This is a genomic window from Mycobacterium sp. Soil_C_30 (assembly GCF_057656995.1).
The window spans coordinates 1-228,739 of sequence record NZ_JBDGJH010000009.1; the positions used below are offsets into that span (position 1 = coordinate 1).

Genomic DNA, 228,739 nt, shown 5'->3' on the forward strand with positions numbered 1-228,739 from the left:
GCCGACAAACACCTCAACCACACCCACGACAAACCCCTCCAGGCAGTCGCCGCTTGACATAGGAGCAATGCTCGCTCTATCTGGGGCCGTGGGTTCCCCGAGCCGTGCTTCGGGGGCTGCGAGGACGGATGCTGCCGATTCTTCCGCTGCCCAGAGACCTGTCCTTGCAGTTCGTGCACGCCGACGACGTCGGTGACGCGGTGGTGCGGCTGATGCAGCAACGCGCGCGGGGCTCGTTCAACGTCGCGTCCGACGTCCTGGACCACACCGCCCTGGCGGACCTGGTCGGAGCCCGCGCGGTCGGAGTGAGCCCACCGCTGATGCGGGCAGTGGTGGTTGCCCTTCATCGGTTGCACATGGTGGCGGTCACTCCGGGTTGGTACGACGTGGCAACCAGAACCCCGCTGATGGACACTGCCAAGGCACGCCGGGAGTTGGACTGGAGCCCGACGCGGACCTCCACTGACGCGGCCTTGGAACTGCTCGACGGGCTCGCCGATGGGGTGGTGGGTCCAAGCGCTGCGCTCGGATACGGGCTCGGCGACCACAACGGCGGGTCGGCGTGGGTGCACCGGGTGCACGACGTCACGTTGCTGCTGTGGTGTGCGGCCGCCGTGATGCGGGCCTTGAAGCCCGGCCGCCCAGGACGTGTGCACACTGCCGTCATCGCGGCCAACCTGGCCGCGGGCACTCCGGCGGCCGTTGCCCGGGTCCGACAACGGCGCCGGGACCCCGTCGCACTGCTGGCGCCGGTCGCCGTCGGCGCGGCCGTTCTGTCCAGCTTGCGGGGCAGTCCGCTTGCCCTTGCCGCCACCACCGTGTTGGGGGTGCTCGGCATCGCCGAGCGCCGCCGCACGCCAACTGAGGTGTCCGATGAATAACGCACAGCAAAAAGATGATTCGCGAACAGTCGTCATCACCGGCGCATCCAGCGGCATAGGGCGCGAGACCGCGCTGCGCTACGGTCGTCGTCACGCTCGCCTGGTCCTCGCATCCCGATCGGAGGGCGCGCTGCGCCGGGTGGCGGACGAAGCGATGGACGCCGGCGCCACCGACGTCGTGGTGCACCCCACCGACATCTCCGATGCCGGGCAGGTGCAGCAATTGTTCGACGTCGCAGTCGATACGTTCGCCCACGTGCACGTCGCGGTGCAATGCGCTGCGATCACAGCCTTCGGCCGATTCGAGGACGTGCCACCCGATGTGTTCGAGGCAGTGATCGGCACCAACCTCCTCGGGTCGGTGAACGTCGCGCGATCGGCACTCACCCAGTTCCACGCGCAGGACGCCGGGCAGCTGGTCCTGGTCGGATCACTCCTGGGAGTGACCGCGGTGCCGTATCAATCTGCCTATGTGGCAAGCAAATTCGCGATATGCGGGCTGGTTCGTGCACTGCGCCAGGAGAATCGTGAGCGACCGGAAGTGCGTGTGCACGGGGTCTACCCCGGCCCGGTGGACACACCTGTCTACCGTGACGCGGGCACGTTCTCCGGACAGACGCCGCGCGTGCCGCCGACAGCGGACGCTCCGGCAGTCATAGCTGCGGCGATTGTGCGTGCCGCGGAGCGAAACCATTCAAGTGAGCGCCAGGTCGGCTGGTTCAACCTACCTGCTATCGCCGCGTATCGTCTGCTTCCCAACGTATTCGACGCCCTCATCGGGCCGTTGGTGCGCAGGATCATGTTCACCTCTGAGTCAAGCGAGGTGTCGGTGGGCAACACCTTCTCCTCACTCAAGCACCTTGAATCGCTCTGATAGCACTCCGCCGTTGCGCGCTGATTCGATACCTGTCAATATCGATGGGTGTCGAATCCAGAGGCTGTTGCGCCGGATGCCTGTTGTGTGACGCCGCCGCTGCTGCGTGAGCCGTTGACCGAGCCGGCGGCTGTCGACATGGCCAAGAAGTTGAAGGCACTAGCTGATCCGGTGCGGTTGCGGTTGTTCAGCGCGATCGCCAGCCATGCCGGCGGCGAGGCCTGCGTCTGCGACATCTCCGGCGGTATCGACGTTTCCCAGCCCACGGTGTCCCACCATCTCAAGGTCTTGCGCGACGCCGGCTTGTTGAGGTCGGAACGCCGGGCGTCCTGGGTGTACTACGCCGTGGTCCCGGAAGCGATGCGGGAACTGTCGGCGCTGCTGGACCTCGATGTCGCCCCGGTGACGGTATGACCGACACCGCGGCGTCGAATCCGGTGGCGCCGGTGGTGGGCAAGCTGTCGACGTTGGACCGGTTCCTACCGGTGTGGATCGGCCTGGCCATGGTCGCCGGTCTACTTCTGGGCCGTTGGGTGCCGGACTTGAACACCGTCGTGGAAAGCGTTCAGATCGACGGTATTTCGCTGCCGATCGCGCTCGGCCTGTTGATCATGATGTACCCCGTGCTGGCCAAGGTGCGCTACGACCGCCTCGACACCGTGACCGGGGACCGCAGACTGCTGCTGAGCTCGCTGGCGCTGAACTGGGTGTTCGGTCCAGCCCTGATGTTCGCACTGGCGTGGCTGATGCTGCCGGACCTACCCGAGTACCGGACCGGCCTCATCATCGTCGGCCTCGCCAGATGCATTGCCATGGTGATCATCTGGAATGACCTGGCTTGCGGCGATCGGGAAGCCGCGGCTGTGCTGGTCGCGTTGAACTCGATCTTTCAAGTTCTCATGTTCGCCGTCCTGGGCTGGTTCTACCTGTCCGTGCTGCCCGGCTGGCTCGGCCTGGCGCAGACCAGCATCGACGCCTCACCGTGGCAGATAGCCAAGTCGGTCCTGATATTCCTCGGCGTCCCCTTGCTGGCGGGCTACCTCTCGCGCCGGCTCGGCGAAAAGACCCGGGGACGCGACTGGTACGAGTCCACGTTCTTGCCACGGATCGGGCCGTGGGCGTTGTACGGGCTGCTCTTCACCATCGTGGTCTTGTTCGCTTTGCAAGGCGACCAGATCACCAGCCGGCCCCTCGACGTGGTTCGGATCGCGCTGCCGCTGCTGGCGTACTTCGCCATCATGTGGGGCGGCGGCTACCTGCTCGGCTCAGCGATCGGACTGGGCTATCAACGCACCACCACGCTGGCGTTCACCGCGGCGGGCAACAACTTCGAGCTGGCCATCGCGGTGGCGATCGCCACCTACGGTGCCACCTCCGGGCAGGCGCTGGCCGGAGTGGTGGGCCCGTTGATCGAGGTGCCGGTGCTGGTCGCCCTGGTCTATGTGTCACTGTCGCTGCGCCGGCGCTTCGCCGTCGCGACCCGAGAGACCAGGACAAGAGAATGACTGAATCGTCGCAGCCGTCAGTGCTGTTCGTGTGCGTCAAGAACGGCGGCAAGTCGCAGATGGCGGCCGGGCTGATGAGACACCTCGCCGGTGACTCCGTGAACGTCTATTCGGCGGGCACCAAACCCTGTTCGGCGATCAACGACCTGTCCGCCCAGGTGCTCCTCGAGGTCGGTGTAGACATCACCGCCGAGACACCCAAGCCGGTCGACTACGAGCTGGCCCGCGCCGTCGATCTGGTGGTCACCCTCGGTCGTGAGGCGCAACTCGATCCGTTGCCGGGAACGGTGATCGAGAACTGGGACACCGACGAACCGTCCGAACGTGGCATCGACGGGGCCGAGAGAATGCGGCTGGTGCGCGACGATATCGACCGCCGCGTGCGCGAACTGCGTGCCCGGCTCGCATTGCTGCGGTAGGGGTTCGGCACAAACCTCGCGTCGGTGTTCGCAAACAACTGCGGGACCGCCTCCTGGGTCCTAGATTGTCAGCGGACGGCCACACCTGGTGGCTGCCGGATCAGAGGTGGTGCCGTGGCAGCAAACGCCGGACAGGCCTGGTTGCTCCAGACGTCACCGGAACTCCGCCCGTGAGTCAATGGCTGGTCAGCCACATCCCGTCCTCCGTCCTGTTGATCGGCCTGATCGTGCTGATCGCCGGAGGAGCGGTCCTGTCGCAGAAGTTCGTGCGGCGTCGATATCCCCAACTGGCCCAAGGCGAGCACAACGACGTCACCAAGTTCACCTATGGGTTCATCGGCTTCGTCTATGCGTTCTTCATCGGGTTCGTCGTCTCCTCGATGTGGGGCCAGATCAGCGCCGCCGACACCGCGGCGCGCAGTGAAGGGGCCGCGGCGGTGCAGATGGTCAGAGACCTCACGGTGTTCGAGCAGGCCGACCGCGACCGCGTGCGCGAAAGCCTGCTCGGCTACGAACAGGCCGCTATCGCCGAATGGACTCACGCCAACGATGCCCGCTCGGCGGAGGCAGACAGGGCACTGTCCGAGGTGTACACCGCCTACCGGCAGATTCAGGCAACAACCGACAACCAGAAGACCTCCCTGGCAACGTCATTCTCCAACCTGGACGCCATGAGCCAGGCCCGCACGGCCCGAATCCTGACCGCCCGGGCAGACGTCGGACCACCGTGGCCGTTGTGGGCAGTCATCTTCCTGACCAGCGCGATGGTGCTCGGCACCGTGATCATCTACGGCGTCGACAAGCCACGCCAGCACTATCCCATGGTGGCCATCGTCGGCACGATCATCGCGATGAACCTCTTTCTGATCCTTCAGCTGTCACACCCCTACGTCGGCGAGATCGCGACATCCTCCGACCCACTTCACGAGGTGGTTCGAGAACTCACAGCCTCGCGTTAATCAAGCCCTGCCGGTGCCACCGTGGTACGGGCTGAGGTGGACGTGGCGACGGCGGTGGCAGCAGCCACCGCCGCGACTGCGCCGAGTGCGAGGAACATGGCCGCGTAGCCGCCGAGAATGCTCGCCAGCGCCGCACCGACGAACGGGCCGATCGCGGTGGCGATCATCACCGGTGCGTTCAGAATGCCACTGAGATGGCCGTAATGAGTTGCGCCCCAACGCTCGGTGACCGCGGTCGCCTGCAACAACGTCATGATCCCGCGCATCACCCCGGCACCGATCGCCACTGTCAGCAGTGCGGCGTAGCTGTTGAACACTCCGAGGAGCGCCGTGGTGACGGCGACACCGGACATGATGATCACCGTCCGAGGCACCACACCCACGCGACGCACCAAGGTCTGATAGCCAAGGCGTCCCAGTACCTGACCGGCGCCACCGAGGCCGAGCGCGACCGCCGCAGCGCCGGTACTGATACCACGCTGGCCCATCAGAGGCACAAGATTCGCGATCACCGCATACGACGCCACCCCGGAAAGTGCAAACGCCGCCACCAAAGCCAGGAAGGGGCCACTGCGCGCGATGCGGGTCGGGGATTGCACCGAGTGTTCGGAAACCACCGCCGGCCAGGGACGCCGCAGCCCGAAGAAATGCGCCGGGATGGTGACCACCGCCAGCACCGCCGCCAACACCAGATAGGTCTGGCGCCAACTCATTTGACCCGACAACGCCGCAGTCAAGGGTGCGAAAACGGTGCTCGAGAAGCCGGCCGCCAACGTCAACACCGTCAGTGCGCGTACCGCGTCGGCGCCGAAGTACCGGGTCAGCGCCGCGAACGCCGGAGCGTAGAACACCGCGCTCATCGCGACCCCGGCCAGGACCCACGCCGCGGCGAACCAGCCGTAGTTCGGCGCGGCCACCACCGCCACCACCGAAACAACCCCCAACACCGAACCGGCGGTCATGATCCAGCGCGGGCCGACGCGGTCCAGCCACCGCCCGACCGGGATCCCCACCAACGCCGAGGTCACCAGGCCGGCGGAGAACGCTGCGGTGACCGCGGGGGCGGACCAGCCGGTGTCGGCGCTGATCTGATCAGAGAGAACGGTGAAGGCGTAGTAGAGCACACCCCAGCTGGTGATCTCGGTGAGACAGAGGGTCAGCAGTACGCAGGGACGACCCGGCGCCGTCATCCGCCAATGGGGCTGGGCGACAACAACAATGGCCGCGGCGAGGACGGCGCCGGTCCACAGCAGCCGGCCCCGGCGTTCTCGCTCTCCGGGCTGTCGAACAAGCCCGCCCCGTTGCACACGCCGGTATCGGGCAACGTCAACTCCACCCGGCTCGCGGCCTCGTGATCGCCGGCCAGCTCGGCGGCGACACTGCGAACTTGCTCGTAGCCCGTCATCGCCAGGAACGTCGGTGCCCGGCCGTAGGACTTCATGCCCACGATGTACAGGTCCGGCTCGGGGTGTGCCAATTCAGCCGCCCCATGCGGCAACACACTGCCGCAGGAGTGCATGTTGGGGTCGATCGATTCGGCCAGGCGGACCGGGGCCTGCAGGATCGGATCCAACTCGATGCGCATCTCCGACAGGAACGACAGGTCCGGCCGGAACCCGGTGAGCACCACCACGTGATGGGCCGGCGGCACTGTGCGCCCATCCTCGGCGGTCACCACCGCGCATCCGTCCGTGAGGTCGACGCGCTCGGTGCGGAATCCCGTCAGCAGCGAGACCCGGCCCTGGTCGACCGCTTCCTTCGACCGGACCCCCAGCGCCCCGCGCTGCGGGAGTTCATCGGCGGCACCACCGCCGAAGGTGTTGCCGACCACCCCACGACGCAGCACCCACGTCACCGTCGTCGACGGATCCCGGCGCACCACCTCACCCAGCGCAATCACCGCGGTCATGGCCGAATGCCCGCTGCCGATCACCACCACATGCCGGCCGGCCAGCGCCGAGGCCTGCGCCGATGTCGGTGGGAGGTAGGTCAGCACCCCGGCGGCCGCAGCGCTACGTTCCCCGATCGCGGGAACGCCGTCAGCGCCAGCAGGATTGGGCTGTCCCCACGTGCCCGATGCGTCGATGACCGCGCGCGCCCGCACCCGGGACTCCGCTCCTCGCCCGTCGGTGATGTGTACGACGAACGGCGTCTCCGCGCGGCCCGGGCTGATCAGCCGGTCCCGTCCCAGCCGCGACACCGCCGTCACCCGTGCGCCGTAACGCACCCGCTCCCCCAAGGCGTCTGCCAACGGGGTCAGATAGCTGTCCCTCCACTCCCGGCCCGTCGGGAACCCGGCCTCCGGGGCCGTCCAGCCTGTGGGCCCCAGCAGCCGAGCCGCCGCAGGATCCACCAGCTCAGGCCATGGTGAGAACGTGCGGACGTGCTCCCACTGCTGGATCGCGGACCCGGCGGCTGCGCCGGCCTCCAACACCAACGGAATCAGTCCTCGTTCCAGCAGGTGCGCGGCCGCCGCCAGACCCAGCGGTCCAGCGCCGATCACCACGACAGGCAGTTCCGACACGCTCGCCCCTCTCATCGACATTCTTCGATGGGTCGATGGTGCTCCACGTATCGATGATTGTCAATGCGTGTGTCATCATGGGTGACATGGCCACCGGGACTGCCCCTTTGACCGCCAGTGACGTGGCAGCCTGCTGCTCGCCGCTGACCGGCGGCGCGCTCGACACTGCGGCCGCCGAACAGCTGGCCGCGTTGTTCAAGGCGCTTGCCGATCCTGCGCGGGTCAAGCTGGTGTCGCTGATCGCGGCATCCGACGGCGGCGAAGCATGCATCTGCGACCTCACCGAACCGCTGGGGCTGAGCCAGCCCACGGTCTCGCACCACATGAAACTTCTCGTCGACAGTGGGCTGGTGAGCCGTGACCAGCGCGGCAAATGGGCCTACTACCGCGTCAATGCCGAAGCGCTGAACCGCCTTGCCGTCGCCGTGTCGACCCCGACCGGATAGGTCTTGTCTCGCAGTGGCGTTCGCGGTTGGGCTTGACCCTCACCTCGCCGTCTTGCGCTGCACCTGGGCGTAAGCCGCGGTCGCGGCCAGGGCCATCAGTCCGACCAGCAGGTACTGCCAGGCCTGGGACAGCTTCAAGAAGATTGTCGCGTTACTGATCACCTGCAGCAGCAGCACGCCGAACAGGACGCCGACGAAGCTACCCCGGCCGCCGAATATCGAGGCCCCGCCGAGCACCACGGCGGTGATCGCGGCGAGCGTGTAGGTGATGCCTGCCGTGGGGTCGCCCACGCCGATCTGCGCCATCAACAGCAATGCGCCGACCGCAGTGAAAAGCGAGCTGGCCAGGTAGGCGATCATCTGCACGCTACTGACGCCAACGCCTCGCTTCCGGGCAGCTTCCTCATCAGAGCCAGAGGCCCGCAGCCGGAGGCCAAAAGATGTGCGGCGAGAAAGCAATTCGAGCCCGAGGAGCACGACGACGCCGATGATCGCGGCGACGGGGAAGGGGCCGACCCGGGTGTTGATGGCCTCCACGACGTCGAGCGCGATGACTCCCCCGGGCGCGTCCCGCCACACCAGAGACAGGCCCTGCAGACCGGTGTAAGTGATCAGTGTTGCCACCACCGGCACCACACGTGAGTAGCGCACCATCGCTCCGTTGGCGAGTCCCACTCCCCCGGCCAGTAGGAACATCAGGACAAAACCCAAGATCCACCAACCGAATCCGTAGCCCTCGACGATGAAGAACGACGCGACCACCACCAGCGTGCCACTGAGGGGACCCACGGAGAGGTCGATGCCGCCGGTGAGCATCACAACCAGCTGCCCGGCGGCCAGGAAGAGCACAGGGGCGGCGAGCATCAGCAGGTTGGCGATGTTGAATTCGGACAGGAATCGTCCGTTGACAGCGGTGGTCACGACGCCCAAGGCCAGGATCGCGGCCAGCAACACCAGGCTGGGGGTCTGCTGGCTGCCGATCAGCCGTTTCCACCGGCTGATCGTGCCGGTGCGTGGTGCGGTGACAGTTTCGGCCGCACCGTCGGCGCGGCCCGCAGTCAACGATGCCTCGGTGATGGCGTGCTCGGTGACGTCCTCACCGATGAGTTCAGCCACCACGCGACCACGCGAGAACACCAGCACCCGGTCGCACAGTCCGGCGAGCTCAACGTCGTCGGAACTCAGCACGACCACGGGTGTCCCGGCGTCGGCTACCTCGCGCAGACGATGGTAGATCTCTGAGCGGACGCCTACGTCGATGCCCTGGGTGGGTTCGTCGCACAGCAGTAGCTCGGGCTCGGACAGCAGCGCCCGGCCCAGCACGACCTTCTGTTGGTTGCCGCCCGAGAGCGTACCGACCTCGGTGTCGATGGTGGCCGTCTTGATGCCCAGCTCGGCGACCTGCTCGACGGCCAACTCCCGTTCTGAGCCAGAGGACACGAAACCGCCTCGGGCCACTCGCGACAAGGCGACCAGAGACAGGTTCTCCCGCACCGACAAGATCGGGGCGAGGCCTTCGATTCCGCGTTCTTGTGGCATCAGGATGATGCCCTTGTCGCGAGCGGCGCGCGGCGACGACAGCTGCAACCGACCGCCGTCGACCGCCACCTCACCGTCCGAGGCGATGGCCCCGCCGAGCGCGCGAATGAACTCGCGCTGCCCGTTGCCCTCTACGCCTGCCAGCCCGAGTATTTCGCGGCGACGGATACTCGTGGTGACAGCTGGTGCACCGACGGCTCCGAAATCGGTGAGAACGACAGCGGGTTCGCCGGGATCGGTGGCGCGGCCGGGGAACAGCGCCTCGACGGTGCGGCCCGCGATGAGCGTGACGATCTCGTCCTCGGTGACGTCGGCGGCGGCGAATTGACCACGGATCTTGCCGTCGCGCAACACGGTGATTCGGTCTGCGAGTTCCAGGACGTCAGGCAGTCGGTGGCTGATGTACACGATCGCGACCCCCGCCGCGGAAAGTTCCCGGATCAGCTGGAACAGCCGTGCAGATTCTGCAGCGGCGAACGGTTCGGTGGGCTCGTCGAGGATCAACACGTTCGGATCACAAGCCAGCGCGCCGCAGATCTCGATCGCCTGCTTCTCCGCGAGGCTCAGCTGTCCGGCGGGCACTCGGGTATCGATCGGAATGCCCATCGGCCTCAGCTTTTCCGCGGCCCAGGCATCGACGCTCCGCTGCGGCGGGCGCAGGCTGGGCGGCACGGCCAGAGCGAGGTTCTCGGCGACGGTGAGGTCCGGCAGTATCGCCGGAACCTGATAGGCGATTGCCAGGCCGGACTCCTTGGCAGCCAGCGGTGATGCGGAGGTCAGCTCGTCGTCGCCGATGCGGACGGTACCGCGGTCGGGGGCCAGCGCGCCGGATGCGACGGCCATCAAGGTGGACTTGCCGGCTCCGTTGCCGCCGACCAGTGCGTGTACTTCGCCGGGTTCGGCCTGGAACCCCACATCGTCGAGCGCGGTCACCCCGGGAAATGTCTTGGTGACCCCGACTACGGACAGCCCACGGCGAAAGCGCTGCGCCCTACTGTTCGGCATGGTCTTCGGCCCTTCGTCGAAGTTGGAGGTGGTGGTCACTTGTAGATCTCCGCGAGCTTGTCGACGCTGAGTTCCGAGGACGTGACGGCGCTGGCGGGCAGGGTCGGGTCACAGATTGGCGTGAGCTCGGGGTCGAGCGAGTTCATCACGATCGGCACGTTCACGATGTCGGGTTCCGGTTCGGGGATGCCCTGTGCGGCGGCGACGGCCTTGCGCAACGCGAGCCGGATGATCCACGTGCGCGCCGTGACGGCGACGATCTGGAATTGCGGTTGCTTGGGATTATTCTCCACCCAGGCACATGCAAACCCGTTGTTGTCGTTGGCCGTCCATACGGGAAGGGGGCGGCCGGCTTGGAGGAAGGCGCGGATGCCACCCAGCGAGCTGTCTCCCGAATCGGTGATTACGGCGTCGATCTTGGGGTACTTGGCCAGCAGCCCGGCGACCACACGCTGGGTCTGGGCGGGGTTCCAGCCGGTGTCGATGGGAGCGCCCGGGTCGTTGAGCAGCGTTACGCCCTTGCACTGCGGGTTGCCGGCGAGTTCGTCCTCAATACCGTGGATCTCACTGAGGCTCTGGGCATTTCCAGGGGTGCCGCCGAGGAACACCGCGTTGCCGCCTTCGGGGCCGAGCGCTTGGCAGACCCACCGGGCCCAGACAGCGCCGTCGGTGACGGTGTTGTGTCCGACGAACGTCGTGTAATCGACGCCCGGGGTGCCGCCTGGGCTTGCGGTGTAGGGCACCACGGCCACGCCGGCCTCGAATGCTTCGCGCAGTGTCGGCAGCAGCGCCGGGCCGGCGTCGGGGAACACCACCAGGGCCTGGACGCCCAGCGCCACAAGGGCTTTGATATCGCTGATCGCCTTCTGCGGGTTGTTCTGGCCGTCGGCGTAGGGCAGCACCTCGATGTTGGGACACTTGGCCGCTTCATCCTCGAACTCGGCGCGCGCCGTCTTACGGAAGGCATTGTCACCGACGCCGTCGGCAAGTGCGACCTTGATGGGCCGGTCACCGCAGAAGTCGGTGATGGGCTTGAGTTCGTCAACGGAACCGCTGAGTGCGGGGTCCAGATAGACGGGGGCGACCTGGAACGCCGCGGGCGCGCTGAACGGTCCGCCCGCGCACGCACTCAGCATCGCGCCGGCCAGTAACGTAGCGACCGTGGCCTTGATACGGATGGTCACGCCAAACCTCCTGTCGATCTTGCCTTTTGCGTAGAACGGAGAGTGACGAAGCGTCGCCAGTCAGTGCCGCGCAGCACGATGGCGGCGGCCAGCACCAGCGCCTGGATCAGCAGCTGCATCGCCGTCGAGGCACCCGCGGCGAGCACCACCTGTCCCAGCTGGGTGAGGAACAACGCGGCAACAGCGGTCGCGGCGATCGAGGACACGCCCCCGCGCAGCAATGTCCCGCCCAGGACCACCGCGGCGATTGTGGTGAGTTGATAAGTCTGCCCCAGCTGCAGGTCAGGGGTGCGCAAGTACGCGGCCAGCAGCATTCCTGCGGTGGCATAGGCGATTCCGGCAAGCACGTAAGCCATGACCCCGTAGGTGCCAGTGCGGAGCCCGGCGATGCGGGCCGCGGGCACGCCCGCCCCGACCGCGACGAACCGGCGACCCGCAACGCTGCGCTTCAGCACCAGCTGTGCGAGGAGAACCAGCAGAACAGCCAGCAGGAACAGCGTAGGGACTCCCAGAACGGAACTGACCGCAAAGGCGCTGACGGCGGGGTCGGCCGTGCCAGGGAAGCCCCCGGACAGAACCAGCACCAGCCCCGTGAGCAGTGAATTGACCGCCAGCGAGGCAACGAACGCGGCGACCGAGAAGCGAACCACCGCAAGGCCGATCACCACTCCTGACACCACACCCGCGGCGAGGCCCAGCGTGATGCAGGCCAGCGTGGACAGGCCGCCTTCGGCGAGCTTGGACACACACACCGCGGCGACGGCCATGACGCCGGGAACCGACAGGTCGATGCCGCCGTGCGTGATCACCAGCGTTTGGCCCAGTGCGGCGATCGCCATGACGCCGGCGAACGGCAACATCGCGGTCAGCGCTGACCCGGTGATGCTGCCAGGGGCGATCAGCGGGCTGATCACGAAGACGGCAACGGCCAGCAGCCAGATCGGCGCGAACCGGTCGGCGCGGATGCGTTGCACGAGTCTGGCGGTTTGCTGCCCGCGCTGCGGCGGGGTTTCGGTGGTCAGAGTTGGCATATCGGTCCTCCGGTGGGCGGGATCAGACGCTGGTGTAGCCACCGTCGACGGCCAGGGCCGCACCGGTGACGAAGCTGGAGTCGGAGCTGAGCAGGAACGCAATGGCCGAGGCCACCTCGGCGGCCTCGCCGACGCGGCCGATGGGGTGTGCCGCGTAGAGCGCACGCCGGGCCGCGCCGGGATCGGGTTGCGAGCTGAGATAGGTTGCCAATTGACGGGTTTCGACCGTGCCGGGGCTGACGACGTTGGCACGAATGCCGCGCGCGGCGTACTCCACCGCGATCTGACGAGTGAGTTGTGCAACCGCACCCTTGGACGCGCAGTACGCGGCCTGATTGGGCAGTGCCACCGTGCCGGAGATCGAGGACAGGCTGACAATTGCGCCCGGCCGGCCCGTGACCTCGAGCCGGCGGATGAATTCACGGCAGGTCAAGAAGACGCCCGTCACATTGACCGACTGCACCGCGTTCCAGTCCTCGAGGGTGGTGTCGAGGAGTGACTTGGAGATCATTACGGCCGCGGATGTCACCAGACCGTCGACGACGCCGAATGCCTCATATCCCCGGTTCACCGCGTTCGCAGCGGCCTCTTCGGTGGAGAGGTCGGCGATGACTGTGACCACCTCGGCTCCCTGGGCTTTCGCTTCATCAGCGACCCCCGTCAGACGGGTGTGGTCGATGTCTGCGAGGACAAGACGGTGGCCGCGCTGCGCCAGGAGCAGGGCCGTCGCTGCCCCGATACCGCTGGCAGCGCCCGTAACTAGGGTGGTTGGTGTCAGATCCGTCATCAGCAGATCTTCCCTTCGGCATGCTGCATGCAGCACATTAAGTAGCCCACGTCACACACATTGACATGCTGCATGCAGCATGTCAATGTGAATCGGCAGGTGGGTTGAAGTGGAGGTGCAGGTGTCCGAGGTAGCAGGTGCCGATCCCATGATCGCCGTCGCACAAGTGCCGTCGGTGCTCGGCCATCCCGACGCGAACATCGAAGCGATGGCCGGCTGGTGGCGTCAGGCCGCTGCGCAGGGTGCACACCTGACGGTGTTTCCGGAGTGCGCCCTGTCGGGATACATGATGGACTCGCGCACCCAGGTCGAGGACGCCGCCATCGTGGCATCCGAGCAGCGCCTGGCCACCCTGGTCGAAACCGGTTCAGCGACAAACAGCTTCGCGGTGGTCGGACTGTTGGAACGGGCGGGGGAAAGTGTTTACAATTCTGCGCTGCTCATTGGGCCGAGCGGTATCGCCGGGACCTACCGCAAGCAGCACCTGCCACGACTAGGCGCCGATGCGTTCGTCGATCCCGGCGACGCTCCGAGGGCGCGGGTCTTGGACACCGGGCGTCTGCGCGTCGGCATGATGATCTGCTTCGACCTGCGGTTTCCGGAGTGCGCCAGAGACGTGGCACTTGGTGGCGCCGACCTCATCGCGATGCCGACCAACTGGCCGTTGACCGCGACGTTCCTGGCTGAGCACATGACGCGCGTGCGCGCAGTCGAGAACCTGATCTACCTGGCCGTCGCCGACCGCTGCGACAATGAGTCCGGCACCGATTTCCTGGGCCGCAGCCAGGTGGTGTCGCCGTCGGGGGACGTTCTGGTGGACGGCGGATCCGAGCAGGGTGTGTATCTGACCCCCCTGGATCTGGCCCGATCACGCAGCAAGACTCTGACTTTCGACGATCCCCCGTACTCCCTGCCGGTATTCGAGGGCAGACGCCCAGATCTGTACTCGTCGCTCACCAGTCCCGTCGCTTCGGAAGGAGGCCACCATGTGTGGACCCGGAATCATCGATGAACGCACGCGTGACCTGATTGCCGCGCACGCCGCGAGGTTCCGCGAGATCACGATGAGCCCGTTCGGCGCAGATGACGAGATCGGCATGTTGAACCTCATCAGCCCGGAGAAGTCGCGCGAGGTGATGCGCGCCGCCGACGGTGGTGCAGCGATCGATCTGTCGGTCGACTATTTCATCGGCATGCCGTCGTGGACCAAGGCCGGCGACCCGGGTTTTCAGCAGTGGATGACGCACACCCCGGCAGGAACCGTACTGGACGACATCACCGGCGTCGGCACCGAACAGAACCACCTGGTGGCGTACTCCGGTGACGCAATGTCGATGTACACGCACTGCGGCACGCACATCGACACGCTGAATCACTTCGGCTACCACGGCAAGATCTTCAACGGTTACGAAGCAGCGCAGTGCATTTCATCGCGGCACTGGATCAAGTGCGGGGCCGACAAGTTTCCGCCGATCATCACCCGGGGCGTACTGTTCGACATCGCGGCACTCCATGACGTCGACGTCCTTCCAGACAACTACGGCATCGGCGCCCAAGATCTCACCGACGCGCTGAAACGCCAGCACGTCGAGTTCCGCCCGGGCGACGTCGCGCTGGTGCGCACCGGGCGAATGCGGTATTGGCCCGACACCGATCGCTACATCGACAACGCGCCGGGGCTCAATCGCGAAGGTGCGGAGTTCCTGGCCCAGGCCGGAGCCGCCGTGATCGGTGGCGACAACTTGGCGTTGGAACAGTCGCCATCACCAGATGCCGAGAACTGGCAGGTGGTCCACACATATCTCCTGGCAGAGGCGGGCGTTCCGATCATGGAGGTCGTCGACTGCGAAACGCTGTCCGGGCAGCGGCTTTACGAGTTCGCTTTCATCGGCGCGTGCATGAAGGTACGCGGTGCCACCGGGGCCCCCATGCGCCCGCTGGCAATGCCGCTACTGCCCCACTGAGAGGATTGACATGTCTGAATCGTCCGGGTACCAGCCCGGCACGTCGGCCGTCGACAGCAGTCGCACGTCGTATGGTGACGCTGGTTTCAGCCGCTATCTGCGGCGCGCGTTCCTCGCCTCGGCGGGCTACGACGATGAGAGCCTCGAGCGGCCGATCGTCGGAATCGCAGTCACACAAAGCGATTACAACACCTGCCATCGCGATATGCCGGCGCTGCTGGCAGCAGTGAAGCGCGGTGTCGAGCAGGCCGGTGGGCTGCCGATGGACTTCCCCACGATATCGCTAGGGGAGATCCTGACGTCGCCGACCACGATGCTGTTCCGCAACCTCATGGCTATGGACACCGAGGAGATGATCCGGGCGTTGCCGATGGATGCGGCGGTGCTACTGGGCGGCTGCGACAAGACGGTGCCGGCGCAGCTGATGGCAGCGGCCTCATCAGACATCCCGGTGATGCTCGAGGTCGTCGGCCCGATGATGACGGGGTCGTGGCGCGGTGAGCGATTGGGCGCGTGCACGGACTGCCGCCGGTTCTGGGGGGCACACCGCGGGGGCGAACTCGACGGCGACGAGATCGTTTCGGTGCGGCAGGAACTGGTGTCTACGACAGGTACGTGCACGGTGATGGGCACGGCGTCGACCATGGCGGCGCTGACCGAGACGCTCGGCATGATGCTGCCCGGCGGGGCGACACCACCCGCAGTGAGCGGAGCCCGGCTGCGGCATGCGACGGAAACCGGGCGCCGCGCAGTTGAATTGGCCCGGGCGGGAGGGCCGCTACCGCGCGAGGTGATGACACGGGAGGCGTTCGAGAACGCGATTCGGGTGCTCGCGGCCATCGGCGGCTCGACCAACGCCCTGATTCACTTGACCGCGGTGGCTCGCCGCGCCGGAGTGCCGCTCGAGATGGCGGACTTCGACAAGATCGGCCTGGATACACCGCTTCTGGTGGACCTCAAGCCGTCGGGGTCCGGTTACATGGAGGACTTCCACCGAGCCGGTGGCATACCCGCGCTGCTGACCGAATTGGCGCCGCTGCTGCACCACGACCACCGCGGGGTGAGCGGGCGTTCGCTGAGCGAGTTGATCGCAGAGACCGGCGCGCCGGCGGAATGGCAGAACACGATTCGGCATCTAGAGGATCCGTTGGGTCCGCCGGGGGCGTTGGCGGTGTTGTCGGGGTCATTGGCGCCCAACGGGGCGATCATCAAGGCGTCAGCGGCGAGCCCGCACCTGATGCAGCACACGGGTCCGGCGATCGTCGTGGACAACCCAGCTGATGCCGCGGCGATCTTGGACGACCCGGATCTGGACGTGACGCCCGACCACGTTCTGGTCATGCGGTATTCGGGACCGGTGGCGGCGGGCATGCCGGAGGCCGGTGCGCTGCCCATTCCGGCGAAATTGGCGAGGGCCGGGGTGCGAGACATGGTGCGGGTGTCGGACGCGCGGATGAGCGGGACATCGTACGGAACGGTGGTGCTGCACTGCGATCCGGAGGCCGCCGCGGGTGGTCCACTGTCGGTGGTTCGCAACGGGGACCTGATAAGGCTCGACGTACCGAATCGGTCAATCGACCTGCTGGTGCCCGCGGAGGAGATCGCCCAACGGCTTCAAGCGTTCACGCCCCCGCCGCGGGCGGCGCGAGGTTGGCGGCGGCTGTACGAAGAGACGGTGCTGCCGGCCAGTCAGGGAGCAGATCTGTCCTTCCTCTAGACATGCCGTACCCATGCAGCAACACGGCGCATGCTGCATGCATCTATGCTGAACCGAATGTGTCGGCTGAGCATGGAGGCGTGAATGGTGTTCGACGCCGGACAGGTCTCGCTGACCGATCGGGTGTACGACGAATTGATGCGCGCCGTCCGGGAAGGCGAGTTGCGGCCGGGGACCATGCATTCGGTGGTGGAGATCTCGGGCCGTCTAGGGGTGTCGCGAACGCCGGTGCGCGAGGCTTTGCTGCGGATGGCCAGCAATGGAATGGTGCGATTCGAGCGCAGCCGCGGGGTGCGAATTCTCGAAGTGTCGACTCGGGACATCGAGGAGATCTACTCGCTGAGAATGATGCTCGAGGTGCCGTCGGCGTACCGGGCGGCCGAACTGATGACAGACGAGTTGATGGCGCCGGTGCAAGAGGCATTCGACCGGATGCGGGAAGCAACCGAGGCGGGTGATGAGGCGCAATTCCGGGCCGCCGACGTGGACTTCCACGCGGCGATCATCGCGGCGGCGGGCAACCGGCGCGTCTCCGAGGCCGCCGCGAACACCCGAATGCAGATGATGGACCGCGGCCTGTCCACGACCGCCACCCGCACATTGGCCGACATCCTGCTCGTGCACGAACGCATTCTGAATGCCATTCGCGATCGTGACGCGGCGGGCAGTGCCGCTCGGATGCGCGACCACCTGGTTGAAACAGTTGGGCTTCTCCTCACGCAATCCACCGGAGACCCCACGGTGGCTGCCTCATACGTGCCACCGCCACTGCCGGTCGAATAGCGCCGTCTTCGCCCAACCACTACCTTCCGGGGCGCAACCTTTTCGGCGGTCAATTACGCGGTGCACCATGACTATTGGCGCTCTGCTCGATCCGCTGTCCTTCGCAATGTCTTACGGCGCGCGTCCTGAACAAGTGTCGGATCTCAGACTCGGGACATCTGACGGCCGATCGAGCTGCGAGTATTCGGGCCTTCTCAGCTACGTGGCACACACTCATGTCTCATCTACCGGTTAAAACCGGAGACCGTGGGGGTTGTGTGCTTGACGGCGAACGGATTCAAAGAGGAGCAGAGCTAGAGCAGCTCTGTTGCGTTACCGCCGTTACGTTTTGCGGTGAACATCGCCTGGTCAGCTCGCTCGATCGTGGCATCGAGCAACGCAGCAGGATCACCGTCGGGGGCAGCAAAGTTGGCGACGGCCACGCTGGCGACGCCAACGCTTGCGGTGATGGCGTAGTCGGTTTGAGTAGCAATCGCCAGTCTGACGCGATCGAGGTCGCGATGGGCCCGCCAGCCCGAAGCTAGGTCGACGACGACGAATTCTTCGCCGCCTACACGCGCTACCAACGCACTGCCCCGCACTGTGGACTTGATGTGCCGTGCAGTGCCTATCAGCACCGCGTCTCCCACCTTGTGACCGAAGTTGTCATTGATCTCTTTGAAGCGATCTAAGTCGATGACCATCACGGTCACCTCGGCGTCCGTCGTGATGGCATTGTGCATGAGGTCGACAAACTGCATGTGCAAGCCGCGTCGGTTAAGCAGACCGGTCAGCGGATCGCTGATGGACTTATTCGCGTCGTTCCGAAGAGCCCAGATCGCGGCTTGGATGCCCAGAGGTGGCCCGACGAGAAGCGCCACCGACAGGAGTGTCTTTGCAGTGAATCCGACAACATCGAACTCCGCGTCGATGCCTATCCGAACGGCTAGGGCTGCCGTCGTAGCAAGAATCCAGGTTATATGTGCAACAAGCAATTTGGGGCCCTCAAAGAAAATCAGGTACACCGAGAGCATGGTGAAGAAACTCAACCCGAACGAGCCCATCACCCAACTTGCATCGAGCACAACCATCACGGTGATCGCGATGTCGGCGGTGACGACGAACGCAACGGAAGCCCACCGCGGCGGCCAAGGGCCGCGACACCATACCCACGCCCAGAAGAGCTGTAGCGCGACGAACACCGCTACGGCAAACCGCGACGCTGAAGTAGCGGCGGAGGGCAGCAAGACAACGGCTGAGATCACCGCGTCCAGGCCTGTTCCCAGGCCGATCAGTACCTGGACCGCCGTGGAGATGGACCGCTTGCTGAAATACTGCACCTGTGCCTCGTAGTCGACCGGCTCGCTCCACCAGTCGCGGACGAGACGGCCGAACAGCGCCACACTTCTCGAGTACGCCAACTCGCCACCCCCGTTAGCGGCAACAGAACCGACCTGGCCAGCTCAGTCGCGCGGTGAACCGAGGCCACCTGGCCGAGCAACCAACTATAGATGCCAGATCCGGCCTATAGATTCAATAAAACCCCCTGCTCGACACCCTCACGATGATCCAGCCTGCACACGGGACGTGGAGCCCTGGCGATCCCGCCCGACACGTCGGAGCGGGTGACTCATGGGCTGATGCGGATGGGGCCGGGGTTCCAGAGTCCTGACCGGGTGGTGGTGCCGAGGGTGATGTCGGCGGGTTCGGCTTGGTCGATGGGATCGAATCGGCGCAGCGATCCCCAGTCTCGTCCCCAGTCGCGGGACAGGTAGCTGGGCAGCACGTGGGCGCGTAGCAGGAGGTCGGTGATTCCGAGGAGTCCGCCGTTGCGGCCTTCCTGCCAGGTGTCGGGGTTCTGCAGCTTTGCGGGGTAGTCCGGTGAGATCCTGAACCGGGGCACTTCAGTGACGCCGTTGGCGTGGAGCATCGGACGCTGGCAGGGGAAGACGAGGCCAACCATCCAGTCGAGCAGGACGGGGTGGGTGGATCCGACGTACTCCTGCAGCGACCGGAGTTCGGGCGCCCGTGGTGGGGTGACCGCGATCCAGTCGCCGAGGTTCAGGGAACGATCGTCGGCGACGATCCGCACGAAGGTGGCGCTGTCGGGGATGCTGCTGCGGGGGAAGCGGAGGTTGCGCCACGCGGGTTGCGGGCCGGTGTCGTACGGGATGAGCTGGCCGGCAGCTTGCGGTGTGCCGTCGGGCCCTTGGTGGCCATATTCGAGTGCGACGGTTTGGGCGTCGGTGCGTCCGCGCAGCACGCTGTCACCAGTAATGGTGCCTGCGGCGGTGACCACGATCAGAGGATGGGCGGCACCCGGCGCCGGGAGCCGGTACCAGGCGGAAACCAACATGCTGGGTTGTTGTGGGCCGGCGGTGAAGCTGCCCGCGATCGGCACTCGCGCGGGATCGAGGCCGTAGGGCAGCGGAACGCTGGAGCCGTTGAGGCCCGGCTCGCTTAGGGCGGTGGGCGCGTCCCGGTCCCAGTCGGTTCCTGGTTGCGGGTTAGGTTGCCAGGTCGACTCTGCCAGCGTGTGTTCCGGTACGCCGTTCGGGGTGAAGCCGATGGGGTCGGGTCCGCCGAGTGGGCCCAGTGCACCGTCGGCGCCGGGTTGGGCGTCGAGGAAGCCGCGATTGGGGTCCGGCTCGACCAGCACGTCGTCGGCGAGCCCGCAGCCGCCGGTGAGTTCGCGGATGTTGGCCCAGCCATTGGAGAACGTCGGGTACTGCCGCACCATACCAATGAGTTGGGAGGCCAGAAAGACCACCACCATGAGCCCGGCCGCGATCGGAATGGGCGCGGCGGTCAGTGCTTTGACGCTTCGCGGCGCAGCGTGGTCACGGCCGGAAACGTGGGTCCAGGTGGCGTATCCGCCGCACAGCACGGCGAGGGTGAGCAGGACGGCGCTGACGGTGATCGGCCCGACAGCGGGGGCGGCGTCGTTGAAGTAGACGCCGTAGCTGGAGACATACCACCAGCCTTTGGTGGAGGCGAAACACAACGCGAGCACCGTCAGCACACCGGTCAGAACCGCAACCCGGTTGCGCCGTGCGCGCAGCACGGTGGGGCCCAGCACGACGGTGGCCAGGGCTGCCATGGCGGCACCGACGGCGGCGAACAGCCCGAAATGATGCACCCACTTGGTCGGGGCGAAGGTCAGAAAAAACAGGGTCGCTGCGATGGTCCCGATCAACCGCCACACCGGCCCGGTGGCGATACCGGTGATTCGTTTGCGGCGCAGCAGCACCAGCAGTGTCGGGACGAGGCAGGCAATGGTGATCAGGATGCCGAAGCGTCGCGACAGGGCCCCGTCTGTAGTCGGCAGGATGAGGTAGAAGTAGCGCAGGTTCTCGGTGAACCACGGTTGGCTCGGCCCGATCGCGGTGCGCACCCGGGTGGCTTCGAGTACCGAGGCAACTGTCTGGTCGGCGAACACGACAGTGAGCACTACGACACCTGTGGCGAGCAGCGGTGCGACCGTGGTCCAGAACCCCCACTGCCCGCTTCTGGCGACGACGATCCTCAACAGGGGCCGGCTGCCGGCCAACAGGGCGGCCACAGCGATCAGGCCGGTGGGCTGGATGCCGAGGGTGAACGCCGCCGTCACGATTGCCAGGGCGGCGGGTGTCAGTCGGCGGGAGATGATGGCGCGTTCGATGAGGACGTAGGTGATCAGCGCGCCGGTGGCGATCTGACCTTCTGGGCGCAAGCCGTTGTTGAACGGCATCCACGCCGCGCAGAGCACCAGGGCCGCCGCCCACAACGCGGGCGTGCTGCGGGCCACCGAGGGCCCGAGCCGGGGCAGCACCTCCCGCGACAGCAGAACCCAGCAGACGAGGACGCAGATGAGGTCGGGTAGTCGCATCCAGAGGCTGATGTCGCTGACATTGGTCATCAGCGCCAGCAGGTTGTAGTACCAGCCGAACGGATCTTCCGGGCTGCCGAACCAGCGGAAGTAGTTCGACATGTAGCCCGCGTGCCCGGCCACCCGCGCCATTTGCAGCTGGTAGCCATCATCGGACGAATTCGCCCCTGCAACAAACCAAACCACGGAGATGCCGATCACCGCGGCGTCAGCGGCGGTGAAGCTCCGCCACCGTGTCGGAATGACCTTGCGCGTCCGGTGGCCGTCGCGGCGATCCAGACGCCACAACGCCACCACGGCGATGACGGTGGCGCCAATCCCGCCGACCATCGCCATCAGTTTCGCTGTGCTGGGTGTCGAGGTGTAGCGGGTGTCGATGACTGCGGACACCCACAGTCCCGGCGGGGCGGGACCGGCCAGGTCGGTGAACATCCCAACGATCTGGGGCCGCAGATTCGGGTCCGGGTAGCCGCTGCGACGCTCGACCCCCTCCTCGTCCGTCAGCCCCACGAATGTCGCGAACGTTCCGGCCCGATCCGAGGTGATCCTAATCCGTTGGCACCGTGAATCTTCGACATCGGCCCGCGCGACGCTGGCAACGACCACGTTGCGAACGATCACATCAACGCGGCTCTCGCCGGCTATCACCGCAAGTCCATTCAGGGTGGCGTCCCGCGCCTGCGGCGGGGCCGTCCCCAGCACCGTGCCGCCAGCGGGCGGCAGGTCGGCGACAACGGCGCACGGGATCGTGGCCGTCAACGACACCGGTGTCAGCGTGATCAACGGCGCCGTCACATCCTCGAGCTGGGAGCGCTGCGGCCAGGTCAGCGTCGCGGTGGTCTGCACCACAGGCAACAACGGCGTCAGCACCGACAACACGAACCCCACCAGGCCCGCCGCCGCTGCCACCCACCGCGCGACCATCACCTCGCGTCCCGGTCGCGCGCCGGTGGCGGGGGTGACCGTCGAAACCTCTCCCAACGCCGTCATCGCGTAGCGCCGATCCGGTGGGCTATCAGCTGGAATCGCCGAATCGTTAGTTCCCCCATCACTCAAGCAGTAACTGAAGCAAGTGTTACAGTCAAGGCTGTGCCCCGCCCGTTCGACTACGCGAAACGCGATCAGCTGGTCGAGCAGGCCACCGAGGTGCTGGCCCGCACCGGCGTCATCGACACCTCACTGCGGTCCCTGGCCGCCGAGATGGGCACCAGCGCCCGGATGCTGGTCTACTACTTCGGCAGCAAAGAGCAGCTGATCCTGGCCGTCATGAACGGCCTGCAGGATCAGAACGTCCCCGAACCCGAGCTGTATACGACTGCCGAGGAACTGCGCCAGTGGTGCCTCGACGATTGGCATGAAATCACCCGCGGCAGTCAGCGCGCCCGATTGCGGATCCTGGAACAGGTATTCGGCGCCGCGTGCGGCCAAGACAGCCCCTATGCCCGCTACACCTCCGACACGTTGGCGCAGTTGGTTCGCAACGCGCAACTGCGATTTGAAGCGATCGGCATGCCCCGGCCCATCGCGGAGACACGCGCACGTCTGGCACTCGCCGCCATTCAAGGGCTCGTCATCGATTTCTTCACCACCGACGATCCAGAACGTGTTGACGACACCCACCGCCGCATGGTGGACGACCTGATCCTGGCACCCTTCGAACCCGAAAACCCACGCCGACAGCACCGCACGCGATCGACAACCCGCCGTTCAAAGGCACGACCCAACCATGGAGCGGTATGACGGTGCCAGCGCGGGACGGGCCAGCGTGTCCAACCAAGCCAGAGCCGTTGGGCGCCTTGGGTTCCTGTTTTGCCTAGTTATAAGTCGCTGCCTGTCCGACCGGCGCCCTCCATTACGTCTAGCAAGGCGACTATCAGGCCCAGCGCCTACCGCTCCTGGACAGCACATCCGCGACAATCCTCACCCTTTGACCTGAAATGGTGAGACGTACGAGTCAATTGCCGAAGCAATAGAAACTGCCATCTTGTGCCAAACGAAATGACGGAGCGCCCCGCAGATTGAGAACTGACAGGTACCCGGTCCTGCTAAGGCCGTCGGACAGTGCCCCATAAGCTGAGCTAATGCCGATGAAGAATCATTAGCTGTACTGATCGTCTGGCGGCCCCTAGCGTTGGAGCTCGTGAGTACTACCGCGCTTGTCATCGCTACGGGATTTCTGACGTCCATGACCCTGATCGCTGCGATCGGGGCGCAGAACGCGTTTGTATTGCGTCAGGGGATCCGAGGCGAGCATGTCGGGGCCGTGGTCGCGTTGTGCACGGTCTCGGACATGGTGCTGATCGGCGCCGGCATCTTCGGCTTCGGTGCGCTGGTCGCCGCACATCCCAGCGTCGTCACGGTGGCCACCATCGGCGGCGCCGCGTTCCTCTTCGGCTACGGTTTGCTGGCCGCTCGCCGCGCACTCAACCCCGGCACGTTGACGCCGGCCGAAGCCACACCGGCCCGCCTGGCGGGCGTCCTCGGGACGTGCCTGGCCATGACGTTCCTCAATCCGCACGTCTACCTCGACACGGTGGTTTTGATCGGCGCACTGGCCAACGATCACGCCGACAACCGCTGGCTGTTCGGGGTCGGAGCGGTGACCGCCAGCGCGGTGTGGTTCACCACCCTGGGTTTCGGGGCGCGACGGCTGCGGGGTCTGTTCGCCACCCCGATGACATGGCGCATCCTGGACGGTGTCATCGCAGTCACCATGATCGCCCTCGGACTTGTGCTGGCGTGGCCGTGACCATTTCTCGGCACCGCCAATTGAGTCTCGCTGAAAAGCATTGCCGCGCAGCCAGCATCCATGGACCAGTCACTGAAATTGTGACCAATCGCCTCGACCTACCCACTTGGGTAGGTCGAGGCGAAACGACAGCAGGCACAATGGACACATGGACCCTGCTCTCGGGCTACGAGAACGCAAGAAGATCAAGACCCGGCAGGCGATCCGCCGTGAGGCCTTCCGGCTGATCGAAGAGCAGGGCTACGGCAACACCACGGTGGAACAGATCGCCGATGCCGCCGAGGTCTCCACCAGCACGTTCTTCCGCTATTTCCCGTCCAAGGAATCGGTTCTGCTGTCCGACGACCTGATCGAGCCGATCATCGACGCTTTTGTCACCGCGCCCCGAGATCTCAAGCCGATTGCGGCATATCGGTATGCGGTGGAACAGACTTTCGCCGGGCTGTCAGAGGCAGAGCGCCAAGACGCCATGGCCGGTCAGCGGCTCATGTACGCCATCCCCGAGGCGCGCGGCCTGCTCTACGGCGAGTACATGCGTTGTGTCACCTTGATCACCGACGCGTTGAAGGAGCGGCTCAGCGAACCCGCGGACGATTTCGAGCGCCGCATGATGGCCGGCGCCATTGTCGGGGTGCTGATGGCCGCCTCGGACGGCACCCCGATGCCCGACGATCCGCTGCTACGGGGTCTGACGTTCCTGGAAAACGCGCTTCCGCTGAGCTGACGCGCACTGACGTCAATCGGTGTAAGCCCCTCCTGGGGTGTCGCGAGTGATGTTGAGCCCACCCGGGTCCAGGAGCGACAGGCCGCCGTCGGCGCACAACCAATCGTCCTCACACGGATACGGGAAATAGGGCAGCGCGACCGAGGCCCCCGAGCCACTGGCCCCTTCAGAGCACAGTGTCACACCGCCGGAACGGTCGCAGTCGGCATAGGCCGGGCCGGCGGTGACGATGGTGAGAGACACTGCGGGGAAGGCAAACACGACTGCAAGTGAGAGTTTGACGATCCGCACGGCACACTTCCTTTCTGCACGTGCCAGCTCGTGGCCCGTCGTCAGCCACGAGACCAGACGAGGCGCTATTCAGCTGGCAGACCCGGTGCGCCGCAACGGTTACGGAAGTCGACCATCGGCTGGCGGATGCCTTGCAGCTCCGCCCTCACTTGCGGGTTCGCGTCGGCATACTCCTGCACCCGGGCCCTCAGCTCCTCACGCGGCAAGCCCTTGAGGCTGGTGAAGAACGCGTTCACGTCTGGACGGGTGAACAGGTAGGCCGCCGTGGCCGCGGTGACGCCGGTCGAAACGCCCGCGAGGTCGGCGGCAGTGCAGTTCGGCGGTGGCGGAGGAGGCGGCGGCAGCGGTTCCGCGTTGGCGATCGCCGCTCCCACACCAACCAGCAATGCGCCAGTGCCGATCGAGATGGCGAGCGCTCGCCGCCCGCTTGTCCACAGCGACATGTTCTTCCCTTTCAATTGTGTTGGTTCAGTTGACCGTTCAGATCTGCTCATCGTCTGCCACCCCCACGGCGATTGGGCCGGTTCGGGCGGTCAGGGCGGCCCGGATTGTTGGGACGGTCGATATCCGCATCGACGTCGAAGGCAAACCCCCAGCCGTAGGTGTCGTCGCAGAGATAGTCGTATTCGCACGGGTAGGGCATGTACGGCCCGGCGCCTGACGGCCCGTCACCGGTGTTCGAGCCGCGGACGTCACCCTGAGAACACAGCGTGACGCCGCCCGAACTGGTGCAGTCAGCCGCCGCCGGACTCGCAGTGACGAGCCCGACCGCAAACGTTGGAACGGCCAGAATGGCCATGTAAGAACACAACTTTATCTGCACGGCACAACTTCCTCTCCGCATGTGCCGATCCAGGCCGACGCATCACGATGCGAGACCCCGACCAGTCGCACGCCGCTCAGATAAACGGACGGAAATGTCCGCTGACGTAACAATAAATCTGACGCGGGATCGGCGCGCACCTAATGCGAAAACCTCTGCCTGGTGGAACCATCTCAGTTTGAATTCATCGACGGTTTGGATTCAAATAACCATCTTGGCGACCAGGTCTTTTATCGCAAAATCCGGCGAAATCCGAATGGCCGGTAGCTTGTCGAGGGCGGTGCTAACGTTCAGCTTGCCAGCGGGTTTCAAGCGGAGGAGCCGCCATGTCCAACCAGCCAGATTGGTCGCGGCCGGCCGCAATGGCCATCCCGCCCGAGGGTTATCACGAACTGGTTCGCGGTCGATACGGGCCTGTTTATCCGCGGACTCCCGCCTGCTATGGGTTCTCCATCATCGCAAAAGTGAAGGAGGGCCGTGAGGAAGTTGTACGAGCGTACGGAAAAGAGATCGAAGCGGCCATCGCGGCATCCCCGGATGTCCTGGCCCCGCTGCGTCTGCATTACCTGCGCTGGGTTCTGTTCGACGTCGGTTCGGGACTGCATTTCCAGTACCAAGGCATTTTTGACACCGATTTCGACAAATACACCGAAGACGCCGTGGCTCTGTTCAGCCAGACCGGGATCACCACCGTCTTCACCAATCTCGAAGGCTTTCCAGAAGACTGGAAGGAGAATCCGGCAGCATTCGTCGAATTCGTCCGCGCGCACCAATGCCCCAGTTTTCTCGAGTACGGCGAATACCCGTACGTCACTGCCGACGAGATCAAGAAGGCCTTGCGGCTGAAGAGCGCGTTCTCCGACATGCTCGATCAGATGCAGTAGGCACCCGGTGCTCGAGCTCGACGACATCCAGCACATCCTGCTCACACGCACCCCGGCGATGACGGGGCGGTACGAATTCCTGTCCTTCACCACCCCCGAGGCAGGCCGGGCCTGGCTGTCCGAGCTGGTGGACGTGGCGCAGTCGGCAGCCGATGTGCAGGCGAGTATGGACACTTCTGCACGATGGGTCACCCTCGCGTTCACGTGGGCAGGTCTGCGTGCACTCGGAGTACCCGAGGCCGCGCTCGCGACGTTCCCGGACGAGTTCCGCGAGGGAATGCCTGCGCGCGCAACGATTCTGGGTGATACCGGTCCGAATGCTCCCGAGCACTGGGTCGGCGAACTGGCCTCGGGCGACCTACACGCCATCGCGATTCTGTTTGCCCGCGACGAACCAGAACGCCAACGCTGTGTGGAAGAGCACGACCGGCTCCTGAGCCGGTGTCCGGGCGTACGCTCGCTTTCCCACCTCGATCTCAACGCCAATCCGCCGTTCAATTACGCCCACGACCATTTCGGTTTCCGGGACCGGCTCTCTCAACCGGTGATGAAGTACTCCGGGGAGGAGCCGACACCAGGTTCCGGCGCCGCCCTGGAGCCCGGCGAGTTCATCCTCGGCTACCCCGACGAGAAGGGGCCCCCCGCCAACCTCCCGCAACCCGAGATCCTCTCGCGCAACGGCAGTTTCATGGCATATCGCCGGCTGCGCGAACATGTCGGGCCCTTCCGCGACTACCTGCGCAGCAACGCCTCTGACCCCGCGGGCGAGGAACTACTGGCCGCCAAGTTCATGGGCCGCTGGAGAAGCGGTGCACCCCTGGTGCTGGCACCGGATCGCGACGATCCCGAGTTGGGCGCAGATCCCCAGCGCAGCAACGACTTCAACTACAAGGAGATGGACCCGCTGGGATACGCGTGCCCCCTGGGTGCGCACGCACGTCGTCTCAACCCCCGGGACACGGCGGTCAACATGAACCGGCGCAGGATGATTCGCCGTGGCGCCACCTATGGTCCCGCGCTGGCCCCCGACGCACCCGAGGACGGCGTGGACCGGGGAATCGCGGCCTTCATCATCTGCGCCAGCCTGGTCCGGCAGTTCGAATTCGCGCAGAACGTCTGGATCAACGACAAGGCGTTCCACGAACTGGGCAACGAGCACGATCCCATCTGCGGCGTACAGGACGGCACCCTGGATTTCACCGTGCCCAAGAGGCCCATCCGGAAAGTGCACAAGGGGCTGCCCGCGTTCACCACGCTCACCGGTGGCGCCTACTTCTTCCTTCCCGGCCTGCGTGCGTTGCGTTATCTCGCCGCACCCGAAGGTCATTCGACATGACCGCGGCGCGCACCTACAACCAGGAGCACATCGCACGGCCGCACAACGGGCACAGGCGGGTGAGTGTCTATTGGACGTGGAGTTACCCGTGGGAGGCGCAACGGGATCCCGCCGCCATGGAGAATCGCTTCTCCACCATCACCGAGGTGCGCAACGTCGTCTGGCCCGCCTACGAGACACCGGAGTTCAGCGCCGACAACTTCCTCCAGGGTGTCGCCGGCACCCTCGAGTTGTTCCACCGGTCGACGTTGCTGTTCCAAGCCCTGGCCGGCGAGGTCACCGGACACCCCGTGGCGGTGTACCAGCGCACCGATCAGGCCGGCTACCGACTGCCGATCGACGAACGGATCCTCGCCGACACCGACACCCTGATGGTGTTCGGCCTGGACCACCTGCCGTCCGAGCAATCCGCGGACACCGCCGAGATCGACGCCCTGCGCGCCTGGCTGCGCCGAGAAGGCACCTGCCTACTACTCGCGCCGCACCATGATGTCGGCTTCACCGACGACATGGACCAGCGTCAGATCGAATACCTTCACCATGGCGACCGCCTGGTCCCGCGGCGACAACGCTTCAGCGGCTACACCCGGTCTCTGATGCAGGCACTCGGCGTGCCCGTGCACAACACGTGGGGGCTGCGCCCCGCCGTTGTCGCGGGAACACGAGACCCGGTACCGCTGACGGCCTACCCCGACCTCGACGGCCATCGTCTGCTCCACGGTGTCACCAACCTGAGCTTCCACCAGCACCTGCCGCACTACGAACTGACCGACACCGAGAGCTCAGCCGTACAGGTGCTGGGCCGGCAGCGGGTCGATCCGGACCGCCCGCACCCCTTCACCGCTGCGGGTCACACCGAATTCAACGCCGTCATCTGGATGCCGCCGGCCCAAGACCGGGCCGGAGACATCGTGCTCATCGACTCCACGCACTTCACCACGCTGTTCGGCGGCACCGACAGCCTCACCACACTGTGGCGCAATCTGGTCACAATGGGCTGATGGTCAACTCCTCAGCAGTGTTCATCACCGGCGCAGCCGCCGGTATCGGCCGGGCCACCGCGCTGGCGTTCGCCAAACGCGGTCACACCGTGGGCGCCTTCGACATCGACGAGATCGGCCTGGCGTCTCTGGCCGGGGAGATCGCCGCGCAGCACGGCACCGTGGTGACCGGACACCTGGACGTCACCGACCCCGACGAAATGAGCACGCGCATCAGGGAGTTCGTCGACGTTGCCGGCGGTCGGCTGGACGTGCTGATCAACAACGCCGGGATCCTGCTGGCCGGCCGCTTCGAGGACGTGGACCTGGCTGCGCAACTGCGGGAGATCGACATCAACACCAAGGGCGTGGTCAGCGGTCTGCACGCCGCATTCCCGTACCTGCGCGCCACTCCGGGTGCGGTGGTGGTGAACCTCGCGTCAGCGTCGGCGATCTACGGGCAGGCGGAACTGGCCACCTACAGCGCCACCAAGTTCTTCGTCCGCGGTCTGACCGAGGCACTCGACATCGAGTGGAATGCTCACGACATCCGGGTGATCGCGATGTGGCCGCTGTACGTGCAGACCGCGATGACCACCAACGTCAGCACCGGCACCACCCAGACCCTGGGCATCAACCTCACCGCAGAGGAGGTCGCCGACGCCATCGTCGCCGCGGCCGCCGGCTCCCGTGTCGGCCGCGCGCTGCACCAGGTGCACTTCCCCGTGGGCACTCAGAGCAAGTTGTTGACACTGGGCTCGCGGTTCTCCCCGGCTTGGCTCACCAGGGCCGTCAACAAGCGGCTCGCCAAACACTGAAACGTGTTCCATTCGCCCTGAGTAGAACGGTGTCTCGCACCGTGATCGGCGATTACGGTCGGCCCGCATGAACGAAGACTGGCTCGCCGTCATCGTCGGCCTGGCCCTGCTGGTACTGGTGCTTGTGGGCGCGATCCCGGGCAGCGTGATCCCATGACCGAGTCCGCCGACACCGAGGAGCAGACGCGCAAACCGGTCTCGATCGGCACCGTCGCCGCCGGTGTGCTCGTGGTGGTGGCGCTCGGTGCGGCCACCCGGTTCCTGGAAGCTCAGGTGCCGGGCTGGGCGGAGGGTACGCCGTTGGCCAAGGTCGCCAAGTCCATCGAATTCCCGGTGTATGCAATCGCTTTGGGCTTGATCGGCAACATCGTCCTGACGAAGCTCGCGCTGCGCGACACCCTGTCGGCGGGCTTCCGCACCGAGTTCTTCATCAAGACCGGGTTGGTGCTGCTGGGCGCCTCGGTGAACCTCAAGGTCCTGGCCACCGCCGCCGGCCCGGCCATCATCCAGGCGCTGCTGTTGATCACCATCGTGTTCGGGTTCACCTGGTGGCTGGGTGGGCGGTTGGGTCTCGACGACAAACTGCGGGCACTGCTGTCCTCCGCGGTGTCCATCTGCGGGGTCAGCGCCGCGATCGCGGCCGCCGGAGCCGTGCAGGCCAAACGTGAACAGCTGGCGTACGCCGCGTCCCTGGTGATCGCGTTCGCGTTGCCGTCGATATTCCTGCTGCCGTGGCTGGCCGATGTGCTCGGACTCAGCCCCGCCGTGGCCGGCGCCTGGATCGGCGGCAACATCGACACCACCGCCGCCGTGGCCGCCGCGGGCGCGCTGGCCGGTGAGGACGCGCTGCAGATCGCCACCATCGTCAAGACCACCCAGAACGCCCTGATCGGCGTCGTCGCGATTGCCCTGACCGCGTACTTCGCGCTCAAAGTCGAACGCAGCGCGCACTCAGCACGTCCCACCCTGGGCCAGTTCTGGCAGCGTTTCCCCAAATTCGTGCTCGGCTTCATCGCTGCCTCGGTGATCGGCACGCTGTATCTGCAGTTCGCCGGTGACGGCGGTAAGGCCACCATCGCCACCGTCAACGACCTGCGCACCTGGTTCCTGATCTTCGCGTTCGTGGCGATCGGCTTGGAGTTCTCCCTGAAGGGTCTACGCGAAGCCGGCTGGCGGCCCATCGTGGTGTTCGGCTCGGCCACCGTGGTCAACATCGTCGTCGCCCTGGGACTCGCCGTACTGCTGTTCGGCAATTTCGAGGTGAGCTGACCCGCCGCGCCGATACGCTCGCCGGGTGCGATGCACTCGACGGGCGTTCCTCGGGGCCGTGGGAGTCTTGCTCGCCGCAGGGTGCGCGTCCAGCGAATCCGCCGGCGACCCGGCCGCCGTCACCGTCACCCACGCGTTCGGCGAAACCACGGTGCCTGCCCCGCCCCAGCGGGTGGTGAGCGTCGGTTTCACCGAGCAGGACGATCTGCTGGCACTCGGCGTGGTGCCGATCGCGACGACGGAGTGGTTCGGCGGCGAACCGTTTGCGGTGTGGCCCTGGGCGCGGGCGGCGTTGGGCGCCGCGCAACCGCAGGTACTCAGCCTCGCCGACGGTATCCAGGTCAACCAGATCGCGGCGCTGCGACCGGACCTGATCGTCGCCACTTGCGCCGGCGTCGACGCCGACACCTATGCCCGGCTGTCCGCCATCGCCCCGACCCTTGCGCAGGCCGGTCCGGAGGCCTTCTTCGAACCGTGGAAAACCCAGGCGGCCGGCATCGGCGAGGCCGTCTTCAAACGCGCGGAGATGGAAGCGCTGGTCACCGCTGTCGACGAGAAATTCACCTCGGCCGGGGCCGCCCATCCGCAGTTCAAGGACAAGAAGGTCGCGCTGTTGGCGGGCAGCCCGTGGCAGGGTGCGGTGACGGCGACGCGGGCCGGGTGGCGTACCGAGTTCCTCACCCAGATGGGCTTGGTGATGGCCGGCCTCGGTGCTGTCGCGGACGACGACCGGGTGCCGCTCCCCCTCGACCAGCTGGCCTCCGCCGTGGGCGAGGCCGATGTCCTGATCTGGACCACCGAAAGTGACGCCGAACAGGCCGCGCTGCTGGCCAACCCTGATATCGCGGCACTGCAGGACCGCAGCATCTTCACCACGAAAGAGCTCGCCGGCGCGATCGCGTTCTCCTCACCGCTGTCACTACCGCTGGTCGCCGACCAGCTCCCACCGCTGTTGGCCGGGATGCTGGGCGTTTGAGTCAGCCGGCTACGGCCGACAATGAGTCTGTTTGGATGTCCGGGTGAATCGGAACAACCTCGACAACATCGACCAGCACTCTGGACAGCCCACCGGGTACGCCGCGGTGGGCGCCTCCTACTACCCCATTCTCGTGGCGGTGTTCACCGCCCTCGTCCTCATCTCCAACATCACAGCTACCAAAGGCGTCGCCTTCGGCCCGTTGCTGACCGACGGCGGATTCCTGGTCTTCCCCCTCACCTACGTCATCGGCGATGTGCTCTCGGAGGTCTACGGACTCAAGGCGGCGCGCCGAGCCATCTACATCGGCTTCACCATGCAGGCGCTGTTCGTGGGTCTGCTCTGGGTCACCGTGCGTCTTCCGCAAGCCGAAGGCTATGAGAACCAAGCCGCGCTCGAGACCATGGTCGGTTCCATCACCGGGCTGGCCGTCGCCGGGCTCGCCGGCTTCCTGGTGGGGCAATTGGTCAACGCCTACCTGGTGGTGCGAATCAAGCAGCGCACCAAGGAGAATCATCTCTGGGCCCGGCTGCTCGGGTCCACCGTCGTCGGGCAGTTCGCCGACACCTTGGTGTTCTGCGCGGTCGCGGCCCCCATCATCGGATTCGGCAACATGTCGTCCTTCGCCACGTACGCGGCGATCGGCTGGATCTACAAGTGCGCCGTCGAAGCGGCCCTGCTGCCGGTCACTTACCGCGTCATCTCCGCGGTCAAGAATCGTGAGCCCAGCTATCAACCCATGCAGTGAGCTCTGAGCAGTCGCTAAGGCTCCTATGGCGACCTTCTAAGGTTTGCGGCGCGGCTCCCTACCCGGGAGTAACTTCGTGTCATGAGCGCCACCATCGATGACCGAGTGACCACCGTCCGTGAGTACGGCGATCAGGCGTTGCTCCTCGAATGCGGCAGCACCGACGACGTGCTGGCGTGGACGGAAGTGCTGGGCCGTGCCGAGCTGCCCGGTGTCCTGGACATCGTGCCCGCCGCACGGACGGTGCTGATCAAGCTGGCCCGGCCCGCCTTCCAGGCCCCCACCCGGCAGCGACTGTCGAAACTGTCCATCGAGGACGTCGAATCGAGCGCCCCACCGGGCGGGGAGGCCGACATCGTCCTCGACGTCACCTATGACGGCGCCGATCTGGCCGAGGTCGCCCGACTGACCGGGCTGGACGCCGCCGGCGTCGTCGCCGCACACACCGGCACCTTGTGGCGCGTCGGGTTCGGCGGTTTCGCACCGGGTTTCGCCTACCTGGTCGGCGGTGACTCTCGGCTCGAGGTCCCCCGCCGCGCCGAGCCGCGCACCAAGGTGCCCGCCGGCGCCGTCGGACTGGCCGGCGAGTTCAGCGGCGTCTACCCACGGGAGTCACCGGGCGGTTGGCAGTTGATCGGGCGCACCGAAGCGGTGTTGTGGGATATCGACCGACCCAACCCGGCGCTGCTGACACCGGGTATGTGGGTGCAGTTCCGGGCCGTGTGAAAGGACCACCGATGGATATCGAAATCGTCCGCACCGGACCATTGGCCCTCATCCAGGACCTGGGCCGCACCGGCCTGGCGCAGATGGGCGTCGGCCGATCCGGTGCCGCCGACCGCCGGGCGCACACCCTGGCCAACCGCCTCGTCGCCAATCCCGACGACTGGGCCACCGTCGAGATCACCTTCGGCGGGTTCGCCGCCCGCATCCACGGCGGCGACCTGGACATCGCCGTCACCGGCGCCGACACCCAGCCCACCGTCAACGGAATCCCGTTCGGCACCAACAGCATTGCGCATGTCCGCGACGGACAGCTGGTGGAACTCGGCGTCCCCGCCTCCGGGATGCGCAGCTATCTGGCCGTGCGCGGGGGCATCGAGGTCGAACCCGTGCTCGGGTCCCGCAGTTATGACGTCATGTCGGCGATCGGGCCGCGCCCCCTGCAGGCCGGCGACACACTGCCCGTCGGCAAGCACACCGACGACTATCCCGAACTCGACCAGGCGCCGGTGGCCCCGATCGAAAGCCGCCTGCTGGACCTGCGCGTGGCCCCCGGCCCTCGCGACGACTGGTTCGCCGACCCGGACGCCTTGGTGCACACGGTGTGGGTGGCCTCCGAACGCAGTGATCGGGTGGGCATGCGGCTCTCCGGCACCCCGATGCAGCACCGCTGGCCCGAGCGTCAACTGCCGTCCGAAGGCGCGGTACGCGGCGCCATCCAGGTGCCGCCCAACGGCCAGCCCGTCATCCTCGGGCCGGACCACCCGGTGACCGGCGGTTACCCGGTGGCGGGGGTGATCATCGACGCCGACATCGACAAGGTGGCCCAGATCCGGCCCGGACAGCCGGTGCGGCTGCACTGGTCGCGGGTACGAATGGCTGCCTGAGTGACTCAAACCTGGTAGACCTCAGGGTGTGCGCACGCAGGTTCACACCGCCCGCCTGGTTCACACCTCCGACCTCGATCAGGAGACGTACGACGGGGCCCGGTCCATGGTGATCGAGGCATTCTCGAATAGTTCAGGGGGCGCGTTCACCGACGCCGACTGGGAACACGCCCTCGGCGGCATGCACGCGCTGATCTGCCACCGCGGTGCGCTGCTGGCCCATGCCGCCGTGGTCCAACGCCACCTCCTCTACCAGGGCAGGGCGCTGCGCTGTGGGTACATCGAGGCACTGGCGGTGCGGGAGGACCAGCGCGGGCAGGGCCTGGCCACTGCGCTGATGGACGCCGCCGAACAGGTGATCCGCGGTGCGCATCAGCTCGGTGCGTTGTCCGCCACCGAGCTGGGTCGCCCGGTGTACGAACGCCGCGGGTGGCTGCCATGGCAGGGCGCCACCTGGGTGCTGGCGCCGACCGGGCTCACCCGGACCTCCGACGACGATGGCGCCATCTACGTGCTGCCGGTCTCGGTGGAGCTGGACACGTCGTCGGATCTGGCGTGCGACTGGCGTGACGGAGACGTCTGGTAGGCCTCACAGGACTGGTCCGGCCGGAGTGAGCGCAAGTTCACGCCCGGGTGACCGGGGAGAGCCTCGGAGCAACATTCGGTTTCTAGCGTGGGCGCCATGAGCCCTTCTGACCACCGCGAACTGGCGCGACACGCGTGTGCAATCACGGGATAATGTCGTGGAAACAATCACTGAATACACAGGTCAGATGAGTGAGGTCGACTGGGCGCCGCTCACGGGCTACCGGGTGGCGGTGACGTCCGCGCGGCGGTCCGAGGAGCTGTGCACGCTGTTGCGCCGTCGTGGTGCCACGGTTACCAGTGCGGCCGCCATCGCGATGGTGCCCCTGCCCGATGACGAGGAACTGCACCAGTACACCGAGGAACTGATCGAGACCCCACCGGACATCGTGGTGGCCACCACGGGTATCGGCTTCCGCGGCTGGGTGGCTGCCGCCGACGGCTGGGGGCTGGCCAACGAGCTGATCTCGGCGCTGTCGCAGGCCCGGGTGGTCTCACGCGGACCGAAGGCCACCGGCGCACTGCGCGCTGCCGGCCTGCCCGAGGAGTGGTCCCCGGATTCCGAGTCATCCCGTGAGGTGCTGCGCTACCTGCTGGAGAAGGGTGTCGGCGGGCAGCGGATCGCAGTCCAGCTGCACGGCGCCACCGATGAATGGGATCCGTTCCCCGAGTTCCTCGACGAACTGCGCAATGCCGGCGCCCAGGTGGTGCCGATCCGGGTGTACCGCTGGCGTCCGGTACCCACCGGCGGGGCGTTCGATCAGCTGGTGACGGGTATCGCCGAGCAGCAGTTCGACGCGGTGAGCTTCACCTCCGCGCCCGCTGTCGCCGCCACCTTGATGCGGGCCCGCGAGATGGGCGTCGAGGACCAGGTGATCAACGCTTTGCGCACCAATGTGCACGCCATGTGCGTCGGCCCGGTGACCGCCCGACCCCTGGTGCGGCTCGGGGTGCCGACCTCGGCGCCGGAACGGATGCGGCTGGGCGCGCTGGCCCGCCACATCACCGACGAACTGCCGGTTCTGCAGTCGCGGGTGCTGACCGCCGCCGGGCATCTGGTGGAGATCCGCGGCACCTGCGTCCTGGTCGACGGTGTGGTCAAGTCGTTGTCGCCCGCGGCGATGGCCACCATGCGGGCATTGGCGCTGCGGCCCGGCACCGTGGTGTCGCGCCACGATCTGCTGGCCGCCCTGCCCGGTGCCGGCACCGACACCCATGCCGTGGAGACGGCGGTGCTTCGATTGCGAACAGCGTTGGGAGACAAGAACATCGTGGCCACTGTGGTCAAACGCGGTTACCGCCTGGCGGTGGACGACCTGTGAATCCTGTTCTGGTGGCACACGGCACCCGCAAGGCGTCCGGCGTCCAGATGATCGGTACGTTGTCCGACCGGGTCTCCGCGCAGTTGGGACAGCCGGTCCGGGTGGCGTTCGTCGACGTGCTGGGCCCCACCCCGGCCGAGGTGCTCTCCGCGTTGGACGGCCCGGCCGTGGTGGTGCCCGCGTTCTTGTCCTCGGGGTATCACGTACGCAAGGACATCCCGGAGCACGTCGCGGCCAGCGGCCATCCGGGCGTCACGGTGACTCACGCGCTGGGACCGTGCCCGCAGATGGTGCGTGTGGTCACCGACCGATTGATCGAATCCGGCTGGCGACCCGGCGATTCCGTGGTGATGGCCGCCGCGGGCACCTCGGATCGGCACGCTCAGCGAGATCTCCGGGTGACGGCCACGCTGCTGTCGGCGGCCGTCGGCAGCCGGGTCGAACTGGCCTATGCGGCCACCGGCGAGCCGAGAGTGGCCGACGCCGTCGCCGGTCTGCGCTCCCGTGGCGCCCGCCGCGTTGTGGTGGCGTCATACCTGTTGGCGGACGGCCTGTTCCAGGACCGGTTGCGCGCATCCGGCGCCGACGTGGTGAGCGAACCGCTGGGCCTGCACCCGGGAACGGTGCGGCTGATCGCCAGCCGGTTCCGCCGCGCCCGGGTTTCCGTCGCCGCCTAGCGGCCGACGTGGACGGTGCCGTCGTCGTCGACGCGGGTGGCGTAAACCGGCACCGACATCGTCGGATCATCCAGGCACACCCCGTCGTCGAACGCGAACGCCTGCTTCTTGATCGGTGACTGGACGCAGGCCCGGCCCCCGCGGTCACCCACGATGCCACGGGACATCACCGCCGCTCCCGAGAACGGGTCGATGTTGCCGACCGCCACCACACTGCCGTCGTCGAGGCGGAACAACGCCGCCTGCGACCCGTCATCGAGCAGTACACCGGCACCGCGGCCGGGAATCAGGAAGTCGTAGGCGCAGGCCGCGGTCCAGACCTGAATATCACCGAGCAGCGTCATTTCATCTCCCCTTTCGCGGGCATCGACGGCATGCCGACCGGCACCAACCGGCCGGATCGGTTCTCGAAAGTGACAGTGGGATCGGGTGCGTCGGGTGCGTTGACGAACGACACGAACCGCGCCAGCTTCTCGGGGTCCTCCAGGACGCCCTTCCATTCGCACGCGTAGCCGTCGACGTGCCGGGCCATCGCCGCCTCGAATTCCGCTGCCAGGCCCAGGGAATCGTCACACACGACCTCACGCAGGTGGTCCAGTCCACCCTCGAGGCTCTCCACCCACGGTGCGGTGCGCTGCAGCCGATCGGCGGTGCGGATGTAGAACATCAGGAACCGGTCGATGTAGCGGATCAGCGTGTCGGTGTCCAGATCGCTCGCCAGCAGTTCGGCGTGCCGCGGCGTCATCCCGCCGTTGCCACCCACATAGAGATTCCAGCCGTTCTCGGTGGCGATGACGCCGACGTCCTTGCTCCGCGCCTCGGCGCATTCGCGGGCACAGCCGGAGACCCCCATCTTGATCTTGTGCGGGGCGCGCAGACCGCGGTAGCGCAGCTCGAGGTCGATGGCCATCTGCACCGAATCCTGTTGGCCATAACGGCACCAGTCGCTGCCGACACAGCTTTTCACCGTCCGCAACGACTTGCCGTACGCCTGACCCGATTCCATACCGCCTTCGACGAGCCGGGCCCAGATCTGCGGCAACTGGTCCACCCGGGCGCCGAACATGTCGATGCGCTGACCGCCGGTGATCTTGGTGTAGAGCCCGAAGTCCTTGGCGATCTGGCCGATCAGGATCAGATGCTCGGGGGTGATGTCACCGCCGGGTACCCGCGGCACCACCGAGTAGCTGCCGTTGCGCTGGATGTTGGCCAGGAAGTGGTCGTTGGAGTCCTGCAGCGACGCCTGCTCACCGGAGAGGATGTGGTCCGAGCTGGTGGACGCCAGGATGGACGCGACCACGGGTTTGCAGATATCGCAACCCTTTCCACGCCCGTAGCGGTCGAGCAGACCCGAGAAGGTGCGGATCTCGGTGGCGGTGATGATCTCGTACATCTCCGCCCGCGAGTGCGGGAAATGCTCGCAGAGCGCCTTGGACTGGGTGACGCCCTCGGCTTCGAGGAGCTGTTTGAGCAGCGGCACACACGAACCGCACGATGTGCCCGCGGCGGTGCACTTCTTCAACGCCGGGACATCGGCGCAGCCGTCGGCGATGGCGCACTTCACATCGTGTTTGGTGACGTTGTTACACGAGCAGATCTGGGCGCTGTCCGGAAGGGCACCCACACCCAGAGCAGCTCCCCCGCCACCGGTCTGGGCCGGGGCGATGAGCGCCATCGGATCGCCGGGCAGCTGGCCGCCGACCATCGGGCGCAGCACCCCGTAGGCCGAGGCGTCACCCACCAGGACACCACCGAGTAGCGTCTTGGCGTCGTCGGAGAGCACCAGCTTGGCGTAGGTCTGGTTCACCGCGTCGTTGACGACCACCTCGAGGCAGTTCGGGGTGGTCCCCATCGCGTCGCCGAAGCTGGCCACGTCCACGCCGAGCAGCTTGAGTTTGGTCGACAGATCAGCGCCCGGGAATTCCGCCGCACCGCCGAGCAGCCGATCGGCCACCACTTCGGCTCCGGCGTAGCCGGGGGCCACCAGCCCATAGCACCGGCCTTCGATGGCAGCCACCTCACCGACGGCGAAGATGTTGGGATCTCTTGTGGTGCAGGATAAGTCGGTGAGAACGCCGCCACGGTCGGCCAGCGGCAGGTCTGCGGCTCGGGCCAGCTCATCACGCGGCCGGACACCGGCGGCGAAGATCACCAGACCGGCGTCGATGACGGTGCCATCAGAGAGAGTGACAGCCAGCGTGCCGTGGTCGGTGCGCGCGATCCCCTCGGTGCCGACGTCGACATGCACCGCGATGCCCAGCTCGGAGATCATCCGGACCAGCAGCGCGCCGCCCGCGGTGTCGAGTTGTTGAGCCATCAGCCGCGGCGCGCGTTCCACCACATGCGCCTCGATGCCGAAGCTGCGCAAGGCATTCGCCGCCTCCAGCCCCAGCAGACCGCCGCCGATCACCACGCCGGCACGGGTGTGCCCGCCGGCCAAAGCCGTCTCGACATCGGCCTTGATGGCGTCGAGATCGTCGAGAGTGCGGTACACGTGACAGCCCGGCAGGTCGTGGCCGGGGACCGGCGGAACAAACGCGTACGAGCCCGTCGCCAGAACCAGCGCGTCGTAGCCGAACAGTTCGCCGTCGGCGGTGCGCACCGCTTTGGCCTCTCGGTCGATCTCGGTGACAGCGGCACCGAGACGCACCCGAACCAGCTCGTCACCGGCGTAGTCGTTGCCCGGCAGCGCCAGCTGCACGCGATCCCAGTGTTCGGTGTAAGCGGTCAAGCCCACCCGGTCGTACGCGGCGTCAGTTTCCTCGGACAGCACGGTGACGCGCCACAGGGCCGCCTCATCGCGCGCCCGCAAAGCCTCGACCAAGCGGTGGGCGACCATGCCATGGCCGACGATGACCAGATCCTGCTGTGACTGCATGCGGTGAGGTTAGGAAGCCGATATTGCCGCGATGTCGCGCTGTGTGAACCGGCAATCACACTGTGCTCACTTTCGCGGCAACAGGAGTGTGAGACCGTTCGCCGACGGCGAACGCGCACGTGGAACTTGAGCGTGGTCGACTCACGTTTACTCATCGAGAGACCGGCGGGGGCCGGTCGGACAACAGATGAGGAGAAGGTCATGAGCCGCAATCAAGTCACCTTGTGGAGCCGTCCCGCATGGAACGCGGACCGGTGGGTGCGCGACTTTTTCGGTCCCGCCGCCGCCGAAGAGTGGTTCAAACCGCTGGCTCAGTCCATTTCAGGGGCGTATACCCCTGCCGCCGAGATCGTCAAGGACGGTGACGACGCCGTGGTGCGGATCGAACTGCCCGGTGTCGATGTCGACAAGGACGTCAACGTCGAGGTGGAGAACGGTCGTCTGGTCATCCACGGCGAGCGGCGTGACGAGCGCGTCGAGGAGAGCGAGCATCGGACGTTGCGCGAGGTCCGCTACGGCTCGTTCCGCCGGTCCTTCGCCCTGCCCGAGCACGTCACCGGCGAGAACATCACCGCGTCCTACGACGCGGGCGTTCTGAGCATCCGGGTGGCCGGGGCGCACAAGAAGCCCGAGGTACCGGGCGCCCAGCGGATTGCCATCGAAAGCAAGTAGATCCACCACAAGAGGCCACCTCCCGGGCGGGAGGTGGCCTCTTGCGTTTCAGCGCACTCAGCCCCAGCGGCCCAGGATCTCCTTGGCACGCGCGGCCAGCGCGAACTGGAAGAACGGCCCGAAGCTGATCCGCCCGACGCCCAGCGGTCCGAAGGAGGCGGGGTCGTCCTGATCCGGCAGCGCGATGGCGTTGACCGGCAGCGGCAATTCCGAGGTCAGCCTGCGGTGGGTTTCGTCATCGTGCCGGCCCACCGGATACAGACTGTCCGCCCCCGCTTCGGCTGCTTCCTTCAGGCGCGCGATCGCGCGGTCCACCCGGTCGGATTCGTCCCCGTCCTGCTTGAGGATCACGTCGGTACGGGCGTTGATCACCACGTGTACGCCCGCGTTGTCGGAGGCCGTCCTCAGCGCGCCGACCAATGCCGCGTGCTCGCCCGACGAGCGCAGCCGGCCACCCTCGCTGTGCACGGTGTCCTCGATGTTGAGCCCCACGGCCCCGGCACGCAGCAGCCCGGAGATCAATTCTTCAGCGGGCAGGCCGTACCCCGATTCGATGTCCACCGAGATCGGCACGTCCACCTTCGCGGTGATCTGTGCGACCCGGGTGAGCAGATCCTCGAAGGACATGCCCTCGTTGTCCGGCTTGCCGATGGAGTCGGCCACGGGGTGGCTACCGACAGTCAGTGCCGTGAAACCCGCCTCCACCGCCAGAGCCGCCGACCAGGCATCCCAGACCGTCGGCAGGATCACCGGATCGCCCGGCTTGTGCAGTTCGAGCAGCGTGGTCGCCTTCTTGGCGAGGTCTTCCGAAGATGTCGCGGTCATCGAGCCTCCTTGTTGATCGAGTCGCCTGTACCCAATCGCAGCAACCCCGATGACATTCCGATACGTGACGCGGGTCACGTTCCGTTAGTGAAGTAGCTAGCATTGGGTGTCGTAATGTGATCCATGACACCTTCAGCCCAAGGAGGTCACTTGTCCAGCACCACCGAACTCGCCGAATTGCATGATCTCATCGGCGGCCTGCGGCGCTGCGTGACATCGCTGCGGTCGCGGTATGGCGACAGCCCGGCGATGCGCCGCATCGTTCTCGACGCGGAACGGATTCTCAACGACGTCGAGATGCTCGACCTCGACGCCGGAGATCTCGATCTGGCCCGCTGCGTGGTCAACCACGCCGGCGAGAAGATCGGCATCCCGGACACCCAGTACGACAGCGACTTCTGGCGCGATGTCGACGACGAAGGCGTGGGCGGCCACAACCGCACACGATGAGTCCGCCGCTCGTCGAACCGGGTAACACCGACAGCCTCCGCGGGGCAGCACCCCGCCCCGATGCAGGAGCCATGAGATGAGCGCGCCCACTGATCGCCGTGCGACCGGAGTCTTCTCCCAGGGGCGCGCTCAGATCTCGCAACGGACCCTGCGCACCGACAACTGGTTGAAGTCGCCGATCCTCACAGATCTCGGCTTCGCCGCATTCGTCATCTACGCGACGGTGCGGGCTTTCATGCAGAACTGGTACTACGTGCCGGAATACGGCTATCTGACGCCGTTCTACTCCCCGTGCATCAGCACAGGGTGTGTGCCGGAAGCCAGCCACTTCGGGCAGTTCCTGCCCGACTGGCCGATTCTGCCGTACGCCGCACTGTCGCTTCCGTTCCTGCTGCTCTTCCGATTGACCTGTTACTACTACCGCGGCGCCTACTACCGCTCGGTGTGGCAGTCACCCACCGCGTGCGCTGTCGCCGAACCCCATGCCACCTACACCGGTGAGACGCGACTTCCGCTGATCATCCAGAACACCCACCGGTACTTCTTCTACATCGCCGCGATCATCTCGGTAATCAACACCTATGACGCGATCATCGCGTTCCACAAGCCCGGTGGCGGTTTCGGATTCGGCCTGGGCAACATCGTCCTGGTGGTCAACGTGATCCTGCTGTGGACCTACACGGTCAGTTGCCACTCCTGTCGGCACGTCGCCGGCGGCCGGCTCAAGCACTTCTCCAAACACCCTGTGCGGTATTGGCTCTGGACTCAGATCAGCAAGCTAAACACCCGGCACAAGCTGTACGCCTGGATCACGCTCGGCACGCTGATGTTCACCGACTTCTACGTCATGGCCCTCGCGGCAGGCTGGTTCCCCGACCTGAGATTCATTGGCTGACAACTCAATACACAACAAGTGAGGTTCGAATAGATGGCTGAGCTGGAACGGCACTCCTACGACGTGGTCGTGATAGGTGCCGGCGGCGCGGGTTTACGAGCGGTGATCGAGGCCCGGGAGCGAGGTCTACGGGTGGCCGTGGTGACCAAGTCACTGTTCGGCAAGGCCCACACCGTGATGGCCGAGGGCGGCTGCGCCGCAGCCATGCGCAACGTCAACACCAAGGATTCCTGGCAGGTGCACTTCGGTGACACCATGCGCGGCGGCAAGTTCCTCAACAACTGGCGGATGGCCGAACTGCACGCCCAGGAAGCCCCGGACCGGGTGTGGGAGCTGGAGACCTACGGTGCGCTGTTCGACCGCACCAAGGACGGCAAGATCAGCCAGCGCAACTTCGGTGGCCACACCTATCCCCGGCTGGCGCATGTCGGCGACCGCACCGGTCTGGAGATCATCCGGACCCTGCAGCAGAAGATCGTCTCACTGCAGCAGGAGGACAAAGCCGAACTCGGCGACTACGACGCACGTATCCGGGTCTTTCACGAAACGTCGATCACCGAACTCATCAAAGACGGCGATCGGATCGCGGGCGCCTTCGGCTACTACCGCGAGACCGGCAACTTCGTACTCTTCGAGGCCCCAGCGGTGGTCCTGGCCACCGGCGGCATCGGGAAGAGTTTCAAGGTGTCGTCGAACTCCTGGGAGTACACCGGCGACGGGCACGCCCTGGCGCTGCGCGCCGGCTCGGGCCTGATCAACATGGAGTTCATCCAGTTCCACCCCACCGGCATGGTCTGGCCGCTGTCGGTGAAAGGCATCCTGGTCACCGAGGGCGTACGCGGCGACGGCGGAGTGCTGAAGAACTCCGAGGGCAAGCGCTTCATGTTCGACTACATCCCCGACGTGTTCAAGGGGCAGTACGCCGAGACCGAAGAAGAGGCCGACCAGTGGCTCAAGGACAACGACTCCGCGCGCCGCACCCCTGACCTGCTGCCCCGTGACGAGGTGGCCCGCGCCATCAACGAAGAGGTGAAGGCGGGTCGCGGCACTCCGCACGGCGGGGTCTACCTCGACATCGCCTCGCGCATGCCCGCCGAGGAGATCAAGCGCCGGCTGCCGTCGATGTATCACCAGTTCATCGAGCTCGCCGAGGTCGACATCACCAAGGACGAGATGGAGGTCGGCCCCACCTGCCATTACGTGATGGGCGGCATCGAGGTGGACCCGGACAGTGGCGGCGCGGCGACACCCGGGCTGTTCGCCGCGGGTGAGTGCTCCGGCGGTATGCACGGGTCGAACCGGCTGGGCGGCAACTCGTTGAGCGACCTGCTGGTGTTCGGGCGCCGCGCCGGGCTCGGTGCTTCGGATTATGTTCGCGCACTCGAGGTTCGGCCGGCGGTGTCTCCCGAGGCCGTCGACCGTGCGGCCGCGCTGGCGTTGGCCCCGTTCGAGCCGAAGCCGAACCCGGAGAATCCCTACACATTGCACGCCGAGCTGCAGGAGTCGATGAACGACCTGGCCGGGATCATCCGTAAGCAGGGTGAGCTCGAAGAGGTGCTGGTCAAGATCGACGAGCTGAAGAACCGCTATGCCAATGTCACCGTCGAGGGTGGCCGCGTGTTCAACCCCGGTTGGCACCTGGCCATCGACATGCGCAACATGCTGCTGGTGAGCGAATGCGTGGCCAAGGCCGCACTGCAGCGCACCGAGAGTCGCGGCGGGCACACCCGCGACGACTTCCCTCAGATGGACGCCAACTGGCGCAACAAACTCCTGGTGTGCAAGACCGTCGACGGCGCCGGCGACAGACCCGGCGACCCGGTTGTTCCGGAGGTCAACGTGACTGCCGAACCCCAGGTGCCCATGCGACCGGATCTGCTCGAGGTCTTCGAGCTGTCCGAACTCGAGAAGTACTACACCGACGCCGAACTGGCCGAACACCCCCAACGGAAGAGCTGACATGGCTGCTTATGAAGCAAGCATGCGCGTCTGGCGCGGCGACCCCAGCGGCGGCGAGCTGAAGGATTACACCGTCGAGGTCAATGACGGTGAGGTGGTGCTCGACATCATCCATCGACTGCAGGCCACTCAAACTCCCGATCTCGCGGTGCGGTGGAACTGCAAGGCCGGCAAGTGCGGATCGTGTTCGGCGGAGATCAACGGCAGGCCACGGTTGCTGTGCATGACGCGCATGTCGACGTTCGACGAGAACGAGACCGTGACCGTCACCCCGCTGCGCACCTTCCCGGTGATGCGTGACCTGGTGACCGATGTGTCCTTCAACTACGACAAGGCGCGCCAGATCCCGTCGTTCACCCCGCCCAAGGACCTGCAGCCCGGCGAGTACCGGATGCAGCAGGAGGACGTGAACCGCAGCCAGGAGTTCCGCAAGTGCATCGAGTGCTTCCTGTGCCAGAACGTGTGCCACGTGGTGCGTGATCACGAAGAGAACAAAGAGAACTTTGCCGGGCCGCGCTTCCACATGCGCATTGCCGAACTGGACATGCATCCGCTGGACGTGGTCGACCGCCAAGACATGGCGCAGGACGACTTCGGCCTCGGCTACTGCAACATCACCAAGTGCTGCACCGAGGTGTGCCCTGAACACATCAAGATCACCGACAACGCGCTGATCCCGATGAAGGAACGGGTGGCCGACCGCAAGTACGACCCGATCGTCTGGCTGGGCAACAAGCTATTCCGGCGATGAGCCTGAGCTTGCGAAGGCGATAGAGCCGGAACAATCAGACACCGCCGGCGATGAGCCTGAGCTTGCGAAGGCGATAGAGCCGGAGTCCGGATTCGCCTTGAATTCACAGTCGATGCCGGGGTGGGCCCCGTTCTCAACGAGTACGCTCGCAGTCAGCGGCCAGTCAACGATGAGAGGCAGCAACAACGATGCGAGAAACAATCAGCGTCAACGACATTCGCACAGCCATCCGCCAGCTCAGCGTCCGCGCGGAACTGGCCCACAAGGAGGGCAGGCCGGACGACGCGAAGGAACTCGAACAACGCATCCAGGGTTACCGCGACGAACTCGCCGCGCGCCCCTGACGAGAGCGCCCGACTACGCGCCCAGCTTGCGGAATGTGCTGCGGTGGAACACGATCGGCGCAACCTCGTCATGCACGGTCAATGAGTTGACCCGCAGCACCACGATGGTGTGATCGCCCGCGGGCACCAACTGTTCGATGGCGCTTTCCAGCCAGACGCTGGTGCCGTCGATGAACACTGCCCCACCCTCGGTGGACACCGTGGTCAGACCGGCGAACCGGTCACCGGTCTTGGCGGCCAGGGTGCGTGCGGCGGCGTCATGTGATTCACCCAGCACGCTGATGCCCAGCAGCGGCAGATCCTTGAGCTTCGGCCAGGTGGTGGAGCTGTTCTGGACGCAGAACGACACCAGTGGCGGATCCAGTGAGACCGGCACGAAGGTGCTGGCCGCCAAACCGACTCGGGTGCCGTCGACCTCGGCCGCTATGGCGATAACACCCGACGGGAAGTGGCCAAATGCTTCACGCAGGGTCGACGGAGACAGATCGCTGGGTGCACTCATCACTTGCGAACCTACGCGATCTGGGCCCGACGGTCATCAGCGGGAATCTGCCTGAGCAGAACTCTCAGTCCGGTGCCCAGCGATGCGCTTCCACGGCGGACGGGTTCTCAGATCGCAGGGGTACGTCCAGACCGTCGTAGATTGCGGGTTTCTGCTGGGCCAGCCACGGCAGGGCACCCAACAAGCGGTTGGTGGCGGTGGTGTTGCCGCCGTCGGCCCGGGTGCCGCCGGGCACATCTGCGCGCACCGTGATGGTGAGGTCTGGATCGCCGTGCACGATGACGCGGTGATCGCCGGCTCCCTCGTCGGGCTGCGGCCAGTCCGGCGCACAGGACGGGTGGATGCGGGTGATGTGGTCGATCACCACCCGAGGCCGTCCGGCGACTTTGCCGATGACCTTCAACCAGAACGCACCCTGCGTCCCCGCCTCGAAGTGCCCCATCACGTTGTCGACACCCGCCTGAAGCGGCCGTCGCTCCAATTCTTCGGTGACCTCGTCGATCTCCAGCCCCAGCCCACGACCGATCAGCCGCACGTTCCCGCCCCACACCATCGTCGGGACGGTGGGCAGCAGCATCATCGGCGTCTCGTCCATGGATTTTCCGAACCCACACAGTTCCCGAACCGAGTACGGCTGGTCATAGGTGGAGTAGTCGAAGATCTCCTGGCAGTGAATGGTGTCGATGCGGGTGCACAGGCCCGCGGCGATCACGGCGAGCGCGTCGTTGCCCCAACCCGGGTCGACGCCACTGACGAACAACGAGGCGCCGCCGGCTTCGGTGGCGGCCGTGAGCCGGTCCCGCAGTTCGGCCGGCGCCGAGGCGGGGTCGTACAGCGAGTACAGCGCCGGGGTGACCACGTGCACACCCGCACGTAGGCAGCGCTCGATATCGGCGGTGGCCTCGTCGGGCCGGATATCGCCGGAGGCCATGTAGGCCACCGCGTCGCACTGAGCCAGGGCCGCGTCCACGTCGCGGGTGGCGAGGATGCCGGTGGTGTCGTCCAGACCCGCGAACGAGGCGGCGTCGACACCCACCTTCTCGGGCGATGAGGTGATGACCGCAGACAGGGCCAGACCGGGGAACGCGAGTAGCGAACGGATGGCGGTGGAGCCCATATTGCCCGTGCCCCATACCGCGACGCGCAGCTGCATGCCGTCACGGTAACCCAGGCTGGCCTGCGATATCGCGGTTTTGACGGGTGTCAATTAGACTGGTGGCCAACCGGTGGGTTGATTAGTGACGACAACTAGCTCACAGTGACTTGCGTTTGGGTTACTCGCCGGTATAGTTGAAAGAGTTACTGGTGGGTAACTTATCCCGGGTACCCAACCGGAAAGCGTGAACCACTGAGTGGATTCTCATCGAGGAGGAAGCACGTGAGCCACTACAAGTCCAACGTTCGAGACCAGGAATTCAACCTGTTCGAGGTGCTCGGCGTCGACAAGGCTCTCGGACACGGTCAGTTCGCTGATCTGGACGTCGATACTGCCCGCGACATGCTGCAGGAGATGGCTCGCCTGGCAGAGGGCCCGATCGCCGAGTCGTTCGTCGACGGCGACCGCAACCCGCCGGTGTTCGATCCGGAAACGCACACCGTCAAACTGCCCGAACCCTTCAAGAAGTCGATGCGCACGCTGCTCGACGGCGGCTGGGACAAGGTGGGCCTGTCCGAAGAACTGGGCGGCGTACCGATGCCCCGCGCGCTGCAGTGGGCCCTGATCGAGCACGTCCTCGGCGCCAACCCCGCGGCCTACATGTACGCGATGGGCGCCGGCATGTGCGAGATCTTCTACAACAACGGCACCGACGAGCAGAAGAAGTGGGCCGTGCTGGCCGCCGAGCGCGGCTGGGGCGCCACCATGGTGCTCACGGAGCCGGATGCCGGCTCGGACGTCGGCGCCGGCCGCACCAAGGCCGTTCAGCAGGAGGACGGCTCCTGGCACATCGACGGCGTGAAGCGCTTCATCACCTCTGCCGACTCCGACGATCTGTTCGAGAACATCATGCACTTGGTGTTGGCACGCCCCGAGGGCGCAGGCCCGGGCACCAAGGGACTGTCCCTGTTCTTCGTGCCCAAGTTCCACTTCGACCCCGAGACCGGCGAACCGGGCGAGCGCAACGGCGCGTTCGTCACCAACGTCGAGCACAAGATGGGCCTGAAGGTCTCCACCACCTGTGAGCTGACCTTCGGCCAGCACGGCGTTCCCGCCAAGGGCTGGTTGGTCGGCGAGGTGCACGACGGCATCGCCCAGATGTTCAACGTGATCGAGCAGGCCCGAATGATGGTGGGCACCAAGGCGATCGCCACGCTGTCGACCGGTTACCTGAACGCACTGGAGTACGCCAAAGAGCGCGTGCAGGGTGCCGATCTGACCCAGATGACCGACAAGACCGCTCCGCGGGTGACCATCACGCACCACCCCGATGTGCGTCGGTCGTTGATGACCCAGAAGGCCTACGCCGAGGGTCTGCGTGCGCTCTACACCTACACCGCGACCTTCCAGGACGCCGAGGTGGCCAAGGCCATCCACGGTGTGGAGGCGGATGTGGCGCACCGGGTCAACGACCTGCTCCTGCCCATCGTCAAGGGTGTGGGCTCCGAACAGGCGTACGCCAAGCTGACTGAAAGCCTGCAGACTTTCGGCGGGTCGGGCTTCCTGCAGGACTACCCGATCGAGCAGTACATCCGCGACGCCAAGATCGACTCGCTGTACGAAGGCACCACCGCCATTCAGGCGCAGGACTTCTTCTTCCGCAAGATCATCCGCGACAAGGGTGTGGCTCTGGCCCACGTCGCCGGTGAGATCGAACAGTTCATCAAGAACGAGTCCGGCAACGGCCGCCTCAAGGCCGAGCGGGAACTGCTGGCCACCGCGCTGACCGATGTCCAGGGCATGGCCGCCTCGCTGACCGGTTACCTGATGGCCGCGCAGGAGGATTCCGCCAGCATCTACAAGGTGGGCCTGGGTTCGGTGCGCTTCCTGATGAGCGTCGGCGATCTGGTGATCGGCTGGCTGCTGGCCCGCCAGGCCGCTGTGGCCGTGGAGGCGCTCGATGCCGGCGCCGCCGGTGCCGAGAAGTCCTTCTACGAAGGCAAGATCGCGGTCGCGTCGTTCTTCGCGAAGAACTTCCTGCCGCTGCTCTCCAGCACCCGTACGGTCATCGAGACGCTGGACAACGACATCATGGAACTCGACGAAGCCGCCTTCTGACGGCTGAGACGCAGATGCCCCCGCTACGGCGGGGGCTTTTGCGTTTCTCGGGGGCTTCCGCGTTCGACATATATGTGCACAGCGACGCCCAAGCGGCGTGTCGCGCGGAAACCCGCATATATGTGGGCTGGGCCCGGCCGTCTGGCCTCGACATATATGTGCACAGCTACGCCCAAGCGGCGTGTCGCGGGAATCAGCGCATATATGTGGGAGCCGGGAGCAGGTGCTCAACCTGGAGCCATGAAAACCGCCGCCGGAATCCCCTCTGTTCCAGCGGCGGTCGCCCTTCCCCCACGTCAATAAGCGTGGGAAAAGAGGATGCCCCGTGTTGCCGTCGGGTCGGGGGGTCAGACGGCAACACGGAGCTATCCGGTACATCGCTTACCCTGAGCGGCTCGTTACAAACCTCTCGAACTTTTTTTGACTTTTTTCTGGCAACCCCGCGAACGCCTCCGACGTCACGCTTCCAGGATTGCAGCGACGCCCTGACCGCCGGCGGCGCAGATCGAGATGAGCCCACGCACGGGCTGGCCGGTCTCCCGTTTCCGCTCCGCGAGCTGCTTGGCCAGCTGGGCGACGATGCGGCCACCGGTCGCGGCGAACGGGTGCCCGGCCGCCAACGACGATCCGTTGACGTTGAGCTTGCTCCGGTCGATCGATCCCAGCGCCGAATCCAGCCCCAGCCGTTCCTTGCAGTACTCGTCGGACTCCCACGCCTGCAGGGTCGCCAGCACCACCGAGGCGAACGCCTCGTGGATCTCGTAGAAGTCGAAGTCCTGCAGCGACAGCCCGTTGCGGGCCAGCAGCCGCGGCACCGCGTACGTCGGGGCCATCAGCAGACCGTCAGCGCCGCTGACGTAGTCCACTGCGGCTGTCTCGGCGTCGACGAAATACGCCAGCGGCTCGTGGCCGTGCTGGGCGGCCCACTCCTCGCTGGCCAGCAGGGCAACCGACGCCCCGTCGGTCAGCGGCGTGGAGTTGCCCGCCGTCATGGTGGCGTCGCCGTTGCGAACCCCGAACACCGGCTTGAGTCTGGCGAGCTTCTCCGCCGTCGAATCGGCCCGCAGATTGTTGTCCCGGTACAGCCCGAGGAACGGGGTCACCAGGTCATCGAAGAATCCGCGGTCATAGGCGGCGGCCATGTTCTGGTGACTGGCCGCGGCCAGAGCGTCCTGATCGACGCGCTTGATGCCCATCTGCTTGGCGGTGACGGCGGCGTGCTCCCCCATCGACATGCCGGTACGGGGTTCGCCGTTGGTGGGGATCTCCACCCCCAGCGAGGCGGGCAGCTTGCCGACGAGCTTGAGCCTGTCCACGTTGGACTTGGCCCGCCGCAGACCGAGCAGCACCTGGCGGAGGTTGTCACCGAAGGCGATGGGCGCGTCCGAGGTGGTGTCCACTCCCCCGGCGGCACCGGATTCGTACTGCCCCAAGGCGATGCCGTTGGCCACCGCGATGGCCGCCTGCAGTCCGGTGCCGCACGCCTGCTGCACGTCGTAGGCAGCGGTGTACGGCGAGAGCTTGCTGCCCAGCACGCACTCGCGCATCAGGTTGAAGTCACGGGAGTGCTTGAGCACCGCACCGCCCACCACGGCGCCGAGTCGCTGGCCCTCGAGCCCGAAACGGTCGACCAGACCGTCGAGCACCGCGGTGAACATGTCCTGGTTGGACGCCTGGGCGTATGCGCCGTCCGACCGGGCGAATGGAATGCGGTTGCCACCGAGAACGGCCACACGGCGGCGAATCTGGCTGTTTGAATTGGTGCTGGCCACGGGAATCTCCGTCTTCGTTCACTAGGCAGGGTGGTACAGCCCATACTACCGACTGTTCTTACTCTGGAGTAAGTTCGTGGGAGACACCACCCGAACATGACATGAGAGGTAGTCCTGTGGCTTCCGACCTGTTCTCGCAAGTCGTCAACTCGGCGCCCGGCTCTTTCCTGGCCAAGCAGCTCGGCGTGCCGCAGCCGGAGACGCTGCGCCGGTACCGGGCCGGCGAACCCCCACTGGCAGGGCCCCTGTTGATCGGCGGCGACGGGCGTGTCGCCGAGCCGATGCGCACCGCGCTGGCCGACGACTACGACCTGGTGGGCAACAACCTCGGCGGTCGGTGGGCGGATTCGTTCGGCGGGCTCCTGTTCGACGCCACCGGCATCAACACCCCGGCCGGGCTGCGGGCGCTGTACGAGTTCTTCACGCCCCTGCTGCGCAACGTCGGCCGCTCCGGCCGCATCGTGGTGGTCGGCACCACCCCCGATCAGACGTCCAGTGTCAACGAGCACATCGCCCAGCGCGCACTGGAAGGTTTCACCCGTTCCCTGGGCAAGGAACTGCAGCGTGGTGCGACGGTGTCGCTGGTCTACCTGTCGCCCTCCGCCAAACCCGGAGTCACCGGCCTCGAATCGACGCTGCGATTCCTGCTGTCGGCGAAGTCCGCCTATGTCGACGGGCAGGTGTTCTACGTCGGCGACGCCGATTCCACTCCGCCCGCCGACTGGGACAAGCCGTTGGCGGGCAAGGTCGCCATCGTGACCGGAGCCGCCCGCGGTATCGGCGCCACCATCGCCGAGGTGTTCGCCCGTGACGGCGCCAAAGTGGTGGCCGTCGACGTGGAGTCCGCCGGCGAGGCGCTGGCGGAGACCGCGGCCAAGGTGGACGGTACCGCGCTGACCCTCGACGTCACCGCCGACGACGCAGTGGACCGCATCACCGAGCACCTGCGCGAACATCACGGCGGAAAGGCCGATGTGCTGGTCAACAACGCCGGAATCACCCGCGACAAGCTGCTGGCCAACATGGACGACGCCAAGTGGGACTCGGTGATCGCGGTGAATCTGCTTGCGCCGCAACGTCTCGCCGAAGGCCTGGTGGCCAACGGCACCATCGGCGAAGGTGGCCGCATCATCGGCTTGTCATCGATGGCCGGTATTGCAGGCAACCGCGGACAGACCAACTACGCCGCCACCAAGGCCGGCATGATCGGGTTGACCCAGGCGCTGGCACCGGAGCTGGCCGACAAGGGCATCACCATCAACGCCGTGGCCCCGGGTTTCATCGAGACCAAGATGACCGAGGCGATCCCGCTGGCCACCCGCGAGGTGGGCCGCCGGCTCAACTCCCTGTTCCAGGGCGGTCAGCCCGTCGACGTCGCCGAGACCATCGCCTACTTCGCCAGCCCGGCCAGCAATGCCGTCACCGGCAACACCATCCGGGTCTGCGGCCAGGCCATGCTGGGGGCGTGAGATGACCGAACAACCAAGTGGGCTGGCGAACCTGGCCCGGGCCGCCGCGGGCGCACTGCCCTTCGTCCGCCGCGGTGACACCCTGCCCGAGCGCACACTGAGCGTCGACGAACTGCCGATCGACCGCGCACATGTGGCCGCATACGCGGCGGCCACCGGACTGCCCTACGGCGACACGGTGCCGCTGACCTACCCGTTCGCGGTGACCTTCCCGACGGTCATGGCGTTGATCACGGCGTTCGACTTTCCTTTTGCCGCAATGGGTTCGGTGCATGTGGAGAACCACATCGTCCAGCACCGCCCCATCGCCGTCACCGACACCGTGGGCATCAAGACCCGCACCGAGAACCTGCGCGAGCATCGCAAGGGCCTGCTGGTGGATGTCGTCACCGACGTCAGCGTCGGCAACGAGGTGGCCTGGCACCAGGTCACCACTTTCCTGCATCAGCAGCGCACCAGCCTCTCAGACGAGCCCAAGGCCCCGCCCCAGAAACAGCACAAGCTGCCGCCGCCGCAGGCCCTGCTGAAGATCACGCCCGGGCAGATCCGGCGCTACGCCTCGGCGGGTGGTGATCACAATCCGATCCACGTGAGCCCCATCGCGGCCAAACTGTTCGGCTTCCCGACCGTGATCGCACACGGAATGTTCAGCGCGGCAGCGGTTCTGGCGAACATCGAAGGCCAGTTCCCGGACGCGGTCCGTTACGACGTCAAATTCGGCAAACCGGTGATCCTGCCCGCCACCGCAGGCGTGTACATCGACCGCGCCGACGGCGGCTGGGACATCTCACTGCGCAACCTGAAGAAGGGCTACCCGCACCTGACGGGGACGGTGCGGCCGCTCTAACCAGTCAGCGCGTCGAGACCGTTCTGCGCGAGCGCATTCCACAACCGGACACCCACACCGGCGCCGTCCACTCCGAGCTCCAGCGAGGCGCCCACCAACGCGCCCGTCCGTACCATCAGCATGGCCTCGGCGGTCTCGCGACTGTCGGACCGTCCCGCCGCGGCCAGGGTCTCGGCCAGGAAGTCGGTGATCCACCGACGCTGCTCGACGGCCAGGCGCCGGGCAGGGTGCTCCGGGTCGCCGAATTCCGCTGCTGCGTTGATGAACTCACAGCCGCGGAAGCCGGTTTGGCGACGGTAGTCGTCGACCACGTCGGCGATCGCGGTCAGCAGTTGCGCCGGCTCTGCCTGCGCGTCACGCAGTGCCGTCAGCGTCGCTCTGGCCGTGGCCGCACGCCGTTCCAGATAGGCCGCGATCAGGTGGTCCTTGGTGGGGAAATGCCGAAACAGCGTCGCGCGCGCCACCCCGGCTTCGGCGATGATCCGGTCGACGCCGACGGCATGCACGCCGACGGAGAAGAACAGTCGGTCCGCGGTGTCGAGCACTCGATCGCGCGGTGACATCACATCCCCTTTCCCGGGCTCAGACAGTGGTGATCATCCCACCGTCGATGGTCATGTCTGAACCGGTGATGTTGGCAGCGCGGTCGCTGGCCAGGAAAACCACCAGGTCAGCCACCTCCTGCGCGGTGCTGAAGCGCCCGAGCGGGGTGTCTGCGACCACCGAGTTCGCGACGTCCTCCGGTGTCTGGCCGCTTGCGCCCGCGAAGGCGTTCGCGACGCCGCCGTCACCGAACCACAGCGGTGTCACCACCGGGCCGGGGCTGACGGAGTTGACCCGAATTCCTTTGGGGCCCAGCTCTTTCGAGAGTCCCTTGGAGAGGTTGGTCAGCGCTGCCTTGATGGCGCAGTAGTCCGGCAGCGCCGGATCGGGCAGGAAGGCGTTGACGGAGCCGACCATGACGATCGCCGCGCCCGGACGGTCCAGCATCGCCGGGATGGCGGCACGGGTGGTGCGCACCGCGGCCATCACGCCCAGATTCCAGGTGCGGTCCCAGTCCTCGTCGGTGACGCTGACGAAGCCGCCGGGCCGCACCACGGCCGCCCCGACATTGTTGACCAGGACATCGAGGCCTCCGCGCGCCTGCGCGGCGGCCACCAGCAGCGCCGGCTGGTCCGGCCGGGCGAGGTCGACCTCGACGAAGCTCACCTGCCCCGCGCTCTCGAGGTCCTCCAGTTCGCGGGAGCGGGTCCGCGCACCCGCGATCACGTGCGCACCCGCCTCGACCAGGGCCGCGGTGATGGCCAGCCCTATCCCCTTGCTCGCGCCCGTCACCAGCGCGTTCTTACCGTTCAGATGCAGATCCATACCCCGACCACCTCACCAACGAGACAGACCAATCTGTCTACCTGAGGGAACAGTAGCCGCCTCGAGCTGGCTTTGTGCCGGAACCGTCAGCTCCGCTCGGACAGCGTCATACCGTCGCGCTCACTCGGCTTGCCCTTCAGGCCACGCCAGAACAGGTTGATCATCAACTCGGAAGCGTCGTCGACGTCGACGTCGCCGGTGCTCACGCGGGCGGCCACAGCCTCGCCGGCACCCACCAGGGCGATGGCCATCATCTGGAAGTCGGTGTCGGGCTCCGGATTCCGGGTGCCCGCGCTGAGCAGCCGGGCCACCAGGTCGATGATCCGTTCACGGCCTTCGCGCACCGTGTGGGCGAAGGCCGTCGAGCTGGTGGCCTGGGTGTACAGCACGATCCATGACGCGCGATTGGCGTCGATGTAACGCAGGAACGACAGGATGGTGTTGCGCAGCATGTCCTTCGGCGGCAGCGTGAAGTCGACGTCAGCACGAACCGCCTCGACGAACCGGCTCAGCTCGCGGGTCAGGCAGGCGCCGAACAGTTCCTCTTTCGAGCCGTAATACAGGTAGAGCATCGGCTTGGAGATCTCCGCTTTGGCGGCGATCGCGTCCATCGACGTCTCGTGATAGCCGTTGACGGAGAACACCTGCACGGCGGCGTCGAGCATCTGCTGCTCCCGGACCGCACGGGGCAATCGCTTGGTACCACCTGCCACCTCTGTGAACCTCCTGTCGCGCCCAAGGTTAACCGCCGCAGCGCGGATGCGGCCCCTTCGCGTTCGCCATCCGCAGCACCGAGGCGTCGACGGCCGGCATGGACAGTTCACCGGCGGCCACCGCCTGCTCCAACCGGTCCAGCACCGCGGGCACCTCGGAGGTGCTCAGCCACAGTGCGTTGTCGGCGCCGGCCTGCAACGCCGCCAGCACCGCTCCGGGGACGCCCACGCGGTCGCTGATCGCCTGCATCCCCGACAGGTCGTCGGTGAACACCGGGCCGTTGAATCCGGGCCCGCCGTAGCCGCCGCTGCGCAGCAACTGGTAGGCCGCCGGGCTCAGGCTGGCCGGGTCGGCTCCCGTCAGACCCGGCACTTCCATGTGCCCCACCATCACAGCGACCGGCGCCTGCCCGGTCAGCGAGCGGTACGGCACCAGGTCGGAGGCCTGCAAAGCGTCCAGCGGGGGCGTGGTCACCGCGCCGGTGTGCGAGTCGCCGGAACTGTTGCCGTGGCCCGGGAAGTGTTTGAGCACCGGCAGCAGACCCGCGTCGCGCAAACCACGCGCGTAGGCGCCCGCGTACTCGGTCACCACCGCGGGGTCGGACCCGAAGGACCGGTCACCGATCACGGTGTCGTCGGCGTCGGAGGTGACGTCGACGACGGGCGCGAAATCGACGGTGATGCCCAGCCCGCGCATGGCCCGGCCCCGGTCCAGGGCGATCTGATACACCTGCTCAGGGGTGTTGCTCCGGGCCAGCACCCGCGACGACGGCTGGCTACCGATCAGGCCGGACAGCCGCGACACCCGGCCGCCTTCCTCGTCGACGCTGACCGCCACCGGCAGGGCGCCAGCCAGATTGTTGATCTCGCCGATCGAACCGTCGGTGAGCATCGACTTGTCCGTCCAGCTGCCGATGAAGATGCCACCGACATGGTGGTCGGCGACCACCGCACGGGCATCGGCGGCGCCCTGCACACCGACCATCAGCAGCTGGGCCAGCTTGTCGCGGGTCGACATCGCCGCCACCTGGCCCTGCAGATCACCGCAGGTCGCCGGCGCGGGCGCGGCGGGCACAGGATTCGACAACGGCGTGACCTCCGGCGCCGGCGTCGCTGCCGGGGCGGCGGTGGGCGCCTCCGCCGCAGGTGAACAGGCCACCAGGAGGGCAGGCAGCGCCGCGACGGACACCAGCGTCCGGGTCAGTGCTCGAGTCAAAGCCATACCTTCACTGTGGCATGACGGTCCGCCCGCCTGAAACCGGTTACCGGGCTGCGTCGCCACGACCTGGCCTCATAAGAGAGGATGAGGCATGACGGTCTTGATGATCGCCTACGACGGCAGCCAGAACGCACAGCGCGCTGTCCACTACGCCGGTCGATTTCTCTCCGCTGAACGCGCCGTGGTCCTGACGGTGTGGGAACCGATGCGCGGCGGCCAGGATTCGGTGAGCATCGACCTCGACGGCCCGCCCGACCTCCCCGATGAGGATGACCTCGACATCGCGTTCGCCGACGCGCAGCGCACCAACGACGAAGGCGCCGATCTGGCCCGCGGCGCGGGCCTGAACGCCGAGACCCTGGTGGTCGCGGTCTCGGGCACGGTGTGGCGCACGATCATCGACGCGGCGGACAAGCTGGACGCCGATCTGATCGTGACCGGGACCCGGGGTACGACGGGCGTGCGCTCGCTGATCCAGTCCAGCGTGGCCGACCGTGTGTTGCGCCACGGTGGCCGCCCGGTGCTGATCGTGCCGCCGGGGCAGTGACCAGACCCGTGCTAGGTTGGCGAACAGTGTCCGCCGCCCGATCCACCCCGCTGAGGAGCCCCACATGACCCGGTTCGTGGTGCCAGCCGCCGCCAGCATCGTGGTCGGGTTGTTGCTGGGCGCGGCCGCGGTATTCGGCGTCACGCTGATGGTGGAGCAGGACACCAAGCCGCCGCTGGTCGCCGGCGATCCGGCATCGTCGGTGCTCAACCGCGTCGAGTACGGCGACCGCAGCTAGTCTGAGCGCATCACCGACAGGGCTCGATCCGGGCAGTCCTGCTCACCTGTCACGCCGCTGGCTCTGGCTCGTCGGCGCGGTGTCCCTGCTGCTGACGTTCGCCCAGTCGCCGGGGTTGATCTCCCCGGACACCAAACTCGATCTCACGGCCAATCCCCTGCGCTTCCTGACCAGGGCGGCCAACCTCTGGAACAGCGAACTGCCGTTCGGGCAGGCGCAGAACCAGGCCTACGGTTACCTCTTCCCGCACGGGGCGTTCTTCCTCGCCGGTGACGTCCTCGGCCTGCCCGCCTGGGTGATCCAACGGCTGTGGTGGGCGCTGCTGCTGGCCGCCGGGTTCTGGGGCCTGCTGCGGGTGGCCGAGGCGCTCGGCATCGGCACCACCCCGTCGCGGGTGGTGGCCGCTGCGGCGTTCGCGCTGTCACCGCGGGTGCTGACCACGCTGGGCTCCATCTCCTCGGAGACCTTGCCCATGATGCTCGCGCCGTGGGTGCTGCTGCCCGTCATCCTGGCGCTGCGCGGTGACAGCGGCAGGTCACTGCGGGTGCTGGCGGCGCGGGCAGGCGTGGCCCTGGCGTTGATGGGTGCGGTGAACGCGGTGGCCACGTTCACGGCCTGCCTGCCCGCGATCGTCTGGTGGGCATGTCACCGGCCCAACCGCAACTGGCTGCGGTTCAGCGGCTGGTGGCTGCTCTCGAGCGCACTGGCCGTCGTGTGGTGGGTGGTGGCGCTGCTGTCGCTGGGCCGGATCAGCCCGCCGTTCCTGGACTACATCGAGTCCTCGGGAGTCACCACCCAGTGGACGTCGCTGACCGAGATGCTGCGAGGCACCGCGGCATGGACCCCGTTCGTCGCCCCGGGCGCGACCGCGGGCACCTCACTGGTGACCGGTCCGGTCGCGGTCCTGGCCACCACGCTGGTGGCCGCCGCCGGACTGGCCGGTCTGGCGCTGCGCACCATGCCCGCACGCGGGCGGGTGGTGACGGTGCTGCTGGCCGGTCTCGTCCTGATGGGTCTCGGATACGCCGGCGGTCTGGGCTCGCCGGTGGCACATCAGGTGCAACTGTTCCTCGACGCCGCGGGCGCACCGCTGCGCAATGTGCACAAGCTCGAACCGCTGCTGAGGTTGCCGATCGCGCTGGGGTTGGCGCACCTCCTGGGCCGGGTGCCGGCGTCGGTGCGGGCCTTCGCCCACCCCGAGAACAACAAGCGCGTCGCCGTCGGGATCGTGGCGCTGACCGCGCTGATGGCGGCGACGTCGTTGGCGTGGACGGGCCGGTTGACCCCGCCGGGCACCTTCAGCGCCATCCCGTCGTACTGGCAGGAGGCCGCCGACTGGCTCGACGAGCACAACACCGAACGCGGCCGCGTCCTGGCGGCGCCGGGTTCGCCGTTCGCCACCCAGGTGTGGGGCAGCAGCCACGATGAACCACTGCAGGTGCTCGGCGACAGCCCGTGGGGCGTGCGTGACTCCATCCCGTTGACCCCGCCGCAGACCATCCGCGCCCTCGACTCGGTGCAGCGGCTGTTCGCCGCCGGCCGGCCATCCGCTGGGCTAGCCGATACACTTGCCCGACAAGGCATTTCGTATGTGGTGGTGCGCAACGATCTGGATCCGGACAGCTCGCGGTCGGCCCGCCCGATCCTGGTCCACCGGGTCATGGACAACTCCCCCGGACTGGAGAAGGTGGCCGAGTTCGGGGACCCGGTGGGGCCCGGCACGCTCGAGGGCTTCATCAGCGACAGCGGGCTGCGGTTGCGGTACCCGGCGGTGGAGATCTACCGGGTCGCAGGCGCGTCCAGCGCACCGTATCTCGTCGAGACCGACACCATGGCCCGGGTGCAGGGCGGACCGGAATCGCTGCTGCGCCTCGACGAGCGCCGCCGGCTGCTGGAACAGCCTCCGCTGGGGCCGGCGCTGCTGACCTCCGATGCCGAACAAGCCGGCCTGCCCAATCCCGTGGTGACCGTCACCGACACCCCGGTGGCCCGCGAAACCGATTACGGCCGGGTGGACGATCATTCGTCGGCGATGCTGGCCGACGGCGATCCGCGCCACACCCACAACCGGGTTCGCGACTACCCCGCGCCCGGCCAGCAGCTGGTGTACGGCAGCTGGGACGGCGGCCGCATCAGTGTCTCCAGCTCGGCCGCCGACTCGACCGCGCTGCCCGATGTCGCGCCCGCCTCCGGGCCGCCCGCGGCCGTCGACGCCGACTCCGCCACCAGCTGGGTGTCCAATGCCCTGCAAGCCGCGATAGGACAGTGGCTGCAGGTGGACTTCGATCATCCGGTGACCAACGCGACCATGACGTTGACGCCGAGTTCGTCGGCGATCGGGGCCCAGGTGAACCGCATCCAGGTCTCGACGGCCAACGGCAGCACCACCATCGGCGTCGACGAGCCCGGCACACCGGTGACGGTGGCCCTGCCGTTCGGGGAGACGCCGTGGGTGCGCGTCTCCGCTGTCGGCACCGTCGACGGATCCGGCGGCGTCCAGTTCGGCATCACGGATCTGGCCATCACGCAGTACGACGCCTCGGGTTTCGCCCACCCGGTGAACCTGCGGCACACCGCGCTGGTGCCCGGGCCGCCCGAGGACGCGCAGGTGGCGAAATGGGATCTGGGCTCCGAACTGCAGGGCCGGCCCGGATGCGTCGACACACCCGACGGGGTGCACTGTGCCTCACCGTTGTCGCTGGCACCCGAGGAGCTGGTCAGCCTCAGCCGGACTTTGACTGTGCCGCAAGAAGTTTCGCTGGCCCCGACGGTGTGGGTGCGGCCCCGGCAGGGACCCGAGCTGGCCGACCTGGTACGCCAGCCGGGGACCGCGCGCGCCGACGGGGACGCCGATTCGTTCGACGTACTCGGCACCGCCTTCGCGGCCGCCGACGGCGACCCACGCACGTCGTGGACCGCACCGCAGGGCGTCGTGCAGCACCGCACCGCGCCGACGCTGACACTGACACTGCCCGAACCGACCGAGGTGTCCGCGGTCGAACTGACCCCGAGCAGCTCACCGCTGCCGACGCACCCCTCGTTGGTGGCCGTCGACCTCGGTACCGGACCCCAGGTACGCAGCATGGAACCCGACGGCGCCCAGACGCTGGACCTGGCGCCGACGGTCACCGACACCATCAAGATCAGCCTGCTGGACTGGGCCGACGTGATCGACCGCACCGCACTGGGTTTCGATCAGGTCAAACCGCCCGGCCTGGCCGAGGTGGTGGCCCTGGGCCCGGACGGAAAACCGATCGCCGCGGCCGACGGAGAACGCAACCGGGCCCGCGAGATCACGGTGCCGTGCGGGCGTGGGCCGGTGATCGCCGCGGCGGGCCGATTCGTGCAGACGTCGGTCACCACGACCGTCGGCGCGTTACTGGAAGGCGCGCCCATCGCCGCGCAACCATGTGACCGGGCGCCACTGACCTTGCCCGCCGGCCAGCAGGAGGTGCTGGTCAGCCCCGGCAAGGCGTTCTTCGTCGACGGTATCCAGCTGACCGCGCCCGTCGCCGCCACCCTGCCCGCCCCACGCACCGAACCCGCCCGCACCGGCGACTGGGGGCCCGACCACCGCGAAGTCGACGTCACCGCTGCAGACACCGACCGGGTGCTGGTGGTGCCGGAGAGCGTCAACCCCGGCTGGACCGCACGCGCCGCCGACGGCGCCGCCCTGCGCGCGGTGACCGTCAACGGCTGGCAGCAGGGGTTCGTGGTGCCCGCCGGCACCGACGGCGTTGTCGCGTTGAGTTTCGAGTCCAACGGGTTGTACCGGGTGGGGCTGACCACCGGGCTGGCGTTGCTGCCGCTGCTGGCATTGCTGGCGCTGTGGCCGTCGCGGCGGATCAGCACGGGACGCACCGCACCCTGGAAGCCCGGTCCATGGGCGGCCGTCGGCGTGATCGTCGCAGGCACACTGCTGTCCGGGTGGGCCGGTGCGCTGGTGTGCGCGGCGGCCACGGCACTGCTGTGGCGGCTGCGATCCCGGCCCCGGCTGGCGAAGGTGATCACGCTCGGTGGGGTCAGCGGAGGGCTGATCCTGGCCGGTGCGGTGCTGTCGCGGAATCCGTGGCGGTCGGTGGACGGGTACGTCGGGTTCTCCGTCGGGGTGCAGCTGTGTGCCCTGATCTCGGTGGCGCTACTGGCCGCCTCCGCGGTGATGTTCACCCGGGCGACCGATTCCGCCAACGAGGAGCGCGCGGCCTTCTAGCATCGGCACCGTGCCGAAAGTGAACACCGCGCGAGGACAGATCGACGCAGGAGACCTCGGCGTGACGTTGATGCATGAGCACGTCTTCATCATGACCACCGAGATCACCCAGAACTATCCCGAGGGTTTCGGCGATGAGGGCCGCCGCGAGGCCGACGCCATCAACCGGCTCAACGAACTGAAAGCGCGGGGCGTCGACACCATCGTCGACCTCACGGTGATCGGGCTGGGCCGCTACATCCCGCGGATCGCGCGGATCGCCGCAGCCACCGAGTTGAACATCGTGGTGGCCACGGGGCTCTACACCTACAACGACGTCCCGATGTACTTCCACTACCTCGGGCCCGGCGCCGAACTGGGTGGCCCGGAGATCATGACCGACATGTTCGTCCGCGACATCGAAGAGGGCATCGCGGGCACCGGTATCAAGGCGGCAATCCTGAAGTGCGCCACCGATCAACCCGGTGTCACCCCCGGCGTCGAACGGGTGCTGCGTGCGGTCGCCGTCGCACACCGGCGCACCGGCGTGCCCATCTCCACTCACACCCACGCCGCGACGCGCCGCGGGCTCGAGCAGCAGAAGATCTTCGCCGACGAGGGGGTGGACCTGTCCCGGGTGGTCATCGGCCACTGCGGTGACACCACCGACCTGGACTACCTCGAGGAGCTCATCGACGCCGGCTCGTATATCGGCATGGACCGCTTCGGTATCGACGCCTACCTGCCGTTCGAGGACCGGGTGAACACCGTGGCCCGGATGTGCGAACGCGGTCACGCCGACAAGATGGTGCTCTCCCATGACGCCGCGTGCTACTTCGACGCCCTACCCGAAGAGACATTGCCACTGGCGCTGCCGAATTGGCACTACCTGCACATCCACAATGACGTGATCCCCGCTCTCAAGAAGCGCGGTGTCACCCAGGAACAACTGGACACCATGCTGATCATCAACCCGCGCAGGATCTTCGAACGCCAAGGCGGGTACTGAGTTGTATCCGACCATACCGGCGCAGATCTCCGTGCTGGCCGCCCAGGAGCCGGACCGCCCGGCCGTCACCTGCAACGGCCGTACGTTGAGCCGCGCCGAGCTGGACCGCTCGACCAACCGGCTGGCCCGGGCCTACGCCTCACTGGGAGTGACCGAAGGCTCCTATGTGACTGTCGCCCTGGCGAACTCGATCGAATGGCTGCAAGCCGTGATCGCGTGCTGGAAGCTGGGCGCGGTGCCGCAACCCTTGTCGCCGCGATTGCCCGACGCCGAGTACGCTGCCCTGCTGGACCTGCGGCCCCGCGCGCTGCTGGTGGGCCGGGCCGACCCGCGTGGACTGGTTCCGGACGTGCCGGGCGGCCTGGACTCGGATTTCCGCGACGAACCGCTGCCCGAGGCGGTGTCACCGGTGTGGAAGGCGATGGCGTCCGGAGGCAGCACGGGCAGGCCGAAGCTCATCGAAGCCGGTGGCAGCAGCCGCATCCCGGCTGCGATCGGTCACCCGCTGGGCGCCGAGCCCGACGACGTGAACCTGGTGTCGGTGCCGCTGAGCCACAACACCGGATTCACCACTGCCGTGATGGGCCTGCTGCTGGGACACCATCTGGTGCTGATGCCGCGCTTCGAGCCCCACGAGTTCCTGCGCCTGGTCACCGAATACCGCGTCACGTACCTGGCCACGGTGCCCACCATCATGCAGCGGCTGCTGCCGGTGTACCGCGCGGACCCACACGCCTACGACCTGTCGTCGATCCGGCGGTTCTGGCATCTGGCCGCACCGTGTCCGCCCACCGTCAAAGAGGCGTGGATCGACCTCATCGGCCCCGACGCGGTGTGGGAACTGTACGGCGGCACCGAACTCCAGGCGTTGACCTTCATCTCCGGTTCGCAATGGCTGACCCACCGCGGTTCGGTGGGTGTCGTGGTGTCCGGGGAGATGACGGTCCTCGACGACGACGGCCGGCCGTGCGCGCCCGGCCAGGTGGGCGAGATCTTCATGCGACCCAGCCCCGGTAGCGCGCCGACCTACCGGTACATCGGCGCCACCGCGAAATCGCGCGACGGCTGGGATTCGCTGGGCGATCTCGGGTACTTCGACGCCGACGGCTTCCTGTATCTGAGCGACCGGCGCGTCGACATGTTCACCGTCGGCGGCCGCAACACCTACCCCGCCGAGATCGAGAACGCGCTCTCCGAGCATCCGGATGTGTTGTCCTGCCTGGTGGTTGGTGTGCCTCACGACGATCTGGGGCAGGTGCCGTACGCATTGGTGCAGGCCGGTGTTCCGTTGACCGAGGCGGGTTTACAGGAGTTTCTGCGCGAGCGCCTCGAGGGGTACAAAGTGCCGGACACCATCGAGTTCGTCGACCGGCCGTTGCGCGACGACGCCGGCAAGGCCCGCCGGTCCGCGGTGCGCGACGAGATCCTGGCGCGCCTGTAAAGCCCGCCTTGTGCGAGCGTGCGTTCTTGTACACGACACGCCGCGCAGATGTGTGCAAACACGCGCGGTCAGCGGAGGTGACTAGAGGAGGCGGACCGGCTCACCGCGCAACCACGCGTGGATGTTCTCCACCGCCTGCGGGTAAGCCACGCCGTACGCGCTGTCGGTGACGAAGCCGATATGCGGTGTGGCAACAACATTCGGCAAGCTGCGCAGCGGGTGGTCCGCGGGCAGCGGCTCAGTGTCGAAGACATCGAGCGCCGCGGCGCCCAACGCGCCGGACGTGAGCGCGGCCACCAGCGCGGCCTCGTCGACCAGCGGCCCTCGCGAGGTGTTCACCAGCAACCCGTTGCGCCCCAGCAGGGCCAGTTCGTGAGCGCCGACAACCCCGCGGGTGCGCGCACTGAGCACCAGATGCACTGTGACGATGTCCGATTCGGCGAACAGCTGGTCTTTGGCCACCGGCGTCACGCCCAGCGCCCTGGCACGGTCGGGATCGAGGTTGGCACTCCAGGCGTGGACGGTCATCCCGAACGCCTGCGCGTAACGGGCCACCTGACTTCCGATATGACCGAGGCCGACGATGCCGAGCGTGCGGCCGTACAGCTCGGTGCCGACCGTGCTCTGCCAGCCACCACCACGCAGGTTGTCGACCTCGGTGGGGATGTGCCGCGCCGCTGCCATCAACAGGGCCCAGGTGTGTTCACCGGCGGCATGTTTCGACATACCCGTGCCGCTGACGGGTATCCCGCGTTCGGCGGCCGCGGCCAGATCGATGGCGGCGTTGCGGGTGCCTGTGGTGACGATGAACCGCAAGTTCGGCAACGCCTCCAGGACGGTGCGGCTCAACGCCGTCCGCTCGCGCATGGCCACCACCACCTGGGCGTCGGCCAGCTCTGAGATGGTCTCCCGCTCGTCGGCGAACGCCCGGGTGAACACCCGGATGTCGAAACCCTCACGCAGCGAATCGAAGTCGGCGCTGGCCAGCGCCACCCCCTGGTAGTCGTTGAGGATCGCCAGTACCGGTTTCATCGCGCCACCACGGGCTCGGCGTCGTCGGTGACCGAGCTGTCCAGCGGCGGCGGTTTCATGCGGTACTCCCAGCGCCGCAACGCCTGCCGGCACGGCTGCTCCACCAGCGCGTAACTGACCGCGGCCAGTGCAAATCCGAAGATCAGCGTCAACGCCAGCACCGTCGGCATGTGCCCGTTGAAGGCGAACTCGCCGATCACCGGGAACACCATGGCCAGCGCCGCGAGGTGCCACACGAACAGCCCGTAGGACCAGCGCCCCAGCGTCACCATCACCCGGCTACCGAGAATGCGGTGCTGCGTATCGGGTGTGTCGAGCACCAGCGGCGCCAGCAGCGCGGCGGCCAGCACTGCTCCCATCGCGGTCTTGACCGCGAACTGTGAGGAAGTGCCCGGCACGAGTCCCTCCGGTCCGGCCACCGGGGAGGCGGCCACCAGGAACGCCGCCACCGCGATGACGGCCATCAGGATCCGCTGACGTGCCAGCCGGTGCCAGAACCCGACGCGACTGACCGTGAGCTCGGCGATCAGCATTCCTGCGGCGAACCACGAGGTGAATGCCGGCGGCCAGTTCAGCGGATTGAGCCCGTCAGGCGCCAGGTCCGACGCCGCAACCGCCCACGCCCAGCCCCAACTCGCCACCGCCACGAAGGCGATCACCGGGATGCGCGCCCGCACCGGAAGCCGCCGCGCGAAGACGGCCAGCAGCGGCAGCGCCAGATAGAAACTGACTTCCACCGAGAGGCTCCACATCTGCGTCAACCCGGCCGTCAGCGTCAGCGGCACGTAGATCTGGGTGAGCGTCAGATTGGCCCACCACACCGTCCAACTGGCACCCGTGGCGTCGGGCATCAGCAGCAGGATGACCATCACCGCCACCAGGTATCCGGGCATGATGCGCACGATGCGCGAGCGCAGGTAGTGCCCCGTCGGCGGGGTGTGCCGCAGGCCACGGACCGCCGCGGCATGCCCGCGCCACAGCAGGAACCCGGACAACGCGAAGAACACCGCCACCGCGAGGTCGAACCGTCCGAGCAGGCGGCCGTCGACACCGGAGGAGTGTCCGGTCTGGAAGGCGACGTGGGTGATCACGACGCCGATCGCCGCGCACGCCCGCATCCCCTCGACGGCAGGAAGAAAGCTGCGCGTCCCTGTCACAGGTTGGTCGGTCATCGTTTCCAGTGTGCCGGGCCGCGAACTCGGGTAAGTCACCGCCTTAGAGTCTGCTGTTAGGGTCAACGGGGTTTGCCCCACCTGCGGTGTATTGGAAGGAAGGTACGCACAACGTGAACCGAGCAGTCATGTTGCGTATCGCCGCATGCGGCATCTTGGGCCTCGGCGCCGCGCTGCTGATCGCCGCGCTGCTGTTGACCACCTACACCGCGGGCAAGATCGAGCGGATCCCGCTGGACATCGACACCTCGCTGACAAGCGACGGCACCGGCACCGCGCTGGACCCGGCGTCCCTGGCCGGCGAGCGATTCGTCATCGACCGCGATGTACCGCTGGTGTCCCAGCAGCAGGTCACCGTGGAGTCGCCGTCGAACGCCGACGTGGTGACGTTCCAGGTGGGCACCACCGTGCGCCGGACGGATCAGCAACAGGACAACGGCCTGCTGCTGGCGATGGTCGACACCGTGACGGTGAACCGCGAGACCGCGATGGCCGTTTCCGATGACACCCACCCGGGCGGATCGGTGCAGAAGCCGCGGTCCATCGAGGACACCAAGCCGCCCACCAACATTGCGCTGCCACACGACGGCCTGTCCTACCGCTTCCCGTTCAACACGGAGAAGAAGACCTACCCCTTCTTCGACCCGATCGCCCAGCGCGCCTTCGATGCGAACTACGAAGGTGAAGAAGACGTCAACGGCCTGACCACCTACCGCTTCACCCAGAACGTCGGCTACGACGCGGACGGTCAGCTGGTGGAACCCGTGAAGTACGCCTCGCTGTACGACAACGAGGAAGACGGTGTGGTGACCGCCCGCGCGATCCAGTGGGGACTCGAGGGCGACCCCGAAGAGCCGATCACCATGACCCGCTACTACGCCGCTCAGCGCACCTTCTGGGTGGACCCGGTGTCCGGTGTGATCGTCAAGTCCGACGAACACGCCAACCACTACTACTCACGCGACGAACTGCGGCCCGAGGTGACGTACGCCGAGTACACCGTGACCTCCACCGAGGAGAGCGTCGAATCACAGGTCGCCGCGGCCCGCGACGAGCGTGACCGGATCGGCCTGTGGTCACGCGTGCTGCCCATCACCTTCACCGCCGCCGGGTTGATCGCCCTGGTGGGCGGGGCGCTGCTGGGTTCGTTCAGCCTGCGTGCCGAAGCCGCACTGCTCGATTCGGGCGGTGAGGCCCCTGAAGGCGGCTTCTTCGCCGGACTGGGTGGCCGGCGGGGCGAGGACACCGGCCCGATGCCCGCCGCCGAAGCCGAGACCGAGAAGCTGCCGGCGCAACGACCGGACCTGCACCCCGACCCGGGTCCGCCCGACCGTCGGTAATCGGGTCGTGCCGGGGTACGCCCTGGCGCTGAGCCTGCTGATCACCGCGCCGCTGCTGGCGCCGGGCTACCTGCTGCTGCGCGATGCGGTGTCCACCCCGCGGTCCTATCTGTCCGACGCCGCGCTCGGCCTGACCGAAGCGGCGCCGCGGGCCCTCCCCCAGGATTTCGCGCTGGCCCTGGCCTCGCACCTGATCGACGGTGGACTCGTGGTGAAAGTCCTGCTGGTGGGCGGGCTGTGGGCGGCCGGCTGGGGTGCCGCGGCCCTGGCGTCAGCGGTGCTACCGGTCGCGGGCACAGCCGGACAGTTCGTGGCGGCGACGGTGGCGGTGTGGAATCCCTATGTGGCCGAGCGGCTGTTGCAGGGCCACTGGAGTCTGCTGGTGGGCTACGGGTGTCTGCCCTGGGTGGCGCACACCGTGCTGCGGCTGCGGGCCGGGGACAGCGGCTATGCGCGGCTGGCCTTCTGGCTGGCCCTGGCCGGGCTGACGCCGACGGGACTGTTGCTGGCCGCGGCGGTGGCGCTGGTGTGTGTGACGGCCCCGGGCCCGCGGTCACGATGGCTGGTCGGCGGGGTGGCGACCGGGCTGTCCGCGCTGGCGGCCCTGCCGTGGTTGGTGGCCGCTGCAGCCGCTTCGTCGCTGGCGACGTACCAGGCCGTGGGTGTGCCGGGGGTGGCGGCGTTCGCGGCGCGCGCCGAACCGGGGCTGGGCACCGTCGGCAGTCTGGCCGGGCTGGCCGGTATCTGGAACGCCGAGGCCGTACCGGGCTCCCGGTCGACGCTGTTCGCGGTCGTGGGCACCGCTGCGCTGCTGGGGGTGGTGGCTCTGGGAGTGCCGGTCGCCGCCCGCGCGCGTGCGGCGGTGCCACTGATGGTGCTGGCCGCGGTGGCGGTGGTGGTGCCCGCGTTGATGGCCACCGGCCCGGGTTTGGCCGCCACCCAGGCGGTGGTGGAGCTGCTGCCCGGCCTCGGGGTGCTGCGTGATGCGCAGAAGTGGGTGGCGCTGGCGATGCCGGGCTACGCGGTGGCGGCCGCGGGGGCGGTGCTGACCCTCACGAGCCGGCGCCCGTCGGTGAAGCCGGCGGTGGCGGCGACGGCGTGCTGCGTGGCGGTCATCGCGGTGCTGCCGGACCTGGCGTGGGGCGTGTGGGGCAAGGTGGCCCCGGTGCGGTACCCGGACGGGTGGGCGGCAGTCGCCGGGCAGATCAACGCCGACCCCCGGCCCGTCGCGGTGCTACCCGCCGATTCCATGCGTCAGTTCAGCTGGTCGGGTCCCGCGCCGGTGCTCGATCCGCTGCCCCGATGGGTGAGCGCCGACGTCCTCACCACGGGTGATCTGACCATCTCGGGTGACACCGTACTGGGCGAGGGCGGGCGGGCCCGGGCCGTGCAGAATCTGCTGTTGGAGGGCGCCGACGCTGCGCAGTTGGCCGACGCCGGTATCGGCTGGGTGGTCCTGGAGTCCGGCTCGGCCGGCGAAACCGGTTCAGCGGCAACCACACTCGCCCAGCTGCCGGTGACCTACCAGGACCCCGAGGTCACGTTGTACCGCGTCGGAGGTGACGCGGCGGGGGCGGGTGCGGGACCGCGCGCGGCGGTGTTGGCCGCACACTGGACATGGCTGGCGGTGCTGGTGGGTGGCGCCGCGGGCATGGCCGCCGGCGCCTGGCTCAGACGACGCCGCTGACCCGTCGCCCACTGTGCACGGCGTCGAGCACGGTGCGCATGGCCCGCGCGCTCTGCGGCCAGGAGAAGTCGCCGCTGCGGGCCTGCGCCTTGTCCCCCAGCCCGGACCGGAGTTCGGCGTCACCGAGCAGTTCCTCGAGCTTGTCGACCAGCTCTTCGCGGTCGTCGACCAGAATGCCCGTCACGCCGTCGACGATCGAGTCGGCCAGCCCGCCCGACGACGCGTAACCGATGGTCGGCACGCCGTGCTGGGCGGCTTCCACCACGGCCAGCCCCCAGCCCTCTTTGCGGGACGGCAGGACGTGCACCCAGGCGCGGTGCACGACGTGGTGTTTGGTGACCTCATCGACGTGGCCGTGGAAGGTGACCGCGTCGGAGATGCCCAGCAGCGCCGCGTAATCCACCAGCGGCTGATGCCACCAGCCGCCGCCCACCACGTCCAGGTGCAGATCCGGGATTCGCCTGCGCAGCACCGCGACCGCATCGAGGGCGTCCTCGATCTGCTTGTGCGGCACCAGCCGGGACAACACCGCAACGCGCGGCGTCGCCGAACGGGCCGCCCGCAGACTGGAGTCGGGGGCGTCGTCGAGTCCGTTGCGGACCACCGCGATGCGCTCCTGCGCCACTCCGAGGGCGGTGAGGTCACGCGCCGACGGCAGCGACACGGTGACGTACTGGTGGTGCTTGTGCATCCACGGCGACAGCCGCGACTCGATGAACCAGCCGATGCGGCCCAGCACAGGACCGGCCACCGGCCACTGCTCACGGTGACAGTGATGGACCAGCACCACGACTCGGCGACCGTAGGCGAGCCGGGCCAGGAAGGGGATGCCGTTCTGGGTGTCGATCACCACGTCCGGCCGCGCCGCGCGCAGCGGTCCCAGGCCGAAGCGGGCCAGCACCATCGCCAGACCGGCCCAGATGTACAGGGTGTAAGGGCTGCCGCCCCGGCTGATGTGCACGCCGTCGACGATCTCGTGCCGCGGAGCGCCGTCATACCGCGCGGTGCGCAGCGTCACCCGCACCCCGCCGGCGGCCAGTTGCGCGCCGATGCGCTGTAGGTAGGCCTCGCTGCCACCGCCCTGCGGGTGGCCGCTGTCGCGCCAGCACAACAACAGCACGGAGCGGACTCCGGGGTGATGCGGTGTGCTGGTCATTGTCAGCCAGCCTAACTGCGTAACGTGGCGCCGATGACCGCCACCGATCTGCTTGCGCGGCGGGCGACGCTCGCGAGGTCGGTGCGACTGCTCTCCCAGTTCCGCTTCGAGCAGTCCGATCCCGCGCGGTTCTACGGCGCATTGGCCGAGGACACCGCCGCCATGGTCGACGAGTTGTGGCAGGGCGCGACCGGCGGGTCAGCGGCCGGCCGCACCGTGGTGGACGTGGGCGGCGGGCCCGGCTACTTCTCCGAGGCGTTCACCGCGCGGGGGATGTCCTATGTCGGGGTGGAACCCGACCCGCAGGAGATGCACGCTGCACCAGGGCATGCCCGCGGGGCGGGGGTGTTCGTGCGGGCCTCCGGGATGGCGTTGCCCTTCGCCGACGACAGTGTCGACATCTGCCTGTCGTCGAACGTCGCCGAGCACGTACCGCACCCGTGGCGGCTGGGCTCCGAGATGCTGCGGGTGACCCGGCCGGGTGGGCTGGCGATCCTGTCGTACACGGTGTGGCTGGGGCCGTTCGGCGGTCACGAAATGGGGCTGACGCACTATCTGGGTGGCGCCCGGGCGGCCCGCCGGTACACCCGCAAACACGGCCATCCGCCGAAGAACAACTACGGATCGTCGCTTTTTGCGGTGTCGGCGGCCGACGGGCTGGACTGGGCCGCGAGCACCGGCGCGCTGATCGCCGCATTTCCCCGCTACCACCCGCGATGGGCGTGGTGGTTGACCTCGGCACCCGGGGTGCGGGAGTTTTTGGTGAGCAACCTGGTGCTGGTTCTGCGCCCTCGTTGAAGTCGTGACTGGAACAGGTTCTCGTTCGGCTCGATTCTCGGTAGTGTGACGCTCATGACACAGAGCGTTGATGCTGTTTCACCAACCGAGGCGTACAAGACCTCCTACGACAAGCTCTTCATCGGGGGCCACTGGGTGGACCCGTCCACCTCCGAGGTGATCGAGGTCTTCTCCCCCGCCACCGGCGAGAAGGTCGGACAGGTGCCGTTGGCCGCCGAGGCCGACGTCGATGCGGCCTGCGCGGCGGCGCGGAAGGCGTTCGATGACGGGCCGTGGCCCACCATGCCGCCGGCCGACCGGGCCGCGGTGATCGGCCGTGCGGTCAAGCTGATCGAGGACCGCGCCGATCTGTTCAAACATCTGCTGAAACTCGAAACCGGCCAGCCCGCCACGATCGTCGACATGATGCAGTACGGCGCCGGCCTGTCCGGGCTGCAGTACTTCGCCGGCGCTGCAGACAAATTCGCCTGGCAGGACATCCGCGACGGCATCTACGGCCAGACCCTGGTGCTCAAGGAACCCGTGGGCGTGGTGGGCGCCGTCATCGCCTGGAACGTGCCGTTCTTCCTGGCCTGCAACAAGCTCGGCCCCGCGCTGCTGGCCGGGTGCACCGTCGTGCTCAAGCCGGCGGCCGAGACGCCGCTGACGGTCAACGCGCTGGCCGAGGTGTTCGCCGAAGCGGGCCTGCCGGAAGGCGTGCTGTCGATCGTGCCGGGTGGGGTGGAGACCGGGCGCGCGTTGACCAACAACCCGGAGCTGGACAAGTTCACCTTCACCGGCAGCTCGGCGGTCGGCAAGGAGATCGGCAAGCTGGCCGCCGAGAAGCTCAAGCCGTGCACGCTGGAGCTGGGTGGTAAGTCCGCGGCGATCATCCTCGAGGATGCCGACCTGGATTCGACGCTGCCGATGCTGGTGTTCTCCGGTCTGATGAACTCCGGTCAGGCGTGTGTGGGCCAGACCCGCATCCTGGCGCCGCGCTCGCGTTACGACGAAGTGGTGGAGAAACTGGCGGGTGCGGCCGCCGGCATGCAGGCCGGCCTGCCCGATGATCCCGCCGCCATGATCGGCCCGCTGATCAGCGAGAAACAGCGCGACCGTGTCGAGGGCTACATCAAGAAGGGTGTCGAGGAGGGCGCCAGGATCGTGGTCGGCGGCGGCCGCCCCGAGGGCCTGGACAGCGGGTGGTACGTCCAGCCCACGGTGTTCGCCGACGTCGACAACTCGATGACCATCGCCCAGGAGGAGATCTTCGGGCCGGTGCTGGCGGTGATCCCCTACGACACCGAAGCCGACGCCATCCGCATCGCCAACGATTCGGACTACGGACTGGCCGGCAGTGTGTACACCACCGACTTCGCCCGGGCGCTGGAGATCGCCAAGAAGATCCGCACCGGTACCTACGCGGTGAACATGTACGCGTTCGACCCGGGCGCGCCGTTCGGCGGATACAAGAATTCGGGCATCGGGCGCGAGAACGGCCCGGAAGGCATTGCGGCGTATACGGAGTCGAAGAGCGTGCTGCTGCCGTTCGGGTACACGCCGCCGGAGTGAGTTCGAGCGGCCGAGGGACGAGGCCGCGAAGAAGCTCACGACCCAACAACCCGGAGTGAGTTCGAGCGGCCGAGGGACGAGGGTTCGGACCCAGTTGATATTCACCTCAGTCAACGGAATCGGCCGGTTTCTCTCGACTGAGTTCCGTCTCAAACAAAAAGACGCGCCCAGCGATGAGCTGGGCGCGTCTTTTGTCGTTGCGACTAGCGGACGTTGACGTAGACGGTCTTGGTGTTCTGCGGGGCGAACTGGTTGTCGGCGTTGGGGCCGTACCCGCCTTCGTTGCCGTTGTTGGGGTTGGTGTGGCTGAAGGTGGCGCCTTCACCGACGGAGACGACGCTGGCTTCGCTCAGCGGGGCGTTGGACAGCCGGTTGACGATCACCTTGTACCCCTGGTCCTGCAGCGAGGAGATGGTGTCCTGGGCGTTGCCGGCGCCGGTGGGGGCGGCCAGCGCGGGTGCGGCCAGCCCCAAGAACGCGGCGGTGGCGGCGGTGGCAATGGCGGTGGCAAATCCAAACTTGGTCATGATGGTTCTTCTCTCTTGATTCGTTGGGGTTCGAATCGTGGGTCCCAGAGAGGGTCTGTGGCTCGCGGTTCGTGGTGCTCTGATGGTGTAAACCAGCAGATCAGCGGTTTAATTCCACTGGCAGAAATTGATCGCCGGGTGGCAGGAACTTGCGTCTTCGCGCGGCACTGGCCATAGCCCACGGCCGTCTCCGGTGACGCACACGCGGTGCAAATCAGCTAAGTGACAGGAAACGAGTGGTGCTCGTGTGCCACCTGCCAGCGGCCGTCCTGCTTACGTAGCCCCAGTGAGAGCCGCAACCGCAGCGCCGGCTTGGCGGTGAGCTCGACCGGCGTCCCGCACCGCAGTAACGCGTGGGCGTAGGCAACGGTGTCACCGGCCGTCACATCCAGCTCGAGCAGGTCGAAGAACGCCCCGCTGGTCACGTATTCGAAGAACGGCGGCCAGCATTCGCGGTATGCCTCGATGCCGCGGATACCGTTGTGGGGCGGTGGCACATCGAACATCACGATGTCGTCGGTGTGGTCGGCGACCACCGCGTCGAGGTCGCGGGTTCGGATGGCGGCGACCCAGCGGTACACGAGGTCACGGATCTCGCTCTGGTTGTCGGTCATACCGGTTGAGACCGGCGCGGTTATGCCAAGTCATCGCGGCGGCGACGGTCGATCACGAAGGCGGGGCGACAGGCGTTACGGTAATATCATTCTTTGTAAACCAGAAGCGTCCTCTCGGCCCGAGTTCGGAGATCCCATGAGCAGCAGTAAAGCCGCCATCATCGCGGCAGCCCGCACCGCGATCGGAACCGCCCGCAAGGGCACGCTGGCCAACACCCCCGCGGTCGAACTGGCCAAACCGATCGTGGCCGCTGCCGTCGAGAGGTCGGGCCTGGACCCCAGTGACTTCGACGATCTGGTCCTGGCCGAGAGCCTGCAAGGTGGGGGCGACAGCGCCCGCTACATCGCCGTGGATCTCGGCTTCGACAACATCCCGGGCCTGGCCGTCAACCGCCAGTGCGCATCCAGCTTGGCCGCCATCGCGGTGGGCGCCGGACAGATCGCGTCGGGAATGAGCCGCGCAATCCTGGCCGGCGGCATGGAGTCGCTGTCGACCATGCCGCAGTTCACCAAGCGCAAGCCGTTCACCACCGGCAAAGAAGCAGGCGACTGGGAGCGCTGGGCGCCGATGTCCAATCCGATCGACAGCCCCGACGCTCCCCCGTTCGACATGTCCATCACCGTCGCGCACAACTGCGCAGTCGAATACGGCATCACCCGCGAAGACCAGGACGCCTGGGCGTTGCGCAGCCATCAGCGGGCGGTCAAAGCCGTCGACGCCGGATCGTTCGTCGACGAGATCGTGCCGATCCACGTGGCCCAGCAAGATGGGTCGACGGTGGTGTTCGCCGAGGATGAACATCCGCGCCGCGAGACGTCATTGGACGTGCTCTCCGGCTTGAAGGTGCTGCACCCGGAGATCGACGGCTTCACCGTGACGGCCGGTAACTCCTCGGGCACCAACGACGCCGCCGCGGTGCTGGCGCTGGCCCGCCCCGACACCCAGCAGAACGTGTTGGCCAACATCCTGTCATGGGCCCAGGTCGGTGTTCCGCCGAAGCGCACCGGCAGCGGCCCCATCTACGCCATCCCGAAAGCACTGGAACTGGCCGGGCGCACCATCTCCGATGTGGCCCTGTTCGAGATCAACGAGGCCTTCGCGGCGCAGGCCGTCGCCTGCACCCGCGAGCTCGGTCTCGACGAGGAGATCGTGAACGTCTACGGGTCCGGTATCAGCCTCGGACATCCGATCGCCGCGACCGGCGCCCGGATGGTCACCTCCGCCATTCACGAATTACGCCGTCGCGGAGGCGGATTGGGCGTTCTGTCGATGTGCGCCGGCGGCGGCATGGGTGCCGCCATGGTGATCGAGGTCAGTTAGCGCCCCAGCAGTGGCCGGCGGGTCACGGTGGCAGCCTCGCTGGTCCGCAAGAAGGGCAAGGCGAAGACCACCATCGCCAACCTGCGCCGTCATGTGCAGGAACACCTCGACCTGGGCTACACAAAGGACCTGGCCGAACGCGAGCGGGTGTACCGGCGCATGGTGGCAGAAGGTGAACAGCTCAGGGGTCTGGAGCCCCGACACCATGCGCTGGTCCAGGACGAGCCGGGGCTGCTGGACAAGATCGCCGAAGCCCGGCGCAGGCACGAGCAGATGGAGGCCGCGCGCGACTGAAGGCGGGACAGAGGTCAGTCGCTGGCCGGCAGCGGCTTGGCCTCTTTCAGCGCCAAGGGAGTGTCCCCGACCGACAAGCTGCCTTGACCTGCCTTCGTCACCAGGACCTCAGCGCCTGCGTCGTCGACATAACGCTTCCCCATGACCGTGCCCTCGGCGAACGAAGGGTCGATCGCGGCGCCGCTCTTGTCAGCGTCGAGGGTGACCATCGGTGCCCCGCCACAGCGCAGGTCGCCGAGGCTGTCGGCCGACTTCACCACGATCACCTGGGTGTCGTCGACCTGACTTTGCAGGCGGGTGCCGTTCTTCACCGTCATCTGGTCCTCACTTCTGTGCGGTTGCGTCTTCCAGGCTTGCGACGATCTCGCGACGCAGGATCTTGCCGGTGGCGTTGGTGGGCAACTCGTCGCGGAACACTACGCGGTCCGGGGTCCGTGACCCGCGCAAACTCTGGCGCACGTAGTCGCGCAATTCCTCGGGATCCGGCTGCACGCCGTCGACCGGAACCACCACGGCGACGATGGCCTGCCCCCACTGGGGATCCTCGGCGCCCACCACCGCGACCTCGTGCACGTCCGGGTGTTCGATCAGCACATCTTCCAACTCAGCCGGGGCGATGTTCTCACCGCCGCGGATGATGGTGTCGTCGGAACGGCCGCCGATGAACAGATAGCCCTCATCGTCGAGCATGGCCACATCTTTGGTGGCGAACCACCCGTCGGCGTCCAGCACCGAACCGATTCCGGTGTACTTGCCCGACACCTGCTCGCCGCGGACGAACAGCTCGCCCGTCTGTCCCGGGCCCACCACATTTCCCGCGTCGTCGCGGATCTGGACCTCGATACCGGGCACCGGCCGGCCCACCGAGCCGAGCCGTCCCGCACGGTGATCCTCCGGCGTCAGCACCGCGATGGTGGAACTGGTCTCGGTGAGTCCGTAGGCGTTGACGAAACCGACCTGCGGTAACAGTTCGAGGGCCTTACGCACCAGAGGCAGGCCCACCTTGGAGCCGCCATAGGCCAGGTTGCGCAGCGAATGCAGTTGATGCTCACCGGTTTCCAGGACCTTCACGATCCGGTCCAGCATGGTGGGCACCACCGTCGCCGTGGTGACGGCCTCGTCACCGACCAGCCTGACCCACTCGGCGGCGTCGAAGTTGGTCAGGTACACCATCTTTCGGCCGGCGTACAGATTCGACAGCGCGGCGCCCACCCCTGCGATGTGATACGGCGGCACACAGATCAGTGCCGCGTCGGCTGGGTCGGCGGAGGCGAACTCCACGGTGCCGGTGACGTAGCTGGTGAGGTTGTTGTGGGACAGTTCGACAGCCTTGGGCTGCGAAGTGGTACCGGAGGTGAACAGCACCACCCCCACCTCGTCGGGGTCCGGGAACTCGGCAGCCGGCTCGTGTCCACGCGCAGCGGACACGAAGTCCGCCGAGTCGACGACGGTCTTGCCGGCCGAGCCGACCATCTCGGCGTAGCGCGCATCGGCGATCACCAAGGGCGCGGGCAGACGGTTGATCAGCGCCTGGATCCCCTCGGCCGACAGTCGGTAGTTGATGGGGGTGAACGCCCGGCCCGCGCGCGCCGAGGCGAACAGCAGCAGCGGCAACATGGCCCCACCGGCGCCGACGTAGGCGACGTGACCGGCGCCGGACGCGGCGATGACCCCGGCGGCCCCGTCGGCCAGATCGGACAGTTCCTGGGTGGTCAGGCGGGTGTCACCGTCGACCACGGCGATGCGGTCCGGGTCGCTCGAGGCGGCCATCTCGAGCAGCAGCGAAATGCTCATTATCGGAACTCGCTATCGACGCTTGCGGATCGGTAGAACATGATTCTCCGATTAAACCACAGCAGCAGGCTCCCACTTGGCGACCACAAAATCCCCGTTGCACGCCGACTCCACCAACCGCCACTCCGACCGCAGCGGCAGCACCCGCGAACCCGCCCCCAACGTGCACGGGGCATAGCTGACGATCACCTGGTCCACCAGGCCGTCGGCGACGAACTGGGCAGCGATGTCACCACCGCCCATCACCCACACGTCCTTCCCGGCGGCGGCCTCGACCAGCCTGGGGTGCAGCTGCGCCACACTGCCCGCAAACGCCTGGACCGGGTGCCCGTCAGCGATGATCTCCGGGCGATGGGTCAGCACCCACGAGGGTTGCTCGTACATCCACTCACCGGGCTCGTTCTTGCGCAGCCACTCATAGGTGGCCGACCCCATGACCAGCGAGCCGATGGACGCCATGAACTCGTCGATCCCGAACGGACCGTTCTGGTCGATGTTCCTGGTGAGCAGCCAGTCCAGGCTGCCTTCGCTGTCGACGATGTAGCCGTCGAGACTGGATGCTGTGTAGTAGATGGTGCTCATCGGGGTCCTCTCATCCATTCCAGGGGATCACCGCGGTGGGTCTCGACGCCGAGCTGCGCGAGCATGGCCCGGGCGAGGTGCCGCCGGTGTGCGGAGTAGGTCAGTACGTGGGCGACGATGCCGAACAGCTGGAACGACTCCGGCGGATCACACAGTGCGTCGATCACGGTGTCGCCCATGCGCCCGTCGGCCGCCAGCCGGGTGATGGTCGCCGACCAGTGCGCACCGATGTCATCGTGGTGAGCGGCCAGCTCACGAGGGCCCGCCAGCGCGGGGTCGGTTTTCTGCCGTGACGGAAAGTCCCGCCCCTCGATGCTGGCCAGCCACACTTCCTTGGACCACACCAGCGCACCGAGCACCGCCCCGACGCTCGGCTCGGGGCCGTCCCATTCCAGCACGGTCTGACCCGGTGAAACCTCCTGCAGCCATTGCTCTTTCGACAGGGCTGCGGCCCGACCGATCAGATACCCGGTGTCAGCGATGTCGTGAGACATCATCAGCCCGCTCACGTCCGGTACTGCGTCTGCGCTGGACTCCAGCCACAACGACTGCGGCGGGTGGAAGTGCAAGCCGTTGGGCGCCGGCAACCGGAACTCGGCCCCCACCCGCGACGGTGGCGTGCCGAAACCCCGCCGGAACGCCCGGGAGAACACCTCGGTCGAGGACCAGCCTTCATCCTCGGCCACCGCGGCCACCCCTTCGCCGCGCTGCAGGCGCCACGCCGCCCGTTCGAGCATGATGCGCCGCCGCAGTGCCGCCGGGGACTCCCCCGTCAACCTGCGCACCTCGCGGGAGAAGTGGAACTCCGAGACGAAGGTGCTGCGCGCCATGCCCTCGACGCTGGTGTTGGCGCCCTCGACGATGGCGTCGAGGAGTTCACGGAGCCGGTCCCTGCCCCGGGGCACCTGTTCTGCTGTCACGCCTACGAGTATCGTCACCGCACCGCGTCGTGGACATGACGTTTCCTGCTGTCTCGGCGTTGGCTAGTCTCCACGGATGGACGACGTGGGCGCCGATATCGAGACACCGGACACGATTCTGCGGCGCTTCTCCATCAGCGATGTCAAAGCCGATGTCGAACACGGCATTTCGGTGATGTCCATGCCGGTGGCGGATCTGGTCAACCCGTTCACCGGAGCGCCCACCATCGGCCCGCTGGCGATCCTGCTCGACGCGGCGGGCGGCAACAGCAACCACTTCAGGCGCACCCCGGCCGAGTGGACCGTCACCAGCGAGCTGGCCGTGGAGATCAGCCCCGACGGCACCGACGTACTGCTGGCCGGGCACGCCGAACCGGTGGTGGCCAGCAGCGCGCCGCTGGGCCCCAAGGGTGCCACCGCGCTGTCGGTGTGCACGTTCACCGTCGGCGAGGTCGTCATCGGCGGCGGCACCGTCCGCTCGTTCTACCTGCCGTCGGGACAGGAAGTGACCGGCACCGCCGAATACAACGTCCCCGAGCCGCGCCGGCCGCTGACCGACCTGATGTCGGTGGAGGTCATCGGCGACGCGGTGCTGGCGCAGCGGGTGGATCCGATCCTGAACAACTCGCTGGGCATCATCAACGGCGGGGTCGCGTCCGCCGGGCTGGAACTGGTGGCGTCAGCGGCCATTGCCGCCGGCCAGCCGATGCGGACCGCCTCACTTCGGGTCAATTTCCTGCGGCCGTTCTTCGCGGGCGAGGCGTCGCGTTATGTTGGCACCCCGATGCGAGTGGGGCGCCGCACTGCCGTCGGGGACGCCGAAGCCATCGGCGACGACGGGAAGGTCGCCCTGACCGCGCGGATCACCGCCTACCAGTGATGGGGGTTCGATGACGGACACCGAAGAACTCGGCGAACTGCGCACGCGGGTGCGCGAGTTCCTTACCGCCGACCGTGCCGAGTTCGGCTGGCAACCCGAGGTGGACGCCTGGCTGTGCGGCGCCGACCCGGCCTTCAGCGCCCGCCTCGGCGCCGCCGGCTTCCTGGGGTTGACCATTCCCCCGGAGTACGGCGGCCACGGCCTGGGACATCTGCACCGCTACGTCGTCACCGAGGAGTTGTTGCTCTCCGGTGCGCCGGTGGCAGCGCACTGGTTCGCCGACCGGCAGGTGGCACCCGGCCTGCTGACCTACGGCACCGAGGAGCAACGCCGGAGCATCCTGCCGCGCATCGCCGCCGGTGAGTTCTATTCCGGCATCGGGATGAGCGAACCGCAGGCCGGCTCCGACCTGGCGGCGGCCTCCACCAAGGCGACGCGCGCCGACGGCGGCTGGGTGCTCAACGGGCGCAAGGTGTGGACCAGCAGTGCGCACCTGGCCCATCAGATCGTGGTGCTGGCCCGCACCAGTCCGGCCGATCCCGAACACCGGCATGCCGGATTCAGCCAGTTCCTGGTGCCCACCGGGACAGACGGCCTGACCATAGATCCGATCGTGACCTCCGATGGCGAACACCACTTCAACGAGATCGTGTTCACCGATGCCTTTGTTGCTGATGACGCGCTGTTGGGCGAGGTGGGCGACGGCTGGCATCAGGTGACCGCCGAGCTGTCCTTCGAACGCAGTGGGCCCGAACGGATCCTGTCGACGGCGCCGCTGCTGCTGCCGTTGCTGCGCGCGCTGGCCGGCCGGGCCGACATCGACGACGGCACCGCCGCCTCGATCGGTCACCTGATCGCGCGGCTGGTGTCACTGCGACAGCTCTCGGTGTCGGTGGCACACGCCCTGGCCGCCGGTGAACCCGCCGCGAACCAGGCCGCCCTGGTCAAGGATCTGGGCACCCGGTTCGAGCAGGAGTCGGTGGAGCTCGCGACCGATCTGTTCGACTTCGTGCACCACAGCGACGACAGGTACGCCGATCTGGTTGCGCTACTTCGTGCTTCCCGGCTGCACGCACCCATGTTCACGTTGCGGGGTGGCACCAACGAGGTACTGCGCGGGGTGGTCGCGCGGGGAATGGGGTTGCGGTGAGTGCACTCTCTGGCGGCGTTTTCGCCACGGCCGTCGACGACGATCTCGCCGACCTGCGCACCCTGGTCGACGAAATCGGCGGCCGCGCAGCCCCACACCGGTTGCCCGAGCCGTTCGACGAGACCACTTGGGCGCACCTGGAGGAGACCGGGCTGAGCCGGCTCACCACCGGTGAGGACGCGGGACCGGCCGAGGCCGCCGTCCTGCTGCGCGGGCTGGCCCGGCACGCAGTGGCGGCCCCGGTCGCCGAAACCGACCTGTTGGCCGCATGGTTGGCGTCGTCGGCCGGCCTGGAGGTACCCGACTCAGGGGCGTTGACAGTAGCGGTCGCCGACGCCGATCACGACGGTGACCGGCTGGTCGGCACCGCCTACGACGTGCCGTGGACGCGCGCGGCGCAGCGGGTGGTGCTGGTGCTGTCGGTGGGCGGACGGTGGCAGGCGGTCGTGGTCGAACCCGGGGATCTCGATGTCACCGACGGGCACAATCTGGGCGGCGAACCGAGGGACCGGGCGGCATTCGACGTCCCGGCGGCGTCAGCGGTGGAACTCGACCCAGTGGTGGTCACCGAGCTCACCCGCCGGGGCGCCTGGGCGCGCTGCGTGCAGATCATCGGTGCGCTGGACGCCGCGGCGGAACTGTCGGTGGCCTACACCCGCGACCGCGTCCAGTTCGGCAGGACGTTGAGCAAATTCCAGTCGGTGCAGCACGCCCTGGCCGGAATGGCCGGCGAGGTGGAACGGGCCCGCGCCTCCGTCGAGCTCGCGGTCACCGCCGCGACCGAAAACGGATTCGACCATGCCGCAACCGATTACGCCGTCACGTTGGCGAAGGTGGTGCTGGGCCGTACGGTCCCCGCGGTCAACACGGTGGCCCATCAGCTGCACGGCGCCATTGGGGTGACCATCGAGCATCAGCTGTGGACGGTCACCAACCGGGCCTACAGCTGGGTCGGCGAGTACGGCAGCACGCAGTCCTGTGCCCGCCGGTTGGGACGCGCCGCGTTGACCCCGACCGACAGCGACGCAGCACTGTGGGACGTGCTGACTGGAAGCGACCTGCGGGCCTGGACCTGAGTCAGGCGTCGAGGACCTCGGTGATGCGTTTGTGGACATCGCCGAGGCCGCCCACGTCGATGCCGAACCGGTTCATCAGCACGTCGAGCACACCGCTGGCGTTGGCGAGCTCACGTCGTTCACTGCGACCGTCGCGGTGATGCACCGCGAGGTGACGACCGTTGAGGTTCCAGCGGGCCTCGTCGGTGACCACCGAGGCCATCAGCGACGTGACGAACTTGGACTCGGGATGTGTTGAGACATACCAACTTCCGACCTGGAGATCGATCTGCGGCCTGGCTTCGTCGGCGAAGACGTACAGCGGCCGCCAGTCGTCCTTGATCTGGGTCTCCAGTACGTACTGCTGACCGGCCTGCCGCAACCGGTACGGCTCGTGGCGGGTCCGTTGCGTCTCGTCGGTGACGAACCGGATGGGTGAGGTCATGGTCTGACCGCCGAAGCCGACGTCCACCAGATAGCGGCCGTCGTCGCCGGGAATGCGCACGGCCAGGAGTTGATGGGTCTGCGCGGGCGGCGGGCTCTGCAGACCGTCCGGGTTCATCCACACCACCCGTGCGCTGAGGGCGTCGGCCTCGAAACCGAGATCGGTCAGCACGTAGCGCAACAGCCCGTTCTGCTCGTAGCAGTAGCCGCCCCGCGCGTGGTGCACCATCTTGTCGAACAACGCCCCGGCGCTCAGGTCGAAGACCGGTGCGCCCATCAGCGGTGTGAGGTTCTCGAAGGCGATGGTGCGCAGGTGCGCGGCCACCAGAGATTCGAGCGTGTCGAGCGTGGGGGCCCCGGGTCCGTCGTATCCGAGGCGGGTGAAGTACGCCGTCGAACAGGGGTGGCTCATGCCCACCATGATGGTGGCTCAACCGAAGTTGAGGTCAAGCGATTTTCGCTCAGGTACCGGTCCACTGCGGCGCGCGCTTCTCGGCGAAGGCCACGGCACCCTCTTTGGCGTCCTTGGAGGCGAACACCGGCATGAGGATCTCGAACTGCTTGTTCCACTGCTCCTCGGCCGACCATCCGGCGGATTCGACGATGATCTTCTTGGTGGCGGCCACCGCGAGGGGCCCGTTGGCCGTGATCTTCGCGGCGAGAGCCAGCGCGGCGTCCAGCGCCCGACCCGGTTCGGCCAGGACGTTGACCAGTCCCAGCTCGTGAGCCCGCTCGGCGGGAAGGTTGTCGCCCGTCAACGCCAGCTCCATGGCCACGGCGTACGGAATGCGTTTGGGCAGCCGCAGCAGACCGCCGCCGCCGGCCACCAGCCCCCGCTTGACCTCCGGAATCCCGAAAGCCGAGTCCCGGGCCGCCACGATGAGATCGGTGGACAGCGCCACTTCGGTGCCCCCGGCCAGGGCGAACCCCTCGACCGCGGCGATGAGCGGCTTCGCCGGCGGACTCTGGGTGAAGCCGAGTCCACGGCCTTCGATGTCGACGCGTTCCCCTCGGGCGAACGCTTTGAGGTCCATCCCCGCGCAGAACGATCCGCCCGCGCCGGTCAGAACGCCCACCGACAGACCCGGATCACCGTCGAGGCGGTCCATCGCGTCGGCGAGCCCCTGGCTGACGGCCGCGTTGACGGCGTTGCGGGCCTGAGGGCGGTTGATGGTGATGAGCAGGATGCGATCGCGCTGCTCGACGAGTACTTCCTCTGTTGCTTCGCTCACGCCGCTGATGGTAAACGCCACGGTAAGCACAACGGGAGCGAGGGTGAGGGAGTGAGGGTGAGCTCACCTGTGGGTACCCTCGCCGCGTGACTGACGAGCTGATGAGCCTGATCGCCGCCGAGAAATTCGTATCACTGACGACGTTCAAGCGGGACGGCTCGACAGTGTCGGTGCCGATGTGGATCGCCGGTGACGGTGACCGTCTGGTGGTGTGGACGCCCGCCGACGCGTGGAAGGTCAAGCGGCTGCGCCGCGATCCGCGCATCGAGCTGACCCCGTGCGGCCGGACCGGCAAGGTGGAGCCCGGCGCTCCCGTGCTGCGCGGCACCGCCGAGGTGGTGTCCGACGAGCCCGCGGTGGCGCACGCCGCCCGTCGCATCAGGCACAAGTACGGGCTGCAGTTCCGGGTCATCACCTTCGTCGAGGCCCTGCTGTCGGGCGGCCGCAAGCCGCGGGTCGCGTTGCGGATCCGACCAGCCGTGTAACGGCTGCCCCCCAACCGCTACCATGGAAAAAACTAGAACACGTTCCAATACCGCAAGGGGTGTCACGTGAACACCGACGTCGCGAAGTGGGACCCCGGTTTCACCGAACGGGTGATCGGGCTGCTGCGGCCGCTGATCAAGGGGTACCACCGGGCCGAAGTGCGCGGTCTGGAGAACTTCCCGGCCGGCGGTGCCCTGGTGGTGGGCAACCACTCGGGCGGCCTGTTCGCCATGGACATGCCGGTGTTCGCCACGGGGTTCTACGACCACTTCGGATACGAGCGCCCGGTGTTCACCCTCAGCTTCGACCTGATTTTCACCGGCCCCACCGCGGACTTCTTCCGCCGCATCGGCTTCATCCGCGCCAACCACGAGAACGCCGAGGAGGCGTTGCGGTCCGGTGCGGTGGTGATGGTCTTCCCCGGCGGCGACTACGACGTCTACCGCCCGACGACGGCCCGCAACAAGATCGACTTCGACGGCCGCACCGGTTACGTGCGCGCCGCCCTCAACGCCGGAGTGCCCATCGTGCCCGCAGTGGGGATCGGTGGTCAGGAAAGCCAGATCTATCTGACCCGCGGAACCTGGCTCGCCAAGACGCTGCGGTTGGACAAACTGCTGCGCGCCAAGATCCTGCCGATCGGCATCGGCTTCCCGTTCGGCCTCAGCGCAGTGATCCCGGTCAACGCCCCGCTGCCCACCAAGATCGTGATGCAGGTGCTCGAACCCATCGACATCACCGCCGAGTTCGGCGAGGAACCCGATATCGACGAGGTGGACACCCACGTTCGCCTCGTCATGCAGCGTGCGCTCGACAAACTCGCCGAAGAACGCCGACTACCCGTGATTGGATAGCCCGTGGTCGATTTGCCGCCTCTGCTCGGACTGGTCGCCACCATGGTGCGCGCCGGTGTCATCGCGCCGTTGCGTCCGGACAAGTACCTGCGCATCATGGCGGCCGCCCGACGCGACGGCCTCTCGGTCACAAGCGGTTTCGCGATGTCGGCGCAGCGCAGCCCCGACCGCGCCGCCCTGATCGACGAACTCGGCACACTCACCTTCCGGCAGATCGACCAACGGGGTGACGCGCTGGCCGCGGCGCTGCAGGCACTGCCAGGTGGGGAACGCTCCGCGAGTGTCACCGTGGCCATCATGTGCCGCAACCACCGCGGCTTCGTCGAATCGTTGATGGCGGCCAACCGGACCGGCGCCGATGTCCTGTTGCTGAACACCTCGTTCGCCGGGCCCGCGCTGGCCGAAGTGGTCACACGTGAAGGCGTCGACGTGGTGATCTACGACCAGGAGTTCGCCGATAGCGTCGACACCGCCCTGGCCGGCAACACCGACTGCGTACGCATCCTGGGCTGGACCGACACCCCCGCCGGCGACCAGCCCACCGTGGAAAGCCTGATCGCCGAGCACGCCGGCCGGCATCCCCAGAAGCCCTCGGGCAAAGGCAAACTCATCCTGCTGACGTCGGGAACCACCGGATCTCCCAAGGGCGCGGCGCGCACCGGCGGCGGGATGAACGAACTCAAGGCGATTCTGGAGCGGGTGCCCTGGCGCACCGACAAGACCATCGTGGTGGCGGCGCCCATGTTCCACGCCTGGGGCTTTTCCCAATTGGTGTTCGCCGCATCGATGGCGTGCACGGTGGTGACGAGGCGCCGGTTCGATCCGGAGGCGACACTGCAGCTGATCGACGAACACCAGGCCTACGGATTGTGCGTCGTGCCAGTGATGTTCGACCGCATCATGGACCTGCCGCAGGACGTGTTGGATCGCTACAGCGGCAGGTCACTGCGGTTCGCAACGGCCTCGGGCTCGCGGATGCGCCCGGACGTCGTGGTGAAGTTCATGGACAAGTTCGGCGACATCATCTTCAACAACTACAACGCCACCGAAGCGGGCATGATCGCCACCGCCACTCCTGAGGACCTGCGGGCAGCGCCGGACACCGCCGGCCGGCCCGTTGCAGGCACCGAGATCAAGATCCTGGACGACACCTTCGCCGAAGTCCCCGCCGGTGAGGTGGGACAGATTTTCGTCAGGAACACCAGTCAGTTCGACGGGTACACCTCGGGCACCACCAAAGAATTCCATGAGGACTTCATGGCATCCGGGGACCTGGGTCGCCTCGACGCCGACGGCCGGTTGTTCGTCGTCGGCCGCGACGACGAGATGATCGTCTCCGGGGGTGAGAACGTGTACCCCATCGAAGTGGAGAAAACCCTGATGAGCCACCCCGCGGTGACCGAAGCCAGCGTGATCGGCGTCGACGACGAGGCCTATGGGCAGCGCCTGGCCGCCTTCGTGGTGCTCTCCGGCGCTGCCACCACCGATGCCCTCAAACAGCATGTCCGCGACAACCTCGCCAATTACAAAGTGCCGCGGGAGATCACGGTGCTCGATGAGTTACCGCGTAACAACACCGGTAAGGTCCTGCGCCGCGAACTGCAGGAGCGGGCCCATCGTGGGTAGACGCAGATGGCCGCTGGTGCGGGCGGTTGCCGAGCTGGCGAACGCCGCCAACGGTGTACGTCCGCTCGCACGCAAGGGCTACGTCACCATCCCGGTTTTCTTCCTGGGCTGGCCTACCAGCGAGATGGCGCCGCTGTACCTGACGGGGTCGGTGCTCGACGCGGTGCGTCGAGGGGTGCGGGGCGACTTCCGCGGTACTCAGGGCCGGGTGGCGTTGGGGGTGACGGCGTTGGCCTGGGCGCTGCTGGTGTTCATCCAGCGGCTCAATGTCGGTTCGGAGCCGGTTTTCGATGCCGCGCTTCGGAATTCGCTGGGTGAGGATTACCGCTCCATCGCGCAGTCCTCCCAGCCGGCACTGGAGGCGCGCAGACACGGCGGGGTGTTCGCCACCGGCTGGTCGCGGCGGCGATACGTCGAGAAGAAGAGCACGGTGCGCTACGGCCCCCACGGCCGGGCCAATCTGGCCGACATCTGGCGCCGCTCCGACCTGCCCCGCGACGGCAGCGCTCCGGTGCTGCTGCAGGTGCCGGGCGGGGCGTGGGCCATCGGAATGCGCCGCCCCCAGGCGTATCCGCTGCTGAGCCACCTCGCCGATCGTGGTTGGGTGTGCGTCTCGATGGCCTACCGGGTGAGTCCGCGGCACACCTGGCCGGACCACATCGTCGACGTCAAGCGGGCGCTGGCCTGGGTCAAGGAGAACATCGCCGACTACGGCGGCGACCCGAATTTCGTCGCGATCAGCGGCGGTTCGGCCGGCGGGCACCTCACCGCACTGGCGGCGTTGACGCCCAATGACCCGCAATGGCAACCCGGGTTCGAAGACGCCGACACCTCCGTCGTCGCCGCGGTGCCCGTCTACGGTCGTTACGACTGGTACAGCACCGAAGGCGAAGGGCGCCCGCAGTTCATCAAGTTCCTGCAGAAGTTCGTCACCAAGACGTCGTTCGCCCGGCACCGGGATCTCTACCTCGACGCCTCACCCATCGAGCGGCTCCGCTCGGATGCCCCGCCGTTCTTCGTCCTGCACGGCACCGACGACTCGATCATCCCGGTGCCCGAAGGGCGCGAGTTCGTCGAGGAACTGCGCAAGGTGTCGGAGTCGATAGTGGCCTACTGCGAGGTGCCGCACGCCCAGCATGCGTTCGACTTCTTCGGCTCACCGCGTGGCCACTACACCGCCGAGGCCGTCGAGCGGTTCCTGTCCTGGGTGCACGCCAAGCAGCGCTAAGCCTGCGCCATCGCTTTGTCGATCACCGACAGTTCCTCGGAAAGGCCTGCCGCCCGGCGGATTTCGACGAACTCGTCGAGCATTGCCTGCGTGATCTCGTGAGGATCATCGACGGTGGCGCCGTCGGTGATGACCGAGATGTTGAATTCGTCGACGTAGCTCCACACCGTGATGTTGATCCCGCTGCCCGAGGTCAGCGGTCCGACGCTGTAGATCTCGGTGACCAGTGCCCCGCCCACCCGACCGTAGTCCCGCGGCCCCGGCACGTTGGAGATGTTGAGGTTGAAGACCTTGCTCAGCCCGTCGTGGTTGTCCAACCACTTGAACATGGATTCGGCGGCGATGGGCGGCATGTAGTTGGACCAGCGGCTGATCAGTTCCGGCCCGATCAGGTTGTTGCTCTCCTTGGCCATGACGGCGGCCTCGTGGGCACGCTGCACCCGTTCGAGTGGGTCAGGGCTCTCCACCGGGATGGTCATCAGCACGCCGGTGAAGAAGTTGCCCGAGATCCGCTCCTTGGAGAAGTCGAAGCTCATCGGCACCGAGGCCAGCAACGGATGATCGGCCACTCCGTCGTAGCGCAGCAGCAGTTTTCGCAACGCACCGGCCGAGATGGCCAGCACCAGGTCGTTGATGGAGACGCCGAGATGCTTGCTGGTCTGCTTGACGTCGGCCAGCGCCAGTGAGGCGGTGGCGAACCGGCGCTCGCTGGTGAGGGGGTGGTTGATGAAACTGGGCGGCGGGGCGAAGGGTCTGGTGAGCTCCGGCGACAGCTTCCGGTTGCTGTTGCGCACCCGGCCAACCCCTTCGGCGGTGTACTTGACGGTGGCCGGCACCCGGCCGAGCTGACGCAGGTGGTCCCGAAATGCGCTGCGCGCCAATTGGGCTCGTGACGGCGGTGGATCGGGAACGTAGGCGGTGCTGTCCGCGTCGGGGCCCGGTTGCAGATCCATGCCCTGGGCCATCAGGTTGGCCGAGGCCACCCCGTCGGCCAACGCGTGGTGGATCTTGCCGACCACCGCGATGCGCCCGTCGGCCAGGCCGTCGATGAAATACATCTCCCACAGTGGGTGTTTGCGGTCGAGCGGCGTGCTGGCGATTTCGCCGATGGCTTCATCGAGTTCGCGGCGGCCGCCCGGCGCCGGCAGGGTCAGCGGCCGGACGTGGTATTCCAGATCGACTTCGCAATTCTCCCGCCACATGGGCCGGTGGAACTTCCACGGAATGTCGATCAGCTGGTACCCGAACGGGGCGAGCTTGTAGAGCCGGCTGCCGATGACGTCGCGGAATTCCTCGACACCGAACTTCCGGCCGCCGAGGTCGCCGAGCTCGATGATGGCGATCTTGAGCGTGTGCATGTGCACGGTGGGTGTCTCGCCGTACAGCAGCATCGCGTCCCACCCGCTCAGTCGCTTCATAGCAGGGACGATACAAGCTTTGACGGGTGTCAGATGACCTCTTTGGCCGGGATGGTGGTGTGGGTTCGATGAATGTGGTTCAGAAACAGTCCGATTGCGGTTGCCATTGCGCCGGTGCGGGCCCCGTCGGTCATGTCGAACGCGTGGCCCGCGCCCGGGAGCTCCATGTAACTGACCACCGACCGCGACACCGCGCGCAGCCGTTCGACGAAACTGCGGGCCTGCGCGACGGGGATCACCGAGTCGCCACTGCCGTGGATCACCAGGAACGGCGGGGCATCGGCATGGGCCACGGCGATGGGCGAGGCGCGCCGGAATACCTCGGGGTGCCGGTCGATCCTGCGTTTGACCACCACACGTTCGAGGAAGTCGACGAATCTCACCCGTTCGACGGTGGAGCGGTCCTCCCAGCAGTACCTGCCGTAGATGCCCACCACCGCGTCGACCGAGGTGTCCGAGTCCTCCGGTAGGTGCGCCTGCAGCTCGGGGTCGCCCGGGGTGAGCCCCGCCAGCGCCGCCAGGTGGCCACCGGCCGAGCAGCCGGCGATGGCGACGAAGTTGCGGTCGCCTCCGAAGCGGTCGACGTTGGCGCGGGCCCAGGCTATGGCCGCTTTGACATCGCTGATGTGTTGGGGCCAGCGATGATTCGGTGATACGCGGTAGTCGATCGACAGGCAGACCCAGCCCAGGGCGGCCATGTGGTCCATCAGTGCGTAACCCTGCAGGATGCGGCTGCCGTGCACCCAGGCCCCGCCCGGGATGAACAGCAGCACCGGCGCCGGCTCGGTGGTCAGGTCTTTGCGTCGCCACACATCGAGCATCTGCGCAGGGCTGTCGCCGTACCGGACCGAGGAGCGGTGGATGTTCTTGCGGTGTTCCAACGCCTTCCACAGCGGCGGCGTACGTTCCGGCGCGGGCCAGGTGATGTCGAGATCGGCCGCGGGAACCACACCCCGCAGGGCCGCGTCGGAAACGGCGTGCGTCTGGTCTCGTTCGCGCTTCTTGATCTCTCCGATTCCGGGAGTGAACCAGGATTTCGCCGAGGCTTCCAGGAACTCCGGCGCGTGCCGGACACCCCAGATACTCATCGCGGTCATGCCGCCGAGCGGTTCGAAGTACCGGCCCACCACCGGCAGCGACGCCGCGCCGACGCTCATCGCCAGTAGATAGTCAGAGGGGCGCGCTTTGGCCAGCCAGCGGGCGCGGGTCCACATGGTCGGTCCGGGGTACCGGACCTTGGGTTCTGCCGTCTTCACGTGGGTTCCCCCCTGGTGGCCCCTCGGTAATGACAACCTCGGGAATCTGTCTACCACACTGTGACAGACACCGCACGGCCGCTAAGCCTCTTGCGACATCCCGTGGTACAGGACGAAATTCGCCACACCGGTGTGTTTGGCATCACCCTTCCCAAACGTCACAGACGGGCCGAGACCGATCTTGATCCATATTGGACTCAGTCCAGAATCAGAAAGGTGTACATCAGTGCGTGGGTCAGGCGCGCTGACCACCGAGGTTCTCGAAACCGTCTGACCTCGTTCAGCCGGTCGCGGGCACGCAGTTGTTGGGCACATCCGCGGCCGGCTGAATTCATTTCGCCTTCCCCCGGCAAAATGAACTTGTAGTCTCGGGCCCGTGGCGCTCACCGACTTCCATCCTGAATTGCGCAGCGCGGCACGCCGGCTGCCTCGTGCACCCATCCGACCGGCCATCCTGCCCGCGGTGCGGCGCCTGGAACGGCTGCAGAAGTTGCGCCGACCTCATGGCATCGAAGTGCTGACCACGACGGACGGGATCGAGATCCGGCTGCATCGCCCGCCCGGTCAGACCGAGCCCGGCCCGGCGCTGCTGTGGATCCACGGCGGCGGTTACGTGATCGGCACCGCGCAGCAGGACGACCGGATGTGCCGCAGACTCTCCCAGGAGCTCGGCATCACCGTCGCCGCCACCGAGTACCGGCTGGCGCCCGAGAACCCCTATCCCGCGGGCCTCGAAGACTGCTATTCCGCACTGCGGTGGCTGTCGCGGTTGCCTGCCGTGGATCCGCAGCGCATCGCGATCGGCGGCGCGAGTGCCGGCGGCGGCCTCGCCGCCGCGTTGGCTTTCCTGGCCCGCGACCGCGGCGAGATCTCGCCCGTCGCACAGCTTTTGGTCTATCCCATGCTCGATGACCGCAGCGCGCACCACACCCACCTCGACCACGTCGAGGTGCGGCTGTGGAACCGCCGCTCCAACGCTTTCGGTTGGGGCGCCTACCTGGGCAACGCCGACCCCGCGGTCGCGGTGCCCGCGCGCCGCACCGATCTCGCCGGTCTGCCTCCCGCGTGGATCGGCGTGGGCACACTCGACCTCTTCCATGACGAGGACGTCGCCTACGCCGAGCGGCTGCGCGCGGCCGGCGTGCCCTGTGATCTCGAAGTGGTCGAGGGCGCCTTCCACGGGTTCGACCAGATCGTCGCGAAATCGCTTGTTTCCCAACAGTTCTTCGCCAAGCAGGCGGCCAGCTTACGAGCGGCGTTCGCGAGCTGACGGCCTTTCGCGTTCGGGCCGCGCAGACCAGTCGGCCGGGCGTACGGTGAGCTGACCTGTTCCTCCGTCTTCGGAGCGCGCGATGGCCACCTCATACAGCTACAAACTTCTCCGGATTGCACTGGTCGCCTTCGGTGCGGTGATGCTGCTGCTCTATCCCCTTGCGGTGGTCTGGCCATCCGGCTGGGCCTGGCATCACGGTGCGCCGTACGAGTCGCACTACTTCATGATGATCGTCGGCCTGTACGCGACGCTGGGGGTCTTCCTCTGCAACGCCGCGCGCCGGCCCGAGGCCAATGTCAGCTTGATCTGGTTCGCGGTGTGGTCGAGTGCCGTGCACGCTGTGATCATGGCCGTCCAGTCCTTCGGCGACAGCCATCACCGAGGTCACCTCTGGGGTGATGTCCCGGCGCTGCTCGTGGCGGCCGTGGTGCTGGCAGCGCTGGTCAAGACCGCAGGCCTGAACTCCGCACTCAGATTTCCCGTGGATGATCCAGCGCGAGGTGGGCGGCGTTGAGTGTGCGCCCTGCGGCGATGCGGTAGGCGCGCTCTTGGGCCTTGGTGCGTTTTCGCTTCGGCATCTTCGTCGTCGACGGCGCACAGGCTGGCGTCCTCCCCGGCGAGGAACACCGCGGCCCATTCGGCGATCGCGGCCAGACGTTGAGCTTCGCCGGCGGCGACGAAGCGGCCCCAGCCCACGGCGGCGTCGACGAGGGCGCGAACATCGCCGCTGCCCGTCAACTCATCGATCACCGTCGGCAGACTCAAACCGGTTTGTGGACGAACCGGTCCTCACCGAGAAGTGCGCTCAACGACGACTGAAGCGATCACGAACTGGGGATGGGGTGCCTGCGGAACTTCTCCAGCTCTCCGCCCAGCACCACCGGCAGTTGCTCGGCGACCGCGTTCGCCGGCTGCCCCAGATCGATGCGGCTCGCCTCATCGAGCGCTCGATACCACTCATCACCCAGCTGGACATCGAGTGCAGCCAGATACGAATCGGTCTGCTCGGGGGTTCGCGGCCCGATGATCGGCACCAGCCCGGTGCTGGACCGACGCGACCGTTCCAGCAGCCACGCGACCGCAACCTGGGCGGCGGGCACACCGAGCGCCTCGCCGGCGGCGATCACGGCATCGACGGTCGCGGCTTTGCGGGCGTCGTCCTCGGTGTGGGTCAAACGTCCCCACTGCGTGAGGCGGCCGTCGTTCCCGGTGCGGTACTTGCCCGTCAGCAACCCGCCGCCCAAGGGCGACCACGCCGCCACGCCCACCCCCAAAGCTTCGGCCATCGGCAGGTTCTCGCGATCGGCTCCGCGCTCGGCGAGGCTGTATTCGACCTGGATTCCGGCGATCGGGGTGATCCCCCGTAGTTCAGCGAGGGTGACGGCCCGAGACGTCAGCCAGGCCGGGAAATTCGACAGACCGGCATAGAGCACCTTGCCGGAGCGAGCCAGATCGTCGAAGGCGCGCACCACTTCGTCGACCGGTGTCACGGTGTCGGGCCAGTGCACCCACAGCAGGTCGATGTAATCGGTTTGCAGACGGCGCAGGCTGTCCTCGACGGAACGCAACATGGCCCGCCGCCCGTTGCCGGTCTGCAGCACACCGGTCCCTTCGGCACCACCGAGGGCGAACTTGGTGGCGAGGGTGAATTGCTCACGGCGACCGGCCAACAACGTGCCGAGGTTCTCTTCGGATTCGCCGACCTGGTAGGTGGCGGCAGTGTCGATGAGCGTGCCGCCGGCGTCGGCGAACTTGTCGAGAATCTTCCGGTGGTCGGCGGCGTCGGCGCCGTAACCCCACCGGCTCCCGAACATTCCGGCACCGAGCGCCAGGGCCGAGACGCGCAGGCCGTTGTTACGGCCGAAGGTGAAATGTTCCATCTACCGGTCAAGCATGCGGTGTGTGGATTTGTTCCTGGGTCACGACGGCTCGGGGGTATCCAACGGCAGGATCACGACGAACCGGGTGTCCCCCGGTTTCGATTCCAGCCACAGGGTTCCGTGGTGCTTGTCGACGATCCTGGCAGCAAGATCGAGCCCGAGACCGGTGCCCTCACCGACCGGCTTGGTGGTGAAGAACGGGTCGAAGATCCGCTGACGCAGTTCCTCAGGCACTCCGGGGCCGGTGTCGCACACTTCGACACGGACAGTGTCGCCAAGCCGGCGGGTACGCAGCGTCAGGGTGCCGCCGGATTGGGCCCGCATCGCGGTCACCGCGTTGTCGATGAGATTGGTCCACACCTGGTTGAGCTCAGCGGGCCAGCACGGCAACGGCGGCACCGACAGGTCGAAATCGTGCTCCACCGCGATGTCGCCGGTCAGCACGTGCGAGAGCATGGCCTGGGTGTTGGTCAGCAGCTGGTGCACATCGGCGATGTCGAACGGCGCGCGGTCCAGTTGGGAGTACTGCTTGGCCTGCGACACCAGTGAGGACACCCGCACCGTGGAATCGGTGATCTCGTCCATCAGCAGTTCGGTTTCGACGGTGTAGTGCAGCCATTCGACGACACTGCCCAGCGACGTGGCCGCGTCGGCTTCGGTGACGGTGGCTTCGACGGTGTGCAGCCAGTCGACGTCCAGCCCTGCTTCGGCGAAGCACGACGCCAGCTCCCAGGCCGGGGCGATGCCACGCTCGTCCAGCCAATCCCCGATCGTCTCCTCGGTGTCGGATTTCTGCAGCGGGCTCAGGTCGTGTGACTTCGCGACCCTCTCGGCCACGCGGTCCTGCAGTTCGACCAGGGTGTGCATGGCAGCCTGGCTGAAGCTGCCTCCGGTCAGCACGGCGAGTTTGTGCCGCATCCCGGCGACCCGGCTGCGCAGCGTCGAGGTGGCCCGCACCGCAGCCGACGCGGGGTTGTTGAGTTCGTGGGTCAGTCCGGCGGTCAGCTGCCCCAGCTGCAGCAGCCTGTCGTGCGGGCCGACGATCCGGTGCTGATTCGAGCGCCCCAACGTCGCCCCCACCAGGAAGTGGCAGGCCATGGGGAACTCTTCCCGCAGAAACCGGCCCAGGGAGCCGGCGTCGATGACGAACATCCGCGACGGCGCCACCGCCCGGGCCGACGTCTCGTAGGTCTGTTCCTCTTCCAGGAATGATGACCACGCGCCGAAGTAGACACCGCGCTGCGAGGTCCTGATGGTCTCGATATCGGTGCCGCCGGACCGCTTGGACAGGGCCACCTCGCCCTCGAACAGCACGTACAGGCATGTCGCGGGATCGCCCTCGGCGAACAACGGGCCCGGCTCGAAGTGTACGACTTTGCCGTTACCACAGAGGGTTTCGAGCTGCGCGTCCGTCAGCGACTCGAACAGGAACAGCGTCCGCAGCTCGTCGCGGTGGCAATTGTCGGCGGCATCGGGTTCGGCAGGCACCCAGCAAGTATGCGCCCGGACTACGGGTTTTCCAGGGTTGCGCGGGACGCGACCGAGCCCTCGACGACGGTGGCCGACACCAGCCGAGGGTGCAGCTCCGCGAGCACCACATCGACGGGGGCGGCAAGGACGCACAGGTCGCCGGGGGCACCCACCTCGACGCGGCGTGGGGCGGCCGGGGCGCCGGGTGAGCCGAGGTACCTCTCCAGTGCTGCGCGCGGTGAGATCCGTTCGGCAGGACCGACGACGGCGCCGCTGGGCGTGCGCCGGTGCACGGCGGCCCGCATCGCTGCCCACGGGTCCGCCGCACCGAACGGGACATCGGTGGACAGCGCCACCGGCACACCGGCGTCCACCAACGTCGCAAGGCGCCACAGCTGGTCGTGTTCGTCGGCGGGCACGTCGGCCAGGTATTCGTCACCGCGCTCGGCGACGAAGTTGGGCTGGGTGACGACGGTGACGCCGAGCTCCGCCAGATCGGGGACACAGTCGGCGGGCACCATGGCCGCGTGTTCGATCCGGTCACCCGGGCGGGGGCCGGCACCGCGGAGCGCGGCAATGGTCACCACCAGCTGAGCGACCGTCACGCAATGCACCGCGACGGCCCGATCAGAGTTGTGGCACAACCGGATCCAGTGCTCCAGCGCGGCGAGATCGAGAGCGCTGTCGTCGAGGATCCGTTTGGTGGGCCCCACCGTCACACCGTCCACCGCGCGTACGTCCGGCGGCGCCATACAGTGCAGGCGCGGAGCGAAGTCGCCGCGGCGGCGCGCTTCAGCCAAGCCGGCGATGTCCTCGGCGCTCTGATCGGGGGTGGCATCGGTGACCCCGGTGACGCCGTATCGCAGCAAGGTGTCACTGAGCGCGCGCAGCGACGGCGGCCGCTGCCCCACCGCGGGACTCACCTCGGTGCGCAGCAACCTGCCGTCGACGTGATCGGCCAGACCGGCGCGCTGCAGAGCCGCGGAGTTCAGTATCCACATGGCGCCGCTGCGGTGCTGAACCCGCAGCGGAACAACGGGATTCAACTCGTCGAGCACATGCCGTGTCAGGGTTCCGGCCACCGACTCGTGATACCCGACAGCGCGGATCCATCCGTCGTCGTCCGGCTTCGCCGCACGGACAGCGGCGGCGAACGCCCCGGCGTCGCGCACCTGCGGTGGGCCCACCACCACCGAACCCATGGCCGCGGCCGCCGACCGGACATGGACGTGGTGGTCATGCAGGCCCGGGAGCACCAGCCCGCCGCCGGCGTCGACCACGTCTTCGTCACCGGCCGGCGCCAGCACCTCCGCGATCTCGGTGATCACCTGCCCGAGGCGGATATCGACCACGTCGCCCGACAGCAGCGAAGCCCGTCGAATCAGCATGCGGCCAAGAACCTTTCGGCCACCAGCGCGTCCACCGCCGCATTGTCGGCGCCCAGCGCGGCCGCGGCGGGTACCGGCGGGGGCGATACCGGCGCCACATCGATCAACGGCCGCGCCGCATGGTTCGCGGCCACCGCCGCCATGGCCACCTCGATCAGCACACCACCACCGCGTCCGACCGCCTCGTCGACGGCGTGCGCGGCTGCCACACCGGTCAGGGGGTCGGCGATCGCGTCGCCGAGGAACCGCGGCTCACCGTCGTGCCAGTGCACCAGCGCGCCGGCCACCGCGGCGTCATCGCCGAACGCCACCCGGTCGGCGTTGTCGCCGGCGGTGCCGTAGCCGGTGACACGCAGCCACACCCGGCCCGGGCGGGGCGCGACGTCGTGCGGACCCAGACCGCGCCTGGCAAGTGCCGACGGCCGCGAGCCCTCCAGAACGACGTCGGCCACGCTCAGGATCGCCCGCAACCGCTCGGTGTCCTCGAACGACACTGCGTAACAGAGCTTTCCGTGGTTCATCCAGTCGAAGAACTCCGGCGAGCCGGCGCGGGTGCCATCTGCGCGGTCCGGGCTCTCCACCTTGACCACGGTGGCGCCGGCGTCGGCCAGAAGGCGACCGCACAGCGGCCCGGCCCACATCGATGTCAGGTCCACCACCAGCAGTCCGGCGACGTCACGGGCCTGGGACGCTGTGCCGCAGCCGAGCACCCGCGGCTCCGCGGGCTCGGCCTCCCCCAGTGCGGCCATCGGCAACCCGAGCAGACAGCCGCGTTCCACCACCTCGTCCGTCGTCCGCGACAGCGCCCACGCCTCGACAGCCGGCCACGGATCGGGCACGTCGGCTTCCACCAGCGCGGGCACCGCGGCGACGTCATCGGGCCGGGACAAGGTCAGCGCGCACCAGCCCTCGGACGCGGGGAACAGCCGGGTGGCCCCGCCCGCCGACACCCGGCCCTGCGGAGCGATCCCGAGCAGCGCGGCCCGGCCGGTCAGCAGCTGCGTCGCGTCAGGCAGATCCGGGATGAGCATCCGTCACAGTGTCACACCGTCAGGCGACGGCGTCGACCAAACCCCAGGACAGCGCGGTGCGCGCGTCGAGGGTGCGCCCGGTGAGCACCAGGTACGCGGTGCGCCAGCGCCCGATGCGACGGGTGATGCTGACGGTGCCACCCGCACCCGGAATGAGGCCCAGTGCCAGTTCCGGCAGCCCCAGCACGGCATCGGCGGCGCACGTCACCCGCCCGCAGTACGCGGCCATCTCCAGCCCACTGCCGAGCACCTGCCCGTGCACCTCCGCGCGGCAGGCCTGACCGAGTCGGCGCGTGAGTTCGTCGAGCACCAGGGCGGGGCTGTGGCGGGTCCGGGCGATATGCGCGCTGGCGGGGTCGGCGAAGGTGCCGAACTCGGCGAGATCGCCGCCGCTGCAGAACGACGGGCCGTTGCCGCCGAGCACCACCTCGCCGATCGAATCATCGAGCTGCGCAACGGCCAACGCGTCCAGCAGTGCGGCCCGGGTATCCGTGCTGAACGCGTTGTGCCGGGCCGCCCTGTTGAACGTCACCCGCAGGCAGTCTCCATCCCGGGAGACCAGCACGGGATCAGGGAGCGACACCGGACGGGCGGGGCCGCGGTCGGCGAGCCAGCGCGCGAACTCCGGGCCGGACTGCAGCGTCGAATACGCCAGAGACTCGGTGATGACGCCGGGAAAAGCCGGCGCGCCGGCGTCCACCGCACGCAGCACGTCATCGCAGACGGCCGACGCGTGCGGCCACCGCCGCACGCGCTCCTCCAGCGACGCCAGCGTCTCGGCTATCGAAGCCACCTGGACGACGCGGCGGTCCTCCGTAGGCACCTCCGTGAGCGTGAAAGTCGCGTCCTCGACCCGGGACCCGTCTGGTGTGACGACGTTGTGTGTGACGATGCAGCCGTCACCGATCGCGACCGCCTGCAACTACCCGGCCGAGTACTTCTGGATCAGCGACTGCTTGTAGAGCTTGCCGGTGTCGGTTCTGGGCAACTGCGTCTCGAACGAGATGGACCGCGGGCACTTGTAGTGCGTGAGATGCTCACGCAGCCAGGACAACAGCTCCGCGGCGAATTCGTCGGTGGCATCGGCAGGGTCGACGGTCTGCACAACGCCTTTGACGCTCTGCCCCATCTCGTCATCGGGAATGCCGAACACCGCCGCATCCATCACCTTGGGGTGGGTGACGAGCATGTTCTCGGCTTCCTGCGGATAGATGTTCACCCCGCCGGAGATGATCATGTGGTGGCGCCGGTCGGTGAGGTAGAGGTAGCCGTCGGCGTCGACATAGCCGATGTCGCCCACCGTCTTCCAGCCCTGCGGGTGTCGCGACTTGGCCGTCTTCTCCGCGTCGTTGAGGTACTCGAAGTCGAAGCCACCCTCGAAGTAGATCTCACCGGCCTCACCGGGCGGCAGCTCGTTGCCGTCCTCGCCGACGATGTGCAACGCGCCCGCGAGCGGTCGGCCCACCGAACCGGGATGCGTCAGCCACTCTTCGGCGGTGATCAACGTGGAACCGTGCGCCTCCGAGGAGGCGTAGTACTCGTCGACGATCGGCCCCCACCAGTCGATCATCTGCTTCTTGATGTCCACCGGGCACGGCGCGGCGGCGTGCATCACCCGCTCCAGGCTCGACACGTCGTAGGACAGCCGCACCTGCTCGGGCAGTTTCAGCATCCGGGTGAACATCACCGGGACGAACTGGCCGTGGGTCACCTTGTGCTTGGCGATGGCGTCCAGACATCCCTCGGCGTCGAACTTCTCGAGCACCACGGTGGTGATACCGCCGGCCTGGGTCTGCATGGACCACACCGAAGGAGCCGTGTGGTACAGCGGCGCGGGGCTCAGGTACACCGCGTCGGGGTGCATCCAGAACGACACCAGCGCGGCCATCAGACCCGGCACCTCCGAGGGCGGCACATGTGGCAGCGCGCGTTTGATGCCCTTGGGCCGGCCGGTGGTGCCCGAGGAGTACTGCAGCAGGTCGCCTTCGATCTCGTCGTCGATCGGCGTAACAGGATGGTGGGCAACGGCTTCCGGATACCTCTGCCAGCCGGGGGGTTGTGGTTGGGAATCTGAGTCGTCGGCGATCAGCAGCAGGTCCGGCAGCCCCTGGGGCAGGTGCTCGCCGAGATCCTGCAGCGTCTTGCGCAGGGCAGCCGAACCGACAATCGCCTTGGCGTTGCTGTTGTCGATGATGTAGGCCGCCTCCGCGGGCGCCAGATGACTGTTGATGGGCACGTAGTACAGCCCAGCGCGTCGCGCCGCCCACATCACGGCGTGCATGTGCGCGTTGTTCTCCATCAGGATCGCGACCGCGTCGCCCTCCACCAGACCAGCCTCGCGGAAGTGGTGCGCCAGCTGATTGGCACGCTCCTCCAGCTCACCGAAGGTCACCACCGTGCCGGACGGATACATGATGATGGCTGGCTTGTCCGGGGTGGACTGAGCGGTTTCACGGATCTGCATGCGCCGACTTTACTGTGCGCCAGTTGACACGTGTCAAGAGTATTCGCGCCCAGACCGGCGTTTTGCCGGAATCTACTCGACATTTCCCGCCCAAACGTCGGTTTGGGCGGGAAATGCTCTGCGTCAGTCCGCTTCGGCCAGACGGGTTTTCAGCGCGTCGAACTCGTCCTTGATACCGGTGGGCAGCTTCTCGCCGACGAACTCGAACCACTCCTCGATCAACGGGAGCTCGGCGCGCCACTCCTCGGCGTTGACCTTCAGCGCCGCATCGACATCGGCTGCGTCGACGTCGAGCCCGGACAGATCGAGATCCTCGGCGGTGGGCACGATGCCGATGGGTGTGGTCTTGCCGCCGGCCTTCTGCTCCACCCGCTCGACGATCCACTTCATCACGCGGCTGTTCTCACCGAATCCGGGCCACAGGAACCGGCCGTCGTCGCCGCGGCGGAACCAGTTGACGAAGAACACCTTGGGCAGCTGCGACTCGTCGGAGTTCTTGCCGATGTCGATCCAGTGCTGCATGTAGTCGCCGACGTTGTAACCCATGAACGGCAGCATCGCCATCGGGTCGCGCCGGACGGTGCCGACCTTGCCCTCGGCGGCGGCAGTCTGCTCGCTGCCCAGAGTGGCGCCGATGAACACTCCGTGCTGCCAGTCACGCGCCTGCGTCACCAGCGGCACCGTGGTCTTGCGACGGCCACCGAACAGGATCGCCGAGATGGGGACACCCTGCGGGTCATCCCATTCCGGCGCCAGCGTGGGGCACTGCGACATCGGCGTGCAGTACCGCGAATTCGGGTGCGCCGCTTTGGCGCCCGAATCGGGGGTCCAGTCGTGGCCCTTCCAGTCGATGAGGTGCTGCGGATCGCCTTCCAGGCCCTCCCACCACACGTCGCCGTCGTCGGTCTTGGCGACGTTGGTGAAGACGGTGTTGCCCGCGGCGATGGTCTTCATGGCATTGGGGTTCGACGACCAGTTGGTGCCGGGCGCCACGCCGAAGAAGCCGAACTCGGGGTTGGTGGCGTAGAGGCGGCCGTCCTTGCCGAACCGCATCCAGGCGATGTCGTCACCGACGGTCTCGGCACGCCACCCCGGGATGGTGGGCTGCAGCATCGCGAGGTTGGTCTTACCGCATGCCGACGGGAACGCCGCCGCGATGTAGTAGGCCTTGTTCTCCGGCGAGATCAGCTTGAGGATCAGCATGTGCTCGGCCAGCCAGCCCTCGTCGTGGGCCATGGCCGAGGCGATACGCAGCGAGTAGCACTTCTTGCCCAGCAGGGCGTTGCCGCCGTAACCCGAACCGTAGCTCCAGATTTCGCGGGTCTCGGGGAAGTGCGTGATGTACTTGGTGTCGTTACACGGCCACGGCACGTCCTTCTGGCCGTCCTCCAGTGGCGCGCCCAATGAGTGCAGCGCCTTGACGAAGAAGCCGTCCTCACCGATCTTGTCCAGCGCGGCCTGGCCCATCCGGGTCATGGTGCGCATGGACACCACGACGTACTCGGAGTCGGTGAGTTCGACGCCCAGTTTGGGGTCCTCGGCACCGAGCGGACCCATGCAGAACGGCACCACATACAGCGTGCGGCCGCGCATCGAACCGCGGTACAGGTCCTTCATGATGGACCGCATCTCGTCGGGGTCCATCCAGTTGTTGGTGGGCCCGGCGTCGATCTCTCTCTCCGAGCAGATGAACGTGCGCGACTCGACGCGCGCGACATCGGAGGGATCCGACAGCGCCAGGTACGAGTTGGGTTGCTTCTCGTCGTTGAGCTTCTCGAAGGTCCCGGCCTCGACGAGTTTTGCAGCGAGACGCTCGAACTCCTCCTCGGAGCCGTCAGCGAACGCCACCCGGTCTGGCTGTGTCAGTTCGGCGACCTCTTGGACCCAAGCCAAGAGGCCCTGGTGTTTGGTCGGTGCTGCGTCCAGACCTGGAATGGTCGCTGAGGTCATGAATTTCTCCTGGGTAGGTTTTCCCGCCAGAACGTAATGCCCATACCGCTAAGCGGATGCCCCGATGGCGAACACGAACGTCCCTGGTTCTAGAGGTTAACGCGGGTGACATACCCGCGGTAAACCGGAAGTATGTCCATTGACTCACAGGAACGATTCAGATTGGCTTTATCTGCAGTGTTCATCGATTCAGTTTCGAATCGACGCGCGGCGTTGAAACGATTTATTCGAATTCGTCAGGTTTTTCAATCGTTTACCCGCCGGTAGTGATGCGGCCCAATTCGGCGCGTACCGCCGCCAGCGCCCGATCCAGTGCCGGCGCCGCCGCGTCGCGGGCGGCGGCCGCCCGGGTGCGCGCCAGAGCCTGCTCGCGCAACTGCGCGTCGATGGTGGACACCTGTTCGGCGACCTCGCGGCGGGAGGTCTCCTCCTGCTCGGCCAGCGAGGCCGTCATCGCGGATTCGGCGGCGAGCACTCGTGTGGCGACCAGCTGGTCGGTCACGGCCCGAGTGGCGGCCATGACCTCGCCGACCCACCGGTCGAGCACCGCCCTGTCCTGCAGGAGCCCGCGGGTGCCGATCACCCACACGGTGACCCCCAGCCCGACAAGGGCACACGCCACCGCGCCCAGCACCGCCAACCCCGGCGCCAGATCGGCCAGCAGCCGGCTCAACGTCAGCGCCACCCCGAGCCCGAACCCCGCACCGAGCAGCATGACCAGACGATTCTCCAGACGGCGTGACCGCAGTGCCGGCGTACCGACCGTGGGCGCTGCCGGCCGGGCCGGGGCGGGCACCGCGGGCAACCGCAGTTCCTGCGCGACGTCGGCGAGGTGCTCGGTGACTCCACTGTCGACGTCGCCGAGCACCTCGTTGACCCGCTGTTCGACGTAGGGCGGGAACTGCGGCAACCGGCGCCGCGTCATGGCGGCGGCGTCCTCCTGCAACTCCGACAGCACCGAGGTGCACCTGCTGCGGCTGAAGAAGCCCAGTTGCACTCGGGCCTGCTGCATCTGACTGCGCAGTGCGATGGTGCGTTGCGATCGGTCCAACCGGGATTCGCTGAGCAGGTCGGCGCGGCGACGGCGTAGCCGTTGCGCCCGGATCTCGCGGTCATCGGCGGCCTCGTCATAACCCCTGCGGGCCGCTTCCAAGTGAGATTCCCACTGCCGCAACCGATTTCGTCGTTCCAGCGCGGTATCGGCGAGTTGCCGGCGTAATACGTCCACGAGATCGTCGACCTGCGCCTCGCCGAGCTGCGGAGCGGCGGCCACCCCGATCCACGGCATCGCCTGATACCGCGGAAGGTGGCTGCTGACCAACGCGCGGTCAGCCTCGAGCACGTCGCGCCACCGCTGGTGCGCATCCACCTTGGTGACCACCCCCACCACTGCGTCGGTGGCCGCGGCCGCTCCGTCGAGCAGCGCACAGTCGGATTCGGCCAACGGGGCGGCCGCCGACACGGCGAACACCACCACCGCGGGCAGGTCCCCTCCGAGATCGTCCCGTTCGGCGACCGTGACGTCGGGCATGCGCTCCCGCAGCGCGGCGGCCAGACTGGTGCAGCCGGCCAGCCACGGGCCGGTCACCAGCACCGTGCCGACGCGCCGCCCGCCCGGTGGCGCCACGGTGGGCACGATCTCGCGCACGAGTGCGTCGACCTCGGTCACCGGGCGCCACCCCACAGGCGAAGCGAGCCGTGGACCAGGTCGGACGCACACGCCCGGTGCAGCACCGTCACCGGTCCCGCGCCGTAGCGGCGCCAGTACCGCGCCCGCTCCACATGCGTTGTGGCGCCAGCGGCCTGCACTCCAGCGGCCCGCATCACCTCGTGGGCCGCCGCCATCCGTGCCAACACCACGTCGTCGCCGAGAAGGAAGGCGGCGAGCGACGGGTCCGTGATCGCGGCCGCGTCCAGCTCGGCGATCAGCTCGTGCAGCCGCCGGTACCGCGCGTCGGCGCCCAGCTGGGCGATCCGGGCGGCCACCACGTCGACCCCACTGACCCGGCGCAGCGCGCGGCGGACGTGGTCGGCCGTCACGGCACCGTGGCGTCGGGCCAGCACCACCGCGTGGGCGATGCCGAACAGATCGAGCGCATCCAACAGCCGCGTTCGCTGCGCCACGCTCACCGAATGCGGCCCAGAGAGAAAGGTCTCCGCGGTGCGCAGATCGGCGGGCTCCCCGGCCAGCGCCCGCACCGCGTCCATGAGCCCCGGATCCAGCATGGTGGGATCCAGCGCGGCCCGCGCCAACAACCCCACGATCGGCTCGGCGGGGGCGCCGGCGACCGCGGTCAACTCCGCGCACCGGCGTCGCGCGGTCTCCACCGGCCCGCCGGGGCCGAGCCCGCAGGTGTCGGCCTTGGTGAGAAGCACCAGACCGGGGACCCCGGAGTCGACGACCGCGCGGTGGTCCTCGGGTTTGACCGCCTCGGCCACCACCCGCACCACCACGTCGATGTCCTGGTGCGGCATGTGCTCACTGACCTCGAACCGGCCCAGACCCGCCAAGGCCGCCGCGACGGTGCTGCTGCCCACTCCGGGCAGACCGCGCACCATCACCCGCAGCGGGGTGGTGGGCGACGTGTCGGCCACCCGCTGCTTCGCCTCGGTGAGCGTGAGCTGATGGGGTGCGATCATGTGAAGCCATCGTGGCAGCAGCCACGGTGTGGCGCGAGCCGCCCCGGCGATACCTGTGGACAGGCCGATCAAGGCAACTGTTGGGTATCAAATCGCACCACGATGCAGGTCTATTCCGTTTCATGAGAGACCATGGACCGATGTGTGCCCAACGTGGAGCGGAGTCGGTGGATGCGTCCACCCGGCCGACCGGCGCACCCGCCACGCACCCGCACCCCCGGATCACCAGTTTCCGGTCCCGTCGTTCCACCCTGACCGACACCCAGCAGAGCACCTGGGATCGGCTGTGGCCGCAGGTCGGCACCCAGGCGCGCTGGGGTGAAGAGCCTGCACCGCGGCTCGACACCGACACCTGGTTCGGCCGCCGGGCCCCGCTGATCCTGGAGATCGGCTGCGGCACCGGCACCTCTACATTGGCGATGGCGCAAAGCGAACCCGAGATCGACGTCCTGGCCGTCGAGGTCTACAAACGCGGCCTGGCCCAGCTGCTCTCGGCGATCGACCGCGAGAACGTGACGAACATCCGGCTCATCCGCGGCGACGCCGTCGACGTGCTCGACAACATGATCGGCAGCTCGACCCTGACCGGGGTGCGGGTGTTCTTCCCCGACCCGTGGCCGAAATCACGCCACCACAAGCGCCGGTTCCTGCAGCCGGCCACCGTGGCCTCGATCGCGGACCGTCTGCGCCCCGGCGGGGTGCTGCACGCGGCCACCGACCACGCCGGCTACGCCGAGCACATCGCCGACGTGGGAGACAACGAACCGCGGTTGCGTCGCATACCGGCCGATCGGGTGGCCGACCTGCCCATTTCCGTCACCCGCCCGGTCACCAAGTACGAGGGCAAGGCCCACCACGCAGGCAGTGACGTCGCCGAACTGCTGTGGGAGCGCGTGTGAGCATCGAAACCCAGCTCGACGAGGACCCGGCACAGCTCGACGGCGAACCGGCCGCGGCCGCCCCCGCCCGCAGCCGGGTGCTGCTGGTGTGGGATGCGCCCAACTTGGACATGGGCCTGGGCGCCATCCTCGGCGGCCGGCCCACGGCCGCGCACCGGCCCCGGTTCGACGCGCTGGGCCGATGGTTGCTGGGGCTGACCGCCGACATCTCCGCCGGCGGTGACGTGCCGGCCCTGGAAGCCGAGGCCACCGTCTTCACCAATATCGCTCCGGGCAGCGCCGACGTGGTGCGGCCGTGGGTGGAGGCGCTGCGCAACGTGGGGTTCGCGGTGTTCGCCAAACCCAAGGTCGATGAAGACAGTGACGTCGACATCGACATGCTCAACCACATTTCGCTGCGGCGCAGCGAAGGACTGGCGGCTCTGATCGTGGCATCCGCCGACGGTCAGGCCTTCCGCCAGCCGTTGGAGGAGATTGCCCACGACGACGGCACCCCAGTTCAGGTGCTCGGATTTCGCGAACATGCGAGCTGGGCGCTAGCGTCGGATACGTTGGAGTTCGTCGACCTGGAGGACATTCCCGGCGTGTTCCGGGAGCCACTACCGCGAATCGGGCTGGATTCGCTTCCAGACGAAGGGGCATGGCTACAGCCCTTCCGGCCGCTGTCGTCATTGTTGGCGTCCCGGGCTTGACGAATCAACGAGAACTTCAAAGCCAAACGCGCGCCTAGCGGCAGCGCACCAAGATTTTGTGAGGGTTAGGAGCTTACGTGTTCGCCTGGTGGGGTCGGACGGTGTACCGCTTCCGATACTTGGTAATCGGTGTCATGGTCGCACTGTGCGTCGGCAGCGGCATCTACGGCTTCAGCCTGGGCCAGCACGTCACGCAGAGCGGTTTCTACGACGAGGGCAGCGAGTCTGTCCATGCGTCGGTGGTGGCCGACGAGGCATACGGCCGTGACACGTCGTCGCACATCATCGGTATCTACGCCGCGCCTGAAGGCAAGACGGTCGAAGATCCGGCGTTCCAGAAGAAGATCGTCGACAGCCTCGACCAGCTCGAGCAGGACCACCCCGACGAGATCCTCCGTTCCATCGGTTACTTCAAGAGTCCCGAGCTGCTCGAGAACATGTCCGATGCGGACAAGCAGCACGCGTTCATGTCGATCCAGCTCAAGGGCGACGACGACGACACCATCCTGAACAACTACAAGTTGGTCGAACCCGACCTGTTGAAGTTGCGCGACGAGGGTATCGACGTCAAGTACGCCGGCCTGCAACCGCTGGCCAACGAACTCACCGGCACCATCGGCGAAGACCAGAAGCGCGCCGAGGTGGCCGCCATTCCGCTGGTCTCGGTGGTGCTGTTCTTCGTGTTCGGCACCGTCGTCGCCGCGGCGCTGCCGGCCTTCATCGGCGGCCTGACCATCCTGGGTGCGCTGGGCATCATGCGTCTGGCCGCCGAATTCATCCCGGTGCACTTCTTCGCTCAACCCGTGGTGACCCTGATCGGCCTCGGTATCGCGATCGACTACGGCCTGTTCATCGTGAGCCGGTTCCGCGAGGAGATAGCCGAGGGTTACGACACCGAGGTGGCCATCCGGAGAACGATGATGACCTCGGGTCGCACCGTGGTGTTCTCCGCGGTGATCATCGTCGCGTCCTCGGTGCCCCTGCTGCTGTTCCCGCAGGGCTTCCTGAAGTCGATCACCTACGCGATCATCGCCTCGGTGATGCTGGCGGCCATCCTGTCGATCACCGTGCTGGCCGCGGCCCTGGCCATCCTGGGCCCACGGGTCGACGCGCTGGGCGTGAAGACCCTGCTGCGCTTCACCGCCCCCGACACCATCTACTCCGATCCGGCGGCCACCCGTACCAACCCGTTCGCGCTGGCTGCCCTTCCGCTGGGTCTGTTGCTCCCACCCGTCGGCATCGCCGCCGGCCACCTTGCCCGCCACCAGATCCGCCGCACCCAGGACAAGGGCGCCCAGTTCGCGCTCTACGGGCTGATCCTGGGCTACGTGACCATGGCCGCCTGGGTCGGTTACGGCCTCTACGAGCTGTACCGCTCGGGCACCGCGAGTTCGATCATCGTCTGGATCCTGGTCGGTATCGCCGTGTTCGTCTTCGGCGCCGTCGCGTTGCTGTCGCTGGCGCGGTACGTCCCCGGGTTCCGCAAGCCGTTTGAATGGTGGCTGCTCTGGCTGGCCGAGAAAACCCAGAAGACCAAGACGCGCCAGGAGGTCGAGAAGGGCTTCTGGGGCAAGCTGGTCAACCGCGTGATGAAGCGACCCGCCGTCTTCGCCATCCCGATCATCATCGTGATGGTCGTCCTGATCATCCCGCTGGGACAGCTCGCACTCGGCGGTATCAGTGAGAAGTACCTGCCGCCGGACAACTCGGTGCGCACCGCCCAGGAAGAGTTCGACCGCACCTTCCCCGGCTTCCGCACCGAACCCCTGACCATGGTCATCGAGAGCACCGACGGCAAACCCGTCACCGACGACCAGATCGCCGCGGTGCGCAGCAAGGCCATGGAGGTCCCCGGCTTCATCGATCCGAACAACGATCCGGAGACGATGTGGCAGGAGCGCTCCTACCTGGACGGCGCCTCGAAGGATCCCTCGATCCGGGTGATCCAGAACGGCTTGGAGAACCGCAACGACGCGGCGCAGAAACTCGAAGAGCTGCGCGCCCTGTCACCGACCCCCGGGGTCACGGTGTCGGTGGGTGGCACCCCCGCGCTGGAACAGGACAGTATCCAGAGCCTGTTCGACAAACTGCCGCTGATGGTGGTGGTGCTGATCGTCACGACGACCATCCTGATGTTCCTGGCGTTCGGGTCGGTGGTGCTGCCCATCAAGGCCGCCCTGATGAGCGCGCTGACACTGGGATCGACGATGGGCATCCTGACGTGGATGTTCGTCGAGGGCCACGGGTCCGGGCTGATGAACTACACCCCCCAGCCGTTGATGGCACCCATGATCGGTCTGATCATCGCCGTCATCTGGGGTCTGTCCACGGACTACGAGGTGTTCCTGGTGTCCCGCATGGTGGAGGCCCGCGAACGCGGAATGTCGACCGCCGAGGCCATCCGGATCGGCACCGCGACCACCGGCCGGTTGATCACCGGCGCCGCATTGGTGCTGGCGGTGGTCGCCGGGGCGTTCGTCTTCTCCGATCTGGTGATGATGAAGTACCTGGCGTTCGGCTTGTTGATCGCACTTCTGTTGGACGCCACCGTCATTCGTATGTTCCTGGTGCCGGCCATCATGAAGATGCTCGGTGACGACTGCTGGTGGGCGCCGCGCTGGATGAAGCGCATCCAGGTCAAGGCCGGTCTCGGTGAGACCCACCTGCCCGACGAACGCAAGCGCCACGTCACCCCGGAAACCGACGATCGTGAACTGGTCGGTGCGGGTGCGGCCGCCCCCACGCGGGCGCGCCCGCCGCACGATCCGACGCATCCCGCCGCCCGGCCGGGGCCCATGCGGGTACCGGCGGGACGACCCGAGTCGTCGGCCGCCACGACGCGGATCCCCTCCCCTCCCCCGGGTCCCGCTGACACACGCCTGGGCAACGACGAAGCGCCGACCACACGTTTCGCCTCGGCCCGCAGCGCCGTGCGCAATGCGGTCTCCGGCACTGCCGGTCGTCCGCCGCGCCCCCCGCAGGGTGGGACCGGTGAGCGCGAAATCGAGTCCTGGCTGGGTGAACTGCGGGGCAAGCCGGGCGCGTCCGGTCAGCAGCCGCCCGTGCAGCCGCCGTCGGCGGAACCCACCCGCACCATGGGTTCGGGTGACAGCGACGCCACGACCGCCATTCCCACCACCCCGCCCGCGCCGATTCCCACCAACCCACCCGCGCAGACCCCTGAACCGGAAGCCGAGGACGACACCGCCACCCGCGCGATTCCGGTGTCGAAGCCGCGCAGCGGTGAGGCCGAGGCCGCTACCGAGAAACTGAACGCCCGCGGTGAGGCGGACGAGAAGTCACGTCAGCGGCGCGGCGGTGGAGTGAGCGCGCAGGATCTGCTGCGCCGGGAAGGCCGGAAGCTCTAGGCCTCGGGCACTTCGTCGGGTTCGGCGTCGACAATGGGTCCGTCGTCGTCTTTCATCCTGGCTTTCACGGCGTCCGGATCCTCGGCCACCAGAACCCGGATGGCGCTGTTGAGGAACGCGATGAGCGGTACCGCCAGCAGGGCGCCGACGATGCCCGCCATCACGCCACCGCCCGCGATGCCGAGCACCACGGCCAGCGGATGGATGGACACCGCTCGGCCCATCACCAGCGGTTGCAGCACATGCGCCTCGAGCTGCTGCACGGCGATGATGAGGCCCAGTGTGATCAGCGCGTAGACGAATCCCTTGGCCAGTAGAGCGACGATGACGGCCAGGAAGCCGGTGATCACCGCGCCCACCAGCGGGATGAAGGCGCCGAGGAACACCAGCGACGCCAACGGCAGCGCCAGCGGGATGCCCATGATGGCCAGACCGGTGCCGATACCGATCGCATCCACCAGCGCCACCAGGAAGGTGGCCCGGATGTAGCCGATCAGAGAGTGGAACCCGGCCCGTCCGGCGTCGCTGACCCGGTGGCGGACATCGCGGGGGAAGAGCCTGGCCACAAACGCCCAGATGTTGCGGCCGCCGTGCAGCAAGAAGATCAGCGTGAAGAAGACCAACAGGGCGCCGGTGACGATCTCGGTGACGGTCGCCGCAGTCGAGAGTGCACCGCTGGTGACCTTCTCCTGGTTGTTGCGTATCGCCTCGATGGCGGAGTTACCGGCGTTGTCGATCTGTTCGCGACTCAGGTGCGGGGGCCCTTCGACCAGCCACTCCCGCATGCTGTCGATGCTTCGGGTGACCTCGCTGACGAGCTGCGGTAGGCCGGAGACGAACTGGCTCACGACAAAGGTCAGCAGGCCGCCGAGGATCGCGAAGCTGCCCAGGATCACCAGGGCCACCGCTCCCCCGCGCGGAGCGCCGCGGCGATCCAGCCAGTCGACCACCGGCAGCAGCAACGCCGTCAGCATCGTCGCCAGCGCCACCGGCACCACGATCACGAGAAGCTTCTCCGCCACCCACAGCAGGGCGACCACCGCCGCGAGCAGCACCAGCAACCGCCAGGCCCAGGCGGCGGATTTGCGGACCAGAGGAGTGACCGATGCGTCCTCGGCCGCAGGTGGCAGCATCCGGTCACTGTATCCGCCGCGGCCGGTTCCAAACCGCGACATTCCCGGGCACGCCGTGCGGGAACGGCAGGGAGCGACCACCTTGCGCCGTTACTCTGAAGGGCGATGTCCTCCGACGCGCAGGCCGGCCCGGCCACCCGACAGCAGGAGGGGACCCGCAGCAAGTACTGGTGGGTCCGCTGGGCCGTGCTGACCGTGGTGGTCCTCGTGCTCGCCGTCGAGGCCGCGCTGGTGTGGGATCAGCTGGCCAAAGCGTGGCACAGTCTCCTGGATGCCAACTGGTGGTGGGTGTTGGCGGCCGTCGCGGCGGCCATGTTGTCGATGCACAGCTTCGCCCAGATCCAGCGCACGCTGCTGAAGTCGGCCGGCGTGGGCGTGCGGCAATGGCGTTCCGAAGCCGCGTTCTACGCGGGTAACTCCCTGTCGACGACGTTGCCCGGCGGGCCGGTGTTGTCGGCGACCTTCATCTACCGCCAGCAGCGGATGTGGGGTGCCTCCCCGGTGGTCGCGTCGTGGCAGCTGGTCATGTCGGGTGCCCTGCAAGTGGTGGGGCTGGCGCTGCTGGGCCTGGGTGGGGCGTTTCTGCTCGGCGCCAAGAACAACCCCTTCTCACTGCTGTTCACCCTCGGCGGCTTCGTCCTGCTGCTGCTGCTCGCCCAGGCGGTGATCTCGCGACCCGAACTGCTCGACAGCATCGCTGTACGGGTGCTGTCCTGGTTCAACCAGCTGCGCAACAAGCCGGCCGATTCCGGGGTGGCGAAGTGGCGCGAGATCCTGCAGCAGCTGGAATCGGTGAGCATGAGCCGGCGCACGCTGGGCACAGCGTTCAGCTGGTCACTGTTCAACTGGGTGGCCGACGTCGCCTGCCTGGCATTCGCCGCCTACGCCGCCGGCGGCCACCCGTCGCTGGCCGGCCTGACCGTCGCCTATGCCGCCGCCCGCGCCGTCGGCTCCATCCCGCTGATGCCGGGCGGGCTGCTGGTGGTGGAAGCCGTGCTGGTGCCCGGCCTGGTGTCCAGCGGTATGACCCTGCCCGCCGCCATCTCGGCGATGCTGATCTACCGGCTGGTGAGCTGGATCTTCATCGCCGCCATCGGCTGGGTGATGTTCTTCTTCATGTTCCGCACCGAGAGCCAGATCGACCCGGACGTCCCCGAACCTTCCGCCGGGGCGCCGACAGCGGACGAACAGAACCCGAACCAGGACCGCTGACACGTGGTTTGATCGGCGCATGTCGATACGCGGGCTCTCGATCACGGTGCTGGCAACGGCACTGCTGGCAGCCGGGTGCTCGTCGGATCCGGCGCCACCGCCGGCAACCAGCACGGCCCCGGCGCCGATGGTCACCCCGCTGATCGGCTCGGCCGTGGCCGACCCCGTCCCGGTACCCGCCACCGACGGCCGCGTCCACCTGGCCTACGAGCTGACCCTGACCAACACCCTGCCCAGCCCCGTCACCATCACCTCGTTGTCGGCGCGCTCCGGCGACCAGACGCTGGCCACGCTGCGGGGCGACAACCTGAAGTTCTGGACCAGGGCTTTCGGGGGCGCGACCACGCCCACCAACAAAGTGGAGGCCGGGCAGTCGGTGACCGTGTGGATGGACGTCGCGCTCGATTCCGGCGCCGAACCACCCACCGAACTGACCCATTCGGCTGACCTGACCGTCGCCAAACCCGTCCCCGGGCTGGTGCCCGCCACCCTCACCCAGCCCGTCGCCCCGGTGGCGGTGTCCAGCCGCAAGCCGGTGTCGGTCGCCCCTCCCCTCGACGGGCCGAACTGGCTCAACGGCGACGGATGCTGCGGTATGTCAGCCCACCGGATGGCACTCAACCCGATCAACGGAAAGCTCTACGCCGCAGAACGATTCGCCATCGACTACGTGCAGCTCGGCAACGACTTCCGGGTGTTCTCCGGGGCGGCGACCAAGACCGAGAGTTACCCGTATTTCGGGGCGCAGATCCACGCGGCCGGCGACGGGAAAGTGGTGGCGGTGCGCGACGGCCTGCCCGAGCAGACACCGACGAAGGCCCCGACCGGGCTGCCGCTGGACGAGTACGGGGGCAATCACGTGGTGCAGGACCTCGGCGACGGCAACTACGCCTTCTACGCGCATCTGCAGCCCGGCACCATCACGGTCAAACCCGGCGACGAGCTCAGTACCGGACAACCTTTCGCCGAGCTCGGAAACAGTGGCAACAGCGACGCACCGCACCTGCACTTCCACGTGATGGACGGCCCGGATCCATTGATGGCCAACGGTTTACCGTTCGTCATCAAGACCTTCAGCCTGAATCAGCGGCTGGCTTCCCCGGCCGGCCTGGACGCGTTGCTCGCCGGGAAGCCGGCACCGCTGGAGCCGGGATTCGCCGCCCGCGAGGAGTCAGAGGTCAGCCCCCTGAACCTCGACGTGATGAATTACTCTGTCGGACAATGACTCTTGAAAAGACATCCACCGCCTTGGCCGCCGACACCGCGGCGGTCCTCACCTTCTGCGCCATCGGCCGCCGAAGTCACGCCGAAGGGGTGACCGTCACCGGGGTCGCCGAAACCGCATGGCCGTTCTTGACGGGCACCGCGGCAGGCTGGCTGCTCAGCCGCGGCTGGCGCCGTCCCACAGCACTGACACCCACCGGCCTGGTGGTGTGGCTGTCCACCGTGGTGGGAGGAATGCTGTTGCGTGCGCTGACCTCGCGTCCGGTTGCCGCACCGTTCATCGTGGTGGCGTCGTCGTTCACCGCGGCGCTTCTGCTGGGGTGGCGGGCAGCGGTGGGGTCCTCATTCGGGGGGAGCAGGCGCCACCGCGACGGTCAGCGTCGCGCGTAGACCACCGAGCGGGCCGTCGGACAGCTCGATCCGTCCGCCGTGCAGCAGGGCCTGCTGTTCCACCAAGGCCAGTCCCAGCCCGGAGCCGCCGGTCTCGGCGGTGCTCCCGCGCGAGAATCGCTGCAGTACCGCGGTGTGCTCTTCGACCGGCAGTCCACGGCCGTTGTCGTCGACGACGATCACCATCTGTTCACCCTGCCGGTGCGCCGAGAGCACGATACGGGTGGCGTGGCCGTGGGTGACGGCATTGCGCACCAGGTTGTCCACGGCCAGCCGCAGGCCGGTGGGCCAGCCGAGAATGGTTCCGGCACCCTCACATTCGACGCTGATCTCGGCCGTCACCGCCGAACGGCTGTTCTCCCGGGCCACCCGGTCCAGTAGCTCGTCGACGTCGACGACTTCTCGGTCCTCGGCTTGGGCCAACTGACCGGAGGCCAGCTGACCGAGCGCGGTGATGGTGGCCTCCACACGCCGCTGGGCCCGGGACAGGTCGGCCACCACCTCGGCGCGCTCGTCGGCCGGCAGGTCGTGGATGCGCAGGGTGTCCAGGTCGGCGCGCATGGCCGTCAACGGCGTCCGCAGCTCGTGGGCCGCGTTGGCGGCGAAGTCCTGGGCGGCCTGCAACGAATTGGTGGTCGACAGCTGTGCGGCGGCCAGCCGTTTCAACATCCCGACCATCGCCTCAGAAAGATCCTCGGCTTCCTTGACGCCGTGCACCGGGGTGATCTGTTCGACACCGCCCTCACCGAGGCGCCGGGTCTGTTCGGTGAGTTTGCGCAGCGGCCGGGTGGCCGCGCCGGCCAGGAACCAGCCCAGGATGCCGGCGAACAGCACCGCCACCACGCCGACGAAGACGTAGATCGGGATGCGCTGACTGGACAGCAGAATGCTGTCGGCCCGGATGCCGATCGACATGAGCACGTCGACACCCTGCTGTTTCAACGGCACGGTGCGCACGCGGTAGTCCACCCCGTTGACCGTCACGGTCTCGGTGCCTTCGGGAAGTGCGGGCAGCTGAAAGCCCCGCTGGAACACCACGTCGCCCCCCGCCCGGGCGCGCCCGGTGGTCAGGACGCCGCGACGCGGATCCTGCACCTGGTCGGGGTACATGCTGGCATCGACGATCGAGTCGAGCCGGCGATCCAGCTGAGCCTGGTCGTTGTTGGCCAGCACCACCGACGTCAGCACCGCCAGGACGGCGACCACCGCCGCCGACGCGATGCCGGCGGCCAGCGCCACCCGGGTACGCAGCGAAACCCGGTGAGTGAAGCGCTGCCACAACGACTCTGGCGCCTCTGCTTCGGACGTCACACTCAAGAGTCGTCCCGCAGTACGTAGCCGATTCCGCGCACGGTGTGGATGACCCGTGGCACCCCGTCGCGTTCCAGCTTCCGCCGCAGGTAACTGATGAACACGTCGGCGACGTTGGTGTCGACGTCGAAGTCGTAACCCCACACCAGCTCGAGGAGGCGTTGCCGGCTGAGCACCACACCGGCGTTCTCGGCGAGCACGGCCAGCAGGTCGAACTCGCGCTTGGTCAGGTCCACCCGCTCGCCGGCCACGAAGACCAGCCGGCGGGCCGTGTCGATGGTCAGCGGGCCCACCGTCATGGCATCCGACGGTTCCTCGGAATGCGCGCGGCGGCGCAGCAGCGCATGCAGCCGCGCCACCAACTCACCGAGATCAAACGGTTTGGTCAGGTAGTCGTCGGCGCCGGCTTCCAGCCCGGCGATCCGGTCGTTGACCGTGTCGCGCGCCGACAGCACACAGATAGGGATGTCGTTCCCCAGCGCGCGCAGCGCGGTCACCACCGCCACCCCGTCGAGTTCGGGCATCTGGACGTCGAGCACCAGGGCGTCGTGGGATTCGTTGGATAGCAGCCGAAGCGCTTCCTTGCCGTTGGCCGCCACCCTGACGTCGAACCCCGAATGGCGCAGACCCCGGGCTACCGAGGTGCGCACATCCGGGTCGTCGTCGACCATGAGCACCATGTGGCCCGCCGTCCCCCGGGCGGGCGAATCAGTTCCAGGCGGCACTACAGGATGTCGACGTCGCCGTCCCCGTCGGTGTCACCACAGCGGATCCGGATGTCCTGCAACGGCTTGCGAATCCCGTTCAGCTCGGCGGCGATCTGCGGATTCGCGGCGAAGTACTCGTCGACCTTGGGCCGGATCTCCTCGTGCGGGAGGCCGTGGAGGCTGGTGAAGAAGTTGTTCACCTCGGGGTGGGTGAACAGGTATGCCGATGTGGACGCCGACACACCGGACGCGACGCCGGACAGGTCGGCGGCGGTGCAGTTCGGCGGCGGCTCAGCACTGGCCAACGGTGCCGCTGCGAGCAGCATCGCGCCGGCTCCTATGGCGCCGGCAACCGCGCGACGGGCTGTGAGCAACATTGATCGGCTCCTTCAAGAGGTAGTGGAACGCCATGTCAGATCCACCCGAAGTGATTCCGACCCGCAAAGCTAATCAGATTCCCGGGCCAGTTTCCTGGGTTGTGGGCAGACTATCGCGGCCGGGCGGCGAAACGACAGGTCGCCCGCACCGTCACGGCAGGCCGCTGAGTACGCCCGTCGAGGCCGGGACAGCCGCGCCCACCGGCGAGGCCGGGGACGTCCCGGCGTCGGCCGCCGCAGCAGGCGCACCGCTTTGCTGGGCGGACTGCATCAGGCCGAGCACCTGCGGCAGCGAGATCGGCAGCTTGCACTTGGTGGTCAGCGAGGTCAGCGGCTGCTGGATGGCCTGGAGATCCTTGGCGGCCTGCGGGTCGCGGTCGAAGTAGAGCTTCAGCGCCGCGATCGACTGCGGACCGGCCGGCTGCGCGGCGAGCATGGTCAGCACGTCATTGGTCTCCGGATGCGCCTCGAGATAGATGCCCGTGTTGGTCCCGACGGACCCGACGGTCCTGGCGATGGAGCTGGCGGCGCAGGGGTCCGGGGCGGCCCCGGCGGCCGGCGCGCTCAGCAGTGCGGCGCAGGCTGCGCCCGCCACGGCGATCGATGCGGCACCGGCGGTGATTCGGAAGGCCATGCGGCGCGCTCCTTCGGGTTTGTACTCGTGTTGCAGGACCCCCGACCTGGTCCACGGCCACTGGAGATAGTGCCATCCGCGGCCACAAGCGTGCCAATCCGAGCCCGCTCATCGAGATCTCGCCGAGACCCGATTACCAGGCTGCTGCGGTACGCTCGCGACACGTCATTCGGGGAGAATGCGGGGAGATCGACATCCAGCACTTCATGATGCGGCTGAGCAGCCTGCTACGCAGGGTTCGCTGGCTCGTCTTCACGGCATGGTTGCTGGCTCTGGTGCCGGCCGTCTGGCTGATCCTCAGTCAGTCGAGCAACCTGACCGGTGGCGGCTTCGAAGTCGAACAGTCGCAGTCCCTACACGTGCAGTACCAGGTCGAGGACCATTTCCCCGACGAGGGCGCCTCACCCCTGGCTCTGGTGGCCGCCCCGCGCGCCGACGCCAGCTACAACGACATGAATGCTGCCGTCGCGGAACTGGAACGCATTGCCGCCGAGGTGCCCACCGTCACCGTCGTGCCCAACCCCGCGCAGCCTGCCCCACAGCCTGATCGCCCCTATGTGGTGTCGCTGAAACTCGGATTCGACAACTCCGGCGCCGTCGACACCGCCAAACAACTGCGCGCGAAGGTCGGCATCAACGGCGAGGAGCCGGGCGAGACCGCCGAGGGCAAGGTGCGGCTGTATGTCATCGGACAGGGCGCCCTGGGCGCCGCCGCCTCGGAAGCCACCAAGCACGACATCGCCGAAGCCGAGAAGTGGAACCTGCCGATCGTCCTGATGGTGCTGCTGGCGGTTTTCGGCTCGCTGGCCGCGGCGGCGATCCCCCTGCTGATCGGGCTGTGCACCGTGGTGGTGACGATGGGGCTGGTCTTCGCGCTCTCGACGGTCACCACCATGTCGGTGTTCGTCACGTCGACCGTCACGATGCTCGGCATCGCCCTGGCCATCGACTACTCACTGTTCATCCTGATGCGGTTCCGCGAAGAACTGCGGGCGGGGCGGGATGTCCAGCAGGCCACCGACGCGGCCATGGCCACGTCGGGGCTGGCGGTGGTGCTCTCGGGTGCCACCGTCATCGCGTCGGTCACGGGCATCTACCTGATCGACACCCCGGTGCTGAACTCCATGGCCACCGGCGCCATCCTCGCCGTCGCGGTGGCGGTGCTGACGTCGGCGACGCTGATCCCGGCCGTGCTGACGACATTCGGCCGCGCCGCGGCCAAGCGGTCGCGGCTGCTGCACTGGGGGCGCCGAGCCGAAACCACGCAGTCCCGGTTCTGGACCCGCTGGATCGGCGGGGTGATGCGCCGGCCGTGGCTGTCGGCCGTGTGCGCGACGGCGTTCCTGCTGGTTCTCGCGGCGCCGGTGCTGTCGATGTCGCTGGGCAACAGCATGTTGCGCCAGTTCGATTCCAGCCATGAGATCCGGGGCGGCATGGCCGCCGCAGCCGAAGCATTGGGGCCCGGCGCGCTGGGACCGGTGCGGGTGCTGGTCACCTTCCCCGACGGAAATGCCTCCTCACCGCAGAACACCGCCGTGGTGGACGCCGTCTCCGCCGAGATCGGCCGCGCGGTCAACGTCGCGTCGGTGACCCCGGCGGTGTTCTCCGACGACAACCGCAGCGCCCTGCTGTCCGCGGTGCTCGCGGTGGACCCCGAGGACGACGCCGCGCGCAGCACCGTCGACTTCCTCCGCGACCGGTTACCGGAGGTGCCCGGCGCCGAGTCGGCGACCATCGACGTCGGCGGGCCGACCGCTCTGATCAAGGACTTCGACGACCGCGTCGCCCACATGGAGCCGTGGGTCTTCGTCTTCGTGGCCCTCATCGCGTTCGTGATGCTGCTCGCCGCCATCCGGTCGGTGTTCCTGGCGCTCAAAGGCGTGGTCATGACCGTCCTGTCGGTCGCCGCCGCCTACGGCAGCCTGGTGATGATCTTCCAGTGGGGTTGGCTGCAGGATCTCGGTTTCGAGCCCATGGGTTCGATCGACAGCACCATTCCGCCGCTGGTGCTGGCGCTGACCTTCGGCTTGTCGATGGACTACGAGATCTTCCTGCTGACGCGGATCCGGGAGCGGTTCCTGCAATCCGGCGACACCCGTGACGCCGTGGCCTACGGCGTGTCCACCAGCGCGCGCACCATCACCAGCGCGGCACTGATCATGATCGCCGTGTTCATCGGTTTCGCATTCGCGGGCATGCCGCTGGTGGCGCAGCTCGGGGTGGCGTGTGCGGTGGCGATCGCCGTCGACGCCACCGTGGTGCGGCTGGTGCTGGTGCCCGCGCTGATGGCGATGTTCGACCAGTGGAACTGGTGGCTGCCCAAGGGATTGGGCCGGGTGCTGCCGTCGGTCGACTTCGAGAAGCCGCTGCCGAAGGTCGACCTGGGTGACCTGGTGATCATCCCCGACGACATCTCGGCGCTGGTCGCCCCGGGCGCCGACATGCGGATGGTGGTCAAGTCGGCGGCCAAGCTCCAGAACCTGGCACCCGACGCCATCACCGTCGCCGACCCGCTGGCCTTCAGCGGCTGCGCGGGGCTGAGCGCATTGACCACCGCGTTCAAGGACAAGGTCAAAGGCAGTGACGACGCCCGCGCGGTGAGCGCCCGGCAAGCCCGGCTGGGCCTGCCCCTGCGCCGCAACCGCGCCGCCGTGCGCACCGAGAACGGCAGCGGCGCAACCGGTTCCAACGCGCAGGCCACCGTGCGGGTGCAACGTCCCGTACACCCGGTGACGATGTGGCGCGGACGGCTGTCGGTGGCGCTGGACGCGTTGAGCGTGCAGAACGACCCGGAGGGCGACTTCCGGCACGCGCTGCGCAGGCAGTGCCCGATGGAGACCACCAACGTGCAGCTGCCCACCGGGGACCGGTTGCGGATCCCGACGGGCGCCGAGACGCTGCGACTCAAGGGCTACCTGATCATGTGCCGCAACAACCGCCGCGACTTCGCCGAGTTCGCCGAACTGGTGGACGCCATGGAGCCGCAGACGGCGGCGTTCGTGCTGGCGAGCATCGACAGGTACTACTCTGGTCAACCATCCGACGGACAATGGGTTGCCACCCAGTTGGTCCGCCGGCTTTCCGACCCGCGGCCGTTCGACGCGGCGGAGGACACCGGCGGCCCCGCCGCTGAGGCAGACTGGGAAAAGGTCAGGCAGCGTTGTCTGGCCGTGGCCGTGGCGATGCTGGAGGAGGCGAGGTGACGTTGGCCGCTGATGCTCGCCGACCCGGCTTCCAACCGGGCGCACGGGGGACGCGCCCGCAGGAGACCCCTTCACACAAGAACGGTGCCCGCACCGATCAGCCCGTCGAGTTCTGGTCCACCGCCGCCATCCGTACCGCCCTGGAAACCGGCGACATCACCGTCTGGCAGCGGATCGTGGTGGCCATCAAACGTGACCCGTTCGGCCGCACCGCACGCCAGGTCGAAGAAGTGCTGGAGAACGCCGAACCGCACGGCATCTCGAAGGCGCTGTCGGAGGTGCTGGTGCGCAGCCGTCAGCACCTGGAAGCCAACGAACGCGCTGAGGTGGCACGGCACGTGCGTCTGCTGCTGCACCGCTCGGGTCTGTCGGAGCCGGAGTTCGCGTCCCGGATCGGGGTGCCCGCCGCCGATCTGGTGGTGTACCTCAACGGCGAGGCCAGCCCGCCGGCGTCACTGATGATCCGGATGCGCAGGCTCTCCGACCGGTTCGCCAAGATGCACGCTCACCGTCCACACAAGTAATGACCTATGCCCTGCTGCCCGGCGCCGGGGGCGCCGCCTGGTGGTATTGGCAGCGGGTCGTTCCTCTTCTGGAGGCCGCCGGTCATGACGTCGTGGCCATCGAGTTGCCCGCTGCCGACGACTCCGCCGGTCTGGCCGAGTACACCGATGTCGCGGTGGCCGCGCTCGCTGACGTCGCCACTGCCCTGATCATCGTGGCCCAGTCGATGGGGTCGTTCACCGCGCCGCTGGTCGCCACGCGGGTGGCGGCGCGGCGGATCGTGCTGGTGAACCCGATGGTGCCCGCACCGGGCGAGGCACCGGGCCAATGGTGGGAGGCCACCGGCCAGCCGGCCGCCCGCGCGGCGCACCTGCAACGAATTGGGTTGGGCCGCAGCGACTTCGATCCTGTCGAGGATTTCTTCCATGACGTACCCGATGACGTGCGCGCGGCCGCGCTCGCCCAACCGGAACCCCCGCAGGCGGACACCCCGTTCGCCCAGCCGTGGCCGCTGACGGCCTGGCCGGACATCCCGACGACCGTCATCCAGGGTGCCGATGACCGGCTGTTCCCCCTGGAGTTCCAGCGCCGCGTGGTCCGCGAACGGCTGGGATTGGAGGTCGAGGTGGTGCCCGGCGGGCATCTGAACGCGCTGAGCCGGCCCGACGAACTCGCGCAGAAACTGCTGTCGTACGGCAGCTGAGAGAGGGGTAGAGGAGTCCACGATGGAACTCGAACAGATCTTGCGGCAGACCCGAACGGTGGCCGTGGTGGGCGCCTCGGCCAACCCGATGCGGCCCAGTTACGGGGTGTACCGGTATCTGCGGACCAACACCGACTACGAGCTGTACCCGGTGAACCCGACGATCACCGAGATCGACGGCGACAAGGTGTACCCCAGCCTGGCCGACCTGCCCGTGGTGCCCGACATGGTGGACGTCTTCCGCCGTTATGAGGAACTGCCGTCGGTGCTTGCCGAGGTGCTGGCGCTGCCCACCCTGCCCAAGACCCTGTGGTTGCAGCAGGGCCTGTTCCACGAGCAGGTGGGGCGCGATGCGGCCGCCGCCGGCCTGCAGGTGGTGATGGACCGTTGTCTGAAGGTCGACCACGACCTGCTGATCAGGGGTTGACCGGCGCCACGTCGACCACCAGCCAGCGGTCGTCCTGTTTGGTGAACGCCACCCGCAGCGACAGCACGGCGCGGCTGGGCTGTTGACCTGGCACGTTCTGGGTGCCGCGCATCACCACCACCACACTGGCGGCTGCGGGTCCGATGGCTTCGACACCGGCCGAGATGGTCTGCGCCTGCGCCGAGACGTTGCGGCGCGCCAGGCCCGCGGTGGACTCGCCGAAGTTGGCCTTGAACGCTTTGGCCTGCTCGGGGGCCATCAACTCCGCGGCACGGTCGATCGAAGACGTCGGGTCCTGCGGTGAGAACGTCGCCGTCGCCTCCGACACCGCCGTCGCCAACCGGACCACCTCGGCGGAATCCTCGGTGAGCGCGTCATCGGGCACGGTCCAGTGGGTGTAGCCGACAATCGTGGCCGCCGCCAGCGCCGCAGTGGTCAACGCGACGATCGCCAACCGCAGCACCGGCCCGTCGTCGTCGGTACCGAAGGTGACGCGGTCTCGGCGCAACAGGTAGTAGTTGACCGCCATGGACTGCGCGACCAACAGGCACAGCATCGAACACGCGGCCACCCACCACAGCGGCCAGGCCAGGAACACGCCGATCAGCAGCAGCCCGCCAATAGCCGCGAGCGGTGCGAGCACGTCGAAAGCCAGCACCCGCCACACGTTTCTCATCGCATGGACTCCAGCCGCGAGATCATCAGCCGGCCGTCGACCTCGGAGACGTCGAGCCGCAGATTCCAGCGCACGGTCTGCGGTTCACCGCCGGAGTTCTCGCTGAGGGAGGTGGCGATCACCAGCACGGTGTCGGTGCGCGCAGCCATCCCGGGTGACAGTGACGGGTCTTCGGGCGGCGGGGCGCTGCCGGGCTCGCGGTCCAGATCGTTGTGCGCCGATTCGACGGCGACGGCTTCGATGCTGCCGGTGGTGCTCGACTGCAGGGCTTGCACCACATCTCGGTAGGGGGCCACCGCCGCGTCGAAATCGGCGTTGAGCTGCCCGACGGTGCCCTCGTGCAGGGTCTGCAGACTGGAGTCGACGTTGCCGGCATTCATGTTGATCAGCACGCCGGTCCAGTCAGCGGCAGCCTGCATGGCCTGCGCCCGGTGCCGAAGCTCCTCGGTCGCGTCGCGGTGCCCGGACCAGATGATCGCGATCAGGACCAGGGCACCCACGCACAGCAGGCCCAGCACCGCCGAGCCGATGCCGTAACCCGACCGGCGGGATTCCTGCTCGTCATCGTCGTCGGGCATGGCGGTGAGGCTACCTGTTCGCTTTCGCCGGAACTGAGCACCCGCTCGGTGTCTGGAAGACTGGCGGGGTGACGGTAGAAGCTATTCGTTCGGGCATCGACCTGAGCCACGTTGATTCCTCCGCCCGGCCCCAAGACGATCTGTTCGGACACGTCAACGGCCGCTGGCTCACCGACTACGAGATTCCCGCCGACCGGGCCACCGACGGTGCGTTCCGGTCGCTGTTCGACCGCGCCGAAGAACAGGTGCGTGACCTGATCACCGAAGCCGCCGGCGCTCACGCCGACAAAGGCACCGATCAGCAGCGCATCGGCGACCTCTACGCCAGCTTCCTCGACGAGGAGGCCGTCGAGCGGCGCGGTGTACAACCGCTGCTCGACGAGTTGGCGCTGATCGACGAGGCCGGCAGCGCGCAAGCGTTGGCCGCAGTGCTGGGCGGGCTGCAGCGCACCGGTGTCGGTGGTGGTGCGGGTCTCTACATCGACACCGACTCCAAGGACTCCACGCGGTATCTGGTGCACCTCACCCAGTCCGGGATCGGGTTGCCCGACGAGTCGTACTACCGCGAGGAACAGCACGCACAGATCCTGGCCGCCTACCCCGAGCACATCGCGGCCATGTTCGCGATCGTGTTCGACGGCAACGCCGTGGATTACGCGGCCACCGCCGCCAAGATCGTCGCGTTGGAGACCAAACTGGCCGCCGCGCACTGGGATGTGGTGAAACGCCGTGACGCCGACCTCACCTACAACCTGCGCTCGTTCGCCGATCTGCTCACCGAGGCACCGGGATTCGACTGGGCCGGCTGGGTGGGCGCGCTGGGCACCACGCCCGAGAAAGTGGCCGAACTGGTGGTGCGGCAGCCGGATTACCTGACGTCGTTCGCCGCGTTGTGGTCATCGGAGCCGTTGGAGGACTGGAAGCTGTGGGCGCGGTGGCGGCTGATCCATTCCCGCGCCGCGATGCTCACCGATGCCCTTGTCGCCGAGGATTTCTCGTTCTACGGCCGCACGTTGAGCGGCACCGAGGCCATCCGCGACCGATGGAAGCGCGGAGTGTCGCTGGTGGAGAGCCTGCTCGGTGACGTGGTGGGAAAGCTCTACGTGGAGAAGCACTTTCCGCCGGAATCCAAGGCGCGAATGGACGTGCTGGTGGACAACCTGCGCGAGGCCTACCGGGTCAGCATCTCGCAGTTGGAGTGGATGACACCGGAGACGCGGCAGAAGGCGCTGGCCAAACTCGACAAGTTCACCCCCAAGATCGGCTACCCGAAGAACTGGCGCGACTACTCGGCGCTGGTGATCGAGCGTGACGATCTGTACGGCAACTACCGCCGCGGCTACGAAGTGGGTTATGACCGGGAGTTGGCCAAGCTCGGTGGGCCGGTGGACCGCGACGAGTGGTTCATGACGCCGCAGACCGTCAACGCCTACTACAACCCGGGAATGAACGAGATCGTCTTCCCCGCAGGCATTCTGCAGCCGCCCTTCTTCGACGCCGAGGCCGACGACGCCGCCAATTACGGCGGTATCGGCGCGGTGATCGGCCACGAGATCGGGCACGGGTTCGACGACCAGGGCGCCAAGTACGACGGTGACGGCAATCTGGTGGACTGGTGGACCGACGCCGACCGCACCGAGTTCGGTGCCCGCACCAAGGCGCTGATCGAGCAGTACGAGCAGTTCACCCCGCGCGGCCTCGATTCCGGTCACCACGTCAACGGAGCGTTCACCGTCGGTGAGAACATCGGCGACCTCGGTGGCCTGTCCATCGCGCTGCTGGCGTATCAGATCTCGCTGGACGGGAAAGAGGCGCCGGTGATCGACGGCCTGACCGGCGTGCAGCGGGTGTTCTACGGCTGGGCCCAGGTGTGGCGCACCAAATCCCGTGAGGCCGAAGCAATCCGGCGCCTGGCGGTGGACCCGCATTCACCACCGGAGTTTCGCTGCAACGGCGTGATCCGCAACATGGACGCGTTCTACGACGCCTTCGAAGTCACCCCCAGCGACGAGCTGTTCCTCGAGCCGGAGCACCGCGTCCGCATCTGGAGCTAGGCCCCACGGAAACGGCCGCCCCCGTCTTCGGGGGCGGCCGTTTTCGTGTGCTCAGCAGATCAGAACAGCTGCCAGTCCTGGGCCCCGTCGTTCTGGTCATAGAGCCCGGTGGAGTTCTTGATCACGATCGGGTCGCCGCTGCCGAAGTTGTCGTAGAACCACTGCGCGTTCTCGGCGCTGAGGTTGATGCAGCCGTGACTGACGTTGCGCACACCCTGATCGGCCTCCGACCACGGCGCGCTGTGAACGAAGATGCCGCTGTTGTCGATGCGCACGGCATCCTCGACGTCGAGTTTGTAGCCCTCGTCATCAGTGACCGGCACGCCGTAGGTCGACGAGTCCATCACGATGTCGGCGAACTTCTCCAGCACGTAATAGGTGCCGTTCTTGGTCTCGTAGCCGGGCTTGCCCAGCGACACGGGGAAGGTGTTCACCAACTCCCCGTCACGCATGATCTCCATCATCTTGGTGTCGTTGTCGACGGTGGCGACCAGGGATTCGCCGACGCGGAAGCTGGACTTGGTGCCCGCGGCGTCGATGTTGACGACGGTGCCCTTCGGCCAGAAATCCTGCGGACGCCAGCGCACCTGCGAGTCGCTCATCCAGTAGAAGCGGCCCGGCACCGGTGGGTTGGACGAGATGTGGATCGCGTCCTCGGCCATCTGCCGGTTGGCGATCGGGACCGCGAAGTTGATGATGATCGGCTTGGCGACGCCGACCATCGAGCCGTTCACCGGGTTGAACGTCGGCGGCCGGAAGGGCGGCTCGCCAGTGAACGGCAGTGGATTCTGGCCTGCCGCGGTACCGGTGGTGGTGCCGGTCTGCCCCGGCACGGCCAGCGGATCGGCGGCCGGCGCGGCAGGGTTGAGCAGGTTCGGTGGGGGCGGCGGGAACCCGAAAGGGTTGGCCGGGGGTGCGGGCGGTGCTGGCGGAGCCGGGACCGGCGCAGGCACCGGTTCGGCGACTGCCGGCGCCGCTGACAACACCAGTGACGCGGCCGCTCCGACCGCGCCGATCACGGCGATCATTCTCCGACGCATATCCCGTTCCCTCCGCTCTCTCGACGACCAGTCTGGCACAGCCAGTAGGTCAGCTACCGAGCGATATTGCTGCCGGCGAGGCCGTGCAAGCACCTGGTCACCACAGTGAACTGTGAGGATGATCGTCGCTACGGTGTCGAGCGTTACTCCGGTGGAATTCAACCGGAGTTGCCAGCAACGTCGATGGGGCCGAGACGAGGCGCGCGAACAGCGAATTCGGCCGATTCCGGAGGGGTCGGCCACCTTCCTACTCGCAAGCCCCGGCAGATCGCCCGGCGGAGGTCAGCAAGCGATAGGCAGTTCCCAGCGCCACACGGTGCCTTCCTCCGGGTCGCTCACCTCGCCTGCGAAGCGGAAGCCGAGGCGGCGCAGCAGAGCGTTCGACGGGTTCTCCTGGGCCAGGGTGTGTGCGATCACCATGCTCACCCCTGCGGCTTTCGCCTTCTCGAGCATGGCCTGCGCGGCGGCGGTGCCCAAGCCGCGGCCGCGGAATTCGGGTGCGATCTCGTAGCCGAACTCGACGACACCCTCGGCGGGCGGCCCCACGAAACCGCCTGAGCCGACGAGGGTGCCGTCGCTCAGGAAGAAGTGCATCCACCACTGGTGTTCAGTGGGCTTCTCCCGCAGTTTGGCGATGGTGAATTCGATGGACTCGGGAAACTCCGGCCACCCGTCGGGCACCGGGCTGCCGATGATGGTCCCGAACGCCGCGCGGTCGGTGCGCAGGGCGTGCAGCAGTTCGACGGTGGCGGGCACCAGGACGACGTCGGTCACGGCCGCAAGTGTGTCAGGCTGGGCAAATGCTCATTGCGTTCAGCATCAGTCCCAGCGGCGGCGACGAGTCCGGTGGAGTCAGCGCAGCCGTCGCCGAAGCGGTCCGCATCGTGCGGGCCTCGGGTCTGCCCAACGAGACCAACGCGATGTTCACCAACATCGAGGGCGAGTGGGACGAGGTCATGGCCGTCGTGAAACAAGCCGTCGATGCCGTCGCGGCCGTCTCACCGCGGGTAAGCCTGGTGCTCAAAGCCGATATCCGGCCCGGCTTCACCGGGCAGCTGACCGCGAAAGTGGAGCGCCTGGAACAGCATCTGGAGGCCTAACTGCGCACCAGGCGGGCAATGGCCGCCGAGGCCTCGGCGAGCTTCTTGTCCGCCTCGTCGCCGCCTTCGGCCACCGCGTGGGACACGCAGTGGCCGAGGTGCTCGTCCAGCAGTCCCAGCGCCACTGACTGTAGGGCGCTGTTGACCGCGCTGATCTGGGTGAGGACGTCGATGCAGTACTTGTCCTCGTCGATCATCTTGGCGATACCACGCACCTGTCCTTCGATGCGGCGCAGCCGTTTGGCGTAGTTGTCCTTGTTGGGCGAATAGCCGTGCGGCGCCGGTTCTCCCGTCACTGACCACCTCCGAGCATTGTCTTCATCCGATCGATTTCGGCCTGCTGTCCGTCGATGATCTGCTGCGCCAGACCCTTGGCGTCGACGTTCTCACCGTCGGCGAGTTCGGTCTCGGCCATCCCGATGGCACCTTCGTGATGGGCGATCATCGACTCCAGCCACAGTGTGTCGAATTCTGCGCCTTGCAGCGACTCGAGCCGCGACATCGTGGCCGGGTCGACCATGCCCTCCATGCCCTCCATGGACGACATGTCGTGCCCCTCGTGCCCGCCTGCAGCCTCGGGGTTCTCGTTCCACTGCACCAGGAACGCCTTCATGGTGGCGATCTCCGGTTCCTGCGCGGCCTGGATCTCACTGGCCAGTGCCAGCACTTCGGGGTTGGTGGACCGGTCCGGCGCCAGAGCGGAGAGTTCGATGGCCTGCTCGTGATGGGGCACCATGTTGGTGGCGAAGCTGACATCGGCGTCGTTGAAGCCGGCCGGCTCGCCGCTGATCACCGGGGCCTGTTCGGTCTCGGACTGGGTGTGGCCGGCGTGCTCATCAGTGGCAGGCTGGGAGCTGCTACACGCGGAGACGAACAGTGCGGTGGCCAGGGCCGCCAGGGCCGCGGCGATGCGGGTGAAGTTCCGAGGGGTCATACCGCCACCGTACCTGATACCCCCAAGGGGTATTCAAAACCGCTGTGTGCGGCCGCGGGTGAACGGCATACTGGCACCCATGCCCTCAGACTCCGAGATCGACATCAAGCCCCGCAGCCGCGACGTCACCGACGGCCTCGAGAAAACCGCCGCCCGCGGAATGTTGCGCGCCGTCGGCATGGGTGACGACGACTGGGCCAAACCGCAGATCGGCGTCGGCTCGTCCTGGAACGAGATCACCCCGTGCAACATGTCGCTTCAGCGGCTGGCGCAGGCGGTCAAGGGCGGCGTTCACGAAGCGGGCGGGTACCCGTTGGAGTTCGGCACCATCTCGGTGTCCGACGGCATCTCGATGGGCCATGAAGGCATGCACTTCTCCCTGGTCTCGCGTGAGGTGATCGCCGACAGCGTCGAGACCGTCATGCAGGCCGAGCGCATGGACGGCTCGGTCCTGCTGGCCGGCTGCGACAAGTCGATCCCCGGCATGCTGATGGCCGCCGCACGCCTGAATCTGGCAAGTGTCTTCCTGTACAACGGCTCGATCATGCCGGGCGTCGCCAAACTCACCGACGGCTCCGAGAAGGAAGTCACCATCATCGACGCCTTCGAGGCCGTCGGGGCTTGTGCCCGCGGGCTGATGTCGCGTGAGGACGTCGACATCATCGAACGCGCCATCTGTCCCGGCGAGGGCGCGTGCGGCGGCATGTACACCGCCAACACCATGGCCTCGGCCGCCGAGGCGCTGGGAATGTCGTTGCCGGGCAGCGCTTCCCCGGTCGCGATCGACAAACGACGCGACGAGTACGCCCGCCGCTCCGGCGAAGCGGTGGTCGAGATGCTGCGGCAGGGCATCACCGCCCGCGACATCCTGACCAAGGAGGCCTTCGAGAACGCCATCGCCGTGGTGATGGCGTTCGGCGGCTCCACCAACGCCGTGCTGCATCTGCTGGCCATCGCATGGGAAGCCAATGTCGAGCTGTCGCTGGCGGATTTCACCCGGATCGGGAAGAAGGTGCCGCACCTGGCCGATGTGAAGCCCTTCGGCGCCTACGTCATGAAACACGTCGACGAGATCGGCGGGGTGCCCGTCGTCATGCGAGCGCTGCTGGACGCCGGCCTGCTGCACGGCGACTGCCTGACCGTCACCGGGAAGACCATGGCCGAGAACCTGGCCCACATCGAGCCGCCGGATCCGGACGGCAAGGTGCTGCGGGCGATGAACAACCCCATCCACCCCACCGGCGGCATCACCATCCTGCACGGCTCACTGGCCCCAGAGGGCGCCGTGGTCAAGTCCGCCGGTTTCGACTCCGATGTGTTCGAGGGCACCGCACGGGTTTTCGAGCGTGAGCGCGCCGCCCTGGATGCCCTCGAGGACGGCACCATCACCAACGGCGACGTCGTCGTCATCCGCTATGAAGGCCCCAAGGGCGGACCGGGTATGCGCGAGATGCTGGCCATCACCGGCGCCATCAAAGGCGCGGGTCTGGGCAAGGACGTGCTGTTGATGACCGACGGCCGGTTCTCCGGCGGCACCACCGGGTTGTGCGTCGGCCACATCGCCCCCGAGGCGGTCGACGGCGGCCCGATCGCGTTCGTCCGTGACGGTGACAGGATCCGCCTCGACGTCGCCAACGGAACGTTGGACCTGCTGGTCGACGATGCCGAGTTCGAGTCCCGCAAGGCCGGTTTCGAGCCGCTGCCGCCGGTGTACAAGACCGGCGTACTGGCCAAGTACACCAAGTTGGTGGGCTCGGCTGCCGTCGGCGCAGTCTGCAGCTGACCCCCCCTCCCTCCAGCGCGAGCGCGCGTGTCTGCACACAACACGCCGGGCTTTTCCGTGCAAATACGCGCGCTCGCGCTCGGAGAGATCCGGGTGCGCGCTGGGGTCTGGACGGTGCGAACCTGCCGGTTTACCCCGAGGCTCAGGTGGGTTACCCCGAGGCCCGCCACCGCCATGGCGCGAGCGCACACATTTGTACGGTGCGGGTCGGTGTTTCGTGTCCAGACACGCGCGCTCGCCGAAGGTGGGGACTCGAAATCTGCCTGGTACCGCCAGGACACCGCCCAGTAATGGTCTACGTCTTGGCTGTGCTGGGTGACCAACAAATTCCACCTCGGCTGGTTCCTCAACTTCGTCGCCGACGAATGGAACGGCACCTGGGGTGACGGTGGCCGCGACTTCACCGGCGAGTTCTACGTCGAGGTGGCGCGCGCGCTGGAACGGGCGAAGTTCGACTACGTGCTGATCGAGGACAAGCTGATGGTCTCGACCGCCTACGGCGGCACCATGGAGTACGACCTCAAACACGGGGTGAACCCGAAACACGATCCGGTACCGCTGGCGGTGCTGATCGCCGCCGGGACCAGCCGGCTGGGCGTCATCCCCACCATGTCGACCAGCTTCTACCCGCCGTTCCTGCTGGCCCGGCTTTGCAGCACTGTCGACCACATCGCGCGCGGCCGGTTCGGCTGGAATGTCGTGACCTCCGCCGAAGACCGCTCGGCGCAGAACTTCGGCCTCGACAAGCTCTACGAGCATGACGAGCGCTACGCCCGGGCCGCCGAGTACCTGGAACTGGTCAGCAAGTTGTGGGAGTCGTGGGAGCCCGACGCCGTTGAGCGCGACTACATGACGGGCGTATACGCCAACCACAAGAAGGTCCACACCATTGACTTCGAGGGCAAGTACTTCAAGTCCCGTGGGCCGCTGAACACCGCGCCGTCACCGCAGTACCGCCCGACGATCGCGCAGGCCGGCGCCTCGCCGCCGGGGCGCGAGCTGGCCGCTCAGCACGCCGACACCATCGTCTCCCCCGCCGACAGCGTGGAGTCGATGAAGGCCTACCGCGACGACATCCACGCCCGGATGAAGGCCAACGGCAGGGACCCGTCGCACTGCAAGGTGCTCTATCTGGCCTCGCCCATCGTCGCGGACACCAGAGAGGAGGCACTTGCCAAACGGGAGCGCTGGCTCACCGACCCGATGTACGTGGAGTACATGCTGGCCGAGATCTCGTCGATCACCGAGATCGATTTCCGGCAATTCGATCTGGACAAACCCCTGCCCGACGACCTCACCACCAACGGCGAGCGGGGCACGCTCGCGGCGTTCGTGGCCGCGGGCAAAGACAAGACACTGCGTGAACTCGTCACCGGCAGTGGGCTTTCCAGCCACACCCCGTTCTGCGGCACTCCTGCGGAAGTGGCCGAGGAAATGGGTGAGGTGATGGCCCAGGTGGGTGGTGACGGGTTCCTGCTCACCAGCCCGGTGCTGCGGCTCAACCGCCGCTACCTCACCGAGATCACCGACGGGCTGGTGCCCGAGCTGCAGAAACGCGGGCTGGTGCGCACCGAGTACACCACCACCATGCTGCGGGACCACCTACGCGAATTCTGATTGCATTCATGGTGTTTTCGAATTCAACTGTCTCGAAACGGGATTCGAGGCAAAACCGTGCCACGCAAATGTATGCGTGCGACCCTGGGATCATCGGCTATACGCAGATGAAAGGGCAGCACTCATGCGTACGCCCACCATGTCTCACCGTCTCGCCGCGGAGTTCATCGGCACGTTCTGGTTGGTGTTCGGCGGCTGCGGCAGTGCCGTCTTCGCCGCCGCGTTCGTCTCCGGGGACGGGACCTTCCTCGGGATCGGCCTCCTGGGGGTGTCGCTGGCGTTCGGCCTGACCGTGCTCAGCGGCGTCTACGCGTTCGGCACCATCTCCGGCGGCCACTTCAACCCCGCCGTCACCCTCGGGGCGGCGCTGGCCAAGCGGGTCGAGTGGAATGTGCTGCCGGCCTACCTGGTCAGCCAGGTACTCGGCGGCCTGGCGGCGGGACTGGTCATCTTCCTGGTCGCCAACGGCAAGGACGGTTGGACCGCCAGCGGGAACATGGCCGCCAACGGATACGGCGCGCACTCCCCCGGCGGGTACTCGCTGGCCGCCGTGCTCATCACGGAAGTGGTGCTCACATTCCTCTTCCTGCTGGTCATCCTCGGTTCGACCGATGACCGCGCCCCGAAAGGCTTCGCCGGCTTGTCCATCGGGCTCACACTGACCTTGATCCACCTGATCTCGATCCCGATCTCGAACACCTCGGTGAACCCGGCACGTTCCACCGCGGTCGCGTTCTTCAACGGTGACGGCGCCCCGGCACAGCTGTGGGCGTTCTGGGTGGCCCCGCTGGTGGGGGCCGCGCTCGCCGGGGTTGCCTACCCGCTGCTGTTCGGCACCGCCGAGGAACTCGCCGACCGTCCGGTGCGCGACGACGCACTGCCCGGTGGCAGCCCCGACGCCTGACTACGTCACCAGCGCGAGCGCGAACCCGTCCCAGCCCTTGACTCCGACGGTCTGGATGGCGGCGGTGTCGAGCCGGGGATGGCGGCCCATCATCTCCAGCATGTCGCGCACCGCGGCGGCCTGCAGATCATCGGCTTCGGGATGGAGAACCCGCCCATTGCGAATGATGTTGTCCACCACGATGACCGTGCCCGGGCGACCGAGTTCGATCGCCTTCTGCACGTACGCGACGTTGTTCTCCTTGTCGGCGTCGATGAACACCAGGTCGAAGTCGCCGGCCAGGCCGGGCAGGGTGTCCAGCGCCGCGCCGACGATGATCTGTACGCGGTCGGCGACGCCGGCGCGGGCCAGGTTCGCCGCCGCGATCTCGGCGTGCCGCGGTTCGTACTCGAGGGTGACGACGCTGCCCTCCGGCCCCACCGCACGGGCCAGACAGATGGTGCTGTAGCCGCCGAGAGTGCCGATCTCGAGGACGCGGCGCGCACCGGACATCCGGACCAGCAGGCCCAGCAACTGCGCACTCTGCGGCGACACCTCGATTGGCGGCAGGCCGGCGGCCGCGCTGTCGGCCAGTGCCGCGGCCAGCACCGGATCCTCGGGCAGGATCAGCTGATCGAGCATCTCGTCGACGTCTTGGGCGGTGGGGCTCACGCGGCTCACCGTAGCCGCACGCCGTGCTTGGCGTACAGCACCCGCAACACGTGGCCGGCCTCGGGCCCCATCACCGTCCCCGCCAACTCCACGAACGTGGCGGCGAACTCGGGGCCGTGCGGCGGGTCGATCGGGCTCAGGTGATGAGCGACCTCGTGCAACACCACGAGTTCACGCAGCGCCCACCGGGTGGTCTGCTCCGGTACCGCGATGACGCCCGCCCCGTCCCGGTTCTCGTAGTGCGCCGCCTTGGCGCCACGGCGGGGACGAACGGTCAGCGCCGCCGCCTGGACGGAAGGCAAGGCCAGCACCTGATCGACATAACGCTGTACGTCTTGGACGGACCCGAACCGGGCCTCGGGCGGCAAGGTCAGGGAGGTGCCGAAGAAGTCGATGGCACCGGACCCGTGTTCGGCCGCGCGGTCGAACAGGGTCCGGGCGAACTCCTCGGCGCCGTACACCTTGGAGCGTTGACTGTCGCGTGCGGTCACCGGTCCAACGGGGTGCGCGCGCCCGGCAGCTCCGCACTGTTGCCCAGCCGGGCCCGTTTACCCGCCCGGTCACCGGCTCGCCGCGCCGCCGACGAGTACCCGGCCGATGCCCGGGCGGCCCGCCAGGTGCCACGCGCCTGCGATGCGCCGCGGTAGAAGTCGTGCAGTTCGATCTCCTTGTTGCGCAGCGCAAGTGCGGTACCCGCCGAACGCTGCTGGTCTTTGATGATCTCCTGCTGCGCCTCTTCCCTGGCCTCGGCGAGCCGCTGCCCCACCCGGGCGCCGAACGCCAGCTGGAAGTTCAGCCGCGCGGTGATGGTGGGGGTGGGACGGTGCGCACCCGATGAGATGTAGGAATCCGAGGCGCGCACCATCTGCACCACCAGGCTGGCGTAGAGGGCATGGGTGGCGTCGATGTCCTCGGCGAACCCGTAGGCGTACACGAACGCCGAGTTTGATGCCACATCGCAGCGGACGTCGTTGGCCGAGGCGATCACCGCGAACAACTGCACATAGGTGCGCAGTCCCTTGGTCCCGGCCTCACCGATGGTGATGGTGCGTTGTGTCGGCGCTTGCGCCGCTTCACGTTTGGCGGTGTGCGAACGCGCCACCGCCAGGTCGATCGAGGTGGCGGTGGCCAGCCGTTGGGCGGCGGCCATGAAAGCCTCCGCCTCGTGTGCGTTGTCGGTGCCCTCGGCCTGCCGCAGCAGAGCCGCGATACGGGCGAGCATCTTGTCTTCACTCATGGTCGCGCTTGGTGCTCCGTCGTCATGACCGCAATGCTAGGGAACCAGTACGACTTTCCCGCGCGCGTGCCCGGTCTGCAGATACCGGTGCGCATCGGCCGCACGCTCCAGTGGGAACACCTTGTCCACCGACACTTTGAGCAGCCCGGCCGCCGCCAGTTTGATCAACTCCGGGCGCGACGCGTCGCGAATCTCCTGCCCACCGTCGGCCCCGGTGAGGACCGCGATACCCAATTCCCCGGCGCGGCCGAACCCGGCGATGGTGGCGATGCGGGACCTGTCGGTCACCAAATCCGTTGAGACATCGAGGGCTTCGTCGGTTCCCACCAGATCCAGGGCCACGGTCGGGGCGCCGAGCGCGCGCACCCGGTCGGCCAGACCGGCGCCGTACTCGACGGGTTGGGCACCGAGGCGGCGCAGCTGTTCGTGGCGGCCCGCACTGGCGGTGCCGATCACGGTGGCACCTCTGGCGACGGCCAATTGCACCGCCATCAGGCCCACCCCGCCGCCCGCGCCGTGGATCAGCACGGTGTCGTCGCTCCCCACATCGGTTTTCGTCAACAGGTGCCAGGCGGTGCCACCGGTCAGCAGCAGCCCCGCGGCCTCCTCGAAGCTCAGGGTGGCCGGTTTGTGGCCGACCTCGGTGACGTCGGCGACCACCTGGTCGGAGTATCCGCCGGTGATGTTGGTGGCGATCACCTCGTCGCCGACCTTCAACGGACCGGTGTAACCCGAGGACCGCCCCGAGGCCACCGCAACCACACCGGCGACCTCCATCCCGACCGGCAGCGGCAACCGGGCGGGGTCGTCGCCCATGTAGCCGCTGTAGAGCTTGTAGTCGACGGGGTTGGTGCCGGCGGCGCGGACGGTGATCAGCACCTGCTCCGGGGACGGTTGCGGCAGCTCGACATGCTGGACCTCCAGCACGTCGGGCCCGCCGTAGGCCTGTGCGAACACGGTGCGGGTCATGCGCTGCCCTCGACGAACTTGCCGAGCGCGTCGGTCAGCTGTGGGGAGAGCGGACCCCCGTTGGCGTAGTTGGCGACGTTGTCGGTGGGATCGTCACGCAGCACGTGGTTGACACCTTTCAGTTCGACCAGGGTCAGTTTGGTGTGCCGCAGCGCGTCGGCCAGCGGTTTCATATCGGCGCAGTCGGCCTGGCCGTCGGAGTCCGAGCAGGTGAGCAGCACCGGTGTGCCGTTGGGGATGCTCGCCGCCAGCGCCAACGGGTCGATGGCGTCCTGTTCGGCGACGGCTTTGACGTTGCCCGCGTTGAGAATCGCGCTCAACCCGTCCGGCAGCTGACCGGGCGGCAGAGTGCCGTCTCTACGCACCTGGTCGACGGCCCCGAGCCAGGCGGCCAGCACGCCGTCGGCCTGCTCCTTGGTCTTGCTGCCCGCCTCCAGTTGTGCGGCATTGTCGGCTTTGACGCGGTTGGTGATCAGGTCCAGATAGCGTCCGGTCAACGGCTGCAGCAGGGCCAGCGAACGCACCAGTGGCGCACCGGGATCCGTGGTGGTGGCCAGCGCCATCGCATGGGTGGTGCCCTCGCCGAGTCCGTAGACCGAGACCTTGGCCTTGTCGGTGGCCGGCTGTTCGGCCAGGTAACCGATGGCGGCCTTGGCGCCGGCGGTGTACACCGCGCTGCCCACGTCCTGCGGGCGCTCGGCGTAGGGACCCAGGCCGGTGGCTCCGGTGCCGATCTTGTCGTAGCGCAGCGACGCCACGCCGTGTTCGGACAGGTATTCGGCGAGCTGACGCATGTTGCCGACGGGACCTGCGACGCGGTTGTCGCCGTTGCGGTCGGTCTGCCCGCTCTCCGAGATCAGCAGCGCCGCCGGCCCCGGGGCGTCATCGGACAGATGCCGGTAGGTGCCGTGGATCGTCAGACCGTCCGCGTCGAACGTCACGTCCGTCTCGGTCCAGGTGCCGGCCTCGGCGCCCTCTTCCTGGGGGCCGGGAGGCTCCGAGGACGAGCAACCGGCGGTGAGCACCATGAGCAGTGAAAACAGGATGCCGGCAACCACTTTCACAGGCGTGCCTCGATCCATGCGATCACGTCGTCGAGCACTCGGTTACGCTCGGGTTCGTTGAACACCTCGTGGTACAGCTCGGGGTAGACCTTCAAATGCACATCCTCAGACGCTACGCATTCGACCAGGTGTTCGCTGCCCGAGGCCTGGATCAGCCGGTCCTGTCCACCGTGGACCACGAGCAGCGGCTTAGTGAAACCGTTCGCGCGCTTGGGCATGGTTTCCCCGACCAGCAGTAGCGCCCGGGCCACCCCGGCCGGGACCTTGCCCTGGTGCACCAGGGGGTCGGCCCGGTACGCGGCGACCACCTCGGGGTCACGCGATACCGCGGTGGCGTCGAGTTCCTGCACCGGCACACCCGGCAACACGGCGCCGACGGTCTTGCCGAGCCTTGCCAGCGCCGGGGAGACCGCGGCCTGTGCGGCGATGGCGGGGCCGGACAGGACCATCAGGTCGTAATCGGCGGGGTGCTCGGTGCCGTAGGCGAAGACGATCGCGCCGCCCATACTGTGCCCGAGGACGATCTTCGGCAGGTCAGGATGTTCCTTGTCCGCGATACCGACAAGGGTGGCGAAGTCGGCGGTGTACTCGCCCATGTCTTTGAGGTAGACGCGTTTGCCACCGGAGCGGCCGTGCCCGCGGTGGTCCAGCGCGTAGGTGAGGAATCCGGCGTCGCCGAACCGCTGGGTCACGTGGTCATAGCGGCGGGCGTGTTCGCCGAAGCCGTGCGCCAGCACGATGACGGCCCGAGGTTCGGTGTCGGGAGTCCAGGTGTCGTAGACGATCTTGATCTCGCGTCCGCCACCTCGACTGCCGGTGAACGTGCGCTCCGTCCGGGTGGAAACCATCTGGGCAGAGTAACCGCGCAACTCCCCTGGAATTGTCGGACCTACTGAGTAAGGTCGAGGCGGTGAGCGTCCTCGCGCATCAACTGGAACAAGACCGACCGGAACAAGAAGGCCGAGATGCGTTCCTGGCGGACGCGCAGCGGTACCGCCGCGAGCTGCTGGCGCACTGTTACCGGATGACCGGTTCCCTGCATGATTCCGAAGACCTGGTGCAGGAAACCTATCTGCGGGCGTGGAAGGCCTACGACAAATTCGAGGGCAAGTCCTCGGTCCGCACGTGGCTGCATCGCATCGCCACCAACACCTGCCTCACCGCGCTCGAAGGCCGGCAGCGCAGGCCCCTGCCCACCGGGCTGGGTGGGCCCGCCTCCGAGCCCACCGATGAACTCAACGTCCGCACCGAGGTGCCGTGGCTGGAACCGCTGCCCGACGTCAGCGGTGAAGACCCGACCGACCCTTCGGTGATCGTCGGTTCCCGGGAGTCGGTGAGGCTGGCGTTCGTCGCCGCACTCCAGCACCTGTCACCCCGTCAACGTGCGGTTCTGGTCATGCGTGAGGTGCTGCAGTGGAAAGCGGCGGAGGTGGCCACCGCGCTGGACACCAGCACCGCCGCGGTCAACAGCCTGCTGCAGCGCGCCCGCGCCCAGCTCGACGAGATCGGGCCCAGCCAGGACGACACCATCGCCCCGCCGGAATCTCCGGAAGCCAAGGACCTGCTGGACCGCTACATCGACGCGTTCCAGTCCTATGACATGGACAAGCTGGTGAAGCTGTTCACCGAGGACGCGGTGTGGGAGATGCCGCCGTTCGACAGCTGGTATGTCGGACCCGAGGCCATCGTGGCGTTGTCGCGGGACAAATGCCCCGCCGAGAAGGCCGGCGACATGGTGCTGCTTCCCACCACCGCCAACGGTCAGCCGGCCGCGGCCATGTACATGCGCAACGGCGACAAGCACCTGCCCTTCCAGCTGCACGTCCTCGACATGAAGCCCGGCGGGGTGTCCCACGTCGTGGCGTTCCTGGACACCTCGGTGTTCCCGAAGTTCGGGCTGCCGGAAAGCCTGTAGCCGTCCGCACGCCCAGCGTGGACTTAAGCCACGCCTAGGCCCCCAAAGCGTGACACAAATCCACACTCGCGAGTCACTACGGCCCAAGCACGATCCACGAGTAGCGGGCAGTGATCCCACTGCCGTCCACCCAGGGGCAGCCATTGGCGCGCAGCGCGTCACACCCCCGCCTCACGACCAACCATGGACGGTTGCGCAACATGTCAGCGCCGACATGCACTATGCGCCAACCGAATCGGCGAGTTCGACGTTCCTGTCGATGTCATGGGCGCGCTGCCTGGGGTCTGTCCAATGTTGCTCGCCGTCATACTCGACACCAACTTTGCAGTCTTCCCATCCCATGTCGATCCTGGCGAACGGATAGCCGCCCGCGTCACGCACGTTGATCTGCGTCTGCGGTCGCGGAAATCCGGACTCCACCAGCAGGAGCCTGGTTTTGGTCTCCTGCGGCGATTCCGCACCGCCGTCCATGAGTCCGAGCACCTGCCGCAGTTGCACCGCGCCCCGAACGCCTGGACGACGAGCTGCCAGCGCGCCGATCTCGGCCGAGGTCACGCCCGTGGCCCTGGCCAGTGCATCCAGCTGAATGACCGCCTCGGCGAGTTTCGGGCGGTGACGGCCGATATCGAACCCGGTGCGTGCGGGTGTCGTCACTGACATACCCCGCACGGTCATGAATTCGTCGTCGGCAAGTACCACTCGGTGCGCTCGGATCCCGCTGGCACACGCCTGCGCGCGCACCAGTTCTGCCGGCAGTCGGGCATCCAGCCAGCGCGCGCCCATCACCGCGGCCGCAGACACGCCCGCCACGGTCGCCGACCGCCCGGAGAACAACCAGGCTGCTTTGGCCTTGGCAAGCGGGGTGACGTCGTAACCGATCGGTATGTAGACGTTGCGGTGCATCTTCACGTATCTGCTTCGCAGAGTCCGCCTGGTGACCAGTCCGGCGGCGATGGCTTCGGTACCGAGGAACGGTTCGGTGAGGTTCATGCCCGGGACGCTCCCGGCGACCACTGACGCGATTGTTGACCTCAGCGACCCCGGGAGCCCGGCCCCGTGAATCAAGTCGACACTCGGGACAACGGCTATCGGCTACACCACGTAGTAGCCGGTTTTTGCACGTCATAGTGGTTATCCGCCTGCATCACTGGAACACGTTCCAGAAACGTGATTAAGATCTCCCACCATGAAGACCAAGGGCGCACTGCTGTGGGAGCTGAACACCCCGTTCCGCATCGACGAGATCGAGCTCGGCGATCCGGTCGACGATGAGGTGCAGATCCGGATGCACGCCGCCGGCATGTGCCATTCCGACTACCACCTGACCACCGGCGCGACCCCGATCGGGCTGCCCGCGCTCGGCGGACACGAGGGTGCCGGTGTCATCACCAAGGTGGGCAGGAACGTGAAAGGCCTGGAAGAGGGCGACCATGTCATCCTCGCGTTCATCCCGGCGTGTGGCGAGTGCCCGCCGTGCCTGAAGGGCTTCCGCTCACTGTGCGACCGGGGTGCACTGCTGCTGGGCGGTAAGGCGATCGCCGACGGCACCTCACGCGTGCACGCCGGCGACCGCGAGGTGTCCCCGATGAATCTGCTGGGCACCTTCGCTCCGTACATGACGGTGCACAAGGACTCGGTGGTCAAGATCGACAACGACATCCCGTTCGAGACCGCCGCGATCATGGGCTGCGCGCTACCCACCGGCTTCGGGTCGGCCACCAATGTCGCCGAGGTGCAACCCGGCGAGTCGGTGATCATCGTCGGTGTCGGCGGGATCGGCATGAGCGCACTTCAGGGCGCGGTCATCTCGGGAGCCCGACACGTCATCGCCATCGACCCGGTGGAGTACAAGCGCGACCAGGCCATCAAGTTCGGCGCCACGCACGTCTACCCCACCATGGCCGAGGCCATCGTTCCTGTCATGGAGCTCACTCACGGCATCATGGCGCAGAAGACCATCATCGCCGTCGGCGAGATCCGCGGCGACATGATCGAAGAGGCCATGACGCTGACGGCCAAGACCGGCACCTGCGTGGTGACGGGCATGGGCTCGATGTTCGATGCCGACGTCAAGCTCAACCTGTTCCTGTTCACCATGTTGCAGAAGACGTTGAAAGGCAACATCTTCGGCGGAGGCAGCAGCCACATCGAGACCCCGCGGCTGATCGGTCTCTACAAGTCCGGCCTACTGAAGGTCGACGAGATGGTCACCACGACCTATCGCCTCGAAGACATCAACCAGGGTTATCAGGACATGCTGGACGGCAAGAACATTCGCGGCGTCATCACGTTCGACGAGTCAGATTGGTGACAGCCGCGCCGAACACCCGCTCCAGCACCGCCAGCTCCTCGGCATCAACGCCGTCGAACATCACCGAACGCACCAGTTCGGCGTGACCCGGGGCCGCCGCGCGCAGCGCCGCGCGACCGGCGGGGGTCAGGGACACGGTGGCGCCGCGGCGGTCGTCCTCGCTGCCGCGGCGCTCGACGAGCCCACGCTCGCGCATCCGCCGCAGCTGATGTGAGAGCCGGCTCTGCTCCCAGGCGACGGACTCGCCGAGCTCGAACACCCGCAGCGGACCCCGTTCGGACAAGGCCACCAAGACGTCATAATCGCCCAGCGAGATGCCGCAGTCGGCCTGCAGCTGTCGGTTCATCGCCAGCTGCAGGCCGCTGACCACGGCCAGATACGCCCGCCACACCCGCTGCTGCTCCGCCGACAACCACATGACCGCAGCCTAGCGGAATACATGACGTGTCATCTATGTTGTCCGCTTCAGCGTCGGCATTTAGGCTGGCGAACACCTCACGAGGAGTGCTGATGACCACTGCCGCCACCGTTGACATCCGTCGCGCCGACGATCGCGCGAAGACGAAGATCGCCTGGCTCGACTCCAAGCACTCGTTCTCGTTCGGCCATCACTACGATCCGGGCAACACTCATCACGGGCTGCTGCTGGTGAACAACGACGATATCGTCAAGCCGGGCACCGGTTTTGACACCCACCCCCACCGCGACATGGAGATCGTGACGTGGGTGATGCGCGGATCACTGGTACACCAGGATTCCACCGGGCACTCGGGAGTCATCTATCCCGGCCTGGCACAGCGGATGTCAGCGGGCAAGGGCATCCTGCACTCCGAGAAGAACGATTCCTGGCGCCTCACCGGCGCCGAAAGCCATAGCGAGCCGGTGCATTTCGTGCAGATGTGGGTGGTTCCCGACGAGTCCGGGATCACGCCGGGCTACCAGCAGCTCGAGATCGACGACGAGTTGATGCGCGGCAACCTGGTGACCATCGCCTCGGGTATGCCCGAGCACCAAGGCGAGACGGCCATCAGCATTCGCAACAAGTACGCCGCGCTGCACGGTGCGCGCCTGCAGGCCGGCGAGACCGTCGAGCTGCCGGAGGCGCCGTACCTGCACCTGTTCGTGCCCCGCGGCGAAGTCACCCTCGAAGGTGCCGGCGCCCTGCACGAAGGCGACGCCGTTCGCTTCACCGCCTCCGGTGGCCAACGGGTCACCGCCACAGGACCCGCCGAGATCCTTGTTTGGGAGATGCATGCCGGAATTGCCGGTTAGAACAGCAGCAGTCAGCATGGCCGCGACCTTCTTGGTCGCGGCCTGCTCGGCGTCCACGTCGACAAACACCGCCACCAGCACCGAATCCAGCACCAGCCACGCGGCGCCGTCACCTTCGACCACGCCGCCGGCCGCCGCTCTGGCCGAGGTCACCGTCGAGGTCCCCGATGAGCTGGGCCAGGCCCCGTTCGACGAACCCCGCCGGGCTTTGATCCCGGAAGGGTGGACGATGTCGGTGTGGGCCAGGGTGCCCGAAGCGCGCCTGGCCCAGTGGATGCCCGACGACACGCTGCTGATCTCGGTGCCCGCCACCGGCGAGGTCCTCAAGCTCACCCCGAACGGAGAAACCGCAGAGTCGAGCGTGCTGCTCGACGGTCTGGAGCAGCCGCACGGCTTGGCGTTCCGGCAGGACACGTTGTATGTCGCCGAGAGCGATCAGGTCAGCGCCTACACCTACCGCGACGGCCAGGCCGTCGACCCGCGCGTCATCGCGCCCGGCCTGCCCGATGCCAAGAGTGCCGACCTGCGCGGCAGGTACTCACACGCGCTCAAGAGTGTGGCGCTGGGCCCGGACGGGTCGGTCTACTTCTCGATCGGTTCCACCGGCAACATCTCCGCCGAGGACCGCGACGCCACGCCGCCGCGGGCCAGCGTGATGCGGGTGCCGCCGGGCGGCGGGCCCGCCGAACCGTTCGCCACCGGCGTGCGCAACGGCACGGGTCTGGCGATCGCACCGGACGGTTCACTGTGGACCGCCAACAACGGGCGCGACAACATCGCCCGCCCCAGCGACGGCCAGGTGGTGCCGGAGTTCGTCAGCGACAACCCGCCCGAGCAACTGGCCAAGCTCACCGCGGGCCGTGAGCTCGGCTGGCCGTACTGCAATCCCGAGGGCGGGCCGGCTGACATGCCGATGGTCAACGACGTGCAGACCAATCCCGATGGCACACTGCTGGATTGCGCGGCGCTGCCGCCGATCGAGCAGAGCTTCCCGGCGCACTCGGCGCCGTTGGGCCTTGCCTTCACCGACAACACGCTGCCCGCCCCGTATGTCAGCGGAGCGCTCGTGGGCGTACACGGCTCCTGGAACGCCACACCGCCGCGCCAACCGGAGGTGTCGTTCTTCCCCTGGCAGGGCGGTGGTCTCGGCGATCAGCAGACGCTGGTCGGTGGATTCCAGGCCGACGACGGGTCCCGCTGGGGCCGGCCCGTCGCCGCCGTCGCCGGACCCGACGGCGCGGTGTACATCACCGACGACGACGCGGGCGCGATCTACCGTCTTGCGCCGCCGGGGCGCTAGTTCTGCAGTTTGAGGCCTTTCGCAGTGTCGGAATGGATTTCGGACGCAGTGAGCTTGCCGTCGGAGTTGAACGTCAGCACCTGAGCCCACCGAGCGGTGGCACTCCCCTTGTCGTTCTCGACCTCGGTGGTACCGAGGACCACCACGCGGTCGCCGGCGTCGATGAACTCGTTGGCCTGCACCTCGAAGCGGCGCCACTTCTCGCCGATGGCCATGAACATGGCCATCACCTCGTCGACGCCGCGCTGCTCGCCGCCGGGTTGGATCTCCTCGGAACTCCACCACACCACATCGGGTGTCATCGTGTCTTTGAGCGCGGCCAGGTCACCGGTACGGAAGGCTTGGTACGCAGCCTTGGCGATATCGACATTCGACATTGAACTCTCCTTCGCTTCACAGACGTGACCCACCGAGTCTTCTCGCCCTGCAATCCGGCGACTGGGGTAGTGCACTACCCCACCGGCCGGCGTGTTCAGCAAACTCGATAGGCCCCAACGTGATTCACGTGAAACCAACCCGTTTCATGCCTGTTATCAAAGTTGACAGTGTGGTTGCTGTGGTTATTGTGATGTTTGTCGTATCGCCTCGTGTGCGCCGGAAGGGCAATCGTGAGAACCGCTATCGCCGCCGCCCGGCGCGCCGCTGCCATCACCGCCGCCGTGCTGCTCAGCGCAACAGTGACCGTCACCTCGGGTCAGCCCGTCGCCCGAGCCAGTGGCAAAGACGCACTCGCGCAGGCCATCGCCAACACCCGCGGCGCGTATCTTGTCTACAACTTCGGCGGCGGACACCCGGCACCCATGCTCAACGCGGCCGGGAACTGGTACGAGATGGACAACGGTGGCCACCTGATGATCATCAAGGCCGCCTCCCAGCGACTGACGCCGCGCCTGCTGGTGGATTCGCACTCCGGCTATCAAGCGCGGTGCGAGCGCACACCGGGCGCCCGTACCGGCGAGGGCCTGTGGCAGGCCGCGGAGATCTACACCCCCGTCGCCGCCTGGCAGGCGCTGGGGCAACCCACCATCGCCGTCAACGCGAACTTCTTCGACGTACGCAGCCAGGCCGGCGGTTCGTGGAAGAACACCGGCTGCAGTTCACCGCTGGGCACCTACGTCGACAACACCCGTGGGCAAGGCAAAGCCAACATGGCGGTCACAGGCACCATCCCCTACGCCGGCAAGCAAGGACTGTCCAACGGCAACGAGACCTGGACGGCGCTGTCGACGATGATCCTGCCGGTGGGCGGCGCCCCATTCATGGTGTCGCCCAACTCAACTGATGACTACGACGCAGCTGGGCCGGTCATCCAGAAGATGATCGACGAGGGCAGCCGGTTCGTGGCGGTCGCCGGGATCGGCCTGTTGGCCCCCGGGGACACCGGACAGCTCAACGATCCGGGGCCCTCGGCGGCGCGCACCGCGATCGCGTACTCCAAGACCAAAGACGAGATGTACGTCTTCCAGGGCGGCAGCTACACCCCCGATCAGATCCAGGACCTCTTCCGCGCCTTGGGCAGTGACACCGCCCTGCTCCTCGACGGCGGCGGTTCCTCGTCGATCGTGCTGCGCCGAGACACCGGCGGCATGTGGGCCGGGGCCGGCGCGCCCCGCGGGTCCTGCGACACCTATGAGGTGTTGTGCGACTCCCGCGAGCGTGCGCTCCCGAGTTGGTTGGCCTTCAACTGATGTCGAGCACCGAGGTGGCGGCCGTGGCCACCTGACCGCGGTAGCCGCCACCGAACAGCACCACGTGCGCCAGGAGCGGATACAGCTGGTGCAATCCGGTCCGGTCACGCCAGCCGGGGGTCAGCGGATGCACCGCCTGGTATCCCTGCACGATCATGTCCAGATACGGGCAGCCGAACAGCGCCAGCATCGCCATGTCTGTCTCGCGATGACCACCGTGCGCCGCGGGATCGATCAACACCACTCCGCGCGCAGACCACATCACGTTGCCGCTCCACAGGTCTCCGTGGATCCGGGCCGGCGCGTCGGCGTCATCGAAGTCACCGGCGCTGCAACGCCTGATCACCCTCTTGACGTCACGGACGATGTCCTGGCGCAACTGCGGTCGAGCCTGTTCGAGCATGGGCCGCAGGCGCTCGTCGGCGTAGAACGCGCCCCAGCTGTCGTGACCGGTGAAACTCATCGCCAGCGGTCTGCCCAGCGGCCCGAAGAATCCCGGGCCGTTCCAGCCGCCCGGCGGCGCCCCGAACACGTCGGCGCCGGCATCGTGGGTACGGGCCAGCCGGGCGCCGAACTCCCGGGCGGCCAACTCAGACGGGCCGACAGAATCGACGTGCTCGAGAGTGAGGCTCTGTTGGTCGTGCGCCAGTACCTGCGCGCACCTGGCACCTCCGGGCGCAGCCGAAAGCCATTGCAAGCCGGCGGCTTCGCAAGCAAAGAACTCCGGTGGGGCGTCTGGGTCACGCTTGACGAACGTCCGCACAGTGTCCGAGTATCCCGTGCCCCCGGCGCTCAGGCCGCCGCCGGCGAACTCGACTCGCTCTCCGACTCGGACTTGTCCGGCTTGTCGGTGTCGGTGTCGGTGTCGGTGTCCGGTTCAGCGCCGGCCTGCTCCGTGAGAGTTTCGTCCGTCGAATCGTCTTTGTCTTCGCCACGGGCGGCCCGCCGGATGTCGTAGCGCCCCTTCTTCGCGATGTCGTCCAGCGACTTCAGCGCCCCACGAACCGAGGTGTCCACCTGCTCGAGTGCGTCGTCTGCCGCCTTCTCGGTGCGCTCGGCGGCTTCGATCACCGAGGCGTCGAGTTGAGTGCGGGCGTCGTCAGCGGCGTCCTGCGGCGTGTCGGCTTCCTCGACGTCGCTGTCCTGCAGTGTGGAGTCCTCGGCTGTCTCCTGTTCCTGCGTGGCTGCGGCCACAGCCTCGACGTCGGGGGCAGCAGGCAGCACGCTCTGAGCGGGGCCGCCGTTGATCAAGCCCTCGATGATGTTCACCAGGGTGCGCAGCGGGTTGTCCACCGGCGTCGAGCTGATGATGCCGTCCTGCCAGGCCTGCTGGATCCCGGTGAGCAACGCTTGGAAGACGTCACCCGGGACGCGACCCCAGTCGATGTTCGACGGCAGTGTCCCGAACGGAGTGATGACGTCGGCCTGGTCGAGGGTGCGTTCGTAGCCGTTGTCCTGATCGACGTCGGTGAAGCCGAGATTGGTCAGGATCTTCAGCGCCGGTTCCAGCGCGGTGGCAAGCGGATTGTTGAAGTTCAGGCCCGTCACCAGGTTCAGGAAGTCCACCGGCAGCCGGATGGGCTCCAGCAGCGGCAGGCTGTCGGCGGGCAGCGTCAGGTAGAGGTTCAGCGCCAGCGGATCACCGGCGGCGACGGCCGCCAGCGCCGCGGCGAGCTGCGGCGATGCCTGGTCGGTGAGCGCGTCGACAATGCCGTTGACTGTGAGTCCGCGCAGAATGTACGTCGGAAACACCGCTGCGGCACCGGCATTGAGTATCGATACCGGGTTGAACCACGACGGGAAATCCGACAGGGGGTCGTACTGGACGGTGGCGTCGACCTTGACCGGGATCAGGTTCGCCCCACCGATGGCCAGGCCTGCCAGTTGCAGCAACGGCGGTGTGTCAGGGTGGTAGCTGTTGGTCACCTCCGTGTCGGGGGTGACGGTGTTGATTCCGGCCAGCGCCGCAAGGGGATAGAGCCGGGCGAACAGCCCACCGTTGGCCCGGCCCGGATTGCGCAGGAGGATCAGCGGCAGAACCGTGACGCTGCCCGCCAGCGGAGTGCTCGAGCCGTCGTACTGGGCCCCGCCGGGCTGGAACGGCAATTGCGCGACGACCTGCGGATAGGCCATCCCCGCGGCGAAGGCACCCAGCCCGAACCCCGCCACCACGGGGATGCGGAGGTCGACCAGGCTGGCTCCACCGACGGTGGCCAACGCGAGTTGCAAGGGGGTGAGCAGCGCGAGTCGCTGCGCGAAGCTGAGGCTGGTGTTGGCCTGGATTCCGCTGATCAGGGATTGAAGGATGGTGGACGCGCCGACGTCGAGGTAGGGGGTGCCGTTGATCTCGTCGGCCACCGAGTTCGGATAGCCGGGCACCCAGCCCAGGTCGACACCCAGGAACTTCAGCAGGCTGAAAGGCGGCCCGGCGGTGATGATCTCGAGGCCTGGAGCGGCTGCGCCGGCGAGGTTCAGGGGATCGCTGAGGTTGAGCCCGATCAACTGGGTGAGCTTGAGCGCGTTGTCGATCTGCGCTCCGGCCAGGAACGCGCCCACCACGGGCACGCCGCTGAGATCGACCGGGATTCCAGCCAGCAGCTGCGTCACGGCGGTGCCCAACGCGTTGTTGACGATCTCCTCCGGGTCATAGCCCAGCGCCCGCAACAGTCCGGAAAGGTTGACGTTGTCGAGGACGAGCCGTTCGAACGCTGCGGCCACCTCTTGGAAGCCGTTGTAGGCACCTGCTCCGATGCCGAAGGTGAGGTCAGGGATGGACGCCGGATCCGGCGCTCCGGGGGCCAGCTCCATCGGCGGGAGCCCCGGCCCGGCGGGGGTGGCCGCCAACGCCACAGGTACCTGGTCCGGTGCACCGATCAGGGCTGTCGCGAAACCGCCGACCAGGGCGGCATTGGGCACCGCCCTGGCGAGGTTCACGTGGTTGTCAGCGTTTGCCTGGGGAGGCGGGGCAGCGGTCATGGTCATGGCGGTCACCGTTGCGGTGGCCGCTCCTACGGTGGCGATCTTCTTTCCTGCACGGCTGCGCTTGCGGTGCTTGGACGCCATATGACCAGTCCCTTCGAAGGTTCTCAGCCTGTTCTCAGGGACCGTAACATTGCTGTGACCATTGGGGAAGCAATTGCTGCACATCAGGTGCAGCAGTGACGCCTCCCTATTTGTTGCATCAGTCAATTAGCTGAAGCTGCCGCCTTCACGGCTGTGCGAGGGCCTTGCGGACCAGGACGTCGGAAACCCTGGTGGGCAACGCGTTGATGGCGGCCATCTGGAGCCTTGGCCCCCACCCCAGGGTGTATCGGGCCCGTGGGCGCCGATGGGTCAACGCGGCCTCGACGACCTCGGCCACGTTCTCCGCGGGGACAGCCATTCTTCGCGACGCCGGGATCATCTTGCGAAATCCCGCAATGTGTTTCGCGTACAGCACCCGCTGGCCGGGCGTCATACCCGCCTCCATGTCATCGGCAGTCCGCTCGGCGTCGTCCCACATATCCGTTGCGGTTTGCGCCGGTTCGACGATGCTCACCCGAATATGCCACGGCCGCAACTCCATCCGCAATGCGTCGGCGGCGGCCTCCAACGCGAATTTCGAGGCGCAGTACGGACCCAGCATCGGCGTGGCGATCTGGCCATTAACACTGGAAATGAACACAATTCGGCCACCGGAGGCGCGCAGTCGCGGCAACACGGCCTGCGTCACCGCGATCTGCCCCACCACGTTGACATCGAGTTGGCGCCGCAACTCGGCGATCTCGACGGCCTCCAATGGGGCGCCCACGACAACGCCGGCATTGTTCACCACCGCATCGAGCCGTTCCGGCAGCTGCTCACCGAGGGCCGCGATCTGCGCGGCGTCGGTGACATCGAGTCGAATCGCCTTCACACCGGGCGTCGACCCGAGCGTCGCGGCATCCTCGGGCCGGCGCACTCCGGCGATGACCTGCCAGCCGCGTCCGGCCAGATACTCGGCGGTGGCCCTGCCGATTCCGCGACTCGCCCCGGTGACCAGAACAGTGGACATCCTTCGACCCTAACGCCGGGGTGTGTCCGCGGGCCGCGATCTCAGCGCCGGCGGACCGAACCGGAAGATCAGCAACCCCGCACCCACCACCACACAAGGTGGTTGATTGTCAGACACCGGGGAAGCCGGGATCTTTCTGGCCAATGGCCCGATACCAGCCTCTCCCCGGTGTCCGCCCCCGAACTCAGGTGGGGCATCACTGCCCGAGTCCTGCTCACTGCGGCGGGGAGGTACGAGCGCCCCGACACGTCGCACCCCGCCCCGCTCACAGCTTGCGGTAAGAAATGTACACGAGCGTGACCAGATTTATTGACGTTTCAGCAAGGCAGTTCCGCGCCGCGCGGTCAGAGCTGCGGCGTGAGATCCAGGGATGTGACGGTGTTCATGCTGGTCACAAGCCATCTCGAGGCATCCCGCTCCATCGTCAGCCGATAGGACAGATACCGCAAAGACGGGATGTCCTTCGACAGCGGACTGGTGGCGGTCGAATTCGTGTAGACGATCGCGGTGGCTTCGGCGCCGTTCACCGACTCGACGGCCGCGCCCACCACCTGCGTGCTGTTGCTGACCTGCGCTTGTTTGTTGGTCGGGGCAATCGCATCGACGTACTTGCGGTACTGCGCCTCGAAGTCACCGCCGAGGAAACGCGCCGACCGGTCGGCCAGCGTCTCCATGTTGTCCGGCGTGTAGGTCCACAACGTCGTGATCGCCTCCGCCGCGGTGCGTGCGATGTCCAGTTTGGTGTCCACCAACGCGCGTTCCACCAAGTACGGCTGCACGGTGGCTCCGGCGAAAGCGCCCGCTCCGACGAACAGGGCAGCGGCTGCCGCCACCGCCGCGGGCGCCCAGCGCGGTGCGCGACGGCGCTGCGCGAACACCACCGCCGGTTCCTCTGCACCTTCCGTAGCTTCGACCTCCGCGACATCGGTTGCGGCATCGTCATTTTCGTCGTCGGCGGGAGTTTCGGCCGCCGCCTCCCCCGGTTCGGGACGCACCTCACGTCTGGCCTTGCCCACCGGCATCCGGTGCCGACGCCGGGACTGCCCCAGCTCATCGGCCGCTCGTCCCTCGCGACCTCGACTGGCGCCGTCTCCTTCTGGCCCCAGCTCATCGGCCGCTCGTCCCTCGCGACCTCGACTGGGGCCGTCCCCTTCTGGCCCCAGCTCATCGGCCGCTCGTCCCTCGCGACCTCGACTGGCGCCGTCGGTCAGATCACCTGCAGTAGATTGCTGATCTTCCACTGGTCTCCTTCCTGAACCGCGGTCGCCACCCACCGGGAGCCATCTTCGAACGTCCTGCCGTCCGGATAGGTGGTGACGGTTTCGGTGGCCACCAGGACGTCGGCGCTTCCGTCGTCATTCCAGCGCTCGACACCCGCGTCCACAACGGTGCCCTGCGTGGGTTCGAGTTGGGCCACCTGAACCAGGATCTCGTTGATCCGTTCCCGGTAACTCTGGGCCAGTGGGCCGGTGGCCTGCGCCAGCACCTGATCGGCATAGTCGTTGGCGCGCAACGGGTCCGGGGAGGTGTACTGCGTCATGAATGACCGCACATAACTGATCACCGCCACATCCTTGACCGCGGCCCGCCGATGCTGTTCGTGGGTGATCAGCAGCACGGTACTCACCGCGAGCGCGGCGATCAGGACCACCGACGCCGCAGCCACCAGGGCCGGCAGGCCGATGCGGCGACGCCGCGGTGGTGCCAGCTCGGCGAACGCCTCCGCCGCCGTCGGTTCGATCCTGCGTCGCGGGCTCACTGCGGTGCCCCCGCCGTGTTCGGGCTGGCCAGCACGGACAGCCCGGCCACCCGCCACTGGCCGCCGGACTTCTCGAAATCGGCGCGCACGGTCGCGGTGATGAACCGTTGGTCGGGCGGGGCGCCGCGCTGGCCTTGCAACGCCAGCAGCATCGTGCCGCGGTCAGCGGTGTTGGTCAGTACGGCGCTGTTGGCGGTCCAGTATTCGTTGGCCACCGCCCCCGACTGGGAGATCGTGTTCTGCTGGGCGAGTAACTGTTCGCGGTAGCCATCGGTGACCAGCCCCCTGGCGCGCTCGAAATCGGCTTGTAGCGTGGGTACGTCGTAGCTCAGCATGCCCTCGACAAGGTCGGGTCCCTGAACGGCCAGCTGTTCGCGCGCTTGGGCTACCCGCAGATCCGCTTGATACACCACCACATAACTCAGCGCCGCCGCGGCGACCGCCACCACCGCGGCACCCGAGACGACGTAACCGGTGAGCCGGCGCGCCTTCTCGGGGCGTTCTGCCATCCGGTGCACTTCGGTACCGACGAGAACATCGGCCAGCGTGCGTTTCCGCGCATCCCACAGCGGCCAGAGCCAACCGACGAAGGCGGTGGCGGTGTCGACCAGGTGGGCCAGGTCGCGCAGGAGCAGCCGCCACGGTCCTGGCACGGCGGCACCAGTCGAGGTCGCGAGGGACGAGCGGCCGATGAGCTGGGTCCCAGAACGCGCGGACGCGTCGCGGCGCACCACCCGCAGGCCGAACAGCGCCCGGCCCAGGCTCCACCCGGTGAGCGCCGGCAGCAGTAGACGGTTCACCGCGACCGCGAGCACCACCAGACCCGCGGCCACCACACACAGCCACCACAGCCAGCTGCGCTGTGCGGTCGACCAGGCCACCAACACCAGCGTCGCCACCGTCAGCGCGCCGACGAACACGTCGACGCCGAACGCGCCGGCACGCGCGCCCCAGCTCGCGGGCACGATGTCCGGGCCGGTGGCGGTGTCTGCGGTGGTGTCGTCGTCGAGCACAGCGGTCACGTGGTCACCTGGTCGAGGCGGGCGATCTTGTACGTCCCGTTGTCGGGCGCCATCAGGACCCGCAAGCGGTAGCCGGTTTCCTGTTGCTGCACTTCGGTATTCGACAGTTTGACCCGCAGGGCCACCAGCACATCCATCGACCCGTCACCGTTGTGCCGTTCCACCGCGGCCTGCATGTCGGTGACCTCCACCTGGGCGTTGGCGGCCTGGTACGCCTCGACCAGCACACCGCTGTACAGGGTGGCCTGGGCGCTGTAATCGCCGGTGGCGCAATCGAGGATCTTCTGCTGGCTCTCGGCCATCGCAGCGACGTTCGGCGCCTGGGTGGCCGCCACGCAGTCCTTGGCCGCCTGAGTGGCCTGCGCCTCGGCGCGGGTCAGCGACTCCGCGTCCTGGTTGGAACGTAAAGCGAAGTAGCCGCCGGTGGCCAGCGCCGCGGCGAGAACCACCAGGGTGGCGCACACGCCGACGAACCATCCCCGGCCGGCCAGCCGGGTCACCCCGGGTCCCTCGGCTGGTTGCTGCTCGGGGACCGCGGGCTGTGGGGCGTCGTCGTCTTCTGCGGGGACGTCGTCGGAATTCAGCCGGCCGGGGCCAGCATCTCCTTCCATCCCTCTTCTCCTGTGTTCGTCGAGTTGCTCACGGAGTACTTGACCCCGTCGGGTCCCACCACCTCGCCGGCCTGCGGGTTGTATATCGCCGAGGTCGGTGCCCCGCTGTTCGGTGACGGAGTGTAGATGCAGGGGTTGGGCTGCTGCCCACTGCACTGCACGCTACCGCTGCCCGGCGGGGTCAACGGATCACTGACGATCGGTGGAGGTGGTGGCAGCATGTCGGCGGGCAGCGGGTTCATCCCGTTGTTGATCGACGGCGCCGGGATCACCCGTCCCGGGTTCACCGGCTGATCACACCGCGCGCCCGGTGCGGGGCAGTTCAGCAGCTGGTTCGGATCGCCGTACCAGGGGTTGGACCCCAACGGCACGTACGGTTCCTCGCTGCGGCATTCCCGGGGCGTGGCGGCCGTCTTACCCGGCACGTCCGCGCACGGGTAGTTGCGGGCGCCGCGGACCACGTTGGACGGGGTGTCCTTCGGGATCTTGCAGTACGTCCCGCTGGGCAACGGCGCGGTGGTGGTATCGGCCGGCGAGCGCCATTCGCTGGCGGGCAGGAAGCCGGTCAGGCACGGCGGCGGCTGGTTGATCGTGAGGCTGAAGTTCAGCGCGGCGGCGTTCTCGAACGGCGCGGCCACCGCCTGGGCCACGGAAGCACCCTGCGGCAGGATCACCAGCGTCTGCTCGAGCCCCTTGTTGTAGCGCTTGAGCATGTCCAGCACGATCGCCAAGTTGGCCAGCGTCTGCGGAAGCGCTTCCTGCACGTCACTGAACACGGCCGTCACCTGGTCGGCGGTCGGCGCGGCCTTCGACAGCCCGCTGCGTATCGCCTGATCCTGCTGCGCGGTCTGCGCGGCGATGCTGTTCAGGTTCGACGCCCACTGCCGGATCGCGTCACCGGAGTTGACCTGGCTGTCGATGATCGGCGCGGAGTTGTCGATGATCGCATTGATGTCGCCGATGTTGGCGTCGAAGTCCGTCACGATCGCCTGCGTGCCGTCGACGAGACGTTGCAGCGCCGGCCCCAGTCCCCCGACGGCCATCGCGGTCTCGTCCAGCAGCCCCGAGATCTTCTCCTTCGGCAGCACCGCCAGGCCGCGGTCAGCGGCATCCAGGGCGGGGCCGATCTCCCGCGGGACAGTACCGGTGGTGATGGTCTGGCCGGGCGAGAAGAACTGTCCCGCATTGCCTTCCGACACCAGATCCAGGTACTGCTCACCGATCGCCGACACCGAGTGCACGTTGGCAGAGGCGTCGACGGGGATCTTGTAGCGGTCCTCGATGCTCATCGTGGCCCGCGCACCCGACTCCGTGGGTTCCACCTCGGTGACCTTGCCGATGGTGATACCGCGGTAGGTGACGTTGGCCGTGCGGTACAGACCGCCGGAGGCGGGCAGGTCGGCGTGCAGCGTGTACTGCCCCACGCCGGCCAGGCTCGGCAGCCGCAGGTAGTACCAGCCCAGTGCGGTCAGCGCGATCACCGTCAGCACGGTGAACAGCACCAGCTGGATTCGGATGAAACGAGTCAGCATCGCCTATTCACCCCGCTCCACCAGCGGTCCGCCCGGTACCGAGTTCGGATTCGGTGTGTAGCGGACGTCGGGGATCATCTGGTTCACGTCGCGACCCCAGGCCTGCTCCAGCGCGCGCAGCGCACCCGAGAAGCCGGTGCCGGTCAGGAACGCGTTGTCCAGGGTGCTCAGCGTGAGATCGAAGGTCGCCGAGGTGTTGATGTAGTCACCACGCACCACCTTCGGCACGTTGTCGATGGCGAACGGAGCGGTCAGGATGAGCTCGAGGGCACCGGCCAGATAGGGAGAGGCCCGGCCGAGCTGCTTGAGCGGCCGCTGCAGCAGCTCCAGGTTGGTCTCGAGGTTGCCCCGCGCCGCCGACAGGCTTTCGTCGGTGGCCCGGCTGAACCGCCCGAGTGACGTCACGGCGTCGGCGAACAGGTCGCGCTGGTCGGCGAAATACTTGATCAGCGGCGGGAATTCCGTGAGAACCCGATCCAGGGTGTCATTGCGATTGGCGACGATGGTCAGCAACTCGTTGGTGGAATCGATGGCCCGGGTGAGATCTTCGCGCTGCTGGTTGAGCTGCTCGGTGAAGACGTCGAGCTTGCCGAGGAACGCCCGGATCTGCTCGGCGTTGCCGTCCAGGATGTTGTTGACCTCGGTCTGGATCACCTCGAGGTTCGGGATCCCACCGCCGCGCAGCACGGTGGCGATGCTGGCCAGCGTGCGCTCGGTGGTCGGATACGCCGAAGCGTTCTGTAGTGGGATGGTGTCACCGCTGCGCAACGGCTGCGACGACGGATCCTCTTCCGGTGCAGCCAGTTCCACATGCTGCGTGCCCAACAGGCTGGTCTGGCCGATGCGCGCCGTGGCGTTCTCGGGCAACTTCACGCTCGGGTCGATGTCCAGGGTCAAGGTGGCGACCCAGTTCACCAGCTCGATCTTGCGGACCGAGCCGACGAAGACATCGGCGACCCGAACCCGGCTGTTGACGTTGAGCGCCAACGTGTCCGGCATCTGCACGTAGACGGTCATCTTGTCGCCACTGGTGCCGGGACCGCCGGGCAGCGGCACGTTGGCCACCCCGCGCCAGCCGCACGACGCCAGCGTCATCGCGAGTACGGACAGCACCAGGGCGCGCCACGCCACCCGCCTGGAGATCGTGAGGATTCGCATCAGCGGGCTCCCACTTCAGCTGGCAAGGGTGGCCCCGGCGGGGCGGGCTGGGCGGGTGCGGGTGCGGCCGGCGCCGGACCAGGGACCTGCTGCGACAGCGGCAGCGGGCCGGGGATCACGTCCGGAGCGGGAGCAGGCGGCGGGCCCGGCTGCGGATACCACGGCGGCGGAAGCGGATTGGTCTCGTCGTAGGCGTTGGGCACCGCACCGCCCCGGGGCCCGGCCGGCGGGACGGTGGCCGGGTCGGGCCCACCCATCAACGCCGCCAACGAGTCCGGGGTCAGCATGTTCTTGGTGAACTGCTGCACCTGCAGCCCCTGCATACCCGGCGCCACGATCCAGCCCGGCTCGTGGTTGCCATGGCTGAACAGGGTGTCGCGCGACCACACACCGGGCACGGTGGTGTCCTTGTACCCCGGCGGCGGCTGCAGCCGCGGCTCGGAGTACGCCACGTACTTGGGCAGGGTTGCCGCCGTGGAGAACTGGTTCACGCCGAACGGCGGGAAGTTGAACTTGATGGCATCCAGCACCGGCGCCAGGTACTGCGCGCACAGTTCCGCGGATTCCTGGTAGCCCAACCGGCTACCCGCCTGGATGGAGCTGCAGATGAACTGCAGCGGGTTGGCGAAGCTGGCCACGACCGGGATGGCGCTCAGCGAACCGTGCGTCGGTTCGTAGATGTTCACCAGGTTGGCGGCCAGGTTGGGGAAGATGTGCAGCGCGGTCTCCAGACCGTCGCGGGGTTCCGGCTGCAGGATCGCGTTGGTGGTACTGGCCAGGTTGTTGATGCTGGTCGACAGCTCGCTGCCGTTGTCGTTGATGAATTGCTGTGCGGTGGTGAGCAATCCGTCGATGTCCTTGAGCGCGGTGGCCAGCTCCTGGTCGCTGTTGCTGAAGGAGTTGGTGAACTCGGCCAGGTTGCTGTTGAGCTCGACGAACTGCTGATCGCTCTGGTGCAGCGCGTTGACGAACAGCGCCAGGCTCTTGGCGACGGCGAAGAAGTCACCGCGCCCCTGGTTCAGTGCGGTGATGGACTCCGACAGGGCGTTGAGGGTGGTGTTGATCTGCTCGCCCTTGCCGGCCAGCCCGTCGGCGAACGATTCGATGACGTCACCGAACGGACCCTTGGGCTGCTCGGGCGTCGGCCCCAACTGCGAGACGATGTCGGTGATCTGGTTGCGCAGATCGTCCCATTCCACCGGGACCTGAGTGCGCTCCAGCGGGATGACGGCGTCGTTCTCCAGCTCCGGGCCGCCGGTGTAGGCCGGGGACAGCTGGATGGTGCGCGAGGCCACCAGGCTGGGGTTCAGGATCGATGCGGTGGCATCGGCGGGCACCTTGTACTTGTTCTGGTAGCTGAAGGTGACCTTCATCCGGTCGCCTGCCGGTTCGATGCTGTCGATCGAGCCGACCTTCACACCCATGATCTGCACCTTGTCACCGGGATACAGCGCCAGGGCTTGCGGGAAGTAGGCGACGACGGTGTTGTAGGTGAGCTTCTTGTACAGCTGCCACCCGGCGATCGCGCCGACCAAGCCGAGCACGATCACCAGCGCGCCGATGATGACGGCCATCCGGGAGACGTGCGGCAGCTTCATGTTGCGCACGTTGAAGATGGTGGACATCGCTTAACCTCCCGTGCTGTCGATCGTGGTGGACGGGATGACCAGTGGCGGGTTGCCGGGCAACGGCGCCACCGTGTTGGGCGAGAGCTGTTGTCCCGGACCGGGTACCGGCGCGGGCGGGGGCGGCACCGGAGGTACGGGTACGGGCACCGGTCCCGGACCCGGCGGCGGGCCGACCGGGATGGTGCGCGCCCCGGGCGGACCCTGCTGCAGCGGCGGGCCGGGCACACCCGGCACCGTCGGCACCGGGGCGCCGGGCTCACCGGCGATCGGCAGCCCGGGAGCCGGAGGCGGCGCGTCGGGATTGGGCGCCGAGGTCTGAACCCCGACCGGCCCGCTGTAATTGGGGCCGTACGGGTTGTCCCCGAACGGACCGACGGTCAGGTCGGCACACGGCAACGGGTCGGCCGGTGACGGGATGCCGTCTGCCGGCGGCGTGTACGAACACGGCGAGCCCTTGGGCACCGCGGGTCCCGGGAAGTCGGGCGTGCCTTCGAGCACCCGCGGCGCCGGCGGCGGAGCCCCGTTGGGTTGGCGCTGCCCGTTCGGATCCGGGAACTGGAAGGCGGGCAGGCCGGCGTTGCGCCAGAACTGTTCGGGATCGATACCGCGCTTCTTGAACGCGGCGTCGATGAACGGCTGAACCGCCTGTCCGGGAAGCAGATTGATCAGGATCACCTTGAAGTACGGTCCCGAGCCGATGGCTTCGGCCAGCGACGCGGTGAACTTGCTCAGGGTGGACAGCGAGTCCTGCAGGTCGAACTTGTGCCGCTCGAGGATCCCGCTGACGGTCTGCAACTGCTCGACCACCTTGTTCAGGTTCGGGTTGTCGTTGATCAGCCCCTGGAACTGACGCGACACCTGCGACACGTTCTCCAGCAGGTAGTCGATGGCCTGTCCGCGTTCGTTGATGCCGGCCAGCAGGGTCCGCGAATTGAGCAGCAGCTGGTTGATCTGCTCGCTGCGGTCGCCGAGAACGCCGGCCACCTTGTTGGCATTGGCCAGCAGCTGTTTGAACTGCTCGTCGCGCTTACCGATGGTGTCGGAGAACCGGGCCACACCGTCGAGTGCGGCGGACAGGTTCGGCGAAGTCTGATCGATGGTCTCGCTCAACACGTTCAGCGACTGCTTGACGGTTTCGATGTCCCAGCCGGCCGCGGCCTTGGTGACATCGAAGAACGCGTCGTAGATCTGGTAGGGCGTGGTGCTCTGCCCGATCGGCAGGATGCCCGAGGACCGCAGGGTCTCGGTGCCGCGCGGCTCGATCTCGAGCACCTTCTTGCCCAGGATCGTGTCGGTCCGGATCGCCAGCCGTGAATCGGTGCCGATCTCGTTGCCGCCCAACGAGAACCCCATCTTGACGTGGTCCCCGTCGATGGCCAGGCTCTCGACCTGGCCCACATCGGTGCCGGCGATGCGAACCTTGTCCCCGACGTTGAGGCCACCGGAATCGCTGAACAACCCGTAGTAGACCGGCTGCGCGAAGATCATCGGCACGTTGGCGAAACTCTGCCCGATCCCGACGATCAGCACCAGGATGAGGACACCCATGATGCCGCTCTTGGCGCGGCTGGACCCTTCCAGTGCTCTCATCGTGGTGTGCACCTACCCGTCGGCTGGGTGAACACCTTGACCGTGCGAACCGGTCCGCCGGGCTGCAGGCCGTTGAGCTTCAGGTTCAGATCGCACAGGTAGAAGTTGAAGAAGTCGCCGTAGACGCCACCGGCGCGGCCGATGATCTTCAGTGCGTTCGGCACCTTCGTCAGGGTGTCCTCGACCTGGGCCTGCTCGTCGATCAGTGGCTGCTGGATGGTCTCCAGATGCCCGATTGTCTCCTTGAGCACCGGCCGGTTGTCGGCCAGCAGGTCGCCGAGAGTGCCTGCGGCGTTGCTGATGTCGGCCACCGACTCGGCCAGCGGGTCGGCCCGGTTCTTGAGTCCGGTGATCAGCACCTCGAAGTCGTTGACCGTCTGGTCGAACTCCTTCTGATGCTTGACCGTGGTGGCCAGGACGGTGTTCAGGTTGGTGATCACCTCGCCGATGGCCTGGTCACGATCGGCCAGCGCGTTGGTCAGTTGCGCGGTCTGGTTCAGGATGTCGTTGATGGTGCCGCCCTGACCCTGGAACACCGTGATGATGGATTGGGCGATGTTGTTCACCTTGTCCGGGTCCAGTGCCCGGAACAACGGCTTGAAGCCGCCGATGAGCGCGTCCAGATCCAGTGCGGGTGTGGTGCGGGCCAGCGGAATGAAACCGCCCGGCGGCAGCACCCGGTCGGCGCCCTCGCCCTGACCGCGCTGCAACTCCAGGTAGCGGTTGCCGATCAGGTCCTGGTAGCGGATCTGCGCGGTGGTGGACTGGTACAGCGGAAGCGTGCGGTCGACGTCGAAATCGACACGGACACGCTGGCCTCCGTCGAGCAGCTGCACCTTCGACACCTTGCCGACCTCGACGCCGGAGGCCCGGACGAACTGGCCGGCCCGTAATCCGCTGGCATTGGCGAACTCTGCGGAGTAGCCACTGGTTCGATCGAAGCGGATCTGACCGAAGACGATGACGATGACCGCCGTGAACAGCAGCAGCACCAACGAGAAGGCGCCGAGCTTTATCGCAGTACCAGTGATTTTCATGGGTTGATCGTGTTCTCCCCGACTTGGCGTCCCCACACGTACTCAGTGAGGATCGGCTGGCCCAGTTCGAAGTGGTTGTACGGCGCGATCGAGGCGCCGGTGTCCATCACGAGATACGGCGCGGGCCACAGCTCACGGGTGATCTCCTGCCAGCAGCCGGGTGCACCGCCGGGCCCGCCCTTGGCGTTCACCCGGGGCAGGTTGTCGGGATACACGTAAGGGTTCTCCGCACCGAGGAAGGTGGTGTTGGTGTTCAGCGAGTAGCCGTTGCCACCAAGCGACGCCGCCACTTTCGGGGCGACGGTGGCGTAGTTGCGCACGGTGCAGAACAGCGCGGGGCTGTATTCGTTCAGGGTGCGGGCGGTGGGAACCAGGTCCTCGGCACCGCGCACCAGGAAGGGCCCGGCCCGCTCGAAGACATCCCCGCCGGTGTTGCCGAAGCCCACCGCCGCCAGCAGCGCGGCATCCAGATCGCCCCGCTGCTCGTTGAGCGTGCGGGCGGTGAACACGGCGTTGTCCAGCGAATCGAACAGATCGGGTGCCGCCGAGCTGTACACGTCGGCCAGGTCGGCCAACCGCTGGACGTCGTAGCGGAGCTGCGGCATCCGCGGGTTGATGTCGTCGAGGATGGTGTTGCCGCTGACCAGCGAGTCGCCGAACTTGCTGCCCAGTCCGGTCAACGCCTCCGCGGTGGCCGACAGGGTCAGGTTCAGCTTGACCGGGTCCACCTGCTCGGAGATCGACGTGATGGTTTCGAACAGCGTGTTGAATTCGGTTGTCACACCGGACACGTCGATGACGTCGGAGGACGTGATGCGGGCCGACTCCGGGTTCTCGGGCGAGGTGAACGACACGTACTTGTTGCCGAAGACCGTCGTCGCCTGGATGTCGGCGTTGACATTGGCCGGGATCAGGTCGAGGTAGCGGGGATCGACGTCCAGGGTGAGCTGAGCCTGGGTGGTGCCGTCGCGCTCCAGCGGATTCACCTTGGCGACGCGGCCGATCTCGACGCCGTTGTAGGTGACCTTGGAGCCGGGGTCCATCACCAGACCGGCGCGGTCGGACACCAGGGTGAGCTCGGTGGTCTTGGTGAACCCACCACGGAACTGGATGTAGACCATGGTGACCACCACCGCGGTGATGACCAGCAGGGCCAGACCCGCGATCTTGAACGGCGGAGTGCGACTGGCGTTCTGGGGCGACGTGACTTGTCCGGGTGCGGTCATGGCTACACCGTCAGGTTGAAGTTCGGGTCGACGCCGTAGAGCGCCAACGATGCCAACAGGACGACGACGACGATCAGGACCAGCGAGGCCCGCATGGACCGGCCGACGGCCTCTCCCACCCCGACCGGGCCGCCGCTGGCGTTGTAGCCGTAGTAGCAGTGGTTCAGCATCACGATGACCGAGATGATGATGGCCTGCACGAACGACCACATGACGTCATCGGGCCGCAGGAAGGTGCGGAAGTAGTGCTCATAGGTGCCGATCGACTGCCCGTAGAAGAACGTGGTGGTGACTTGTGCCGACAGGAAGCTCATGATGATCGCCATCGCGTACAGCGGGATGATCACCACGAATCCGGCCAGGATCCGGGTGGACACCAGGTACGAGATCGATTTGATGCCCATGACTTCCAGCGCGTCGACTTCTTCGCTGATGCGCATGGCACCCAGTTCCGCGGTGGCACCGGCGCCCACCGTCGCGGCAAGCGCCTGGCCCGCCACCACCGGAGCGGCGATGCGTACGTTGACCAGTGCGGCGAAGAATCCGGTGAACGCCTCGACACCGATGTTGCCCAGTGACGCGAATCCCTGGATGGCGATCAGCGAACCGCCGGAGAGCGTCACGAAACCGACGATGGCGACAGTGCCACCGATGACTGCCATTGCGCCTGTGCCCATACCGATTTCGGCGATCAGCCGCAGCACCTCGCGGCGGTAGAACCGTAAGGCGTGCCCGATCGAGCCGATGGCGGTGATGACGAACCACGCGACCTGACCGACGGACTCCAGGAACCGAGCCGGCGAGGCGACGAACCGGCCGGCGTTGTCATAGGCGCGGGGGAAGCGGCCCCGGAGGACTTGTGTTGTCGACATGTCAGCTCCCCGTTCCGAACTTGACGCCGATGGTGGTAAGCACGACGTTGACCGCGAACAGCGCCACCACGCAGAGCACCAGCGTCTCGTTGACCGCGGTGCCCACCCCCTTGGCGCCACCGGCGACCGTCAGGCCGCGATAACACCCGACCAGTCCGGCGATCAGCCCGAAGGTCAACGCCTTGACCACGGAGATCAGCACTTCGGGCAGGCCGGTGACGAGTGTCAGGGTGGACACGTAGGCGCCGGCGGAGACGTTCTGGATGTAGACGCCGAAGATGAAGCCGCCGACCAGTCCGATGGTGATGACGGCACCGTTGAGCAGGAAGGCGACGAACGTCGACGCGACGACGCGCGGAACCACCAGACGGTGGATCGGGTCGATACCGAGGACCTCGAGGGCGTCGATCTCCTCACGGATGGTGCGCGCGCCCAGGTCGGCGCAGATGGCCGTCGACCCCGCACCCGCGACCACGAGCACCGTCACCAACGGACCCAGCTGGGTGACCGCGCCCAGCGCGGCGCCGGCTCCGGAGACGTCGGCGGCACCGAACTCCGCCAACAGGATGTTGAGCGTGAAGATGATGAGCACGGTCAGTGGGATCGAGACGGCGACGGTGGGCAGGAACGCCACGCGCATCAGAAACCAGCTCTGCTCGATGAACTCGCGCCATTCGAACGGGCGCAGCAGCGCTTTGCCGGTGAGCACACACATCCGGAAGAAGCCGCCGACGAGTTCCAGCGGCGTACGCAGCTGCTCGCGCACATAGCCCGTCAGGCCGCCGGTCGAGGCCGTCACGCTGCCACCGGGATCATGGGGGCTTCGTGGTCCACGCGGGCTCGCTGAAACACCGCTCGCTCACACGACGAGCTATCTGGCACGCTCTCTCCTCGGCCCGACCCGGAGTAAGTGTCGTCCGTCTCCCTACTCACGAGTAGTAAGACGGACCACAGGAATGTACCCGATGGCGCCGGGGGCGTGCATCGCATCGGCCCGATTAACCCTTCTCCGTCACGAGCGCAAATTTTGCACCCCCGTCAGCAATTAGAATCTCGTTCGAGAAACGGCCCGTGTCAGGGCTTTTCGGCACCAGAATCAGGTTTTGGCTCGGCGCTGAACCGAGTCCGCAACTCCGTCTTCAACACTTTGCCAGCGGGATTGCGGGGCAGGGCGTCCACGATCTCCAGACCGCGCGGGTGCTTGTACCTGGCCAACCGGTCGTTGAGGAACTCCTCCAGATCCTCCAACCGCAGGGTCGATTCGCTGACAGCCGCCACGGCAACAGGGACTTCACCCCACTTCTCGTGACGGCGCCCGATCACCGCCACCTCCACGATCGACGGATGACTTGCCAGGACGTTCTCCACCTCGGCGCAGTAGATGTTCTCACCGCCGGAGATGATCATGTCCTTCTTCCGGTCGACCACCCAGACGTAACCCTCTTCGTCCATTCGGACCAGGTCACCGGAATGAAACCACCCTCCGGCGAAGGCCTCGGCCGTCGCATCCGGGTTGTTCCAATAGCCCGCCATCAGAGTCGGTGCACGATAGACGATCTCGCCGACCTCGCCCACCGGGACGTCGTTCATGTCCTCGTCGACCACCCGGGCGGCGACGGTCGGGATCACCTTGCCCACCGAGCCGAGCTTGCGAATGGCGTCCTCCCCCAGCAGCATGCACGTCACCGGCGACATCTCGGTCTGGCCGAACGCCGCCAGGATCAAGGTGTCGGGGAACGTCTCCGACATCTGACGCAGCAGGGTGTCCGAGGCGGGTGCGGCACCCCAGGACATCACCCGCAGGCGCAGGTCCCGCGGCTTGGCCTTCTGCGCGGCGCAGACCGCCTGCCACTGCGCCGGCACCAGGAAGATGCCGGTGACCTTCTCGGATTCCAGTACGTCGAGCAACTGGTCCGGGTCGAACGCGCCCAACGGGTTGACCACGGTCGGGATGCCCAGGGTCAGCCCGCTGAGCATGTTGCCGATCCCCGCGATGTGGAACAGCGGCACCCCGATGAAGCCGACATCGTTGTTGATGTCGGCGCCGTTGGTGTAGAGCCCCGTCATCGTCTGGCCGGTGAGGTTGGTGTGGGTGAGCACGGCGCCCTTGGGCCGGCCGGTGGTCCCCGAGGTGTACATGATCAGTGCGGGACTGTCGTTGGGCACGTCCACCACGTCGTGGGGCTCGCCCTCTTCGGCGATCAGGTCCTCGTAACCGAGGACGCCGTCGTCGGTGGGAGCGCCTGCGACCACGACGGTCTCGAGGGCCGGCGCGAGATCCCGCACGCCGGTGGCGACGGGGGCCAGCACCGGTTCGGTGATGACCACACGCGCGTCGCAGTCCGAGACCAGGAACGCGATCTCGGGCGGGGTCAGCCGGAAATTCACCGGCACCGCGATGGCGCCGAGCATGTTGGCGGCGAGGAAGGATTCGATGAACTCGGTGCGGTTGAGCATCAAGATCATCACCCGGTCACCCGCGCGGACCCCGCGGCGCGCCAGGGCGTCGGCCAGTGCGCTCACCCGGGCGTCGAGCTCAGCCCACGTGGTGGTGCGGCCCAGGAAGCGCAGTGCGGGTTTGTCCGGCTGCATCAGCGCATGCCGGGCCAGTTGGGTGATCCAGTTCTGCCGGCGGGCGAGGTAAGGCTGCGTGGCGGGGGTGTGGTTGATCGTCTGCCCGTCCAACTGTGCGGTCAACGATGACGCTCCTTCAGCGATCCATGTCACGGCGATCCGACTTGCGTGGATCTTACATTTGATCAAACATTGTGTTGTCCGGGTCACAGTAAATCGTGGACGGCTGTCAGACAACCCCGGTAGTCGAGATCGATCAGGAGTCCGAGGGACACGGTGAACGCACGAGTCGAGGCCAAAGCGCGGCGGGGCGTTCGGCGCACCCAACTCTCCGACGAAGTCGCCGGGCGGCTGCGCGCCGAGATCATGTCAGGGGCCCTGAAACCCGGCACCTTCATCCGGCTGGACGAGACCGCCGCCCAACTCGGTGTGAGCATCACCCCGGTCCGGGAAGCGCTGCTGACCCTGCGCGGCGAAGGCATGGTCCGCCTCGAGCCGCACCGCGGCTACGTCGTACTCCCGATGACCCGCCAGGACATCGAGGACATCTTCTGGCTGCAATCCACGATGGCGCGCGAACTGGCCACCAGCGCCACCCGCCGGATCACCGACGAGGACATCGACGAGCTCGAGCGCCTCACCGACAACCTCGCCGAGGCGGTCTCCTCCGCCGACTCCGAAGCCGTGGTGGCCGCGGAATTCGCCTTCCACCGCGCGTTCAACCGGGCCGCGGGCCGCATCAAACTCGCCTGGTTCCTGCTGCACGTGGCCCGGTCCATGCCGGCACTGCTGTACGCCGCCGACCCGGGCTGGGGCGCCGACGCGGTGGACAACCACCGCAAGCTGATCGCCGCACTGCGTGCGCGTGACGTCACCGCGGCCGTGGATCACACCACCTGGCAGTTCACCGACGGCGCCACCCGACTCACCGCGGTGCTGGAGCGCAGCGGGATCTGGGACTAACCCTGGCCGGGTTCCGTCGACCGGGCTGATGCGAGCTGCTCGGCGCGGGCCTTCAGATTGTTCGCCAGGTGATCGAGGGCCTCGTTGACCACCTTTTTCACCATCATGGCCGGCACCGGTACCGCCAGGTCCACCTCGACGTCCATGTCGACGGTGAGCAACGACACCGGCCCCATCCCGACGACGGAGAAGATCTGCTCCTGCTTGGAGAAGTGATCACCCTGCTGCATCACCGTCTGGATCTGGTTGGGCTGCGGGTAGTACACCGCCTGGATGTAGGTGCCCTCGTTGCCCTGCACCACGGTGTCGAGCCGAAGCTGGCTCGGCCGCCCGTCGTCGTAGCGGTGCAGGATCCAGCAGCCCTTGATCTCCTCGTTCCACTGCGGGTAGGCCTCGAAGTCCTTGACGATGGCCAGGATCAGAGATTCCTCGGCGGTGACCTCGACCGTCTTGCTCACCAGTGGCATAGGCGCGATCCTAGCGAGGCGCGCTTTCGGTGCTTCCGCCCAGCGGCGACTCGACGCGGATCTTCTCGTCGCGGATCAGGCCGCGCAGCAGGGCGGTGCTGAACTCGGCGGCGATACCCTCGGCCGACCGGCGACCGTGCGGCCGCAGCCATCGGTAGGCGCCCAGTGTCATGCCGATGTAGCCCAGGGCCAGGACATGCGAATCGCACTCGTAGAACTCGCCGCTGGCGATGCCCCGGTCGATCAGACCATGGACATGCTCGTAGACCTGGGTTTCCTTCTCCTTGATCTCGGCGACCTGTTCTTCGGTGAACCACTCGCTGATGTAGGGCTGCTCCTGGAAGTACACCGCCGCCCCCTCGGGATTGGCCGCGATCTGCGTCAGCAATCGCACGGTGTACTGGTACAGCGCCTCGCGCGCGGTCCACGAGGGGTCGTCGTGCACCGCGGCCAGCGTGTTGTCGGCCGCACGCTGGTAGATGTCGTAGAGGATCAGCGACTTGCTGGCGTAATAGTGGTAGACGGTGGCCTTGTTCAGTCCCACGACGTCGGCCACATCATCCATCCGAGTGCCGTGGTAGCCACGGGCGGCGAACAGCTTGGTGGCGACGGCCAGCAGCTCCTCGCGGCGGGTCAGCCCGTTTTCTGATGCCATGGTTCACTCTCTGCTTACGACGCCGCCGGTGGCCGCGCCAATCAATCAGTTGGTTGGCTAGTTTATCCCCATCGTGGTTTCGGACCGATGTGTGTTGTTCCGATACGTCCCGTGACTACACTGCAAACACCGGTACCGCTGGGAGGCATCTGATGGATCCGAACCCGGATTACGACGCGAGCGACGAGATCGAGTACTTCTTCTCGTGGTTCCCATGGGCACTGCGCGGCGTCTACCCACCCCCGGCCTATCCCCCGGTCTAGAACCGTCGAGGACGTGCGGGCACCCACCCAATGCTGGCTCACCGACATGGACGGTGTGCTGGTTCGTGAAGAACACGCGCTTCCCGGCGCTGCCGAATTCCTGCAGCGGCTCGTCGACAAGAACCGCCCCTTCCTGGTCCTGACCAACAACTCGATCTTCACCCAGCGCGACCTGGCCGCGCGGTTGGCCCGCTCGGGCCTGATCGTGCCCGAGGAGGCCATCTGGACCTCCGCGCTGGCCACCGCCACCTTCCTGCACAGCCAGCTGCCGGGCGGGTCCGCCTACTGCATCGGCGAAGCCGGCCTGACCACGGCGCTGCACGACGTCGGCTACACCCTGACCGATGTCGGGCCGGACTTCGTGGTGCTCGGCGAGACCCGGACCTACTCCTTCGAGGCGATCACGAAGGCCATCCGGTTGATCGGTGCGGGCGCCCGCTTCATCGCCACCAATCCCGATGTCACCGGTCCGTCCGCCGAAGGTCCGCTTCCCGCAACAGGTTCGGTGGCCGCGTTGATCACCAAGGCAACCGGGCGTGAGCCGTACTTCGTCGGCAAGCCCAACCCGATGATGTTCCGCAGTGCGCTCAACCGGATCGAGGCGCATTCGGAGCAGACGACGATGATCGGCGACCGGATGGACACCGACGTGGTGGCCGGTATCGAAGCCGGTTTGGACACCATCCTGGTGCTGACGGGTTCGACCTCCGAAGCCGAGATCGACCGCTACCCTTTCCGCCCTGGCCGCATCCTGCCGTCCATCGCCGAAGTCATCGACCTGGTCTGACCCCCGCCTGATTACCGCCCAAACCGACACACGGGCCCGAAAGTTCGAGTGCGGTCCGGCATTTCGTCGGTCTCGGCGGTCGCGAGTGAGGATGCTGCCCCCAGCACCCTGCCGACCCGTCACGCGTCGAATCCGACGTTTGGACGGATCGCACTCGCACAAGTGGGCCCAAACGTGAGTTTGGGCGTCGTTAGGCGGCGGCCGCTTTCACCGCACGCCCCACCTCGGCACGCAGGTCGGCGTACTCCGGCGAGCGGCGCAGGTCGTCGGGATCAACACCCGTACGCGGCAGATCCACCGGGATGTCGAGAGCCACCTGCCCGGGCCGGCGGGTCAGCACCACGATCCGCGACCCGAGGAACGCCGCCTCATCGGCGCTGTGGGTGACGAACACCGTGGTGCGGCCCGATTCGGCACTGACCTGACGGACGTCTTCCTGCAGCCGTTCCCGGGTCAACGCATCGAGGGCCGCGAACGGCTCGTCGAGCAGGAACAGCGGGGTCTCGGCGGCCAGTGCCCGGGCGATCGCCACGCGCTGCTGCTGGCCGCCACTGATCTCCCAGATCTTGCGGCCCGCAGTGCCTTCCAGCCCGACCCGCTCCAGCAGTTCGTCGCGGCGCTGAGCCCTTCTGTCCCGCGGCACCTTTGCGTACTTGAGCGCGAGATCGATGTTGCCGCCGACGGTGCGCCACGGGAACAGCCGCGGCTGTTGGAACACCACGCCTGCGCTCACGCCGGGGGTGGGCGGCGCACCGGAGACCGCCACCTTGCCTTCCGAGGGCTGCTCGAAGCCGGCGATCAGCCGCAACAGGGTGCTCTTACCGCAACCCGACGCGCCCACCAGCACCAGGAACGCGCCGGGCTCGACATCGAGATCCACTGGCCCCAAGGCGGTCACCTCGTTGCCGCCGTGGCCGTAGCGGTGGCTCACATTGTGGATGCGCACAGCGCCATCGGTCGCGCTACTGCTTGAGGGCATCCGGAAGACCCTTGGTGTAGATGGCTTTCTGGAAGGTCTCCAGCGGCGCGGCCTCCGGGATCTGCTGCTGCGAAGCCAGGAACTCCGAGGCGCTCTGCAGATTGGCGGCGATGTTGCCTGTCGCTCCGTCGGTGCCCAGCCATTCGGCAGAGGCCACCTCGTCGGGAGTCAAGTAGACACCCTGCTTGATCTGCTCGGCGGTTTCCTCAGGGGTCAAACCGATTTCGGCGGCGATCGCCTTGGCCGCGGCCTCGGGATCGTTCTTGATGACATCGAGGGCGCGGGCCTCCTGCTGCCGCCAGATGTCGACCACCTCGGGATGGGCTTCGGCGAATTCGGTGGACACCACCCCCAGATCGAGGGTGGGCTTGCCGTCCTTGGCCAACTGGCGGCTGGTGATCAGGTCCTTGCCGGTGGTGCGCAGCTGGTCCAGAGTGGGCAGCCAGGTGTAGGCCGCGTCGATGTCACCGCGCTCCCACGCCGCCAGGATGGCCTGCGGCTGCAGGTCGACGAGCTGGACGTCGGCGGGTGTCAGGCCGTTCTGGTCGAGTGCGGCCAGCAGGCTGTAGTGCGCGGTAGAGGCGAACGGCGTGGCGATGCGCTTGCCACGCAGTTCCGGAATGGTGTTGACACCACTCTCATTACGCGCGACCAGGGCCTCATTGTCGCCGGCCACGTCGAGCACGAAGGCCACCTGGTAGGGGATGTTCAGCGGCGCCGACAACCCGCGGGCCACCGGGCTCGACCCGATGGCGCCGAAGTCGAGCTCCTTGGCGATGAAGGCGGTGTTGACATCGGCACCGGAGTCGAACTTCGTCCACTTGATGTTGTAGTCCGGCAGCGCCTCTTCGAGCCACTTGTTGTTCTTGACGATCAGGTCGCCGCTCGGAAAGGTCTGGTACGCAAGGCGAATGGTCTGCTTCTCGGTGTCCTGGCCGGAGTTGTCCACCGCGCAGCCGGCAAGCCCGAGGGTCGAGACGGCCAACGCCGCAACCAGTGCTTTCAGTTTCATATTTTCCCTCTCCAAGGAACAGCGCGCCGCTCGAGGGCGCGAAGCAGGCTGTCGATGATCAGACCCGAGATCCCGATGGCGAAGATCCCGACCAGCACGACGGGGGTGTTGTTGTAGTTGCTGGCGTCTTTGACCAGCCCGCCGATTCCCGGGATGCCGTTGAACAACTCGGCGGCCACCACCGAGGAGTAGGCCATGCCGACCGCCAGCCGGATGCCGGTGAACGTCTCGGGCAGCGCCGAGGGCACCACCACGTCGCGGATGACTTCGGCGCGGCTGGCCCCGAGGGCGCGGGCCGCCTCTTGCAGTCCGACCGGTGCCGCGACGACGGCGGCGGTGGTGGCCACGGCTGCCGGCGGCAGTGCGGCCAGGGCCAGCAGCGTGATCTTGGGCGCCTCGTCGATGCCGAGCCAGATGACGAGAAGGAAGAAGTAGGCCAGCGGCGGCAGGGCGCGCAGGAAGGTCAGCCACGGCTCCAGCACACTGCGGACCCAGCTGATCGATCCCATCAGCAGACCCAGAAGCACGCCGAGTACGACGCCGATCACCACGCCGACGAGCACACGGCGCAACGTCATGTAGAGGTGCTCCCACAGCAGGTAGCCCGCGTATCCGCGGACCCCGTCGTGGGTGGTGGAGACGTCGACGAACGCTTTCCAGACGGTACTCGGGTAGGGCACGAAGGTCTGGTTCCAGATCCCGGCCAGTGCGACGAGCTGCCAGACGACGAAGAACACGAGCACCGAGAGCAGCGGCAGCGCCGCGCGGGTCAGTCGGCCTTTCCACTTGCCCGCGGCCGAGGTTCGCGGCGGCGAGGACGGTGAGGCGGCTTCGTCGGGCGTGATGTCAACGAATACGGACACGGATCGACTTTCTGTGCACTGAAAAGGAGGGGCTGTTGGCGCTAAGGCGCGTCAGCAACAGCAGCAGTCGACGACCGATGTCCCAGGCACAGGGCGATTAAAGAGGCCGGTGGGCGGTGAGGCCAGAGTAGGACTCACGGCGAATTTAACTCTGGCAGGCTACAAGGTGACGCGCCACTGGTTGGTCGACCAGGGCTGCGCCTGCGGAAGAGTGTCGCGCACCGCGGCCACCACACCAGGCCAGGCGTACTCGTCGTAGTCGTCACCGGAGAGCCATCCGCCGGGAACCACCTTGGGCCGCCACGCGGTGATGTCGGCGACGACACTGTCGTAATCATGGCGGGCGTCCAGATGCACCCACGTCAGCGACTCATCGGGGAACAACGCGGCCGCACTCAGCGAATCGGAGATCAGGATCTGCACGGTGTCGGCCGCACCGCAGGCGATGACGTTGCGGTGCAACAGTCCGGCCATGGTGCCGGCACCGTGTTCCACCGCGGGGCCGTGCGCGTCGACATCGCTGACACCTTCCGGCCCGCTCCCCCGGCAGGTGTCGACTCCCAGCACCGTGATGTCGCGGCCGCCTGCGGTCACCACATCCGCCAGCGAGCACAGGCTTTTCCCCAGGTAGACGCCCACCTCGACGAACCGGCTGCCGTCCGGGAAGTGGGCCACCGCTTCGCTCTGCCCGTCGCGCCACTGGAACCACCCCGGGATGTCCTCCCAGCTGGAGATCGGTGCGTCGAACTTGCTGGCGGGTTGCGTCTGGTTCGGCATGCCACCTCCATACCCCGAAGTCTCGGCGCTCATGCCACGCTCGCGGCGCTGAGCAGCCGGCGGTAGACGCCGGTGATCTGGGTCCGCAGATGTGCGCTCAACTGATGGCGTTGGGCGCGCACCTCGGCCCCGGACAGCCGTTCGCCTGTCAGTGCTGCGTCGACCGCGCGCAGCAGGCTTTCCGTGCCGAGCTCGCTGCGGTTGTAGTGGTAGACCGGGAAGTCCTGTTGCTGCGAGAAATAGCCACAGTCGGGCACCACCGCACACACGCCGGCGTCGTAGCACGCCTCCACCCACCCGGAGTGGGTGCCGAACCGGTAGGGCAGCACCATGACGTCGATTTCCTGCAGGTACTCGCACAGCTCGGCGTCGGTGAACCTCGGGTGCACCCGAACATCAACGCCCGCAGCGGAATACCGGTCCAGGCGGGTCGCCGCCGCTTCGGCCGAGCGCGGCGAGCGCAACGCCTCGACGTCGACGTCGAGGCGCAACCGCCACCCTGCGCGGTCTTCGGCGAGCAACGCATCGAGCACGGGCCATGGGTCGATGTTGGCCCGCAGCGCCTTGGCGTGGAGGGCGACCACCGGTTCGCTGCGCCGGCCGCGCGGTGCGCCGATGTCGTCCAGCGGCAGTACCGGCGGATGCGGCAGCACCACACAGGTGCGACCCCACCGGCGTTGCACCTCGGCGGCCGCCCCAGCGGTCAGGGTGATCACCTCGGATGCCTCTGAGATCAGCACCCCGAGCCGCTCCCGATGCTCGGCCGGGTCGCGAAAGTGCGGGTTGTCCAGATCGTGAACCGTCACCACCAACGGCACCTGGTGCTCGCGCAGCACCGCCGCCACCGCGCGCAGAGCGTCCGGAGGCGTCGCGTCGAAACCGAAGTGGACGTGCAGGACGTCGATGTCTCCGATGTGTTCGGCCAGGAAAGTCGGGTCCAGCAGACGTGGCGGCCACCACTGACCCGGCACCGTGGCCCCCGGCGGTACCGGATCGGACAGCAGGGCAATGTGCTCGGGGTCGAGCACGGCGTGTACGTACGAGTGCCCGGCGGGTACCGATGCCAGCGAAATCACCGGTCACCTATACCCCGCAGCCTCGGCATCTACGCTTGCGGTGGTGAGCTCCGACCTCGGCCGCACGTGGCACTATCGCGACTTCTACCGGCCGCCGGGAACCCCGCAGCCGGAGGACAGGCCGCTGTGGCTGGTAGTCGGCAATTGCCAGGCCGAGGCGCTGCGTCGGGTCCTGGACGGTGTTCCCGACCGGCCCTACCGCACCGCCCGGATGCCCCCGGTGCACGAACTGGAGGCCGGCGACCTGCCGTTCCTGCGGACACTGCTGGCCGACACCGCGGTTCTGATCAGTCAGCCGATCCGGCAGAACTACCGTGATCTGCCGATCGGGACCGCGGACCTGACTGCTGCGCTGCGGCCGGAAGCCGCGGTGGTCCGCTGGCCGGTGATCCGCTACGCGGGGCTCTATCCATTCCAGGTGATCGTCCGTCATCCCGCCGACCGGTCGGTCACCCCGCCGGTGGTGCCCTACCACGACCTGCGCACGCTGGTCGCCGCACGCGACGGCCTCGGCGTCGGGGACCCGTGGGATGTCGAGGTCGGCGCCGAGGCCATCCGCGCCGTCGCCGAGGCCAGTGTGGCCGAGCTGGCCCGACGGGAAGCGCGCGATACCGATGTCGGTGTCTCCGACGTACTGCTGCGGCATGGCGCCGACGCCGCCCACACCATCAACCACCCCGGCAACCCGGTGTTGGTGGATCTGGCATCGCGCATCCTCGCACTCCGGGATGTCGCCGCGACACCGGCCGCCCCACCACGGCCGCTTCTGTCCTCGGTGTACGCACCCCTGGAGGAAAGGGTGCTGCGTGCGCACGGCATCAGCGCACCCCCACGTGATCAGTGGCGGGTCGACGACGACGAGATAACGCCGCAGCAGGTTCACGAAGCCCAATTGCGGTGGTATCAGGACAATCCCGACTACATCGACCTGGCCGTCGAACGACACGGTCCGGTGATGGAGCTCCTGGGCCTCGATGCGGCGAGGATCTCGTGAGCACGCCGGTCACCCATCTCATCGTGGGTCCATCGCAGCATGGTGTGGTGCAGTTCGGCAGTGAACTGCACGACGCCATGCGCGCCAACGGCGTCCCCTCACTGCTCTGGCATGCCGAGCACCACGATGAATTGGTTTGGGAGACCGCACCTTCGGCACTGCATCTGCAGTTCACCGACCGCCTGTTCGGGTCGTCCCCCGAAGACGCCGCTGCGACGGTGCGCGCGATCGTCGCCCGGGCCGTGGCCGCCGGCGGTCGGGTCACCGTGACGCTGCATGATCTCCCCCAGCCCTCCGACGGGCACAACTTCGCCCGGCGCATGAGGGCCTACGCCGCGGTGTGCGACGGCGTGCACGCCGTCGTGGTCAGCAGTGAGCACGAGCGGGCGCTGTTGGGCTCCTATGCGCCGGAGCGCGTCGCGGTGGTGCCGCTTCCGGTGCGGGCCGGAGCCCGCCCGAAACCCGTTGCTTCCGGGCAGCTCTCGGTCGGCATCTTCGGCTACGTCTATCCCGGTAAGGGTCATCAGGAAACACTCAGCGCCATTGCACATCTGGCCGCTGATGTCGAACTGGTCGCCATCGGGCAGGCCTCCGACGGGCATGCCGATCTGATCACCGAACTCGAGACCCGGGCCCACGATCTGGGCGTGCGGTTCCGCGTGACCGGCTATGTCAGCGACGGCCTGACCGAGGCGTTGCGCAACGTCACCGTGCCGGTGGCACCGCACCGGCATGTGTCCGCGTCGGGCTCACTGAACAGCTGGCTGAGCGCGGGTCGCCGCCCGCTGGCCCCGGTGAATCGCTACAGCGAAGAGATGGTGCGCCGCAATCCCGATGCGCTCGAACTGTATCCGGACACCGAGGTGGGTCTTCGTACCGCGATCAAACGGGCACTCGACGACCCCCAGCTCACCTGGTTGCCGGAGACCGTCGTCTGCACGCCGACCGCGGCGGACGCTGCGGCGCAGTATGCCCACCTACTGCAGACATGGCACCGGTGACACGCGCAATTCCGTTGCCGCAGGGTCGCTTCACCGTCCCGGGCAACCGGTGGGATCTCGTCGACGCCGGAGCGCGTACCCCATCGGTGGCGGTGGTCATCCCCTACTACAACCAACAGCGAGAACTGGACCTCGTACTGCGGGCACTGGAATCCCAGCAGTATCCACCCGACCTGCTCACGGTGATCGTCGCCGACGACGGGTCGGCCCAGGCGCCGACGGTGCCGCGGCGAGTCCAGGTGGTGCGCCAGCCCGATCTGGGTTTCCGCGCCGCCGCAGTGCGCAACCTCGGAGCCCGGGCGGCCAACGCCGAGATCCTGTGTTTCCTGGACGCCGACACCGTTCCGGAACCGTCATATCTGCGGCACCTGGTCGCCCTGCCCGCCGTGCTGCCGGAGGCGCTGGTGGTCGGCCGGCGCCGCCACGCCGACCTGAGCCGCACCGCCCCCGATGACCTCCCCGGTTGGTGGTCCGGCCGATGGGCGCCGCAGGAGCTACCCGAACCGACCTGGCTTAGCAACGAGTACACCCGCAGCGGTGATCTGCTGCGGGTCGACCACCGGTCCTACCGGTACATCATCAGTTCGGTGATGTGTTGCAGCAAAGAGCTTTTCGATGATATCGGCGGTTTCGACGAATCGTTTTCCCAGTACGGCGGCGAGGACTGGGAATTCGCGCACCGGGCACTGGCCGGCGGCGCGGTACTGCACCACGCGCGCGAGGCGGTGGCGTGGCACAACGGCCCCGACTGGGGCGAGCGCACCGCCGTCGAACACAGCGCGCGGGTCCGGGCGACGCAGAAGAACACAGAGGCGCTGGCGCTGGCGCGCCGGATCACCGACCCCGATGCCCGCACCCACGGATTGTGTTACGCCCTGCCCGATGTCGCAGTGCGCATCGCTGCGGCCGGCCACACCGCGGCGTCCCTGGTCCGCACCCTCGGTTGTTTCCTGCACGAAGACGTCGGCGTCTGGGTCGACGATCCCGAGCTGCCGGCCGAGATCGGAATCGAAGACCAGAGGATCCACCACGGCGCGGTACCCGACGACGTCCTGCGCCGCTGCCGCTTCGTCATCGACGTGACCGGCCGAGCCGTGCTCCCGCGGTTGTCGGTCACCGAGATGCTGCGCCGGTGTTCGGGGCCCGGCGTCGGCGAGGTCGCGGCCCGTGCCGGCGGCGCCGAGGTGCGCTGCCGGTCCTCCTGGGCGATCAACCGCGCCCGCCGCTGGGCACTGGATCCCGCTGCGCTCAGCGAGACCGTCGAACTGCCCGCCCACGACCTCGGCCTGTCCTGCGGCGAGACGGTTCCTGACCTGTCGTGGTGATCGGCCGCCCGCACCCGGTGACTCCCAACTACACCGATACAGTCTGTGACCCAGGTAACGGGGCGCTCTCAGCGTGGCGCTCGTTTCCTACACTGACGTTTTTGCCCACGCCTGGGCTGAACAGATCGGATCGGACACAACGTGACCATCGGGATACCGCGCGAGTCTTCACCTGGTGAAACGCGCGTCGCCGCCACACCGCAGACCGTCGGGCAGATCATCAAGCTCGGCTACAGCGTCGTCGTCGAGTCCGGCGCCGGAGCGGCCTCGAGCTTCTCCGATGCCGCCTACGTCGAGGCCGGCGCCGAAATCGGCGATCCCTGGGCCTGCGATGTCGTCTTGAAGGTCAACGCACCGGCCGACGAGGAGATCGCCAAGCTGCGCGACGGCGCGACCCTGGTCAGCCTGATCTCCCCGGCACTGAAGCCGGAGCTGGTCGAGAAGCTGTCCGCCCGCCCCATCACCGTGCTGGCCATGGACGCGGTACCGCGCATCTCGCGTGCCCAGTCACTGGATGTGCTGTCCTCGATGGCCAACATCGCCGGCTACCGGGCCGTCGTCGAAGCCGCACATGCCTTCGGCCGGTTCTTCACCGGTCAGGTCACCGCCGCCGGCAAGGTACCGCCGGCCAAGGTCCTGGTCGTGGGTGCCGGGGTGGCCGGACTGGCTGCCATCGGCGCCGCCGGCAGCCTGGGCGCGATCGTGCGGGCCACCGACCCGCGGCCCGAGGTCGCCGATCAGGTGAAATCCCTGGGCGGGGAGTACGTGTCCGTCGACCCGAACGCCGGCGAAGTGTCGGCCACCGGTTACGCCAAGGAAATGGGCGACGACTACAAGGCCCGCGAGGCGGCGCTGTATGCCGAACTGGCCTCCGACGTCGACATCATCATCACCACCGCGCTGATCCCCGGCCGGCCCGCACCGCGCATCATCACCGCCGACATGGTGGCCTCGATGAAACCGGGCAGCGTGATCGTCGACATGGCCGCGGCCAACGGCGGCAACGTCGAAGGCACCGTCAAGGATCAGGCCGTCGTCACCGACAACGGTGTCACGATCATCGGCTACACCGACCTGGCCGGCCGGCTGCCCGCCACGGCCTCCCAGCTCTACGGCACCAACCTGGTGAACCTGCTCAAACTTCTGACCCCGGAGAAGGACGGCCGGCTCACCCTGGACTTCGACGACGTCGTCCAGCGCTCGGTCACCGTCGTCCGCGACGGCGAGACCACCTGGCCGCCCCCGCCGGTGCAGGTGTCCGCGGCGCCCGCAGCGGCGGCTGCCGCGGCCCCGGTCCCGGTAACGAAAGCCAAGGCGCCGATGTCCACCCAGCGCCGCCTCGGCGTGGCATTCGGCGCGGCTGCGGCGCTGTTCGCCCTGATCGCGCTGTCCCCGGCCGCACTGCAGGTGCACCTGGTGGTGTTCGCGCTGGCGATCGTCATCGGCTACTACGTGATCGGCCATGTGCACCACGCGCTGCACACCCCACTGATGTCGGTGACCAACGCGATCTCCGGGATCATCGTCGTCGGCGCCCTGCTGCAGATCGGCCAGGAGAACACCGCGATCACCGCACTGGCCTTCGTGGCGATCCTGCTGGCCAGTATCAACGTCTTCGGCGGCTTCGCGGTGACCCGCCGCATGCTCGCCATGTTCTCCCGCAGCTGAGCAGTCTTCCCCAAGAAATGGATTCCATGTTCACCGTTGAAACGACTGCGACCGCTGCCTACATCGTCGCGGCCCTGCTGTTCATCCTGGCGCTGGCCGGGCTCTCCAAACACGAAACGTCCAAGGCGGGCAACACCTTCGGCATCGCCGGGATGGCCATCGCCCTGGTGGCGACCGTCGCGCTGGCGCTGGGCCGCGAGATCGAACCACTGGGTCTGGGGCTGCTGATCGGCGCCATGATCGTCGGTGCGGCGATCGGTCTGTGGCGTGCCCGGGTGGTCGAGATGACCGGGATGCCCGAGCTGATCGCCCTGCTGCACTCCTTTGTGGGCCTGGCCGCCGTGCTGGTCGGCTGGAACGGCTACCTGCACGTCGAAGCCCATCCGGACGGCGCCGAGGCGGCGCTGCTGCAAAGCGAAGGCATGCTCGGCATCCACTCCGCCGAGGTGTTCATCGGCGTGTTCATCGGCGCGGTGACCTTCACCGGGTCGATCGTGGCCAACCTCAAGCTCTCGGCCCGCATCAAATCCGCCCCACTGATGCTGCCCGGCAAGAACATCATCAACGTCGGCACGCTGGTGCTGTTCTTCGCGCTGACCGTCTGGTTCGTCATCGACCCGCAGCTGTGGCTGCTCATCGTCGTCACTGTGCTGGCGCTGCTGCTGGGCTGGCACCTGGTGGCCTCCATCGGCGGCGGCGACATGCCGGTGGTGGTGTCGATGCTCAACAGCTACTCGGGCTGGGCTGCGGCGGCGTCGGGCTTCCTGCTGGGCAATGACCTGTTGATCATCACCGGCGCACTCGTGGGCTCCTCCGGTGCCTACCTGTCCTACATCATGTGCAAGGCGATGAACCGCTCGTTCATCTCCGTCATCGCCGGCGGTTTCGGGATCGAGGCCGGCCCGGCCGAAGACAAGGACTACGGCGAGCACCGCGAGATCACCGCCGAGGCCGCCGCCGAACTGCTCGGCTCGGCCGACTCGGTGATCATCACCCCCGGCTATGGCATGGCGGTGGCCCAGGCCCAGTACGGGGTGGCCGACCTGACCCGCAAACTGCGTGACCGCGGGGTCAATGTCCGATTCGGCATCCACCCCGTCGCGGGTCGGCTGCCGGGGCACATGAACGTGCTGCTGGCCGAGGCCAAGGTGCCCTACGACATCGTTCTCGAGATGGACGAGATCAACGACGACTTCGACGACACCGCCGTCGTGCTCGTCATCGGCGCCAACGACACGGTCAACCCGGCGGCGGCCGAGGATCCGGGAAGCCCGATCGCCGGCATGCCGGTGCTGACCGTCTGGAACGCCGACAACGTCATCGTGTTCAAACGGTCCATGGCCTCCGGCTACGCCGGCGTGCAGAACCCGCTGTTCTTCCGGGAGAACACCCAGATGCTCTTCGGTGACGCCAAGGACCGGGTGGACGCCATCAACGCCGCGCTGTAACCCCCGCCCGGGCAGAAACTAGGATGTCCAACTATGCCCGTGGATCGGTTACTGCCGTCGGATGAAGCCGTCGAGCTGATCGCGCTCACCCGCGACATCGCCGACAAAGTGCTGGACCCCATCGTCGACCGGCACGAGAAGGACGAGACCTACCCCGATGGGGTCTTCGCGCAGCTGGGCGCGGCCGGGCTGCTGAGCCTGCCGCAACCCGAGGAGTGGGGCGGCGGCGGTCAGCCGTTCGAGGTGTACCTGCAGGTGCTCGAGGAGATCGCGGCGCGGTGGGCAGCGGTGGCCGTCGCGGTCAGTGTGCACAGTCTGTCGTCGCATCCGCTGCTGACGTTCGGCACCGAAGAGCAGAAGCAGCGCTGGCTACCGGGCATGCTGTCGGGTGAACAGATCGGCGCCTACTCGCTGTCCGAACCGCAGGCCGGTTCGGATGCGGCCGCGCTGCGCTGTTCGGCGCGACGTGACGGTGACGGCTATGTGCTCAACGGGGCGAAGTCGTGGATCACCCATGGCGGGGTCGCCGACTTCTACACGTTGTTCGCGCGGACCGGGGAGGGAAGCAAGGGCATCTCCTGTTTCCTGGTCCCGAAAGATCTCGACGGCCTGAGCTTCGGCAAGCCCGAGGAGAAGATGGGCCTGCACGCCGTACCCACCACGTCGGCCTTCTACGACAACGCGCACATCGACGCCGACCGGCTCATCGGTGCCGAAGGCCAGGGTCTGCCGATCGCGTTCTCGGCGTTGGATTCCGGGCGACTCGGCATCGCCGCGGTGGCGGTGGGGATTGCGCAGGCGGCCCTGGACGAGGCCATCCGGTACGCAGGAGAACGAACCACGTTCGGGCGCAAGATCATCGACCACCAAGGCCTGGGTTTCCTGTTGGCCGATATGGCTGCCGCCGTGGTGAGCGCGAGGGCCACCTATCTGGACGCTGCCCGGCGCCGCGATCTCGGCTTGCCCTACGGGCAGCAGGCCAGCGTGGCCAAACTGATCGCCACCGACGCCGCGATGAAGGTGACCACCGACGCGGTGCAGGTGTTCGGCGGGGCCGGCTACACCCGCGACTACCGGGTGGAACGCTTCATGCGCGAGGCGAAGATCACTCAGATCTTCGAGGGCACCAATCAGATTCAGCGACTGGTGATCGCCCGGGGGCTCTCCGGCGGATGACGACGACGGCTCGGCCGCTTCCCGGATGGTCGGTGCCGCTCTTCTTCATCGCCGGCGCCCTGTCCCAGTATCTGGGCGCCGCCGTGGGTGTCTTCCTGTTCGAGACCACCGAACCGGCTACTGTCGCGTGGCTGCGCGCGGCGGCGGCCGGGGCGGTGCTGGTGTGTTGGCGCCGGCCCTGGAGAAGACGCCGCCAGGTGCCGTGGACGCGGCAATCCGTGCTCATCACAACGGGTTTCGGGATGGTGACCGTTTTGATGAACGTGGCGTTCTACGAGGCGATCGCGCGGATCCCGTTGGGCACGGCGGTCGCCATCGAGTTCGCCGGTCCGGTTGCGGTGGCCGCGTTGGGACCGCGCCGGCCACGTGATCTGGCCGCCGTCGCCCTGGTCGCGGGCGGCGTGGTGCTGTTGGCCGGTGTGCAGGGCAGCGCCGATCTGGTGGGTGTCGTCTGGGCGTTGACCGCCGCGGCACTGTGGGCGGGGTACATCCTGTTCGGTAAACGGGTGGCCGACACCGGCGCCGGCCTGGACTCGTTGGCACTCGGAATGGCGGCCGCGGCAGTGGTATTGGCGCCGCTGCTGATCACGCTGCAGTGGCGGGTCGATGCGTCGGTGTTCGGCGATCCGCGGCTGTGGCTGCTCGGCGCCGGTGTCGGTGTACTGTCGAGCGCCATCCCGTACGCGCTGGATCAGCGGGTGCTCACCAGCATCGGCCGGGCCCGGTTCGCCCTGCTGCTGGCGCTTCTTCCCGCAACCGCGGCGGTGGTGGGAGCGGTGGTCCTGGCGCAGCGTCCCAGCATCGCCGAAATCGCCGGTATCACCATGGTGATGGCGGCGCTGGCTCTGTCCAGCCGGGCCGACGGGTGACGGCCGCGGAGAAATCGGACCTCAGTCGGGCACCGTGATGGTGGTCGTCGCGCCCCCGCCCGGGGTGGCGGTGAAGTCGATGGTCCCGCCGCTGGCTTCCACGGCCACCACCAGCGAGGCCAGTCCGATGTGCCCTTCGGTCACCGATTCGGCGAGCACCGCAGGGTCGAAACCGACGCCGTTGTCGACGATGGTGAGCGCCAGCATCTGGCCGCTGCGGCGCAGGTCGACAGAGATGCGCGTGGCCTGAGAGTGCTTGTGCGCGTTGGCCAGCAGCTCCCGGGTGGCGCGGTACAACAGCGCCTGTGCCGGCGGCCGGCCGACCTCCTGGGCGTGGATGTCGACGGGCACCCGGGTCCGCTGCTCATGCCCGCGGGCCAGTTCGGTGATCCCGGCGGTGAGACCCACCTGGGCGAGCACCGTCGGATGCAAAGTGCTGACGGTGCTGCGTAATTGGGCCACGGCGTCGCGCAGTGCGGAGTCGATGCGGTCCACCGCCTCGGACTGCCCGTCGCGCAAGTCATCGAGATCGAGCCGGACGGCCAGCAGATTCTGTAAGGGTCCGTCGTGCAGCTGCTCGGCCAACTGCCTGCTGTGCCGCTCATCGGCGAGCAGCGACTCGGCCACCAGCCGTCGGCGCACCTCCAACAGCCTGCGCACCCGAGCCGAACGTCGCGTCAGGACCACCGACAGCGCCGTCGTCGCCGCAGCCAGCCACAGCAGGCAACCGAATTGGACGTACACCACGTCCGGAAAGCCCACGGTGTCGTCGCGCCGGGAGTAGAAGATCCACGCGAACAGGTAACAGAGCGCGGTGCCGACACCGAGTGCGGCGGTCAGGGCCGGGCGGTCCAGGAACGCCACCGAGATCGGCACCAGGAAGAACACCGGCAGCAACCACGCCGTCGCACCCCCGGACACCACACACAGCGCCAGCACCGCGGCCAAGTCGATACCCCAGGAAAGGGGCACGCCCCACCCCGCCCAGCCGGCTATCGGGCGGGTGAGCACCAGTACCAGCCACGCCGTCGCCGCCGCCGCGTAGACCACCAACACCGTGGCGTACACCGCAGGCAGCCAGTGTTCGACGCCTTGGGCGTACACCAGCAGCGCGATCAGTCCGATCAGCGGCAGCCGCAGACAACCGGCGACGCGGACCGGGTCGGTGGCCAACAAATCGGGTGGGCGCAGCAACCCCTACTCCAACAACCCGCGCCGCATGGCCTCGGCCACCGCGGCCGCCCGGTCCCCGACCCCGAGTTTCTCGTAGAGGCGCTGCACATGCGTCTTGACCGTGGACGGCGCCAGGAACAGCTGCTCGGCGATCGCCGGAATGCTGCGGCCCGACGCGATCAGGCCCAGCACTTCGCGTTCGCGGGCACTGAGGGCGGGGCCGGCCGGCTCGGCGCGGCGCCGGATCTCCACCGCCAGGCCCGACGCCAGCCGGGGTGCCACCACGTCGCGGCCCTTGGCGCAGTCCAGGACCGCACTGACGATCTCGGCGCGGGTCGACTCCTTCGGCAGGAAGCCCGCGGCGCCCTGCTGCAATGCGTGATAGACGACGGCGGGATCGTCGTGTGCCGAAACCAACAGCACACGGGTGACCAGGCCGTCACGAAGGGCGGCCGCCGCCACACCGGCGCCGTCGAGGCCCGGCATCTGGTAGTCCAGCAGCGCCACGTCCGGCCGGTGCTCGGTGATGGCCTGCAGCGCCGCCAGACCGTCCGGCGCTTCGGCCACCACGTCGATGTCGTCGCTGCTGTTCAGGGCACGAACCAGGCCGTCGCGGAACAACGGATGGTCGTCACCGACCACCACCCTGACCTTCGGTCCCGACATGGTCACGCAGCTTTCCACATCGGGGTTGTCCCCCGATCGGTGGACACCGGATTCAACCTGCTCATCCGCCGGCAGGTGGACAGACATCGGGTCGCGGCCGCGGGAGAGTAATCACATCGGCAGCACGCCCCCGAGGACAGGAGAACGGACATGAAGCTCTTCACCAATCAGAAGGTCGCCCGCTACGTCGCCGCCCCGATGATCGGGCTGAGCATCCTCGGCGGGACCACCCTGGCCGTCGCGGACGCCACCACCTCGGCGACCGGCGACCCGGGGACAAGCCAAATCGTCTCCAGCGCAGACGGATTCAGCGGCTACGCCGCCTGAGAACCAGGAGATTCAGGACATGTTCCGCACGATTTCCCGCCGGATCACAAGCGCCCTGGCCATGCCAGTGCTGGCCGCAGGTTTGATCGGCGGGGGTGCGGTCGCCCTCAGCGGCGCGGCCTGGGCTGCCAACACGGAGCCCGCCGCGCCCGCTGTGGTGGCGGTGGCCACCGCACAGCCTCCCACCGGACACCGTTCACTCGGTCCGGCACCGGCGGCGACGACGCCGGTGGAACCCGCTCGGTACACGGACAGGTTCAACGGCGAACCCGTCCAGTACCTCACCAGCCTCTGACGAGGCGTCCTCCACAACCCCACCCACGACGCGAAGGAGGTGCCGTCACGTAGCAGACATCGCTCCTATTCCGTATTTTCCGCAGCACCCCGGCGCACCCCCTCGCGCCGGGGTGCTGGGGTTTTTCAAGCACCGCGAAGCATGCCCGCCGATTTATCGAATCAAGTTGCGTAAATTTCCTGCTACATCCAATCCGGTTGTCCCACCTGGGGCCCGACGCGGTGTTGCGCGGCGCCGTGCGCGCCGCGCTCGGCCGATTCGACTGGGCCACCCGGACCGCACTGTCCGTCGAGCTCGCGCATCGCTTCCGGGTCTGAACACCGCGCCGGGCACCTGTCTCGACGCGTGTCATATCGTGACGGTCATGGACTTCGCGATGTCGGCAAAAGCGCAGGACTACCACCAACGGCTCACCGCGTTCATGACCGAACACGTGATCCCCGCCGAGGCGGCCTACGACGCCTACCGGCACGAGAAAGGCCCCGGTGATTTCACCGTGCCGCCGGTGGTCGAGGAGTTGAAGAGCAAGGCGCGCGAGCAGGGACTGTGGAATCTGTTCCTGCCCGCGGTGTCGGGGCTGACCAACCTGGAGTACGCGCCGCTGGCCGAACTGTCCGGCTGGAGCATGGAGATCGGGCCCGAGGCGCTGAACTGCGCGGCACCCGATACCGGCAACATGGAGACCCTGCACCTGTTCGCCACCCCGGAACAGAGCAAGCAGTGGCTGGAACCGCTGCTGGCCGGTGAGATCCGCAGTGCGTTCTCCATGACCGAGCCCGCGGTGGCCTCCAGCGACGCCCGCAACATCCAGACCCAGATCGTGCGCGACGGTGACGACTACATCATCAACGGCCGCAAGTGGTGGACCTCCGGCGCCAACGATCCGCGCTGCAAGATCCTGATCGTGATGGGCCGCACCAACCCCGACGCGGCCAGCCACCAGCAGCAGTCGATGATCCTGGTGCCCGTCGACACCCCGGGTGTGCAGATCCTGCGCTCCACCAGCGTCTTCGGCTGGCAGGACCAGCACGGCCACGCCGAGATCGTCTACGACAACGTGCGGGTGCCCGCGTCGAACCTGTTGGGCGAGGAGGGATCCGGTTTCGCCATCGCGCAGGCTCGGCTGGGACCGGGCCGCATCCACCACTGCATGCGTGCCATCGGTGTGGCCGAGCGGGCGCTGGCGTTGATGGTGGACCGCGCCAACACCCGCATTGCGTTCGGCAAACCACTGGCCGAGCAGGGCATGGTGCAGCAGCAGATCGCCTTGTCGCGCAACGAGATCGACCAGGCCCGGCTGTTGTGTCAGAAGGCCGCGTGGACCATCGACCAGCACGGCAACAAAGAGGCCCGCAATCTGGTGGCCCAGATCAAGGCCGTCGCCCCGCAGATGGCCTGCAATGTGATCGACCGCGCCATCCAGGTGCACGGCGGCGCCGGCATCAGCGATGACACCGTGTTGGCCCGGATGTACGGCTGGCACCGCGCGATGCGCATCTTCGACGGCCCCGACGAGGTGCACATCCGGTCCATCGCCCGCGCCGAGATCGGCCGGGAGAAGAGCGCACTGGCCGCGGCGGTGACGCCGTGACACTGGGCGGCGCCTGGAACTTCCGCGACGTCACCGAGTCCACCGGGATCCGGCCAGGCCTGTTGTTCCGCTCCGGCGAGCTCAGCAACCTCGACGACTCAGGACGAAATCAGTTGCAGGCGTTGGGTATCGGCGACGTGGCCGATCTGCGGTCGGCGATCGAGGTGGACAAGCACGGCCCCGGTCTGGTGCCCAACGGAGTGCAGATCCACTTGCTGCCGTTCATCGACACCGTGGTCACCGACGGTGAGGCCCCGCACGAGCATGCCTTCCAGCGGTTGATGACCGAGAAGCCGTCCGACGAGTCCACCTCGTCCGCCGCGCGGCGATACATGGCCGAGGAGTACCGCGGTTTCGCGAAGTCACCGGGCGCGCGACGGGCCGTGCACCGGGTGATCACCCTGCTCGGCGAGCAGCGACCGGTGCTGGCGCACTGCTTCGCGGGCAAGGACCGCACCGGCTTCACCGTCGGCGTGGTGCTGCGGGCCGCCGGCGTCGATGCTGACGCGGTGATGGCCGACTACCTGGCCAGCAATGCCGCCTCCCCCCAGCTGCGCGAGCAGATCCTGGCGCGGGTGCGTGCCCGGTTCGACGGCGAGATCCCCGAGGAGATGGCCGAGCTGACCGAGACCCGGCTCTCCGATGATGTGCTGGGCGTGCGCGAGGAGTATCTGGACGCCGCTCTGCGCGTGCTGGACGACGAGCACGGTTCACTCGACGGGTACCTGGCCGCCGCGGGTGTCACGGCCACGGACCTCGACAAGCTGCGGGCGGCGCTGCGGTAGAGGGATTTGGGCGCGTTCGTAACCGCTGAGCGGTTACGAACGCGCCGAAATCACCAGAAGGCGACGGCACAGACCCAGACGACGGTCGAGGCAAGCGCGCCGACGAGTTCGACGCCGACCGACAGGGCCACCCCTTTGAGGGCGTGCACGGTCGACACCCAGGCGCGTGTCGAGTCCCGCCGGACACCGAGTTCGGCCAGGAACACCCCCAGCACGAAGCCCAGCACCAGCCCCAGCACCGGCACCACGAAGAACCCGATGACGCCCAGCACCGCGCCGGCCACCAGACTCTTCGTGCGTACATCGGCGCGGCGCATGCGTTTGACGGGCCAGGTGTACTTGATCACCTCGGCTGCGATGAACAGCGCCGCGACGATACCGAGGGTCACCCAGGCCACCGTGGTGCCCTCGACCCACGCCCACACCGCGATCGCGGCGAACACCAACAGCCCACCGGGGAGGATCGGCACGACGATGCCGGCCAGGCCGACGGCGATCGCCAGCGCGACGAGAACGACGCCTAGAGTGTCCATTCGCGATCCGTTCCCACGCTCGTAACCTACGGCTCGAGCACGAGCTTGCCCAACACCCCGCCCTCAGCGAGCGACTGCAGCGCGGCCGCGCCGTCGGCCAGCGGGAACCGCTGTGGCGGTGGCGGCCGCAGCCCGCCCGCCACCAGCTGAGCGATACCGGCGCCGATCTTGGCCTGCGCCCCGGGTGTCCGGTTGACGAACTCCCCGTAGCCGACGCCGAGCACCCCGACGTTGCGCAGCAGCAGGCGGTTCACCTTGACGGTCGGGATACCGCCGGCAGCAAAACCGATGACCAGCAGTCGTCCTTCGGTGGCGATCACCCGGATGGCGTCGTCGAAGGTCTGCCCACCCACCGGGTCGACCACCAGATCGGCCCCGCGCCCGTCGGTGGCATCACGCACCGCCTGCGGCCAGCCCTCGGTCAGGGGTAGCACCACGTCGGCGCCCAGACCCTTCACGAAATCCATGGCGTGCGGGCGATGCACCATTGCGATGACCCGGGCGCCGAGCGCTTTGGCGATCTGCACCGCCGCGGTGCCCACCCCGCCCGCCGAGCCGAGCACCAGCACCGTCTCACCCAGCTGCAACGCGCCACGGCGGGTCAGCGCGAAATACATCGTGTAGTAGTTGCCCAGAAGCGCGGCGGCCTGGGCGTCGTCGATACCGTCGGCGGTGGGCACCACACTGTCCGGGGACACCGCCACCTGCTCGGCGTAACCGCCCATCATGGTGAAGGCCGAAACCCGCTGCCCCACCGACAATCCCGAGGAGTCCGGGGCCGAGCGCACCACACCGGCCACTTCCATACCCGGGATGAACGGCGGAGGCAGCTTCAGCTGGTACTCCCCGCGGGTGAGCAGCAGATCCGGGAAGCAAACCCCGGCCGCGCGGACGTCGATCACCACATCGCCAGGGCCGCCGGTCACGTCGGGCACATCCGTGAAGGACACACCCGACGGGCCGGAAAGCTCCTGGACTACAACAGCTTTCATCTAGCGGAGGTTGAAAGCCGCTGCCTTGGCGGCAGACAGATCGGTGATCTCCGACCACTTCTCGGCGATGTCATCCACCGACGGCGGCGTCGAGAAGGTGATGCCGTCGTTCTGGAACAACGCGGTGCGCTGCACCTTGCCGCCACCGACGATGAAGATCGAGTCGGTGTCGGCCAGTTCCTCGGTGCACAGGTAGGCCACCACAGGGGCGACGAACTCCGGGGTCAGGTTCTTGAGCACCTCGGGCGGCAGGATGTCCTCGGTCATCCGGGTGGCGGCGATGGGGGCGATGGCGTTGGTCTTGATGTTGTACTTCGCGCCCTCCTGGGCCAGCGTGTTGATCAACCCGACCAGACCCAGTTTCGCGGCGCCGTAGTTGGCCTGCCCGAAGTTGCCGAACAGACCGCTGGTGGACGTCGCGACGACCACGCGGCCGAAGCTCTGTTCGCGGAAGTGCGGCCATGCCGCCCGGATCACGTTGTAGCCGCCGTACAGATGGACCTTGAGCACGGAGTCCCAGTTCTCGAAGGTCATCTTGTGGAAAGTGCCGTCACGCAGGATGCCTGCGTTGCTGACCACGCCGTCGATCTTGCCGAACTCGTCGAGGGCGGTCTTGATGATGTTCTCTGCGCCTTCGGGTTCGGCCACGGAGTCGTAGTTGGCGACGGCGCGACCGCCGGCCTCTTTGATCTCGTTGACCACCTGGTCGGCCATCGCGGAACCGGAGCCGGTGCCGTCACGCGAGCCGCCGAGGTCGTTGACCACCACCGAGGCACCCTCACGGGCCAGCGTCAGCGCGTACTCACGTCCGAGCCCACCACCGGCACCGGTGACGACGACGACACGATCTGCAACTCCGGGCATGTGCTTCCTTTCTCCGACTGACACTCAGAAGATCTTGCGCGCCAACTTCCACGCCTTCTCTGTATACGGGGGGTAGATCACTGCGGATAAGTCGGGTCGGGTGGGTTTGGTCAGCACCGACTTGCGGTGGCTGAACTCCTCGAAGCCGAACTTGCCGTGGTAGGCGCCCATCCCGGACGGTCCCACCCCGCCGAAGGGCAGCTTGCTGGTGGTGAACTGGAACAGCAGCTGGTTGACCAGCATGCCGCCGGCCGGCACCTCCTTGATCACCTTCTCGCGGATGGCCTTGGACTTGGTGAACAGGTAGACGGCCAGCGGTTTGGGCCGGGCGTTGACGAAAGCGATTGCCTCGTCTTCGGATTCGACGGTCACCACCGGCAGGATGGGACCGAAGATCTCGTCACGCATCAACGGCTCGTCCAGGTCGGGATCGACGACGACGGTGGGCTGGATGCGCAGCTGGGTGGCGTCGGTGGCGCCACCCACGGCGACGGTGCCCTTGGTGGCCGCCAGCGAGGTGGACAGCCGGTCGAAGTGGCGCTGGTTGACGATCCTCTTGCCGCTGGGGTTGTTCGCCTCGAACTCAGCCACCGCCTCGCCGATCTTGCTGACCAACCGGTCCCGGATGGTGGCATCAGCCAGCACATAGTCGGGCGCGATGCAGATCTGGCCGGAGTTGATCAGCTTGGTCCAGGCGATGCGCTTGGCCGCCACGTCGATATCGGCGTCGCGGGACACGATCACCGGGCTCTTGCCGCCGAGTTCCAGTGTCACCGGCGTCAGGTGGGGCGCCGCGCCCTCGTACACCCGGCGGCCGATGTCGGTTCCCCCGGTGAAGCAGAGCTTGTCGAAGCCCTGGGCGATGAGTTCCTGGCTGACGGCGCCGTCCCCCTCGACGACCACCACCGCTTCGCGATCCAGGTACCGGGGCACCAGTTCCGCCATCAGGGCCGACGACGCCGGCGCCACCTCCGACGGTTTGAGCACGACGGTGTTGCCCGCGGCGAGGGCGCCCACGGCCGGGCCGAGGGTCAAGGCGAACGGGAAGTTCCAGGCGCCGATGATCAGCACGGTGCCGTAGGGCTCGTACTCCACCCAGCCGCGGCCGGGCAGCTGCGAGAACTCCAGCAGCCGGTGTCTGCGTTTGGTCCACTTGCCGACGTTGCGGGCTGCGTCGCGGGCCTCGCTGGCGGTGCTGGCGACGTCGGCGAGCCAGGACTCGAAGGGGCTGCGGTCGAGGTCTTGGGCCAGCGCCTCGGCGATCCGGCCCTCGTTCTCGGTGACCAGCTTCTCCAGCGCTTTGAGCTGGGTGCGGCGCCATTCGATCGAGCGGGTTCGGCCCGAGGCGTAGACCTGGCGAAGGCCCGCGACGATCGCGGGTATGTCGGCGGGTGCGGAGGTGGCGGGCGCTACGGAATCGGTGGTCATCGCAGTCCTTCCTGACCGGCGGAAGCCTCATGGTAACCAACCACCCGGTTGGGCGACAGGGGGTCGCGCCGGACTGCGGCCGCGCCCGTCAGCCGCGTTCGGCCACCACGAACCGCGAGAACGAGTCGTCGCCGTCCTGCAACGGGACCTCGACCCAGCGCCCGAGCCGTTTCATCTCGTCCCGGGACTCGACGAACGTGGCACGCCAGCCGTGCGCGTTGAGCCAGTCGGCGAGATCTGCCCGGTCGGGTTCGTCGTAGGTGAGGTCCTGGATATCCGGCATCTGCGTCATCCCGAGCTTCTCGGCCACCCCGGAGAAGCGTTCGCGCATCTCCTCACGACGGTCGCTGGCCTGCGTGCGCATGGTCTCGGCCGCGATACGGCTCCCCGGTGCGCTGAGCTCCCCGATGTTCTCGAACAGCCGGTCCTGCGCCTCGGCCGGCAGGTACATCAGGAGCCCTTCGGCCAGCCAGGCCGTGGGCGCAGCGGGATCGAATCCCGCTGATTTCAGCGCCGCCGGCCAGTCGAAACGCAGATCGACGGGCACCTCGTGGCGGCCGGCGGTGGGCGTGACGCCGTGCTGGGCCAGCGTGTCGGCCTTGTACTGGAGCACCAACGGCTGGTCGATCTCGAAGACCTCGGTGCCCGCGGGCCACTCCAGCCGGTAGGCGCGGGAGTCCAGACCCGAAGCCAGGATGACGATCTGCCGGATCCCGGCGGCGGCCGCGTCGGCGTAGTAGGCGTCGAAGAAATGGGTGCGCACGGCCTGGTAGTTGCGCATGTGCGTGAAGATGACCGCCATGTCGGCGTCGATGTCGGCGAGCTTGGCGGTCAGTCCGCTGTCGAGGACGCTGTCCCAGACACCGGTGCCCGCGCCGTCGACCAGGATCCGCGCGTAGGGGTCACGGATCAGCGGGTCAGGCTGGTCGGTCTCGAAGGCCCGGGCGGCCGCCACCATGACGGCGGTGCTGCCCACACTGGTGGCGATGTCCCAGGTGTCATCGTGACTGCGCAGTGCACTCATCAGGAGGGTTCCTCGATCACGGGCCGGCGGGTTGCCGGCGTTCGGTGGCCATCGTAGCCAGATACTTAGGCCACCTAGCTGCCGAGCCCGTAGAGGTCAGACCTGGAACTCCCAGAGCTTCTGTTGCAGAAGGAGTTTCAGCTGATCGGTGATGCGGTCCAGACCGTCGTCGCCGCCGACGAAACCGGCGTAGAAGCCCATCCCCCACAGCACGGCGACCAGCATCTCCACCAGCGCCTGCACATCGGTGTCGGTGCGCAGTTCACCGGAGCTGATGGACTCGTTGACCGCCCACCTGACGAACTGCCGCGAGGTCTCCAGCGAATCGTTCGTCGCCTGGTTGAGCTCGGGATGGCGCTGCGATTCCAGCACCGCGGTGACCAGGAACGCCGCTGCCGACCGGTCTTTCTCGTCGGCCTGCACCGCCGCCGAGATGAAGGCCACCAGACGGTCCACCAACGAGGTCGCCGCCTGCGCGCGATCGGCGCCCGCGGTCACCACCAGACTGTTGGTCTGCTCGACGAGTTCTTGGTACAGCAGCCGCTTGCTCGCGAAGTAGTGGTTGATGGCAGGGCGGGTGAGATCGGCGCGGATCGCAATGGCCTGAAAGGTAGCTGCGTCATATCCGAGTTCACTGAACACCTGACGGGCTGCATGCAAAATTCGCTCCCGGGTTTCAGCAGCCTTCGCTGCCGGAGGACGACCGGGGCCCCTACTTGCGGTATGCGGCACGGTCAAATTGTGCCATAGGTCACTGGCTGACCTTTTCCCATATTCGCGACACGGAGTTGCGCGCCGATCTCGATCATCAAACTACGACCCCCTGAGATTCGTGAGCAGGCCCCGAATAAACGATTGTCGCACCGGCTCGAGACCGCCGCCATCACCACCGCCACCCCCGCGGTCGTGTCATCAAAACGTCACACTATCTGGCCCGATGCGGAAGTGCCGCCGAAAAGGCGCAACGTCGCGATCCCGCCGCCGCGACCGCTCGTCGCGACGAAAATCGCATACAAATGCCGAGGTGGACTACTGAATTTGCCAAATAATTCGCGCGTTGTGCGCTGGGGTATAAAACAGCCCGGCACCCTGTTTTAGGGTGGGGATTATGGCGACGGTTGTGACCAGAGAGGCCTACTTCAAGACGGGTATTGGAGTGCTGGCAGACCTGGGTTATGGGGGGCTCAAACTCGCCGAGGTGTGTAATCGGCTCGGAGTCACGACGGGCTCGTTCTATCACTACTTCAACAACTGGGCCGAGTACACCCATGAGTTGGTGGAGCACTGGCTGACCAGCTTCACCCGCGAGCGGGTCACCGCATTGACCGCCGAAACCGACCCGCACCGGCGCCTCGACCTGATGATCGAGATGGGCCTCGGACTGCCCTTCGATGCGTACGCCGCGGTTCGCGCCTGGAGTTCGGTGGATCCGCGCGTCCGCGCGGTCATCACCACACTCGATCAGATCCGCTACGACATGGTGCACTCGTCGGCGGTCGAGATCCTGGGCGACGAACGCCAGGCTGATGTGTTCGCCAAATGGGCGATCTATCTCCTGGTCGGTTACGAACAGTGCGCCCTGCCCCGCGATCTGGACGCGTTCACCTGGGTCGCCAAACAGCAGTTCCGCAGCGCTCTGGACAACGGCACCCTGGGGTCCGTGCCGGCCCCACGGCCCGACCGGACCTAGCCTCTACGGTTGAACCCATGAAGACCCCCGGCATGCTGCTGCGCCGGGCGCTGGACCGGGTCGAGAACCGCGATCCCGAGCTGGACGCTTTCCGGCGTGCGGCGCGCGCGGCGATGGTCATCCCGATCTCGGCCGGTATCGGCTTCGCGGTCGGCAACGGCCAGACACCGCTGTTCGCGATCTTCGGATCAATCGCACTGCTCATCGTGGTCGACTTCCCCGGGAACCGGGCGGGACGGGCGGTCTCCTACGCCGGACTGGCGGGCATCGGCGGGGTCCTGATCACGCTGGGCACGCTGGTGGCCCCGCATCCCTGGCTGGCGGTGGCGGCGATGTTCATCCTCGGTGTGGCGGTCACCTTCGCCGGCGTGCTCAGCACGTCGATCGCCGCGGGTCAGCGCGCAACCCTGCTGACGTTCGTGCTGCCCGCCTGCACGCCCGCCGGTCCCGTCGGGGAGCGGCTGCTCGGCTGGCTGATCGCGCTGGCGGTGTGTGTCCCGGCCGCCCTGTTCCTGCTGCCGCCCCGCCATCACGACGACCTGCGCCGCCACGCCGCCCGGGTGTGCGGGGCGCTGGCACACCACCTCGAAGGGCACGACGACCGCAGGGCCGTGAACCGGGCGATGAACGCGTTGTGGGCCAACTACGTCGGCAGCGATTTCCGGCCGGTCGGCCTGACCGCCGGCAGCAGGGCCCTGGTCCGGGTGATCGACGACCTGGAATGGCTCTGCGACCGGGTTCAGGAGGAGACGGCCGACAACCTCGGTGTGATGACCGAGCCCGCGGTGCGGGTGCTGCGCGCTTCGGCACGGCTGCTGCGGATCGCGCGGGTGGCCGACCGGGCGCCGGCGCGGGCCGAACTCGACGACGCGCTGGCCGACCTGCGCGAGGTGGCCCAGGGCCGCTACCGCGAGGACATCGCCGAGATGCTGGACGGCGGCAGCGACTCCGAAGCCGTCGAGATCGGCCGGCGCCTGCTCACCCGCCGGACGTTCGGGGCGACGGTGGGCGCCACCGGCCGGGTGATCGCCACCGCGGCGGCCGCCGATGCGCGCCCGGTCCTGATGCGGGTGCTGGGCCGCCGGCTGCCCGAGATGGGCGCCTCGGTACGTGTGCTCTCGGAGGCCGAAGCCGTCGCCAACATCCCCTCCGGCTACCTCGCCACCCGCGCCGTCGTCGTCCGTAACAGCCTGCGCACGGGTCTGGGTCTGGCCCTGGCCGTCGCCACCACGCATGTGTTTCCCGTGGAGCACGGCTTCTGGGTGGTGCTGGCCGCGATGTCGGTGCTGCGCAGCAGCGCACTGACCACCGGCACCCGGGTGTTCCGCGCCGTGATGGGGACGGTGCTCGGGTTCGTCATCGGCGCCGTGCTCATCGAGCTGATCGGTGTCGAGCCCGCCGTCCTGTGGCCGGTGCTGCCCGTCGTCGCCTTCGTCGCCGCCTACGTTCCGGAAGTCGCCTCCTTCGCCGCCGGGCAGGCAGCGTTCACCATGCTGGTGCTGATCGTGTTCAACCTGATCGCACCCAGCGGCTGGGCGGTGGGCCTGGTCCGGATCGAGGACATCGTGGTGGGCGGCGTGGTGGGGTTCGTGGTGTCGATCCTGTTGTGGCCCCGCGGTTCCGGAACCGCCGTCACCAACGCGACCACCGCGGCGTTCGCGGTCGGCACCCGGTATCTGCAGGCCGCCGTCTCGCGCATCACCCAGGGCGGCGGTCGGCCCGCCGACCGAGACCGGGTGACGGAGCTGAGCTACCAGGCGCTCACGGCGTCACGCACCGTCGATGACGGTGTGCGCCAATATCTTTCCGAGAGTGGCGGCCCCACCGACACCCGTGGGCCGGTGGTGCGCCGCGCGAATCGCGCGATCCGGCTGCGCATCGCGGCAGACCTGATCGCCGATATCGCCACGGTCCCGGACCCGGGCGCGTATCCACGCGCCCGGGCGGTGCTCGACCGGCACACGGCCCTGGTGTGCGACCGGATGTCGGGCCGTACCGACAAGCCGATCGGCGACGAGCCCCTCACCGCGGATTTCGTCCTGGCGTTGCGCACCGAGGCCCCCGCGGAGGACCACCCCATCGCCAACGCGCTTCCCCTGGTGACGGTGGCCGCCAACCTCGGTGAGCTGGAACTGCTGTATCCGGTCAAACCCGATGCGGCATCAACGCATTCGGCGGTATGACGCCGAAGCGTCCGGCGTTGAAGTCCTCCACCGCCTGGATGAGTTCTGACTTGGAGTTCATCACGAAGGGCCCGTACTGGAAGACGGGTTCGCGGATGGGTTTACCACCGAGCAGCAGCACCTCGAGTGCGGGCCGGTTGGAGTCCTGCCCGGCATCGGCGCTCACCGAGATCCGGTCACCGGGACCGAGCACGGCCAACTGGCCCTGCTGGATCGGGTTCTTCACCGGCCCCACCGTGCCTCGTCCGCTCAGCACGTAGACCAAGGCGTTGAACTCGCGGTTCCACGGCAGGTTCAGCTCGGCGCCCGGCTCGATTGTCGCGTGCGCCAACGTGATCGGGGTGTGGGTCGCACCAGGGCCGTGCTCCACCCCGTCTTCGGTCCTGATGTCGCCGGCGATGATGCGCACCAGCGCTCCGCCGTCAGCCGAGGACAGCAGGGCCGCCTGCTGCCCCTCGATGGACTGATACCTCGGCGCGGCGAACTTGTCCTTCTTGGGCAGGTTCACCCACAGCTGGATGCCGTGGAAGACGCCGCCGCTCTCGACCAGTTCGGCGGGCGGGGTCTCGATGTGCAGGATCCCCGAGCCTGCGGTCATCCACTGCGTGGCGCCATCGGCGATCAGCCCGCCGCCGCCGTGGGAGTCCTGGTGGGCGAAGCGCCCGTCGATCATGTAGGTGACGGTCTCGAACCCGCGGTGCGGGTGCCAGTCGGTGCCGCGGGGCTCACCGGGCTGGTATTCGATCTCGCCCATCTGATCCATGTGGACGAACGGATCGAGATCGGCGGCGCGCACACCGGCGAACGCGCGGACGACGGGGAAGCCCTCCCCTTCGTAGCCGCGGGGGCCGGTGGTGACCGACCGCACAGGGCGTTCGGTCTCCTCCGGCGACGGCGCGGACACGCGCGGCAAGGCCAACATGGTGGGCGTATCTACGGTGATGGCGGGCATATTCAAGCACCTCACTTGGGGTTGACAGCGATGCCCACTATAACCGGACTGGGGTCCGATTATTCCCCGGTCAGCCCAGCACGCGTGCCGCGGCGGCGCGCGCTTCAGCGGCGCTGGACGTGCGCAGGACAGCCTCCGCGGCATCCCGGCACTGCTGCAGCGTGACCGTCGACAGCTTGGCGCCCACCGCGCGCACGGCGGCCGCGGCCGCCGACAACGAGCTGACACCGAGCCCGGCCAGCACACACGCCAGCAGCGGGTCCGCCGCCGCCTCACCACACACCCCCACCGGCTTGTCGGCTTCGACCCCGGCCTTGGCGGCCAGCGCCACCAAAGCCACCACCGCGGGTTGCCAGGGGTCGGTGAGCGTGGCCAGCTCGGCAGACATCCGGTCGGCCGCCATGGTGTACTGCGCCAGATCGTTGGTGCCGATCGACAGGAAGTCGACGTGGGCCAGGATGCGGTCGGCCAGCAACGCTGCGGCGGGGACCTCGATCATCACCCCCGGCGTCAGCCCGTGGGCACGCACGCGCTCGGCGAAATTTCGGGCTTCCTCGGCCGTGGCGATCATGGGCGCCATCACCCACGGCGAGGTCCCGGTGCGCTGCGCCGCCGCCGCGATGGCGTCGAGCTGACGCTCCAGCAACCCGGGATTGCCCGCCGCGATGCGGATGCCGCGCACACCCAGCGCCGGGTTGGCCTCGTCGGGATGACCCGCGAACTTCAGCGGTTTGTCCGATCCGGCGTCGAGGGTGCGGATCACCACCTTGTGACCGGAGAACGCCTCGAGCACCTCGCCGTAGATCTGCGCCTGTTCGTCCACCGACGGTTCGGAGTCGCGGTTGAGAAAGCACAGCTCGGTGCGGAACAGGCCGATGCCCTCGGCGGGCACCTCCAGGGCGGCCCGGGCGGCGGCTCCGTCCTGGACGTTGGCCAGGACGGCCACCGGATGCCCGTCTGCGGTGGCGCCCGGACCCGCCCAGCCGGCGGTCGCCGCGGCGATGACGCCCGCCCGCTCGACCTCGGCCCGGGCCTCGGCAGGCTCCGGGTCGACGGCGATGAGCCCGCGGGTGCCGTCGAGCAGGACCCGTGTTCCGGCCTGCACGTCATCGAGGCCCCCGACCGCGACGACACACGGGATGCCGAGCTGGCGGGCGATGATGGCGGTGTGGCTGGTGGGCCCGCCCAGTGTGGTGGCCAATCCGACGACCAGGGCGGGGTCCAGTCCCGCGGTGTCCGCCGGAGCCAGATCCTCGGCGCACAGGATGGACGGCACGTCGGGCACCGGGACACCGGGTTCGGCCAGGCCGCTGAGTTCGGCCACCACCCGATCGCGGATGTCACGCAGGTCGGTCACCCGCTCGGCCATCAGACCGCCCATCTGGGAGAACAGATCGGTGAACTGTGCGACGGCGTCGACGGTGGCACGCACCGCCGGGCTGCCCTGACCGATCCGCTTCTCGGCGGCCCCCAGCCACGCGCGGTCCTGCGCCAGCATGGCCGTGGCGGCCAGCACTTCGGACGCCGCGCCGGTGGCGTGCGCCGCCCGGTCCCGCAGGCGTTGCGCCACTGCGTTCGCCGCGGCGACGAAACGGCTGACCTCCGCGGGACGGGCCGCTTCCTCGATCTCGGGCTGCGCGGCCAGCCGTTCCACCGGCACCGCGTGGCCGGGACGGATGACAGGCGCGTACTGGACGCCGGGGACCACCGGCACGCCCCGCAGGACGCTCCCGGCGACCTCACCGGCAGCAGGTGACACAGGTGCAGATGAACGGCTCATGTGAAGTAGATTACAACTTTCCCTTGACAAGTCAACACGTTCAAGCGTAAAACAACACATATCAACATTTAAACCGGCTTGAATCCCACACAAACGGGATTCCACTGATCTGGAGCGCCGTGTACCCCGAAGAGCGTCAACAGGCCATCGCCGCACTGGTGATGTCGCGTGGCCGCGCCTCGGTGACCGAACTGGCCGAGGCCTACGAGGTCACCACCGAAACCGTGCGACGCGACCTCGCCGTGCTGGACCGGGCCGGTGTCGTGCGCCGTGTCCACGGCGGCGCGGTGCCTGCCCGCGCTCTGCATGTCGTCGAATCCGGAGTCGCCGAGCGCGACAGCACCCGGGCCGACCACAAGGATGCGATTGCGCGCGCCGCCATGGAGTTCTTCCCCATCAGCGGCGCCAGCGTGCTGTTCGACGCCGGCACCACCACCGCGCGGGTGGCCGCGATGCTGACCCAGGAGCACGAGCTCACCGTCGTCACCAACTCGGTGCCCATCGCGGCGCGGGTGGCGACGTCACCATCGGTGTCACTACAACTGCTCGGAGGCCGGGTCCGCGGCCTCACCCAGGCCGCCGTGGGCGAGCAGGTGCTGCGGGTGCTCGACACCCTGCGCGTCGACATCGCGTTCATCGGAACCAACGGCATCACCACTTCGCACGGCCTGTCCACTCCCGACACCGAGGAGGCCGCCGTGAAGCGGGCCATGGTGCGATGCGCCAATTACGTTGTGGTCGTCTCGGATTCATCGAAGATCGGTCGCGAGGAATTCGTCAGCTTCGCCGCCCTCAGTGAGGTGGACGCGCTGATCACCGACAACGAGATCGCCGACGATGCACGAGCGGCACTGACCGAACACGGTCTCGAAGTGGTGATCGCGTGATCGTCACCGTCACACCGAATCCCAGTGTCGATCGCACCGTCACACTGCCGACTCCACTGACCCGGGGTGCGGTGCACCGCATCGCCACCGTGTCCACCGAACCCGGCGGCAAAGGCGTCAACGTGGCCCGGGCGCTGACCCTGGCCGGCGTCGACGCGGTGGCCGTACTGCCCGCCGCACACGGCGACCCGTTCATCTCCGCCCTGGCCGGGACCGGCGTGCCCTATGCGACGGTGCCGATCGGGGATGCGGTGCGCACCAACCTGGCGATCACTGAGAATGACGGCACCACAACCAAACTCAACGAGCGGGGCGCCGCGCTGGATCAGGCGTCGCTGGCTGCCCTGACCGATGCGGTGGTCAAGCGCGCCGCGGCCGCCGACTGGGTGGTGCTCTCCGGCTCGCTTCCTCCCGGCGCGCCGCAGAGCTGGTACGCCGATGTGGTGGCAGCCCTGCGGGGACTGCCCTGCCGTGTGGCCGTCGACACCTCCGAGGGGCCCCTGCTGGCGTTGGCCGCCCGCTTCGACGACGCGGCCCCCGACCTGCTCAAACCGAACAGCGACGAGCTGGCCAGCCTTTCCGGGCACTCACCCGCTGAGCTGGAAGCAGCCGTCGCACAGGGTAATCCGGAACCCGTGGTGTCAGCCGCACTGACCCTGCTGGGCCGCGGCGTCGGCAATGTCCTGGCCACCCTGGGCGCTTCCGGAGCGGTGCTGGTCAACAACACCGGCGCCTGGCTGGCCACCCCACCACCGATCATTCCGAGGAGCACCGTCGGCGCCGGTGACTCCTCACTCGCCGGTTACGTACGCGCCGACGTCGCCGGGGCGGAAGCGCCACGACGCCTGCAGATGGCGGTTGCCTACGGTAGCGCCGCCGCCGCGCTGCCCGGCTCGGCACTGCCCGCACCGGCCGACATCGACCTCGACGGGGTCCGCGTCGTGTCGATCTCGCCCCATCTCCTGTGAACCACGAACCGCCGAAACCCGAGGTGTCTGACATGACCAATCCACGCCAACCGATCACCGAGACGGGTCTGGTGCTGCTCGACGTCGACGGTGGCCCAGACAAAGAGGCGGTGATCGGCCGACTGGCCGACCAAGTCGCCGCCGTCGGCCGCTCCACCGACCCCGACGGTCTGCGGGGTGCAGCCATGGCCCGGGAAGCGCAGTCGGCGACCGGCCTGCCCGGTGGTATCGCCATCCCGCACTGCCGCTCGCCGTACGTGGACTCGGCGACCATAGGATTCGCCCGGCTGTCCCCGAAGGTGGATTTCGGTGCCCCCGACGGCCCCGCCGATCTGGTGTTCCTCATCGCGGCCCCCGATTCCGGCGGCGCTGAGCACATGAAGCTGCTCTCCAGCCTGGCCCGTGCCCTGGTACGACCCGATTTCGTCGCGTCACTGCGGGACGCCTCGTCGGCCGAGGAGGTGGTGGGCCTCGTCGAGGACGTGGTCAATCCCGCCCCCGCCCCGGCGCCCGCGGCCGCCCCGGCGCCGGCCGCGGAACCCGCTGTGGCCAACCAGAAGTCGATCGTGGCCATCACCGCGTGCCCCACCGGCATCGCCCACACCTACATGGCCGCCGATTCGCTGGCAGCCGCGGCCAAGCGGGCCGGCGTCGACTTCACCGTGGAGACACAGGGTTCCTCGGGCAGCACCCCGATGTCCGCAGCCACCATCGCCGCTGCCGACGCCGTCATCTTCGCCACCGACGTCGGCGTCAAGGACCGCCAGCGGTTCGCCGGGAAACCGGTGATCGCCTCCGGGGTCAAGCGCGCGATCAACGAACCCGACCAGATGATCACCGATGCCCTGGCCGCCGCCGACAACCCGAACGCCGCGCGGGTGGAAGGTTCTGCGGCTACCACGTCGTCCGCTCCGTCGGGATCCGCCGGCGTGGGCTGGGGTACCAGAACCCGGCAGATCCTGCTCACCGGTGTCAGCTACATGATCCCGTTCGTCGCCGCGGGTGGTCTGCTGATCGCGCTGGGCTTCCTGTTCGCCGGCTACGAGATCGCCAACACCCCCGAGGGCGGCTCACAGTCGTTCGGCAACATGTACGCCCTCGAGAACTCGTTGACCAACCTGCCCCCGGGCGGTCTCACCCAGTACATCGGTGCCGTGCTGTTCACCCTGGGCGGGTTGGCCTTCGGCTTCCTGGTGCCTGCGCTGGCCGGTTACATCGCCTTCGCGATCGCTGACCGGCCCGGTATCGCACCGGGTTTCACCGCAGGTGCGGTGGCGGTGTTCGTGGGTGGCGGCTTCATCGGCGGCATCGTGGCCGGTGTGATGGCGGGCTTCGCGGCGTTGTGGATCAGCCGGATCAACGTGCCCAAGTGGTTCCGCGGTCTCATGCCGGTGGTCATCATCCCGCTGTTCGCGTCGCTGATCATGGGCCTGCTGATGTTCTTCCTGGTCGGCCGTCCGCTGGCGTGGGTGAACACCAGCCTGACCGAGTGGCTGTCGAGCATGTCCGGCACCTCGGCTGTGGTGCTGGGCGTGATCCTGGGCCTGATGATGTGCTTCGACCTGGGCGGTCCGGTCAACAAGGCGGCCTACGCGTTCGCCACCGCCGGCCTGGCCGCGGCCACCACCGCGAGCTTCACCATCATGGCCGCCGTGATGGCCGCGGGTATGGTCCCGCCGCTGGCCATGGCACTGGCGTCGACGGTGCGGCCCGGACTGTTCACCGAGCCGGAACGCGAAAACGGCCGCGCAGCTTGGCTTCTGGGTGCCTCGTTCATCTCCGAGGGCGCCATCCCGTTTGCTGCTGCAGACCCCTTGCGGGTGATCCCGTCGATGATGGCCGGTGGCGCCGTCACCGGTGCGCTGAGCATGGCCCTGGACGTCCAGTGCCGCGCCCCGCACGGCGGCATCTTCGTCCTCTTCGCCATCGACAACAAGCTCGGCTTCCTCATCTCGCTGGTCGCCGGGACCGTCGTCGCCGCGGCGGCCGTGATCGCGGCCAAGCAGTTCCTCGGCGCCAAGCCCAGGGAAACCGCCCCGGCCACGACCGAACTCGCCGCGGCCTGAGGCCGAGGCTGGCGAGGCACGAGCCAGACGAAGGAGATCAGGCCAAAAGTCCGGGCCTGAAACCTGCGCCCAAACCGACACATGGGCCCAAAAGTACGAGTAGAACCCACCATTACGTCGATCTCGACACAGGAGAGAACAACAATGCACACCAAAACCGTCATCGTCGGCTCCGCCATCGGCCTGCACGCCCGCCCCGCCGCCATCATCTCCGAAGCCGTCGTCAAAGCCGGTGTCCCCGTCACCCTTTCGGTGGACGGCGGCGAACCGGTGGACGCCGGCTCGGCCCTGATGATCATGACCCTCGGCGCGGGCAACGGCGCCCAGGTGACCGTCGCCTCGGAGAACGAGGCGACGGTCGACGAGATCGCCAAACTGGTGCAGCAGGACCTCGACGCCTGAGGCTAAGCGGCGGTCTCGCCGGTCGGCATCAACCGGTCCAGCACGTCGGTGAGGGTGATCAACCCCACCGGCGCGTCACCGTCGGTCACCACGGCCAGATGCCCACGCGTTTCGCGCATGGTGCGCAGCGCCTCATACACCGGTGTCGCGCCGCGCAGTACCAGCGCCGGCCGCATCAGATCAGCCGCCGTGGCGCCCGGCCGCGCCGACAGGCTGTCGCGGACATGCACCACACCCTCCACACCGTCACCGAGCACCAGCAGCCGCAGATGCCCGGTGGCACGCGAGACCCTCTGCACCGCAGCGGGATCCGCGTCTGCGGTCACGGCGCTGGGCACCTCACCGGAGACCAGCTCCCCGACTGTCAACGCCTGCAACTCCAGCGCGCTCATCAGATTGGCGCTGTAACGCTCATCGAGTGTGCCGACCGTCGCCGAGTGTTCCACCAGATGCCGCAGAGTGTCCGGGTCCTGTCCGGAGGCCACCTCGTCGACCGGGGTGACACCGACCTTGCGCAGCATCCAGTTCGCGGCGTGGTTCAGTGCGATCAGCAGCGGCCGGAACACCGCCATGAACGCCCGCATGGGCAGCGCCAGCATGATTGCCGAACGCTCCGGGTGCGCGATCGCCCACGACTTCGGCGCCATCTCGCCCACCACCAGGTGCAGGAAGGTGACGATCACCAGCGCCAGTATGAAACCGGCGACGTCAGCCGCCCAGCCGGGCGCTCCCCAGGAGCTGAACAACGGCGTGAGCCAGTGGTGCACAGCGGGTTTGGTGATGGCACCGAGCGCCAGGGTGCACGCGGTGATGCCGAGCTGCGATCCGGCCAACAACACCGACAGCTCGCTCGAGCTGCGCAGCGCGGCGCGGGCGGAGCGACTGCTCGACGCAGCGTCCTCGATACGGTGCCTGCGCGCCGCGATCAACGCGAACTCCACGGCCACGAAGAACGCACTCGCCGCGATCAGCGCGACGGTGATGAGACCGGTGACCAACGGGCTGTTCATCGCTGGGCCTCCTCGGCGCGGACGGCGACGAACACCGACGAGGGCACGTGCTTGTCGACGGCCCGGATCTCGATGGTCAGCAGATCCTGCGGCTGCGGTTCGTCGGCCACCAGATCGGCGGCTTCGGGCTCCAGCGCCACCGCCACCGTGTCGCCGACAGCGGGCAGCCCGCCGGATTCGGCGATGGCCAGACCGGCGATGGTCTCGTAATCGCCCTCGGGCAGAAGGCGATCGAACAGCCGGTGCACCTCGTCGAGCGGGGTGTCGCCGGGCATCACCCAGCCGTCACCTTCGGCCACGGCGTCGTCGTCGGAGTCGGCATCGTGCTCGTCGTCGATCTCCCCGACCAATTCCTCGGCCATGTCCTCGATGGTGACCACACCGGCGAATCCACCGTATTCGTCGATCACCAGCGCCATCTCCTCGTCAGCGGCGCGCAGCGCCCCCAACACCGACGGCAGCGGCATCGCTGTCGGCACGATCACCGTTGGGCGACAACGTGTTCCAGCGGTTCCGCCGGACACCTCAGGATCCAGTAGATCCAGCATGCGCACCACACCGCGCAGATCATCGACGTCCTCCCCGACGACCGGGTACCGGGTGTGCCCACGGGCCATCAGCGCCAGCACGGCGTCAGCGGGTTCGTCGGCGTGCACCACATCCACGCGCGACCGCGGGATCATGGCGTGCTCGGCGGTCCGGGTCGGGAAGTCCAGCGTCCGGTCCAGCAGCGCGGACAGATCGCGCGGCAGCTCCCCCGCATCGCGGGAAGCGGCCACGATGTGCTCGAGATCCCTTGGCGTTGCCGAGTGTTCGACATCGTGCACCGGCTCGATACGCAGCGCCCGCAGCAGCAGGTTCGAGCTCTGGTCGAACAGCCAGATCAGCCAGCCGAACAACCGCAGATACCAGGTGGTCGACAACGCCAGCGCGCGGGCCACCGGCTCCGGCCGGGCGATGGCGAGGTTCTTGGGAAACAGCTCGCCGAAGAGCATCTGCACCAGCGTCGAGAACACGATTGCGGCCACCGCACCGATGGCGATGCCCACCCCGGTGGGCACGTGGGCGCCACCGAGCAGCACTCCGATGCTCTCGCCGATCAAGGGTTCGGCGACGTACCCGACCAGCAGGCCGGTGACCGTGATGCCCAGCTGGGCGCCCGAGAGCATGAACGACGTCCGTCGGGTCACGGCCAGCGCGCGTTGTGACGCGCCGTCACCGGATTCGGCGCGCGCTTTCAGGCGCGACCGGTCGACGGCCATATAGGCGAATTCTTGAGCAACGAAGTATCCGGTCAGCGCGGTGATGAAGAGCACCACGACGACGCCGAGCGCGATACCGGCAACCGCTGTCACCATCTCCCCACCTCCGGCCTGCAACTCGTCGCGGCATCAGTCCGGGGTGGGACGGGTCTTCGGGGTTCGGCGGGCAAGCGCCTCATCACTCCCTCTGCGGTCGATTTCGGATAGAGGATCCCGAGCATAACGGAATCCCACATCAACGCAGGTCAGCGCTCAGGTCGCAGCCTCGGAAGCCGAAATCCGGGCGCCGCAATGGCACAGTGGACAACCATGAAGCTGCGCAGAGTCCTGACCGACAATGTTCTGCACACCCAGCGGCTCCACGACGGAACCTGGCAGGAACTCCCGGGCGCGTCGCCGCTGGGGCCGTCCCCGTTCACACCGGAGTGGGAACTCGCCACTGCGAACCGTCACCTGCAGCACTCGAATGCACTGCTGCCGTTCACCCCGCTGTCGTTCCGCGACTTCCTGCTCAGCGAAACACACAACGTCAACGCCGCTCGCGGCATGCTGGCCCGGTTCTACCCAAAGCAGGCGCGTATCACCTCGGTGGCCGAAAGGCTCACGCGCCGAACGTTTCCCCTGTTCCGGCCGAAGAAACTCTTCTATCAACAACCGATCTACTACATGTCGAACGCCATGACGATCGTGCCGACGGGCACCCCGGTGGCCTTCCCCGGGTACTCCCACGGGCTGGATTTCGAGCTCGAACTCGGTTTCGTGTTGGCCGAACCCCTGCACAACGCCGGTCCGGCCGAGGCCACCGACGCCATCGGCGCATTCGTCCTGCTCAACGATTTCAGCGCGCGCGACGTGCAGCGCAACGAGATGAACAGCGGCCTCGGCCCACAGAAGTCCAAACACTTCCTCAGCTCCATGTCGGAGATCGCGGTCACCGCCGACGAGGTGCTGCCGCGTTTCGACACGCTCACCGGCTCGGTGGCGATCAACGGCGGGGTGGTGAGCACCGTCGGCACCTCCGGACTGCAGTGGACCATCGGTGACGTGCTGGCCCACGCCTCGCGCGATGAGCAGTTGTTGCCGGGCGAGCTGATCGGCCTGGGCACCCTGGCCGGCGGGTCCGGCATGGAGACCGGGAACTGGCTGCGTCCGGGCGACACCCTCCGTCTGGAACTCGACGGGATCGGAACCGTCGAACACGAGATCCTGCCGTGACGGGCACGTCCGGCGGACGGTTGGGCGCCTTCGTCCGGGAGTCGGGTTACCTCCGCAAGTGGCTGATCCTGGGGGTGTCCATCGGCGTCATCGCCGGCCTCGGGGCGGTGGTGTTCTACCTGGCGCTGAAGTACTCCACCGAGTTCCTTCTCGGCTATCTGGGTGGTTATGACGTCCCGACGGCGTTCGCCGACGGCAATGACCGCGGGTCCGAGGGCTTCGACCGCCCCTGGGCGATCCCGTTGATCACCACCGCCGGCGCGCTGGTCTCGGCGCTCATCGTCGCCGCACTCGCCCCGGAGGCCAAAGGGCACGGCACCGACAACGCCATCGAAGCGGTGCACACTGATCCACGCGCCATCCGCGCGCGGGCGGTCCTGGTCAAGATGGTCTCCAGCGCGCTCACCATCGGGTCCGGCGGTTCCGCCGGACGTGAGGGCCCGACGGCGCAGATCTCTGCGGGGTTCGGGTCGCTGCTGACCAGGTGGCTGGATCTGTCCGACGCAGACGGGCGGGTGGCGGTATCACTGGGAATCGGCAGCGGTATCGGCTCGATCTTCGGTGCGCCCCTGGGCGGCGCGGTCCTCGCGGCCTCGATCGTCTACCGCGAGGATTTCGATTACCGGGCCCTGATACCCGGCTTCATCACCTCCGGTACCGCGTATGCGGTGTTCGGGTCCATCGTGGGTTTCGACCCGTTGTTCGGTTACCTCGCCACCGACTATCGCTTCGACCCGGCGCAACTACCCTGGTTCCTGCTGGTCGGAATCGTCTCCGCCGCAGTCGGTTACCTGTACGCCAAGATCTTCTACGGCACGGTGGCGTTAGCGGATCGCCTCGCCATTCCGGGTGGGTCCGTTGTGAAACCGGCCGTCGGCGGTCTGTTGGTGGGCCTGCTGGCGTTGATGATTCCCCAGATCCTGTCCAGCGGTTACGGGTGGGTGCAGCTTGCGGCTGACCGGGACACTCTGATGGCGATACCGCTGTGGATCGTCATCGTTCTCCCGATCGCCAAGATCGTGGCGACCTCGCTGTCCATCGGGACGGGTGGCTCCGGCGGCATCTTCGGGCCCGGCATCGTCATCGGCGGGTTCGTCGGGGCCGCGATCTGGCGACTGGCCGAGTTGGCCGGTGCCCCAGCGCTTCCCGACGGGCCGGCGGTGTTCATGATCATCGCGATGATGGCGTGTTTCGGCAGCGTCGCCCATGCGCCGCTGGCGGTGATGATCATGGTCGCGGAGATGACGGGGTCATTCTCCGTGATTCCCGGCGCGATGGTGGGAGTGGGCATCGCCTACCTGCTGATCACCCGCACCACGGTGTCGATGTACCGGGCGCAGCGACTCGACCGGGACACCGCCGCAGCCGAACGCGGTGTCCTACCGGCCCGCAAGGCCACGGATTCCGAGTACTGATCCCGCCCAACATGATTCAGGCCCGCACCACAGCGGCGCGGGCCTGAATCGAGTGTTGGCTACTTCTTGGCCTTCTGCTTGGCCTTGCGGGCGGCTCCCTTTTCGGTGCTCTCGCCCGAGCTGACGATCTCACCGCCGGAGTTCTCCAGGTGTGCACGCACGAACCACTGGAACTTCTCCAGCTCGGCGGAGTGCCCGATCAACATGTCCTCCGACACCGGATCCAGGTCGCCGAGGGTTTCGATGTACTTGCGGGTGTCTTCGATCACCCCGTCGTACACCAGGTTCACCGCGGCCAGATGGGCGAGCACGTTGTCGCGACCCACAGAGTAGTCATCCCAGGTGCGGTCCTTGAGGATGGCGCCGGGGGTGCCCTGCGGTGACGCACCCAGCGCGGCGATGCGCTCGGCGGTTTCGTCGGCGTACCCGCGAACCAGTTCGACCTGAGGGTCGATCATCTCGTGCACGCCGATGAAGTTGGGTCCCACCACGTTCCAGTGCACGTGCTTGAGGGTGAGGTGCAGGTCGTTGTACGTGCTGAGCTGCTTCTGTAGCAGGTCGGTCACCTTGCGGGCCGTGTCCTGCGACATCCCGGGAACAGTGAAGCTAGGCATAGTTGCTCCTTTGCCTGAAGTATTTGCCGATCGGGTGTGGTGTACCCGGACTGCCGCTCCCGTAACAGGCTCAGGTCAGAGCGCAGAAATGTTCTGCACCGGCAGCCGTGGTCCCTGCCGCGGCTCATGCGCATACCCGCTGACGTACAACAGCCGCACCACGCGGTGCCGGTGCGGCCGCATGGGCTCGAGCAACTCGACCATCTCGTCGTCGTCCACCGGGTAACCGAGCAATGTCCAGCCGATCATCTTGCAGACGTGATAGTCGCCCACCGAGAGCGCGTCGGCGTCGCCGAAGGCACGCTGCGCGGTTTCGGCGGCGGTCCAGACGCCGACGCCGGGCAGCGACATCATCGCCGTACGCACCTCCTCAGGGGCACGGTGCACCAGACGCTCCAAGGAGTCGGCCCGCTGAGCGCACCCCACGACGGTCCGCGCACGTCCGGGGTCGATGTTGGCGCGGTGAAACTCCCATGACGGAATACGCCGCCACACCTCGGCCGCGGGAAACACCCGCATCCGCTCCGGCGCCGGCCCCGGAGCCGGTGTGCCGTACTTGGTCACCAGCAACCGCCAGGCGCGGAACGCGTCGGCGCCGGGCACCCGCTGCTCGATCACCGCCGGGATCAGCGCCTCGAGCACCTGCGATGTTCGTCCGAGCCGCAGGTGCGGCGCCTTGCGCAACGCGTCGGCCACCAGCGGGTGCGTCGGCACGAAGTCGCCGGCGTCATCGTCGGCGCCCAGGTATGCCGGGAGGCCGTCGGCGAATTCCGCTGCGCCCGGACCCCACATCTGCGCACGCACGGCATTCGGCGCGGTGCGGACGATCCGCGCCGTCACCGGCCCGGAAGTCAGCAGGCTGGTACGCCAGATCGCGCCGTCGGCAATCTGGAACGTCGGGTCACCCGAGCCGCGCCGCAGCGGGGACAGTGTGGCCCCTGGGCTGGCCGGGCCGTCGAAGATGACGGTGCGTTCGAGGGTGGTCAATCGTCGGTGACGCTGATCTCGGCTTTGTCCGGGTAGAACGCGACATGCCCGGCGATCGCCGCCACCGCGGGGTAGGGATGCTCGTAGGCCCAGATCGCGTCGTCGACGGTGGTGCCCCCAGCGGTGACGCTGTAGTAGCTGGCGTCACCCTTGTAGGGGCAGTACGTGGTGGTCGTGGTGCACGTCAGCCCGTGCTGCGCCACGTCGGTGAAGGGAATGTATTGCACCGCAGGGTAAGTGGATTCCTGCAGGGTCAGGGCGGAACGGGTGTCGGCGACCACGTCACCGTTGACCCGGACCACGACGCGGCCCGCGGTGGGCTCGATGGTGATGGGATGGTCGGGACCGGGCTGCAGGACCTTGCGCTGACCCATTCTGATACCTCCTGGCGATGCTCCAGAGTAGCTGTTCGGCGGCGCCGCGGCGGCTGCGCTTCCGGCTTGACTGCGCCGGGCTCACCCACCGTGACGGCCACTGTGGAGATCAACGCCGACCCCGGGCAGGTGTATGCCCTGAGCTCCCTGGAACGCCGGGGCCACCGCACGTCCTGTCAACGGCCACCGAATGCGTAGCGATGGTAGGTCGCCATGTTCCGCAGGGCGGGTACCGAACTCATCGCCGCGCCGAGGATTCGGTAGGCCCGCGGCACCGCACGGAAGCTGTCGGCCTGGAAGGCCGAGACCCAGGCCAGCAGCCGGGTTCCCGGAACGGCGCCGGTGATGTCATCGGGAGAATCGATGCCCCACGACAGCGTCGAGCCGGACCGCCGGACCACGGAATTGGTGAATTGCGCACGAATGCCGAGGCGGTTGAACGCGTCGAACTGCAGCTCACCGGACCCGAAGTGCTCGACCACCCGACGCAGCATGGCCACCCCGTCCTCACGCGTGAGGTACATGGTCAGGCCCTCGCCGATCAGCAGGGCGGGGCGGTCTGCGGCGATACCGGTCAGCCAGCCCGGATCCGTGACCGAGGCGGCGACGACGTGCGTGTGGTCACGCTGCGGATAGACCTGTGTACGCAGGCCGATCACCTCGGGGTGGTCGACATCGAACCACTCGACGCCCGGTCCGGGGTCCAGGCGGAACACCCGCGCGTCCAGGCCGCAGCCCAGGTGCAGCACCGCTGCTTTCGGATGAGCGGCCAGGAACTGCGCCGCCCAGTGGTCGAAGTGTGCGCTTCGGGTGGTCACCGCCGGGGCGCGGCGGGCGTCGATCGTGGTGCGGGCCCAGTCGTAGTCGATCTTCTCGACGGCCGCCTTGGCGAACCGATCGCCCAGGATCGGCCGGGGCGCGTCGGCGTCGAGCGCTTTGGCATACAGCGTCGCCAACATGGTCTGGGGCGGGCCGTTCAGATTCACGGGAACACCCATGAGTCCACGCTAGTCCGACGCGCGGGCCTTCCTGCGCTCCGCGCGCATATCCGCCCAGAACCGCGCGGCTTCGCGCACCGACTCCTGCACCGGCCGGGGCTCCCACTGCAGTTCGCGACGTGCCTTCGCGCAGTCCACGCGCGCTTCGGCCCGCATCAGCCGCACCGATTCCAGCGTCAGCCGCTCGTCCGTGCCGCGCAGTCGCGCCTTGAGTGTGCCGACGGCCGCCATGGCCCACAGCGCGGGCAGCGGAATGGTCCGTGTGGGTGGGTCCACGCCGGCCTCGTCGGCGGCTATCCGGACCACCTCGGCGTTGCTGATCATCCGCTCGGAGACCAGGTAGCGTTCACCCGGGCGACCGTGTTCGGCGGCCTTGATCAGTGCGTCTGCCGCGTCTTCGACGCCCACCGCCTCGAGTGAGATCCGGTCGAGTACAAACGGCATCTTCCCGAACACCGTCCCGGCGATCAGCGCGCCGTGCGGTGTCATGCCGTAATCGCCGCGGCCGTAGGTGCTGGCCACGCACATCGCCACCGCCGGCAGACCTTTGGTCCTGGCGTACTCCAACACCAGGTCCTCGGCCTGCACCCGCGAGCGGACGTAGGCCGTCAGTCCATGCCGGTCGATCTCGTCCCTCTCGGTGGCGACGCGCCCGTGCTTGCGCCCCACTGTCGAGTAGCTGCTGGTGAACACGAACTTCCGCAGGCCGCTCGAGACGGCCACGTCGAGCACCCCGCGCAACCCTTCGACGTTGGTGCGGAACAGCGGCGCAGGATCTCGCAACCACGCGCGGGTGTCGACCACGCAGTAGTACACGACGTCGCAGCCGGCCATCGCCGCGCGCACGGTGTCGAGGTCGAAGATGTCGCCGACGAACCGGGTGACGTCCAGGTCGTCGATGCTGACGGTGTTGGCGCTCGGCCGCACCATGACGCGGACGTCCTCGCCGGCAGCGACGAGCCGGCGCGTGACGTGCGAGCCGAGGAATCCGTTGGCGCCGATCACCAGAGCCGTCGTCCCGCGCCCGGTCCTCTCTCCCCCTCGTCCCCCGGGCTCGTCGACCGGGCTCATGAGCGTTTCCCGTACTTGGCGAACCACGCCGCCGCCTCGTCGTCGAGAGTGCCGAGTGCCTCCGCTTTGCGGCACCACTTGACGCTGGCCGCCACGAACCGCAGCGGGTTGTAGATGTCCTCCTGACGCCGCCATTTGCCGTCGCCGGCGTAGGTGACGATGGAGATGTTGGTGGCACTGATGACGGTGCCGTCGCCGGGATCGCGCATCGGGTTGTCGAGTTCGCAGATCACGCGACCGGTCGGCTCGTCGATGACACTCCACAGCGACGGGAACGACGTCATGTAGCTGCCGGGAAACACCGTCATGGTTTTCCAGATCCAGGAGCGGACCGCGTCACGGCCGTGCATGGTGCCCGCCGCGTGCTCGACATAGGTCACGTCGTCGGTGTAGTGCTCCACCCAGGCGTCCCAGTCCTGGGTGCGCGCCGCGCGGTCCACCGTCTGCTCGAACGTGGCGAACGCGGCGGTCAGCTCGTCGCGGGTGAAAGTGCTTGCAGCCGTCACAATCAGAACTAGAACACGTTCTAGCCGCGTTTGTCGAGAGTGGTCCACCCTGGTGAAGCGGGTCGTGGCGTGCAACCCCGGACGGCTGGGTACGCCGGTAAACAGGACGGTTGCAGGACTATCTGAACGTGACTTGAGGTTATACAGACAGTCTGACAAGGAAGGACACATGACCAGGGCCTATAACAAGAATCCGGACGCGATCAACGCTTTGTCACCCGAGCAGTACCAGGTGACGCAGAAGAACGGCACCGAACGCCCGTTCACCGGCGAGTACTGGGACAACCACGAGCCCGGTATCTACGTCGACGTGGTGTCCGGCGAGCCGCTGTTCGCCTCGGTGGACAAATTCGAGAGCGGCAGCGGGTGGCCGAGTTTCACCAAGCCCATCGAAGCGGAGAACGTGCTGGAGAAGCGCGATCTGAGCCATTTCATGATCCGCACCGAGGTGCGCTCCGCACACGGTGACAGCCATCTGGGACACCTGTTCGACGACGGTCCCCGCGATCAGGGTGGGTTGCGCTACTGCATCAACTCGGCTTCGCTGAGATTCATCCACCTCGACGACCTCGAGTCGGAGGGGTACGGCCAGTACACCAAGCTCTTCAAGGAGGCACAGGCGTGAGCGCTACCAAGACCGCGATCCTGGCGGGCGGCTGCTTCTGGGGCATGCAGGATCTGATCCGCAAGCAGCCCGGCGTCGTCTCGACCCGCGTCGGCTACACCGGCGGTGCCAACGATCATCCGACGTACCGGAATCATCCCGGGCACGCCGAAGCCATCGAGATCGAGTACGACCCGGCACAGACCGACTTTCGCACCCTGCTGGAGTTCTTTTTCCAGATCCACGATCCGAGCACCAAGGATCGTCAGGGCAACGACGTCGGCACCAGCTACCGGTCGGCGATCTTCTACCTCGACGACGAGCAGAAGCGCGTCGCGGAGGACACCATCGCCGATGTGGACGCCTCCGGTCTGTGGCCCGGCAAGGTGGTCACCGAGGTGACTCCCGCAAGCGACTTCTGGGAAGCCGAGCCGGAGCACCAGGACTACCTGGTGCACTACCCGAATGGCTACACCTGCCACTTCCCGCGCGCAGGCTGGAAGCTGCCCAAGCGGGCGACCCAGAACGCCTGATCAACCGGAGTGGGCGTGTGCGCGCGCCCACTCCGCCAGCGCGGCCTCGGTGGTGAGGTGGTCCAGGCCGCGTAGGACGGCGCCCAGCAGCGGCGCTTCGTCGCCGTGCAGTCCATCGAGCACGGGTGGGGCCGCGGCCTTGCGGAACGCCATCAATCCGTCCAGATAGGCCTGCTGAAAAGCTGCGGGCGCAGCAGCGCGCAAGCCCACGGCCAGCCCACCGAGTGTCACCACGTCGGGATCGTGCAGATTCACCAGTCCCCCCACCCCGCGCCCCAGGGCGGTGGCCACCTCGGTGAACGCTGCGCGGGTGCGGGTCGTGGACGTAGCCTCCAGCAGGCTGTGGGCGTACTCGACCGGATCGTCCGGCGGAGCCGCCCCGAGATGACGCGCCAGCGCACGCCCGTCGACGGTCAGGTCCCAGCAGGCCCGGGCCCCGCACGGGCACACCAGATCCGGGTCGCCGAACGGCACATGGCCGTACTCGCCGGCGGCGCCGTGGGCTCCGGCCAGCGGAACGCCGTCGACCACCAACGTCCCGCCCAAGCCGACCGCGACGATGAGATGCAGTGCGGTGCCCGCCGACCGGGCCGCACCCGTGCGCGCCTCGGCCAGTCCGGCCAGGGTGGCGTCGTTGCCGATCAACAGCGGCACCCCGGCAGGTAGCCGTTCGGTCAGTACGGACAACTCGACGTCTTTCCAGCCTCTGGTGGTGAACTGCACCAGCCGCGACCCGCTGACCGTGCCGGCCACCGACACCGAGACCGCGCCGATACGGTCGGGATCGCGCTCATGGGCCGCGGCCAGCGCCGCGCCCAGTTCGGTGAGCAACCGCGGCAGCCGCTTGCCGGCATGTTCGCCGCGATCGATCACCTGCCAGCGGCCGTCCAACCCGGCGGTGGCCAACCGCCAGTCTGCGGCCCGCACCTCGGCGGCCAGCACCAGCGGGCCTCCGGGGTGCGGCACCAGAACGCTCGTGGGCCTGCCCCGCCCCTGGGCCGGCGCGGGTAGCTCGTCGAGCAGCCATGCCCGCCGTAACCGCGCCAACAGGTCAGTGGCACTGCCGCTGCCGATGCCCAGCCGCGCAGCCGCGGCCGCCCGGGTGATGCCGGGTTCGGCGCGGACCAACGCCAGCAGTTGCGCGGCGCTGAGCCACCGCAACTGGTCGGCCGATCGCTGCTCCTGGGGCATATCGGCGAACACCTTACCCAGCGGGCTTATCCGGTTGAATAAACTCGACGGCTGAGTATATTAATTGCAGTGACCGCAGTTCAGCCTTCCCGCCCGGCTCAGACGAGCGTGCGCCAGAGCCTGCCCGGCCTGTTGTCGCTTGCCCTGGCCTCGTGCCTGGCGGTCACCACCGAGATGCTGCCCATCGGTCTGTTACCCGCGATCGGGCAGACCTTCGGCGCCTCCGACGCCAGCACGGGCCTGTTGGTGAGCCTGTACGCAACCATGGTCGCGGTCCTCGCGGTGCCGCTGACGCTGATCACCGCTCGCCTGCCCCGCAAGCCACTGCTGCTGTCCACGCTGGCGTGTTACGCCCTGAGCAACGCCGTGGTGGCCCTGGCGCCGGCCTTCGCGGTGCTGGCCGCGGGACGCGTGATCGGCGGCATCACCCACGCACTGTTCTTCTCGTTGTGTATCGGCTACGTGCCACGCCTGGTGGACCGTGCGCTCGTCGGCCGGGCGTTGTCCATCGCCACCGGCGGCGCCTCGGCGGGTTTTGTTCTGGGCGTGCCGATTTCGACATCGCTCGGCAACGCCGTCGGATGGCGGCTGTCGTTCGGGCTGTTGGCCGCCCTGGCCGTGGTGACGCTGCTGCTGGTGACCCGGCTGCTGCCCGCCGTCGACTCCGGCACACCGGAGCGTCCGGCCGAGAGCAGCGGCCGCCGCCGCGACCTGACCGCGGTCGCCGCCGGGAACACCCTGACCTACCTGGGTCAGTTCACGCTGTACACGTTCATCAGCGTTCTCCTGCTCGGCGCCGGGGCGGCACCGGCGTTCATCGGTCCGATCCTGTTGGTGTGCGGCGCTTGTGGACTGCTCGGGCTGTGGCTGGCCGGCCGCGGTCTGGATCGCAATCCCCGCCGTACGACGTGGCTGTCGCTGGGCGCCGTTGTGCTCGCCGTGACCGCGTTCGGCGCGGGCTTCCCGGCGCTGATTCCATTGGTACTGGCCGCCGCGGTCTGGAACGGGGCCTTCGGCGGGGTGCCGCTGATCTACCAGGCCTGTTCGGTGCGCACCCACGCAGTGTCGCCGGAAATGGCCGGCGCCTGGGTCAATTCGACCGCCAACATCGGTATCGCCGGCGGAGCGGCACTGGGCGCTGCCCTGTTGCCCACCCTGGGTCCGGCCTGGCTGCCCTGGGTGGCGGTCGCCCTGGTCGCCGGCTCACTCACCGTGAGTCTGTTCACGCCGCGGGCGTTCCCGGCGCGCCCGTGACTGCGCGGCGGTGCACGGTGACCCGGCCGCCGTTCTTGGGTGTGAACGCGATTCCGCGGGAATGCCACTTCTCACCTGCGCGCGAGGTGGTGTCTATTCTGAAGTCGCGCAACACCGTTCGCAGCACCACGTCCATCTCCATGTTGGCGAACGCAGCGCCGACACAGCGCCGGGTGCCGCCACCGAACGGCACCCAGGCGAAGGTGTTCGGCCGCTTGCCGAGGAAGCGTTCGGGGTCGAACACCTCCGGGTCGGGGAATTCGTCCGAGTTGCCGTGCACCTGGCCGATCGCGACGCTCACCGAATAACCCTGCGGTATCCGGTATTCACCGAGTTCGAACCCTTGCGCCAGGACGTGCCTGCCCGCGAAATCGATGACGGTGCGGTTGCGCTGCACTTCCAGGATGACGGCCTGGCGGTATTCGTTGCCGTCGCCGCTCGCTTCCTCGACCAGCCGGGCCAGCACGGCCGGATGCCGGGAGATCCGCTCGAAGCTCCATGCCAGCGTCGACGCGGTGGTCTCGTGGCCGGCAGCCAGCAACGTCAGCAGCTCGTCGCCGATCTCACTGCGCGACATGGGCGAGCCGTCCTCGTAGGTGCTGCGCAACAGCAGCGCCAGGATGTCGGTGCGCTGCTCCAGCGCCGGATCGCGGCGCGCCTGTTCGATCAGCTGGTCCACCACGGCGTTGTATTCGCGGCGGTAGGACTCCAGCCGGCCCCATGGGGTCCACGAACCGAAAGTCCTTGCCGGCGTGGGTAAGATCGCCAGCCTGGAGCCGAGCGTCACCCACGGCGGGATGATGCGCTGCAGCGTCTGCAGACGCGCACCGTCGGCACCGAAGATGGCGCGCAGGATGATGTTCAGCGTTATCCGCATCATCGGCTCGAGGGTTTCGAGCTCCTCGCCGTCACGCCAGGAAGCCGTCTCCCGCACCGTCTCCTCTTCGACGATGCGTTCGTAGTTCTTCATCGCCTTGCCGTGAAACGGTGGGGTCAGCAACTTGCGCCGACGGCGGTGTTCGGCGCCCTCGAGGGCGAACACCGAGCCGGGCCCGAAGATCCTGCTCAGGTTGGGCTGGATGTTGCCCAGGTCCTCGGTGCTGGCGGTGAAGACCTGCTTGGCCAGCAGCGGGTCGGTGACCACCACCATGTTGCCGAACACCGGTACGCGGATGGTGAAGGCGCTGCCGTAGCGGGCGCGCAACACGCTGATGGTCTGCCTGCGGAACAGCGCGTAGCCGAGGCCCTGCAGCACCTTGGGTACCGGCGCCATCGGTGGCACCCGGAGTGCGATGTCCGGTTCTGGTTCGGCGTGCACGGTCATGGATCGGCCCCCTCCATTACCGCGGTACCGCACCGTACCGCGTGGTGTTCCCCCCACGGTACCCGGTGGTACCAACGGTGGCAAGGCATGCCGCCCTGCCCGGGCGACGGATGGGGGAGGATGGTGGCGTGGCCGATGTCGATGTCCCCGGGTCCACCGCTGGTGAGGACCCGTTCCGGACTCGCCTCCTCGAAGGGCTGGCCGCCTCCATCGAAGAGCGCGGTTACCGGGAGACGACGGTGGCCGATATCGTGCGGCACGCCAAGACCTCCAAGCGGACGTTCTACGACCAGTTCGGCAACAAGGACGACTGCCTGCTCGAACTGCTCGACATCGACAACGCGCGGATGATCGCCGATATCCGCGCCGCCGTGGATCCCGACGCACACTGGTACCGCCAGGTGGAGCAGGCCATCGAGTCCTACGTGAACACCATCGCCTCTCGGCCCGCGATCTGGCTGGCGTGGATCCGCGAGTTCCCGGCACTCGGCGACCGCGCCCGGCCGGTCCAGCGTCGCAGCATGGAACGTCTCACCGACATGCTGATGGACCTGACCGCCAATCCGGGCTTCGTGCGCGCGCAGTTCCCTCCCGTGACGCGGCCGCTGGCGCTGATCCTGCTGGGTGGGCTGCGCGAGTTGACCGCCAACACCATGGAAGACGGCGACGACATCCGCAGCATCACCGACACCGCGGTGGCCGCCTGTGCCGCACTGCTCAGCCACGGCCACCCGGGAGCGCACTCCGACCTCGGGGGGCGGGATTGATCGGCCGTGTGCCGCCGGACCTGACGCTGGCCAACTGGCAGTCGCCGGAGCAGCTGCACTGGGCGTTTCAGCACATGGCCGATTTCCTGCCCGTCGCGGCGATCTCACGGGGCACGGGGCCGGTCGCCGAGCTGCCGCCGGAACCCACCGCGCTCGCGGAACTGCCGTTCTACGACGCCACCCACGCCAGGCAGACCACCGTGGGCGACGTGATGGCGGAGACGGTCACCGACGGCTGGATGGTGGTGCAGCACGGCAGAACCCTCGCCGAGCACTACCACGGCGGGATGACCCCGGACACCGTCCACATCCTGATGTCGGTTTCCAAGACGCTGATCGCCGGCGTCGTCGGCGCACTGTCGGGTGCCGGCGTACTCGACGTCGACGCTGAGGTGACCGCCTACGTACCCGAGCTGGCGGCGTCCGGTTATGCGGGCGCCACCGTTCGCAATCTGCTCGACATGCGTTCCGGTATAGCGTTTTCCGAGGAGTACCTGAACCCGCTTGCCGAGGTGCGGTTGCTCGAGCAGGCCATCGGCTGGGCACCGCGTACCGTCCCCGACCTGCCGGCCACGATGTACGGCTTCCTGGCGACGTTGCGCCAGGCCGCACCGCACGGCGGCCCGTTCCACTACCGCTCGTGCGAGACCGACGTGCTGGGCTGGGTGTGCGAGGCCGCCGCCGGGCAGCGGATGCCGGAACTGATGTCCACACTGGTCTGGGGCCACCTGGGTGCGCGCAACGACGCCAGCATCGGCGTGGACCCGGTGGGCACCGGCATGTTCGACGGCGGCATCAACGCCTGCCTGAGCGACTTGGCCCGGTTCGGCTCCCTGTTCCTGTCCGACGGGGTATCACGCACCGGTGTGCAGGTGTTGCCGCAGGCGTGGGTGGCCGACACTCTGACCGGCGGGCCGGACTCCCGGGCCGCGTTCGCCGCCAGCCCGGATGACAACCGGATGCCCGGCGGCATGTACCGCAATCAGATCTGGTTGCCTTATCCCGGTGACAACGTGCTGATGTGCATCGGCATCCACGGCCAGATGATCTACATCAACCGCGCCGCCGACATGGTGGCCGCCAAACTGTCCAGCTGGCCGTTGCCCCAGGACACCGCCAAGCTGTTCTCCACCCTGGCCGCCTTCGACGCGATCGCCGCCTCGCTGAGCTAGGTGCCCAGGTCCGGCACCACGTAGCCGAACACCTGGGGGAAGCCGAGACCACCACGCAACTCTGCGGGTGTCGCCAGCAGCACGTCGCCCCGGCCCGGGTCATAGATGCGGAACCGTCCGCCTTCGAATCCGATCAGCAGCACCCAGTGCCGCGGGATCACCTTGCCCAGCAGCATCGGCACCGGCCATCCCGCGGTCACGGCGGTACGGATGGCGTCCAGCTGAGCGGCTCGGGCGAACCGCCAGTGGTAGCGCACCCCCTTGCTGTGGGCGTTGAGCGCCTCCACCATGCCGCACGGTGTGGTGCCCAAGGCGCGCGGCCACACGGTGTTGAGCTGCCGGTGCAGGGTGGCCTGTTCCGACTCGAACCAGCCGGTGAGTTCCAGCCGGGCGGCGTACTCGGGGTCCAGCATGGCCGCCGCGACGATCGCGGTACTGGGCCCACACGTCACGCCGTCGCGCTGGCGGAGCTTCAGCTTGGTGAAATCGAGCGTCATCACCTGCCAGGGTAGGCGCGATGATGGTGGGTATGGCCGACGAGGAGCTTGCTCAGCTGTACGCAGCAAGGCCGGAGGAGTTCACCGCACTGCGCACCGCATTGGCCAAGGCCGCCAAGGAACGCGGAGACACCGAGGCGGCCAAACGGATCACCGCGGCGCGTAAACCGACGACGGCCGCCTGGGTGGTCAACTCCCTGGTGCACAGTGACGACGACGCCCGCGACCGGCTTCGTGACCTGTCCGCCCAGTTACGCGACGCGCACGCCGAGATGGACGGCGACCGCATCCGGGCGCTGTCGGCCGAACAACGCCAGCTGGTGACCCAGTTGAGCAAGGCGGCGTTCGCCGCCGCCGACGTGGCCAACCCCTCGGCCGCGTTGCATGATGACGTGACGGCCACCCTGCAGGCGGCGATCGCCGACCCTGAGGTGGCCGAGCGGCTGGGCACACTGGTCAAGGCCGAGCAGTGGTCGGGGTTCGGGTTCGGTGTGTCCACCGCCAAAGGGCCGGTCCCGAAGAAGCCGCCGCCCGGGCCGCCGGTGAAGAAGCCCACCGAGAAAACCCGTGAGCGGGCCAGCGAGCAGGATCGGACCCGCCGTCGTGAGCTCGAAGCCGCCCGCGCGGCGATCGCCGAGGCGCGGCGGGCCAAGTCGGACACCGACGAGTTGATGCTGAGCCGCCACAAGGATCTGGCCGCGGCCAGGACACACCACGAACAGGCGCAGCGCCGCCTCCGCGATGCCGAACGTGCCCTGCAGGAGGCGGAACAGGCCTACGCCGACGCCGAGCAGGCCGGGCTGGCCGCCTCGGCCCGCATCACCGAGCTACGGGACCGGCTGGATCAGTTGCGCGGCTGATCAGGTGGCGGAAAGCCGCCCGTGGCCACCGGCCCCCAGCGGGCCGGCGTGATCCGGATCAGACACTTGCCCTGGTCCTGCATGGCCTGCCGGTACTCGTCCCAGGCGGGGTGTTCACCGGCGATCGCGCGGTAGTAGTCGACCAGTGCGTCCACCGCCTCGGGCAGGTCGACGATCTCGGCGTCGCCGTCGATCTGGACATACGGACCGTTGAACTCGTCGGAGAGCACCACGACGCTGGCGGCGCCGTTGCGCCGGATGTTGACGGTCTTGGCGCGCTGCGGATATGTGGAGATCACCAGGCGACCGTCGTGAACCCCTCCGGTGACAGGTGAGCTCTGCGGACTCTTGTCGGGCCGAAAGGTGGTCAGGATCATCTGGTGCCGCGGCTTCACGAACTCCAGCAGCTGATCGAGTTCCACACGGTCAGCGGTTGCGTACTTGCGGGCCATGGTGCCCACCGTAGTCACTGCCGGTTCGGTCAACGCCGGATGCGGGTCCCGCTGACCTCGGCACCGGTGTCGCGGGGCAGGCGAACGGTTTCGATGAGCGTCAGCGCCAGCATCCCGGCGAGCACCAGGTACGTCCAGGTGTAGGCCGTGCCGAGGTCGCCGCCCGCCAGCGGGGTCAGCTGGCTGAGCAGCAGCGCCGCCACCGCGATGCCCACACCGGCGGCGAGTTCCTGCACCGAGGCGTTCAGCGTGTTGCCGTGGGTGAGGTTGTCGCCTTCGACGTCGGCGAAGGCCAGGGTGTTGTAGGCGGTGAAGCCGATGGAGCGCAGCGCGCCGCTGACGTAGAGGATCACCACGATGGCCCACACCGGCAGTCCCGGCTGCAGCACCGCCAGCAGCGCGAACCACCCGACCGACACCACACCGTTGACGAGCAGCACCCGCTTGATCCCGAACCGTCGCATCAGCGGCGTGGTGACCGGCTTGATGGTCAGATTGCCGGCGAACAGCGCGGCCACCATCAGCCCGGCCATGAAGGGGGTCCAGCCGAACACCAGCTGGAATTGCAGCGGCAGCAGGAACGGGACCGAGGTGATGACCATCCGGTACAGCGATCCGGCGGTGACGGTGATCCGTAACGACCGGAACCTGAGCACACTCAGCCTGATCAGCGGCTGTGCGGCGCGGCGCAGGTGGACGACGGCGCCCCCGAGCAGGACCACGGCGACGGCACCACCGATCGCCACGAGCAGCCAGTCGGTGCCGGTGACGCGGATGCTCTCCAGGGCGATCAGCGCCGCCGCGATTCCCGCGCCCAGGGCCAGCAGGCCGCGCCAGTCCAGAGGCCGCGCCGAGTCGGCGGGCCCGCCGCGCATCAGCTTGAGCGCCAACAGGAAACCGGCGATCCCGATCGGGATGTTGACGATGAAGATCCACCGCCATGAGCCGAGCGTGGCGATGGCACCGCCGAGGACGGGCGCCACCACCGGTGCGGCCAGTGCCGGCCAGGTGAGCAGCGCAATGGCGCGCACCCGGTCGAGCTTGTCGCTGTAGCGCAGTACCGCGAGCCTGCCGACGGGCACCATCATGGCCCCGCCGATTCCCTGCAGCACCCGCATCCCCACCAACATGGGCAGCGAGACGCTGAGCGCGCAGCCGATCGAGGCCAGGGTGAACACGACGATCGCGGTGAGGAAGACGCGGCGGATACCGAACCGGTCGGTCATCCATCCGGTGGCGGGTATCAGCACCGCGACGGTCACCAGATACGCCGAGATCGCGACGTTGACGTCCACCGGTTCGACGCCGAAGGACGAGGCGATCAGCGGGATGGCCGGGGTGATGATCGTGGCGTCGAGGATCTCCATGAAGAAACACCCGGCCACCAGCAGTGCCATTCCCAACGGGAACGCGGTTCGCTCAGCGGATGACACCGCACAAGTGTTCCAGTGGGCGCGTCGCCGGACGCGGCCGGATTGCTTTACAGCCGATAACGAAACGCGGGTAGGGTTCCACCGGTGACGGCTGCACCTGCACCGACCGCGGGCCGGCCGCGCGATCCCGAGAAGGACATCGCCGTCGTGGCGGCCACCCGCGAACTGCTGGTGGAGGCCGGCTATCAGGGCGCCACGGTGGTGGCGATCGCGCGCCGCGCCGGTGTGGGCGCCCCGACGATCTACCGCCGCTGGCCCAATAAGGAAGCGCTGATCGAGGAGGCCGCGTTCGGGCACGCACAGCCCGCGCCGCTTCCGGTCGCCACCGGCGATCTGCGCGCGGATCTGCGGGCGTGGACGGCGATGTTCCTGGAGTGGCTGGCCGACCCGGTGACGCGGGCCGCACTGCCCGGATTGCTGGCCGCCTACCATCGCGACGAAGAACTCTACGAACGCCTGGTGGTGCGATCCGAACTCGACGTACGAACCGCCATGGCCGACCTGTTGGCGCCCACGCTGGCGAAATTGCCTGCAGCACAACGGGATATCCGGTCCGATGCGGTGTTCGACTTCCTGGTGGCCTCGACCGCGACACGCGCGATGACGCGCGGGTTGGCGGATCGGGAGGCCTACTGCAGCCGAACGGCCGACGCCTTGGCCGTCCTGGCGACGGCGCCCTGAGGCGTCATCCGCCGAACAGCAGGTACAGGCCGGTGAAGGTGTAGGCGACCATCACCAGCATCATCACGAGCTGCCCGGTCAGCTGATGCCTCTTGGGTAGCAGGCGCAGGGCCGCGTCGTGCGCGGCGACCACCCCGGCCATGTGGCCGGCGACCACGCAACCGACCTTGATGGTGGCCAGCACGCCGGGGTGGGTGGACAGGATGTAGTGCACGTCCCAGCTCAGGCCCAGGGGTTCGACCAGCAGGATCACCGTCTGTTGCCCGCGCTCGACGAGATACGAAAGGTAATGCGCCGCAACGTATCCGATCACGATGGGAATCAGCGAGTGCGCCAGCTGCCCCGGGAGCCGACGGCGTCGCTCGGCGTCCACTCCCCCGGTGGCCCGCGCCGCCCCCCAGAACGACACTCCCACCACGGCGATGAACACCGCCAACCCGAGGGTGCGCACACCGCTGGCCACCCACGGGTCATCGCTGATCCCGTCGACGAAACTGCGCCACCCCGGCATGGCCGAGAAGCTGTCGAACGCCGTCGATCCCAGCAGCACGGCCAGCACCGTGACGGTGCCCCGACGCACCGGAAGCGTACGGAGATGGTCGAACGGATTACCGACCACCAGCACACCCGCGGAGTTGCGCCGAAACGGCGACATGCGCGACGCGGCAACGCTGTAGACCTCGAACGGGTCTGCCCGCGTGAACCAGCGGGCGCCGCAGACGGCCGCTCCGGCGAACATCGCCACCGCATACACCAACAGCCACAGCGAAATCGCGAACACCGAGCCGGGATCGGGGCTGGCCAGTTCCAGCCACACGAACGCGAACAAGCCCAGCGCCGCGGGCCGGTACCCCCACCCGGGCGGGTAATCGCGCCGCCCCGCGGCCAATCTGGTTGGCAGGAACCGCCATACGGTGCGCACGGGAGAGATCACCCGCCATACCGGACCCACCACCACCGACACCGCCACCACACCCACCCATAGCAGCACGTAGAACGTCCCGGGCAGTGGATTGTCGGCGTCCTGTGGAGCGGTCGCGGCCAGCACCAGCACCCAGACCGCCAGCGCGAGCACCAGGATGGCAGCCGTCCACCGGGTGACCGGGCTGTCGACGACGCGGCTGAGCCGATCAGGCAGGCGGCGGCCCGGTTTGGCCGGATCGAAGCGCGGAGAGCGCCACGCGAACGCCACGACGACGAACGTCAACGTCAGCGCCCACGCCGCGCCGATCAGGGCGTAGGTGGGCGGGATCGGCAGATCCGTCGAGCCACCGAGCCCATGGGCGAGCATGGCGGCCTGGGTCACGGGCGAACCTGGATGGTCGCCACGGTGCGGTGCAGTTCATGCAGCTCCACCTCGACGCGTCCGGGTATGTCGACGGTGAACTGAAAGGTCTGCGCGGGAGCGGCTTTCACCTCGAACGTGTACTCCGGTACGGCGTGCACGTGTAGCTCATCGGCGGCGTCGCTGCTGACGTTCACGGTGATCGGGGTACCCACCTGCGCTTCCAGGGTGGCGTTGGTGGGGGTCACCGTACCTGCGGCGATGGTGATGTCGAGCGAGGGACCGGATGGTGCCGGCTCGGCCTGGCTGGACGACACGCCGCTCGCCGGCGGGGCTCCCGCGGACGCGCTGCCTGACGGCATGGCACCGGACTGGGCGGGGCCGGATTGGCTTGTGCCGCAACCGCTGAGCACCAACGCTGTGCCGATCAGCACGCACGCAGTACGGTACCTCACTGTTCCCCTTCGTTGGGTTCCGCCGGATCGTCACCCTGACGCCGGTCGCGTACCGCGATGAAGAGCACCACCCCGGCGACGATCACGGCGGGGATCAGGGCGGGCAGAGCGAGCAGCAGGGTGTGGTCGGCGAGGTAGATGACGTCGTGGTGCGTTGTCATGTACCGGGGGACACCCTCGGTCGGGTGTCCTTGCGCTGAGCCGGTTCGGGTTCGCTGCCGTTGATCCGGCCGGCACCCCACGTCAGGGCGGCGATCAGGATCAGTGTGCAGATGAGCACCACGATCGACGCCGCCGTGAACAGCCAGCTCGGGTGGTCGAAGTTGCGTTCGCGCTGCAGGATGGTGATCTCGGGGACGAAATCCCGGGTGGCGTTGGCCTCGGCCGGCACTTCCTGGGCGCCGATTCCAGGGTCGCCGGCCAGGAAGATCGGCACGCCCGCCATGGTGGTGCCGTCCTGGACGCGCAACAGCGTCTTCCACGTGCCTGACACCGGGATGGGTCGGGTGGACCGGTAGTGCCCGGGGCCGACCCGATCGAGCCGGTCTATCACCAACCCGCGTTCGTTCTCCAGACCACCCTGCCAGGCCAGAATCGTCACCCACTCAGGGTTGTCACTGATGAGGTCCGGCGGATTGATCCGGACGTCGGCCGACACCATCCGCTGGTCATTCTGCGCGGGTAGGTCGGTCAACGCGATTGTGGCCGTGGCATTCTCCGGAACCTCGGTGCGCAGACCGTTGGCCACCGCGCCGCCGATGACCAGTACCGTCAAGACCACCAGGCTGATTCCGATCGCGGGCCGCGGTAGCCGCACCCCGGTGAGCACCATGGCCAGCAGCGCACCGCAGACACCCATGAGCACCGCCACCGGGATCGCCATGCCGAGGGCTTCGGCCCACATGCTGGTGGGCCACGGGTAGTGGTAGACCGCCGCGATCCACAGCGACTCCAACCACAACCCGGCGGTGCCCACGAGCAGTCCCGCGACCGCGCCGAAGACGATGTGCCGCTTGATCAGCGGGGTGAGGGCCAGCAGTTCGACCACGATGGCCGGGCCGAGATACAGCGGGAACCAGCTGGTGGGCGCCCCCAGCACCGGGCCCACCACGAGTGCCACGGCGCCGCGCAGCCCGATCGCGATCAGCGCGGCGGCGATGGCCGCACCACGGCCGAGCACCAGACGCGCGGCCACCAATCCCAGCGCCGCGGCACCGGCGATCATCATCGGCTGCAGGGCCAGGCGGAACTGCTCGACGCCGAAGTCGTATTCGATCTGGTACACCGACAATCCGATGAGCAACCCGCCGAAAGACAAGTACTGGACGAACTTCAGGAACTTGGTGTCCGGGGGCGCGTCCGGTCCCATGGCCCGTCTGCCTTCGTATTCCAGCAGCAGCACCGCGATCAGCGAGAGCCCGGCGCCGCCGATCAACATCAGGTGCGTCGGGCCCCACAATGTGACGTCTTGGCCGAAGATCCGGTGCCACACGTCGTCGAGGGGGAAGCCGATCAGCGCGTACAACCCGCACGCCGTCATCAACAGACCGCCCACCGGGGCGAACCAGGTACGCGTGATGCGCACCGCGGCCGAGCCTGGCTTGTCGTACGGCAGTACGACCGAGAGCGCTCCGGCGATGAACAGCAGGAAGAGCCCGAACAGGATGAAGTAGTGCGCGGGGTTCGCCAGCGGACCCGAGTCGCGACCCTTCCCGATGTGCAGGCTGACATCCCAGATGAAGCCGAACAGCGCACAGATGATGGTGGCGGTGAACAGGAAGACCTGCAACGCCACCCAGGGTGGCCGGTTGAACTTGGCACCGGTACGGCCGGCGAAGGTCTGGAGCCACGTGATCTTGCGGGTCCGGTGCTGGTAACCGATCCACAACAGCACCACGGTCACGATGCCGGCGGCCACGGACAGACCGAGCACTTGATCCAGTGCGGCGCCACCACCTTCACTCGTGGCGGCCAGGATGGCGGGACCCGAGGTGGCATTCATCGACGTCACAAGGCTGAGTATGGACGGTTCGCGGGCGGTTTCAAGGGGGTTCGGGGGATTACCCGGACCGCCGGTACCGCTGTGATGGGGTGAACGCCCACTTCGGACCCGGTTTTACGTTCGGGCGAATTTGTCAAAAATCTTTCTCGTCGGGAGAAGATAGGGCGGCTGCGGAGCGGGTAATTGAGCGTGGTGCGTTCCGCTGCAGTTCTCTTCGATGTCGACGGCACCCTGGTCGATTCGAACTACCTCCACGTCCACGCCTGGTCCCGGGCCTTTGCCGAGGAGCACTTCGAGGTGTCCTCCTGGCGGGTGCACCGGTGTATCGGAATGGACGGCTCCACTCTGGTGGACACGTTGTCCGATGGCGCCGAGGAGGATGTGCAGCACCGGCTCAAAGATCTGCACTCGCGCTACTACCAGGAGACGGCCGGTCTGTTGAAGCAGCTGCCGGGAGCCCGGGCACTGCTCGAGCGGGTCGAGCAACTGGGTCTGCAGGCGGTGCTGGCCACCTCGGCGCCCGAAGACGAACTGCAGTTGTTGCGCCGGGTTCTCGACAGCGAGGACGTGGTGTCGACGGTGACGTCGTCGGAGGACGTGGACACCGCCAAACCCGAGCCCGACATCGTCGCAGTGGCGTTGGAGCGGGCCGGAGTGACGGCAGAGCGCGCCGTCTTCGTCGGCGATGCGGTGTGGGACGTCGAAGCGTGTGTGCGCGCCGGCGTGCCCTGCATCGGCCTGTTGTCCGGTGGCGTTTCACGTGGCGAACTCGAGACTGCCGGTGCGATAGCGGTTTTCGAGGACACAGCTGATCTGCTCGAGAATCTGGAGTCCACCCGGATCGGCGAGCTCGCGCGGAAGGGTGGCTGACCGATGTCCATTGAGCAGGCCGAACAGGGCCTCGACCGCCGGCCCGCCGGGGTCGATGACGCCACCGTAGAGGCCACGGGCAAGCTGTCCGAGGCGCTGGAGACCATCGAACGCGCCCGGGGCGCGCTGTACACCTTCCACCAGCTGATGGGACACGCCGACTTCCAGGTGGGCGAGGCGTGCGAGAAATTGCGCGCCGCCGGCCACGACGAGATCGCCGAACGGTTGGAGACCGACCTGGTGGGGCGCAACGTGCTGCCGGGCCGGTGGACGTTCCAGGTGGTCGAAGAGTTCGACGACGTCTACTGGTCGGTGTTCCGCGAGCACGAGCGGACCGTGCGCCAGGAGCTGCTGGGTGGGATCCGCCACGTTTTCGAGGCAGAGATGAAACAGGACCGACGCACCCCCGGCCGCCCGGGACACGAGGCGACCCCCGGCTGAACCCACCCCGGAGTTATTGCCGCAACGGTCAGTTTCACCGGGTCCGTTTCGGGTATCCCGCAGCTCGAGATCGGGCGCCCGCCCGGACCTACGAGAGGGAAAGGCACGAACGGCGACATGGCGAACACCACATCCGAGCACCAGTGGACACCCGACGCGAGCTCGGTTGACGCAGGCGTCGTCGCCGCCGATCTACAGCTGTTCGGCGACCCTGGCCTGGCGTTATTCGGTGGAAACGGGTCACTGTCACCCACCACGCTGCGCTCGGGTACCAGCACCGCCTCCCTCTATCACGGTCGGCACCGTGCCGCCGAATGACGCTCCTGCCGCCAAACGCGCCAGTGTGCACCCAGAAAGGTCAGTGGATAGGTTGAACCCCTCACCCCCAACGCGAGGAGTCGACCGTGATGACCGCCCGGCGCAAGCGAGCCAGCACGTGAGCCCGGCATCCCAGCCGGCCGAGATCTGGCCCGGTAAGGCGTATCCGCTGGGCGCGTCCTATGACGGCTCGGGCACCAACTTCGCCCTGTTCAGCGAGGTCGCCGAGAAGGTCGAACTCTGCCTGTTCGAGGAGGAGGGCGCCGGAGGTTACCGGGAGACCCGTTACACGCTCCCCGAGGTCGACGGTTTCGTCTGGCATGGTTTTCTGCCCGGCATCGAACCAGGTCAGCGCTACGGCTACCGGGTGCACGGACCGTATGATCCCGGTAACGGTCAGCGGTGCAACCCGAACAAACTGTTGCTCGACCCGTACTCGAAGGCCATCGACGGCAACTTCGACTGGAACCAGTCGCTGTTCGGATACAACTTCGGTGAGCCGGACAGCCGCAATGACGACGACTCCGCGGCCAGCATGCCGAAGTCGGTGGTGATCAACCCGTTCTTCGACTGGGGCGTCGACCGCCCGCCCAAATACGAGTACGCCGACAGCTTCATCTACGAAGCGCATGTCAAAGGGCTGACCGAGACCCACCCCGACATCCCGGACTCGATGCGCGGCACCTACTCCGCCATCGGCCATCCGGCGATCATCGATCACCTCAAGGCGCTGGGTGTCACCGCCATCGAGCTCATGCCGGTGCACCACTTCGCCAACGATTCGACCCTGATCGACAAGGGCCTGTCGAACTACTGGGGTTACAACACCATCGGCTTCTTCGCCCCGGATTCCAAGTACTCCAGCAGCGGCACCCCCGGTGGCCAGGTGCAGGAATTCAAGGCGATGGTGCGCACCCTGCACGAGGCGGGTATCGAAGTGATCCTCGACGTGGTCTACAACCACACCGCCGAGGGCAACCACATGGGCCCGACGGTCTCGATGCGCGGTATCGACAACGCCGCCTACTACCGGCTCGTCGATGACGACAAGCGGTACTACATGGATTACACCGGCACGGGCAACAGCCTCAACGTCGGGCATCCGCACTCGCTGCAGCTGATCATGGATTCGTTGCGGTACTGGGTCACCGAGATGCACGTCGACGGATTCCGGTTCGACCTCGCGTCGACACTGGCCCGTGAGTTCTATGACGTCGACAAGTTGTCGACGTTCTTCGAACTGGTGCAACAGGATCCGACGGTCAGCCAGGTGAAGCTGATCGCCGAACCGTGGGACGTCGGGCCCGGCGGCTACCAGGTGGGCAACTTCCCGCCGCAGTGGACCGAGTGGAACGGCAAATACCGCGACACCGTTCGCGACTTCTGGCGCGGGGAGGCCGCCAGCCTCGGCGAGTTCGCCTCGCGGCTCACCGGGTCGGCCGATCTCTACGAGCACACCGCACGCCGGCCGGTGGCATCGATCAACTTCGTGATCGCACACGACGGTTTCACGCTGCGGGACCTGGTGTCCTACAACGAGAAACACAACGAGGCCAACGGCGAGGACAACAACGACGGCGAGAGCCACAACCGCTCGTGGAACTGCGGCGTCGAAGGCCCCACCGATGACCCGGAGATCAACGCACTGCGGTCACAGCAGCAGCGCAACTTCCTGACCACCCTGCTGCTCTCCCAGGGTGTCCCGATGATCTGCCACGGTGATGAGCTGGGCCGCACCCAGGGCGGCAACAACAACGGCTACTGCCAGGACAACGAGATCACCTGGGTCAACTGGGACGAGGCCGACCAGGAACTGCTGGACTTCGCCCGCAAGGTGTCGAATTTGCGCGCCGAGCACCCGGTGTTCCGGCGACGCCGGTTCTTCAACGGCCGGCCGGTTCGGCAGCGCGGCTCCGCCGGTGTCCCGGACATCTCGTGGTTCCGCCCGGACGGATCAGAGATGAACGACGAGGACTGGGACTCCGGCTTCGGCAAGTCGGTGGCGGTGTACCTCAACGGCCACGGCATCCCCGACCTCGATCCGCGCGGTCAACGCGTCACCGATGATTCGTTCGTGATCTGCTTCAACGCCCACCACGAACCGATCGAGTTCACGGTTCCGCCCGAGGAATTCGGTGCGGCCTGGCAGCCGGTCATCGACACCGCCGCCGATCCCGGTGCCGTCGACGGTGATCCGGTGGCGGCCACCCAAACCCTCAAGGTCGGGG

The 228,739-nt window shown here is 67.5% G+C and carries 218 protein-coding genes and 3 pseudogenes (1 of these 221 cut by a window edge); 108 read left to right on the forward strand and 113 right to left on the reverse strand.

Annotated elements, in window-relative coordinates; translation table 11 throughout:
* The first annotated feature begins 128 nt into the window (after positions 1-128).
* The 5 genes and pseudogenes from AC3A6P_RS17870 (at position 129) to AC3A6P_RS17890 (ending at position 4,638) form a co-directional block, all read left to right on the forward strand.
* Complete coding sequence (locus AC3A6P_RS17870; protein WP_487693008.1) at positions 129-881, forward strand: Rossmann-fold NAD(P)-binding domain-containing protein; 753 nt, start codon at positions 129-131, stop codon at positions 879-881.
* Positions 799-1,755 carry an SDR family NAD(P)-dependent oxidoreductase gene (locus AC3A6P_RS17875; RefSeq protein WP_487693009.1) on the forward strand — a complete coding sequence of 319 codons (957 nt, stop codon included), beginning with the start codon at positions 799-801 and terminating at the stop codon, positions 1,753-1,755. Before AC3A6P_RS17870 ends, AC3A6P_RS17875 begins: the two co-directional genes overlap by 83 nt.
* 48 nt (positions 1,756-1,803) lie before the next feature.
* Complete coding sequence (locus AC3A6P_RS17880; protein ID WP_487693010.1) at positions 1,804-2,169, forward strand: ArsR/SmtB family transcription factor; 366 nt, start codon at positions 1,804-1,806, stop codon at positions 2,167-2,169.
* A pseudogene (arsB, locus tag AC3A6P_RS17885) lies at positions 2,166-3,679 on the forward strand (ACR3 family arsenite efflux transporter). The gene AC3A6P_RS17880 and the pseudogene arsB overlap by 4 nt, the downstream one beginning before the upstream one ends.
* Positions 3,680-3,849: 170 nt before the next feature.
* Positions 3,850-4,638 (forward strand): bestrophin-like domain, encoded by a 789-nt coding sequence (locus AC3A6P_RS17890; protein ID WP_487693011.1) that lies wholly within the window; start codon positions 3,850-3,852, stop codon positions 4,636-4,638.
* Here AC3A6P_RS17890 and AC3A6P_RS17895 read toward each other — a convergent pair.
* Positions 4,635-5,828 carry an MFS transporter gene (locus tag AC3A6P_RS17895; protein ID WP_487693012.1) on the reverse strand — a complete coding sequence of 398 codons (1,194 nt, stop codon included), beginning with the start codon at positions 5,826-5,828 and terminating at the stop codon, positions 4,635-4,637. The two genes, AC3A6P_RS17890 and AC3A6P_RS17895, sit on opposite strands and share 4 nt — an antisense overlap.
* Entirely contained in the window at positions 5,825-7,162 is a 1,338-nt protein-coding gene (locus tag AC3A6P_RS17900) for an NAD(P)-binding domain-containing protein (protein WP_487693013.1), read from the reverse strand. Before AC3A6P_RS17900 ends, AC3A6P_RS17895 begins: the two co-directional genes overlap by 4 nt.
* A gap of 77 nt (positions 7,163-7,239) precedes the next feature.
* On the opposite strand from AC3A6P_RS17900, the gene AC3A6P_RS17905 reads away from it, so the two are divergent.
* The gene (locus AC3A6P_RS17905; RefSeq protein ID WP_487693249.1) at positions 7,240-7,608 is read left to right on the forward strand and encodes an ArsR/SmtB family transcription factor; all 369 of its coding nucleotides are present in this window, start codon (positions 7,240-7,242) and stop codon (positions 7,606-7,608) included.
* Between the two features lie 39 nt (positions 7,609-7,647).
* On the opposite strand, the gene AC3A6P_RS17910 is transcribed toward AC3A6P_RS17905, so the two are convergent.
* Genes AC3A6P_RS17910 through AC3A6P_RS17925 form a run of 4 tightly spaced genes read right to left on the reverse strand, consistent with a single transcriptional unit; the run spans position 7,648 to position 13,154 of the window.
* Positions 7,648-10,191 carry an ATP-binding cassette domain-containing protein gene (locus tag AC3A6P_RS17910; RefSeq protein WP_487693014.1) on the reverse strand — a complete coding sequence of 848 codons (2,544 nt, stop codon included), beginning with the start codon at positions 10,189-10,191 and terminating at the stop codon, positions 7,648-7,650.
* Complete coding sequence (locus AC3A6P_RS17915) at positions 10,188-11,336, reverse strand: substrate-binding domain-containing protein (RefSeq protein WP_487693015.1); 1,149 nt, start codon at positions 11,334-11,336, stop codon at positions 10,188-10,190. The genes AC3A6P_RS17910 and AC3A6P_RS17915 overlap by 4 nt, the downstream gene beginning before the upstream one ends.
* Positions 11,333-12,367 carry an ABC transporter permease gene (locus AC3A6P_RS17920; protein WP_487693016.1) on the reverse strand — a complete coding sequence of 345 codons (1,035 nt, stop codon included), beginning with the start codon at positions 12,365-12,367 and terminating at the stop codon, positions 11,333-11,335. The genes AC3A6P_RS17915 and AC3A6P_RS17920 overlap by 4 nt, the downstream gene beginning before the upstream one ends.
* 22 nt (positions 12,368-12,389) lie before the next feature.
* Positions 12,390-13,154, reverse strand: a complete 765-nt coding sequence (locus AC3A6P_RS17925) for an SDR family NAD(P)-dependent oxidoreductase (protein WP_487693017.1) — start codon at positions 13,152-13,154, stop codon at positions 12,390-12,392.
* A 121-nt stretch (positions 13,155-13,275) separates the two neighbouring features.
* Between AC3A6P_RS17925 and AC3A6P_RS17930 the strand changes: the two genes are divergently transcribed.
* The 4 genes from AC3A6P_RS17930 (at position 13,276) to AC3A6P_RS17945 (ending at position 17,618) form a co-directional block, all read left to right on the forward strand.
* Positions 13,276-14,166 carry a carbon-nitrogen hydrolase family protein gene (locus AC3A6P_RS17930; RefSeq protein ID WP_487693018.1) on the forward strand — a complete coding sequence of 297 codons (891 nt, stop codon included), beginning with the start codon at positions 13,276-13,278 and terminating at the stop codon, positions 14,164-14,166.
* Complete coding sequence (locus AC3A6P_RS17935) at positions 14,141-15,118, forward strand: cyclase family protein (RefSeq protein ID WP_487693019.1); 978 nt, start codon at positions 14,141-14,143, stop codon at positions 15,116-15,118. The genes AC3A6P_RS17930 and AC3A6P_RS17935 overlap by 26 nt, the downstream gene beginning before the upstream one ends.
* 10 nt (positions 15,119-15,128) lie before the next feature.
* Positions 15,129-16,835, forward strand: a complete 1,707-nt coding sequence (locus AC3A6P_RS17940; RefSeq protein WP_487693020.1) for a dihydroxy-acid dehydratase — start codon at positions 15,129-15,131, stop codon at positions 16,833-16,835.
* Between the two features lie 84 nt (positions 16,836-16,919).
* Positions 16,920-17,618: a GntR family transcriptional regulator gene (locus tag AC3A6P_RS17945; RefSeq protein WP_487693021.1), complete on the forward strand. Its 699-nt coding sequence runs from the start codon at positions 16,920-16,922 to the stop codon at positions 17,616-17,618.
* A 293-nt stretch (positions 17,619-17,911) separates the two neighbouring features.
* Here the strand turns inward: AC3A6P_RS17945 and AC3A6P_RS17950 are convergent, their stop codons facing one another.
* Positions 17,912-19,000, reverse strand: coding sequence for a GGDEF domain-containing protein (locus tag AC3A6P_RS17950; protein ID WP_487693022.1), 1,089 nt, complete (start codon positions 18,998-19,000; stop codon positions 17,912-17,914).
* 227 nt (positions 19,001-19,227) lie between these two features.
* Positions 19,228-22,455, reverse strand: coding sequence for an arabinosyltransferase domain-containing protein (locus tag AC3A6P_RS17955; RefSeq protein WP_487693023.1), 3,228 nt, complete (start codon positions 22,453-22,455; stop codon positions 19,228-19,230).
* Positions 22,456-22,554: 99 nt separating this feature from the next.
* Between AC3A6P_RS17955 and AC3A6P_RS17960 the strand changes: the two genes are divergently transcribed.
* From AC3A6P_RS17960 to AC3A6P_RS17970, 3 genes are all read left to right on the forward strand, one after another.
* Positions 22,555-23,205: a TetR/AcrR family transcriptional regulator gene (locus AC3A6P_RS17960; RefSeq protein WP_487693024.1), complete on the forward strand. Its 651-nt coding sequence runs from the start codon at positions 22,555-22,557 to the stop codon at positions 23,203-23,205.
* A gap of 445 nt (positions 23,206-23,650) precedes the next feature.
* Positions 23,651-24,214: a LysE/ArgO family amino acid transporter gene (locus AC3A6P_RS17965; RefSeq protein ID WP_487693025.1), complete on the forward strand. Its 564-nt coding sequence runs from the start codon at positions 23,651-23,653 to the stop codon at positions 24,212-24,214.
* A 148-nt stretch (positions 24,215-24,362) separates the two neighbouring features.
* A complete protein-coding gene (locus AC3A6P_RS17970) occupies positions 24,363-24,938 on the forward strand; it encodes a TetR/AcrR family transcriptional regulator (protein ID WP_487693026.1) in 576 nt (191 codons plus the stop codon).
* A gap of 12 nt (positions 24,939-24,950) precedes the next feature.
* On the opposite strand, the gene AC3A6P_RS17975 is transcribed toward AC3A6P_RS17970, so the two are convergent.
* From AC3A6P_RS17975 to AC3A6P_RS17985, 3 genes are all read right to left on the reverse strand, one after another.
* Entirely contained in the window at positions 24,951-25,229 is a 279-nt protein-coding gene (locus AC3A6P_RS17975) for a hypothetical protein (protein ID WP_487693027.1), read from the reverse strand.
* Positions 25,230-25,294: 65 nt separating this feature from the next.
* Positions 25,295-25,672: a heme-binding protein gene (locus AC3A6P_RS17980; protein ID WP_487693251.1), complete on the reverse strand. Its 378-nt coding sequence runs from the start codon at positions 25,670-25,672 to the stop codon at positions 25,295-25,297.
* 47 nt (positions 25,673-25,719) lie between these two features.
* Positions 25,720-26,028: a hypothetical protein gene (locus AC3A6P_RS17985; RefSeq protein WP_487693028.1), complete on the reverse strand. Its 309-nt coding sequence runs from the start codon at positions 26,026-26,028 to the stop codon at positions 25,720-25,722.
* 350 nt (positions 26,029-26,378) lie between these two features.
* Between AC3A6P_RS17985 and AC3A6P_RS17990 the strand changes: the two genes are divergently transcribed.
* From AC3A6P_RS17990 to AC3A6P_RS18045, 12 genes are all read left to right on the forward strand, one after another.
* Positions 26,379-26,936 (forward strand): hypothetical protein, encoded by a 558-nt coding sequence (locus tag AC3A6P_RS17990; protein ID WP_487693029.1) that lies wholly within the window; start codon positions 26,379-26,381, stop codon positions 26,934-26,936.
* Positions 26,937-26,943: 7 nt separating this feature from the next.
* Positions 26,944-28,272, forward strand: coding sequence for a Dyp-type peroxidase (locus AC3A6P_RS17995; RefSeq protein WP_487693030.1), 1,329 nt, complete (start codon positions 26,944-26,946; stop codon positions 28,270-28,272).
* Positions 28,269-29,273 carry a hypothetical protein gene (locus AC3A6P_RS18000; RefSeq protein ID WP_487693031.1) on the forward strand — a complete coding sequence of 335 codons (1,005 nt, stop codon included), beginning with the start codon at positions 28,269-28,271 and terminating at the stop codon, positions 29,271-29,273. Before AC3A6P_RS17995 ends, AC3A6P_RS18000 begins: the two co-directional genes overlap by 4 nt.
* Complete coding sequence (locus AC3A6P_RS18005; protein WP_487693032.1) at positions 29,273-30,070, forward strand: SDR family oxidoreductase; 798 nt, start codon at positions 29,273-29,275, stop codon at positions 30,068-30,070. The genes AC3A6P_RS18000 and AC3A6P_RS18005 overlap by 1 nt, the downstream gene beginning before the upstream one ends.
* Positions 30,071-30,223: 153 nt before the next feature.
* The gene (locus tag AC3A6P_RS18010) at positions 30,224-31,339 is read left to right on the forward strand and encodes a YeiH family protein (protein WP_487693033.1); all 1,116 of its coding nucleotides are present in this window, start codon (positions 30,224-30,226) and stop codon (positions 31,337-31,339) included.
* Between the two features lie 25 nt (positions 31,340-31,364).
* Positions 31,365-32,315, forward strand: coding sequence for an ABC transporter substrate-binding protein (locus tag AC3A6P_RS18015; RefSeq protein ID WP_487693034.1), 951 nt, complete (start codon positions 31,365-31,367; stop codon positions 32,313-32,315).
* A gap of 67 nt (positions 32,316-32,382) precedes the next feature.
* Positions 32,383-33,063, forward strand: coding sequence for a queuosine precursor transporter (locus tag AC3A6P_RS18020; RefSeq protein ID WP_487693252.1), 681 nt, complete (start codon positions 32,383-32,385; stop codon positions 33,061-33,063).
* Between the two features lie 81 nt (positions 33,064-33,144).
* Entirely contained in the window at positions 33,145-33,789 is a 645-nt protein-coding gene (locus AC3A6P_RS18025; RefSeq protein ID WP_487693035.1) for a 5-oxoprolinase subunit B family protein, read from the forward strand.
* A gap of 11 nt (positions 33,790-33,800) precedes the next feature.
* Entirely contained in the window at positions 33,801-34,673 is an 873-nt protein-coding gene (locus AC3A6P_RS18030; protein ID WP_487693036.1) for a 5-oxoprolinase/urea amidolyase family protein, read from the forward strand.
* A gap of 28 nt (positions 34,674-34,701) precedes the next feature.
* Positions 34,702-35,259: a GNAT family N-acetyltransferase gene (locus AC3A6P_RS18035; protein WP_487693037.1), complete on the forward strand. Its 558-nt coding sequence runs from the start codon at positions 34,702-34,704 to the stop codon at positions 35,257-35,259.
* Positions 35,260-35,446: 187 nt separating this feature from the next.
* Complete coding sequence (locus tag AC3A6P_RS18040) at positions 35,447-36,580, forward strand: uroporphyrinogen-III synthase (protein WP_487693038.1); 1,134 nt, start codon at positions 35,447-35,449, stop codon at positions 36,578-36,580.
* Positions 36,577-37,257 (forward strand): sirohydrochlorin chelatase, encoded by a 681-nt coding sequence (locus tag AC3A6P_RS18045; RefSeq protein WP_487693039.1) that lies wholly within the window; start codon positions 36,577-36,579, stop codon positions 37,255-37,257. The genes AC3A6P_RS18040 and AC3A6P_RS18045 overlap by 4 nt, the downstream gene beginning before the upstream one ends.
* On the opposite strand, the gene nirD is transcribed toward AC3A6P_RS18045, so the two are convergent.
* Positions 37,254-37,601: a nitrite reductase small subunit NirD gene (gene nirD / locus AC3A6P_RS18050; protein ID WP_487693040.1), complete on the reverse strand. Its 348-nt coding sequence runs from the start codon at positions 37,599-37,601 to the stop codon at positions 37,254-37,256. The two genes, AC3A6P_RS18045 and nirD, sit on opposite strands and share 4 nt — an antisense overlap.
* On the reverse strand, positions 37,598-40,135 hold the full coding sequence (nirB, locus tag AC3A6P_RS18055; protein ID WP_487693041.1) for a nitrite reductase large subunit NirB: 2,538 nt from the start codon (positions 40,133-40,135) through the stop codon (positions 37,598-37,600). Before nirB ends, nirD begins: the two co-directional genes overlap by 4 nt.
* Before the next feature lie 201 nt (positions 40,136-40,336).
* Between nirB and AC3A6P_RS18060 the strand changes: the two genes are divergently transcribed.
* Positions 40,337-40,807 (forward strand): Hsp20/alpha crystallin family protein, encoded by a 471-nt coding sequence (locus AC3A6P_RS18060; RefSeq protein ID WP_487693042.1) that lies wholly within the window; start codon positions 40,337-40,339, stop codon positions 40,805-40,807.
* A 57-nt stretch (positions 40,808-40,864) separates the two neighbouring features.
* Here the strand turns inward: AC3A6P_RS18060 and AC3A6P_RS18065 are convergent, their stop codons facing one another.
* Positions 40,865-41,632, reverse strand: coding sequence for an isocitrate lyase/PEP mutase family protein (locus AC3A6P_RS18065; protein ID WP_487693043.1), 768 nt, complete (start codon positions 41,630-41,632; stop codon positions 40,865-40,867).
* A gap of 150 nt (positions 41,633-41,782) precedes the next feature.
* Between AC3A6P_RS18065 and AC3A6P_RS18070 the strand changes: the two genes are divergently transcribed.
* From AC3A6P_RS18070 to AC3A6P_RS18090, 5 genes are all read left to right on the forward strand, one after another.
* Entirely contained in the window at positions 41,783-42,082 is a 300-nt protein-coding gene (locus AC3A6P_RS18070; protein ID WP_487693044.1) for a hypothetical protein, read from the forward strand.
* 76 nt (positions 42,083-42,158) lie between these two features.
* Positions 42,159-42,977, forward strand: coding sequence for a hypothetical protein (locus tag AC3A6P_RS18075; RefSeq protein ID WP_487693045.1), 819 nt, complete (start codon positions 42,159-42,161; stop codon positions 42,975-42,977).
* Between the two features lie 33 nt (positions 42,978-43,010).
* Positions 43,011-44,936, forward strand: coding sequence for a fumarate reductase/succinate dehydrogenase flavoprotein subunit (locus tag AC3A6P_RS18080; RefSeq protein ID WP_487693046.1), 1,926 nt, complete (start codon positions 43,011-43,013; stop codon positions 44,934-44,936).
* 1 nt (position 44,937) lies between these two features.
* Positions 44,938-45,687 carry a succinate dehydrogenase/fumarate reductase iron-sulfur subunit gene (locus tag AC3A6P_RS18085; RefSeq protein ID WP_487693047.1) on the forward strand — a complete coding sequence of 250 codons (750 nt, stop codon included), beginning with the start codon at positions 44,938-44,940 and terminating at the stop codon, positions 45,685-45,687.
* A gap of 188 nt (positions 45,688-45,875) precedes the next feature.
* Positions 45,876-46,031, forward strand: a complete 156-nt coding sequence (locus AC3A6P_RS18090) for a hypothetical protein (RefSeq protein WP_487693048.1) — start codon at positions 45,876-45,878, stop codon at positions 46,029-46,031.
* Positions 46,032-46,044: 13 nt separating this feature from the next.
* Here the strand turns inward: AC3A6P_RS18090 and AC3A6P_RS18095 are convergent, their stop codons facing one another.
* Together AC3A6P_RS18095 and AC3A6P_RS18100 are read right to left on the reverse strand one after the other, a co-directional pair.
* The gene (locus tag AC3A6P_RS18095) at positions 46,045-46,533 is read right to left on the reverse strand and encodes a flavin reductase family protein (protein WP_487693049.1); all 489 of its coding nucleotides are present in this window, start codon (positions 46,531-46,533) and stop codon (positions 46,045-46,047) included.
* A 64-nt stretch (positions 46,534-46,597) separates the two neighbouring features.
* Positions 46,598-47,686, reverse strand: coding sequence for an NAD(P)H-dependent amine dehydrogenase family protein (locus AC3A6P_RS18100; protein WP_487693050.1), 1,089 nt, complete (start codon positions 47,684-47,686; stop codon positions 46,598-46,600).
* Between the two features lie 225 nt (positions 47,687-47,911).
* Here AC3A6P_RS18100 and AC3A6P_RS18105 point away from each other — a divergent pair, with 225 nt between their 5' ends.
* Positions 47,912-49,747 carry an acyl-CoA dehydrogenase gene (locus AC3A6P_RS18105; RefSeq protein WP_487693051.1) on the forward strand — a complete coding sequence of 612 codons (1,836 nt, stop codon included), beginning with the start codon at positions 47,912-47,914 and terminating at the stop codon, positions 49,745-49,747.
* Between the two features lie 458 nt (positions 49,748-50,205).
* Here AC3A6P_RS18105 and AC3A6P_RS18110 read toward each other — a convergent pair whose 3' ends face one another.
* Positions 50,206-51,519: an acetyl-CoA C-acetyltransferase gene (locus tag AC3A6P_RS18110; RefSeq protein ID WP_487693052.1), complete on the reverse strand. Its 1,314-nt coding sequence runs from the start codon at positions 51,517-51,519 to the stop codon at positions 50,206-50,208.
* Positions 51,520-51,620: 101 nt separating this feature from the next.
* Between AC3A6P_RS18110 and AC3A6P_RS18115 the strand changes: the two genes are divergently transcribed.
* Both AC3A6P_RS18115 and AC3A6P_RS18120 read left to right on the forward strand, forming a co-directional pair.
* Positions 51,621-52,988, forward strand: a complete 1,368-nt coding sequence (locus tag AC3A6P_RS18115; protein WP_487693053.1) for a 3-oxoacyl-ACP reductase — start codon at positions 51,621-51,623, stop codon at positions 52,986-52,988.
* A gap of 1 nt (position 52,989) precedes the next feature.
* Complete coding sequence (locus tag AC3A6P_RS18120) at positions 52,990-53,835, forward strand: MaoC/PaaZ C-terminal domain-containing protein (RefSeq protein WP_487693054.1); 846 nt, start codon at positions 52,990-52,992, stop codon at positions 53,833-53,835.
* Here the strand turns inward: AC3A6P_RS18120 and AC3A6P_RS18125 are convergent.
* The 4 genes from AC3A6P_RS18125 to AC3A6P_RS18140 all read right to left on the reverse strand — a co-directional run bounded on the left by AC3A6P_RS18125 (position 53,832) and on the right by AC3A6P_RS18140 (position 57,138).
* Entirely contained in the window at positions 53,832-54,398 is a 567-nt protein-coding gene (locus tag AC3A6P_RS18125) for a TetR/AcrR family transcriptional regulator (RefSeq protein ID WP_487693055.1), read from the reverse strand. The genes AC3A6P_RS18120 and AC3A6P_RS18125 overlap by 4 nt on opposite strands.
* A gap of 19 nt (positions 54,399-54,417) precedes the next feature.
* A complete protein-coding gene (locus AC3A6P_RS18130) occupies positions 54,418-55,203 on the reverse strand; it encodes an oxidoreductase (protein ID WP_487693056.1) in 786 nt (261 codons plus the stop codon).
* Positions 55,204-55,289: 86 nt separating this feature from the next.
* Entirely contained in the window at positions 55,290-55,916 is a 627-nt protein-coding gene (locus tag AC3A6P_RS18135; RefSeq protein WP_487693057.1) for a TetR/AcrR family transcriptional regulator, read from the reverse strand.
* 28 nt (positions 55,917-55,944) lie between these two features.
* Positions 55,945-57,138: a glycoside hydrolase family 3 N-terminal domain-containing protein gene (locus AC3A6P_RS18140; protein WP_487693058.1), complete on the reverse strand. Its 1,194-nt coding sequence runs from the start codon at positions 57,136-57,138 to the stop codon at positions 55,945-55,947.
* Between the two features lie 88 nt (positions 57,139-57,226).
* Here AC3A6P_RS18140 and AC3A6P_RS18145 point away from each other — a divergent pair, with 88 nt between their 5' ends.
* The 5 genes from AC3A6P_RS18145 to AC3A6P_RS18165 all read left to right on the forward strand — a co-directional run bounded on the left by AC3A6P_RS18145 (position 57,227) and on the right by AC3A6P_RS18165 (position 64,559).
* On the forward strand, positions 57,227-57,682 hold the full coding sequence (locus AC3A6P_RS18145) for a universal stress protein (RefSeq protein WP_487693059.1): 456 nt from the start codon (positions 57,227-57,229) through the stop codon (positions 57,680-57,682).
* A gap of 64 nt (positions 57,683-57,746) precedes the next feature.
* On the forward strand, positions 57,747-57,920 hold the full coding sequence (locus tag AC3A6P_RS18150; protein WP_487693060.1) for a DUF2613 domain-containing protein: 174 nt from the start codon (positions 57,747-57,749) through the stop codon (positions 57,918-57,920).
* Between the two features lie 46 nt (positions 57,921-57,966).
* Entirely contained in the window at positions 57,967-62,130 is a 4,164-nt protein-coding gene (locus AC3A6P_RS18155) for an alpha-(1->3)-arabinofuranosyltransferase domain-containing protein (RefSeq protein WP_487693253.1), read from the forward strand.
* Positions 62,131-62,140: 10 nt separating this feature from the next.
* On the forward strand, positions 62,141-63,118 hold the full coding sequence (locus tag AC3A6P_RS18160; RefSeq protein ID WP_487693061.1) for a phosphotriesterase family protein: 978 nt from the start codon (positions 62,141-62,143) through the stop codon (positions 63,116-63,118).
* A 1-nt stretch (position 63,119) separates the two neighbouring features.
* The gene (locus AC3A6P_RS18165) at positions 63,120-64,559 is read left to right on the forward strand and encodes an AMP-binding protein (RefSeq protein ID WP_487693062.1); all 1,440 of its coding nucleotides are present in this window, start codon (positions 63,120-63,122) and stop codon (positions 64,557-64,559) included.
* Positions 64,560-64,640: 81 nt separating this feature from the next.
* Here AC3A6P_RS18165 and AC3A6P_RS18170 read toward each other — a convergent pair whose 3' ends face one another.
* The gene (locus AC3A6P_RS18170; RefSeq protein ID WP_487693063.1) at positions 64,641-65,591 is read right to left on the reverse strand and encodes a D-2-hydroxyacid dehydrogenase family protein; all 951 of its coding nucleotides are present in this window, start codon (positions 65,589-65,591) and stop codon (positions 64,641-64,643) included.
* Positions 65,588-66,763, reverse strand: a complete 1,176-nt coding sequence (locus AC3A6P_RS18175) for an acyltransferase family protein (protein WP_487693064.1) — start codon at positions 66,761-66,763, stop codon at positions 65,588-65,590. Before AC3A6P_RS18175 ends, AC3A6P_RS18170 begins: the two co-directional genes overlap by 4 nt.
* A gap of 113 nt (positions 66,764-66,876) precedes the next feature.
* On the opposite strand from AC3A6P_RS18175, the gene pgfA reads away from it, so the two are divergent.
* Both pgfA and AC3A6P_RS18185 read left to right on the forward strand, forming a co-directional pair.
* Positions 66,877-68,103 carry a cell envelope lipid trafficking protein PgfA gene (gene pgfA, locus AC3A6P_RS18180; protein WP_487693065.1) on the forward strand — a complete coding sequence of 409 codons (1,227 nt, stop codon included), beginning with the start codon at positions 66,877-66,879 and terminating at the stop codon, positions 68,101-68,103.
* Positions 68,104-68,110: 7 nt separating this feature from the next.
* The gene (locus AC3A6P_RS18185) at positions 68,111-69,790 is read left to right on the forward strand and encodes an MmpA family trehalose lipid delivery protein (protein ID WP_487693066.1); all 1,680 of its coding nucleotides are present in this window, start codon (positions 68,111-68,113) and stop codon (positions 69,788-69,790) included.
* On the opposite strand, the gene AC3A6P_RS18190 is transcribed toward AC3A6P_RS18185, so the two are convergent.
* Positions 69,774-70,946: a glycosyltransferase family 4 protein gene (locus AC3A6P_RS18190; RefSeq protein ID WP_487693067.1), complete on the reverse strand. Its 1,173-nt coding sequence runs from the start codon at positions 70,944-70,946 to the stop codon at positions 69,774-69,776. The genes AC3A6P_RS18185 and AC3A6P_RS18190 overlap by 17 nt on opposite strands.
* A 33-nt stretch (positions 70,947-70,979) precedes the next feature.
* On the opposite strand from AC3A6P_RS18190, the gene AC3A6P_RS18195 reads away from it, so the two are divergent.
* Together AC3A6P_RS18195 and AC3A6P_RS18200 are read left to right on the forward strand one after the other, a co-directional pair.
* On the forward strand, positions 70,980-71,744 hold the full coding sequence (locus AC3A6P_RS18195) for a class I SAM-dependent methyltransferase (protein WP_487693068.1): 765 nt from the start codon (positions 70,980-70,982) through the stop codon (positions 71,742-71,744).
* A 54-nt stretch (positions 71,745-71,798) separates the two neighbouring features.
* Positions 71,799-73,295: an aldehyde dehydrogenase gene (locus tag AC3A6P_RS18200; RefSeq protein ID WP_487693069.1), complete on the forward strand. Its 1,497-nt coding sequence runs from the start codon at positions 71,799-71,801 to the stop codon at positions 73,293-73,295.
* 203 nt (positions 73,296-73,498) lie between these two features.
* On the opposite strand, the gene AC3A6P_RS18205 is transcribed toward AC3A6P_RS18200, so the two are convergent.
* Both AC3A6P_RS18205 and AC3A6P_RS18210 read right to left on the reverse strand, forming a co-directional pair.
* Complete coding sequence (locus AC3A6P_RS18205; RefSeq protein WP_487687642.1) at positions 73,499-73,822, reverse strand: hypothetical protein; 324 nt, start codon at positions 73,820-73,822, stop codon at positions 73,499-73,501.
* A 218-nt stretch (positions 73,823-74,040) separates the two neighbouring features.
* Complete coding sequence (locus tag AC3A6P_RS18210) at positions 74,041-74,436, reverse strand: YybH family protein (RefSeq protein ID WP_487693070.1); 396 nt, start codon at positions 74,434-74,436, stop codon at positions 74,041-74,043.
* Positions 74,437-74,572: 136 nt separating this feature from the next.
* Between AC3A6P_RS18210 and AC3A6P_RS18215 the strand changes: the two genes are divergently transcribed.
* A complete protein-coding gene (locus AC3A6P_RS18215) occupies positions 74,573-75,757 on the forward strand; it encodes a thiolase family protein (protein ID WP_487693071.1) in 1,185 nt (394 codons plus the stop codon).
* Between the two features lie 27 nt (positions 75,758-75,784).
* A complete protein-coding gene (locus tag AC3A6P_RS18220; RefSeq protein WP_487693072.1) occupies positions 75,785-76,051 on the forward strand; it encodes a hypothetical protein in 267 nt (88 codons plus the stop codon).
* Positions 76,052-76,065: 14 nt separating this feature from the next.
* Here the strand turns inward: AC3A6P_RS18220 and AC3A6P_RS18225 are convergent, their stop codons facing one another.
* Genes AC3A6P_RS18225 through AC3A6P_RS18240 form a run of 4 tightly spaced genes read right to left on the reverse strand, consistent with a single transcriptional unit; the run spans position 76,066 to position 79,347 of the window.
* Complete coding sequence (locus AC3A6P_RS18225; RefSeq protein ID WP_487693073.1) at positions 76,066-76,368, reverse strand: hypothetical protein; 303 nt, start codon at positions 76,366-76,368, stop codon at positions 76,066-76,068.
* A gap of 7 nt (positions 76,369-76,375) precedes the next feature.
* A complete protein-coding gene (locus AC3A6P_RS18230) occupies positions 76,376-77,845 on the reverse strand; it encodes a class I adenylate-forming enzyme family protein (RefSeq protein ID WP_487693074.1) in 1,470 nt (489 codons plus the stop codon).
* 51 nt (positions 77,846-77,896) lie between these two features.
* Positions 77,897-78,427, reverse strand: a complete 531-nt coding sequence (locus AC3A6P_RS18235) for a dihydrofolate reductase family protein (RefSeq protein WP_487693075.1) — start codon at positions 78,425-78,427, stop codon at positions 77,897-77,899.
* Entirely contained in the window at positions 78,424-79,347 is a 924-nt protein-coding gene (locus tag AC3A6P_RS18240; RefSeq protein ID WP_487693076.1) for a helix-turn-helix domain-containing protein, read from the reverse strand. The genes AC3A6P_RS18235 and AC3A6P_RS18240 overlap by 4 nt, the downstream gene beginning before the upstream one ends.
* 76 nt (positions 79,348-79,423) lie before the next feature.
* Here AC3A6P_RS18240 and AC3A6P_RS18245 point away from each other — a divergent pair, with 76 nt between their 5' ends.
* The 3 genes from AC3A6P_RS18245 to AC3A6P_RS18255 are packed head-to-tail and all read left to right on the forward strand — an operon-like array spanning position 79,424 to position 82,453.
* Positions 79,424-80,227, forward strand: coding sequence for a PaaI family thioesterase (locus tag AC3A6P_RS18245; RefSeq protein WP_487693077.1), 804 nt, complete (start codon positions 79,424-79,426; stop codon positions 80,225-80,227).
* Positions 80,228-80,237: 10 nt separating this feature from the next.
* A complete protein-coding gene (locus tag AC3A6P_RS18250; protein ID WP_487693078.1) occupies positions 80,238-81,377 on the forward strand; it encodes an acyl-CoA dehydrogenase family protein in 1,140 nt (379 codons plus the stop codon).
* On the forward strand, positions 81,374-82,453 hold the full coding sequence (locus AC3A6P_RS18255) for an acyl-CoA dehydrogenase family protein (RefSeq protein WP_487693079.1): 1,080 nt from the start codon (positions 81,374-81,376) through the stop codon (positions 82,451-82,453). The genes AC3A6P_RS18250 and AC3A6P_RS18255 overlap by 4 nt, the downstream gene beginning before the upstream one ends.
* Position 82,454: 1 nt before the next feature.
* On the opposite strand, the gene AC3A6P_RS18260 is transcribed toward AC3A6P_RS18255, so the two are convergent.
* A complete protein-coding gene (locus AC3A6P_RS18260) occupies positions 82,455-83,288 on the reverse strand; it encodes an arylamine N-acetyltransferase family protein (RefSeq protein ID WP_487693080.1) in 834 nt (277 codons plus the stop codon).
* Between the two features lie 49 nt (positions 83,289-83,337).
* A complete protein-coding gene (locus tag AC3A6P_RS18265) occupies positions 83,338-84,117 on the reverse strand; it encodes a crotonase/enoyl-CoA hydratase family protein (RefSeq protein ID WP_487693254.1) in 780 nt (259 codons plus the stop codon).
* Between the two features lie 77 nt (positions 84,118-84,194).
* On the opposite strand from AC3A6P_RS18265, the gene AC3A6P_RS18270 reads away from it, so the two are divergent.
* From AC3A6P_RS18270 to AC3A6P_RS18285, 4 genes are all read left to right on the forward strand, one after another.
* On the forward strand, positions 84,195-84,593 hold the full coding sequence (locus AC3A6P_RS18270) for a PPOX class F420-dependent oxidoreductase (RefSeq protein WP_487693081.1): 399 nt from the start codon (positions 84,195-84,197) through the stop codon (positions 84,591-84,593).
* A 66-nt stretch (positions 84,594-84,659) separates the two neighbouring features.
* On the forward strand, positions 84,660-85,448 hold the full coding sequence (locus AC3A6P_RS18275; protein ID WP_487693082.1) for a lysophospholipid acyltransferase family protein: 789 nt from the start codon (positions 84,660-84,662) through the stop codon (positions 85,446-85,448).
* A gap of 3 nt (positions 85,449-85,451) precedes the next feature.
* Positions 85,452-87,074, forward strand: coding sequence for an acyl-CoA ligase FadD12 (gene fadD12, locus AC3A6P_RS18280; protein WP_487693083.1), 1,623 nt, complete (start codon positions 85,452-85,454; stop codon positions 87,072-87,074).
* A complete protein-coding gene (locus AC3A6P_RS18285; RefSeq protein WP_487693084.1) occupies positions 87,067-88,302 on the forward strand; it encodes an alpha/beta hydrolase in 1,236 nt (411 codons plus the stop codon). Before fadD12 ends, AC3A6P_RS18285 begins: the two co-directional genes overlap by 8 nt.
* On the opposite strand, the gene AC3A6P_RS18290 is transcribed toward AC3A6P_RS18285, so the two are convergent.
* A complete protein-coding gene (locus AC3A6P_RS18290; protein WP_487693085.1) occupies positions 88,299-89,720 on the reverse strand; it encodes a WS/DGAT/MGAT family O-acyltransferase in 1,422 nt (473 codons plus the stop codon). The genes AC3A6P_RS18285 and AC3A6P_RS18290 overlap by 4 nt on opposite strands.
* Before the next feature lie 29 nt (positions 89,721-89,749).
* Complete coding sequence (locus AC3A6P_RS18295; RefSeq protein WP_487693255.1) at positions 89,750-90,934, reverse strand: alpha/beta hydrolase fold domain-containing protein; 1,185 nt, start codon at positions 90,932-90,934, stop codon at positions 89,750-89,752.
* A gap of 418 nt (positions 90,935-91,352) precedes the next feature.
* On the opposite strand from AC3A6P_RS18295, the gene AC3A6P_RS18300 reads away from it, so the two are divergent.
* The 3 genes from AC3A6P_RS18300 to AC3A6P_RS18310 all read left to right on the forward strand — a co-directional run bounded on the left by AC3A6P_RS18300 (position 91,353) and on the right by AC3A6P_RS18310 (position 93,068).
* Positions 91,353-92,246: an alpha/beta hydrolase gene (locus AC3A6P_RS18300; protein ID WP_487693086.1), complete on the forward strand. Its 894-nt coding sequence runs from the start codon at positions 91,353-91,355 to the stop codon at positions 92,244-92,246.
* Between the two features lie 82 nt (positions 92,247-92,328).
* On the forward strand, positions 92,329-92,763 hold the full coding sequence (locus AC3A6P_RS18305; RefSeq protein WP_487693087.1) for a DUF6632 domain-containing protein: 435 nt from the start codon (positions 92,329-92,331) through the stop codon (positions 92,761-92,763).
* 41 nt (positions 92,764-92,804) lie between these two features.
* A complete protein-coding gene (locus AC3A6P_RS18310) occupies positions 92,805-93,068 on the forward strand; it encodes a hypothetical protein (protein ID WP_487693088.1) in 264 nt (87 codons plus the stop codon).
* A 5-nt stretch (positions 93,069-93,073) separates the two neighbouring features.
* Here AC3A6P_RS18310 and AC3A6P_RS18315 read toward each other — a convergent pair whose 3' ends face one another.
* The 9 genes from AC3A6P_RS18315 to AC3A6P_RS18355 form a co-directional block, all read right to left on the reverse strand.
* Entirely contained in the window at positions 93,074-94,129 is a 1,056-nt protein-coding gene (locus AC3A6P_RS18315) for an aldo/keto reductase (RefSeq protein ID WP_487693089.1), read from the reverse strand.
* 39 nt (positions 94,130-94,168) lie between these two features.
* A complete protein-coding gene (locus AC3A6P_RS18320; protein ID WP_487693090.1) occupies positions 94,169-95,617 on the reverse strand; it encodes an ATP-binding protein in 1,449 nt (482 codons plus the stop codon).
* A gap of 20 nt (positions 95,618-95,637) precedes the next feature.
* Positions 95,638-96,987, reverse strand: a complete 1,350-nt coding sequence (locus tag AC3A6P_RS18325) for an amidohydrolase family protein (RefSeq protein ID WP_487693091.1) — start codon at positions 96,985-96,987, stop codon at positions 95,638-95,640.
* Positions 96,981-98,018 (reverse strand): CoA transferase, encoded by a 1,038-nt coding sequence (locus AC3A6P_RS18330; protein WP_487693092.1) that lies wholly within the window; start codon positions 98,016-98,018, stop codon positions 96,981-96,983. Before AC3A6P_RS18330 ends, AC3A6P_RS18325 begins: the two co-directional genes overlap by 7 nt.
* Positions 98,019-98,037: 19 nt before the next feature.
* Complete coding sequence (locus AC3A6P_RS18335; protein WP_487693256.1) at positions 98,038-98,910, reverse strand: enoyl-CoA hydratase/isomerase family protein; 873 nt, start codon at positions 98,908-98,910, stop codon at positions 98,038-98,040.
* A gap of 30 nt (positions 98,911-98,940) precedes the next feature.
* Complete coding sequence (gene fadD4, locus AC3A6P_RS18340; RefSeq protein WP_487693093.1) at positions 98,941-100,482, reverse strand: fatty-acid--CoA ligase FadD4; 1,542 nt, start codon at positions 100,480-100,482, stop codon at positions 98,941-98,943.
* 123 nt (positions 100,483-100,605) lie between these two features.
* Positions 100,606-102,432, reverse strand: a complete 1,827-nt coding sequence (locus tag AC3A6P_RS18345; RefSeq protein WP_487693094.1) for a phosphoenolpyruvate carboxykinase (GTP) — start codon at positions 102,430-102,432, stop codon at positions 100,606-100,608.
* Between the two features lie 253 nt (positions 102,433-102,685).
* On the reverse strand, positions 102,686-104,101 hold the full coding sequence (locus AC3A6P_RS18350) for a hypothetical protein (RefSeq protein ID WP_487693095.1): 1,416 nt from the start codon (positions 104,099-104,101) through the stop codon (positions 102,686-102,688).
* Complete coding sequence (locus AC3A6P_RS18355; protein ID WP_487693096.1) at positions 104,098-105,072, reverse strand: hypothetical protein; 975 nt, start codon at positions 105,070-105,072, stop codon at positions 104,098-104,100. Before AC3A6P_RS18355 ends, AC3A6P_RS18350 begins: the two co-directional genes overlap by 4 nt.
* Before the next feature lie 122 nt (positions 105,073-105,194).
* On the opposite strand from AC3A6P_RS18355, the gene trmB reads away from it, so the two are divergent.
* From trmB to AC3A6P_RS18370, 3 genes are all read left to right on the forward strand, one after another.
* Positions 105,195-105,971, forward strand: a complete 777-nt coding sequence (gene trmB / locus AC3A6P_RS18360) for a tRNA (guanosine(46)-N7)-methyltransferase TrmB (protein ID WP_487693097.1) — start codon at positions 105,195-105,197, stop codon at positions 105,969-105,971.
* Entirely contained in the window at positions 105,956-106,663 is a 708-nt protein-coding gene (locus tag AC3A6P_RS18365) for an NYN domain-containing protein (protein ID WP_487693098.1), read from the forward strand. The genes trmB and AC3A6P_RS18365 overlap by 16 nt, the downstream gene beginning before the upstream one ends.
* Before the next feature lie 77 nt (positions 106,664-106,740).
* Complete coding sequence (locus AC3A6P_RS18370) at positions 106,741-110,031, forward strand: MMPL family transporter (protein WP_487693099.1); 3,291 nt, start codon at positions 106,741-106,743, stop codon at positions 110,029-110,031.
* Here AC3A6P_RS18370 and AC3A6P_RS18375 read toward each other — a convergent pair.
* Positions 110,028-111,164: an AI-2E family transporter gene (locus AC3A6P_RS18375; RefSeq protein WP_487693100.1), complete on the reverse strand. Its 1,137-nt coding sequence runs from the start codon at positions 111,162-111,164 to the stop codon at positions 110,028-110,030. The genes AC3A6P_RS18370 and AC3A6P_RS18375 overlap by 4 nt on opposite strands.
* Positions 111,165-111,171: 7 nt before the next feature.
* Here AC3A6P_RS18375 and AC3A6P_RS18380 point away from each other — a divergent pair.
* The 3 genes and pseudogenes from AC3A6P_RS18380 to AC3A6P_RS18390 all read left to right on the forward strand — a co-directional run.
* Positions 111,172-112,313, forward strand: a pseudogene (locus tag AC3A6P_RS18380) (lysylphosphatidylglycerol synthase transmembrane domain-containing protein); the annotation flags it as partial.
* 82 nt (positions 112,314-112,395) lie between these two features.
* Positions 112,396-113,601, forward strand: a complete 1,206-nt coding sequence (locus tag AC3A6P_RS18385) for a M23 family metallopeptidase (RefSeq protein ID WP_487693101.1) — start codon at positions 112,396-112,398, stop codon at positions 113,599-113,601.
* A complete protein-coding gene (locus tag AC3A6P_RS18390; protein WP_487693102.1) occupies positions 113,598-113,990 on the forward strand; it encodes a DUF3054 domain-containing protein in 393 nt (130 codons plus the stop codon). Before AC3A6P_RS18385 ends, AC3A6P_RS18390 begins: the two co-directional genes overlap by 4 nt.
* Here AC3A6P_RS18390 and AC3A6P_RS18395 read toward each other — a convergent pair.
* The 4 genes from AC3A6P_RS18395 to AC3A6P_RS18410 all read right to left on the reverse strand — a co-directional run bounded on the left by AC3A6P_RS18395 (position 113,943) and on the right by AC3A6P_RS18410 (position 117,019).
* Complete coding sequence (locus AC3A6P_RS18395) at positions 113,943-115,301, reverse strand: sensor histidine kinase (protein ID WP_487693103.1); 1,359 nt, start codon at positions 115,299-115,301, stop codon at positions 113,943-113,945. The two genes, AC3A6P_RS18390 and AC3A6P_RS18395, sit on opposite strands and share 48 nt — an antisense overlap.
* Before the next feature lie 2 nt (positions 115,302-115,303).
* Complete coding sequence (locus AC3A6P_RS18400; RefSeq protein ID WP_487693104.1) at positions 115,304-115,981, reverse strand: response regulator transcription factor; 678 nt, start codon at positions 115,979-115,981, stop codon at positions 115,304-115,306.
* Between the two features lie 44 nt (positions 115,982-116,025).
* Complete coding sequence (locus tag AC3A6P_RS18405) at positions 116,026-116,385, reverse strand: heme-binding protein (protein WP_487693105.1); 360 nt, start codon at positions 116,383-116,385, stop codon at positions 116,026-116,028.
* Positions 116,386-116,536: 151 nt separating this feature from the next.
* Complete coding sequence (locus AC3A6P_RS18410) at positions 116,537-117,019, reverse strand: hemophore (RefSeq protein ID WP_487693106.1); 483 nt, start codon at positions 117,017-117,019, stop codon at positions 116,537-116,539.
* Between the two features lie 206 nt (positions 117,020-117,225).
* Between AC3A6P_RS18410 and AC3A6P_RS18415 the strand changes: the two genes are divergently transcribed.
* Genes AC3A6P_RS18415 through AC3A6P_RS18430 form a run of 4 tightly spaced genes read left to right on the forward strand, consistent with a single transcriptional unit; the run spans position 117,226 to position 121,856 of the window.
* Positions 117,226-120,222: an MMPL family transporter gene (locus AC3A6P_RS18415; protein WP_487693107.1), complete on the forward strand. Its 2,997-nt coding sequence runs from the start codon at positions 117,226-117,228 to the stop codon at positions 120,220-120,222.
* Positions 120,219-120,746 carry an XRE family transcriptional regulator gene (locus tag AC3A6P_RS18420; RefSeq protein WP_487693108.1) on the forward strand — a complete coding sequence of 176 codons (528 nt, stop codon included), beginning with the start codon at positions 120,219-120,221 and terminating at the stop codon, positions 120,744-120,746. Before AC3A6P_RS18415 ends, AC3A6P_RS18420 begins: the two co-directional genes overlap by 4 nt.
* Positions 120,746-121,429 (forward strand): alpha/beta fold hydrolase, encoded by a 684-nt coding sequence (locus AC3A6P_RS18425; protein ID WP_487693109.1) that lies wholly within the window; start codon positions 120,746-120,748, stop codon positions 121,427-121,429. Before AC3A6P_RS18420 ends, AC3A6P_RS18425 begins: the two co-directional genes overlap by 1 nt.
* A 22-nt stretch (positions 121,430-121,451) precedes the next feature.
* A complete protein-coding gene (locus AC3A6P_RS18430; RefSeq protein WP_487693110.1) occupies positions 121,452-121,856 on the forward strand; it encodes a CoA-binding protein in 405 nt (134 codons plus the stop codon).
* Here the strand turns inward: AC3A6P_RS18430 and AC3A6P_RS18435 are convergent.
* Positions 121,846-122,532, reverse strand: coding sequence for a hypothetical protein (locus tag AC3A6P_RS18435; protein ID WP_487693111.1), 687 nt, complete (start codon positions 122,530-122,532; stop codon positions 121,846-121,848). The two genes, AC3A6P_RS18430 and AC3A6P_RS18435, sit on opposite strands and share 11 nt — an antisense overlap.
* Positions 122,529-123,110 carry a hypothetical protein gene (locus AC3A6P_RS18440; RefSeq protein WP_487693112.1) on the reverse strand — a complete coding sequence of 194 codons (582 nt, stop codon included), beginning with the start codon at positions 123,108-123,110 and terminating at the stop codon, positions 122,529-122,531. The genes AC3A6P_RS18435 and AC3A6P_RS18440 overlap by 4 nt, the downstream gene beginning before the upstream one ends.
* Positions 123,111-123,178: 68 nt before the next feature.
* On the opposite strand from AC3A6P_RS18440, the gene AC3A6P_RS18445 reads away from it, so the two are divergent.
* Positions 123,179-125,164, forward strand: a complete 1,986-nt coding sequence (locus tag AC3A6P_RS18445; protein ID WP_487693113.1) for a M13 family metallopeptidase — start codon at positions 123,179-123,181, stop codon at positions 125,162-125,164.
* A gap of 59 nt (positions 125,165-125,223) precedes the next feature.
* On the opposite strand, the gene AC3A6P_RS18450 is transcribed toward AC3A6P_RS18445, so the two are convergent.
* Together AC3A6P_RS18450 and AC3A6P_RS18455 are read right to left on the reverse strand one after the other, a co-directional pair.
* Positions 125,224-126,204, reverse strand: a complete 981-nt coding sequence (locus AC3A6P_RS18450) for a L,D-transpeptidase (protein WP_487693114.1) — start codon at positions 126,202-126,204, stop codon at positions 125,224-125,226.
* A gap of 282 nt (positions 126,205-126,486) precedes the next feature.
* Positions 126,487-126,978 carry a GNAT family N-acetyltransferase gene (locus AC3A6P_RS18455; RefSeq protein ID WP_487693115.1) on the reverse strand — a complete coding sequence of 164 codons (492 nt, stop codon included), beginning with the start codon at positions 126,976-126,978 and terminating at the stop codon, positions 126,487-126,489.
* 26 nt (positions 126,979-127,004) lie between these two features.
* On the opposite strand from AC3A6P_RS18455, the gene AC3A6P_RS18460 reads away from it, so the two are divergent.
* On the forward strand, positions 127,005-127,304 hold the full coding sequence (locus AC3A6P_RS18460; RefSeq protein WP_487693116.1) for a thiamine-binding protein: 300 nt from the start codon (positions 127,005-127,007) through the stop codon (positions 127,302-127,304).
* Here the strand turns inward: AC3A6P_RS18460 and ricR are convergent.
* On the reverse strand, positions 127,301-127,600 hold the full coding sequence (gene ricR, locus AC3A6P_RS18465) for a copper-sensing transcriptional repressor RicR (protein ID WP_487693117.1): 300 nt from the start codon (positions 127,598-127,600) through the stop codon (positions 127,301-127,303). The two genes, AC3A6P_RS18460 and ricR, sit on opposite strands and share 4 nt — an antisense overlap.
* The gene (locus AC3A6P_RS18470; RefSeq protein ID WP_487693118.1) at positions 127,597-128,238 is read right to left on the reverse strand and encodes a DUF305 domain-containing protein; all 642 of its coding nucleotides are present in this window, start codon (positions 128,236-128,238) and stop codon (positions 127,597-127,599) included. Before AC3A6P_RS18470 ends, ricR begins: the two co-directional genes overlap by 4 nt.
* A gap of 79 nt (positions 128,239-128,317) precedes the next feature.
* Between AC3A6P_RS18470 and ilvD the strand changes: the two genes are divergently transcribed.
* From ilvD to aqpZ, 3 genes are all read left to right on the forward strand, one after another.
* Positions 128,318-130,021, forward strand: a complete 1,704-nt coding sequence (gene ilvD, locus AC3A6P_RS18475; protein ID WP_487693119.1) for a dihydroxy-acid dehydratase — start codon at positions 128,318-128,320, stop codon at positions 130,019-130,021.
* A 315-nt stretch (positions 130,022-130,336) separates the two neighbouring features.
* A complete protein-coding gene (locus AC3A6P_RS18480; RefSeq protein ID WP_487693120.1) occupies positions 130,337-131,638 on the forward strand; it encodes an NtaA/DmoA family FMN-dependent monooxygenase in 1,302 nt (433 codons plus the stop codon).
* Between the two features lie 124 nt (positions 131,639-131,762).
* Positions 131,763-132,542 carry an aquaporin Z gene (gene aqpZ / locus AC3A6P_RS18485; RefSeq protein ID WP_487693121.1) on the forward strand — a complete coding sequence of 260 codons (780 nt, stop codon included), beginning with the start codon at positions 131,763-131,765 and terminating at the stop codon, positions 132,540-132,542.
* Here aqpZ and AC3A6P_RS18490 read toward each other — a convergent pair whose 3' ends face one another.
* Genes AC3A6P_RS18490 through AC3A6P_RS18515 form a run of 6 tightly spaced genes read right to left on the reverse strand, consistent with a single transcriptional unit; the run spans position 132,543 to position 137,311 of the window.
* Positions 132,543-133,163 carry an O-methyltransferase gene (locus AC3A6P_RS18490; protein WP_487693257.1) on the reverse strand — a complete coding sequence of 207 codons (621 nt, stop codon included), beginning with the start codon at positions 133,161-133,163 and terminating at the stop codon, positions 132,543-132,545.
* A 35-nt stretch (positions 133,164-133,198) separates the two neighbouring features.
* Complete coding sequence (locus AC3A6P_RS18495; RefSeq protein WP_487693122.1) at positions 133,199-133,684, reverse strand: TIGR04338 family metallohydrolase; 486 nt, start codon at positions 133,682-133,684, stop codon at positions 133,199-133,201.
* On the reverse strand, positions 133,681-134,430 hold the full coding sequence (locus AC3A6P_RS18500) for a DUF2786 domain-containing protein (protein ID WP_487693123.1): 750 nt from the start codon (positions 134,428-134,430) through the stop codon (positions 133,681-133,683). The genes AC3A6P_RS18495 and AC3A6P_RS18500 overlap by 4 nt, the downstream gene beginning before the upstream one ends.
* A gap of 36 nt (positions 134,431-134,466) precedes the next feature.
* Positions 134,467-135,399: an NADP-dependent oxidoreductase gene (locus tag AC3A6P_RS18505; RefSeq protein WP_487693124.1), complete on the reverse strand. Its 933-nt coding sequence runs from the start codon at positions 135,397-135,399 to the stop codon at positions 134,467-134,469.
* Positions 135,396-136,463 (reverse strand): alpha/beta hydrolase family protein, encoded by a 1,068-nt coding sequence (locus AC3A6P_RS18510; protein WP_487693125.1) that lies wholly within the window; start codon positions 136,461-136,463, stop codon positions 135,396-135,398. Before AC3A6P_RS18510 ends, AC3A6P_RS18505 begins: the two co-directional genes overlap by 4 nt.
* Positions 136,460-137,311: a lysophospholipase gene (locus tag AC3A6P_RS18515; protein WP_487693126.1), complete on the reverse strand. Its 852-nt coding sequence runs from the start codon at positions 137,309-137,311 to the stop codon at positions 136,460-136,462. The genes AC3A6P_RS18510 and AC3A6P_RS18515 overlap by 4 nt, the downstream gene beginning before the upstream one ends.
* 62 nt (positions 137,312-137,373) lie before the next feature.
* On the opposite strand from AC3A6P_RS18515, the gene AC3A6P_RS18520 reads away from it, so the two are divergent.
* The gene (locus AC3A6P_RS18520) at positions 137,374-138,378 is read left to right on the forward strand and encodes a sigma-70 family RNA polymerase sigma factor (protein ID WP_487693127.1); all 1,005 of its coding nucleotides are present in this window, start codon (positions 137,374-137,376) and stop codon (positions 138,376-138,378) included.
* 76 nt (positions 138,379-138,454) lie between these two features.
* Here the strand turns inward: AC3A6P_RS18520 and AC3A6P_RS18525 are convergent.
* A pseudogene (locus AC3A6P_RS18525) lies at positions 138,455-139,368 on the reverse strand (endonuclease domain-containing protein).
* Positions 139,369-139,564: 196 nt separating this feature from the next.
* Between AC3A6P_RS18525 and AC3A6P_RS18530 the strand changes: the two are divergent.
* Entirely contained in the window at positions 139,565-140,689 is a 1,125-nt protein-coding gene (locus AC3A6P_RS18530; protein ID WP_487693128.1) for an NDMA-dependent alcohol dehydrogenase, read from the forward strand.
* On the opposite strand, the gene AC3A6P_RS18535 is transcribed toward AC3A6P_RS18530, so the two are convergent.
* Positions 140,664-141,107, reverse strand: coding sequence for a MarR family winged helix-turn-helix transcriptional regulator (locus AC3A6P_RS18535; RefSeq protein WP_487693129.1), 444 nt, complete (start codon positions 141,105-141,107; stop codon positions 140,664-140,666). The two genes, AC3A6P_RS18530 and AC3A6P_RS18535, sit on opposite strands and share 26 nt — an antisense overlap.
* Before the next feature lie 92 nt (positions 141,108-141,199).
* On the opposite strand from AC3A6P_RS18535, the gene AC3A6P_RS18540 reads away from it, so the two are divergent.
* Positions 141,200-141,961, forward strand: a complete 762-nt coding sequence (locus AC3A6P_RS18540) for a pirin family protein (protein ID WP_487693130.1) — start codon at positions 141,200-141,202, stop codon at positions 141,959-141,961.
* 16 nt (positions 141,962-141,977) lie between these two features.
* Positions 141,978-143,261 carry a PQQ-dependent sugar dehydrogenase gene (locus tag AC3A6P_RS18545; protein WP_487693131.1) on the forward strand — a complete coding sequence of 428 codons (1,284 nt, stop codon included), beginning with the start codon at positions 141,978-141,980 and terminating at the stop codon, positions 143,259-143,261.
* Here AC3A6P_RS18545 and AC3A6P_RS18550 read toward each other — a convergent pair.
* Complete coding sequence (locus AC3A6P_RS18550; protein WP_487693132.1) at positions 143,258-143,638, reverse strand: nuclear transport factor 2 family protein; 381 nt, start codon at positions 143,636-143,638, stop codon at positions 143,258-143,260. The two genes, AC3A6P_RS18545 and AC3A6P_RS18550, sit on opposite strands and share 4 nt — an antisense overlap.
* 231 nt (positions 143,639-143,869) lie before the next feature.
* Here AC3A6P_RS18550 and AC3A6P_RS18555 point away from each other — a divergent pair, with 231 nt between their 5' ends.
* On the forward strand, positions 143,870-144,949 hold the full coding sequence (locus AC3A6P_RS18555; protein ID WP_487693133.1) for a phosphodiester glycosidase family protein: 1,080 nt from the start codon (positions 143,870-143,872) through the stop codon (positions 144,947-144,949).
* Here the strand turns inward: AC3A6P_RS18555 and AC3A6P_RS18560 are convergent.
* The 16 genes from AC3A6P_RS18560 to fadD5 form a co-directional block, all read right to left on the reverse strand.
* Complete coding sequence (locus tag AC3A6P_RS18560; protein WP_487693258.1) at positions 144,942-145,745, reverse strand: fructosamine kinase family protein; 804 nt, start codon at positions 145,743-145,745, stop codon at positions 144,942-144,944. The two genes, AC3A6P_RS18555 and AC3A6P_RS18560, sit on opposite strands and share 8 nt — an antisense overlap.
* The gene (locus AC3A6P_RS18565) at positions 145,742-148,012 is read right to left on the reverse strand and encodes an alpha/beta hydrolase family protein (RefSeq protein ID WP_487693134.1); all 2,271 of its coding nucleotides are present in this window, start codon (positions 148,010-148,012) and stop codon (positions 145,742-145,744) included. The genes AC3A6P_RS18560 and AC3A6P_RS18565 overlap by 4 nt, the downstream gene beginning before the upstream one ends.
* A gap of 145 nt (positions 148,013-148,157) precedes the next feature.
* Positions 148,158-148,982, reverse strand: coding sequence for an SDR family NAD(P)-dependent oxidoreductase (locus tag AC3A6P_RS18570; RefSeq protein WP_487693135.1), 825 nt, complete (start codon positions 148,980-148,982; stop codon positions 148,158-148,160).
* A gap of 344 nt (positions 148,983-149,326) precedes the next feature.
* Positions 149,327-150,223: a mammalian cell entry protein gene (locus tag AC3A6P_RS18575; RefSeq protein WP_487693136.1), complete on the reverse strand. Its 897-nt coding sequence runs from the start codon at positions 150,221-150,223 to the stop codon at positions 149,327-149,329.
* Complete coding sequence (locus AC3A6P_RS18580) at positions 150,190-150,741, reverse strand: mammalian cell entry protein (protein WP_487693137.1); 552 nt, start codon at positions 150,739-150,741, stop codon at positions 150,190-150,192. The genes AC3A6P_RS18575 and AC3A6P_RS18580 overlap by 34 nt, the downstream gene beginning before the upstream one ends.
* Entirely contained in the window at positions 150,738-151,763 is a 1,026-nt protein-coding gene (locus tag AC3A6P_RS18585) for an RDD family protein (RefSeq protein ID WP_487693138.1), read from the reverse strand. Before AC3A6P_RS18585 ends, AC3A6P_RS18580 begins: the two co-directional genes overlap by 4 nt.
* On the reverse strand, positions 151,760-152,374 hold the full coding sequence (locus tag AC3A6P_RS18590) for a hypothetical protein (protein ID WP_487693139.1): 615 nt from the start codon (positions 152,372-152,374) through the stop codon (positions 151,760-151,762). The genes AC3A6P_RS18585 and AC3A6P_RS18590 overlap by 4 nt, the downstream gene beginning before the upstream one ends.
* Complete coding sequence (locus AC3A6P_RS18595; RefSeq protein WP_487693140.1) at positions 152,344-153,906, reverse strand: MCE family protein; 1,563 nt, start codon at positions 153,904-153,906, stop codon at positions 152,344-152,346. The genes AC3A6P_RS18590 and AC3A6P_RS18595 overlap by 31 nt, the downstream gene beginning before the upstream one ends.
* Positions 153,907-153,909: 3 nt before the next feature.
* Positions 153,910-155,064: a virulence factor Mce family protein gene (locus AC3A6P_RS18600; RefSeq protein ID WP_487693141.1), complete on the reverse strand. Its 1,155-nt coding sequence runs from the start codon at positions 155,062-155,064 to the stop codon at positions 153,910-153,912.
* The gene (locus tag AC3A6P_RS18605) at positions 155,064-156,689 is read right to left on the reverse strand and encodes a virulence factor Mce family protein (protein WP_487693142.1); all 1,626 of its coding nucleotides are present in this window, start codon (positions 156,687-156,689) and stop codon (positions 155,064-155,066) included. The genes AC3A6P_RS18600 and AC3A6P_RS18605 overlap by 1 nt, the downstream gene beginning before the upstream one ends.
* A 3-nt stretch (positions 156,690-156,692) precedes the next feature.
* Positions 156,693-158,282 carry an MCE family protein gene (locus AC3A6P_RS18610; RefSeq protein ID WP_487693143.1) on the reverse strand — a complete coding sequence of 530 codons (1,590 nt, stop codon included), beginning with the start codon at positions 158,280-158,282 and terminating at the stop codon, positions 156,693-156,695.
* Entirely contained in the window at positions 158,279-159,319 is a 1,041-nt protein-coding gene (locus AC3A6P_RS18615) for a virulence factor Mce family protein (RefSeq protein WP_487693144.1), read from the reverse strand. The genes AC3A6P_RS18610 and AC3A6P_RS18615 overlap by 4 nt, the downstream gene beginning before the upstream one ends.
* Positions 159,316-160,545: an MCE family protein gene (locus AC3A6P_RS18620; protein ID WP_487693145.1), complete on the reverse strand. Its 1,230-nt coding sequence runs from the start codon at positions 160,543-160,545 to the stop codon at positions 159,316-159,318. The genes AC3A6P_RS18615 and AC3A6P_RS18620 overlap by 4 nt, the downstream gene beginning before the upstream one ends.
* A 2-nt stretch (positions 160,546-160,547) precedes the next feature.
* Positions 160,548-161,417, reverse strand: coding sequence for an MlaE family ABC transporter permease (locus AC3A6P_RS18625; RefSeq protein WP_487693146.1), 870 nt, complete (start codon positions 161,415-161,417; stop codon positions 160,548-160,550).
* A gap of 1 nt (position 161,418) precedes the next feature.
* Positions 161,419-162,216 (reverse strand): MlaE family ABC transporter permease, encoded by a 798-nt coding sequence (locus AC3A6P_RS18630; RefSeq protein ID WP_487693147.1) that lies wholly within the window; start codon positions 162,214-162,216, stop codon positions 161,419-161,421.
* 275 nt (positions 162,217-162,491) lie between these two features.
* Positions 162,492-164,114 (reverse strand): fatty-acid--CoA ligase FadD5, encoded by a 1,623-nt coding sequence (gene fadD5, locus AC3A6P_RS18635; protein WP_487693148.1) that lies wholly within the window; start codon positions 164,112-164,114, stop codon positions 162,492-162,494.
* Positions 164,115-164,267: 153 nt separating this feature from the next.
* On the opposite strand from fadD5, the gene AC3A6P_RS18640 reads away from it, so the two are divergent.
* Positions 164,268-164,954, forward strand: a complete 687-nt coding sequence (locus AC3A6P_RS18640; RefSeq protein ID WP_487693149.1) for a GntR family transcriptional regulator — start codon at positions 164,268-164,270, stop codon at positions 164,952-164,954.
* Here AC3A6P_RS18640 and AC3A6P_RS18645 read toward each other — a convergent pair.
* Together AC3A6P_RS18645 and AC3A6P_RS18650 are read right to left on the reverse strand one after the other, a co-directional pair.
* Positions 164,951-165,421: an SRPBCC family protein gene (locus AC3A6P_RS18645; RefSeq protein ID WP_487693150.1), complete on the reverse strand. Its 471-nt coding sequence runs from the start codon at positions 165,419-165,421 to the stop codon at positions 164,951-164,953. The two genes, AC3A6P_RS18640 and AC3A6P_RS18645, sit on opposite strands and share 4 nt — an antisense overlap.
* Positions 165,422-165,431: 10 nt before the next feature.
* Positions 165,432-166,076 carry a TetR/AcrR family transcriptional regulator gene (locus AC3A6P_RS18650; RefSeq protein ID WP_487693151.1) on the reverse strand — a complete coding sequence of 215 codons (645 nt, stop codon included), beginning with the start codon at positions 166,074-166,076 and terminating at the stop codon, positions 165,432-165,434.
* A 149-nt stretch (positions 166,077-166,225) separates the two neighbouring features.
* Here AC3A6P_RS18650 and AC3A6P_RS18655 point away from each other — a divergent pair, with 149 nt between their 5' ends.
* Both AC3A6P_RS18655 and AC3A6P_RS18660 read left to right on the forward strand, forming a co-directional pair.
* Positions 166,226-166,339 carry a hypothetical protein gene (locus tag AC3A6P_RS18655; protein ID WP_442929088.1) on the forward strand — a complete coding sequence of 38 codons (114 nt, stop codon included), beginning with the start codon at positions 166,226-166,228 and terminating at the stop codon, positions 166,337-166,339.
* 13 nt (positions 166,340-166,352) lie between these two features.
* Positions 166,353-167,126 (forward strand): HAD-IIA family hydrolase, encoded by a 774-nt coding sequence (locus tag AC3A6P_RS18660; protein ID WP_487693152.1) that lies wholly within the window; start codon positions 166,353-166,355, stop codon positions 167,124-167,126.
* A gap of 190 nt (positions 167,127-167,316) precedes the next feature.
* Here AC3A6P_RS18660 and AC3A6P_RS18665 read toward each other — a convergent pair whose 3' ends face one another.
* The 5 genes from AC3A6P_RS18665 to AC3A6P_RS18685 form a co-directional block, all read right to left on the reverse strand.
* A complete protein-coding gene (locus AC3A6P_RS18665; protein WP_487693153.1) occupies positions 167,317-168,105 on the reverse strand; it encodes an ABC transporter ATP-binding protein in 789 nt (262 codons plus the stop codon).
* Positions 168,089-169,117: a taurine ABC transporter substrate-binding protein gene (locus tag AC3A6P_RS18670; protein WP_487693154.1), complete on the reverse strand. Its 1,029-nt coding sequence runs from the start codon at positions 169,115-169,117 to the stop codon at positions 168,089-168,091. The genes AC3A6P_RS18665 and AC3A6P_RS18670 overlap by 17 nt, the downstream gene beginning before the upstream one ends.
* Positions 169,114-169,980, reverse strand: a complete 867-nt coding sequence (locus AC3A6P_RS18675; protein WP_487693155.1) for an ABC transporter permease — start codon at positions 169,978-169,980, stop codon at positions 169,114-169,116. Before AC3A6P_RS18675 ends, AC3A6P_RS18670 begins: the two co-directional genes overlap by 4 nt.
* A gap of 159 nt (positions 169,981-170,139) precedes the next feature.
* On the reverse strand, positions 170,140-170,757 hold the full coding sequence (locus AC3A6P_RS18680) for a class I SAM-dependent methyltransferase (RefSeq protein WP_487693156.1): 618 nt from the start codon (positions 170,755-170,757) through the stop codon (positions 170,140-170,142).
* A gap of 29 nt (positions 170,758-170,786) precedes the next feature.
* Positions 170,787-171,833, reverse strand: a complete 1,047-nt coding sequence (locus AC3A6P_RS18685) for a glycosyltransferase (RefSeq protein WP_487693157.1) — start codon at positions 171,831-171,833, stop codon at positions 170,787-170,789.
* Between the two features lie 43 nt (positions 171,834-171,876).
* Between AC3A6P_RS18685 and AC3A6P_RS18690 the strand changes: the two genes are divergently transcribed.
* The 7 genes from AC3A6P_RS18690 (at position 171,877) to AC3A6P_RS18720 (ending at position 180,314) form a co-directional block, all read left to right on the forward strand.
* The gene (locus tag AC3A6P_RS18690; RefSeq protein WP_487693158.1) at positions 171,877-172,827 is read left to right on the forward strand and encodes a WcbI family polysaccharide biosynthesis putative acetyltransferase; all 951 of its coding nucleotides are present in this window, start codon (positions 171,877-171,879) and stop codon (positions 172,825-172,827) included.
* A complete protein-coding gene (locus AC3A6P_RS18695) occupies positions 172,824-173,828 on the forward strand; it encodes a glycosyltransferase (RefSeq protein WP_487693159.1) in 1,005 nt (334 codons plus the stop codon). Before AC3A6P_RS18690 ends, AC3A6P_RS18695 begins: the two co-directional genes overlap by 4 nt.
* Entirely contained in the window at positions 173,816-175,153 is a 1,338-nt protein-coding gene (locus tag AC3A6P_RS18700; protein ID WP_487693160.1) for a glycosyltransferase, read from the forward strand. Before AC3A6P_RS18695 ends, AC3A6P_RS18700 begins: the two co-directional genes overlap by 13 nt.
* A 141-nt stretch (positions 175,154-175,294) precedes the next feature.
* Positions 175,295-176,821, forward strand: a complete 1,527-nt coding sequence (locus tag AC3A6P_RS18705) for a Re/Si-specific NAD(P)(+) transhydrogenase subunit alpha (protein WP_487693161.1) — start codon at positions 175,295-175,297, stop codon at positions 176,819-176,821.
* Between the two features lie 26 nt (positions 176,822-176,847).
* Positions 176,848-178,269, forward strand: a complete 1,422-nt coding sequence (gene pntB / locus AC3A6P_RS18710) for a Re/Si-specific NAD(P)(+) transhydrogenase subunit beta (RefSeq protein ID WP_487693162.1) — start codon at positions 176,848-176,850, stop codon at positions 178,267-178,269.
* Between the two features lie 33 nt (positions 178,270-178,302).
* Positions 178,303-179,445, forward strand: a complete 1,143-nt coding sequence (locus AC3A6P_RS18715) for an acyl-CoA dehydrogenase family protein (RefSeq protein ID WP_487693163.1) — start codon at positions 178,303-178,305, stop codon at positions 179,443-179,445.
* On the forward strand, positions 179,442-180,314 hold the full coding sequence (locus AC3A6P_RS18720; RefSeq protein ID WP_487693164.1) for an EamA family transporter: 873 nt from the start codon (positions 179,442-179,444) through the stop codon (positions 180,312-180,314). Before AC3A6P_RS18715 ends, AC3A6P_RS18720 begins: the two co-directional genes overlap by 4 nt.
* Positions 180,315-180,335: 21 nt before the next feature.
* On the opposite strand, the gene AC3A6P_RS18725 is transcribed toward AC3A6P_RS18720, so the two are convergent.
* Together AC3A6P_RS18725 and AC3A6P_RS18730 are read right to left on the reverse strand one after the other, a co-directional pair.
* Positions 180,336-181,508: a sensor histidine kinase gene (locus AC3A6P_RS18725; protein WP_487693165.1), complete on the reverse strand. Its 1,173-nt coding sequence runs from the start codon at positions 181,506-181,508 to the stop codon at positions 180,336-180,338.
* A gap of 3 nt (positions 181,509-181,511) precedes the next feature.
* Complete coding sequence (locus tag AC3A6P_RS18730) at positions 181,512-182,153, reverse strand: response regulator (protein ID WP_487693166.1); 642 nt, start codon at positions 182,151-182,153, stop codon at positions 181,512-181,514.
* Between the two features lie 150 nt (positions 182,154-182,303).
* Between AC3A6P_RS18730 and AC3A6P_RS18735 the strand changes: the two genes are divergently transcribed.
* The 4 genes from AC3A6P_RS18735 (at position 182,304) to AC3A6P_RS18750 (ending at position 185,151) form a co-directional block, all read left to right on the forward strand.
* Complete coding sequence (locus AC3A6P_RS18735; RefSeq protein ID WP_487693167.1) at positions 182,304-182,480, forward strand: hypothetical protein; 177 nt, start codon at positions 182,304-182,306, stop codon at positions 182,478-182,480.
* 19 nt (positions 182,481-182,499) lie between these two features.
* On the forward strand, positions 182,500-182,775 hold the full coding sequence (locus tag AC3A6P_RS18740; RefSeq protein WP_487693168.1) for a hypothetical protein: 276 nt from the start codon (positions 182,500-182,502) through the stop codon (positions 182,773-182,775).
* A 376-nt stretch (positions 182,776-183,151) separates the two neighbouring features.
* Positions 183,152-184,366, forward strand: coding sequence for an acyl-CoA dehydrogenase family protein (locus tag AC3A6P_RS18745; RefSeq protein WP_487693259.1), 1,215 nt, complete (start codon positions 183,152-183,154; stop codon positions 184,364-184,366).
* Positions 184,363-185,151 (forward strand): tyrosine-protein phosphatase, encoded by a 789-nt coding sequence (locus AC3A6P_RS18750; RefSeq protein WP_487693169.1) that lies wholly within the window; start codon positions 184,363-184,365, stop codon positions 185,149-185,151. The genes AC3A6P_RS18745 and AC3A6P_RS18750 overlap by 4 nt, the downstream gene beginning before the upstream one ends.
* 50 nt (positions 185,152-185,201) lie before the next feature.
* Here the strand turns inward: AC3A6P_RS18750 and AC3A6P_RS18755 are convergent, their stop codons facing one another.
* The 6 genes from AC3A6P_RS18755 to AC3A6P_RS18780 form a co-directional block, all read right to left on the reverse strand.
* The gene (locus AC3A6P_RS18755; protein ID WP_487693170.1) at positions 185,202-185,684 is read right to left on the reverse strand and encodes a DUF456 domain-containing protein; all 483 of its coding nucleotides are present in this window, start codon (positions 185,682-185,684) and stop codon (positions 185,202-185,204) included.
* 26 nt (positions 185,685-185,710) lie between these two features.
* Positions 185,711-186,676: an NADPH:quinone oxidoreductase family protein gene (locus tag AC3A6P_RS18760; RefSeq protein ID WP_487693171.1), complete on the reverse strand. Its 966-nt coding sequence runs from the start codon at positions 186,674-186,676 to the stop codon at positions 185,711-185,713.
* A complete protein-coding gene (locus tag AC3A6P_RS18765) occupies positions 186,677-187,540 on the reverse strand; it encodes an SDR family oxidoreductase (RefSeq protein ID WP_487693172.1) in 864 nt (287 codons plus the stop codon).
* Between the two features lie 24 nt (positions 187,541-187,564).
* Positions 187,565-188,968, reverse strand: coding sequence for an aldehyde dehydrogenase family protein (locus tag AC3A6P_RS18770; protein ID WP_487693174.1), 1,404 nt, complete (start codon positions 188,966-188,968; stop codon positions 187,565-187,567).
* Between the two features lie 88 nt (positions 188,969-189,056).
* Positions 189,057-189,992, reverse strand: coding sequence for a class I SAM-dependent methyltransferase (locus AC3A6P_RS18775; RefSeq protein ID WP_487693175.1), 936 nt, complete (start codon positions 189,990-189,992; stop codon positions 189,057-189,059).
* A gap of 96 nt (positions 189,993-190,088) precedes the next feature.
* On the reverse strand, positions 190,089-190,724 hold the full coding sequence (locus AC3A6P_RS18780) for a TetR/AcrR family transcriptional regulator (protein WP_487693176.1): 636 nt from the start codon (positions 190,722-190,724) through the stop codon (positions 190,089-190,091).
* A 376-nt stretch (positions 190,725-191,100) separates the two neighbouring features.
* On the opposite strand from AC3A6P_RS18780, the gene AC3A6P_RS18785 reads away from it, so the two are divergent.
* Complete coding sequence (locus AC3A6P_RS18785; protein WP_487693177.1) at positions 191,101-191,682, forward strand: TetR/AcrR family transcriptional regulator; 582 nt, start codon at positions 191,101-191,103, stop codon at positions 191,680-191,682.
* A gap of 17 nt (positions 191,683-191,699) precedes the next feature.
* Positions 191,700-193,865, forward strand: coding sequence for an FUSC family protein (locus tag AC3A6P_RS18790; protein WP_487693178.1), 2,166 nt, complete (start codon positions 191,700-191,702; stop codon positions 193,863-193,865).
* Here AC3A6P_RS18790 and AC3A6P_RS18795 read toward each other — a convergent pair.
* Positions 193,828-194,817 carry a pirin family protein gene (locus tag AC3A6P_RS18795; protein ID WP_487693179.1) on the reverse strand — a complete coding sequence of 330 codons (990 nt, stop codon included), beginning with the start codon at positions 194,815-194,817 and terminating at the stop codon, positions 193,828-193,830. The genes AC3A6P_RS18790 and AC3A6P_RS18795 overlap by 38 nt on opposite strands.
* Before the next feature lie 70 nt (positions 194,818-194,887).
* Complete coding sequence (ptsP, locus tag AC3A6P_RS18800) at positions 194,888-196,597, reverse strand: phosphoenolpyruvate--protein phosphotransferase (protein ID WP_487693180.1); 1,710 nt, start codon at positions 196,595-196,597, stop codon at positions 194,888-194,890.
* Positions 196,598-196,716: 119 nt separating this feature from the next.
* On the opposite strand from ptsP, the gene AC3A6P_RS18805 reads away from it, so the two are divergent.
* The 4 genes from AC3A6P_RS18805 (at position 196,717) to AC3A6P_RS18820 (ending at position 200,920) form a co-directional block, all read left to right on the forward strand.
* On the forward strand, positions 196,717-197,484 hold the full coding sequence (locus tag AC3A6P_RS18805; protein WP_487693181.1) for a DeoR/GlpR family DNA-binding transcription regulator: 768 nt from the start codon (positions 196,717-196,719) through the stop codon (positions 197,482-197,484).
* Positions 197,481-198,452 carry a 1-phosphofructokinase family hexose kinase gene (locus AC3A6P_RS18810; RefSeq protein WP_487693182.1) on the forward strand — a complete coding sequence of 324 codons (972 nt, stop codon included), beginning with the start codon at positions 197,481-197,483 and terminating at the stop codon, positions 198,450-198,452. The genes AC3A6P_RS18805 and AC3A6P_RS18810 overlap by 4 nt, the downstream gene beginning before the upstream one ends.
* A gap of 32 nt (positions 198,453-198,484) precedes the next feature.
* Positions 198,485-200,518, forward strand: a complete 2,034-nt coding sequence (locus AC3A6P_RS18815; protein WP_487693183.1) for a PTS fructose transporter subunit IIABC — start codon at positions 198,485-198,487, stop codon at positions 200,516-200,518.
* A 144-nt stretch (positions 200,519-200,662) separates the two neighbouring features.
* Positions 200,663-200,920, forward strand: a complete 258-nt coding sequence (locus AC3A6P_RS18820; protein WP_487693184.1) for an HPr family phosphocarrier protein — start codon at positions 200,663-200,665, stop codon at positions 200,918-200,920.
* Positions 200,921-200,922: 2 nt separating this feature from the next.
* Here AC3A6P_RS18820 and AC3A6P_RS18825 read toward each other — a convergent pair whose 3' ends face one another.
* Entirely contained in the window at positions 200,923-201,930 is a 1,008-nt protein-coding gene (locus AC3A6P_RS18825; RefSeq protein WP_487693185.1) for a hemolysin family protein, read from the reverse strand.
* A complete protein-coding gene (locus tag AC3A6P_RS18830; protein ID WP_487693186.1) occupies positions 201,927-203,288 on the reverse strand; it encodes a hemolysin family protein in 1,362 nt (453 codons plus the stop codon). Before AC3A6P_RS18830 ends, AC3A6P_RS18825 begins: the two co-directional genes overlap by 4 nt.
* A 213-nt stretch (positions 203,289-203,501) precedes the next feature.
* On the opposite strand from AC3A6P_RS18830, the gene AC3A6P_RS18835 reads away from it, so the two are divergent.
* Both AC3A6P_RS18835 and AC3A6P_RS18840 read left to right on the forward strand, forming a co-directional pair.
* Positions 203,502-204,407, forward strand: a complete 906-nt coding sequence (locus tag AC3A6P_RS18835; protein ID WP_487693187.1) for a fumarylacetoacetate hydrolase family protein — start codon at positions 203,502-203,504, stop codon at positions 204,405-204,407.
* Complete coding sequence (locus tag AC3A6P_RS18840) at positions 204,404-205,822, forward strand: chloride channel protein (protein WP_487693189.1); 1,419 nt, start codon at positions 204,404-204,406, stop codon at positions 205,820-205,822. The genes AC3A6P_RS18835 and AC3A6P_RS18840 overlap by 4 nt, the downstream gene beginning before the upstream one ends.
* 59 nt (positions 205,823-205,881) lie before the next feature.
* Here AC3A6P_RS18840 and AC3A6P_RS18845 read toward each other — a convergent pair whose 3' ends face one another.
* The 6 genes from AC3A6P_RS18845 to AC3A6P_RS18870 all read right to left on the reverse strand — a co-directional run bounded on the left by AC3A6P_RS18845 (position 205,882) and on the right by AC3A6P_RS18870 (position 210,372).
* Entirely contained in the window at positions 205,882-206,436 is a 555-nt protein-coding gene (locus tag AC3A6P_RS18845; protein ID WP_487693190.1) for a Dps family protein, read from the reverse strand.
* A 75-nt stretch (positions 206,437-206,511) separates the two neighbouring features.
* Positions 206,512-207,423, reverse strand: a complete 912-nt coding sequence (locus AC3A6P_RS18850; RefSeq protein WP_487693191.1) for a DNA-3-methyladenine glycosylase family protein — start codon at positions 207,421-207,423, stop codon at positions 206,512-206,514.
* Positions 207,420-207,797 carry a DUF427 domain-containing protein gene (locus AC3A6P_RS18855; protein WP_487693192.1) on the reverse strand — a complete coding sequence of 126 codons (378 nt, stop codon included), beginning with the start codon at positions 207,795-207,797 and terminating at the stop codon, positions 207,420-207,422. The genes AC3A6P_RS18850 and AC3A6P_RS18855 overlap by 4 nt, the downstream gene beginning before the upstream one ends.
* A 176-nt stretch (positions 207,798-207,973) precedes the next feature.
* Complete coding sequence (locus AC3A6P_RS18860) at positions 207,974-208,795, reverse strand: class I SAM-dependent methyltransferase (RefSeq protein ID WP_487693193.1); 822 nt, start codon at positions 208,793-208,795, stop codon at positions 207,974-207,976.
* A 9-nt stretch (positions 208,796-208,804) separates the two neighbouring features.
* The gene (locus AC3A6P_RS18865) at positions 208,805-209,866 is read right to left on the reverse strand and encodes an NAD-dependent epimerase/dehydratase family protein (RefSeq protein WP_487693194.1); all 1,062 of its coding nucleotides are present in this window, start codon (positions 209,864-209,866) and stop codon (positions 208,805-208,807) included.
* A complete protein-coding gene (locus AC3A6P_RS18870) occupies positions 209,863-210,372 on the reverse strand; it encodes a nuclear transport factor 2 family protein (RefSeq protein WP_487693195.1) in 510 nt (169 codons plus the stop codon). Before AC3A6P_RS18870 ends, AC3A6P_RS18865 begins: the two co-directional genes overlap by 4 nt.
* A gap of 169 nt (positions 210,373-210,541) precedes the next feature.
* On the opposite strand from AC3A6P_RS18870, the gene msrB reads away from it, so the two are divergent.
* Positions 210,542-210,997 (forward strand): peptide-methionine (R)-S-oxide reductase MsrB, encoded by a 456-nt coding sequence (msrB, locus tag AC3A6P_RS18875; protein ID WP_487693196.1) that lies wholly within the window; start codon positions 210,542-210,544, stop codon positions 210,995-210,997.
* Complete coding sequence (msrA, locus tag AC3A6P_RS18880; RefSeq protein ID WP_487693197.1) at positions 210,994-211,509, forward strand: peptide-methionine (S)-S-oxide reductase MsrA; 516 nt, start codon at positions 210,994-210,996, stop codon at positions 211,507-211,509. Before msrB ends, msrA begins: the two co-directional genes overlap by 4 nt.
* Here msrA and AC3A6P_RS18885 read toward each other — a convergent pair whose 3' ends face one another.
* The gene (locus AC3A6P_RS18885; RefSeq protein ID WP_487693198.1) at positions 211,510-212,700 is read right to left on the reverse strand and encodes an ROK family transcriptional regulator; all 1,191 of its coding nucleotides are present in this window, start codon (positions 212,698-212,700) and stop codon (positions 211,510-211,512) included. It lies immediately after the preceding gene.
* A gap of 69 nt (positions 212,701-212,769) precedes the next feature.
* Between AC3A6P_RS18885 and AC3A6P_RS18890 the strand changes: the two genes are divergently transcribed.
* Positions 212,770-213,954 carry an MFS transporter gene (locus AC3A6P_RS18890; RefSeq protein ID WP_487693199.1) on the forward strand — a complete coding sequence of 395 codons (1,185 nt, stop codon included), beginning with the start codon at positions 212,770-212,772 and terminating at the stop codon, positions 213,952-213,954.
* On the opposite strand, the gene AC3A6P_RS18895 is transcribed toward AC3A6P_RS18890, so the two are convergent.
* Positions 213,923-215,278, reverse strand: coding sequence for a cytochrome P450 (locus tag AC3A6P_RS18895; protein WP_487693200.1), 1,356 nt, complete (start codon positions 215,276-215,278; stop codon positions 213,923-213,925). The genes AC3A6P_RS18890 and AC3A6P_RS18895 overlap by 32 nt on opposite strands.
* A gap of 110 nt (positions 215,279-215,388) precedes the next feature.
* Here AC3A6P_RS18895 and AC3A6P_RS18900 point away from each other — a divergent pair, with 110 nt between their 5' ends.
* Both AC3A6P_RS18900 and AC3A6P_RS18905 read left to right on the forward strand, forming a co-directional pair.
* Complete coding sequence (locus AC3A6P_RS18900) at positions 215,389-216,045, forward strand: TetR/AcrR family transcriptional regulator (protein WP_487693260.1); 657 nt, start codon at positions 215,389-215,391, stop codon at positions 216,043-216,045.
* A complete protein-coding gene (locus AC3A6P_RS18905; protein WP_487693201.1) occupies positions 216,042-217,217 on the forward strand; it encodes a serine hydrolase domain-containing protein in 1,176 nt (391 codons plus the stop codon). Before AC3A6P_RS18900 ends, AC3A6P_RS18905 begins: the two co-directional genes overlap by 4 nt.
* On the opposite strand, the gene AC3A6P_RS18910 is transcribed toward AC3A6P_RS18905, so the two are convergent.
* Entirely contained in the window at positions 217,214-217,714 is a 501-nt protein-coding gene (locus AC3A6P_RS18910) for a hypothetical protein (RefSeq protein WP_487693202.1), read from the reverse strand. The genes AC3A6P_RS18905 and AC3A6P_RS18910 overlap by 4 nt on opposite strands.
* 32 nt (positions 217,715-217,746) lie before the next feature.
* Between AC3A6P_RS18910 and AC3A6P_RS18915 the strand changes: the two genes are divergently transcribed.
* Positions 217,747-218,574, forward strand: coding sequence for a hypothetical protein (locus AC3A6P_RS18915; RefSeq protein ID WP_487693203.1), 828 nt, complete (start codon positions 217,747-217,749; stop codon positions 218,572-218,574).
* Here the strand turns inward: AC3A6P_RS18915 and AC3A6P_RS18920 are convergent.
* Together AC3A6P_RS18920 and AC3A6P_RS18925 are read right to left on the reverse strand one after the other, a co-directional pair.
* Complete coding sequence (locus tag AC3A6P_RS18920) at positions 218,559-219,026, reverse strand: PPOX class F420-dependent oxidoreductase (RefSeq protein ID WP_487693204.1); 468 nt, start codon at positions 219,024-219,026, stop codon at positions 218,559-218,561. The two genes, AC3A6P_RS18915 and AC3A6P_RS18920, sit on opposite strands and share 16 nt — an antisense overlap.
* 29 nt (positions 219,027-219,055) lie before the next feature.
* Entirely contained in the window at positions 219,056-220,423 is a 1,368-nt protein-coding gene (locus tag AC3A6P_RS18925; RefSeq protein ID WP_487693261.1) for an MFS transporter, read from the reverse strand.
* Positions 220,424-220,543: 120 nt separating this feature from the next.
* Here AC3A6P_RS18925 and AC3A6P_RS18930 point away from each other — a divergent pair, with 120 nt between their 5' ends.
* Entirely contained in the window at positions 220,544-221,140 is a 597-nt protein-coding gene (locus AC3A6P_RS18930; protein WP_487693205.1) for a TetR/AcrR family transcriptional regulator, read from the forward strand.
* Between the two features lie 4 nt (positions 221,141-221,144).
* Here AC3A6P_RS18930 and AC3A6P_RS18935 read toward each other — a convergent pair whose 3' ends face one another.
* The 4 genes from AC3A6P_RS18935 to AC3A6P_RS18950 are packed head-to-tail and all read right to left on the reverse strand — an operon-like array spanning position 221,145 to position 224,882.
* Positions 221,145-222,431, reverse strand: coding sequence for a hypothetical protein (locus AC3A6P_RS18935; protein ID WP_487693262.1), 1,287 nt, complete (start codon positions 222,429-222,431; stop codon positions 221,145-221,147).
* Between the two features lie 11 nt (positions 222,432-222,442).
* On the reverse strand, positions 222,443-222,859 hold the full coding sequence (locus AC3A6P_RS18940) for a hypothetical protein (RefSeq protein ID WP_487693206.1): 417 nt from the start codon (positions 222,857-222,859) through the stop codon (positions 222,443-222,445).
* A 17-nt stretch (positions 222,860-222,876) separates the two neighbouring features.
* Positions 222,877-223,041, reverse strand: coding sequence for a hypothetical protein (locus AC3A6P_RS18945; RefSeq protein ID WP_487693207.1), 165 nt, complete (start codon positions 223,039-223,041; stop codon positions 222,877-222,879).
* Positions 223,038-224,882, reverse strand: coding sequence for a hypothetical protein (locus tag AC3A6P_RS18950; protein WP_487693263.1), 1,845 nt, complete (start codon positions 224,880-224,882; stop codon positions 223,038-223,040). The genes AC3A6P_RS18945 and AC3A6P_RS18950 overlap by 4 nt, the downstream gene beginning before the upstream one ends.
* A gap of 189 nt (positions 224,883-225,071) precedes the next feature.
* Between AC3A6P_RS18950 and AC3A6P_RS18955 the strand changes: the two genes are divergently transcribed.
* The 4 genes from AC3A6P_RS18955 to glgX form a co-directional block, all read left to right on the forward strand.
* A complete protein-coding gene (locus AC3A6P_RS18955) occupies positions 225,072-225,752 on the forward strand; it encodes an HAD family hydrolase (protein ID WP_487693264.1) in 681 nt (226 codons plus the stop codon).
* 3 nt (positions 225,753-225,755) lie between these two features.
* Positions 225,756-226,193, forward strand: coding sequence for a hypothetical protein (locus tag AC3A6P_RS18960; protein ID WP_487693208.1), 438 nt, complete (start codon positions 225,756-225,758; stop codon positions 226,191-226,193).
* Between the two features lie 117 nt (positions 226,194-226,310).
* Positions 226,311-226,511, forward strand: a complete 201-nt coding sequence (locus tag AC3A6P_RS18965; RefSeq protein WP_487693209.1) for a hypothetical protein — start codon at positions 226,311-226,313, stop codon at positions 226,509-226,511.
* A 118-nt stretch (positions 226,512-226,629) separates the two neighbouring features.
* Positions 226,630-228,739, forward strand: the 5' portion of a protein-coding gene (glgX, locus tag AC3A6P_RS18970) for a glycogen debranching protein GlgX (protein ID WP_487693210.1). The gene runs 41 nt beyond the window's last position; the window shows 2,110 of its 2,151 coding nt (coding positions 1-2,110); the start codon lies at positions 226,630-226,632; the stop codon falls past the right edge of the window.

Coding starts and splice junctions, on each gene's coding strand:
- AC3A6P_RS18140 (WP_487693058.1), bottom strand. CDS start 57,138: ATGGCTTTGACTCGAGCACTGACCCGGACGCTGGTGTCCGTCGCGGCG.
- AC3A6P_RS18900 (WP_487693260.1), top strand. CDS start 215,389: ATGGGGGAGGATGGTGGCGTGGCCGATGTCGATGTCCCCGGGTCCACC.
- AC3A6P_RS18405 (WP_487693105.1), bottom strand. CDS start 116,385: ATGTTGCTCACAGCCCGTCGCGCGGTTGCCGGCGCCATAGGAGCCGGC.
- AC3A6P_RS18355 (WP_487693096.1), bottom strand. CDS start 105,072: ATGATCGCACCCCATCAGCTCACGCTCACCGAGGCGAAGCAGCGGGTG.
- AC3A6P_RS18385 (WP_487693101.1), top strand. CDS start 112,396: ATGTCGATACGCGGGCTCTCGATCACGGTGCTGGCAACGGCACTGCTG.
- AC3A6P_RS18605 (WP_487693142.1), bottom strand. CDS start 156,689: ATGTCCACCATCTTCAACGTGCGCAACATGAAGCTGCCGCACGTCTCC.
- AC3A6P_RS18075 (WP_487693045.1), top strand. CDS start 42,159: ATGAGCGCGCCCACTGATCGCCGTGCGACCGGAGTCTTCTCCCAGGGG.
- AC3A6P_RS18150 (WP_487693060.1), top strand. CDS start 57,747: ATGACCCGGTTCGTGGTGCCAGCCGCCGCCAGCATCGTGGTCGGGTTG.
- AC3A6P_RS18610 (WP_487693143.1), bottom strand. CDS start 158,282: ATGAGAGCACTGGAAGGGTCCAGCCGCGCCAAGAGCGGCATCATGGGT.
- AC3A6P_RS18095 (WP_487693049.1), bottom strand. CDS start 46,533: ATGAGTGCACCCAGCGATCTGTCTCCGTCGACCCTGCGTGAAGCATTT.
- AC3A6P_RS18775 (WP_487693175.1), bottom strand. CDS start 189,992: ATGAGTGCACTGCGCAGTCACGATGACACCTGGGACATCGCCACCAGT.
- AC3A6P_RS18290 (WP_487693085.1), bottom strand. CDS start 89,720: ATGAAGCGACTGAGCGGGTGGGACGCGATGCTGCTGTACGGCGAGACA.
- AC3A6P_RS18565 (WP_487693134.1), bottom strand. CDS start 148,012: ATGGCGTCCAAGCACCGCAAGCGCAGCCGTGCAGGAAAGAAGATCGCC.
- AC3A6P_RS18430 (WP_487693110.1), top strand. CDS start 121,452: ATGGAACTCGAACAGATCTTGCGGCAGACCCGAACGGTGGCCGTGGTG.
- AC3A6P_RS18815 (WP_487693183.1), top strand. CDS start 198,485: ATGACCAATCCACGCCAACCGATCACCGAGACGGGTCTGGTGCTGCTC.
- AC3A6P_RS18600 (WP_487693141.1), bottom strand. CDS start 155,064: ATGCGAATCCTCACGATCTCCAGGCGGGTGGCGTGGCGCGCCCTGGTG.
- AC3A6P_RS18115 (WP_487693053.1), top strand. CDS start 51,621: ATGAGAGGTAGTCCTGTGGCTTCCGACCTGTTCTCGCAAGTCGTCAAC.
- AC3A6P_RS18530 (WP_487693128.1), top strand. CDS start 139,565: ATGAAGACCAAGGGCGCACTGCTGTGGGAGCTGAACACCCCGTTCCGC.
- AC3A6P_RS18865 (WP_487693194.1), bottom strand. CDS start 209,866: ATGAGCCCGGTCGACGAGCCCGGGGGACGAGGGGGAGAGAGGACCGGG.
- AC3A6P_RS18425 (WP_487693109.1), top strand. CDS start 120,746: ATGACCTATGCCCTGCTGCCCGGCGCCGGGGGCGCCGCCTGGTGGTAT.
- AC3A6P_RS18820 (WP_487693184.1), top strand. CDS start 200,663: ATGCACACCAAAACCGTCATCGTCGGCTCCGCCATCGGCCTGCACGCC.
- AC3A6P_RS18965 (WP_487693209.1), top strand. CDS start 226,311: ATGGCGAACACCACATCCGAGCACCAGTGGACACCCGACGCGAGCTCG.
- AC3A6P_RS18215 (WP_487693071.1), top strand. CDS start 74,573: ATGAGCAGCAGTAAAGCCGCCATCATCGCGGCAGCCCGCACCGCGATC.
- AC3A6P_RS18410 (WP_487693106.1), bottom strand. CDS start 117,019: ATGGCCTTCCGAATCACCGCCGGTGCCGCATCGATCGCCGTGGCGGGC.
- AC3A6P_RS18795 (WP_487693179.1), bottom strand. CDS start 194,817: ATGCCCGCCATCACCGTAGATACGCCCACCATGTTGGCCTTGCCGCGC.
- AC3A6P_RS17925 (WP_487693017.1), bottom strand. CDS start 13,154: ATGACGGATCTGACACCAACCACCCTAGTTACGGGCGCTGCCAGCGGT.
- AC3A6P_RS18665 (WP_487693153.1), bottom strand. CDS start 168,105: ATGCCCTCAAGCAGTAGCGCGACCGATGGCGCTGTGCGCATCCACAAT.
- AC3A6P_RS18470 (WP_487693118.1), bottom strand. CDS start 128,238: ATGACCCCTCGGAACTTCACCCGCATCGCCGCGGCCCTGGCGGCCCTG.
- AC3A6P_RS18910 (WP_487693202.1), bottom strand. CDS start 217,714: ATGACGCTCGATTTCACCAAGCTGAAGCTCCGCCAGCGCGACGGCGTG.
- AC3A6P_RS18590 (WP_487693139.1), bottom strand. CDS start 152,374: ATGGAAGGAGATGCTGGCCCCGGCCGGCTGAATTCCGACGACGTCCCC.
- AC3A6P_RS18305 (WP_487693087.1), top strand. CDS start 92,329: ATGGCCACCTCATACAGCTACAAACTTCTCCGGATTGCACTGGTCGCC.
- AC3A6P_RS18760 (WP_487693171.1), bottom strand. CDS start 186,676: ATGAAAGCTGTTGTAGTCCAGGAGCTTTCCGGCCCGTCGGGTGTGTCC.
- AC3A6P_RS18855 (WP_487693192.1), bottom strand. CDS start 207,797: ATGGGTCAGCGCAAGGTCCTGCAGCCCGGTCCCGACCATCCCATCACC.
- AC3A6P_RS18125 (WP_487693055.1), bottom strand. CDS start 54,398: ATGTCACCGCGCGATCGAGTGCTCGACACCGCGGACCGACTGTTCTTC.
- AC3A6P_RS18210 (WP_487693070.1), bottom strand. CDS start 74,436: ATGACCGACAACCAGAGCGAGATCCGTGACCTCGTGTACCGCTGGGTC.
- AC3A6P_RS17990 (WP_487693029.1), top strand. CDS start 26,379: ATGTCCAACCAGCCAGATTGGTCGCGGCCGGCCGCAATGGCCATCCCG.
- AC3A6P_RS18260 (WP_487693080.1), bottom strand. CDS start 83,288: ATGAGCCACCCCTGTTCGACGGCGTACTTCACCCGCCTCGGATACGAC.
- AC3A6P_RS18550 (WP_487693132.1), bottom strand. CDS start 143,638: ATGTCGAATGTCGATATCGCCAAGGCTGCGTACCAAGCCTTCCGTACC.
- AC3A6P_RS17970 (WP_487693026.1), top strand. CDS start 24,363: ATGGACCCTGCTCTCGGGCTACGAGAACGCAAGAAGATCAAGACCCGG.
- AC3A6P_RS18130 (WP_487693056.1), bottom strand. CDS start 55,203: ATGGATCTGCATCTGAACGGTAAGAACGCGCTGGTGACGGGCGCGAGC.
- AC3A6P_RS17940 (WP_487693020.1), top strand. CDS start 15,129: ATGTCTGAATCGTCCGGGTACCAGCCCGGCACGTCGGCCGTCGACAGC.
- AC3A6P_RS18680 (WP_487693156.1), bottom strand. CDS start 170,757: ATGCCGAACCAGACGCAACCCGCCAGCAAGTTCGACGCACCGATCTCC.
- AC3A6P_RS17985 (WP_487693028.1), bottom strand. CDS start 26,028: ATGGCCATTCTGGCCGTTCCAACGTTTGCGGTCGGGCTCGTCACTGCG.
- AC3A6P_RS17935 (WP_487693019.1), top strand. CDS start 14,141: ATGTGTGGACCCGGAATCATCGATGAACGCACGCGTGACCTGATTGCC.
- AC3A6P_RS18645 (WP_487693150.1), bottom strand. CDS start 165,421: ATGCCACTGGTGAGCAAGACGGTCGAGGTCACCGCCGAGGAATCTCTG.
- AC3A6P_RS18835 (WP_487693187.1), top strand. CDS start 203,502: ATGAAGCTGCGCAGAGTCCTGACCGACAATGTTCTGCACACCCAGCGG.
- AC3A6P_RS18460 (WP_487693116.1), top strand. CDS start 127,005: ATGCTCATTGCGTTCAGCATCAGTCCCAGCGGCGGCGACGAGTCCGGT.
- AC3A6P_RS18200 (WP_487693069.1), top strand. CDS start 71,799: ATGACACAGAGCGTTGATGCTGTTTCACCAACCGAGGCGTACAAGACC.
- AC3A6P_RS18025 (WP_487693035.1), top strand. CDS start 33,145: ATGAGCGCCACCATCGATGACCGAGTGACCACCGTCCGTGAGTACGGC.
- trmB (WP_487693097.1), top strand. CDS start 105,195: ATGAGAGACCATGGACCGATGTGTGCCCAACGTGGAGCGGAGTCGGTG.
- AC3A6P_RS18570 (WP_487693135.1), bottom strand. CDS start 148,982: ATGTCCACTGTTCTGGTCACCGGGGCGAGTCGCGGAATCGGCAGGGCC.
- AC3A6P_RS18245 (WP_487693077.1), top strand. CDS start 79,424: ATGGACGACGTGGGCGCCGATATCGAGACACCGGACACGATTCTGCGG.
- AC3A6P_RS18925 (WP_487693261.1), bottom strand. CDS start 220,423: ATGGCACTGCTGGTGGCCGGGTGTTTCTTCATGGAGATCCTCGACGCC.
- AC3A6P_RS18860 (WP_487693193.1), bottom strand. CDS start 208,795: ATGGGTGTTCCCGTGAATCTGAACGGCCCGCCCCAGACCATGTTGGCG.
- AC3A6P_RS18225 (WP_487693073.1), bottom strand. CDS start 76,368: ATGACGGTGAAGAACGGCACCCGCCTGCAAAGTCAGGTCGACGACACC.
- AC3A6P_RS17905 (WP_487693249.1), top strand. CDS start 7,240: ATGGGTGACATGGCCACCGGGACTGCCCCTTTGACCGCCAGTGACGTG.
- AC3A6P_RS18500 (WP_487693123.1), bottom strand. CDS start 134,430: ATGAGTGAAGACAAGATGCTCGCCCGTATCGCGGCTCTGCTGCGGCAG.
- AC3A6P_RS18830 (WP_487693186.1), bottom strand. CDS start 203,288: ATGGTGACAGCGGTTGCCGGTATCGCGCTCGGCGTCGTCGTGGTGCTC.
- AC3A6P_RS18440 (WP_487693112.1), bottom strand. CDS start 123,110: ATGCCCGACGACGATGACGAGCAGGAATCCCGCCGGTCGGGTTACGGC.
- msrB (WP_487693196.1), top strand. CDS start 210,542: ATGACCAGGGCCTATAACAAGAATCCGGACGCGATCAACGCTTTGTCA.
- AC3A6P_RS18825 (WP_487693185.1), bottom strand. CDS start 201,930: ATGAACAGCCCGTTGGTCACCGGTCTCATCACCGTCGCGCTGATCGCG.
- AC3A6P_RS18785 (WP_487693177.1), top strand. CDS start 191,101: ATGGCGACGGTTGTGACCAGAGAGGCCTACTTCAAGACGGGTATTGGA.
- AC3A6P_RS18005 (WP_487693032.1), top strand. CDS start 29,273: ATGGTCAACTCCTCAGCAGTGTTCATCACCGGCGCAGCCGCCGGTATC.
- AC3A6P_RS18100 (WP_487693050.1), bottom strand. CDS start 47,686: ATGCAGCTGCGCGTCGCGGTATGGGGCACGGGCAATATGGGCTCCACC.
- AC3A6P_RS17870 (WP_487693008.1), top strand. CDS start 129: ATGCTGCCGATTCTTCCGCTGCCCAGAGACCTGTCCTTGCAGTTCGTG.
- AC3A6P_RS18620 (WP_487693145.1), bottom strand. CDS start 160,545: ATGACCGCACCCGGACAAGTCACGTCGCCCCAGAACGCCAGTCGCACT.
- AC3A6P_RS18770 (WP_487693174.1), bottom strand. CDS start 188,968: ATGACCACCGATTCCGTAGCGCCCGCCACCTCCGCACCCGCCGACATA.
- AC3A6P_RS18540 (WP_487693130.1), top strand. CDS start 141,200: ATGACCACTGCCGCCACCGTTGACATCCGTCGCGCCGACGATCGCGCG.
- AC3A6P_RS18895 (WP_487693200.1), bottom strand. CDS start 215,278: ATGACCGTGCACGCCGAACCAGAACCGGACATCGCACTCCGGGTGCCA.
- AC3A6P_RS18000 (WP_487693031.1), top strand. CDS start 28,269: ATGACCGCGGCGCGCACCTACAACCAGGAGCACATCGCACGGCCGCAC.
- ptsP (WP_487693180.1), bottom strand. CDS start 196,597: ATGAGCCGTTCATCTGCACCTGTGTCACCTGCTGCCGGTGAGGTCGCC.
- AC3A6P_RS18330 (WP_487693092.1), bottom strand. CDS start 98,018: ATGCTCATCCCGGATCTGCCTGACGCGACGCAGCTGCTGACCGGCCGG.
- AC3A6P_RS18390 (WP_487693102.1), top strand. CDS start 113,598: ATGACTCTTGAAAAGACATCCACCGCCTTGGCCGCCGACACCGCGGCG.
- AC3A6P_RS18935 (WP_487693262.1), bottom strand. CDS start 222,431: ATGCTCGCCCATGGGCTCGGTGGCTCGACGGATCTGCCGATCCCGCCC.
- AC3A6P_RS17895 (WP_487693012.1), bottom strand. CDS start 5,828: ATGACGGCGCCGGGTCGTCCCTGCGTACTGCTGACCCTCTGTCTCACC.
- AC3A6P_RS18505 (WP_487693124.1), bottom strand. CDS start 135,399: ATGACCCGCACCGTGTTCGCACAGGCCTACGGCGGGCCCGACGTGCTG.
- AC3A6P_RS18740 (WP_487693168.1), top strand. CDS start 182,500: ATGTTCCGCACGATTTCCCGCCGGATCACAAGCGCCCTGGCCATGCCA.
- AC3A6P_RS18065 (WP_487693043.1), bottom strand. CDS start 41,632: ATGACCGCGACATCTTCGGAAGACCTCGCCAAGAAGGCGACCACGCTG.
- nirB (WP_487693041.1), bottom strand. CDS start 40,135: ATGCAGTCACAGCAGGATCTGGTCATCGTCGGCCATGGCATGGTCGCC.
- fadD4 (WP_487693093.1), bottom strand. CDS start 100,482: ATGCAGATCCGTGAAACCGCTCAGTCCACCCCGGACAAGCCAGCCATC.
- AC3A6P_RS18170 (WP_487693063.1), bottom strand. CDS start 65,591: ATGAAACCGGTACTGGCGATCCTCAACGACTACCAGGGGGTGGCGCTG.
- aqpZ (WP_487693121.1), top strand. CDS start 131,763: ATGCGTACGCCCACCATGTCTCACCGTCTCGCCGCGGAGTTCATCGGC.
- AC3A6P_RS18415 (WP_487693107.1), top strand. CDS start 117,226: ATGATGCGGCTGAGCAGCCTGCTACGCAGGGTTCGCTGGCTCGTCTTC.
- AC3A6P_RS18730 (WP_487693166.1), bottom strand. CDS start 182,153: ATGTCGGGACCGAAGGTCAGGGTGGTGGTCGGTGACGACCATCCGTTG.
- AC3A6P_RS18755 (WP_487693170.1), bottom strand. CDS start 185,684: ATGGACACTCTAGGCGTCGTTCTCGTCGCGCTGGCGATCGCCGTCGGC.
- AC3A6P_RS18885 (WP_487693198.1), bottom strand. CDS start 212,700: ATGCCCCAGGAGCAGCGATCGGCCGACCAGTTGCGGTGGCTCAGCGCC.
- AC3A6P_RS18450 (WP_487693114.1), bottom strand. CDS start 126,204: ATGCGTCGGAGAATGATCGCCGTGATCGGCGCGGTCGGAGCGGCCGCG.
- AC3A6P_RS18030 (WP_487693036.1), top strand. CDS start 33,801: ATGGATATCGAAATCGTCCGCACCGGACCATTGGCCCTCATCCAGGAC.
- AC3A6P_RS18595 (WP_487693140.1), bottom strand. CDS start 153,906: ATGCTGACTCGTTTCATCCGAATCCAGCTGGTGCTGTTCACCGTGCTG.
- AC3A6P_RS18650 (WP_487693151.1), bottom strand. CDS start 166,076: ATGGCATCAGAAAACGGGCTGACCCGCCGCGAGGAGCTGCTGGCCGTC.
- nirD (WP_487693040.1), bottom strand. CDS start 37,601: ATGACGCTGCTCGGTGATATTCAGGTCTGGACCGCGGCCTGCGCCTAC.
- AC3A6P_RS18060 (WP_487693042.1), top strand. CDS start 40,337: ATGAGCCGCAATCAAGTCACCTTGTGGAGCCGTCCCGCATGGAACGCG.
- AC3A6P_RS18625 (WP_487693146.1), bottom strand. CDS start 161,417: ATGTCGACAACACAAGTCCTCCGGGGCCGCTTCCCCCGCGCCTATGAC.
- AC3A6P_RS18915 (WP_487693203.1), top strand. CDS start 217,747: ATGGCCGACGAGGAGCTTGCTCAGCTGTACGCAGCAAGGCCGGAGGAG.
- AC3A6P_RS18190 (WP_487693067.1), bottom strand. CDS start 70,946: ATGACCAGCACACCGCATCACCCCGGAGTCCGCTCCGTGCTGTTGTTG.
- AC3A6P_RS18945 (WP_487693207.1), bottom strand. CDS start 223,041: ATGACAACGCACCACGACGTCATCTACCTCGCCGACCACACCCTGCTG.
- AC3A6P_RS18205 (WP_487687642.1), bottom strand. CDS start 73,822: ATGACCAAGTTTGGATTTGCCACCGCCATTGCCACCGCCGCCACCGCC.
- AC3A6P_RS17980 (WP_487693251.1), bottom strand. CDS start 25,672: ATGTCGCTGTGGACAAGCGGGCGGCGAGCGCTCGCCATCTCGATCGGC.
- AC3A6P_RS18315 (WP_487693089.1), bottom strand. CDS start 94,129: ATGGAACATTTCACCTTCGGCCGTAACAACGGCCTGCGCGTCTCGGCC.
- AC3A6P_RS18735 (WP_487693167.1), top strand. CDS start 182,304: ATGAAGCTCTTCACCAATCAGAAGGTCGCCCGCTACGTCGCCGCCCCG.
- AC3A6P_RS18670 (WP_487693154.1), bottom strand. CDS start 169,117: ATGAAACTGAAAGCACTGGTTGCGGCGTTGGCCGTCTCGACCCTCGGG.
- AC3A6P_RS18960 (WP_487693208.1), top strand. CDS start 225,756: ATGTCCATTGAGCAGGCCGAACAGGGCCTCGACCGCCGGCCCGCCGGG.
- AC3A6P_RS18435 (WP_487693111.1), bottom strand. CDS start 122,532: ATGAGAAACGTGTGGCGGGTGCTGGCTTTCGACGTGCTCGCACCGCTC.
- AC3A6P_RS18715 (WP_487693163.1), top strand. CDS start 178,303: ATGCCCGTGGATCGGTTACTGCCGTCGGATGAAGCCGTCGAGCTGATC.
- AC3A6P_RS18790 (WP_487693178.1), top strand. CDS start 191,700: ATGAAGACCCCCGGCATGCTGCTGCGCCGGGCGCTGGACCGGGTCGAG.
- AC3A6P_RS17965 (WP_487693025.1), top strand. CDS start 23,651: ATGACCCTGATCGCTGCGATCGGGGCGCAGAACGCGTTTGTATTGCGT.
- AC3A6P_RS18845 (WP_487693190.1), bottom strand. CDS start 206,436: ATGCCTAGCTTCACTGTTCCCGGGATGTCGCAGGACACGGCCCGCAAG.
- AC3A6P_RS18400 (WP_487693104.1), bottom strand. CDS start 115,981: ATGGTGCTCATGGTCGACGACGACCCGGATGTGCGCACCTCGGTAGCC.
- AC3A6P_RS18250 (WP_487693078.1), top strand. CDS start 80,238: ATGACGGACACCGAAGAACTCGGCGAACTGCGCACGCGGGTGCGCGAG.
- AC3A6P_RS18765 (WP_487693172.1), bottom strand. CDS start 187,540: ATGCCCGGAGTTGCAGATCGTGTCGTCGTCGTCACCGGTGCCGGTGGT.
- AC3A6P_RS18195 (WP_487693068.1), top strand. CDS start 70,980: ATGACCGCCACCGATCTGCTTGCGCGGCGGGCGACGCTCGCGAGGTCG.
- AC3A6P_RS18950 (WP_487693263.1), bottom strand. CDS start 224,882: ATGAATGCCACCTCGGGTCCCGCCATCCTGGCCGCCACGAGTGAAGGT.
- AC3A6P_RS18040 (WP_487693038.1), top strand. CDS start 35,447: ATGAGTGAGGTCGACTGGGCGCCGCTCACGGGCTACCGGGTGGCGGTG.
- AC3A6P_RS18545 (WP_487693131.1), top strand. CDS start 141,978: ATGGCCGCGACCTTCTTGGTCGCGGCCTGCTCGGCGTCCACGTCGACA.
- AC3A6P_RS18490 (WP_487693257.1), bottom strand. CDS start 133,163: ATGCTCGATCAGCTGATCCTGCCCGAGGATCCGGTGCTGGCCGCGGCA.
- AC3A6P_RS18325 (WP_487693091.1), bottom strand. CDS start 96,987: ATGCTGATTCGACGGGCTTCGCTGCTGTCGGGCGACGTGGTCGATATC.
- AC3A6P_RS18515 (WP_487693126.1), bottom strand. CDS start 137,311: ATGGTTTCCACCCGGACGGAGCGCACGTTCACCGGCAGTCGAGGTGGC.
- AC3A6P_RS18080 (WP_487693046.1), top strand. CDS start 43,011: ATGGCTGAGCTGGAACGGCACTCCTACGACGTGGTCGTGATAGGTGCC.
- AC3A6P_RS18615 (WP_487693144.1), bottom strand. CDS start 159,319: ATGAAAATCACTGGTACTGCGATAAAGCTCGGCGCCTTCTCGTTGGTG.
- AC3A6P_RS18145 (WP_487693059.1), top strand. CDS start 57,227: ATGACGGTCTTGATGATCGCCTACGACGGCAGCCAGAACGCACAGCGC.
- AC3A6P_RS18090 (WP_487693048.1), top strand. CDS start 45,876: ATGCGAGAAACAATCAGCGTCAACGACATTCGCACAGCCATCCGCCAG.
- AC3A6P_RS17920 (WP_487693016.1), bottom strand. CDS start 12,367: ATGCCAACTCTGACCACCGAAACCCCGCCGCAGCGCGGGCAGCAAACC.
- AC3A6P_RS18295 (WP_487693255.1), bottom strand. CDS start 90,934: ATGTGGACCCGCGCCCGCTGGCTGGCCAAAGCGCGCCCCTCTGACTAT.
- AC3A6P_RS18720 (WP_487693164.1), top strand. CDS start 179,442: ATGACGACGACGGCTCGGCCGCTTCCCGGATGGTCGGTGCCGCTCTTC.
- AC3A6P_RS18345 (WP_487693094.1), bottom strand. CDS start 102,432: ATGACCTCAGCGACCATTCCAGGTCTGGACGCAGCACCGACCAAACAC.
- AC3A6P_RS18175 (WP_487693064.1), bottom strand. CDS start 66,763: ATGACCGACCAACCTGTGACAGGGACGCGCAGCTTTCTTCCTGCCGTC.
- ilvD (WP_487693119.1), top strand. CDS start 128,318: ATGCCCTCAGACTCCGAGATCGACATCAAGCCCCGCAGCCGCGACGTC.
- AC3A6P_RS18120 (WP_487693054.1), top strand. CDS start 52,990: ATGACCGAACAACCAAGTGGGCTGGCGAACCTGGCCCGGGCCGCCGCG.
- AC3A6P_RS18375 (WP_487693100.1), bottom strand. CDS start 111,164: ATGCTGCCACCTGCGGCCGAGGACGCATCGGTCACTCCTCTGGTCCGC.
- AC3A6P_RS18230 (WP_487693074.1), bottom strand. CDS start 77,845: ATGAGCATTTCGCTGCTGCTCGAGATGGCCGCCTCGAGCGACCCGGAC.
- AC3A6P_RS18085 (WP_487693047.1), top strand. CDS start 44,938: ATGGCTGCTTATGAAGCAAGCATGCGCGTCTGGCGCGGCGACCCCAGC.
- AC3A6P_RS18010 (WP_487693033.1), top strand. CDS start 30,224: ATGACCGAGTCCGCCGACACCGAGGAGCAGACGCGCAAACCGGTCTCG.
- AC3A6P_RS18535 (WP_487693129.1), bottom strand. CDS start 141,107: ATGTGGTTGTCGGCGGAGCAGCAGCGGGTGTGGCGGGCGTATCTGGCC.
- AC3A6P_RS18745 (WP_487693259.1), top strand. CDS start 183,152: ATGTCGGCAAAAGCGCAGGACTACCACCAACGGCTCACCGCGTTCATG.
- AC3A6P_RS17945 (WP_487693021.1), top strand. CDS start 16,920: ATGGTGTTCGACGCCGGACAGGTCTCGCTGACCGATCGGGTGTACGAC.
- AC3A6P_RS18700 (WP_487693160.1), top strand. CDS start 173,816: ATGGCACCGGTGACACGCGCAATTCCGTTGCCGCAGGGTCGCTTCACC.
- pntB (WP_487693162.1), top strand. CDS start 176,848: ATGTTCACCGTTGAAACGACTGCGACCGCTGCCTACATCGTCGCGGCC.
- AC3A6P_RS18920 (WP_487693204.1), bottom strand. CDS start 219,026: ATGGCCCGCAAGTACGCAACCGCTGACCGTGTGGAACTCGATCAGCTG.
- AC3A6P_RS17955 (WP_487693023.1), bottom strand. CDS start 22,455: ATGACGGCGTTGGGAGAGGTTTCGACGGTCACCCCCGCCACCGGCGCG.
- AC3A6P_RS18235 (WP_487693075.1), bottom strand. CDS start 78,427: ATGAGCACCATCTACTACACAGCATCCAGTCTCGACGGCTACATCGTC.